Annotated in this window: 201 protein-coding genes, 6 tRNA genes and 2 pseudogenes (2 of these 209 running past the window's edge); 101 read left to right on the forward strand and 108 right to left on the reverse strand. The window is 70.8% G+C overall.

Translation table 11 applies throughout. The features are described from left to right. The 4 genes from ACA089_RS06095 to ACA089_RS06110 form a co-directional block, all read left to right on the forward strand. Nucleotides 1-507, forward strand: partial view of a DUF885 domain-containing protein gene (locus ACA089_RS06095; protein ID WP_372014526.1) — the final stretch only. 1,368 nt of this gene lie to the left of the window's left edge; only the last 507 of its 1,875 coding nucleotides appear in the window; its start codon lies off the left edge, out of view; the stop codon is at nt 505-507. Between the two features lie 34 nt (nt 508-541). Next, on the forward strand, nt 542-1,603 hold the full coding sequence (locus ACA089_RS06100) for a serine hydrolase domain-containing protein (protein ID WP_372014527.1): 1,062 nt from the start codon (nt 542-544) through the stop codon (nt 1,601-1,603). Between the two features lie 100 nt (nt 1,604-1,703). Continuing rightward, a complete protein-coding gene (locus tag ACA089_RS06105) occupies nt 1,704-2,600 on the forward strand; it encodes an ABC transporter ATP-binding protein (RefSeq protein ID WP_372014530.1) in 897 nt (298 codons plus the stop codon). 3 nt (nt 2,601-2,603) lie between these two features. Then, entirely contained in the window at nt 2,604-6,206 is a 3,603-nt protein-coding gene (locus ACA089_RS06110) for an ABC transporter permease/M1 family aminopeptidase (RefSeq protein WP_372014532.1), read from the forward strand. Nucleotides 6,207-6,275: 69 nt separating this feature from the next. Here ACA089_RS06110 and ACA089_RS06115 read toward each other — a convergent pair whose 3' ends face one another. Next, a complete protein-coding gene (locus ACA089_RS06115; RefSeq protein ID WP_372014534.1) occupies nt 6,276-7,880 on the reverse strand; it encodes a phytoene desaturase family protein in 1,605 nt (534 codons plus the stop codon). Nucleotides 7,881-7,991: 111 nt separating this feature from the next. Here ACA089_RS06115 and ACA089_RS06120 point away from each other — a divergent pair, with 111 nt between their 5' ends. Further along, the gene (locus tag ACA089_RS06120; RefSeq protein WP_372014536.1) at nt 7,992-9,476 is read left to right on the forward strand and encodes a CHASE2 domain-containing protein; all 1,485 of its coding nucleotides are present in this window, start codon (nt 7,992-7,994) and stop codon (nt 9,474-9,476) included. 9 nt (nt 9,477-9,485) lie between these two features. Here ACA089_RS06120 and ACA089_RS06125 read toward each other — a convergent pair whose 3' ends face one another. After that, nucleotides 9,486-10,871: an MBL fold metallo-hydrolase RNA specificity domain-containing protein gene (locus tag ACA089_RS06125; protein ID WP_372014538.1), complete on the reverse strand. Its 1,386-nt coding sequence runs from the start codon at nt 10,869-10,871 to the stop codon at nt 9,486-9,488. A 39-nt stretch (nt 10,872-10,910) separates the two neighbouring features. Between ACA089_RS06125 and ACA089_RS06130 the strand changes: the two genes are divergently transcribed. Continuing rightward, nucleotides 10,911-13,121, forward strand: coding sequence for a M13 family metallopeptidase (locus ACA089_RS06130; RefSeq protein ID WP_372014540.1), 2,211 nt, complete (start codon nt 10,911-10,913; stop codon nt 13,119-13,121). Between the two features lie 259 nt (nt 13,122-13,380). Continuing rightward, nucleotides 13,381-15,384, forward strand: coding sequence for a M13 family metallopeptidase (locus ACA089_RS06135; RefSeq protein WP_372014542.1), 2,004 nt, complete (start codon nt 13,381-13,383; stop codon nt 15,382-15,384). Between the two features lie 66 nt (nt 15,385-15,450). On the opposite strand, the gene ACA089_RS06140 is transcribed toward ACA089_RS06135, so the two are convergent. Both ACA089_RS06140 and ACA089_RS06145 read right to left on the reverse strand, forming a co-directional pair. Next, nucleotides 15,451-16,119: a rhomboid family intramembrane serine protease gene (locus ACA089_RS06140; RefSeq protein WP_372014544.1), complete on the reverse strand. Its 669-nt coding sequence runs from the start codon at nt 16,117-16,119 to the stop codon at nt 15,451-15,453. Between the two features lie 82 nt (nt 16,120-16,201). Continuing rightward, a complete protein-coding gene (locus tag ACA089_RS06145) occupies nt 16,202-16,546 on the reverse strand; it encodes an MGMT family protein (protein WP_372014546.1) in 345 nt (114 codons plus the stop codon). Between the two features lie 39 nt (nt 16,547-16,585). Here ACA089_RS06145 and ACA089_RS06150 point away from each other — a divergent pair, with 39 nt between their 5' ends. Continuing rightward, nucleotides 16,586-16,996 (forward strand): hypothetical protein, encoded by a 411-nt coding sequence (locus ACA089_RS06150; RefSeq protein ID WP_372014549.1) that lies wholly within the window; start codon nt 16,586-16,588, stop codon nt 16,994-16,996. Between the two features lie 19 nt (nt 16,997-17,015). On the opposite strand, the gene ACA089_RS06155 is transcribed toward ACA089_RS06150, so the two are convergent. Further along, nucleotides 17,016-18,137, reverse strand: a complete 1,122-nt coding sequence (locus ACA089_RS06155; protein WP_372014552.1) for an inorganic phosphate transporter — start codon at nt 18,135-18,137, stop codon at nt 17,016-17,018. 184 nt (nt 18,138-18,321) lie between these two features. Beyond that, on the reverse strand, nt 18,322-18,948 hold the full coding sequence (locus ACA089_RS06160) for a DUF47 domain-containing protein (RefSeq protein ID WP_372014555.1): 627 nt from the start codon (nt 18,946-18,948) through the stop codon (nt 18,322-18,324). A gap of 246 nt (nt 18,949-19,194) precedes the next feature. Between ACA089_RS06160 and ACA089_RS06165 the strand changes: the two genes are divergently transcribed. After that, nucleotides 19,195-20,541: a hemolysin family protein gene (locus tag ACA089_RS06165; RefSeq protein WP_372014558.1), complete on the forward strand. Its 1,347-nt coding sequence runs from the start codon at nt 19,195-19,197 to the stop codon at nt 20,539-20,541. Continuing rightward, nucleotides 20,525-21,202 carry an exopolysaccharide biosynthesis protein gene (locus ACA089_RS06170; protein ID WP_372014561.1) on the forward strand — a complete coding sequence of 226 codons (678 nt, stop codon included), beginning with the start codon at nt 20,525-20,527 and terminating at the stop codon, nt 21,200-21,202. The genes ACA089_RS06165 and ACA089_RS06170 overlap by 17 nt, the downstream gene beginning before the upstream one ends. Before the next feature lie 7 nt (nt 21,203-21,209). On the opposite strand, the gene ACA089_RS06175 is transcribed toward ACA089_RS06170, so the two are convergent. The 3 genes from ACA089_RS06175 to ACA089_RS06185 all read right to left on the reverse strand — a co-directional run bounded on the left by ACA089_RS06175 (nt 21,210) and on the right by ACA089_RS06185 (nt 25,095). Beyond that, complete coding sequence (locus ACA089_RS06175; protein ID WP_372014564.1) at nt 21,210-23,339, reverse strand: putative bifunctional diguanylate cyclase/phosphodiesterase; 2,130 nt, start codon at nt 23,337-23,339, stop codon at nt 21,210-21,212. Beyond that, a complete protein-coding gene (locus tag ACA089_RS06180; RefSeq protein WP_459077391.1) occupies nt 23,336-24,211 on the reverse strand; it encodes a phosphate/phosphite/phosphonate ABC transporter substrate-binding protein in 876 nt (291 codons plus the stop codon). Before ACA089_RS06180 ends, ACA089_RS06175 begins: the two co-directional genes overlap by 4 nt. A gap of 92 nt (nt 24,212-24,303) precedes the next feature. Beyond that, nucleotides 24,304-25,095 carry an RNA methyltransferase gene (locus ACA089_RS06185; protein ID WP_372014570.1) on the reverse strand — a complete coding sequence of 264 codons (792 nt, stop codon included), beginning with the start codon at nt 25,093-25,095 and terminating at the stop codon, nt 24,304-24,306. 92 nt (nt 25,096-25,187) lie between these two features. Here ACA089_RS06185 and ACA089_RS06190 point away from each other — a divergent pair, with 92 nt between their 5' ends. Continuing rightward, complete coding sequence (locus ACA089_RS06190) at nt 25,188-26,012, forward strand: inositol monophosphatase family protein (RefSeq protein ID WP_372014573.1); 825 nt, start codon at nt 25,188-25,190, stop codon at nt 26,010-26,012. Nucleotides 26,013-26,114: 102 nt separating this feature from the next. On the opposite strand, the gene secF is transcribed toward ACA089_RS06190, so the two are convergent. The 6 genes from secF to ACA089_RS06220 form a co-directional block, all read right to left on the reverse strand. Next, nucleotides 26,115-27,080 (reverse strand): protein translocase subunit SecF, encoded by a 966-nt coding sequence (gene secF, locus ACA089_RS06195; protein WP_372014576.1) that lies wholly within the window; start codon nt 27,078-27,080, stop codon nt 26,115-26,117. Nucleotides 27,081-27,096: 16 nt separating this feature from the next. Beyond that, nucleotides 27,097-28,941: a protein translocase subunit SecD gene (gene secD / locus ACA089_RS06200; protein WP_372014579.1), complete on the reverse strand. Its 1,845-nt coding sequence runs from the start codon at nt 28,939-28,941 to the stop codon at nt 27,097-27,099. Between the two features lie 58 nt (nt 28,942-28,999). Beyond that, the gene (gene yajC, locus ACA089_RS06205) at nt 29,000-29,341 is read right to left on the reverse strand and encodes a preprotein translocase subunit YajC (protein WP_372014582.1); all 342 of its coding nucleotides are present in this window, start codon (nt 29,339-29,341) and stop codon (nt 29,000-29,002) included. A gap of 124 nt (nt 29,342-29,465) precedes the next feature. After that, entirely contained in the window at nt 29,466-30,602 is a 1,137-nt protein-coding gene (gene tgt / locus ACA089_RS06210; RefSeq protein WP_372014585.1) for a tRNA guanosine(34) transglycosylase Tgt, read from the reverse strand. Nucleotides 30,603-30,705: 103 nt separating this feature from the next. Next, entirely contained in the window at nt 30,706-31,758 is a 1,053-nt protein-coding gene (gene queA, locus ACA089_RS06215; protein ID WP_372014588.1) for a tRNA preQ1(34) S-adenosylmethionine ribosyltransferase-isomerase QueA, read from the reverse strand. 64 nt (nt 31,759-31,822) lie between these two features. Further along, a complete protein-coding gene (locus ACA089_RS06220) occupies nt 31,823-32,254 on the reverse strand; it encodes an Lrp/AsnC family transcriptional regulator (RefSeq protein ID WP_372014591.1) in 432 nt (143 codons plus the stop codon). Between the two features lie 152 nt (nt 32,255-32,406). Here ACA089_RS06220 and ACA089_RS06225 point away from each other — a divergent pair, with 152 nt between their 5' ends. After that, nucleotides 32,407-33,903 carry an aminotransferase class III-fold pyridoxal phosphate-dependent enzyme gene (locus ACA089_RS06225; protein WP_372014594.1) on the forward strand — a complete coding sequence of 499 codons (1,497 nt, stop codon included), beginning with the start codon at nt 32,407-32,409 and terminating at the stop codon, nt 33,901-33,903. Nucleotides 33,904-33,977: 74 nt separating this feature from the next. Here ACA089_RS06225 and ACA089_RS06230 read toward each other — a convergent pair whose 3' ends face one another. The 3 genes from ACA089_RS06230 to ACA089_RS06240 all read right to left on the reverse strand — a co-directional run bounded on the left by ACA089_RS06230 (nt 33,978) and on the right by ACA089_RS06240 (nt 37,161). Further along, entirely contained in the window at nt 33,978-34,547 is a 570-nt protein-coding gene (locus ACA089_RS06230) for an inorganic diphosphatase (protein ID WP_372017686.1), read from the reverse strand. A 110-nt stretch (nt 34,548-34,657) separates the two neighbouring features. Then, entirely contained in the window at nt 34,658-36,040 is a 1,383-nt protein-coding gene (locus ACA089_RS06235) for a purple acid phosphatase family protein (RefSeq protein WP_372014597.1), read from the reverse strand. Continuing rightward, the gene (locus ACA089_RS06240; protein ID WP_372014600.1) at nt 36,037-37,161 is read right to left on the reverse strand and encodes a phytase; all 1,125 of its coding nucleotides are present in this window, start codon (nt 37,159-37,161) and stop codon (nt 36,037-36,039) included. Before ACA089_RS06240 ends, ACA089_RS06235 begins: the two co-directional genes overlap by 4 nt. Nucleotides 37,162-37,330: 169 nt before the next feature. Here ACA089_RS06240 and ACA089_RS06245 point away from each other — a divergent pair, with 169 nt between their 5' ends. Together ACA089_RS06245 and upp are read left to right on the forward strand one after the other, a co-directional pair. Next, nucleotides 37,331-39,676, forward strand: coding sequence for a TonB-dependent receptor plug domain-containing protein (locus tag ACA089_RS06245; protein ID WP_372014603.1), 2,346 nt, complete (start codon nt 37,331-37,333; stop codon nt 39,674-39,676). Between the two features lie 113 nt (nt 39,677-39,789). Then, on the forward strand, nt 39,790-40,422 hold the full coding sequence (gene upp, locus ACA089_RS06250; RefSeq protein WP_372014606.1) for a uracil phosphoribosyltransferase: 633 nt from the start codon (nt 39,790-39,792) through the stop codon (nt 40,420-40,422). Nucleotides 40,423-40,841: 419 nt separating this feature from the next. Here upp and ACA089_RS06255 read toward each other — a convergent pair whose 3' ends face one another. From ACA089_RS06255 to rsmD, 9 genes are all read right to left on the reverse strand, one after another. Beyond that, complete coding sequence (locus ACA089_RS06255) at nt 40,842-41,108, reverse strand: hypothetical protein (RefSeq protein WP_372014609.1); 267 nt, start codon at nt 41,106-41,108, stop codon at nt 40,842-40,844. 360 nt (nt 41,109-41,468) lie between these two features. Continuing rightward, the gene (locus tag ACA089_RS06260; RefSeq protein WP_372014612.1) at nt 41,469-41,843 is read right to left on the reverse strand and encodes a hypothetical protein; all 375 of its coding nucleotides are present in this window, start codon (nt 41,841-41,843) and stop codon (nt 41,469-41,471) included. 236 nt (nt 41,844-42,079) lie between these two features. Further along, the gene (locus ACA089_RS06265; protein WP_372014615.1) at nt 42,080-43,828 is read right to left on the reverse strand and encodes a glycoside hydrolase family 9 protein; all 1,749 of its coding nucleotides are present in this window, start codon (nt 43,826-43,828) and stop codon (nt 42,080-42,082) included. 102 nt (nt 43,829-43,930) lie between these two features. Further along, nucleotides 43,931-44,821, reverse strand: coding sequence for an MBL fold metallo-hydrolase (locus ACA089_RS06270; RefSeq protein ID WP_372014618.1), 891 nt, complete (start codon nt 44,819-44,821; stop codon nt 43,931-43,933). Nucleotides 44,822-44,861: 40 nt separating this feature from the next. Beyond that, nucleotides 44,862-46,628 (reverse strand): gamma-glutamyltransferase, encoded by a 1,767-nt coding sequence (gene ggt / locus ACA089_RS06275; RefSeq protein WP_372014622.1) that lies wholly within the window; start codon nt 46,626-46,628, stop codon nt 44,862-44,864. Next, nucleotides 46,625-46,903: a YfhL family 4Fe-4S dicluster ferredoxin gene (locus ACA089_RS06280; protein WP_372014624.1), complete on the reverse strand. Its 279-nt coding sequence runs from the start codon at nt 46,901-46,903 to the stop codon at nt 46,625-46,627. Before ACA089_RS06280 ends, ggt begins: the two co-directional genes overlap by 4 nt. 53 nt (nt 46,904-46,956) lie before the next feature. Further along, on the reverse strand, nt 46,957-47,460 hold the full coding sequence (locus ACA089_RS06285) for a hypothetical protein (RefSeq protein ID WP_372014627.1): 504 nt from the start codon (nt 47,458-47,460) through the stop codon (nt 46,957-46,959). A gap of 46 nt (nt 47,461-47,506) precedes the next feature. After that, nucleotides 47,507-48,016 carry a pantetheine-phosphate adenylyltransferase gene (gene coaD, locus ACA089_RS06290; protein ID WP_372017687.1) on the reverse strand — a complete coding sequence of 170 codons (510 nt, stop codon included), beginning with the start codon at nt 48,014-48,016 and terminating at the stop codon, nt 47,507-47,509. A gap of 8 nt (nt 48,017-48,024) precedes the next feature. Then, nucleotides 48,025-48,663: a 16S rRNA (guanine(966)-N(2))-methyltransferase RsmD gene (gene rsmD, locus ACA089_RS06295; RefSeq protein WP_372014630.1), complete on the reverse strand. Its 639-nt coding sequence runs from the start codon at nt 48,661-48,663 to the stop codon at nt 48,025-48,027. A gap of 303 nt (nt 48,664-48,966) precedes the next feature. On the opposite strand from rsmD, the pseudogene ftsY reads away from it, so the two are divergent. From ftsY to ACA089_RS06310, 3 genes and pseudogenes are all read left to right on the forward strand, one after another. After that, nucleotides 48,967-49,899: pseudogene (gene ftsY, locus ACA089_RS06300) on the forward strand (signal recognition particle-docking protein FtsY); the annotation flags it as partial. A 54-nt stretch (nt 49,900-49,953) separates the two neighbouring features. Further along, a complete protein-coding gene (gene mutY / locus ACA089_RS06305) occupies nt 49,954-51,018 on the forward strand; it encodes an A/G-specific adenine glycosylase (protein ID WP_372014632.1) in 1,065 nt (354 codons plus the stop codon). A gap of 21 nt (nt 51,019-51,039) precedes the next feature. Continuing rightward, nucleotides 51,040-51,312 (forward strand): oxidative damage protection protein, encoded by a 273-nt coding sequence (locus tag ACA089_RS06310; protein ID WP_372014634.1) that lies wholly within the window; start codon nt 51,040-51,042, stop codon nt 51,310-51,312. 63 nt (nt 51,313-51,375) lie between these two features. Here the strand turns inward: ACA089_RS06310 and ACA089_RS06315 are convergent, their stop codons facing one another. Further along, entirely contained in the window at nt 51,376-51,855 is a 480-nt protein-coding gene (locus ACA089_RS06315) for a DUF6491 family protein (RefSeq protein WP_372014637.1), read from the reverse strand. Nucleotides 51,856-51,995: 140 nt separating this feature from the next. Between ACA089_RS06315 and ACA089_RS06320 the strand changes: the two genes are divergently transcribed. The 6 genes from ACA089_RS06320 (at nt 51,996) to dxs (ending at nt 56,318) form a co-directional block, all read left to right on the forward strand. Further along, a tRNA-Phe gene (locus tag ACA089_RS06320) sits at nt 51,996-52,071 on the forward strand. A 194-nt stretch (nt 52,072-52,265) separates the two neighbouring features. Continuing rightward, complete coding sequence (locus ACA089_RS06325; RefSeq protein WP_372014639.1) at nt 52,266-52,475, forward strand: hypothetical protein; 210 nt, start codon at nt 52,266-52,268, stop codon at nt 52,473-52,475. 71 nt (nt 52,476-52,546) lie between these two features. Beyond that, nucleotides 52,547-53,086: a lipocalin family protein gene (locus ACA089_RS06330; RefSeq protein WP_372014642.1), complete on the forward strand. Its 540-nt coding sequence runs from the start codon at nt 52,547-52,549 to the stop codon at nt 53,084-53,086. 48 nt (nt 53,087-53,134) lie between these two features. Then, on the forward strand, nt 53,135-53,608 hold the full coding sequence (locus ACA089_RS06335; protein WP_372014645.1) for a hypothetical protein: 474 nt from the start codon (nt 53,135-53,137) through the stop codon (nt 53,606-53,608). 48 nt (nt 53,609-53,656) lie between these two features. Further along, nucleotides 53,657-54,304 carry an HNH endonuclease gene (locus tag ACA089_RS06340; protein ID WP_372014648.1) on the forward strand — a complete coding sequence of 216 codons (648 nt, stop codon included), beginning with the start codon at nt 53,657-53,659 and terminating at the stop codon, nt 54,302-54,304. Between the two features lie 82 nt (nt 54,305-54,386). After that, nucleotides 54,387-56,318, forward strand: a complete 1,932-nt coding sequence (gene dxs, locus ACA089_RS06345) for a 1-deoxy-D-xylulose-5-phosphate synthase (RefSeq protein ID WP_372014650.1) — start codon at nt 54,387-54,389, stop codon at nt 56,316-56,318. Between the two features lie 66 nt (nt 56,319-56,384). Here the strand turns inward: dxs and ACA089_RS06350 are convergent, their stop codons facing one another. The 10 genes from ACA089_RS06350 to thrS form a co-directional block, all read right to left on the reverse strand. Beyond that, nucleotides 56,385-57,488, reverse strand: coding sequence for a TraB/GumN family protein (locus ACA089_RS06350; RefSeq protein ID WP_372014653.1), 1,104 nt, complete (start codon nt 57,486-57,488; stop codon nt 56,385-56,387). A gap of 160 nt (nt 57,489-57,648) precedes the next feature. After that, nucleotides 57,649-57,725: transfer RNA gene (locus tag ACA089_RS06355), tRNA-Pro, on the reverse strand. 87 nt (nt 57,726-57,812) lie between these two features. Beyond that, nucleotides 57,813-58,169: a MerR family transcriptional regulator gene (locus ACA089_RS06360; protein ID WP_372014656.1), complete on the reverse strand. Its 357-nt coding sequence runs from the start codon at nt 58,167-58,169 to the stop codon at nt 57,813-57,815. Then, complete coding sequence (locus ACA089_RS06365; protein WP_372014657.1) at nt 58,162-58,467, reverse strand: integration host factor subunit alpha; 306 nt, start codon at nt 58,465-58,467, stop codon at nt 58,162-58,164. Before ACA089_RS06365 ends, ACA089_RS06360 begins: the two co-directional genes overlap by 8 nt. 17 nt (nt 58,468-58,484) lie before the next feature. Continuing rightward, entirely contained in the window at nt 58,485-60,914 is a 2,430-nt protein-coding gene (gene pheT / locus ACA089_RS06370) for a phenylalanine--tRNA ligase subunit beta (protein WP_372014659.1), read from the reverse strand. 75 nt (nt 60,915-60,989) lie between these two features. Next, on the reverse strand, nt 60,990-61,985 hold the full coding sequence (gene pheS / locus ACA089_RS06375; RefSeq protein WP_372014662.1) for a phenylalanine--tRNA ligase subunit alpha: 996 nt from the start codon (nt 61,983-61,985) through the stop codon (nt 60,990-60,992). A 109-nt stretch (nt 61,986-62,094) separates the two neighbouring features. Continuing rightward, nucleotides 62,095-62,454: a 50S ribosomal protein L20 gene (gene rplT / locus ACA089_RS06380; protein WP_372014665.1), complete on the reverse strand. Its 360-nt coding sequence runs from the start codon at nt 62,452-62,454 to the stop codon at nt 62,095-62,097. Nucleotides 62,455-62,467: 13 nt separating this feature from the next. Next, a complete protein-coding gene (rpmI, locus tag ACA089_RS06385) occupies nt 62,468-62,665 on the reverse strand; it encodes a 50S ribosomal protein L35 (RefSeq protein WP_024868243.1) in 198 nt (65 codons plus the stop codon). 468 nt (nt 62,666-63,133) lie between these two features. Next, the gene (gene infC / locus ACA089_RS06390) at nt 63,134-63,712 is read right to left on the reverse strand and encodes a translation initiation factor IF-3 (RefSeq protein WP_372014668.1); all 579 of its coding nucleotides are present in this window, start codon (nt 63,710-63,712) and stop codon (nt 63,134-63,136) included. A gap of 5 nt (nt 63,713-63,717) precedes the next feature. Beyond that, nucleotides 63,718-65,622: a threonine--tRNA ligase gene (gene thrS / locus ACA089_RS06395; RefSeq protein WP_372014671.1), complete on the reverse strand. Its 1,905-nt coding sequence runs from the start codon at nt 65,620-65,622 to the stop codon at nt 63,718-63,720. Nucleotides 65,623-65,976: 354 nt separating this feature from the next. Between thrS and ACA089_RS06400 the strand changes: the two are divergent. Next, nucleotides 65,977-67,068: pseudogene (locus ACA089_RS06400) on the forward strand (LacI family DNA-binding transcriptional regulator); the annotation flags it as partial. Here the strand turns inward: ACA089_RS06400 and ACA089_RS06405 are convergent. Both ACA089_RS06405 and ACA089_RS06410 read right to left on the reverse strand, forming a co-directional pair. Beyond that, nucleotides 67,052-68,695, reverse strand: a complete 1,644-nt coding sequence (locus ACA089_RS06405) for an alpha-amylase family glycosyl hydrolase (RefSeq protein ID WP_372014674.1) — start codon at nt 68,693-68,695, stop codon at nt 67,052-67,054. The pseudogene ACA089_RS06400 and the gene ACA089_RS06405 overlap by 17 nt on opposite strands. Then, nucleotides 68,692-70,170 carry an MFS transporter gene (locus tag ACA089_RS06410; protein WP_372014677.1) on the reverse strand — a complete coding sequence of 493 codons (1,479 nt, stop codon included), beginning with the start codon at nt 70,168-70,170 and terminating at the stop codon, nt 68,692-68,694. The genes ACA089_RS06405 and ACA089_RS06410 overlap by 4 nt, the downstream gene beginning before the upstream one ends. Before the next feature lie 303 nt (nt 70,171-70,473). Here ACA089_RS06410 and ACA089_RS06415 point away from each other — a divergent pair, with 303 nt between their 5' ends. The 3 genes from ACA089_RS06415 to ACA089_RS06425 all read left to right on the forward strand — a co-directional run bounded on the left by ACA089_RS06415 (nt 70,474) and on the right by ACA089_RS06425 (nt 78,330). Further along, nucleotides 70,474-73,218, forward strand: a complete 2,745-nt coding sequence (locus tag ACA089_RS06415; protein WP_372014680.1) for an alpha-1,6-glucosidase domain-containing protein — start codon at nt 70,474-70,476, stop codon at nt 73,216-73,218. A gap of 8 nt (nt 73,219-73,226) precedes the next feature. Then, nucleotides 73,227-75,317 (forward strand): glycoside hydrolase family 97 protein, encoded by a 2,091-nt coding sequence (locus ACA089_RS06420; RefSeq protein WP_372014683.1) that lies wholly within the window; start codon nt 73,227-73,229, stop codon nt 75,315-75,317. A gap of 274 nt (nt 75,318-75,591) precedes the next feature. After that, a complete protein-coding gene (locus tag ACA089_RS06425) occupies nt 75,592-78,330 on the forward strand; it encodes a TonB-dependent receptor (RefSeq protein ID WP_372014686.1) in 2,739 nt (912 codons plus the stop codon). A 100-nt stretch (nt 78,331-78,430) separates the two neighbouring features. On the opposite strand, the gene ACA089_RS06430 is transcribed toward ACA089_RS06425, so the two are convergent. Next, the gene (locus tag ACA089_RS06430) at nt 78,431-78,562 is read right to left on the reverse strand and encodes a hypothetical protein (protein ID WP_372014689.1); all 132 of its coding nucleotides are present in this window, start codon (nt 78,560-78,562) and stop codon (nt 78,431-78,433) included. A gap of 29 nt (nt 78,563-78,591) precedes the next feature. Between ACA089_RS06430 and ACA089_RS06435 the strand changes: the two genes are divergently transcribed. Further along, nucleotides 78,592-80,205 (forward strand): alpha-glucosidase, encoded by a 1,614-nt coding sequence (locus ACA089_RS06435; protein ID WP_372014691.1) that lies wholly within the window; start codon nt 78,592-78,594, stop codon nt 80,203-80,205. A gap of 27 nt (nt 80,206-80,232) precedes the next feature. On the opposite strand, the gene ACA089_RS06440 is transcribed toward ACA089_RS06435, so the two are convergent. Next, on the reverse strand, nt 80,233-81,105 hold the full coding sequence (locus ACA089_RS06440) for an SDR family oxidoreductase (RefSeq protein WP_372014694.1): 873 nt from the start codon (nt 81,103-81,105) through the stop codon (nt 80,233-80,235). Between the two features lie 162 nt (nt 81,106-81,267). Here ACA089_RS06440 and ACA089_RS06445 point away from each other — a divergent pair, with 162 nt between their 5' ends. The 6 genes from ACA089_RS06445 (at nt 81,268) to ACA089_RS06470 (ending at nt 85,555) form a co-directional block, all read left to right on the forward strand. After that, on the forward strand, nt 81,268-82,386 hold the full coding sequence (locus ACA089_RS06445) for a DUF3182 family protein (RefSeq protein WP_372014696.1): 1,119 nt from the start codon (nt 81,268-81,270) through the stop codon (nt 82,384-82,386). Beyond that, the gene (locus ACA089_RS06450) at nt 82,370-83,179 is read left to right on the forward strand and encodes an alpha/beta hydrolase family protein (RefSeq protein ID WP_372014699.1); all 810 of its coding nucleotides are present in this window, start codon (nt 82,370-82,372) and stop codon (nt 83,177-83,179) included. The genes ACA089_RS06445 and ACA089_RS06450 overlap by 17 nt, the downstream gene beginning before the upstream one ends. Nucleotides 83,180-83,349: 170 nt before the next feature. Then, nucleotides 83,350-83,754 (forward strand): HU family DNA-binding protein, encoded by a 405-nt coding sequence (locus ACA089_RS06455; RefSeq protein ID WP_052633258.1) that lies wholly within the window; start codon nt 83,350-83,352, stop codon nt 83,752-83,754. Nucleotides 83,755-83,941: 187 nt separating this feature from the next. Further along, nucleotides 83,942-84,451, forward strand: coding sequence for a M23 family metallopeptidase (locus tag ACA089_RS06460; RefSeq protein ID WP_372017689.1), 510 nt, complete (start codon nt 83,942-83,944; stop codon nt 84,449-84,451). Nucleotides 84,452-84,554: 103 nt separating this feature from the next. Then, on the forward strand, nt 84,555-84,857 hold the full coding sequence (locus ACA089_RS06465) for a DUF3861 family protein (RefSeq protein ID WP_372014701.1): 303 nt from the start codon (nt 84,555-84,557) through the stop codon (nt 84,855-84,857). Nucleotides 84,858-84,961: 104 nt separating this feature from the next. Then, nucleotides 84,962-85,555 (forward strand): DUF1439 domain-containing protein, encoded by a 594-nt coding sequence (locus ACA089_RS06470; protein ID WP_372014704.1) that lies wholly within the window; start codon nt 84,962-84,964, stop codon nt 85,553-85,555. A 15-nt stretch (nt 85,556-85,570) separates the two neighbouring features. Here the strand turns inward: ACA089_RS06470 and ACA089_RS06475 are convergent, their stop codons facing one another. Continuing rightward, nucleotides 85,571-86,038, reverse strand: coding sequence for an SET domain-containing protein (locus ACA089_RS06475; protein ID WP_372014707.1), 468 nt, complete (start codon nt 86,036-86,038; stop codon nt 85,571-85,573). Nucleotides 86,039-86,239: 201 nt separating this feature from the next. Here ACA089_RS06475 and ACA089_RS06480 point away from each other — a divergent pair, with 201 nt between their 5' ends. The 18 genes from ACA089_RS06480 (at nt 86,240) to ACA089_RS06565 (ending at nt 105,799) form a co-directional block, all read left to right on the forward strand. Next, on the forward strand, nt 86,240-86,821 hold the full coding sequence (locus ACA089_RS06480; protein ID WP_372014709.1) for a cytochrome C: 582 nt from the start codon (nt 86,240-86,242) through the stop codon (nt 86,819-86,821). Nucleotides 86,822-86,899: 78 nt separating this feature from the next. Next, nucleotides 86,900-87,367, forward strand: a complete 468-nt coding sequence (locus tag ACA089_RS06485) for an SUF system Fe-S cluster assembly regulator (RefSeq protein ID WP_372014712.1) — start codon at nt 86,900-86,902, stop codon at nt 87,365-87,367. Nucleotides 87,368-87,383: 16 nt separating this feature from the next. Beyond that, on the forward strand, nt 87,384-88,865 hold the full coding sequence (gene sufB / locus ACA089_RS06490) for a Fe-S cluster assembly protein SufB (protein WP_372014715.1): 1,482 nt from the start codon (nt 87,384-87,386) through the stop codon (nt 88,863-88,865). 67 nt (nt 88,866-88,932) lie between these two features. Beyond that, entirely contained in the window at nt 88,933-89,697 is a 765-nt protein-coding gene (gene sufC, locus ACA089_RS06495; protein ID WP_372014717.1) for a Fe-S cluster assembly ATPase SufC, read from the forward strand. Beyond that, on the forward strand, nt 89,697-91,004 hold the full coding sequence (sufD, locus tag ACA089_RS06500; RefSeq protein ID WP_372014720.1) for a Fe-S cluster assembly protein SufD: 1,308 nt from the start codon (nt 89,697-89,699) through the stop codon (nt 91,002-91,004). The genes sufC and sufD overlap by 1 nt, the downstream gene beginning before the upstream one ends. Continuing rightward, nucleotides 91,001-92,272, forward strand: coding sequence for a cysteine desulfurase (locus tag ACA089_RS06505; RefSeq protein WP_372014723.1), 1,272 nt, complete (start codon nt 91,001-91,003; stop codon nt 92,270-92,272). Before sufD ends, ACA089_RS06505 begins: the two co-directional genes overlap by 4 nt. A 32-nt stretch (nt 92,273-92,304) precedes the next feature. Further along, nucleotides 92,305-92,847: a GNAT family N-acetyltransferase gene (locus tag ACA089_RS06510; protein WP_372014726.1), complete on the forward strand. Its 543-nt coding sequence runs from the start codon at nt 92,305-92,307 to the stop codon at nt 92,845-92,847. Further along, on the forward strand, nt 92,844-93,176 hold the full coding sequence (locus tag ACA089_RS06515) for a non-heme iron oxygenase ferredoxin subunit (protein WP_372014729.1): 333 nt from the start codon (nt 92,844-92,846) through the stop codon (nt 93,174-93,176). The genes ACA089_RS06510 and ACA089_RS06515 overlap by 4 nt, the downstream gene beginning before the upstream one ends. A gap of 1,112 nt (nt 93,177-94,288) precedes the next feature. After that, nucleotides 94,289-96,520, forward strand: a complete 2,232-nt coding sequence (locus tag ACA089_RS06520; protein ID WP_372014730.1) for a TonB-dependent receptor — start codon at nt 94,289-94,291, stop codon at nt 96,518-96,520. A gap of 60 nt (nt 96,521-96,580) precedes the next feature. After that, nucleotides 96,581-97,270, forward strand: coding sequence for a Fe2+-dependent dioxygenase (locus tag ACA089_RS06525; RefSeq protein WP_372014733.1), 690 nt, complete (start codon nt 96,581-96,583; stop codon nt 97,268-97,270). Next, a complete protein-coding gene (locus ACA089_RS06530; protein WP_372014736.1) occupies nt 97,263-97,988 on the forward strand; it encodes a tetratricopeptide repeat protein in 726 nt (241 codons plus the stop codon). The genes ACA089_RS06525 and ACA089_RS06530 overlap by 8 nt, the downstream gene beginning before the upstream one ends. A 112-nt stretch (nt 97,989-98,100) precedes the next feature. Next, a complete protein-coding gene (locus ACA089_RS06535; protein ID WP_372014739.1) occupies nt 98,101-98,511 on the forward strand; it encodes a hypothetical protein in 411 nt (136 codons plus the stop codon). Nucleotides 98,512-98,644: 133 nt separating this feature from the next. Beyond that, nucleotides 98,645-101,011: a TonB-dependent receptor domain-containing protein gene (locus tag ACA089_RS06540; protein ID WP_372014742.1), complete on the forward strand. Its 2,367-nt coding sequence runs from the start codon at nt 98,645-98,647 to the stop codon at nt 101,009-101,011. 122 nt (nt 101,012-101,133) lie between these two features. Continuing rightward, nucleotides 101,134-101,781, forward strand: coding sequence for a PepSY-associated TM helix domain-containing protein (locus ACA089_RS06545; protein ID WP_372014744.1), 648 nt, complete (start codon nt 101,134-101,136; stop codon nt 101,779-101,781). Nucleotides 101,782-101,796: 15 nt separating this feature from the next. Further along, entirely contained in the window at nt 101,797-102,312 is a 516-nt protein-coding gene (locus ACA089_RS06550; protein ID WP_372014747.1) for a DUF2271 domain-containing protein, read from the forward strand. A 58-nt stretch (nt 102,313-102,370) separates the two neighbouring features. Further along, on the forward strand, nt 102,371-103,180 hold the full coding sequence (locus ACA089_RS06555; RefSeq protein WP_372014750.1) for a DUF4198 domain-containing protein: 810 nt from the start codon (nt 102,371-102,373) through the stop codon (nt 103,178-103,180). A gap of 13 nt (nt 103,181-103,193) precedes the next feature. Then, nucleotides 103,194-104,168: an FAD:protein FMN transferase gene (locus ACA089_RS06560; protein WP_372014753.1), complete on the forward strand. Its 975-nt coding sequence runs from the start codon at nt 103,194-103,196 to the stop codon at nt 104,166-104,168. Beyond that, nucleotides 104,165-105,799 carry a sulfite reductase subunit alpha gene (locus tag ACA089_RS06565; RefSeq protein ID WP_372014754.1) on the forward strand — a complete coding sequence of 545 codons (1,635 nt, stop codon included), beginning with the start codon at nt 104,165-104,167 and terminating at the stop codon, nt 105,797-105,799. The genes ACA089_RS06560 and ACA089_RS06565 overlap by 4 nt, the downstream gene beginning before the upstream one ends. A gap of 26 nt (nt 105,800-105,825) precedes the next feature. Here ACA089_RS06565 and ACA089_RS06570 read toward each other — a convergent pair whose 3' ends face one another. Together ACA089_RS06570 and ACA089_RS06575 are read right to left on the reverse strand one after the other, a co-directional pair. Next, nucleotides 105,826-106,431: a HutD/Ves family protein gene (locus ACA089_RS06570; RefSeq protein ID WP_372014756.1), complete on the reverse strand. Its 606-nt coding sequence runs from the start codon at nt 106,429-106,431 to the stop codon at nt 105,826-105,828. A 271-nt stretch (nt 106,432-106,702) separates the two neighbouring features. Next, nucleotides 106,703-107,080, reverse strand: a complete 378-nt coding sequence (locus ACA089_RS06575; RefSeq protein ID WP_372014758.1) for a ComEA family DNA-binding protein — start codon at nt 107,078-107,080, stop codon at nt 106,703-106,705. A 202-nt stretch (nt 107,081-107,282) separates the two neighbouring features. Here ACA089_RS06575 and ACA089_RS06580 point away from each other — a divergent pair, with 202 nt between their 5' ends. The 5 genes from ACA089_RS06580 to ACA089_RS06600 all read left to right on the forward strand — a co-directional run bounded on the left by ACA089_RS06580 (nt 107,283) and on the right by ACA089_RS06600 (nt 111,671). After that, nucleotides 107,283-108,788, forward strand: coding sequence for a M20 family metallopeptidase (locus tag ACA089_RS06580; protein WP_372014760.1), 1,506 nt, complete (start codon nt 107,283-107,285; stop codon nt 108,786-108,788). 148 nt (nt 108,789-108,936) lie between these two features. Continuing rightward, the gene (locus ACA089_RS06585; RefSeq protein ID WP_372014763.1) at nt 108,937-109,206 is read left to right on the forward strand and encodes a GlsB/YeaQ/YmgE family stress response membrane protein; all 270 of its coding nucleotides are present in this window, start codon (nt 108,937-108,939) and stop codon (nt 109,204-109,206) included. 150 nt (nt 109,207-109,356) lie between these two features. Continuing rightward, on the forward strand, nt 109,357-110,361 hold the full coding sequence (locus tag ACA089_RS06590; RefSeq protein WP_372014765.1) for an aminoglycoside phosphotransferase family protein: 1,005 nt from the start codon (nt 109,357-109,359) through the stop codon (nt 110,359-110,361). After that, on the forward strand, nt 110,362-111,078 hold the full coding sequence (gene murU, locus ACA089_RS06595) for an N-acetylmuramate alpha-1-phosphate uridylyltransferase MurU (protein WP_372014768.1): 717 nt from the start codon (nt 110,362-110,364) through the stop codon (nt 111,076-111,078). Nucleotides 111,079-111,164: 86 nt separating this feature from the next. Beyond that, nucleotides 111,165-111,671, forward strand: coding sequence for a hypothetical protein (locus ACA089_RS06600; RefSeq protein WP_372014771.1), 507 nt, complete (start codon nt 111,165-111,167; stop codon nt 111,669-111,671). A 6-nt stretch (nt 111,672-111,677) separates the two neighbouring features. On the opposite strand, the gene hda is transcribed toward ACA089_RS06600, so the two are convergent. Genes hda through ACA089_RS06615 form a run of 3 tightly spaced genes read right to left on the reverse strand, consistent with a single transcriptional unit; the run spans nt 111,678 to nt 114,654 of the window. After that, nucleotides 111,678-112,388 carry a DnaA regulatory inactivator Hda gene (gene hda, locus ACA089_RS06605; protein ID WP_372014773.1) on the reverse strand — a complete coding sequence of 237 codons (711 nt, stop codon included), beginning with the start codon at nt 112,386-112,388 and terminating at the stop codon, nt 111,678-111,680. Continuing rightward, the gene (locus ACA089_RS06610) at nt 112,385-113,560 is read right to left on the reverse strand and encodes an AI-2E family transporter (RefSeq protein WP_372014775.1); all 1,176 of its coding nucleotides are present in this window, start codon (nt 113,558-113,560) and stop codon (nt 112,385-112,387) included. The genes hda and ACA089_RS06610 overlap by 4 nt, the downstream gene beginning before the upstream one ends. Further along, entirely contained in the window at nt 113,557-114,654 is a 1,098-nt protein-coding gene (locus ACA089_RS06615) for a DUF2066 domain-containing protein (RefSeq protein WP_372014778.1), read from the reverse strand. Before ACA089_RS06615 ends, ACA089_RS06610 begins: the two co-directional genes overlap by 4 nt. 48 nt (nt 114,655-114,702) lie before the next feature. On the opposite strand from ACA089_RS06615, the gene purM reads away from it, so the two are divergent. Genes purM through ACA089_RS06635 form a run of 4 tightly spaced genes read left to right on the forward strand, consistent with a single transcriptional unit; the run spans nt 114,703 to nt 118,106 of the window. After that, nucleotides 114,703-115,875 (forward strand): phosphoribosylformylglycinamidine cyclo-ligase, encoded by a 1,173-nt coding sequence (purM, locus tag ACA089_RS06620; protein WP_372014780.1) that lies wholly within the window; start codon nt 114,703-114,705, stop codon nt 115,873-115,875. 23 nt (nt 115,876-115,898) lie between these two features. Further along, nucleotides 115,899-116,582 carry a phosphoribosylglycinamide formyltransferase gene (gene purN / locus ACA089_RS06625; RefSeq protein WP_372014782.1) on the forward strand — a complete coding sequence of 228 codons (684 nt, stop codon included), beginning with the start codon at nt 115,899-115,901 and terminating at the stop codon, nt 116,580-116,582. A gap of 47 nt (nt 116,583-116,629) precedes the next feature. Further along, nucleotides 116,630-117,415, forward strand: coding sequence for a DUF3108 domain-containing protein (locus tag ACA089_RS06630; RefSeq protein ID WP_372014785.1), 786 nt, complete (start codon nt 116,630-116,632; stop codon nt 117,413-117,415). Between the two features lie 4 nt (nt 117,416-117,419). Further along, nucleotides 117,420-118,106: a DUF3108 domain-containing protein gene (locus tag ACA089_RS06635; protein ID WP_372014787.1), complete on the forward strand. Its 687-nt coding sequence runs from the start codon at nt 117,420-117,422 to the stop codon at nt 118,104-118,106. Between the two features lie 30 nt (nt 118,107-118,136). Here the strand turns inward: ACA089_RS06635 and ACA089_RS06640 are convergent, their stop codons facing one another. Genes ACA089_RS06640 through ACA089_RS06650 form a run of 3 tightly spaced genes read right to left on the reverse strand, consistent with a single transcriptional unit; the run spans nt 118,137 to nt 119,975 of the window. Then, nucleotides 118,137-118,439 (reverse strand): hypothetical protein, encoded by a 303-nt coding sequence (locus ACA089_RS06640; RefSeq protein ID WP_372014790.1) that lies wholly within the window; start codon nt 118,437-118,439, stop codon nt 118,137-118,139. Next, nucleotides 118,439-119,713 carry a UDP-N-acetylglucosamine 1-carboxyvinyltransferase gene (gene murA / locus ACA089_RS06645; protein WP_372014792.1) on the reverse strand — a complete coding sequence of 425 codons (1,275 nt, stop codon included), beginning with the start codon at nt 119,711-119,713 and terminating at the stop codon, nt 118,439-118,441. The genes ACA089_RS06640 and murA overlap by 1 nt, the downstream gene beginning before the upstream one ends. Nucleotides 119,714-119,744: 31 nt before the next feature. Continuing rightward, entirely contained in the window at nt 119,745-119,975 is a 231-nt protein-coding gene (locus tag ACA089_RS06650; RefSeq protein ID WP_372014795.1) for a BolA family protein, read from the reverse strand. Nucleotides 119,976-120,039: 64 nt separating this feature from the next. Between ACA089_RS06650 and ACA089_RS06655 the strand changes: the two genes are divergently transcribed. From ACA089_RS06655 to ACA089_RS06725, 15 genes are all read left to right on the forward strand, one after another. After that, nucleotides 120,040-121,062 carry a KpsF/GutQ family sugar-phosphate isomerase gene (locus tag ACA089_RS06655; protein WP_372014798.1) on the forward strand — a complete coding sequence of 341 codons (1,023 nt, stop codon included), beginning with the start codon at nt 120,040-120,042 and terminating at the stop codon, nt 121,060-121,062. 25 nt (nt 121,063-121,087) lie between these two features. Continuing rightward, nucleotides 121,088-121,660, forward strand: coding sequence for a KdsC family phosphatase (locus tag ACA089_RS06660; protein ID WP_372014800.1), 573 nt, complete (start codon nt 121,088-121,090; stop codon nt 121,658-121,660). Beyond that, a complete protein-coding gene (gene lptC / locus ACA089_RS06665; protein WP_372014803.1) occupies nt 121,657-122,217 on the forward strand; it encodes an LPS export ABC transporter periplasmic protein LptC in 561 nt (186 codons plus the stop codon). Before ACA089_RS06660 ends, lptC begins: the two co-directional genes overlap by 4 nt. Further along, nucleotides 122,195-122,710, forward strand: coding sequence for a lipopolysaccharide transport periplasmic protein LptA (gene lptA, locus ACA089_RS06670; protein ID WP_372014805.1), 516 nt, complete (start codon nt 122,195-122,197; stop codon nt 122,708-122,710). The genes lptC and lptA overlap by 23 nt, the downstream gene beginning before the upstream one ends. Continuing rightward, on the forward strand, nt 122,710-123,429 hold the full coding sequence (gene lptB, locus ACA089_RS06675) for an LPS export ABC transporter ATP-binding protein (RefSeq protein WP_372014808.1): 720 nt from the start codon (nt 122,710-122,712) through the stop codon (nt 123,427-123,429). Before lptA ends, lptB begins: the two co-directional genes overlap by 1 nt. Before the next feature lie 56 nt (nt 123,430-123,485). Then, a complete protein-coding gene (locus ACA089_RS06680) occupies nt 123,486-124,925 on the forward strand; it encodes an RNA polymerase factor sigma-54 (RefSeq protein ID WP_372014810.1) in 1,440 nt (479 codons plus the stop codon). 69 nt (nt 124,926-124,994) lie between these two features. Next, complete coding sequence (hpf, locus tag ACA089_RS06685) at nt 124,995-125,312, forward strand: ribosome hibernation-promoting factor, HPF/YfiA family (RefSeq protein WP_372014812.1); 318 nt, start codon at nt 124,995-124,997, stop codon at nt 125,310-125,312. A gap of 109 nt (nt 125,313-125,421) precedes the next feature. After that, nucleotides 125,422-126,375, forward strand: a complete 954-nt coding sequence (hprK, locus tag ACA089_RS06690; RefSeq protein WP_372014814.1) for an HPr(Ser) kinase/phosphatase — start codon at nt 125,422-125,424, stop codon at nt 126,373-126,375. Then, nucleotides 126,372-127,244 (forward strand): RNase adapter RapZ, encoded by an 873-nt coding sequence (gene rapZ / locus ACA089_RS06695; protein WP_372014816.1) that lies wholly within the window; start codon nt 126,372-126,374, stop codon nt 127,242-127,244. The genes hprK and rapZ overlap by 4 nt, the downstream gene beginning before the upstream one ends. 86 nt (nt 127,245-127,330) lie before the next feature. Continuing rightward, nucleotides 127,331-127,723, forward strand: coding sequence for a PTS sugar transporter subunit IIA (locus tag ACA089_RS06700; protein WP_372014818.1), 393 nt, complete (start codon nt 127,331-127,333; stop codon nt 127,721-127,723). Continuing rightward, entirely contained in the window at nt 127,716-127,985 is a 270-nt protein-coding gene (locus tag ACA089_RS06705) for an HPr family phosphocarrier protein (protein WP_372014820.1), read from the forward strand. The genes ACA089_RS06700 and ACA089_RS06705 overlap by 8 nt, the downstream gene beginning before the upstream one ends. A gap of 73 nt (nt 127,986-128,058) precedes the next feature. Then, on the forward strand, nt 128,059-129,780 hold the full coding sequence (gene ptsP, locus ACA089_RS06710; protein WP_372014822.1) for a phosphoenolpyruvate--protein phosphotransferase: 1,722 nt from the start codon (nt 128,059-128,061) through the stop codon (nt 129,778-129,780). Between the two features lie 185 nt (nt 129,781-129,965). Next, a complete protein-coding gene (gene mgtE / locus ACA089_RS06715) occupies nt 129,966-131,327 on the forward strand; it encodes a magnesium transporter (protein WP_372014824.1) in 1,362 nt (453 codons plus the stop codon). A 174-nt stretch (nt 131,328-131,501) separates the two neighbouring features. Next, nucleotides 131,502-132,302, forward strand: a complete 801-nt coding sequence (locus ACA089_RS06720) for a carboxylesterase family protein (RefSeq protein WP_372014827.1) — start codon at nt 131,502-131,504, stop codon at nt 132,300-132,302. A gap of 20 nt (nt 132,303-132,322) precedes the next feature. Further along, nucleotides 132,323-132,595 (forward strand): hypothetical protein, encoded by a 273-nt coding sequence (locus ACA089_RS06725; RefSeq protein ID WP_372014830.1) that lies wholly within the window; start codon nt 132,323-132,325, stop codon nt 132,593-132,595. Nucleotides 132,596-132,602: 7 nt separating this feature from the next. Here the strand turns inward: ACA089_RS06725 and pgi are convergent, their stop codons facing one another. The 6 genes from pgi to pcnB all read right to left on the reverse strand — a co-directional run bounded on the left by pgi (nt 132,603) and on the right by pcnB (nt 138,194). Further along, nucleotides 132,603-134,117: a glucose-6-phosphate isomerase gene (pgi, locus tag ACA089_RS06730; RefSeq protein ID WP_372014832.1), complete on the reverse strand. Its 1,515-nt coding sequence runs from the start codon at nt 134,115-134,117 to the stop codon at nt 132,603-132,605. Continuing rightward, nucleotides 134,117-134,497, reverse strand: a complete 381-nt coding sequence (panD, locus tag ACA089_RS06735; RefSeq protein ID WP_372014834.1) for an aspartate 1-decarboxylase — start codon at nt 134,495-134,497, stop codon at nt 134,117-134,119. The genes pgi and panD overlap by 1 nt, the downstream gene beginning before the upstream one ends. A 98-nt stretch (nt 134,498-134,595) precedes the next feature. Beyond that, nucleotides 134,596-135,438: a pantoate--beta-alanine ligase gene (panC, locus tag ACA089_RS06740; protein ID WP_372014837.1), complete on the reverse strand. Its 843-nt coding sequence runs from the start codon at nt 135,436-135,438 to the stop codon at nt 134,596-134,598. Nucleotides 135,439-135,460: 22 nt separating this feature from the next. Next, nucleotides 135,461-136,276, reverse strand: coding sequence for a 3-methyl-2-oxobutanoate hydroxymethyltransferase (panB, locus tag ACA089_RS06745; RefSeq protein ID WP_372014840.1), 816 nt, complete (start codon nt 136,274-136,276; stop codon nt 135,461-135,463). 71 nt (nt 136,277-136,347) lie between these two features. Continuing rightward, complete coding sequence (gene folK / locus ACA089_RS06750; RefSeq protein ID WP_372014843.1) at nt 136,348-136,860, reverse strand: 2-amino-4-hydroxy-6-hydroxymethyldihydropteridine diphosphokinase; 513 nt, start codon at nt 136,858-136,860, stop codon at nt 136,348-136,350. Further along, a complete protein-coding gene (gene pcnB / locus ACA089_RS06755) occupies nt 136,857-138,194 on the reverse strand; it encodes a polynucleotide adenylyltransferase PcnB (protein WP_372017690.1) in 1,338 nt (445 codons plus the stop codon). Before pcnB ends, folK begins: the two co-directional genes overlap by 4 nt. Before the next feature lie 87 nt (nt 138,195-138,281). On the opposite strand from pcnB, the gene ACA089_RS06760 reads away from it, so the two are divergent. Beyond that, nucleotides 138,282-138,356 (forward strand) — tRNA-Glu (locus ACA089_RS06760). Between the two features lie 114 nt (nt 138,357-138,470). Here the strand turns inward: ACA089_RS06760 and ACA089_RS06765 are convergent. The 8 genes from ACA089_RS06765 to ACA089_RS06800 all read right to left on the reverse strand — a co-directional run bounded on the left by ACA089_RS06765 (nt 138,471) and on the right by ACA089_RS06800 (nt 155,949). Beyond that, nucleotides 138,471-139,901: a sugar porter family MFS transporter gene (locus ACA089_RS06765; RefSeq protein WP_372014845.1), complete on the reverse strand. Its 1,431-nt coding sequence runs from the start codon at nt 139,899-139,901 to the stop codon at nt 138,471-138,473. 300 nt (nt 139,902-140,201) lie between these two features. Next, nucleotides 140,202-142,622, reverse strand: coding sequence for a glycosyl hydrolase family 95 catalytic domain-containing protein (locus ACA089_RS06770; protein WP_459077392.1), 2,421 nt, complete (start codon nt 142,620-142,622; stop codon nt 140,202-140,204). Then, the gene (locus tag ACA089_RS06775) at nt 142,619-145,465 is read right to left on the reverse strand and encodes a TIM-barrel domain-containing protein (protein WP_372014850.1); all 2,847 of its coding nucleotides are present in this window, start codon (nt 145,463-145,465) and stop codon (nt 142,619-142,621) included. Before ACA089_RS06775 ends, ACA089_RS06770 begins: the two co-directional genes overlap by 4 nt. A 43-nt stretch (nt 145,466-145,508) precedes the next feature. Beyond that, nucleotides 145,509-147,200 (reverse strand): GH35 family beta-galactosidase, encoded by a 1,692-nt coding sequence (locus tag ACA089_RS06780; RefSeq protein WP_372014852.1) that lies wholly within the window; start codon nt 147,198-147,200, stop codon nt 145,509-145,511. A gap of 34 nt (nt 147,201-147,234) precedes the next feature. After that, the gene (locus ACA089_RS06785; RefSeq protein ID WP_372014855.1) at nt 147,235-149,181 is read right to left on the reverse strand and encodes a sialate O-acetylesterase; all 1,947 of its coding nucleotides are present in this window, start codon (nt 149,179-149,181) and stop codon (nt 147,235-147,237) included. Then, nucleotides 149,178-151,397 (reverse strand): WD40/YVTN/BNR-like repeat-containing protein, encoded by a 2,220-nt coding sequence (locus ACA089_RS06790; protein ID WP_372014858.1) that lies wholly within the window; start codon nt 151,395-151,397, stop codon nt 149,178-149,180. Before ACA089_RS06790 ends, ACA089_RS06785 begins: the two co-directional genes overlap by 4 nt. Nucleotides 151,398-151,554: 157 nt before the next feature. Continuing rightward, on the reverse strand, nt 151,555-154,530 hold the full coding sequence (locus ACA089_RS06795; RefSeq protein WP_372014859.1) for a TonB-dependent receptor: 2,976 nt from the start codon (nt 154,528-154,530) through the stop codon (nt 151,555-151,557). A 453-nt stretch (nt 154,531-154,983) separates the two neighbouring features. Beyond that, nucleotides 154,984-155,949 (reverse strand): LysR substrate-binding domain-containing protein, encoded by a 966-nt coding sequence (locus ACA089_RS06800; RefSeq protein WP_372014862.1) that lies wholly within the window; start codon nt 155,947-155,949, stop codon nt 154,984-154,986. A 284-nt stretch (nt 155,950-156,233) separates the two neighbouring features. Between ACA089_RS06800 and ACA089_RS06805 the strand changes: the two genes are divergently transcribed. The 5 genes from ACA089_RS06805 (at nt 156,234) to fdxA (ending at nt 160,299) form a co-directional block, all read left to right on the forward strand. Then, nucleotides 156,234-156,878 carry a 2-dehydro-3-deoxy-6-phosphogalactonate aldolase gene (locus tag ACA089_RS06805; protein ID WP_372014864.1) on the forward strand — a complete coding sequence of 215 codons (645 nt, stop codon included), beginning with the start codon at nt 156,234-156,236 and terminating at the stop codon, nt 156,876-156,878. A 35-nt stretch (nt 156,879-156,913) separates the two neighbouring features. Further along, complete coding sequence (gene dgoD, locus ACA089_RS06810) at nt 156,914-158,062, forward strand: galactonate dehydratase (RefSeq protein WP_372014867.1); 1,149 nt, start codon at nt 156,914-156,916, stop codon at nt 158,060-158,062. A 10-nt stretch (nt 158,063-158,072) separates the two neighbouring features. Further along, nucleotides 158,073-158,996 carry an SMP-30/gluconolactonase/LRE family protein gene (locus tag ACA089_RS06815; protein WP_372014870.1) on the forward strand — a complete coding sequence of 308 codons (924 nt, stop codon included), beginning with the start codon at nt 158,073-158,075 and terminating at the stop codon, nt 158,994-158,996. Further along, nucleotides 158,993-159,889, forward strand: coding sequence for a 2-dehydro-3-deoxygalactonokinase (locus ACA089_RS06820; RefSeq protein ID WP_372014872.1), 897 nt, complete (start codon nt 158,993-158,995; stop codon nt 159,887-159,889). The genes ACA089_RS06815 and ACA089_RS06820 overlap by 4 nt, the downstream gene beginning before the upstream one ends. An 86-nt stretch (nt 159,890-159,975) precedes the next feature. Beyond that, complete coding sequence (gene fdxA / locus ACA089_RS06825; RefSeq protein WP_372014874.1) at nt 159,976-160,299, forward strand: ferredoxin FdxA; 324 nt, start codon at nt 159,976-159,978, stop codon at nt 160,297-160,299. A 94-nt stretch (nt 160,300-160,393) separates the two neighbouring features. Here fdxA and ACA089_RS06830 read toward each other — a convergent pair whose 3' ends face one another. Further along, complete coding sequence (locus tag ACA089_RS06830) at nt 160,394-160,918, reverse strand: hypothetical protein (RefSeq protein WP_372014877.1); 525 nt, start codon at nt 160,916-160,918, stop codon at nt 160,394-160,396. 24 nt (nt 160,919-160,942) lie between these two features. Beyond that, nucleotides 160,943-161,851: a 4-hydroxy-tetrahydrodipicolinate synthase gene (dapA, locus tag ACA089_RS06835; RefSeq protein WP_372014880.1), complete on the reverse strand. Its 909-nt coding sequence runs from the start codon at nt 161,849-161,851 to the stop codon at nt 160,943-160,945. A 142-nt stretch (nt 161,852-161,993) separates the two neighbouring features. Here dapA and ACA089_RS06840 point away from each other — a divergent pair, with 142 nt between their 5' ends. The 7 genes from ACA089_RS06840 (at nt 161,994) to ACA089_RS06870 (ending at nt 167,148) form a co-directional block, all read left to right on the forward strand. Beyond that, nucleotides 161,994-162,569 carry a glycine cleavage system transcriptional repressor gene (locus tag ACA089_RS06840; protein WP_372014883.1) on the forward strand — a complete coding sequence of 192 codons (576 nt, stop codon included), beginning with the start codon at nt 161,994-161,996 and terminating at the stop codon, nt 162,567-162,569. Between the two features lie 22 nt (nt 162,570-162,591). After that, entirely contained in the window at nt 162,592-163,068 is a 477-nt protein-coding gene (locus ACA089_RS06845; RefSeq protein WP_372014885.1) for a peroxiredoxin, read from the forward strand. A 124-nt stretch (nt 163,069-163,192) separates the two neighbouring features. After that, nucleotides 163,193-164,593, forward strand: a complete 1,401-nt coding sequence (locus tag ACA089_RS06850; protein ID WP_372014887.1) for a PhoH family protein — start codon at nt 163,193-163,195, stop codon at nt 164,591-164,593. Nucleotides 164,594-164,608: 15 nt separating this feature from the next. Continuing rightward, a complete protein-coding gene (locus ACA089_RS06855) occupies nt 164,609-165,316 on the forward strand; it encodes a YoaK family protein (RefSeq protein WP_372014890.1) in 708 nt (235 codons plus the stop codon). Between the two features lie 36 nt (nt 165,317-165,352). After that, nucleotides 165,353-166,174: a bifunctional hydroxymethylpyrimidine kinase/phosphomethylpyrimidine kinase gene (gene thiD / locus ACA089_RS06860; protein WP_372014892.1), complete on the forward strand. Its 822-nt coding sequence runs from the start codon at nt 165,353-165,355 to the stop codon at nt 166,172-166,174. Continuing rightward, the gene (locus ACA089_RS06865; RefSeq protein WP_372014895.1) at nt 166,171-167,031 is read left to right on the forward strand and encodes an alpha/beta hydrolase family protein; all 861 of its coding nucleotides are present in this window, start codon (nt 166,171-166,173) and stop codon (nt 167,029-167,031) included. Before thiD ends, ACA089_RS06865 begins: the two co-directional genes overlap by 4 nt. A gap of 40 nt (nt 167,032-167,071) precedes the next feature. Beyond that, a tRNA-Arg gene (locus tag ACA089_RS06870) sits at nt 167,072-167,148 on the forward strand. 106 nt (nt 167,149-167,254) lie between these two features. On the opposite strand, the gene ACA089_RS06875 is transcribed toward ACA089_RS06870, so the two are convergent. The 8 genes from ACA089_RS06875 to ACA089_RS06910 all read right to left on the reverse strand — a co-directional run bounded on the left by ACA089_RS06875 (nt 167,255) and on the right by ACA089_RS06910 (nt 174,099). Further along, on the reverse strand, nt 167,255-167,809 hold the full coding sequence (locus ACA089_RS06875; protein ID WP_372014897.1) for a DUF4136 domain-containing protein: 555 nt from the start codon (nt 167,807-167,809) through the stop codon (nt 167,255-167,257). Nucleotides 167,810-167,938: 129 nt separating this feature from the next. Then, on the reverse strand, nt 167,939-168,880 hold the full coding sequence (locus tag ACA089_RS06880; protein WP_372014900.1) for a SphA family protein: 942 nt from the start codon (nt 168,878-168,880) through the stop codon (nt 167,939-167,941). A 73-nt stretch (nt 168,881-168,953) separates the two neighbouring features. Continuing rightward, complete coding sequence (locus ACA089_RS06885; RefSeq protein WP_372014903.1) at nt 168,954-169,331, reverse strand: DUF1622 domain-containing protein; 378 nt, start codon at nt 169,329-169,331, stop codon at nt 168,954-168,956. Then, complete coding sequence (locus tag ACA089_RS06890) at nt 169,325-170,287, reverse strand: formylglycine-generating enzyme family protein (protein ID WP_372014905.1); 963 nt, start codon at nt 170,285-170,287, stop codon at nt 169,325-169,327. The genes ACA089_RS06885 and ACA089_RS06890 overlap by 7 nt, the downstream gene beginning before the upstream one ends. A 2-nt stretch (nt 170,288-170,289) precedes the next feature. Then, complete coding sequence (locus ACA089_RS06895; RefSeq protein ID WP_372014907.1) at nt 170,290-171,207, reverse strand: HAD family hydrolase; 918 nt, start codon at nt 171,205-171,207, stop codon at nt 170,290-170,292. Nucleotides 171,208-171,279: 72 nt separating this feature from the next. Beyond that, nucleotides 171,280-172,878: an arylsulfatase gene (locus ACA089_RS06900; RefSeq protein WP_372014910.1), complete on the reverse strand. Its 1,599-nt coding sequence runs from the start codon at nt 172,876-172,878 to the stop codon at nt 171,280-171,282. A 95-nt stretch (nt 172,879-172,973) separates the two neighbouring features. After that, on the reverse strand, nt 172,974-173,549 hold the full coding sequence (locus tag ACA089_RS06905) for a YidH family protein (protein ID WP_372014912.1): 576 nt from the start codon (nt 173,547-173,549) through the stop codon (nt 172,974-172,976). A 148-nt stretch (nt 173,550-173,697) separates the two neighbouring features. After that, nucleotides 173,698-174,099 (reverse strand): hypothetical protein, encoded by a 402-nt coding sequence (locus ACA089_RS06910; protein ID WP_372014915.1) that lies wholly within the window; start codon nt 174,097-174,099, stop codon nt 173,698-173,700. 204 nt (nt 174,100-174,303) lie between these two features. Between ACA089_RS06910 and ACA089_RS06915 the strand changes: the two genes are divergently transcribed. The 4 genes from ACA089_RS06915 to ACA089_RS06930 all read left to right on the forward strand — a co-directional run bounded on the left by ACA089_RS06915 (nt 174,304) and on the right by ACA089_RS06930 (nt 180,147). Then, the gene (locus ACA089_RS06915) at nt 174,304-176,763 is read left to right on the forward strand and encodes a hypothetical protein (RefSeq protein WP_372014917.1); all 2,460 of its coding nucleotides are present in this window, start codon (nt 174,304-174,306) and stop codon (nt 176,761-176,763) included. A 419-nt stretch (nt 176,764-177,182) separates the two neighbouring features. After that, nucleotides 177,183-178,247, forward strand: coding sequence for a BamA/TamA family outer membrane protein (locus ACA089_RS06920; RefSeq protein WP_372014920.1), 1,065 nt, complete (start codon nt 177,183-177,185; stop codon nt 178,245-178,247). A gap of 77 nt (nt 178,248-178,324) precedes the next feature. Further along, nucleotides 178,325-179,488 (forward strand): hypothetical protein, encoded by a 1,164-nt coding sequence (locus ACA089_RS06925; protein ID WP_372014922.1) that lies wholly within the window; start codon nt 178,325-178,327, stop codon nt 179,486-179,488. 104 nt (nt 179,489-179,592) lie between these two features. Further along, entirely contained in the window at nt 179,593-180,147 is a 555-nt protein-coding gene (locus tag ACA089_RS06930; RefSeq protein ID WP_372014925.1) for a phosphohydrolase, read from the forward strand. A gap of 174 nt (nt 180,148-180,321) precedes the next feature. Here ACA089_RS06930 and ACA089_RS06935 read toward each other — a convergent pair. The 11 genes from ACA089_RS06935 to ACA089_RS06985 all read right to left on the reverse strand — a co-directional run bounded on the left by ACA089_RS06935 (nt 180,322) and on the right by ACA089_RS06985 (nt 193,981). Further along, nucleotides 180,322-180,414: transfer RNA gene (locus ACA089_RS06935), tRNA-Ser, on the reverse strand. An 81-nt stretch (nt 180,415-180,495) separates the two neighbouring features. Continuing rightward, a complete protein-coding gene (csrA, locus tag ACA089_RS06940) occupies nt 180,496-180,702 on the reverse strand; it encodes a carbon storage regulator CsrA (RefSeq protein ID WP_372014927.1) in 207 nt (68 codons plus the stop codon). Between the two features lie 169 nt (nt 180,703-180,871). Further along, nucleotides 180,872-183,523, reverse strand: coding sequence for an alanine--tRNA ligase (alaS, locus tag ACA089_RS06945; RefSeq protein WP_372014930.1), 2,652 nt, complete (start codon nt 183,521-183,523; stop codon nt 180,872-180,874). A gap of 125 nt (nt 183,524-183,648) precedes the next feature. Then, the gene (recX, locus tag ACA089_RS06950; protein ID WP_372014932.1) at nt 183,649-184,173 is read right to left on the reverse strand and encodes a recombination regulator RecX; all 525 of its coding nucleotides are present in this window, start codon (nt 184,171-184,173) and stop codon (nt 183,649-183,651) included. Nucleotides 184,174-184,311: 138 nt separating this feature from the next. Then, on the reverse strand, nt 184,312-185,343 hold the full coding sequence (gene recA, locus ACA089_RS06955; RefSeq protein ID WP_372014934.1) for a recombinase RecA: 1,032 nt from the start codon (nt 185,341-185,343) through the stop codon (nt 184,312-184,314). 172 nt (nt 185,344-185,515) lie between these two features. Further along, nucleotides 185,516-186,172, reverse strand: a complete 657-nt coding sequence (lexA, locus tag ACA089_RS06960) for a transcriptional repressor LexA (protein WP_372014937.1) — start codon at nt 186,170-186,172, stop codon at nt 185,516-185,518. A gap of 55 nt (nt 186,173-186,227) precedes the next feature. After that, nucleotides 186,228-187,910 (reverse strand): 2-polyprenylphenol 6-hydroxylase, encoded by a 1,683-nt coding sequence (gene ubiB / locus ACA089_RS06965; RefSeq protein WP_372014940.1) that lies wholly within the window; start codon nt 187,908-187,910, stop codon nt 186,228-186,230. 40 nt (nt 187,911-187,950) lie between these two features. Further along, on the reverse strand, nt 187,951-188,448 hold the full coding sequence (locus ACA089_RS06970) for a CinA family protein (protein WP_372014943.1): 498 nt from the start codon (nt 188,446-188,448) through the stop codon (nt 187,951-187,953). A gap of 426 nt (nt 188,449-188,874) precedes the next feature. Continuing rightward, nucleotides 188,875-191,427: a TonB-dependent receptor gene (locus ACA089_RS06975; RefSeq protein WP_372014946.1), complete on the reverse strand. Its 2,553-nt coding sequence runs from the start codon at nt 191,425-191,427 to the stop codon at nt 188,875-188,877. Between the two features lie 182 nt (nt 191,428-191,609). After that, complete coding sequence (locus tag ACA089_RS06980; protein WP_372014949.1) at nt 191,610-192,683, reverse strand: cation diffusion facilitator family transporter; 1,074 nt, start codon at nt 192,681-192,683, stop codon at nt 191,610-191,612. A gap of 92 nt (nt 192,684-192,775) precedes the next feature. Next, nucleotides 192,776-193,981, reverse strand: a complete 1,206-nt coding sequence (locus ACA089_RS06985) for a dipeptidase (RefSeq protein WP_372014952.1) — start codon at nt 193,979-193,981, stop codon at nt 192,776-192,778. A gap of 219 nt (nt 193,982-194,200) precedes the next feature. Between ACA089_RS06985 and mutS the strand changes: the two genes are divergently transcribed. Then, complete coding sequence (mutS, locus tag ACA089_RS06990) at nt 194,201-196,810, forward strand: DNA mismatch repair protein MutS (RefSeq protein ID WP_372014954.1); 2,610 nt, start codon at nt 194,201-194,203, stop codon at nt 196,808-196,810. A gap of 187 nt (nt 196,811-196,997) precedes the next feature. Here mutS and ACA089_RS06995 read toward each other — a convergent pair whose 3' ends face one another. The 3 genes from ACA089_RS06995 to ACA089_RS07005 all read right to left on the reverse strand — a co-directional run bounded on the left by ACA089_RS06995 (nt 196,998) and on the right by ACA089_RS07005 (nt 199,181). Continuing rightward, the gene (locus tag ACA089_RS06995) at nt 196,998-197,402 is read right to left on the reverse strand and encodes a GFA family protein (protein WP_372014957.1); all 405 of its coding nucleotides are present in this window, start codon (nt 197,400-197,402) and stop codon (nt 196,998-197,000) included. A gap of 14 nt (nt 197,403-197,416) precedes the next feature. Then, complete coding sequence (locus tag ACA089_RS07000) at nt 197,417-198,061, reverse strand: glutathione S-transferase family protein (RefSeq protein ID WP_372014960.1); 645 nt, start codon at nt 198,059-198,061, stop codon at nt 197,417-197,419. Between the two features lie 427 nt (nt 198,062-198,488). Continuing rightward, nucleotides 198,489-199,181 carry a helix-turn-helix transcriptional regulator gene (locus tag ACA089_RS07005; protein WP_372014962.1) on the reverse strand — a complete coding sequence of 231 codons (693 nt, stop codon included), beginning with the start codon at nt 199,179-199,181 and terminating at the stop codon, nt 198,489-198,491. 521 nt (nt 199,182-199,702) lie between these two features. Here ACA089_RS07005 and katG point away from each other — a divergent pair. Together katG and ACA089_RS07015 are read left to right on the forward strand one after the other, a co-directional pair. Then, a complete protein-coding gene (katG, locus tag ACA089_RS07010; RefSeq protein ID WP_372014965.1) occupies nt 199,703-201,940 on the forward strand; it encodes a catalase/peroxidase HPI in 2,238 nt (745 codons plus the stop codon). A 165-nt stretch (nt 201,941-202,105) separates the two neighbouring features. After that, nucleotides 202,106-202,711, forward strand: coding sequence for a DUF937 domain-containing protein (locus ACA089_RS07015; RefSeq protein WP_372014967.1), 606 nt, complete (start codon nt 202,106-202,108; stop codon nt 202,709-202,711). Between the two features lie 13 nt (nt 202,712-202,724). Here the strand turns inward: ACA089_RS07015 and ACA089_RS07020 are convergent, their stop codons facing one another. From ACA089_RS07020 to ffh, 9 genes are all read right to left on the reverse strand, one after another. Beyond that, nucleotides 202,725-203,141 (reverse strand): RNA-binding S4 domain-containing protein, encoded by a 417-nt coding sequence (locus ACA089_RS07020; RefSeq protein WP_372017692.1) that lies wholly within the window; start codon nt 203,139-203,141, stop codon nt 202,725-202,727. 140 nt (nt 203,142-203,281) lie between these two features. Beyond that, entirely contained in the window at nt 203,282-203,575 is a 294-nt protein-coding gene (locus ACA089_RS07025; RefSeq protein ID WP_372014970.1) for a hypothetical protein, read from the reverse strand. Between the two features lie 217 nt (nt 203,576-203,792). Further along, on the reverse strand, nt 203,793-204,824 hold the full coding sequence (locus tag ACA089_RS07030) for an alpha/beta hydrolase (protein WP_372014973.1): 1,032 nt from the start codon (nt 204,822-204,824) through the stop codon (nt 203,793-203,795). Between the two features lie 157 nt (nt 204,825-204,981). Next, nucleotides 204,982-205,377 (reverse strand): 50S ribosomal protein L19, encoded by a 396-nt coding sequence (gene rplS / locus ACA089_RS07035; RefSeq protein ID WP_372014976.1) that lies wholly within the window; start codon nt 205,375-205,377, stop codon nt 204,982-204,984. Nucleotides 205,378-205,532: 155 nt separating this feature from the next. Then, nucleotides 205,533-206,300 carry a tRNA (guanosine(37)-N1)-methyltransferase TrmD gene (gene trmD / locus ACA089_RS07040; RefSeq protein ID WP_372014979.1) on the reverse strand — a complete coding sequence of 256 codons (768 nt, stop codon included), beginning with the start codon at nt 206,298-206,300 and terminating at the stop codon, nt 205,533-205,535. Nucleotides 206,301-206,361: 61 nt separating this feature from the next. Then, nucleotides 206,362-206,892 carry a ribosome maturation factor RimM gene (gene rimM / locus ACA089_RS07045; RefSeq protein WP_372014982.1) on the reverse strand — a complete coding sequence of 177 codons (531 nt, stop codon included), beginning with the start codon at nt 206,890-206,892 and terminating at the stop codon, nt 206,362-206,364. A 55-nt stretch (nt 206,893-206,947) separates the two neighbouring features. Continuing rightward, the gene (gene rpsP, locus ACA089_RS07050; RefSeq protein ID WP_372014983.1) at nt 206,948-207,208 is read right to left on the reverse strand and encodes a 30S ribosomal protein S16; all 261 of its coding nucleotides are present in this window, start codon (nt 207,206-207,208) and stop codon (nt 206,948-206,950) included. A gap of 153 nt (nt 207,209-207,361) precedes the next feature. Further along, nucleotides 207,362-208,186 (reverse strand): aminotransferase class IV, encoded by an 825-nt coding sequence (locus tag ACA089_RS07055; protein WP_372014986.1) that lies wholly within the window; start codon nt 208,184-208,186, stop codon nt 207,362-207,364. Nucleotides 208,187-208,264: 78 nt separating this feature from the next. Further along, nucleotides 208,265-209,644 (reverse strand): signal recognition particle protein, encoded by a 1,380-nt coding sequence (gene ffh / locus ACA089_RS07060; RefSeq protein ID WP_372014989.1) that lies wholly within the window; start codon nt 209,642-209,644, stop codon nt 208,265-208,267. Between the two features lie 142 nt (nt 209,645-209,786). Here ffh and ACA089_RS07065 point away from each other — a divergent pair, with 142 nt between their 5' ends. After that, a complete protein-coding gene (locus ACA089_RS07065) occupies nt 209,787-210,578 on the forward strand; it encodes a cytochrome C assembly family protein (protein ID WP_372014991.1) in 792 nt (263 codons plus the stop codon). Nucleotides 210,579-210,603: 25 nt separating this feature from the next. Here the strand turns inward: ACA089_RS07065 and ACA089_RS07070 are convergent, their stop codons facing one another. After that, nucleotides 210,604-211,146 (reverse strand): hypothetical protein, encoded by a 543-nt coding sequence (locus tag ACA089_RS07070; protein WP_372014994.1) that lies wholly within the window; start codon nt 211,144-211,146, stop codon nt 210,604-210,606. Nucleotides 211,147-211,169: 23 nt separating this feature from the next. Continuing rightward, nucleotides 211,170-212,564: a DNA repair protein RadA gene (radA, locus tag ACA089_RS07075; RefSeq protein ID WP_372014997.1), complete on the reverse strand. Its 1,395-nt coding sequence runs from the start codon at nt 212,562-212,564 to the stop codon at nt 211,170-211,172. Nucleotides 212,565-212,705: 141 nt separating this feature from the next. On the opposite strand from radA, the gene ACA089_RS07080 reads away from it, so the two are divergent. The 3 genes from ACA089_RS07080 to ACA089_RS07090 all read left to right on the forward strand — a co-directional run bounded on the left by ACA089_RS07080 (nt 212,706) and on the right by ACA089_RS07090 (nt 217,712). Then, nucleotides 212,706-212,781, forward strand: a tRNA-Thr gene (locus ACA089_RS07080). A 221-nt stretch (nt 212,782-213,002) separates the two neighbouring features. Further along, nucleotides 213,003-215,198 (forward strand): hypothetical protein, encoded by a 2,196-nt coding sequence (locus tag ACA089_RS07085; RefSeq protein WP_372014999.1) that lies wholly within the window; start codon nt 213,003-213,005, stop codon nt 215,196-215,198. 192 nt (nt 215,199-215,390) lie between these two features. After that, nucleotides 215,391-217,712: a DUF3772 domain-containing protein gene (locus tag ACA089_RS07090; RefSeq protein ID WP_372015002.1), complete on the forward strand. Its 2,322-nt coding sequence runs from the start codon at nt 215,391-215,393 to the stop codon at nt 217,710-217,712. Between the two features lie 36 nt (nt 217,713-217,748). Here ACA089_RS07090 and ispH read toward each other — a convergent pair whose 3' ends face one another. From ispH to murJ, 5 genes are all read right to left on the reverse strand, one after another. After that, the gene (ispH, locus tag ACA089_RS07095) at nt 217,749-218,699 is read right to left on the reverse strand and encodes a 4-hydroxy-3-methylbut-2-enyl diphosphate reductase (protein WP_372015005.1); all 951 of its coding nucleotides are present in this window, start codon (nt 218,697-218,699) and stop codon (nt 217,749-217,751) included. A gap of 63 nt (nt 218,700-218,762) precedes the next feature. Beyond that, on the reverse strand, nt 218,763-219,269 hold the full coding sequence (lspA, locus tag ACA089_RS07100) for a signal peptidase II (protein ID WP_372015007.1): 507 nt from the start codon (nt 219,267-219,269) through the stop codon (nt 218,763-218,765). 2 nt (nt 219,270-219,271) lie between these two features. Continuing rightward, complete coding sequence (gene ileS, locus ACA089_RS07105; RefSeq protein WP_372015009.1) at nt 219,272-222,118, reverse strand: isoleucine--tRNA ligase; 2,847 nt, start codon at nt 222,116-222,118, stop codon at nt 219,272-219,274. Nucleotides 222,119-222,122: 4 nt separating this feature from the next. Continuing rightward, nucleotides 222,123-223,118 carry a bifunctional riboflavin kinase/FAD synthetase gene (locus ACA089_RS07110; RefSeq protein WP_372015012.1) on the reverse strand — a complete coding sequence of 332 codons (996 nt, stop codon included), beginning with the start codon at nt 223,116-223,118 and terminating at the stop codon, nt 222,123-222,125. A gap of 98 nt (nt 223,119-223,216) precedes the next feature. After that, complete coding sequence (gene murJ / locus ACA089_RS07115; RefSeq protein WP_372015015.1) at nt 223,217-224,827, reverse strand: murein biosynthesis integral membrane protein MurJ; 1,611 nt, start codon at nt 224,825-224,827, stop codon at nt 223,217-223,219. Between the two features lie 119 nt (nt 224,828-224,946). Here murJ and rpsT point away from each other — a divergent pair, with 119 nt between their 5' ends. Further along, nucleotides 224,947-225,216 (forward strand): 30S ribosomal protein S20, encoded by a 270-nt coding sequence (rpsT, locus tag ACA089_RS07120; protein WP_192275701.1) that lies wholly within the window; start codon nt 224,947-224,949, stop codon nt 225,214-225,216. An 88-nt stretch (nt 225,217-225,304) separates the two neighbouring features. On the opposite strand, the gene obgE is transcribed toward rpsT, so the two are convergent. From obgE to rplU, 3 genes are all read right to left on the reverse strand, one after another. Beyond that, nucleotides 225,305-226,360, reverse strand: coding sequence for a GTPase ObgE (gene obgE / locus ACA089_RS07125; RefSeq protein ID WP_372015018.1), 1,056 nt, complete (start codon nt 226,358-226,360; stop codon nt 225,305-225,307). Nucleotides 226,361-226,540: 180 nt separating this feature from the next. After that, the gene (rpmA, locus tag ACA089_RS07130; protein ID WP_052633028.1) at nt 226,541-226,801 is read right to left on the reverse strand and encodes a 50S ribosomal protein L27; all 261 of its coding nucleotides are present in this window, start codon (nt 226,799-226,801) and stop codon (nt 226,541-226,543) included. A gap of 18 nt (nt 226,802-226,819) precedes the next feature. Next, nucleotides 226,820-227,036, reverse strand: partial view of a 50S ribosomal protein L21 gene (rplU, locus tag ACA089_RS07135; RefSeq protein ID WP_372015021.1) — the 3' portion only. 92 nt of this gene lie beyond the right edge of the window; the window shows 217 of its 309 coding nt (coding positions 93-309); its start codon lies off the right edge, out of view — the gene reads right to left on this strand; its stop codon occupies nt 226,820-226,822.

The following is a 227,036-nucleotide window of genomic DNA, read 5'->3' on the forward strand; positions in this document are numbered from 1 at the left end:
CAGCAGGAGCTGGGCGGCCTGCCCGCGTTCCGCCGCTTCGGCGGCGAGACCGCGTTCACCGAGGGCTGGGGCCTGTACGCCGAATCGGTCGGCCGCGACCTGGGCCTGTACGAGGACCCGTATTCGTACTTCGGCTACCTGCAGAACGAACTGTGGCGCGCGATCCGGCTGGTGGTGGACACCGGCCTGCACAGCAAGGGCTGGACCCGGCAGCAGGTGATCGACTACATGCTCGAGAACTCGGCCACCAGCCAGGTCGAGGCGGTGTCGGAGACCGAGCGCTACATGGCCATCCCCGGCCAGGCGCTGGCCTACAAGATGGGCGAGCTGAAGATCATGGAGCTGCGCAGGAAGGCGCAGGCCGCGCTCGGCCCGCGCTTCGACGTGCGCGCGTTCCACGCCGAGGTGCTCAAGGACGGTTCGGTGCCGCTCGACGTGCTCGAGGCCAAGGTCGACGCGTGGATCGCGGACCAGCAGGCAGCGGCGCCGCAGGCCCCGACGGGTTAACCTGCGGCATCGCCACGTCCGGGGAAGACGTCCGATGTCCTCGCTGTTGCCCCTGCTCGCCCTGGCCATGCTCTCCGGCACGCCCGCCGCGCCCGCCGGAGATCCGGTCGCGGCCGTCGATGCGCTGATGCGCGACTACGACGGCCGCGTGCCCGGCGCGGCGGTGCTGGTGCTGCGCGACGGCGAACCGCTGCTGCGCAGGGGTTACGGCCTGGCGGACCTCGAAGCGGGCGTCGCCACCTCGCCGGAAACCAACTACCGCCTGGCCTCGGTGACCAAGCAGTTCACGGCCGCGGCGATCCTGCTGCTGGCCGAGGACGGCCGGCTCACGCTCGAGGATCCGGTGAAGCGCTGGCTGCCGTCGCTGCCCGCCGCCGCCGAAGCGGTCACCGTTCGCCAGCTGCTCAGCCACACCTCCGGCCTGGTCGACTACGAGGAGCACGTCCCGGCGGACTTCGCCGGGCAGCTGCACGATGCCGACGTGCTGCGCATCCTCGAAGGCCAGGACCGCACGTATTTCCCGCCCGGCAGCGCCTATCGCTACAGCAACAGCGGCTATGCGCTGCTGGCGCTGGTGGTCGGTCGCGCCTCCGGCCAGGACTTCGCCACGTTCCTGCGCCGGCGCATCTTCCAGCCGCTGGGCATGCGGTCCTCCGTCGCGCACCAGGATGGCGTGGACACCGTCGCGCATCGCGCCTGGGGGTACACCCTGGCCGGCGGCCGCTGGACCCGCACCGACCAGAGCCAGACCAGCGCGGTGCTCGGCGACGGCGGCATCTATTCCTCGATCGACGACCTCGCGCGCTGGGACGCGGCGCTGTACGACGACCGCCTGCTCGCCGCGGGGTCGCGGACGCGGATGTTCGCGCCGGCCACGGCGACGGACGAGCCGGACGTGCCGCACTACGGCTTCGGCTGGCGGCTCAACGGCGACAGCGCGTGGCACAGCGGCGAAAGCATCGGCTTCCGCAACGTGGTCGTGCGCTGGCCGGCCGAGCGCCTGACCGTGGTCGTCCTCACCAACCGCAACGACCCCGAGCCGTATCCGCTGGCGCTGGCCATCGGCCGCCTGTTCCGCCAGCCGGCCGCGCCCTGACCGACGGGGCGTATTCCCACCCCGTCCATGACTTCCAGCCGATAGCCCGGGCCGGCAAGCCCGGCGAGGATCGGCACCACATCAACGGAGGATGTACCGCATGCTCGAGATCCGCTCGCTGTCCAAGACCTACGCCAACGGCGTGCAGGCGCTCAGGGACGTCACCCTGGACATCCCGCGCGGCATGTTCGGCCTGCTCGGCCCCAACGGCGCCGGCAAGTCCACCCTGATGCGGACCATCGCCACCCTGCAGGACGCCGACAGCGGCAGCATCCACCTCGACGGCCTGGACGTGCTGGCGGACAAGACCGAGGCGCGCCGCCGGCTGGGCTACCTGCCGCAGGAGTTCGGCGTGTATCCCAAGGTCTCGGCCGAGGCGATGCTGGACCACTTGGCCGTGCTCAAGGGCGTGACCGCGCGCGGGGAGCGCAAGGCGCTGGTCCAGGCGCTGCTGCAGCAGGTCAACCTGTGGAACGTGCGCAAGCGCAAGCTGGGCACCTTCTCCGGCGGCATGCGCCAGCGCTTCGGCATCGCCCAGGCGCTGATCGGGCAGCCGTCGCTGATCATCGTCGACGAACCCACCGCCGGCCTGGACCCGGAGGAGCGCAACCGCTTCCTCAACCTGCTGGCCGAGATTGGCGAGAACACGGTGGTGATCCTGTCCACCCACATCGTCGAGGACGTGACCGACCTGTGCCCGCGCATGGCGATCATCGCCGCCGGCCAGGTGCGGCTGGCCGGCGAGCCGCGCGAGGCGATCCGGTCGCTGGACGGACGGATATGGCGCAAGCGGGTGGACAAGGCCGAACTGGGCGAGGTGATCCAGCGGCATGCCGTGCTGTCCTCGCGCCTGGTCGGCGGGCAGCCGGTGGTGCACGTGCTGGCCGACGGTGCGCCGGGCGACGGCTTCTCCGCGGTGCCGGCCAACCTCGAGGACGTGTATTTCGGCGAGCTGCGCAAGGTCGCGCTGGCCGCCAGCCCCGCGCAGGTGGCCTGAGCCATGCTGCGCCATCTCCTGTCCTTCGAACGCCGCCTGCTGCTGCGCAACGGCGTGTTCTGGATCGTCATGCTGGTGTTCGCCCTGCTGGGCTTCGGCAGCATGGCCTCGGACAACGTCAGCTTCGGCGGCGGGGTCGGCAACATCCTGCGCAACGCGCCGGCGGTGGTGATCAGCCTGCTGGGCAGCTTCAGCGTCCTGGCGGTGCTGCTGACCACGATCTTCGTCGCCGGCATCGCCCTGCGCGATTTCGAGCAGCGCACGGCGGAGCTGTTCTTCGCCACGCCGATGCGCAAGCGCGACTACCTGCTCGGGCGCTTCGGCGGCGGCTTCCTCGCCAGCCTGGCGATCCTGGCCGCCGTCGCCTTCGGGCTGTGGCTGGGCAGCCTGATGCCGTGGCTGGACCAGGCGCGGCTGGGGCCGACGCCCTGGACCGCCTACGCCTGGGCGTTCGGGGTGCTGGTGGTCCCGAACCTGCTGTTCCTGTCGGCGCTGCTGTTCCTGCTGGCGACCCTGACCCGCTCGATGCTCTACACCTACATCGGCGTGATCGGCTTCTTCGTGCTGTGGACGGCCTCCGGCTTCCTGACCCAGGACCTGGATTCGCGCTGGATCGGCGCGCTGCTCGACCCCTCGGGTACCACCGCCGTCGGCGAGCACATCCGTTACTGGTCCAGCGCGCAGTACAACGGCCAGCTCCCCGCGCTCACCGGGCTGCTGCTCGGCAACCGCGCGCTGTGGCTCGGCGTGACCGTCGTGCTGCTGGCGGTCGCGTTCCGCATGTTCCGGGCCGACCGCGAGGGCATCGTCCTGCACCGGCGCAAGGCCGCGGTCGCGCCCGAACCGTCCGCGCCGCAGCCCGGCGTGGCCGCCGCGGCCGTGCCGCTGGCCCTGCCGCAGGTCAGCCTGCGCCGGAACGCCGCCGCCCGCTGGACCCAGTACCGCCAGCTGGCCGGGTTCGACCTGCGCGGCGCGCTGACCGGCGCGCCGTTCCTGGTGATGCTGGTGCTCGGCCTGCTGATGATCTTCACCGTGCTCAAGTTCGGCTCGAGCATGTACGGCACCGAGCTGTACCCGGTGACGCGGCGGATGCTGTCGACGATCGACGGCGGCATGGGCCTGTTCCTGATCATCATCGTCACCTTCTACGCCGGCGAACTGGTCTGGCGCGAGCGCAGCCTGCGCGTGGCCGAGGCCACCGATGCGTATGCCCTGCCCGACTGGATCCCGCTGGCCTCGAAGATGACCGCCCTGACCGGGCTGGTGGTCGCGTTCCTGCTCGCCGGCATGCTGTTCACCGCCGGCTGGCAGCTGGGCCATGGCTACACCGCGTTCGAGCCCCTGCTGTACCTGAAGGGACTGGCGCTGGCCGCGATCCCGTTCGCGCTGATGGCGGCCCTGGCGGTCTTCCTGCAGGCGGTGAGCGGCAACAAGTTCATCGGCTACCTGCTGATGATCGTGTACCTGGTCGCGCGGGCGGCCATGGGCATGCTCGACCTGGACCACCTGCTGTACCGCTACAACTCGGCCACGCCCGCCCCGTATTCGGACATGAACGGCTACGGTCACTTCATCGGCCCGCACCTGCTGCTGCGCGGGTACTGGGCGGCGTTCGCGGCGATGCTGCTGGTGGTCGCCCTGCTGTTCTGGCCGCGCGGAACGTCGCTGGGCCTGCGCGACCGCCTGCGGCAGGCGCGCGCGCGGCTGCGCGGGCCGGCGCTGGCGACGCTGGCCGCCTCGCTGCTGGTGTTCGCCGGCCTCGGCGGCTGGATCTTCTACAACACCAACGTGCTCAACGACTACGTGCCGGGCGACCTGGCCGAGGAGCGGCAGGCCGACTACGAGAAGGCGTACCGCCAGTACAAGGACCTGCCGCAACCGCGCATCGCCTCGATCCGCGCCGACGTCGACATCTTCCCGGACGAGCGGCGCGTCGACATCCGCGGGCACTACCGCCTCGAGAACCGCACCGGTTCGCCGATCGCCGAGCTGCACGTCAGCACCAACACCGACGTGGAGGTGCGCAAGCTCGAGTTCGGACCGCATACGGTGGTGAAGAAGGACGACGTCAACGGCTATGCGATCTACCGGCTTGCCACGCCGCTGGCCCCGGGCGCGTCGCTGGACTTCGCCTTCGAGCTGTCCAGCGTGCCGCACGGATTCCCGATGAGCGGCGGCGGCACCTCGGTCGTCTACAACGGCACCTTCTTCAACAACTACGCCGCGCTGCCCCAGTTCGGCTACAACGAGCGCGCCCAGCTGCAGGACCGCAACGACCGGCGCAAGCACGACCTGCCGGCGCTGCCGCGGATGAACCCGATCGGCGACGTCGCCGCGCGCGGCTCGAACTACCTCACCACGACCGGCGACTGGGTCGACTTCGAGACCACGGTGTCGACCAGCGACGGCCAGATCGCGCTGGCGCCGGGCTACCTGCAGCGCGAATGGGAGCAGGACGGCCGCCGCTACTACCACTACAAGTCGGAAACGCAGCTGCTGCCGTTCTTCTCCTGGCTGTCGGCCGACTGGCAGGTGGCGCGCGACCGCTGGAACGACGTGGCCATCGAGGTCTACCACCACCCCACGCACGCCTGGAACGTGCCGCGGATGATCGACTCCACCAGGAAGTCGCTGGACTACTACAGCCGCAACTTTTCGCCCTACCAGTTCCGCCAGTTCCGGATCCTCGAGTTCCCGGGGTACCAGTCGTTCGCCCAGGCCTTCGCCGGCACCATCCCGTACTCGGAATCGATCGGATTCATCGCCGACCTGCGCGACAAGGAAGACATCGACTACGTGTTCTACGTCACCGCGCACGAGGCCGCGCACCAGTGGTGGGCGCACCAGGTGATCGGCGCCAACGTGCAGGGCGCGACGATGCTGTCCGAGTCGCTGGCCCAGTATTCGGCGCTGATGGTGATGGAGAAGGAGTACGGGCCGCGGCAGATGCGGCGGTTCCTCAAGTACGAACTGGACCGTTACCTGATGAGCCGCGCCGCCGAGCGGGTCGAGGAACTGCCGCTGGCGCTCAACGAGAACCAGCAGTACATCCACTACCAGAAGGGCTCGGTGGTGTTCTACGCCCTGCGCGATGCGATCGGCGAGGAAAAGCTCAATGCGGTGCTGTCCGAGTTCGTGCGGCAGTGGGGATTCAAGGGCCCGCCCTACCCGACCACCCGCGATTTCCTCGACCTGCTGTATGCGCGCACCGCACCGGAGCACCACCCGTTCATCCGCGACCTGTTCGAGCGCATCGTGTTCTGGAACCACCGCGCCACCGCCGTCGACGTGCGCAAGCGCGCGGATGGCAAGTACGTGGTCACGCTCAAGGTGCAGGCCGAGAAGGTGTCCACCGACGGCAAGGGCAAGGAAACCCAGGAGCCGGTGGACGCGCTGGTGGACATCGGCGTGTTCGCACGCGCGGAGGACGGCTCCGAAGCCGACGAGAAGGTGCTGTACCTGCGCAAGCACCGGATCACCGCGGGCGACACGACCCTGGAGCTGGTCGTGGACGAACTGCCCTACGAGGCCGGCATCGATCCGTACAACAAGCTGATCGACCGCGATTCCGGCGACAACCGCAAGAAGGCCACGCTGAAGCAGTGAGTGTGCGGTCCCGCGCCGGAAGGCGCGGGACCCGGCGCACCGGCGGCCCGCAGGTGGTTACCGGAAGTCTCAGCGCAGGTCGGCGATCACGACCTGCGCGGCGTTGTGGCCCGGCGCACCTGTGACGCCACCGCCCGGATGGGTCCCCGAACCGCACAGGTACAGACCGGCGATCGCCCCGCGATAGTCCGCCTGGCCCAGCATCGGCCGGGCCGAGAAGAGCTGGTTCAGGCTGAGCGCGCCGTGGAAGATGTCGCCACCGACCAGGCCGAACACCCGCTCCAGGTCCAGCGGTGAAAGCACCTGTCTGCCAAGCACCGAGGCGGCGAAACCCGGCGCATGGCGATCCACGGTGGCGATCATCAGGTCGGCGACCTCCTCGCGGTGGTCGTCCCAGCTGCGTCCGCCCGGCAGTTCGGGGGCGACGTGCTGGCAGAACAGGCTGGCCACGTGCATGCCCGGCGGCGCCAGCGAATCGTCCAGGGTCGACGGGATGAGCATCTCCACGATCGGTTCGCGCGACCAGCCGTGATCGCGTGCGTCGCGCCAGGCCCGGTCCATGTAGTCCAGCGATGGCGCCAGGATGATCCCGGCGGTGAGGTGGTCGCCCTCGCCGGGCAGCACGGTGAACTCCGGCAGCCGCGACAGCGCCACGTTCATGCGGAACGTGCCCGAGCCGCAACGCCAGTTCCGCATCCGCTCCGCCGTGGCCTCCGGCACCGCCGACGCCGGCAGCAGTCGCTGGTAGAGCAGCTTCGGATTGACGTTGGCGACCACCGCGCGCGCGCGCAGCGCCAGCCCCTCCTCCGTGACCACCCCGACCGCACGCCCCTTCTCCACCAGCACTTCGCGCACGCCGCTGCCGGGGCGGATGTCCACCCCGGCGGCGGTCGCCGCCCGGGCCATGGCCTGGGTGATCGCGCCCATGCCGCCGATCGCGTGGCCCCATGCGCCCTTGACCCCGTTCACCTCGCCGAACACGTGGTGCAGCAGCACGTAGGCCGAGCCCGGCGCGTACGGGCTGGCGTAGTTGCCGACCACGCCGTCGAACCCGAACAGCGCCTTGATCGGCCCGCTCTCGAACCAGCGGTCCAGGTATTCGGCCGCGGAGATCGAGAACAGGTCCAGCAGGTCCTGGCGCAGGGTTTCGTCCAGCGCATGCAGCCGCCGTCCCAGCTTCGCGCCGCGCATCAGTTCCGGCAGCGCCTTCCACCAGCCGCCGTCGGTGACGTTGGGCGGCGCCTGCAGGGCCAGGGCGCGCAGCACGTCGGCAATGGCGTCCAGCCGCGCCTCGTAGGCCGGCAGGACCCGGGCGTCGCGCGCCGAGAACTTCGCCACCTCCTCCGCCGTGCGGCCCGCGCCGGTCAGCAGGTAGCCGCCGTCCGGCAGCGGCAGGAAGTTGTTGCGCCGGCGCTGCACCACCCGCAGGCCGTGGCCGTGCAGGTCGAGGTCGGCGATCACCTTCGGCTGCAGCAGCGACACGGTGTAGGAGGCCACCGAGTTGCGGAAACCGGGGTGGAACTCCTCGGTGACCGCGGCGCCGCCGACGACCTGGCGACGCTCCAGCACGGTCACCCTCAACCCAGCGCGAGCCAGGTAAGCGGCACAGACCAGCCCGTTGTGGCCGCCGCCCACGAGCAGGACGTCGGTGTTGTTTTCGGCTGTTTTTCCCATCCGCACAGGTATACCACTCGGCCTATACTGCGTGCGCAGGGGGCTGCGATCGGGGGAACGGAGGATGGTCGCAATGCCACAGTTCCGGACCGCCGGGCCGGCGCAGCGCACGTGCTGCGCGCCCCGGTACCGGTGAGCGCGCAGGCGCCGGGTTCCCGGCTGCGTCGCTGGACGCCGGCGCTGGCCGCGGGCGTGCTGGCCGCGCTGCTCGGCGTGTCCGGCCTGACCGCCGCGCTGGATGACGTGGCCCACCTCGCGCTGTCATCGCCCCGGCAACCGCTCCCGGCACCGCCGGCGCTCGTGCTGGGCATCGACGCCGCCACGCCCTGGCCCTGGTCCAACGCGCGCGTCGCCGACCTGGTCGAACGCCTGCGCGGGGCGGGCGTGCGCGGCGTAGCGCTGGACCTGCCGATGGACCTGCAGGCGTCGACCGGCGACCCGGCGGGCGCGGCGCGCCTGGCACGGGCGATCCTGGACAACCGCGTGGTCGTCGGCGTGCCGTTGGCGACGGAGGCCGGCGGCCTGCCGCGGGCGCAGCTGCCGCCAGTCGAGTTCGCCGAGGCGGCGCGGCTCGGCCACGTCCTGCTGCCACGCGGACCGGACGGCCGGATCCGCTACCACCTGCCGCACCAGCTGACCGCCGATGGCGTGCGCTGGCCCTCGCTGCCGCTCGCGCTGGCCAAGCCGGGCAGCGCCTGGACCGGCGACCGGGAAGGCCACCCGCGCTGGCGGCCGGGCTACCGGCGCGATGCGGCCGTGCCACCCACGCTGCGCGCGGACGACCTGATGGCCGGCCGGCTGGATGTTTCCCGGCTGCATGGCCGCTGGGTGCTGGTCGGCCTGACGGATCCGGCGCGCCAGGCCCGCGTTCCCGGGCCGTTCGGCAGCGCCATGCTGTACCCGGTGGAGCACCAGGCCCGCGCGCTGGTGGCCCTGCTGCAGGGCGATACGAGGCGACCGCTGCCGGCGGCCGCGCAGGTGCTGCTGTCGATGCTGCTGGCAGGCGCGGGCCTGGCGCTGGGTGGCGGCGACCGCGCGCGCGGCGCGCGGATGCCCCTGGCCTTGTGCGGCGCGATGCTTGCCAGCCTGGCACTGGCCGCGTGGCTGGCCTCGCGCCAGTTGTGGTTCGCACCCGGGGGCGTGCTGGGCGTGCTGCTCCTCGCGCTGCTGGCCTGGACCCTGCTGGCGCTCCGGCGCCTCCTGCGCGAACACCGTCCCGTGCCAGGCCTCGCCTCGCGCGCGCGGCTCGACGCGGCGCTGGCGGAGGCGCGCAGGACCGGCGCGCCGCACACCCTGCTGCTGCTCGACGGCGGCGACGACCGCGGCGATGCCTGTCGCCTGGCCCAGCTGCTGCGCGAACGCGCGCGCAGGCCGGGCGACCTTGCGGCGCACCTCGGGGCGGGACGCTTCGTCCTGCTGTTGCCCGGCACGCCGCCGGCAGCGGCGGGACGCCTCCTCGCCGACATCCGCGAACAGGCGATCGCGCGCGACCTTGCCGCGCCGGCAGGCCACGTCCATGCGTGCGAAGGGGCGGCCTGCTCGTGCCCCGGCACGCTCGACGTCGCCTGGCCGGGCTCGCCGCAGCCGGCGCCCTGAGCGCGCGCATCACACGGCGAGGCGCATCCCCGGCCTGGCCAGCGTGACCGGCCTGCCCGCTCGCTGCCCGATCTCGCCCGCCAGCGCCTCGCGGGCGCGGTCCTCGCCGTGGACCAGCACCAGCGGCGGCGCGTTCCGGAACTGGCCGTACCACTCGATCAGCCCCTGCTGGTCGGTGTGCGCCGACAGGCCGCCGACGGTATGGATCCGGGCGTTGACCCGGCAGTCCTGACCGTGGATCCGCACCCACGGCGCACGGTCCACCAGGCGCCGGCCCAGCGTGCCTTCGGCCTGGTAGCCGACGAACACCACGTGCGTGTCCCGCCGCCCCAGCCGGGGGCGCAGGTGGTGGAGGATGCGCCCGCCGTTGGCCATGCCCGAGCCGGCGATGATGATCGCGCCGTTGCCGATCGAATTGATCGCCATCGACTCCTGGGTGGTGGCGGTCACGTGCAGGTTCGGCAGCCGGAACGGCGAGGGCCGTTGCCGCCACACCTCCTGCGCCTGTTCGTCGAACAGCGCGTGGTGGCGGTCGTAGATGCCGACCACGCGCGAGGCCATCGGACTGTCGAGAAAGATCCGCCAGCGCGGCAGGTTCCAGTCGTCCCAGTGGCGCGCGAACCAGTAGAGCAGCTCCTGGCTGCGCCCCACCGCGAAGGCCGGGATCAGCACGTTGCCGCGCTCGCGCCAGGCGTGCTCGAACACCGCGCCGAGCTCGGCGATGGTGGCCTGGCGGTCGCGGTGGTTGCGGTCGCCGTAGGTGGACTCCATCAGCACCAGGTCGGCCTCCGCGATCGACGCGGGGTCGCGCAGGATCGGCGTGCCCTTCGGCCCCAGGTCGCCGGAAAACACCAGCTTGCGGGTCGCGCCGTCCTCCGTCTCCCACAGCTCGACGATGCTCGAGCCGAGGATGTGGCCGGCATCGCGCAACGCGAGGTCGACGCCGGGCAGGATCGTGCTGCGCGCGTCGTAGTCCAGTGGCCGCAGCAGCGGCAGCACGGCGGCCACGTCCTGGCGCGTGAACAGCGGCGCCTGTGCCGGCGCTTCCGGATCGCGATGGCGGTTGGCGCGGGCGGCATCGGCCTCGGCCAGCGAGGCGGCGTCCTCGAGCATCACCGGCAGCAGGTCGGCGGTGGCGCGCTGCAGGAAGATCGGCCCGCGGAAGCCGCGTGCCACCAGCAGCGGGACCCGGCCGATGTGGTCGATATGGGCGTGGCTGAGGACCAGCGCATCGAGCCCGGCCGGCTCGAACGGAAACGGCGCGGCGTTCTGCGCCTCGAGCTCGCGCCGGCCCTGCAGCATCCCGCAGTCCAGCAGGATCCGCCGGCCGGCGGCCTCGACCAGGTGCATCGAGCCGGTCACCTCGCCGGCCGCGCCGTGGAATTCGACCTGCATGGCCCTTCCCCGCGGGTAGTCAGGACCCATTGTGCCGCCATGACCTCCGGCAGTCCCCCTGTTCAGGTGCCGGGCGTAGAGTCACCGGCACTGCCCCGTCCGGGGCCCCGCCACCATGCCCGCCCGCCGGGCCGGAGACCCCGCAACGTGAATACCCGCAAGTCCCAGACCCTGCTGCTGCCGGTGGCCATCGCCATCGCCCTGGCCGCCTGCTCCAAGAAGGAAGACGCGGCCCCGGTCGCCGCCGATGCCGCCGCCCCGGCCGCCCCGGAATACACCCTGGACGAGAGCACCCTGCCGGGCGTGAACCGCTTCACCCTGGCCGACCTGGACACCACCCAGGACGCGTGCACCGACTTCGCCGCCTACGCCAACAGCAAGTGGCTGGCCGCCAACCCGATCCCGGGCGACCGCACCAGCTGGGGCGCGTTCGAGATGCTGGACGAGCGCTCCAACGCGGTGCAGCGCCAGCTGGCCGAGCAAGCCGCCGCGGACGCCGACGCCTCCGGCGTGAAGAAGATCGTCGGCGACCTCTGGGCCACCGGCATGGACGAAGCCAAGGTCAACGCCCAGGGCATCGAGCCGCTGAAGGACCACCTGGCCGCGATCGACGCCCTCGCCGACGGCCCGGCGATCGCCGAATACCTGCGCACCAGCGCGGCCAGGGGCGAGAACTTCCTGTTCGGCTTCGGCGCCGAGGCCGACTTCCAGAACCCGGACCTCAACATCGCCTATGCGATGCAGGGCGGCCTGGGCCTGCCGGACAGCAAGTACTACTCCGACGCCGACAAGAAGGACATCCGCGACGCCTACGTGGCGCATATCGCCAAGGTGCTCGAGCTGTCGGGCGTGGCCGCGGCCGACGCGCAGAAGCAGGCGCAGGACGTGATGGCGTTCGAGACCCGGCTGGCCAAGGTGTCCAAGTCGCGCGAGGACATGTCGCGCGACGTGTCGCTGTTCTACAACCCGGTCACCCTGGCCGACGCCGACAAGCTGGCGCCGAACTTCCCCTGGACCAAGTTCTTCGAATCGCAGGGCGTGGCCGCGCCGGAGAAGTTCTCGCTGGCCATCCCCGCCTTCCACCAGGAAGTGAGCAAGGCCCTGGGCGACACCGACCCGTCCGTGTGGCGCGCGTACCTGCGCTTCCACGCCGTCGACGGCGCCTCGCCCTACCTGAGCGACGCCTTCGCCCAGGAGAACTTCAACTTCTACGCCAAGACCCTGCGCGGCCAGAAGGAAATGAAGCCGCGCTGGAAGCGCGTGCTGGGCACGGTCAACGAGCAGGCCGGCGAAGCGCTGGGCCAGATGTACGTGCAGGTCGCCTTCCCGGAGGAATCCAAGGCGAAGATGGAGGCGCTGGTCGCCAACCTCGGCACCGCGCTGAAGGCCCGCATCGAGAAGCTGGAGTGGATGGGCGCCGACACCAAGCAGAAGGCGCTGGCCAAGCAGGGCGCGTTCACCCCGAAGATCGGCTACCCGGACAAGTGGCGCGAGTGGAACGGCCTCGAGACCGGCCGCGACAGCTACATCGGCAACGTGCTGGCCGCCCAGCAGTTCAACTACCGCTGGAACCTGTCCAAGATCGGCAAGCCGGTGGACAAGACCGAATGGGGCATGAGCCCGCAGACGGTCAACGCCTACTACAACCCGCTGCAGAACGAGATCGTGTTCCCGGCCGCGATCCTGCAGCCGCCGTTCTTCGATCCGGCCGCCTCCGACGAGATGAACTACGGCGGCATCGGCGCGGTGATCGGCCACGAGATGACCCACGGTTACGACGACCAGGGCAGCCGCTTCGGGCCGACCGGCAAGTTCGAAAACTGGTGGAGCCCGGCCGACGCCGAAGGCTTCAGCGGACGCACCGGCAAGCTGGTCGCGCAGTTCGACGGCTACACCACCGCCGACGGCCAGAAGATCAACGGCCGCCACACGCTGGGCGAGAACATCGCCGACCTCGGCGGCCTGGCCACGGCCTACGACGCGATGAAGGCCGCCGCCGGCGACACGCCCGACCCGATGACCGACGGCCTGACCCGCGACCAGCGCTTCTTCCTCAACTGGGCCACGGTGTGGCGCCGCAACTTCACCCCCGAGGAGCTGAAGAACCGCATCGCCACCGACGAGCACGCCCCGGCGCAGTTCCGCGCCATCGGCGCGCCGTCGAACCTGCCGGCCTTCGCGGCGGCGTTCAAGTGCGAGCCGGGCAAGCCGATGGTCCGCCAGGGCGATGGCCAGGTCGTGATCTGGTAAGCACGCGCGTTCCTTCGCGGCAGCGGGAGGCCCGGCATGTCCGGGCCTCCTTTTTTCCGGCCATGGCACCGGGATCCGTGAACGAGACCCGCGCCGGGGTATCCCCGGGCCGGCGACACCCTCGGGCAACCGGGGCCGGCCCGGTCGATCCGCCCGACCAGTTCACGTTTCCGGCACGCAGGCGCCGCGCGCGGCGAAGCATCCACCGGCGCCTTGCTACACTCCCGCGACCCCAAATCCCGAGGCCTACGCCCCGATGATGCCCACGCCCCGTCCGCTGGTCCTGGCCCTTGGCCTGGGCCTGCTCGCCCTGGTTTCCACCGCCGACGCCGATGCCCAGCGCAAGAAGAAGGGCGCGCCGGCGGTCAGCGCCCAGTGCACCGATTTCTACGGCCATGCCAACGCGGCCTGGCTGAAGGCCAACCCGCTGCCCGCCGGGGCCGGCGCGACCAGCGCGCTGGGGCTGCTGTCCGAGCAGGCGCTGCAGCAGCAGCGCGAGCTCCTCGACGCGGCGATGAAGTCGCCGCAGAACGACGTGCAGACCCGGCTGGGCGATTTCTGGGCCAGCGGCCTGGACGAGGCCGCGGTCGAGGCCGACGGCAGCAAGCCGATCGCCCCGCTGCTCTCGCGCATCGATGCGATCAAGAAGGCCAAGGACGTGCCGGCGGCGATCGCCGCGCTGCACCAGGTCGGCATCCCGGTCGCCTTCAACTTCGCCCCGGACGTGGACCTGAAGGCGCTCGACCGCCACATCGGCTATTTCATGCAGGGCGGCATGGGCCTGCCCGACCCGGCCTTCTACACCCGCAACGACGCCGACACCCAGGCCGTGCTGGGCCGCTACCGCGACTACGTCAAGCAGATCCTGGCATTGACCGGCACGCCGAAGGAGCGCCTGGACGCCGACGCCAGGGCGGTGATCGACATCGAGACGGCGATCGCGCGCAAGTCGCAGTCAGTGGCCGACCTCAACAACCCCTTCAGCAACTACGCGCCGGTGTCCGTGGCCGACGCGACCAAGCGCTACCGCAACCTGCAGCTGGGCCAGTTCCTCGAGGCGCAGGGCGTGAAGGACGACCTGGTCTCGATGGCCGACCCGAAGCTGTTCGCCGAGCTGGACGCCATGATCGGCCGGGTCAAGCCCGAGCAGTGGAAGGCCTACCTGCGCTGGCGCGTCGGCGATGCCATGGCCCCGTACCTCTCGCGCAGCTTCCGCGACGCCAGCCATGGCTTCCGCGGCCAGGTGCTGGCCGGCCAGCCGGCGCAAGCACCCCGCTGGCAGCAGGTGCTCGAGGCGATCAACACCGGCGCCGGCCCGATGCTCGGGCACGAGTACGCCAGCCGCTACCTGACCTCCGAGGAGCGTCGCCGCTCGGCGGCGATCGCCGACGAGGTGCGCGATGCGCTGCAGGCCGGGCTCGAACGCAACACCTGGCTCAGCGAGCAGGCCAAGGCCGAGGCACGGGCCAAGCTGCAGGCGCTGAAGATCGAGGTCGGCACCCCGCGCCGCGACCTTGACTACACCGTGCAGCCGATGGGCCGCGGCAGCTTCGGCGGCAACATGCTGATCGCCTCGACCTGGCGCCACCGCGAGGAGATGAAGCGGATCGGCAAGGGCAACGCCGACCGTCGCTGGGACGTGCTGCCGCAGCAGCCTGCGCTGGCCTACGACATCGCCCAGAACCGGTTGATCGTCACCGCCGCGGTGCTGCAGCCGCCGGTGTTCGACGTGAACAACACCGCCATCGCCTACGGCGGCTACGGCGCGCTGGTGGGCACCCAGCTGAGCCGTGCGATCGACGCCAAGGGCGCGCAGGTCAATGCCAAGGGTGAACTGGGCAGCTGGTGGACGCCCGCCGACACCAATGCCTGGACCACCCTGGGCGACCGCGTCTCCACCCAGTACTCCGCCCTGCCCTATCCGGGGGTGAAGGACGGCCGGGTCAACGGCGCGCTGGTGCGCGATGTCGCGCTGTCCGACCAGGCCGGCGTGGAGCTGGCGTGGGATGCCTACGCCAAGGCGCAGCCGGGCGCCAAGGCGGCCGACCAGCAGGCGTTCTTCGCCGCCTGGTCGCGGCTGTGGGCGCAGCAGGTGTCGGACAACGTCGCCGCCGAACGCATGGCCGCCGACATCCATGCCCCCGGCCCGCTGCGCAGCAACGTGCCGCTGTCCAACCTGCCCGCGTTCGGCACCGCTTACGGCTGCAAGGCCGGCCAGCCGATGCAGCGTGCCGAGGCCGAGCAGGTCCGCATCTGGCGCTGAGCCCGGACCCGGCAGGACGGAAAAAGGCGCGGGATACCGCGCCTTTTTTCTTGGCCCCGGCGCGCGCTATTTCACCCGGCGCAGGTGCGAGGGGCCGCGTGGCGGGCGACGCCGGCCGAACGGCGGCTGGCCCCGCCAGTAGCGGATCACCAGCCAGCCGAACAGCATGCCGCCCAGGTGGGCGAAGTGGGCCACCCCCGGCTGCAGCCCGGTGAAACCGAGCACCAGGCTGATCGCGCCGAACAGGACCACGAAGGTGCGTGCCTTCATCGGGATCGGCGGGAACAGCAGCATCACCCGCTGGTTGGGGAACAGCATGCCGTAGGCGAGCAGCAACCCGAACACGCCGCCGGAGGCGCCCAGCGTCGGATAGGCGCCGCCGCCCTGCGACAGGACCCACCAGCCGACCGCCAGCTGGCACAGGCCGGCGCCGGCGATGCAGATCAGGTAGTACGCCAGGAAGCGCCGCGGACCCCAGGTCAGCTCGAGTGGCGCGCCGAACATGTACAGGGCGAGCATGTTGAACAGCAGGTGGCTGAAGCCGCCGTGCAGGAAGCCGTAGGTCAGCAGCTGCCAGGGCTGGAAGTTCTGCCCGGGCGAGAACGGGTCGAAGCCGTCCAGCGGCCAGAGCATGAAGGCTTCGAACGTGTTCTGGCCCAGCAGCATCTGCAGCAGGAACAGCGCGCAGTTGGCGATCAGCAGGGCCTGGGTGACGGGAGGCAGTCGCGAGAGCATGCGTCGCGGCTCGATGGAAACGGGAGGCCATCATAGCGGCGGCCGCCCGCGGACGGGCCCGTTCCGCCGGATCCGACCGGGGTCAGCCGGGCCCCCACACCGCCGCGTCCAGGTCGCCGGGACCGCGGTCGCGCCTGACCCGGCCACGCTCCACGCGCAGGCCCTCCGCGCGCAGCCTCCGGCACTGTTCGCGATACCCGCGCGACCCTTCGGGAAAGGCGATGCGGCCGTCGGCGCGCAGCACGCGGTGCCAGGGCAGCGCCGGATCCTCGTTGCCGGCCAGCACCCGGGCGGCCAGTCGCGCACGCCCGGGCAGGCCCGCGCGACGCGCGACCTCGCCGTAGCCTGCGACCTGGCCGGGCGGGATCGCCCGGACCGCGGCCAGGATCCGGGCGGTGGAGTCGTCGCTGGGAGACGTGGCGGCCATCAGCGGCTAGCATACCGGCGGGGGACCACGAGGACGGACATGCGCCATTTCGAACAGATCCGCAGCCACCTGCTGACCTCCGGCTTCCGCCTGACCATGCAGGATCCCTACGTCGCGTGCGTGGAGCTCTCGCTCGAGGGCGGCAGCCGCCACCAGTCGATCTTCCTGTCCGAGCTCGACGGCGACGACCAGCGGCCCCTGCTGAGGGTGAGCACGGTGATCGCCCCGACCACCGGCATCGACGCGCGCCGCGCCCTGGTGTTCAACTGGCAGAGCAGCGTCGGCTACCTGGCCATCGGCGAACTCGACGGGGTGCCCTACCTGCAGCTGTGCGAGAACCGCCCCTACGACGGCCTGACCCCGGCCGAGGTCGAACGGCTGGTGCTGGAGATCGGCGGGCTGGGCGACCGCATGGAGCGTGCGCTGTCGGCCGAGGGCGACCTGCTCTAGCGATGCGCGGGCGGCGCGCTCAGGCCCAGCCCGCCGCCTCGATGCACTTGAAGATCAGGTAGGCCACGCCGGCAGCCGCCGGGATCGTCAGGATCCAGGCCCAGATGATCCGCTCGACCACGCCGAGCTTGAGCGCGCGCGGGTTCTTGGCGAAGCCCACGCCCATGATCGCGGTCGAGATGCTGTGGGTGGTCGACACCGGCATGCCGAAGTGCGCGGCCACGGTCAGCACCGTGGCCGAACTGGTTTCGGCCGCGAAGCCGTGGATCGGATGCAGCTTGACCATCTTGTGGCCGAGCGTCTTGATGATCCGCCAGCCGCCCGAAGCGGTGCCCAGCGCCATCACGATCGCGCAGGTGATCACGATCCACAGCGCGATCTCCTTGCCTTCGGACGCGCCGGGATGCAGGAACGCCAGCCAGCCCGGCAGGTTGTCCAGGGTGCCGGCCGCCTCGGCGCCCATCAGGGTCAGGGCGATGATGCCCATGGTCTTCTGCGCGTCGTTGTGGCCGTGGGCGAAGCCCATGTAGCCGGCGGACAGGATCTGCGCCTTGCCGAAGAACGCGTTGACCCAGCGCGGCCGGGCCAGTCGCCCCAGCACGCCGCCGGCGCGGGCCATGCCGGCGATGATCGCCCACAGCAGCAGCATCATCGTCACGCCGAGCAGGAAGCCCGCCAGCGGCGAGGTCACCATCGGCAGGAACACCTTCCAGAGCAGGCCCTTGTTCTTGGCCCAGTTGCCGACCGTCTCCGACCAGATCAGCGCGTTCCAGTCGTTGTGCGCCGCGGCCAGCGCCGCGCCGCACAGGCCGCCGATCAGCGCGTGCGAGGACGAGGACGGCAGGCCGAACCACCAGGTGACCAGGTTCCAGATGATGCCGCCCAGCAGCGCGCACAGGATCACCTGGGAGGAGGCCTCGACCACCTCGGTGTTGACGATGCCGGTGGCGATCGTCGCCGCCACGGCGGTGCCCATCAGCGCGCCGACCAGGTTCATGACCGCGGCCAGCGAGACCGCCGCGCCAGGCGACAGGACCTTGGTGGCCACGACCGTGGCGATGGAGTTGGCCGTGTCGTGGAAGCCGTTGATGAACTCGAAGACGAGCGCGGCCAGGATCACCACCAGCACGAGGGTCAGCATGGCCGGATCTCCCCGCGATGGCCCGCCTGCATGGCCCGGTGCCCGGCGCCCGGGCCCCGTGGTTCGAGCGGGCGGCCTGGACGCGCGGCCAGGCGGGGGGCGCGGGAGCACGCGCGCAGGACACCGGCGCAGCCGATGCCTGCCCCGCCGAAGGTGGTTCCGCCACGGAACGGCGCGATGGCCATTACGAATTCTTCAGCACGATCTGGTAGGCGACCACGCCGGCTTCGCGGCAGCGGTCGATCGCCTTCTCCAGGATCTCGAAGAACTCCTTGAGCAGGAACATCTGCAGGTGGTCCAGGCGGCCGGAGTAGATGTCGCGGTACAGCTCGAGCATCAGCCGGTCGGCCTCGTTCTCGATCGCGCGCAGCTTCTCGTTGAGCGCGGTCATGCGGTCGATGTTGAGGCTGCGCAGCTCGTGGACCATGTCCACCACCACGCTGGCGGCCTGCTCCAGCATCGCCGCGCGCGGCGCGAAGTCGATGTGCGCCAGGTGCTGGGTGGCCAGCGAGTAGCGGTCGGCGAACTTCTCGATCTGCTTGGGAATCTTGTACAGCGCCGAACCCAGGGCCTCGATGTCCTCGCGTTCCAGCGGGGTGATGAAGCTGTCCACCAGCGCCTTGCCGATCTTCTCCGAGGCGGTGCGCTCGCGCTGGCGGGCCAGCTTGAAGGCATCCAGCGCCGGCTGGCGGTCGGACGCCTTCATCATCTGGTACAGGGCCTTGGCGCTGTCGTGGGCGGCCTCGGCGGCCTCGTCCAGGAGCACGAAGAACTGCTTGCCGGAGCCGAAGATCGTCTGCAGGGAGAACATGGCGTAGGGAGTCCGCCGCCTCGGGAGGGGCGGCCAAATGCGGGCGGATTATGACAGCCCGGCACGCGGCCGGGTACCCGGCCGCGCCGGGCCGTGACGGGGCCTGCACGCGGCGCCTCTGCTAAGATGCGCCCGTGCCTCCGGCACACCCTATGGACGACGACCTTACTTCCCCGCTCCCCCGCCGCCCCCGCCCCGCGCGCCCCGGCTCCCTGAAACCGTCGCCACGCCGCGGGGTACCGCCGCATGGTTGAGCTGCTGATCGTCCTGGCCCTGGTCCTGCTGAACGGCTTCTTCGCGATGTCGGAGATGTCGGTCATGACCTCGCGCAAGAGCCGGCTCAAGCAGCTGGCCCAGTCGAGCAAGCGATCGGCCAAGGCCCTGGCCCTGTCAGAGAAGCCCGAGGCCTTCCTGTCCACGGTGCAGATCGGCATCACCCTGATCGGCATCCTCACCGGCCTGTTCGGCGGCGAGGCGATCGGCATGGCCATCGCCGGCTGGCTGCAGGGCGTGTTCCCGTCGCTGTCGGCCACCTTCTCCCTGGTCGGCGAACCGCAGCCCTGGTCGGTGCTGATCGGCAAGACCCTGGCCGTGGCGCTGATCACCTTCCTGACCCTGATCTTCGGCGAGCTGGTGCCCAAGCGGCTGGCGATCACCGCGCCGGAGAACATCGCCGGCTACGTCGCCCTGCCGATGGGCTGGCTGGCGCGGGCCGCGTTCCCGTTCGTCTGGCTGCTCTCGCACAGCACCCGCCTGGTCCTGCGCCTGCTCGGCCTGGGCAAGGACGAGGCCAGCACGATCAGCGAAGAGGAGATCCGCATGCTGGTGGCCGAGAGCCACGAGCAGGGCGTGATCGACGCGCACGAACGCGACATGGTCAACCGGGTCATGCGCCTGGGCGACCGCACGGCGGCCAGCCTGATGACCCCGCGCAACCGGATCGCCTGGCTCGACACGCGCGTGGCGCCCGAGGAGAACCTCGAGACCATGCGCGAGCACCAGTTCTCGCGCTACCCGGTGTACCGCGACAACGACCAGGACGTGGCCGGCATCCTCGAGGTCAAGTCGCTGCTGCACACGCCGGCCGGCACCCAGGACGGCGGGCTGTTCCGCACTCTGCGCACGCCCCTGTTCGTATCCGAATCCACCCACGCGATGAAGCTGCTCGAGATCTTCCGCGAGGAACAGCAGTCGCTCGCGCTGGTGGTCGACGAGTACGGCGAGATCCAGGGCCTGGTCACGGTCAGCGACCTGATGGGCGCGATCGTCGGCCGCCTGCAGGCGGTGGAGAACACCGACGAGGACGCGCTGGTGGTCACCCGCGAGGACGGGACGCTGCTGGTCGGCGGCACCCTGCCGATCGAGGACCTGCGCGAGCTGATGGACGGCGCCGCGCTGCCCGACTCCGAGGACGGCGATTACCACACCCTGGCCGGCATGTGCATCGCGCACTTCGGCCGCATCCCCCACGTCGGCGAGTACTTCGACTGGGCCGGCTGGCGGATCGAGGTCGTCGACCTGGACGGGGCGCGGATCGACAAGCTGCTGCTCTCGCGGCTGCAGCAGCACGAAGGCGATGAGCTCGCCGTCTGACATCCCGCCGCCGGGCCCCGGGCCCGACGATGCAGGCGCGGAGGCCGGGCCGCCGGCGAACAACGGCATCGCCCGCCTGCTGCAGTCCTTCACCCACGGCGACCCCGACCAGGTCCTCACCCTGGACGGGCTGCTGCACGGGCTCGGCGGCAGCGCGTTCGGCATGTTCCTGTTCGTCTCGATCCTGCCCGGTTTCATCCCCATCCCGGGCGCGGGCGGCGCGATCAGCGGCCCGCTGGTGGTGCTGATCGGCCTGCAGCTGCTGGTCGGCCTGCGCCATCCCTGGCTGCCGGACTTCATCGGACGCCGTGGCCCGCGCCGCAGCACGATGGCGCGCTTCTGCACCCGCATCACCCCGTGGATGGCCAGGCTCGAACACCTGGTGCGGCCGCGCCTGCAGGTCCTGACCGGCAACCGCGCGGCCAGCGCGTTCACCGGACTGCTGCTGGTCGCGCTGGGACTGCTGCTCGCGCTGCCGGTGCCGATGACCAACTACATCTTCGCCGGGCTGCTGCTGCTGTTCGCGCTGGCGCTGATGGAGCGCGATGGCGCCCTGCTGCTGGGGCTGTGGACGGTATCCGGCGCCGGCCTGCTGTCGATGGGCCTGCTGTCGGAGCGGCTGGTGGTCGTGGTCGGGCGGTGGCTCGACCAGCTCTTCTGAAGCGTCCTCAGCGCCCGCGCCGCGCCAGCAGGTGCGCGAACTCGGTGGCGCTGATCGGGTGGCTGAGCCAGTAGCCCTGAACCAGGTCGCAGCCGCGCTCGGCCAGCAGGTTGTACTGCGCTTCCTTCTCCACGCCCTCGGCCACGACCGTGATGCCGAGCGAATGGGCCATCGCGATGATCGCCGTGGTGAGGGCCAGGTCGTCCGGGTCGCGCTGCAGGTCCGCCACGAAGCTGCGGTCGATCTTGACCCCGTCCACCGGCACCCGGCGCAGGTGGCTCAGGCCGGAGAAGCCGGTGCCGAAGTCGTCCAGCCACACCTTCACCCCGGTGCTGTGCAACCGCGCCAGCATCGCCGCGGCCTGCAGTTCGTCGCTGATCACCGCGGTCTCGGTCAGCTCCAGGTGCAGGCACGAGGCCGGCAGGCCGGTCTCGCGCAGGCACTCGGCGACGATGTCCGGGAGGTCGCCCTTGCGCAGCTGCCGCGGCGACACGTTGACCGACACGAACAGGCGCTCGCCGCCATCGGCCATGCCCGCCCAGCGCATCGCCTCGTCGCAGGCCGCGCGCAGCACGCGCGGCCCGATGCCCTCGATCAGGCCGCTCTGTTCGGCCACGTCGATGAACACCGACGGGGCGATCATGCCCAGCATCGGATGCTGCCAGCGCAGCAGCGCCTCGGCGCCGACCACCCGGCCGTCGCTGGTGCGGCACACCGGCTGGTAGACCACGCTCAGCTCGCCGCGCTCCCAGGCCCCGCGCAGCTCCTGCTCCATGTGCACGCGGCGCTCCACCGCGTGGTCCATGGCGCGGCTGTAGAAGCGGTAGCCGTTCTTGCCGGCGACCTTGGCCTGGTACATGGCGATGTCGCCGTTCTTCATCAGCGCGCTGGCGCTGGAGGCGTCCTCCGGGAACAGGGTGATGCCGATGGAGGTGCCGAGGAAGACCTGCCGGTCCTGGATGTCCAGCGGCCGGCGCAGCTCGGCCACCAGGACCTCGGCCAGGCGGGTCGCCGCGGCACGCACGTCGCCCTCCTGGATCAGGATCACGAACTCGTCGCCGCCGAAGCGGGCCAGCAGCGCGTCGTCGCCGCCGTACTTGTCGACCGCCTCGCGGATCCGGTTGGAGAACTGCAGCAGCGCCTCGTCGCCGGCCTCGTGGCCGAGGGTGTCGTTGACCCGCTTGAAGTCGTCGATGTCGGCGAACAGCAGCGCCAGCTGGCGCCCGGCGCCGCGCAGCAGCATCAGCCGGTGGTCCAGGCTTTCGCGGAAGGCGAGCCGGTTGGTCAGGCCGGTGAGCGCGTCGGTGTAGGCCATGCGCCGCACTTCGCGGTCGTGCCGCGCCACGCTCTCGCTCATCCGGCCGAAGGTGCGGACCAGGTCCCCCATCTCGTCGGTGCGGTCGCTGTCGAGCCGTTCGACCGCGTAGTCGCCGGACTCGATGCGCCGGGCCGAGGCGGCGAGCCAGCGGATCGGCTTGACCAGCGTGTGCTGCACGTACCAGGCCGCCAGCAGGGACACCAGCGCGAGCAGGCCCAGCGGCAGCGCCAGCCAGCCGAGGTGGCGCCGTGCCAGCGCGTCCATCCGCTCGCGCAGTTCGGCCAGGTTCGTGTCCTGGAAGCGCCCGGCGACCTTGAGGTCCAGGCCGACCCGGACCCCGCCGAGACGCTCGCTGCCGACCATGATCGGGACCGAGGCGTCGAGCACCGCCGGCGAGGCCTGCACCAGCAGGCCGTCGGCGGCGATCGCGCCGGCCGCCAGCGGGCCGTCCATGCGCTGGCCGAAGTCGGCGATCTCCAGCGAGCCGTCGTGCACCAGCCGGCCCTCGGGGTCGTACACGTAGATGTAATCGACCAGGTTGTCGCGCGCGCTGTCGCGCACCACCGCGCCGATCGCGTCGAGGTCGCGGTAGTACATCGGATTGGCCAGCTTCTCGGCCAGCTGCCGCGCCAGCGACGCGCCGTAGTTGCGCAGGTAGGTGTCCACCAGGCGGTGCACGGCCTCGCGGCTGAGCGCCTCGGTCTCCTGGCGCATCTGCTGCTGGCGGTGCATCAGCAGCGCCAGCACCAGCAGCACCACGCCGAGCATGAGCAGCATCGCCACCACGAACCGGGCCTGCAGGCCGAAGCGCAGCTTCATTCGACCTCCGAACGCACGCGCTGGACGCCCCTGCGCAGGCCGTCCAGCGACCGCTCCGACGCCGGATCGAGCGGCAGGAACCGCGAGGTGCTGAAGAACAGGCGCAGTGCGTCGCGGGCGGCGGGGTCGCCGGCCGCCGCCAGCAGCACCTCGCGCAGGCGCGCCTCGACCCGCGGGTCCATGCCTTCGCGCACCAGCTCCAGCGCGCGCGGATACGGAGCGCTGCGGTGGATGACCCGGAAGTCGGCGCGGAAGGCCTCCGGCACCCGGCCCGGATCCTGCCAGTCCAGGCTGCTCACCGCGCCGGCGTCGACCAGGCCCTTGTGCACCCACGAGGCGATGTTGAGCTCGGAACGGGCGAACACGTAGCCGACCCGGTCGGACGATGGCTGGTCCGAAGGCGCCAGCAGGATCTCGGGCGACAGCCGTGCATCGAGCAGCTCGGTCATCGGCACCATGTAGGCGCTGGTGGACGCGGTGCTCTGCAGCGCCAGGGTATGGCCGCGCAGGGAGCGCAGGTCGCGGACCTCGCCGTCCCGGCGCGAGAAGAACACGGTGTGGTAGGTGCTGACCCCGTTGCGCTCGGTGAGCAGCAGCGGCCGGGCCGCGGCGCGCTGCTGCAGCTGCACCGCCGTGCTGGCCGTCTCGGTGACCCAGTCCACGCGGTTGCGGCGCAGGTAGCTGGCCATCTGCTGGGCGTCGCGGGCCATCAGGATGCGGCCCTCGGTGATGCCGACGCCGCGCATCCGCGGGACGACATAGTCCAGCAACGGCTTGAGCTGGTCGTAGTGCGAGGCGGGATCGTCGCTGATCCGCCCGAGCACCAGGATGTGCTCGTCCTCGGAAGCGTGCGCGGACAACCCCATGGCCATGGCGGCGGCACAGCAGGCCACCCGGACCCATCTACGCACTCTGGACAACGCCCACCCCCCGCTCGGTTGTCCAAAGCCTAGCGAAAACCGGGTCAGGGCGACAGACGTCCCGCTTCCCGGGCCAGCCGGGCCATCCGCTGGGCATCGGCCAGCACCCCGCGGAGCAGGCGGACCTCGTTCACGCTCAGGTCCGTGCGCAGGAACAGGCGGCGCAGCTTGCGCATGGCCGAGTCCGGCGTCCGGCCCTTGTGGAAGTCGATCGCCTCCAGCGTCTCGGCCAGCTGCGAGAAGAATCCCTCGACCTGGTCGTGGGTCGCCGCCTGGTCGTCGGGCCGGGGACCGGAGACGTCGACCGGCGCGGCCGCCAGCAGCGCGCGCCGCACCTCGTAGGCCAGCACCTGCACCGCCGCGGCCAGGTTGAGCGAACTGAACGCCGGATCGGACGGGATGTGCACGGACGCGTGGCACAGCTGGAGTTCGTCGTTGGTCAGCCCGGTGCGCTCGCGGCCGAAGACCAGCGCCACCGGGTCGGCCGCCGCGAACTGCAGCAGGCGCGACGCGGCCGCGTCGGGCTCGAGCTGGTCGAGCTGCACGCGCCGGCTGCGGGCCGTGCAGCCGAGCACGAGCCGGCAGTCGGCCACGGCCGCGGCCAGGGTCGCATGCACGGGCGCGGCGTCGAGCAGGTCCTCGGCGCCGGCGGAACGGCGGTAGGCATCGTCGTCGAGCGGCTTCTCGGGGGCGACCAGGACCAGCCGGGACAGGCCCATGGTCTTCATCGCGCGCGCCGCGGCGCCGATGTTGCCGGGGTGCTGGGTACCGACCAGCACGATGCGGATGTTCCCGGCCTGGCCGGTGGCGTCGGATTCGTTCAGGGGAGCTGCCATGGCGCAGATGGTAAACTGCGCGGCCGGCCATGCGGGCCGGACCGCTCTTTACCTTCGCCCGTTCCGTACCAGCCCTTCCGAGAGCCTTCGCCATGCAATCCCCCGCCGTCAACGTCATGGTCAAGGCCGCCCGCCTCGGCGGCAACGTCCTGTTGCGCAGCATCAACCGCCTCGACGCGCTCAACGTGGTCCAGAAGCAGCGCATGGACTACGCCAGCGAGGTCGATGCCGACGCCGAGAAGGCCATCGTCAAGGAACTGCGCCGCGCCTACCCCGAGTACGGCGTGCTGGGCGAGGAAAGCGGGCACCAGGCCGGCCGCAACGGCCGCCTGCAGTGGGTGATCGACCCGCTCGACGGCACCAGCAACTACCTGCGCGGCTTCCCGCACTACTGCGTCTCCATCGCCCTGGTCGACAACGGCGAACCGATCGACGCGGTGATCTTCGACCCGCTGCGCAACGAGCTGTTCACCGCCAGCCGCGGCGCCGGCGCCGTGCTCAACGACAAGAAGATCCGCGTGGCCGACCGCAAGGACCTGGCCGGCACGGTGGTCGGCACCGGCTTCCCGCCGCGCGAGCGCGCCCGCGCCAGCGCCCAGCTCAAGTGCGTGGACTCGCTGCTGGTCCATGCCGAGGACGTGCGCCGCACCGGTTCGGCGGCGCTGGACCTGGCCTATGTCGCCTGCGGCCGCCTGGACGCCTACTTCGAGGCCGGGGTGAAGGCCTGGGACATCGCCGCCGGCGTGCTGCTGGTGCGCGAGGCCGGCGGCCGGGTCTGCGATTTCCGGGGTGCGAACACCGCGCGGATGGACGAGCGCGGGCCGGAAGCGCGTCCGCTGATCGCCGCCAATGTCAGGGTCGCCGACGAACTGCAGAAGCTGGTGGTCAACACCGGCTACGCCGCCGCGTTCAACTGACCGGGCTCCCGCGGCGCATCGCCGGCGCGCCGCCCCCCCCCCGAAAACAGAAAGCCGCCCTTCCGGGCGGCTTTTCTTTTCCGCGCGGCCCGCGGCCCGCCGTCAGGGACGGCGCGCCAGCGCGGCCTCGTCCTTGGCCTTGGGCAGCAGGTCCTGCTTGGTGACCTTCAGCGGGCCCATCGTCAGCAGCGGGCAGGCCAGGAAGATCGAGGACAGGGTGCCGATCACCGCGCCGATCATCTGGCTCAGCGCCAGGCCTTCGAGCGAACCGCCGCCGTACAGGTACAGCGCCAGCACCGACAGGAAGAACACCAGCGCGGTGATGATGGTGCGCGACAGGGTCTGGTTGATCGAGCGGTCCATCACTTCCAGCGGCTCGGCGCGCAGGCTGCGGAAGTTCTCGCGGACGCGGTCGAACACCACGATGGTGTCGTTGATCGAGAAGCCCATCACCGCCAGCAGGCCGGCCAGCACGGTCAGGTCGAACTCGCGGCCGCTCCAGGAGAAGTAGCCGGCCACCACCAGCACGTCGAACAGCGTGGTCACCGTCGCCGACACCGCGAACTTCCACTCGAAGCGGAAGCCGATGTAGATCAGGAACCCGACCACCACGAACAGGGCGGCGTACAGGCCGTTGCGGGCCAGCTCCTCGCCCACCTGCGGGCCGACGAACTCGGTGCGCAGCAGGTGCGCCTGGTTGTCCGGGGTCGATACCGCGGCCAGCACGTCCTGCGCGGTGCGGTTGTTGGCGTCGGTGGTGGTCTGCCCGTCGCGCGGCTGCAACCGCACCAGCAGGTCGCTGCCGGAGCCGAAGCTCTGCACCTGGGCACCCTCGTAGCCGGCGGTGGCCAGCCGCTCGCGCACGCCGTCCACGTCCGCGGCGCGGTCGAAGCGCACCTCCACCACGGTGCCGCCGGTGAAATCCAGCGCGTAGTTGAAGCCGTTGATGGCAATGCTCGCGACCGAGGCGACGAACAGCAGCGCGGCGATGCCCAGCGACACCCAGCGCATGCGCATGAAGCCGATGCGGGTCTCGTTGGGGATCAGGGTCAGCGGGAAGATCTTCATGTGCGGTCCGTTCCCGTCAGATGGCCAGGGACTTGAGCTTCTTGCGGCGGGCGTACACCAGGGTGACGATCGCGCGCGAGACAGTGATGGCGGTGAACATCGAGGCCAGGATGCCGATGATCAGGGTCACGGCGAAGCCCTTGAGCGGGCCGGTGCCGAAGGCGTACAGGGCCACGCCGGCGATGATGCCGGTCAGGTTGGCGTCGAGGATGGTGCCGCCGGCCTTGTCGTAACCCGCGGCGATCGCCGCCTTGGCCGGCATGCCGGCGCGCAGCTCCTCGCGGATGCGCTCGTTGACCAGCACGTTGGCGTCCACCGACAGGCCGATCGACAGCGCAAGTCCGGCGAAGCCCGGCAGGGTCATGGTCGCGCCGAACAGCGACATCACCGCGACCACGATCAGCAGGTTGAACAGCAGCGCCACGCCGGTGATCAGGCCGAACATGCGGTAGTACACGCCGAAGAACACCAGGGTGAACAGGAACGCGTACAGCACCGCGGTCACGCCGCGCTCCACGTTCTCCGCGCCCAGGCTGGGGCCGACGATCCGCTCCTCGACGAAGTCCATCGGCGCGGCCAGCGAGCCGGCGCGCAGCAGCTTGGCCAGCTCCTCGGCCTCGGTCTTCTCCAGGCCGGTGGTCTGGAACTGCTTGCCGAACACGCCCTGGATGTTGGCAATCGAAATCACCTCCTCCAGCACGCGGAAGCTGCGCACCTCCTCGCCGTTGACCATGGTCACCGTGGGGATGCGTTCGGTGTACACCACCGCCATCGGCTTGCCGACGTTGGCGCTGGTGAACTCGAACATGCGGTCGCCGCCGACGTTGTTCAGGGTCACGCTGACCGCGGGCTGGCCGTTCTGGTCGATGCTGCTGGTCGCCGCGACCATCTGGTCGCCGGTGACGATCACGCGCTTGCTCAGCAGGACCGGCTCGCCGGTGCCGCGGCGCTTGAAGATGCGTGCTTCCGGCGGTACCCGGCCGCTGGCCAGCGCGTCGGCGGCATTCCCGTCGATCTGGGCACGGTATTCCAGGGTCGCCGTGGCGCCGATCATGCGCTTGGCCGCGGCCGTGTCCTGGACGCCGGGAAGCTGGACCACGATGCGGTCGGCGCCCTGGCGCTGGATGATCGGCTCGGCCACGCCGAGTTCGTTGACGCGGTTGCGCAGGGTGGCGATGTTCTGCTCGATCGCCGAACCGGCGATGGAGGTCAGCTCGGTCTCCGGGATCCGCACCACCAGGCGGTTGCCCTCGCCCTCGATGCTCATGGTCGGCATGACCTTGGCCAGCTGCGCGCGCGCGGCGACCGGGTCGGCATCGGACGCCAGGCTGACGGCGATGCTGTGGTCGGGCCGGCGGTCCACCGCGGTGTAGCGGATGCGGTTGTCGCGCAGGGTCACGCGCACGTCTTCGACGTAGGCGTCCACGCGCTTCTCCAGCGCGGCCTTCTGGTCGACCTGGAGCACGAAGTGCACGCCGCCCTGCAGGTCCAGGCCGAGCACCATCGGCTGCGCGCCCAGGCGGTCGAGCCACGGCGGCACGTTGGACGCCAGGTTCAGGGCGACGGTGTAGTTCTCGCCGAGGTTGCCGCGCAGCGCGTCCGACGCCAGGGTCTGTGCGCCGGCGTCGGGCAGCCGTACCATCAGGCTGTCGCCTTCGATGGCGACCGACTTCGGCTGCACGCCCGCGCCCTCGAGGTAGCCGCCGATGCGGGCCTTCAGCGCGTCGTCCAGCACCGCGCCGCGGTTGCCGGTGACCTGCACCGCGTAATCGCTCTGGAAGACGTTGGGCAGCGCGTACAGGACGCTCAGCGCCAGCACGAGCAGGATGACGAAGTACTTCCAGCGGGGAAATTCGAGCATTGCGGGACCCCGCGCGGCCCCGCCCCGCGGGACCACGCTCAGCGGTGGGACGGGAGGATCAGGCGGACTTCAGGGTGCCCTTGGGCAGGACGTTGCCGATGGCGCCCTTCTGCACGCGGATGCGCACGTTGTCGGCCACCTCGATGGTGACGAAGTTGTCGCCGATGTCGGTGACGGTGCCGGCCACGCCGCCCGAGGTGATGACCTCGTCGCCGCGCGACAGCTTGTCGAGCATGGACTTGTGCTCCTTCTGCCGCTTCATCTGCGGGCGGATCATCAGGAAGTACATGATCGCGATCAGGATGATCGGGAACAGCAGCATGCCCATGCCGCCGCCCTGGGGCTGGCCGCCGGCGGCCTGGGCGTAGGCGGTCGGGATAAGGAGGTCGAGGAAGCTCATCGGGATCGTCCGGTTCTGCGGAAAATAGCCGCGGAGTATGCCATAGGGGCGGTCCGGCCCGGTTGCAAGGCCCCGTCTGTGACCCGGTCCGCGGCCCCGGGTTCCCGGCGGCCGCGGGCCGCGCTCAGGCCGGGTCGGCCGGCGGCTCGGCCCCGCGGGCGGCGTAGAAGCCCGCACGGAACGCCTGGAAGCGCCCGGCGGCGATGGCCGCCCGCATGTCGGCCATGAGCTTCTGGTAGTACCAGAGGTTGTGCAGGGTGCCCAGCATCGGGCCGAGCATCTCGTTGCAGCGGTCCAGGTGGCGCAGGTAGCTGCGGGTATAGCCGCCGGCGCAGGCCACGCAGCCGCAGCCGGGCTCGATCGGGTCGAGGTCGCGCTCGTACTTCGCGTTGCGGATCCGCACCGTGCCGAACGAGGTGAAATAGTGGCCGTTGCGCGCGTTGCGGGTCGGCATCACGCAATCGAACATGTCCACGCCGCGGGCCACGCCCTCGACCAGGTCCTCCGGCCTGCCGACCCCCATCAGGTAGCGCGGCCGGTCGGCCGGCAGGCGCGGGTGCAGGTGCTCGAGCATGGCGTTGCGCTCGTGCTCGGGCTCGCCCACCGCCAGGCCGCCGATCGCATAGCCGTCGAAGGCGATTGCCTGCAGCCCGTCCAGCGAGCGGCTGCGCAGGTCGGGATATACGCCGCCCTGGACGATCCCGAACAGCGCCGCGTCGTTGCCCAGCCCGTCGTGCGCGTCGCGCGAGCGCCGCGCCCAGCGCAGGCTCAGCTCCATCGAGCGACGGGCCACGTCCTCGTCGGCCGGGTACGGCGTGCATTCGTCGAAGATCATCACCACGTCCGAATCGAGCACCTTCTGGATCTTCATGCTCTCCTCGGGGCCGAGGAACACCCTGGCGCCGTCGGTCGGCGAGGCGAAGGTCACGCCCTGCTCGGTGATCTTGCGCCGGTGGGCCAGCGAGAACACCTGGAAGCCGCCGGAGTCGGTGAGGATCGGCCCGTCCCAGCGGGTGAAGCCGTGCAGGCCGCCGTGGTCGCCGATCACGTCCAGGCCCGGGCGCAGGTACAGGTGGAAGGTGTTGCCGAGGATGATCTCCGCGCCCAGTGCGCGGACCTGGTCCGGCAGCACGCCCTTGACCGAACCGTAGGTGCCCACCGGCATGAACGCGGGGGTCTCGACCGTGCCACGCGGGAAGGTGAGGCGTCCGCGGCGCGCGGCGCCATCGGTGGCCTGGAGCTGGAACTGCAGTCGGGACATGGTCGGCACGGGCAAAAACGGCCGCCATTGTCGCATGGCGCGCGCGGACGACCGGCCGGATGCGCCCCGGGCGCCGGGGATTCCGCCCGTCCTGCGGCGGCCGCTAGGGCACCGGCTGGCCCCACAGCAGCATCGCGTCGCCGTAGGAGAAGAAGCGGTAGCGCTGCTCCACCGCGTGCCGGTAGGCCTCGAAGATCCGGTCCTTGCCGGCGAACGCCGACACCAGCATCAGCAGCGTGCTTTCCGGCAGGTGGAAGTTGGTCAGCAACGCATCGACGCTGCGGATCCGGTAGCCGGGGAAGATGAAGATCCGGGTCTCGCCGGCGAACGGCGCCAGCTCGCCCCCGGGCATCGCCTCGCTCCTGCGCCAGGCACTCTCCAGCGCGCGGACCACGGTCGTGCCCACCGCGACCACCCTGCCCCCCGCTTCGCGGGTGCGACGCACCTGGGCCACCAGTTCGGCGCCCACGTTGAGCCACTCGCTGTGCATGGCGTGCTCGCGGACGTCCTCCACCCGGACCGGCTGGAAGGTGCCCGCGCCCACGTGCAGGGTCACGTGGCCGAACTGCACGCCGCGCCGGCGCAGCGCCTCCAGCAAAGCCTGGTCGAAATGCAGGCCGGCGGTGGGCGCGGCCACCGCCCCGACCTGCTTCGCGAACACGGTCTGGTAGCGCTCGGCGTCGTCCTGGCCCGGCTCGCGGCGGATGTACGGCGGCAGCGGCAGCCGCCCGACCTTCAGCAGCCACGGCTCGAGCCCGCCCTCGACCTCGAAGCGCAGCCGGTAGAACTCGCCGTCGCGGCCCAGCACCTCGGCCTGGCCACCGCCATCGAGCGCGATCCGGCTCCCGGTCCTGGGCGACTTGCTCGCCCGCACCTGCGCCCGCGCCTGCTCTTCGGGCAGCAGCCGCTCGATCAGGATCTCCACCCGGCCGCCACTGTCCTTCTGCCCGAACAGGCGCGCCGGGATCACCCGGGTGTCGTTGAACACCAGCAGGTCGCCGGGCTGTAACAGGTCCGGCAGGTCGCGCACGTGCAGGTCGGAGAACGCCCCGCCGCCCGGGGGCACCAGCAGCATCCGGCTGGCCGAACGCTCGGCCAGCGGGGCCTGGGCGATCAGGTCCTCGGGCAGTTCGTAGTGGAAGTCGGACTTCTTCAAGGCGCGGCTTGGCGAGGCGGGAGCCGGCCATTGTACCGGCCCGTCCCGCCGGGGCCGGGCGGCGCTACCGCTCGAACTTGGTCGACAGCACGATCGCCGAGGACGTGCGCTCGACCCCGTCGATCGCGCCGATCCGGTCGGTCAGCACGTCCATCTGGTGCACGTCGCCGACCACCCCCAGCGCGACCAGGTCGTACGGCCCGCTGACCGACTGCAGCGCCCGCACTTCGGGGATGGCGTGCAGTTCCTTGACCACCGCGGCCATCTTCTTGGGGAACACGGTGATCATGATGTGCGCGCGGATGCGCGCCTGCTCCACCGCCTCGTCCACCCGCACCGTATAGCCGCGGATCACCCCGGCCCGCTCCAGCCGGTCGATCCGGCTCTGCACCGTGGTCCGCGACAGGTCGAGCCGCCGCGCGATCTGGGCGGTCGACGCCCGGGCGTCCTCGCGCAGCAGCGACAGCAGCTGTTCGTCGGCTTCGGTGATCTTCATTGCCTTGCCATCCGTCCGGCCGGTTTCGTCGTTTCGACGAAATTACCCAATTTCCTGCGCGGATCAAAGCTGCCAATCGACGATCCCATCCCGATAATAGGGAAAGACGCCCGCCAGGGCGCCCTGCCCCTTGCCGTTTCCGGGAGAACCGCATGTCCGTCCTCGCCCCCCTCGCCCCGCTGCGCGCCCACGCCGGCCAGCGCCTGACCGCCGGCCTGGACGATGCCACCGTCGCCCGACTGGTGCCCTCGCACCCCGACCTGGCCGCCGCGATCGAGGCCGCCGCGCAGGAGTACGCCCGCATCGCCGGCGACCTGCCGGCCCTGCTGGACCTGGACGAGGGCGCGCAGATCGACGCGCTGCAGGCCGGCTTCGTCAACTTCTACGCCGACGACTGCGTCACCCCGTACGTCGCCCTGGCCGCGCGCGGCCCCTGGGTGGTCAGCCTGAAGGGCGCGGTGCTGTACGACGCCGGCGGCTACGGCATGCTCGGCTTCGGCCATGCGCCGGCGGCCGTGCTCGAGGCGATGGGCCGTCCGCAGGTCATGGCCAACGTGATGACGCCGAACCTGGCCCAGTACCGGTTCAACGAGGCGCTGCGGCGCGAGATCGGACACACCCGCGGCGGCTGCCCGTACGCGCGTTTCATGTGCCTCAACTCCGGCTCCGAGGCGGTCGGACTGGCCACCCGCATCGTCGACATCAACGCCAAGCTGCAGACCGACCCGGGCGCGCGCCACGCCGGCGCGACGATCAAGCGGGTGGTGGTCAAGGGCAGCTTCCACGGCCGCACCGACCGCCCGGGCCTGTATTCCGATTCCAGCCGCCGCGCCTACGTGCAGCACCTGGCCAGCTACCGCGGCGAGGACTCGGTGATCGTGATTCCGCCCTACGACGTGGCCGCGCTGCGCCAGGCCTTCGCCGACGCGGCGACGAAGCACTGGTTCATCGAGGCGGTGTTCCTCGAGCCGGTGATGGGCGAAGGCGACCCGGGCCGCGCGGTGCCGGTGGAGTTCTATGCGGCGGCGCGCGAACTGACCCGCGAGCACGGCAGCCTGCTGCTGATCGACTCGATCCAGGCCGGCCTGCGCGCGCACGGCGTGCTCTCGCTGGTGGACTACCCCGGCTTCGAAGGCGTCGAACCGCCGGACATGGAGACCTACTCCAAGGCGCTCAACGCCGCCCAGTTCCCGCTGTCGGTGCTGGCGGTGACCTCGCGCGCCGCCGACCTGTACCGCAAGGGCGTGTACGGCAACACCATGACCACCAATCCGCGCGCGCTCGACGTGGCCTGCGCGACCCTGGCCCTGCTCACCCCGCAGGTGCGCGGGAACATCCGCCTGCGCGGCACGCAGGCGCTGCAGAAGCTCGAAGCGCTGAAGGGCGAGCTGGGCGGGCTCATCACCAGGGTCCAGGGCACCGGCCTGCTGTTCTCCTGCGAGCTGGCGCCGCAGTTCAAGTGCTACGGCGCCGGGTCGACCGAGGAGTGGCTGCGCCAGCAGGGCGTGAACGTGATCCACGGCGGCGAGAACTCGCTGCGCTTCACCCCGCACTTCGGCATGGACGAAGCCGAACTGGACCTGCTGGTATCGATGGTCGGCCGCGCCCTGCGCGAAGGGCCGCAGCGGGAGCAGGCTTCGGCGGCCTGAGCCGTCCCGCCCTGCCGATGCGCGAACGCCCGGCTGGACCGGGCGTTCGCGTTTCCGGGCGGCCTTACACCAGGCTATCGCGCGGGCTTGCCTGCCTGCGCCTCGTGCTTGTCGAACCGCTGCAGCGACTCCGCGATCCGCGCCCGCGCTTCGCCCGCATCGCCCCAGCCGGACAGCTCGACCGGATTGCGTCCGCCGGGCAGGTCCTTGTAGACGCGGAAGAATGCTTCGATCCGCTGCCGCTCGATCGCCGGCAGGTCGGCCAGGTCGCGGATGCCGGCGTAGGCCGGGTCGACCGTGTCGGTCGGCACGCCGATGATCTTCTCGTCCTGCTCGCCATCGTCGACCATGCGCAGCACACCGACCGGCCGGAACCTCAGCAGCACGCCCGGGGGCAGCGGCGCGCGGGCCAGCACCAGCGCGTCCAGCGGATCGCCGTCGCCGGCCAGCGTGCGCGGGATCGATCCGTAGTTGGCCGGATAGGCCACCGGCATCGACAGGAAGCGGTCGACGAACACCCGCCCGTCCTCGCCGGTCTCGTACTTGGTGGCGCTGCCGGCGGGGATCTCCACCGCCAGCAGCACCTCGTCCGGGGCCTGCGCCGGCTGCGCGGCGAGCAACGGATGGCGCACGTGCGGCTCCATCGCCTGCGCCAGCAACGGCAGGCCCAGCAGGATCGCCCCGGCGAGGCGGCGAAAGCCGCCGTGCGGGGCCGCCGCGACGCATGCCCCGGCCGCGGGCGAGGCGCCGGCACTCATTCCCAGCACCGGTCGGCACGCCCCTTCAGGGTCGTGGCGCGTGCGCAGTTGCGTTCGCCGATCCGCCCCTCGTCGATCTCGACCAGCGACTTCACCGCGCCGTCGTCCACCAGCTCGAAGGCGTCGTACAGGCGCCCGGTGGCGGTGCGCGCCTCGTAGCGCAGGCGGTCGCCGTCGATGCGCAACACCTGGAACAGCTGCGTGTCCTCGGCCACCGGGCGCATGGTCGAGCGCGCCTGCTCCGACAGCCGGTACTGCTTGGCCCCGGCCACGGAGACGACGAACACCGGCGTCGGTGCACCGTCCTGCAGGCGGCGGCCGTAGACATGGTCGTGGCCCTGCAGCACCAGGTCCACGCGGTGGCGGCGGATCACCGGCAGCAGGTGGCGGCGCAGCAGCGCGTTGTCGCGACCTTCGCGCGGCGAATAGAACGGCTGGTGGGTCACCACGATGTTCCAGCGCGCCGGGCTGGCCGCCAGCACCCGGTCCAGCCATTGCGCCTGCGCCCGGGCGGTGCCCAGGTCCAGCGCCGAGGTGCCGTCGACCACCGCCACGCGCACGTCCTGGTAGTCGAACCAGTAGCTCGTGCGCTCCGCGCCGGCCGCGCCGTTGCCGGGCAGCGCGAACTGCAGCGGCCAATGCGCGCCAAGCACGCGGCGTTCCCGCGGGGTGTCCTCGAACTCCTCGAAATACTCGTGGTTGCCCGGCGCCGGCGCGACCACCATCGAGGTCGGCAGCGCGCCGCCGGCCTCGAACCACTCGCCCCACTCGTTGTCGTCCTCGCCGTCGCCGCCGCTGACCAGGTCGCCGGCGAACAGCGCCAGGCGCGCATCGGGCGCATGCCGCATCGCCTCGCGCACCACGCGCGTGGTCAGGCTGACGTTCTTGTTCTGGGTGTCGCCGAAGTACAGCAGCGCCAGCGGCGCGCCCGCCGCCGGCGCGGTGCGGGTGTGGTGCCAGGCACTCCAGGTGCCGCCGCCCTGCACGCGCCAGGCATAGAGGGTGTCGGCCTGCAGTCCGTCGACGTCGGCGCGGTGGTGGTGGGCGGCGCCGTTCTCGGTCCGGAGCTCGCGCGAGCCGGCGACGACGCGGCGCGGCGTGCCCATGTCGGGCGAGTCGCCCGCCGGGACGATTTCCAGTACCGGCGCGTCGACCGCCACGGCCGTGCGCCAGGCGACCGCGAAGCCGGTCGACGCGTCCTGCGCCGGCGAGGCGACGATGCGGTCCGGGAACACGCCCGGCGCGTAGTGCACCGCCCCGGCCGGCACCCGCGTGTTGGGCTCCGGCCCGCGCGCGGCCTCCTGCGCGGACAGCGCGCCGGCGGCCGGCACGCACAGCCACGCGGCCAGCAGGATCGCGCGGGTGCGGCGGCGGCTCAACGCCGGCACTCCGGCAGCTCCAGCGCGGCGGCGATGTCGCGCCAGTCGAACGCGGCCACGCCCAGGTCCAGGTGCGAGGCGTAGAGCACGCCCTGCGGGAAGCGCGCGTCGCCGCGCTCGTCCAGCCACACGCCATCGGTCAGGCCGGTCTTCTCGCCCGCGAACGAACCGGCATGGGCCAGGCTGCGGCGGTCGAACAGGTGGAAAACGGTGCGGTCGGCGAACTGGTCGCTGGCAACCCACCAGCCGCTGCCGTCGGCGCAGCGCATCAGCGCGATGCCCTCGGCCTGGGCCACGTACTGGCCGGTGCCGACGTCGCGGCCGAGGTAGCGGCCCTGCAGGTCGTACTCGCGCAGCCGGGTCCCGGTCGGCACGTCTTCCTCCGCCACCAGCAGGCGGTTGTTGGCGGTGTCGCCGAACAGCGACTCCGGCACCCGGATCGCGCCGGCCGCGGTGGTATCGCCGAAGGTCCCGGCCGCGCGCGCCTTCCACGTGCCGCCGGTGCGTGCCACCTCGTAGCGGCGGAAACGGCGGTCGAGCTGGGCCAGCGGCGGCACGATGTCCTCGCCCTGCGCGTCCTCGCCCGCCATGTAGGCGTCGCTCACCAGCACGAGGTAGCCGTCGCCGCTGCGCTGCACCCACAGTCCGTACGGCTGCTGCAGGCCGTCCTCGCCGAACGCCAGCAACGGAGTGAAGTCCGGCAGCTGGAACATCTGTACCCGCCGGTTGTCGCGCTCGACCACGAACAGGTAGCGGTCGTCGATGGTGGCCACGCCGTTGGGACGCTGCAGCCGGCCCAGCGCCGTGCCGGTGCCGCCGACCGTGCGCAGGCGCTCGCCGGTGTCGCCGTCGTACACCACCAGCAGGTCGGTCGCCTTCGCGGTGGCGACCAGCATGCGCCGGCCGTCCTGGATCCAGCTGGCCGGCGAATCGATGTTGTCGTCGGGCGTGGACGCGGTGACGAACGCCTCCCTCACCACCACGTGCGGCACGTCATGGTCCCGCAACAGGATGTCGTCAGCCTCGTATTCGTCGGGCTCGCGGCCGTCGCCGGTGGCGGGCACGGTGGAACAGGCGGCGAGCAGCAGGGCGAAAGCCGGCGCAAGGCAGCGGAAGAGCATGCAGGTATCCCCGATGGAAGGTTTGGCGAATGCGGCGAATCCTATGAAGCAATTGTGACAAGCGCGCGTAACATCGCGGCGCGATGACAGGCCGGTTGCGTGTCACATCCGTGCCACATCGCGCGGTGAAAGTTCCGTTCATTTTCCACCCCCACGGAACGTCCACCCGATGAAGCGCACCACCCTCGCCACCGCCCTGACACGCGCACTCGCCTGCGCCGCCCTGCTGCCCGCTGGTGCGGCGTTCGCGCATTCCGCCACGCCCGACGGCACCGGCGACCCGGCGGGCGAGCCGCGCCAGCTCGACACCGTCGTGGTCCAGGGCGAGATCACCTACCGCAACCGCACCGCCGACATCGCCCCGGTGCTGTCCTACGACCTGGAGTACTTCCAGCGCTTCGAGCCTTCCACGGTCGGCGACATGGTCAAGCGCCTGCCCAGCGCCGTGTTCGTCTCCGACGTGCTCGAGTACGACGCGGTGCAGCTGCGCGGCCTGGCCCCCAGCTATACGCGGGTCCTGATCAACGGCAAGGACGTGCCGGGCGCCGGCGACGACCGTTCGTTCTGGGTCGACCGCATCCCCGCCGAGATGGTCGAGCGGATCGAGATCATCCGCTCCGGCAGCGCCAACCGCTCCGGCGACGCGATCGCCGGATCGCTCAACATCGTCCTGCGCGACGCCTACGAGTTCGACGGCGCCTACCTGCGCGTGGGCGCGATGCGCTACGACGACGGCGAGGTGCAGCCGACCTACGGCGGCGTGGCCTCCGGCGAGGCGCTGGGCGGCCGCATCCTGGCCGGCTTCAACGTCCAGGACCGCTACAACCCCAAGATCAAGCGCAGCGACCGCTTCGACAACCCGGACGACATGAACCTGGTGTCCTGGGAAGACCAGACCGACACCCGCGACGGCCAGGACTACTCCGGCAACGTCTCCTGGACCGCCGACGTCGGCCCCACCGGGCGCGTGTCGATCGACGGCTTCTACGTCAAGACCGACCGCGAGCAGGTCGAGGTCTCGCACGAGGAGGAGTACGACGGCGACGAAGTGGTCACCTCCGACGTCCCCGGCCTGGCCCGGATCGACCAGTCCAACTGGGGCCTGGGGATCGGGTACGTGCAGGACATGGCCGGCGGCACCACCGAGTTCGGCATCAAGTACGCCGGCTTCAAGGACCGCAGCAGCGAGAGCGAGGAGAAGATCGAATTCGTCGACGGCGAGTGGGACGCGCACGAGGCCGAAGCGCTGGACATCGACGCGGACGACCGCGAGACGGGGCTGAAGGTCGCGCACAAGCGCCCGCTTGGCGGCGCTTCGGCGAGCATGGAGTTCGGCGTCGACTACCGCGACAAGAACCGCGACACCACCCACGTCTACCGCGTGTTCGAGGCCGACGACGAAGGCGACCCGGTGGTCTACGAGGACGACGGCATCGTCCAGAGCCTGGTCACCGAGCAGCGGCTGGACCCGTACCTGATGTTCTCCGGTGGCGCCGGCGCGCTGTCCTGGGAAGCCGGCCTGCGCTGGGAGACCACCGACTCGGACATCACCTACCGCAGCGCCCTGGACGAGCCGGTCGAGACGGTGTCGCAGGACTACGACGTGCTGCTGCCGTCGGCGCACCTGAAGTGGGACGTGACCGGGGCCAGCCGCTTCAACCTGTCGCTGGCGCGCAGCCTGCGGCGGCCGGCGTTCAACGAGATCATCCCGGCGCTGCTGTCGGAGGAGTTCGGCGACAACGACTTCATCGGCAATCCGCTGCTGGAGCCGGAAACGGCCAACGGCATCGACCTGGGCTTCGAGCGCCAGCTCGGCGAGCGCGGCGTGGCCGGCATCAACTTCTTCTACCGCGATGTCAAGGACGTGATCGAACTGGTCAACACCGGCGTGCCCAACGAGACCGCCCTGGACGACTGGGCCGACGACGTCGAGGACTACATGGACGACAACGGCGTCGACCAGGACACCGCCGAGGCGGCCGTGCCGTTCGAGCCGAACAGCTTCATCTACACCATGGACAACGTCGGCGACGGCGAGGTCTGGGGCGTGGAGCTGGACCTGGCCACGCCGCTGACCGCGATCGGCCTGCCCAACACGGGCGTGTTCGCCAACTACTCCTGGCTGGACAGCGAGATCGAGGACTTCATCGGCAAGCGCCGCTTCAACAACCAGGCCAGGTACGTCTATAACGTCGGCTTCATCCAGGACCTGCCGGACCTGGCCGCCTCCTTCGGCGCCAGCTACCGCAAGCAGGGCGATGCGTTCTCGCGCGTGCTCGGCGAAGAGGTGCTCACCACCTACGACGGCGACCTGGAAGTGTTCGCCGAGAAGCGCTTCGGCGACAGCTTTTCGGTCCGGCTGAGCGGGACCAACCTGCTGGATGCGAAGAAGCGCGAGTACTTCAGCAAGTTCGACAACGAGGCCGACCAGGTCGACCGCGACTTCGACGAGTACGAGCGGGAGGCCGAATGGGCCGGCCCGCGCTACCAGCTGGTGATGCGCTGGTCGTTCTGACCGCCGCGGCGGTGCCTCGGGGAAGGGCCGGCCATCGCCGGCCCTTCCGCGTTGCGGGCTTCCAGGGCGCGGGCACGTTGCGGCAGACTGGCCGCGTCAACCGGAGTCCGCCCATGAAAACCTTCGAAGTCCGCCATCCGCTGGTCCAGCACAAGATCGGCCTGCTGCGCGACGCCGGGCTCAGCACCAAGGGCTTCCGCGAGCTGGTCACCGAACTGGGCACCCTGCTCGCCTACGAGGCGACCGCCGACCTGGAGACCGAGGCGGCGACCATGCCCGGCTGGGCCGGCGAGGTGCAGGTGCGGCGGATCGCCGGGGCCAAGATCACCGTGGTGCCGATCCTGCGCGCCGGCCTGGGCATGCTGCCCGGCGTGCTGGCGCTGATCCCCGCGGCGAAGGTCAGCGTGGTCGGCCTGCAGCGCGACGAGGAGACGCTGCAGCCGGTGCCCTACTTCGAACGCCTGACCGGCCGCCTGGACGAGCGCGACGCGCTGATCCTGGACCCGATGCTGGCCACCGGCGGCACCCTGATCGCCACGATCGACATGCTCAAGCGCGCCGGCGCGCGGCGGATCAAGGGCATCTTCCTGGTGGCCGCGCCGGAAGGGCTGGCCCACCTGGAGGCCGCGCACCCGGACGTGGAGGTCTACACCGCCGCGATCGACCAGCGCCTCAACGAGAAGGGCTACATCCTGCCCGGCCTGGGCGATGCGGGCGACCGCATCTTCGGTACGCGGGTGGATTGAGCGCTGACCGCCAGGGAGCCCTGCGAGCCCTATCGGATAGAGAGGCATCATCAACCCGCTACCGATGCCCACCACCTGTGTCTTCGCCCCCGCTCAGGCGTCGCGACGCGAGCTCGGCTTGAATGGGCCCCGCTTGCGATCGCGACGCACTTTCCAGGCACGCAAGCCAAACCAGACGACCACGACTGCTACCGCGGCCAGCACGTACGGAACGAACTGAGCCACGAACTGGCCATGTGCATAGCCAGCCTGATACGCGCCCGCGTATCCCTCCTCGCTTGCCTGGGCAAGCCGGGGCACGAGCAAAGCAATAGCCGATAGTGCAGTGGGCAGAATCTTTCGCATCCTCGCCTCGCCAGGTAATGGTCAAACGCCGGAGTTGAACCGCGTCACGATGTGGCATCGGCTTGAGTGAGTGGTTAGGCCGCCCGAGCGCGCTGACGGCCCAAGTATCGAACGGACTGCATGACAGCGACGGCAGCCCCAAGTTGCAGCAGGTCCTCGATGACACCCGCAGCCCCAACAAGCGCGGCCAGCGCTGCACCTGCCACATAGCCCGCACAAAAACCTATTAGTGCCGGATATGAAAAATGCTTGAGCGCGAAAGCTCGAGAGATCAGTGGAACGACGACCAGCGCAGCCATTGCCACCAGACTGGCGGACTTCATTGCTTCGATCGGATCCATGGAGCTCTCCCGATGGTTAACGCCCGAAAAAAACCGACTGGCGAAGCCAGTCCGGCTTGTTCGAGTTGCCTGGGGACCGAGTGGCAAAGCCTGTTTGGCTTGTTGGGTTGTTAGGCCCGACGGCCAACGAACCAGCGACCGACAACAGAGCCGAAGCCGAACCCCACGATGAACCCTAAAAACCAGTGCCCTGAGAGCATCTGGCCGATGACGGATCCAAACAGAGCAAAGCCCACGCCCCAGCGTGCCGCCCTGCGGTTCACATCCTGCTGTCGGGCACGCTCCGCAGACGCCCTATGACGATCATCCAGTTGCTCTAGCTTCGGAGTCATGATGGCTTTGGCCGCAGCGTCAGCTTGCTCACGATTCACTATGCGTTCCCCTACCGCCTGACGCCGGAGTCAGCCCACCGCGGAGCTGGTTCGGCATGAATGAGCTGTTAGGCCCCAGCGCCGCCGTGGCCAACCCGACGTTGCGTGCGTGCCAGACCAGCTGCCTCAGATAGCCCCCAGCAAGGCAGTTGATGGCATAACCGATGCAAGTAACAGCACGGCGGACTACTCGCCCATACGATTTTCTTGCCCAGGGCAGCAGCATCCCGCCCATCAGAACACCAAGCTGCGCCGCAAAGAGATAAAGAAGAACATCCAGTCCAAAGGCATCCAGCACCGGAACAATAGGAGCAAGCTCAGGATTTGATGCGATGCAGATGACCAGGATCGCCGTTACGAGCAAGAATGCTCGGGGACGCCAGCCAGTACCTGTCCAAGTAAACCATCGCATGGTGCCTCCTCCCCAACTACCAGCAGATCCCCAGCGGGGTGTAGCACCGAGTCTGGAGGAGCGTCGCGAGCGGCGTCAATCGAAGGATTCCGCGGGAATCAGCGGCTTGGCCATGCCCCTGCACCGGGCATGCCGTACACCCGCGCGCCCACGCCGGGAATCGCCGGGCGCCCTCCCCGGCCGGACCGCTATGGCGGGGTCAGCGCCTGGAGGCCGGCCGCGACGTACACCAGCGGCGCGTTCCAGTTGATCGCGACCTCGTTGCTGGCATAGCTGCAGTCGTGGTCGATCCACGACAGCGCCGGCGCCTTCGAGGGATAGGTCACGTCCTTGCAGTCGCCCAGGTCCTGCTGGCGCGGGTTGGGGCCGCCGGACAGCCAGCCCGGGACCGGTTCGGCGACGCCGTCGGCCTGCGAAGGCCGATGGTGGACGTGCATCGGCGTGCGCACGCCGTAGCCGGTCACGAACGAGACGCCGAGCGGGTTGCGGCCGAGCACGTAGTCCAGCTGCGACTGCGCCGCGTCGAGGTAGTCGCGCTGCCGCGTCAGCCGGTAGCCCTGCAGCAGCACCAGCCCCTGGTTCAACGCCATCGCGCTGCTGCCCCAGACGAAGTCCTCCGGCTGCATCGCCACCCGCCACGGCGACTGCCGCCACTGCCCGGCCAGGCGCCCCGCCAGCCCTTCCACCGCCTGCGATACGCGCTCCCGCTCGGCGGCACCGGGCAGGCGTCCGCCATGCGCCGCCAGCGATATCCAGCCCAGCGCGCCCACGTTGGCCCACGACGGGACGTCCGGCGCGGCCGCGTGCGATTCGAACGCGCGCCAGTACGCGGCGTCGCCGGTCAGCAGGAACAGCTCGGCCGCCGCCCAGGCGAACTCGTCGTCGAGCCTGGCGTCGCCGTAGGCACCGGTGTGCACGTCCGGCGGCTGGCGGTAGACCGCGTCCGGATGCGCCTGCGCCCAGCGCCAGGCCGACTCGGCGGCGGCGCGCATCCGCGCGGGCACGCCCGGGAAGCGGGCCTCGTAGCCGGCATAGACACGGCTGGCCATGGCCATCACCGCGGCGAAATCCAGTGCGGCGGCGGTGGAGCGGCCCACCATGTAGCGGCGCGCGGTGGCCTGGTCCGGCATCACCGCGCCATCGAAGCGCAGGTTGGTGAGCTTGTGGTACACGCCGCCGTCGCCGGGGTCCTGCATCGCCAGCATCCAGCGCAGGTTCCACCAGGCCTCGTCGAGGAGGTCGGGCACCGCATCGCCGCTTTCCGGTATGCCGGTGTCGCGGCCGCGGAACACCTGCGGGAAGTGCTCGTACGCGGACAGCAGGCTCCACATGGTGATGCCGGAATTGACCACGTACTTGTTGTAGTCGCCCGCGTCGTACCAGCCGCCCGGCGCCGACACGACCGTGCCCGCCGGGCGGCCCGGCGAGGCCGCGGAGGCATGGATCTCCACGTCCGTGTCCGGATGCCCGGCCGCGCGCACGTGCATCCCGGCGTGCGCGGCGTCGAGCGGGCTGCCGGCGCGGTGGAAATAGAACGCCTTCAGCGACGCGTCCAGCAGCGCGGCGTAGGCCTGCGCATCGACGGGAAACGGATCGGATGGCGCCATGCCCGCGCCCTGCAGGCGGTAGCGCCCCGGCGGCAACGGGCCGAGCTCGGCGATCGACGCCTCGCGCCCCGCCGGCGCCCAGGTGCCCGGCGGTGCGGACTGTCCACGCCGCACGACCGCACCGTCCACGTCGCTCACGATCTCGAACGCGCGGGCCCTGTCGCCTTCGATCACGGCCAGCATGCGCGAGCCGGGCAGGAAGCCGAGCTGGTTGAGCCGGGCGTGGCCGCCGTCCGCGCCGGGCGTGCCTGCTCCCGCGGCCAGCACGTCACCGGAACACGCGAACGCGAACAACGCGGCGAGGCTGCAGCGGACCAGGCGGAAAGGCATGCGCACGACTCCTGCGGGGGACGGGTCCATCGTCACCGCGCATGCGACCGGCGGCAAGACGCCATGCGGAATACCCGCGGACGCGGGCATGCATAGCGCGGCTCAGGCCGCCAGCGGGCGCGCCAGGAGCTCGGCGACCTCGTGCGTGGTGCCGAAGCGCCCCTTCGCGTCGCGCACCACCTGGGCCAGGGCGCACCCGGGGTCGTGGGTGAAGAACAGGTGCACGTTGCGCGCGAGCTTGTCCTCGAGGAAGGCGCGCTTCTCGTCGATCAGCAGCTCGGCGTTGCGGTCGTAGCCCATGGTGATCGGCAGGTGCACCCAGGACCGTCCCGGGATCAGGTCCGCGCAGAACACCACGCCGCCATGCGGCTGGCCGTCCACGGTCTCGGGCCCGGCGATCTCGGCCAGCATCAGCCCGGGGGTGTGCCCGTCGCTGAAGGAGAAACGCACCGCTTCGCCCAGCGCGCGCGAGTGCGCCCCGTCCACGATCTCCAGCCGCCCGCTGGCCTCCAGCAGCCCGGGCAGTTCCGGGATGAAACTGGCGCGATCGCGCGGATGCGGATGCTTCGCGCGTTCCCAGTGCGCCGCGCCGACCAGGTAGGTGGCGTTGGGGAACAGCAGTTCCGGTCCGCGACCCTCGGCCCAGGGCGCGAGCAGGCCGCCGGCATGGTCGAAATGCAGGTGGCTGAGCACCACCACGTCGATGTCCTCGTGCTCGAAGCCGGCCGCGTGCAGCGAATCGACCAGCACGTGGCGGTCCTCCTGCACCCCGTAGCGCTCGCGCAGCTTCGGCTCGAAGAACGCGCCGATGCCGGTCTCGAACAGCACCGTCCTGCCGTTGAGCGGGCTGGCCAGCAGCGCGCGGCAGGCCAGGTCGATGCGGTTCTGCCCGTCGGGCGGCGACCATTGCTCCCACATCGCCTTCGGCGCGTTGCCGAACATCGAACCGCCGTCGAGCTTCTGCGAATTGCCGCGGATGGACCAGAGTTTCATGCGCGGATGCTAGCCAGCGGACGGTTAAGAATCCGCAAGATCACGGCGCCGCGGGCGCGGTCGACCGCACCTGGGCGCTGCCGACATCGTTGCGGGGATCGCTGCCGCCGGTGAGCAGGTTGCCGCGCCGGTCCCACAGCACCGTCTGCATGTTGCCCCAGGTATGGCTGGAGGCACGGCCGGACACGGCGTCCTCCGGCAACTTCAGGGTGTGGCCCATGGCGCGGAGCTTCGCCGCCAGGCCGGCGTCGAACGCGCCGCTCTCGGCCTGGACCACGTCCGGCATCCACTGGTGGTGGTAGCGCGGCAGCGCCGCGACTTCCTGCGCGCCGAGACCGTCGGCGAAGCCGAGCGCGCCGAGCAGGACCATGGTGATGATGCGGCTGCCGCCCGGGGTGCCGAGCACCGCGACGTGGTCGGGCGAGACCATGAAGGTCGGGGTCATCGAGCTGAGCGGGCGCTTGCCCGGCGCCGGCGCGTTGGCCTCGTAGCCCATCACCCCGAAGGCGTTGGGCTGGCCGGGCTGCAGGGCGAAGTCGTCCATCTCGTTGTTGAGCAGCACGCCAGTACCCGGCGGCACCAGGCCGGAGCCGAACAGCAGGTTCACCGTCTGGGTGACCGCGGCGCGGTTGCCGTCGGCGTCGACGATGGAGAAATGGGTGGTCTCCTCGTCCTCCAGCGGCGTGGGCAGGCCGGAGAAGCTGTCGCTGGGCGTCGCCTTCTCCGGGTTGATCGTCGCGCGCAGGCCGGCCGCGTAGTACGGGCTGGTCAGTACGTCGACCGGCACGTGCACGAAGTCCGGATCGCCGAGGTAGAAGGTGCGGTCGCGGAAGGCGCGGCGCATCGATTCGATCGTCAGGTGGGTGCGATGGCTTTCGTCGAGCTTGGCCAGGTCCCAGCCCGCGAGGATCTGCATCATCTGCGCCAGCGCCACGCCGCCGGACGACGGCGGCGGCGCGGTCACCACGTCCCAGCCACGGTAGCCGAAGCGCAGTGGTTCGCGCTCGTGCACGCGATAGGCGGCCAGTTCCTCCGCGGTCCACTTCCCGCCTTCGGCGCGCACGCCGGCCACGAGTTTCTTCGCCACCGGGCCACGGTAGAAGCCATCGAAGCCGTGCGCCGCCAGCAGTTCCAGGGTGCGGGCCAGGTCCGGCTGCTTCAGCAGCTGGCCCTGCCGCGGCGGCTGTCCGCCGGCGAGGAACACCTCGCGCGTGCCGGGAAACCGCTCCATCACCCCGCGCCGCGCCGCGTAGCCGCGTTCCAGCCGCGCGTACACGGGGAAGCCGTCGCGGGCCAGGCGGATTGCCGGCGCCAGGCTCTGCGACAGCGGCAGCCGCCCGTACTTGCCGGCCACGTGCACCAGCGCCGCCGGAAGGCCGGGAATCGCCGCGGCCCACGGACCGTTCTCGGCCTTGTCCGAGTCGAGCCCGCCGTCGGCCGTGCGGTACTGGTCCATGGTCGCGGCCGCGGGCGCGGCCTCGCGCCCGTCGATGAACACGTCGCGGCCCGCCGCGCCGCCCTCGCCGGCCTGGTGCAGCAGGAAGAAACCGCCCCCACCCAGCCCGGAGCTGATCGGCTCGACCACCGACAGCGTCGCCGACACCGCGACCGCGGCATCGAACGCGTTGCCGCCCTTGTCGAGCACCTCGAAGCCGGCATCGGTGGCCAGCTTGTGCGCGCTGGCGATGGCGGCCTGGCCCGGACGCGGGGCCAGCCCGGCCGAACCGTCGGCGGCCAGCGCCGGCAGGACCGCAGCGGGAACGGACAGGAACAGCGCCAGCAACAGGCGCGGCAGCACACCGGTCATCGTGCCTCCGGGGAATAGAGTTCGGGATGTTCCCGCTGGAGCCGCAGCAGCTTGGACAGCAGCGCGTCGTGGCTCTCGGGATGGGCGGGATCGGGGTCGATGCACTCGACCGGGCAGACGACCACGCATTGCGCTTCGTCGAAGTGGCCGACGCATTCGGTGCAGCGCGCCGGATCGATCACGTAGATCGTCTCGCCCATGGAGATGGCCTGGTTCGGGCAGGCCGGCTCGCAGACGTCGCAGTTGACGCAGAGTTCGTTGATCCGTAGCGACACGTCGGGCGGTTGCGACGGCGGGCACCGGTCCGGCGCCCGCCGCCACGGTCCTCTTACTTGGCTTCGATGAAGACGTACTCGGCGCCGGTCGGCGCCAGCGCGGCCTTGACGCGCTCGTTGTCGACCGCCTCGCCGATGAACAGGATGCGCACGCCCTTGAGCGTGTCGGCCGGCACGTCGGCGAAGGCCACCAGCATCAGGTCGGCCATCTTGGCCGAAGCCGGCGAACCGAAGGCCAGCAGGTTGCCCTTCTGCACGCCGCGGGCCATGGCGGTCTTGGCCGACTCGACCTGGCGCTCGTACTTGGCGGCGAACTCCGGGTCCGACTCCGGCGGCAGGTAGTACAGGAACGGGTTGTTGGTGATGGTGCCCATGTTCTCCTGCACCACCGCCGGCAGGTAGGCCTTCCAGCCCGCGTCGTCGTCCTTGGCCGGTGCGGTCAGCACCTTGGCCTCGGTCGCTTCGTTGCCCACCGCCGCCTCCTTCTTGCAGGCGGTCAGCGCCAGCGGCGAAACCAGCATGCAGGCGAGCAGAAGCGCGCGCGTCGTCTTGTTCATCAGGAACCTCCCGTCGTTCGTTGGATCGTTATTGGAAATCGCAGGATCACTCGGAAACCGCACCGCCACGCCTTGCCTCCCGCAAGGCCGTGGCCACCGCCGGCGGCACGAAGCCCGAGACGTCGCCGCCCAGGCGGGCGATCTCGCGCACCAGCGAAGATGAGATGAAGCTGTACTGCTCGGCCGGGGTCAGGAACAGGGTCTCGACCTCCGGGATCAGGTGGCGGTTCATGCTCGCCATCTGGAACTCGTATTCGAAGTCCGACACCGCGCGCAACCCGCGCAGCAGCACGCCCGCGCCGACGTCGTGGACGAAGTGCGCCAGCAGCGAATCGAAGCCGCGGACCTCGACGTTGGCGTGGCCGGCGAGCGCCTCGCGGGCCAGGCCCACCCGGAGGTCGAGCGGCAGGGTCGGGCCCTTGGCCTGGCTGGCCGCCACGCCGACGATCACCTTCTCGAACAGCGGCGCCGCCCGTGCGACCAGGTCGATGTGGCCGTTGGTGATCGGATCGAAGGTGCCGGGGTAGACGGCAGTGCGGCGTTGGACCACGGGCAGGCGTCGTTCTAGGGGGCCGGATCGGCGGCGGCCAGTGTATCAGCGCCCCCTCGTCCGGGGCCACGATAGAGGGCCGCGTGCGCCTGCGCCGTGCGCAGCTGCCGGTGCAGGGTCCAGCCCGGGGGCCCCGCCGGGATGCGGTCCGGCGGCGATTCCAGGTACAGCCAGCCCCCCGCGGCCAGCCGCGGCACCACGCCGAGGACCGCGGCGTCCCAGAGCCCGGCGTCGAACGGCGGGTCGAGGAAGGCGATGTCGAAGTCCGGCATGGCCGGCCGCCCGGCCAGCCAGCGGATCGCGTCGTCCTGCACCACCTGGACCTCGCCCTCGGCATGCAGGCGCGCGGCCACGCCTCGCAGCCCGGAGGCCTGGGCCGCGTCGCGCTCGACCAGCACCGCCCGCGCCGCGCCGCGCGAGACCGCCTCGAGCCCGAGCGCGCCGCTGCCGGCGAACAGGTCCAGCACGCGCGCGCCCGGCAGCTCGGGCTGGAGCCAGTTGAAGAGCGTCTCGCGGACGCGGTCGGAGGTCGGCCGCAGCCCGCCGATGTCAGGCACCGGCAGCCGGGTTCCGCGCCAGCGCCCGCCGATGATGCGCACGCTGCCCGCCGCGCGGGCGGGCGTGGACGGACGCTGGCGCGGCGGTCTGTTCATCGGGCGGCGGCGGGACGCGGTGCTAGCATGGCGCGCATTCTCCGACATCCGCAGGCAATGGTCAGTTTCTTCCGCCGCAAGAAGCCGCAGGACGGCCCCGCACCCGCCACCGGCAGCCGCTACAGCGCCGAGGAACTGGCCGCCGCGTTCCCCTCCGCGCCCGCGCCCGCCGCCGGCGTCGACGAGGCCGCCGGCGCGGCGCTGGTGGAACCGGCCGTGGTGGAACAGGCGCCGGTGGACGCGGACGTCGAACTGGTGATCGCCCCGGCCGCGGACGCGGTCGAGGAAGGCGTGGCCGTGCAGCCCGCCGCCGCGCCGGGCAAGCCCGGCTGGCGCGAGCGCCTGCGCAACAGCACCTTCGCCCGCAGCGTCGGCGGCCTGTTCTCGCGCAACCCGAAGCTGGACGACGACCTGCTCGACGAGATCGAGACCGCCCTGCTGACCGCCGACGTCGGCGTGGGCGCCACCACCGCGCTGGTGGAAGGCCTGCGCAAGCGGATGAAGGCGCGCGAGTTCGCCGATGCCAACGCGCTGCTGGCCGCGCTGCGTTCGGACCTGGTCGCGCTGCTGCGCCCGGTCGCGCGGCCGCTGGCGATCGACAAGGCCGCGCGCCCCTTCGTGCTGCTGACCGTCGGCGTCAACGGCGTCGGCAAGACCACCACCATCGGCAAGCTGGCCCGCCGCTTCAAGGACGAGGGCCGCAGCCTGGTGCTCGCCGCCGGCGACACCTTCCGCGCCGCCGCGGTGGCGCAGCTGCAGGCGTGGGGCGAGCGCAACGGGGTGACGGTGATCGCCCAGGGCCAGAACGCGGACGCCGCCTCGGTCGCGTTCGATGCCTTGCAGGCGGCGAAGGCGCGCGGCATCGAGGTGCTGATCGCCGACACCGCCGGCCGCCTGCATACCCAGACCGGGCTGATGAACGAGCTGGGCAAGATCAGGCGCGTGCTGCAGAAGCTCGACCCGGACGCGCCGCACGAGGTGCTGATGGTGATCGACGGCACCACCGGCCAGAACGCGCTCAACCAGCTGCGCCAGTTCCACGCCGCGGTCGGCGTCACCGGCCTGGTCGTCACCAAGCTCGACGGCACCGCCAAGGGCGGCGTGGTGTTCGCGCTGGCGCGCGAATTCGGCATCCCGATCCGCTTCGCCGGCATCGGCGAACGACCGGAGGACCTGCGCGTGTTCGACGCCGAGGCCTTCGTCGATGCGCTGCTGCCGGAAGCGCTGGGCGGCTGAGTGTCCCGCGCACCACGTGGCGGGCGCAGCCCCGGCCCGGCACCGTCCGCCGACGTGCAGCGAGCCGTCCTGGTCGACGATTTCGCGGCCCGGCTGCTCGGCTGGTTCGACCGCCATGGCCGCCACGACCTGCCCTGGCAGCATCCGCGCACGCCCTACCGGGTGTGGCTGTCGGAAATCATGCTGCAGCAGACCCAGGTCGCCACCGCCATCCCGTATTTCGTGCGTTTCGTCGACCGGTTCCCCACCCTGCCGGACCTCGCCGCGGCATCCACCGACGAGGTGATGGCGCACTGGGCCGGCCTCGGCTACTACGCCCGCGCCCGCAACCTGCACGCCGCCGCGAAGCTGTGCGTGGAACGCCATGGCGGCGGACTTCCGCGGGATTTCGAGGCGCTGCACGCGTTGCCAGGGATCGGCCGCAGCACCGCCGCGGCGATCCTCTCGCAGGCCTGGGGCGAGCGGTTCGCGATCCTCGACGGCAACGTGAAGCGGGTGCTGGCCCGCTGGCATGGCGTGCCCGGCTGGCCCGGCGCGCCGGGCGTGGAAAAGCGGCTGTGGACGCTGGCCGATGCGCACGTGGCCGGCGTGCCGGATGGGCGGATGGCCGACTACACCCAGGCGCAGATGGACTTCGGCGCGACCCTGTGCACCCGCGCCCGCCCCGCCTGCCTGCACTGCCCGGTCCAGGCGGGCTGCGTCGCGCTGCGCGACGGCCTGGTCGATGCCCTGCCCACGCCGCGCCCGGGCAAGGTCCTGCCCGAGCGCGAGGCGGTGGCGCTGGTAGTCCAGAACGCCCGCGGCGACCTGCTCCTGCAGCGCCGCCCGCCCACCGGCATCTGGGCATCGTTGTGGACGCTGCCGCAGGCCGATACGGACGCCCTGATGCGGCAATGGTTCGACTCGGAGGTCGGCGGCGACTACGACGCGGCCGAAGACCTCGCCCCCGTCGTCCACACCTTCAGCCATTACCGGCTGCACCTCCAGCCGCGGCGGCTGCGCAGGGTCGCCCCGCGCCACCGGGTGGAGGACAATGGGGACCGGCGCTGGGTCGCGCGCGCGGACCTGGCGACCCTGGGCCTGCCCGCGCCGATCCGCCGGCTGCTCGAATCGATCTGACCTCCCCGACTGCTGACGAACATGCCCCGCACCGTCTTCTGCCAGTACGAACAACGCGACGCCGAGGGCCTGGATTTCGCCCCCTGGCCGGGCGAACTCGGCCAGCGCATCCACGCCGGCATCGGCAAGCCCGCATGGAACGCCTGGCTGGCGCACCAGACCATGCTGATCAACGAGAACCGGCTGTCGCCGCGCGACCCCAGGCATCGCGCCTTCCTCGAGGGCGAGATGGAGAAGTTCCTGTTCGGCGGCGGTGCGCAGAAGCCCGCCGGGTTCGTGCCGCCTCCGGCCTGATCAGGCTGCATGTGCCCCGGCCGGCGCGGCTCGCGCAACCGGCCGTAACCTGTCCGCGACGGCTCAGTTGGCAGGCGGCTCCGCCGGCGGAGCGTCCTGGCGCGCCTCGCTGTTGGCCTGGCGGAGTTCTTCCCGGCTCTGGTTGAGCGCCCGCGTATCGATCGGCCGGATGGTGTCGATCCGGCACGGGATCCGCCCGACCTGGCCGACCCCGGCCCCCAACGGCCTGACGGTGTCGAAACGGGCGGTGACGGTGCTGGAGAAGTGCGAGATCGTGATCGCCGAGGCGAACTGCAGGTCCTGGCAGGGGCCGGTGAAGTTCAGCAGCCATGCCTCGCTGGGGCGCGTCCACACCACCATCGCGCTGTTGCCCAGCGAGGTCCAGCCATTGAGCTGGCCGAACATGCGGAAGCTGCGCACCGGATCGCCGGCGTGGGCCTGGTAGAACGCCAGCCGCTCCGCGTCGGTCGCGCGCGGGGTGCTGCTGCATGCGCCGAGGCCCGCCACCATCACGAGCAACGCCCCGGCAAGCATCCTGTTCATGGCTTCCTCCTCCGACGGTCGATCCCGGAGCGATCATGCGCCCGCCCCGCAAGGCCCTCAACCCGCCGCGAACGCGCCTGCTTGTCTGATCCCGAACGCCCCGGTATGATTCGGCCCCTCGCCGCGGTGCTGCCGCGCATGGCCGGGTAGCTCAGTTGGTAGAGCAGGGGATTGAAAATCCCCGTGTCGGGGGTTCGATTCCCTCCCCGGCCACCATGTTCAAGCGGGAAGCCGAAGGGGCCGAAAGGCCCTTTTGTTTTGTCCGGTGTTTTTTGCCCGGATGTTTGCCGGACGCCGGCTCCTCTCGGATATTTCCTACGCTGCGCCGGGCATCTCGCCGACTTTTCGCGACCGCCCGGACGTGCACACTGCCCCCCTGTCCGGCCGTCGGGCCGGATCCGGGGAACGCCATGGAGCAACGGCTGCTCGTCGTCCGCAAGGACCTGCGTGGTTGCACCCTGCTCGATGGCGGCCGCCCGCTCGCCTGGTACCCCTCCGTGGCCCCCGCACTGGCGCTGGCCCTCACCCTGGCCGATGCCAGCGCATTGCGCGATGGATGGCCGGCGCGGGTCGAGGTGCGCCGCTCCAGCCACCCGCCCAGCGCCGATACCGCGGGCTAGGCTTCGCGGCGAGGCCGCGGCGGGACGTGCGGCGCGATGCTAGGATCGGGCCGCCGTGCCAGGAGGCATCCATGCGCCCCTATCCGACGCTGCTGCTGATCTGCCTCGCGCTGGGCTGCGTCGCGCCTGCGGTCGCCACCCCGGTGGCTTCGGTGCCGGACCTGGAGCTGACCCGCTACGCCGGGCACTGGTACGAGATCGCGCACCTGCCGGTATCGTTCCAGCGCCAGTGCGCCGGCGACATCACCGCGACCTATGCCCTGCGCGCCGACGGCACCATCGCCGTGCGCAATGCCTGCCGCACCCACGACGGCAGCCAGGTCGAAGCCGAAGGCGTGGCCCGCACCGTCGAGGGGCACCCGGGGCGGCTGCAGGTGCGCTTCGTCCCGGGTTGGCTGTCCTGGGTGCCGCTGGTCTGGGCGGACTACTGGGTCGTGGCGGTGGATCCGGACTACCAGTGGGCGGTCGTCGGCGACCCCGACCGCGAATACCTGTGGATCCTCTCGCGCGAACCCTCGATGGACGCCGCGCTGTTCGCGCGGCTCAAGGCCCGGGCCGAGGCGATGGGTTACGACCTGGCGCCGCTGGTCGTCGCCGCGCCCCTGCGCTGAACGCCACTGGCGGCGTACTATCCGGGCATTCGCAACGCCGGAGCCCGCATGAAGTCGATCCTGAAGCTGACGCTGGCCGTGTTCGCGGCCGTCCTGCTCGTTTCCTGCGGCAGCAATGCACGCCGGGTTTCGCCACCGTCGGCGGCGATCCAGCAGCTGACCGTGCAGGCCAACGGCGACTGGGCGGTGGACCTGCGCCTGCACAACTTCAGCAGTGTTTCGATGCGTTTCGACTCCGTGCGGCTGCAGGTGAGCGCCGACGAGCACTCCGCCGGCACGCTGCAGGCCACGCCGGCGATCTCGATCGGACCGACCTCCGCCGACGTGGTGCGCGTGACGATGAAGCCCGAAGGCATGGCCCGCATCGCCGTGGCCGACGCCCTGGCCGGCCGGCGTTCCCTCGCCTACAGGCTCGAGGGCGTGGTGACCGCCACCCCGGAGGAAGGCAAGCCGCGCGAGTTCGAGGTGGACGATCGCAGCTCGCTCAATCCGGCCCCGGGGCTCGACGGCGTCCTGCGCTGAGTCGCGCATACACATTCCGTCAACATTCGGGTATAAGCTGTTTTCCCGATGGAGACGGACACAGCAACGCTAGGTCTGGTCTGCACCGGAGCGCAGGCCCCGGTTGCCGCCCCACCCCCGCGGGCACACGCGCCGGCGGTGAGGGTCCTGTCGCTGGACGCCCATGGCCGGGCCATGGACTGGATCGGCTGGCAGGACGCAACCTGCCTGTACGCGCGCGATGCCGTTGCCTGGACCTTGGGCGAGCCCTGCCTGCGCGTCCGCGGCGGCATCTGCCGGATGACCGGCGCACGCAGCCTGATCGAGCTGCACCCCATCGTGGCCACCCGTGGCCACGCGCACGCACGGGCGCTGGACCCGACCCCCACCCTGTCCAACACCGCCCTGTTCGCCCGGGACGCGCACCTGTGCCTCTATTGCGGCCAGCAGTTCGCCCGGCCGCACCTGACCCGCGACCACGTGCTGCCGCTGTCCAAGGGCGGGCGGGATGTCTGGGAGAACGTGGTCAGCGCCTGCTTCCACTGCAATTCCCGCAAGGGCAACCGCACCCCGCAGCAGGCGCACATGCCGCTGCTGGCGGTGCCCTACCGGCCCAGCTGGATCGAGCACCTGATCCTGTCCAACCGCAACATCCTGGCCGACCAGATGGCGTTCCTGCGGGCGCAGCTGCCCAGGCGCTCCAAGCTCGTCGCCTGAAACGCCCCCGGCGCTGAATGGCCTTGCTTGCCCCGTCACGCCCGCGGGGAGGAAAATGGCCGCCCGTACCGCGCCACCCCCGATGAGCATCGATCCCGCCCGCTACCCGCGCCTGTCGCGCATCGACACGCCCGCCGACCTGCGTCGCTTCGACGAGGCCGAACTGCCGGCGATCGCCGAGGAGCTGCGCACCTACCTCATCGAATCGGTCGGCCGCAGCGGCGGGCATTTCGGCGCCGGGCTGGGCGTGGTCGAACTGACCGTCGCCCTGCACTGGCTCTACGAAACCCCGGTCGACCAGCTGGTCTGGGACGTAGGCCACCAGACCTACCCGCACAAGATCCTCACCGGCCGCCGCGACCGCATCCATACCGTCAAGCAGAAGGACGGCGTGGCGCCGTTCCCGAAGCGGGAAGAAAGCGAGTACGACACGTTCGGCGTCGGCCATTCATCGACCTCGATCTCGGCCGCCCTGGGCATGGCGATCGCGCTGCAGCGCCAGGCCGGTCCGGACGCGGGCACCACGCCCAAGGTGGTGGCCGTCATCGGCGACGGGGCCATGACCGCGGGCATGGCCTACGAGGCGCTGAACCATGCCGGCGGCATGGACGACGAGCCGGACCTGCTGGTCATCCTCAACGACAACCGGATGTCGATCTCCGAGGCGGTCGGCGGCCTGACCAAGATGCTCGGCCGCATGACCGGCAGCGCCACCCTCAACCGGCTGCGGGAAGGCGGCAAGAAGCTGCTGGGCGACAAGAACAAGCCGCCGGCCCGTTTCGTGCGGCGCTGGGAGGAGCACTGGAAAGGCATGTTCGTGCCGTCCACGCTGTTCGAGGAGATGGGCTTCCACTACACCGGCCCGATCGATGGCCACGACCTGCCTGCCCTGCTCGGCGCGCTGAAGACCCTGAAGACGCTCAAGGGCCCGCAGCTGCTGCACGTGATCACCACCAAGGGCAAGGGCTACGAGCTGGCCGAGGGCGACCAGATCGGCTACCACGCCGTCGGCCCCTTCGACCCGGCCAAGGGCCTGGTCGCCAAGGCCGGCGCGAAGAAACCCACGTACACCGACGTGTTCGGCGACTGGCTGTGCGACATGGCCGCCGCGCAACCGCGCCTGCTGGGCATCACTCCGGCGATGCGCGAAGGCTCGGGCCTGGTGCGTTTCAGCAAGGAGTACCCCGAGCGGTATTTCGACGTCGCCATCGCCGAGCAGCATGCGGTGACCCTGGCCGCCGGCATGGCCACCCAGGGCGCCAAGCCGGTGGTGGCGATCTATTCCACCTTCCTCCAGCGCGGTTACGACCAGCTGGTCCATGACGTCGCCACGCAGAAGCTGGACGTGCTGTTCGCGATCGACCGCGGCGGCGTGGTCGGTCCCGATGGCGCGACCCATGCGGGCAACCTCGACCTGAGCTACCTGCGCTGCGTACCGCACATGGTGGTGATGGCCCCGGCCGACGAGAACGAGTGCCGGCAGATGCTGAGCACCGGCTTCCACCATGCAGGCCCCGCCGCCGTGCGCTACCCGCGTGGGACCGGCCCCGGCGTGGCCATCGACCCGGGCCTGGACACCTTGCCGGTCGGCAAGGCGCAGCTGCGGCGCAGCGGCGCGCGCATCGCCCTGCTCGCCTTCGGCGCGACCGTGCCCGCGGCCGAACAGGCCGGAGCGGAGCTTGGCCTGACCGTGGTCAACATGCGCTTCGTCAAGCCGCTCGATCGCGCGCTGGTGCTGGAGCTGGCGAAGACCCACGAAGGCTTCGTCACGATCGAGGACAACGTGGTCGCGGGCGGCGCGGGCTCGGCCGTGTCCGAGCTGCTCAATGCGGAAGGAGTGGTCCTGCCGGTGCTGCAGCTGGGCCTGCCCGACGCCTTCCAGCACCATGCCAGCCGCGAGGACCTGCTGGCCGAGGCCGGCATCGACGCGGCGGGAATCGGTGCGGCGACGCTGGCGCACTGGCCGCACCTGGCGAAGCTGGACGGCGGGCTGCCGCGCGCCGCGGGCGCCTGAGCGCGACACGGGCCCGCGGCTGCGGGCCCGCACGCGCGCGCATCGATGCCGTGAAGCGAAGGCGGCTCAGTCCGGCCCAGGGGCCCTGACGGCCGGGCCCGGCGTCACCGCCCCGGATGGCTCGCTGGCTTCCAGCGCTTCGTCCTCCGGGTCCTCGTCCGGCGCGTGGATGCGGTAACCACGCCGCTGCAGATCGGCCAGGTAGCCGTCCGCGCGCAGCAACTGGTCGATCGAGACCGTCGCGAACGACACGGCGTGCGCATCCACGGCCCTGTCGACGGCTTCCAGCCACGCCTCGCGCACCCGCGGCTCGATGTCGACCAGTCCGCGCTTGCGGGCGGTGTCGGTCTGGGTCCAGGCCGAAAGGCAGGCCAACACCTGGTCGCGCCCGTTCGGCATGCTGCGCAGGGCCTCGAGGTCGCCGACCGCCCAGGCATTGGCGCGCGCCACGATCTGCGGCAGGTCGCGTTCGATGATGTCCAGCGTGCCGCTGAAGCAGGCGAGGTCCTCCGGCTTGAGCTGTTCGTTGCGGAAGTCGGCGATGGCCTGGCGGGGATCATCGATCTTCAGCGTGAGCATCGTCGGCGTCCGCTCCAGCCCGCGCTGCTTCAGCGCCTTGTCGACGACCGGTCCCACCACCCCGCCTTCGCGCAGGCCGTTGTCTTCCAGCGCCGCCCGGTACAACTCGTAGACGGCGATCAAAGGGCGCTTCTTCTCGACCCCGCGGTCGCGGCCCAGATAGCGCTGCTTGAGCACGCTCCAGCGCGCGTACAGCTCCGGCGGCAACACCTGGTCCAGCGTGTGCCCGTCGGGATTCTTCATCGCCTTGAACGCGGAGGGCGCCAGGGTCAGGCCGCGGAAGAAACCGACGTCGGCATCGATGGTCACCCCGGGCGAGCCCAGCACCGCACCGGCCTGGGACAGCACGCCCCGGGTCTCCGCGGCATCCCACTCCATTCCGCGGGGCAGCGGCGACTGGGTGCCCAGAACGTAGAGCGTGTGGCCGCCGCGGGTCGCGCGCCACATGCCCGGACCGGGCTGCACGCCGGTGACCACCACCGCTTCCATGTCCACCACCGGTGCCGCATCCGATGCCGCCACCTGCGCGGCCGCAGGCGGCGCGACGCCCAGCGAGACGATCAGTGCCAGAGCCGCCATCCGTGCCGCCATGTCCGCATCCGTGTAGTGATCGACGGCCGAGCATACGCACCGCGGCTGCAGCAGGGCAGAGGGCCGCGCCAGCGGGGCCGCCTGCGTTCAGGAGCGGTTTGCCGCGACCGCTCCGGACACGAAAAGGCCCGCGCGAGGCGGGCCTGTTCGCAACACGTATTGGTCGGGGTAGCCGGATTCGAACCGACGACCACCAGTCCCCCAGACTGGTGCGCTACCAGGCTGCGCTATACCCCGGAGTAGCTTTCCGCCATGGGCGGGCCGGCGATTATACCGGTTCGGAACGTGCCGCGGCGAGACCGTTGCAGCCCGGGACCGCGGAGATCAGCGCCTCAGCAGCTGCAGCACTTCCTCCAGTTCCATGCGCACCTGGCGCACGATCTGGCTGCTCAGTGCCGATTCCTGCCTGCCGCCCTCGCCTTCCAGGCGCAGCCGCGCGCCGCCGATCGTGTAGCCCTGTTCGTACAGCAGGCCGCGGATCTGGCGCACCATCAGCACGTCGTGGCGCTGGTAGTAGCGGCGGTTGCCGCGGCGCTTGACCGGGCTCAGGCTCGGGAATTCGGTTTCCCAGTAGCGCAGCACGTGCGGCTTGACGTCGCACAGCTCGCTGACCTCGCCGATGGTGAAGTAGCGCTTGGCCGGGATCGGCGGGAGTTCGCGGTTGCTGCCGGGATCAAGCATTCCGCTCGGCCCCCGCGTAGGCTTCCACGCGCTCCTTCAGTTTCTGGCCGGGGCGGAAGGTGACCACGGTCCGCGCGGAGATCGGGATCTCCTCGCCGGTCTTCGGATTGCGCCCCGGCCGCTGGTTCTTGCGGCGCAGGTCGAAGTTGCCGAACCCCGACAGCTTCACCTGGCGGCCACCCTGCAACGCCTCGCGCAGCACGTCGAAGAACGCCTCGACGAATTCCTTCGCCTCGCGCTTGTTGAGGCCGACTTCGTCGAACAGACGCTCGGCCATCTCCGCCTTGGTCAATGCCATCCGGTCTTTCCCCTGTGTCAGCCGCGGATCCGGGCGCCGTGCGCGCGGCCCAGCTCGGCGACGACGCGCTCCACGACCGCATCCGCGTCCTGGTCAGTGAGAGTGCGCGTGTTGTCCTGCAAAATCAAGCCCATAGCCAGACTCTTGCATCCGGATTCCACGCCCGGGCCCTGGTAGCGGTCGAACAGCACCAGGTCGCGCACGACCGGTCCTGCAGCGGCCCGGGCACTGTCGGCCAGTGCGGCCCAGGCCACGTCCACGCCGACCACGAAGGCGAGGTCGCGCCGCACCGCGGGGTAGCGCGACAGTGCTTCCGCCCGGGGCAACGCCCTGGCCTGCAGCGGCGCGAGGTCGAGCTCGAAACCCACGACCTCCACGTCCAGGCCCAGCGCCTTCTGCAGTCGCGGATGCAGCTGGCCGAGCCAGCCGATCCGCTCCGGGCCGCCCTCGCGGTCGGTCCGGTACACGTCCGCGCTGCGGCCGGGGTGGCCGAAGGGCTGGTTCGAGGGCCGGAATTCCAGGGTCGCCCCCGCCGCGCCGGCCAGCGACTCGAGATCGCCCTTGATGTCATGGAAGTCGATCCGGCGGGCCGCCCCGCCCCACTGTTCGGCCCGCGCGTCGCCGCAGGCCACGGCCGCGACGCGGCGGGTCTCCAGCGGCGCCGGATCCGGGCCACCGGGGGCGCGCTGCGACGGATCGGCGGCGGCAAAGGTCCGGCCCAGCTCGAACAGGCGTACGCGCCCGGCCTGCCGCGAGACATTGCGCGCCAGCGCATCGACCAGGCCCGGCAGCAGGTGCGGGCGCATCACCGCCAGTTCGGTGCTGAGCGGATTGGCCAGCGCGACCGTGCCGGCCTCGCTGTTCCACGTCCGCAGGAGCGCAGCCTCGACGAATGCGAAGCTGATCGCCTCCAGGTAGTCGCGGGCGACCATCTGGCGGCGGATGTCGGCGTCGGCCAGGCGGGTTTCGCTCGGGGCGGCGATGCGCGCGGGGCCGCCGGGAACGGTGGTCGGCACCCGGTCGTAGCCGTGGATGCGCGCCAGTTCCTCGATCAAGTCCTCCTCGATGGCGATGTCGAAGCGGCGACCGGGCGGGGTCACCTGCCAGCCATCGGCGCTTGCGGCCACCTGCATGCCCAGCGCGCGCAGGATGCGCTCGACCTCCGCATCGGCGATCTCGATGCCCAGCACGCGCGCCACGCGCGCGCGGCGCAGGCCGATCGTGGCCGGGGACCGCAGGTGCCCGGCCAGGGAGACCTCGGTCAGCGGACCGGGGACGCCGCCGGCGACATCCAGGATCAGCCGGGTCGCGTACTCGACCGCCACGCGCGGCAGTTCCGGGTCCACGCCGCGCTCGAAGCGATGGCCGGCATCGGTATGCAGCCCGAGCCGGCGACTGCGGCCGATGATCGCCGAGGGGATCCAGTGCGCCGCCTCCAGGAACACCGCGCGGGTGGCGCCGGTGACCTTGGTGTCTTCGCCACCCATGATCCCGCCCAGCGCGACGGCGCGCGCGGCACGGCCGCCGCGGCTGTCGGCCACCACCAGGAACTCGCCGTCCAGCCTGGCCTCGCGGCCGTCGAGCAGCCTGACGGTTTCATCGGCACGCGCGGGACGCACGACCACGGGCCCCTCCAGGGCGTCGCGGTCGAAGGCGTGCATCGGCTGGCCCAGTTCCAGCATCACGTACTGGGTGACGTCGACCAGGAAACTGATCGGGCGCACCCCCGCGCGGCGCAGGCGTTCGGCCATCCATACCGGGGTGGGCGCCGCCGCGTCCACGCCCTCGATCACCCGTCCGGCGAAGCGCGGCACCCGTTCGCCGGCCTCGAGCACGATCTCCATCTCCGCGGTGCCCTGCGCCGGCACGGGCGCGACGTCCAGCGGGACGACCTGGCCCGCCAGCGCGGCGGCGACGTCGTAGGCGATGCCACGCACGCTGAAGCAATCGGCGCGGTTGGGCGTCAGCTTGATCTCGATGCTGGCGTCGGGCAGCCCCAGGTACTCGGCCAGCTGCGCGCCGACCGGCGCGTCTGCCGGGAGTTCCAGCAGGCCCGAAGCGTCGGCGTCCAGCCCGAGCTCCCTGGCCGAGCAGAGCATGCCGTTGGATTCCACGCCACGCAGCTTCGCCGCCTTGATCGCGATCCCGCCCACGCTGGAACCGACCATCGCCAGCGGCGCGACCAGGCCCGGCCGCGCGTTCGGCGCACCGCAGACGATCTGCAGCAGCGACCCGTTGCCGGCATCGACCTGGCAGACCTGCAGGCGGTCGGCTTCCGGATGCTTCGCCGCCTCGACGATGCGGGCGACGACGACCCCGGCCAGGCCGTCGCCCAGCGCGGTCACGTCCTCGACTTCCAGGCCGATCGCGGTCAGCGTCGCTGCCAGCCCGTCGCGGCTGGCGGAGGTCGGCACGTGGCTGCGCAGCCAGTTCTCGGAGAATTTCATCGTGATCGTGGTCCAGTGCGCGGGCCCTCGGCCCGCGGTGAATATCGGGTATGGAGCGCCGGCTCCGTGCCTGCCCTACGCGAACTGGCGGAGGAAGCGCACGTCGTTCTCGAAGAACGCGCGCAGGTCGTTGACGCCGTAGCGCAGCATGGCGAAGCGCTCCACGCCCAGGCCGAAGGCGAAGCCGGTGTAGCGTTCCGGGTCGATGCCGCAGTTGCGCAGCACGTTCGGATGGACCATGCCGCAGCCGAGCACCTCCAGCCAGCGCACGCTGCCGTCCGGCTGCTGCCAGGCGATGTCGACCTCCGCGCCCGGTTCCACGAACGGGAAGTAGCTGGGGCGGAAGCGCATCTGGAAGTCGCGCTCGAAGAACGCGCGCACGAACTCGGCCAGCGTGCCCTTCAGGTCGGCGAACGTGGCGTGCTCGTCCACCAGCAGGCCTTCGACCTGGTGGAACATGGGCGAGTGGGTCTGGTCGCTGTCGCTGCGGTAGACCTTGCCGGCGGCGATCATCCGCAACGGCGGGGCATGCTCGCCCATGTAGCGCACCTGCACGCCGGAGGTGTGCGTGCGCAGCAGGCGGCCGTCACCGAAGTAGAACGTGTCGTGCATCGCGCGCGCCGGATGGTGCGGCGGGAAGTTCAGCGCCTCGAAGTTGTGCCAGTCGTCCTCGATCTCGGGTCCGTCCGCCAGCTCGTAGCCGAGCCTGCCGAAGATCTCGGCGATGCGCTCGAGCGTGCGCGAAACCGGATGGATGCCGCCGCGCGCCGCGTCGCGTCCAGGGAGGGTCACGTCGATCGCCTCGCCGGACAGGCGCGCGTCGAGCGCGGCGTCCTCGAGCACCGCCTTGCGCGCGGCCAGGGCCTCGCCGACCTCGTCGCGGGCGCGGTTGATCGCCTCGCCCGCGGACTTGCGCTGCTCAGGCGGAAGCGCGCCGAGCTGCTTGAGCTGGGAGGTGATGCTGCCCTGCTTGCCGAGCAGGCCCACGCGCAGCGCTTCGAGCGCGTCGGGCGACTGCGCCGCGGCGATGTCGGCCAGCGCGCTGGCGGCCAGGGATTCGATTTCGCTCATGGAGTTTCCGGTGTCCGGCTTCGGAAAAACAAATGGGGAAGGACTCGCGCCCTTCCCCACGTGTCGGACGGCGAGCCGTCCAGTGCCACTTTTACGGTGGAGAGGCGGCTCAGGCCGCCAGGGCGCTCTTCGCCTTCTCGGCCAGCGCCGTAAACCCGGCCGCGTCGTGCACGGCGATATCCGCCAGCACCTTGCGGTCCAGGGTGATGCCGGCCTTGAGCAGGCCGTTCATGAACCGGCTGTAGCTCAGGCCGTTGCTGCGGGCAGCCGCGTTGATGCGGGTGATCCACAGCGAGCGGAAGTTGCGCTTCTTCTGCTTGCGGCCGATGTAGGCGTACTGCTGCGCCTTGATGACCGCCTGCTTGGCGACGCGGAAAACCTTGCGGCGGGCGTTGTAGTAGCCCTTGGCGAGGTCGAGGATCTTCTTGTGGCGGCGGCGCGCCTGGACGCCACGCTTGACTCGTGCCATTGGTCAGTCCTCCTCAGAGATACGGCAGCATGCGGGTCAGGCGGCCGGCATCCTCGGCGCGGACGTGGTTCGTCTGCCGCAGGTTGCGCTTCCGCTTGGTCGCTTTCTTGGTGAGGATGTGGCTACGGTTGGCGTGGCCGGCCTTGAACTTGCCGGAGGCGGTCTTGCGGAATCGCTTGGCCGCCGCCCGGTTGGTCTTGATCTTGGGCATTGCTGTGTCCTTGATGGGAACTGTCACTGGCGCGGGCGGTGGCGTGCCGGGGCACTGACCACGCTTTCCATCCATGCCCACACCGGTCGGTAAGTCGTTGATTCCCAAGGGGAACACGACGGGTCCTAGGGTCGTTGCCAACCCTCTCCGGCGAACCGGAGCCGCGCATTATGCCGGCCGCCGGATTTCTTTGCAAATCAGGAGGTTCCGCAAGGGGCCCCTCGGCGCAGGGCGCACCGGAACGCCAAGAAAGGCACCAGCCGGGTACCCGGATGCGGAAGCACAGGCCTCGACACCCTGACCGCGCTCCGGCTGCTGCGCGGACCAGGGCCACGCACCGTCCGGGCCTGCGCAGCCGGGGAACGCGCATCGTGGCGCGTGCCGGCTCCTGGACGCCTTGCAGGCCACTCCGAAACGGGAAGGGGCGCCCTCGGCGCCCCTTCTTCCGCTGCCATGGCACCGGCGCGGTTACTTCTTCTTCGGCGCGATCATCATGACCATCTGCCGGCCTTCCAGGCGTGGGCGCGACTCGATGACGATGTCATCGCCCAGGTCGGCCTCGATCCGGGCGGCCATCTGCCGGCCCAGTTCCTGGTGGCTCATCTCGCGGCCGCGGAAGCGGATGTTGACCTTGACCTTGTCGCCCTCCTCCAGGAAGCGGCGCATGTTGCGCAGCTTGATCTGGTAGTCGCCCTCGTCCGTGACCGGACGGAACTTGAGCTCCTTGATCTCGACCTGCTTGGTCTTCTTCTTGGCCTCGTTGGCCTTCTTCTGCAGTTCGAACTTGAACTTGCCGAAGTCCATGATCTTGCACACCGGCGGATCGGCGTTGGGCTGGATCTCGACCAGGTCGAGTTCTTCGTCTTCGGCCATGCGCAGCGCTTCATCGCGCGACAGCACGCCGATCATCTCGCCGTCGGAGCCGATCACGCGCACGCGCGGGACGCGGATCTCGCCGTTCTTCCGGTTTTGCTTCTCTGGGGTACTGATGTTCCGGTCTCCAGGGGTGGACTGGTCGGAGGGCCGGCGGCGGCCGGCCACTCCCATTGGGTTTACGCCAACTCTTGCGAACGCAGCGTCTCGGCGAACGCGGACACCGACATTGTGCCCAAATCTTCCCCGGAACGCGTACGCACCGCCACGGCGCCGTTCTCCTTCTCGCGGTCTCCGACCACCAGCAGGTACGGCACCCGCTGCAGCGTGTGCTCGCGGATCTTAAAGCCGATCTTCTCGTTCCGCAAATCAGCCTCGACCCGGAACCCTTGATTCGCAAGGGTTTTCTGCACCTCGGCCACGTATTCAGCCTGGGCGTCGGTGATATTGGCCACAACCGCCTGGACCGGGGCCAGCCAGGCCGGGAAGGACCCGGCGTGGTGCTCGATCAGGATGCCGATGAAGCGCTCCATGGAGCCGACGATGGCTCGGTGCAGCATCACCGGGTGCCGGCGCTGGCTGTTTTCGTCCACGTACTCGGCGCCCAGCCGGCCCGGCATCATGAAATCGACCTGCATCGTGCCCAGCTGCCAGGTCCGGCCGATGGCGTCCTTCAGGTGGTACTCGATCTTGGGGCCGTAGAAAGCCCCCTCGCCCGGCAGCTCCTTCCATTCAACCCCCGAGGCCCGCAGGGCCGAGCGCAGGGCGTCTTCGGCCTTGTCCCAGGTGGCGTCGTCGCCCAGGCGCGACTCGGGACGCAGGGCGATCTTGATCTGGATCTCTTCAAAGCCGAAGTCGGCGTAGACCTTCAACGCCTGCTCGTGGAAGGCGCGGACCTCGCCCTCGACCTGGTCCTCGGTGCAGAAGATGTGGCCGTCGTCCTGGGTGAAGCCGCGCACGCGCAGGATGCCGTGCAGCGCGCCGGACGGCTCGTTGCGGTGGCAGGAACCGAACTCGCCGTAGCGGATCGGCAGGTCGCGGTAGCTGTGCAGCCCCTGGTTGAACACCTGGACGTGGCCCGGGCAGTTCATCGGCTTGACCGCGTAGGTGCGCTTCTCCGACTCGGTGAAGAACATGTTGTCCTTGTAGTTGTCCCAGTGGCCGGATTTCTGCCACAGCGACACGTCCAGGATCTGCGGGCAGCGCACCTCGCCGTAGCCGGTCTGGCGGTACACGCGGCGCATGTACTGCTCCACCACCTGCCACACCGACCAGCCCTTGGGATGCCAGAACACCAGGCCCGGCGCTTCCTCCTGCAGGTGGAACAGGTTCTGCTGCCTGCCGATCCGGCGGTGGTCGCGCTTCTCGGCTTCCTCGATCCGCTGGATGTAGGCCTTGAGCTGCTTCTCGTCGGCCCAGGCGGTGCCGTAGATGCGCTGCAGCTGCTCGTTCTTGGCGTCGCCGCGCCAGTACGCGCCGGAGATGCGGGTCAGCTTGAACGCCTTGAGGAAGCGCGTGTTGGGCACGTGCGGGCCGCGGCACATGTCCACGTATTCCTGGTGGTAGTACAGGCCCATCGCCTGGATGTCGTCGGCCATGTCCTCGATCAGGCGCAGCTTGTACTCCTCGCCGCGGGCCCTGAACACCTCAACCACCTCGGCACGCGGCGTCACCTTCTTGACCACGTCGTAGTCCTGCGCGATCAGCTCGCGCATGCGCGCCTCGATCGCGGCCATGTCGTCGGGCGTGAACGGCCGCTCGCTGTAGATGTCGTAGTAGAAGCCCTCGGCGATCACCGGGCCGATCACCATCTTGGCGTCCGGGTACAGCTGCTTGACCGCGTGGCCGACCAGGTGGGCGCAGGAATGGCGGATGATCTCCACGCCCTCCTCGTCCTTGGCGGTGACGATGCGCAGGGTGGCGTCGTGGTCGATGAGGTCGCTGGCGTCGACCAGGCGGCCGTCGACCTGGCCGGCGATGGTGGCCTTGGCCAGGCCCGCGCCGATCGACTGGGCGACCTGCATGACGGAGACGGGGGCATCGAATTCGCGGCGGCTGCCGTCGGGAAGCGTGATCGTGATCATGGGAGCGTCTTCGGATTCGGGTCGCCGGCCGCGGCCGGCGCCTCTGCATTGGATGGTCCGGCCCCGGATGGCCGGGTCGGCGGGAGTGGACACACGCGGGCATAAAAAAACGCCCGCGAGGGCGCCGGCGTGTTCGCGGGCCTCGGCGGCGTTCAGCGGTGGGCGGTGGTAGTGCTCATGTCGCACGCTCGGCCGGCGTTGCCGCGGGCCACCCTTGCGGTGTGGACGCCGGCACCGTGCCGGCGGCGTCATGGGAATTCTAGCCCAGCGGCCCGGCGGACGGCCAATTCCGGGCCCGCGGCGCGTGGCATGATGCCGGCCTGCACCACGCATCCGGCCCGGAGGGGGCCCGGCATGACCATCAAGGGCAAGGCGACCTCGCTCGACATCGCCCACCTCGCCGGGGTCTCCCAGCCGACGGTGTCGCGGGCGCTGCGCGGCAGCCCGTCGGTGAACCCGGAGACCCGGGAACGCATCCTCGCCATCGCCCGCGAGCTGAACTACAAGGTCGACAAGAACGCCTCCAACCTGCGCTGCCAGCAGTCCGGCACCCTGGCCCTGCTGTTCTTCGAAGACCCGACCCCGGACGACTCGCTGATCAACCCGTTCTTCCACTCGATGCTGGGCTCGATCACCCGCGCCTGCGCCCTGCGCGGCTACGACCTGCTGGTGTCGTTCCAGCAGCTGTCGACCAACTGGCATGCCGATTTCGAGGACAGCCACAAGGCCGACGGGCTGATCCTGCTCGGCTACGGCGACTACCTGGAAGCGGAGTCCAAGCTGCAGCGCCTGGTCGGCCAGGGCACCCATTTCGTCCGCTGGGGCGCGGCGCTGCCGGGCGAGCCCGGGGTCTCGATCGGCTGCGACAACTTCCAGGGGGGCCACGACATCACCGCGCACCTGCTGGCGGGCGGCCGGCGGCGGATCGCCTTCCTCGGGCATGCCTCGGACCACTACCCGGAGTTCTTCGAGCGCTATCGCGGCTACGCGGCGGCGCTGGCCGACGCCGGCCTGCGACCGGACCCGGCCTTGCAGGTCGATGCGATCACCACCGAACAGTCGGGCCACGAAGCGGCCCGCGCGCTGCTGGCCCGCGGTGCCCGGTTCGACGCGCTGTTCGCGGCCAGCGACCTGATCGCGCTGGGCGCGATGAACGCCCTGCGCGAGCATGGGCTGCGCGTGCCCGAGGACGTGGCCCTGGCCGGATTCGACGACATCGCCATGGCCAGCTTCGTGCAACCGGGCCTGTCGACCGTGCAGCAGGACACCAAGCAGGCCGGCGACGTGCTGGTGGACAGCCTGATCCGGCTGATCCAGGGCGAAGCGGTCGAAAGCCGCACCCTGCCGGTGAAACTGGTCCTGCGCGGTTCGACCGCTCGCGCCTGACGCGCCCCCGCCGCACCGACCGGCCGCCGGGTGGCGGACCGGCTCACCCGGCGGGCATCCGCTCCGCCAGCGCCTCACGCAGGTCGTTCCGGGTCAGCGGCCCGTCGTGGAGGAGCACGCGAACCCCGTGCGCCGGCACATCGACGCGCAGCGCGCGCCCGGCCTCCACCGCCGCCCCGCTGAAGCCGTCGCGCCACCGGCCGGGCTGCAGGTAACGGGACACGGTGACCTGCTGCGCCCGGTCGCCCTTGTTGAGCACCACCAGCGCGGCCTGCGTCGTGCCGCCGTGCTGGTACACCCGGTAGAACACGGCGCGGTCACCGGCGAGCTCCACGTTCAGCTGCAGGCCCTGCTGCAGTGCCGGCGACCCGCGGCGCAGCGTCGCGATCCGCTTCAAGTTCCGGTGGATCGCGCTGTCCGGCGCCGCATCGATGCGCTCCTGGCCGAAATAGGCACGGTTGCCGCCATGTTCGGCCTGGCCGCGCATGAACCCGGTTTCCGAGCCGTAATAGACCACCGGGATGCCGCGCACGGTGAACAGCCAGTTGTGCGCATCGATGAAACCGCTGTCGTCGGCGTCGAGCCGGCGCATGTCGTGGTTGTCGTAGAAGGTCGCCAGCTCGTAGACGTTCGCGTACGGCCCACCCTGCAGGTGCAGCGACGGCAGCATGCGCTCGAAGCCGGCGCCCTTGCGCCCGAACACCTCGTCCATCGCCTGCTTCATCGGGAAGTCGAGCACGCTGATGCCGCCGTTCTGCGGCAGGGTGAACGGCGCGATCTTGGCCGCGTCGTAGTCGAAGGCCTCGCCGAACATGTACATGCCCGGATGCTCGGCGCGGATGCGGTCGGCGAACGCCTTCCAGAACGACAGCGGCTGGTGGCGGATGGTGTCGATGCGCAGCGCGTCCACGCCCTGCCCGATCCAGTGCAGGTAGGCGCCGACCAGGTAGTCCATCACCGCCGGATTGCCGGCGTCGAGGTCCGACAGCTGGGCCAGGTCGGGCCTGGTGTTGTAGAACGCGTGCAGCGGGTTGTGCGCCGGGTCGAGCCTGTCCGGGGGCAGGTTCTGGTGGTCGGCGACCAGCGTGCCGCCGGCATCGAACAGCTGGCCGAACTGCGGCTGCGCCACCGGCATGGTCCAGGCCGGCGAGCCGTGGTTGCCGACGATGTCCAGCACGGTCTTCAGGCCCTGCGCGCGCAGGCCGGCGGTCAACCCGGCGAAGTCCAGGCCGGCGCTGGGCAGGTGTTCGTCGAGCCGGTGGAAGTTCACGCCCCAGTAGCCGTGGAAGCCGGTCTTGCCGCGGTCGGTGAGGAAGCCGTCGCAGGTGACCTCGTCGCCGCCGGTGAAGGCCTGGTCGGGGTTGTCGACGATGGGCGTGAGCCAGACCGCGGTGAATCCCAGGTCGTGGATGTAGCCGGCGTTGTCGAGCAGGCCGCGGAAGTCGCCGCCCAGGTAGCCGATGTTGCCGACCTCGCCGTCGCACGGGGACAGCGGCAGGTCGAAGGTCGCGTGCGCGCCACCCTGGTCGCGATGGTCGTTGGACGGATCGCCGTTGACGAAGCGGTCGGTCATCACGAAGTAGACCGACTCCTTCGCGAACGGCTCCAGGGTGCCGTAGTACTCCTCCCCCGCGACGGCGGAGCCGGCAGCCGCGAAGCCGAGTGCGAGCGCGATGGAGCGGATCATGCCCTGGCCTCCTGGCCCTGGATGCGGGGAACGGCGAGGACGCACAGTCCGGCCAGCAGCAGGCTCGCCCCGCCCAGCACCAGCGCCCACAGCGGCTGGCCGCCGAACAGCGACTTCAGCAGGAAGCCGAGCAGGCTGGCCGCGACCAGCTGCGGGATGACGATGAAGAAGTTGAAGATGCCCATGTACACGCCCATCTTGGTGGACGGCAGGCTGTCGGACAGCATCGCGTAGGGCAGCGACAGGATCGAGGCCCAAGCGAAACCGACGCCGACCATCGACAGCAGCAGCCACTGCGGGTCGCGCACCAGCAGGAACGACAGCAGTCCCGCCGCCCCCAGCCACAGGTTGACCAGGTGGGTCATGCGCAGGCCCAGCGCGCGCACCATCCATGGAATCGCAATCGCGGCCAGGGCCGCGAAGCCGTTGTAGGCGGCGAACAGCACGCCGACCCAGTTGGCCCCTTCGTTGTAGGCGGCCGAGGTCGGATCGCTGCTGCCGTAGTGGGTGCCGGCCACCGCCGCGGTGGTGTAGATCCACATCGCGAACAGGGCGAACCAGGAGAAGAACTGCACGACCGCCAGCCGGCGCATGGTCCGCGGCATCGCGCGCAGGTCGCCGACGATCGAGGGCACCATCCCGCCGGGCGCAAGCACGCGCGACGCGAACAGCAGCAGGCCGTAGGCGGCAAGCATGCCGGCCAGCACGTACAGCATCCGGTCCCAGCCCCGGGCCGCGATCAGCGCGGCCAGCGCCAGGCCGGCCACCAGCCAGGCGGTCGCCGCGGCCACCGGCGCCCGGGGGCCGGCGGGTGCGTGCGCCTCCGCCAGCCTGTCGAACGAGGCCAGCACCTCCGGCGGGTATTCGCGGGTGCGCAACACCGTCCAGGCGATCGCGCCGAACAGCACCACGCCACCGGCATAGAAAGCGTAGCGCACCGTGTCGGGCACCTCGCCCGGGCCCGCGGTGTTGGCCACCCCCGCCTTGGCCAGCAGCCACGGCAGCAGGCTGGCCACGATCGCGCCGATGCCGATGAAGAAGCTCTGCATCGCATAGCCGCTGGCCCGCTGCGAGGGCGGCAGCTGGTCGCCGACGAACGCGCGGAACGGCTCCATCGACACGTTGATCGAGGCGTCGAGGATCCACAGCGTGCCGGCCGCGATCCACAGCGTGGGCGAGTTGGGCATGACGAACAGCGCCAGCGTGGCCAGGATCGCGCCGGCGAGGAAGTAGGGACGCCGGCGGCCGAGCCGGGTCCAGGTGCGGTCGGAGAAATAGCCCACCACCGGCTGCACCAGCAGCCCGGTCAACGGCGCGGCGATCCACAGCCCCGGCACCTGCTCCATGTCCGCGCCCAGGGTCTGGAAGATGCGGCTGACATTGGCGTTCTGCAGGGCGAAACCGAACTGGATGCCCATGAAGCCGAAGCACATGTTCCAGATCTGCCAGAACGACAGGCGCGGTCTGCTTTCCATCAAGCGCTTCCCCCCTCCGGGAATCACGGATGCGATGTCATGCCGCACGCGGGATCGCGCAACGACGCGGCCATGGTAGAGGCCCGGCGCCGACAGCGCCCAGCCGGTGCATACGTATTCATGCCCTCAAGGGTGGCCCTGCCGCGTGGTCTGCGTGAATAGTGGAAGACCGCGCCACGCGCGGCCCGCACTGGCTGCGGACGACACATGAATGCCTGGGAGGGCAGGATGCGGCATCGGACACGCGGCGGCGCAGGCCATCGCGTTTCAGGTTGCGTCGGGCAGATCGCACGACGCTGGCTGGTGGCCCTGTGGCTGCCGGCGGGCGCCGTGGCTGCCGCCCCTGCTGCCGCCCTGCCCCTGGCCGACTGCGATGCCGGCTTCCAGACTGTTCTGACCGCTGACCGCGATGCACCGGCCGAAGCGCGCGGCATCTGGCTCGACCGGCGCACCCTGCGCTGGCCCGGCGCCGCACCGTCGACCGATCCGTCCGCCGATCCCTCGCATCGTTACGTGCTCTACCACGCTGACGGCGGTGGCATCCGCTCCGTCGTCGGCCATAGGGTCGCCGGCGCCCAGGGCGCGATAGCACTGAGCGTGCTGCCCCCGGACGCATCGCTGCCCGAAACCGTGCGCCAGCGCTTCACCCACGCAGGCGCGGGCGTCATGCTGCAGCTGGACCTGGACGACGTCCGCCTGCGCGACCTGCTGCGCCAGTCGCTGGTGCTGGTGCAGGAAGACCGCGAGGGGCGCGTGCTGCAGGCCACCGGGGTGCAGCTGCCCGGCGCGCTGGACGACCTGTATGCGGCCGCGGGCGACGCCGCGGCGCTGGGCGCGCACCCCACCGCTTCGGCTACAGCGTTCAGCCTGTGGGCACCGACCGCGCGCGCCGTCTCGGTCTGCGTGTACGCCGACGACACCCAACGCGCCTACCGGCGCGAGCAGCTGCGACTGGATCCTGCGACCGGCCTGTGGTCCGCCTCGGTGTCCGCCGACCTGCGCGGCCACTACTACGACTACCTGGTCGACGTGCAGGTGCGCGGCATCGGCCAGGTGCGCAATCGCGTCACCGATCCGTACTCGGTGAGCCTGGGCACCGATTCGCGGCGCAGCTACATCGCCGACCTGGACGATCCGGCGCTCACGCCCGCCGGCTGGGACACCGCGCCACGCCCGGGGCCGCTGCGCGCGCAGACCGACATGTCGATCTACGAGCTGCACGTACGCGACTTTTCCATCGGCGATGCCTCGGTCGCTCCCGCCCATCGCGGCAAGTACCTGGCCTTCACAGACGCCGGCAGCGCCGGCATGGCGCACCTGCGCGCACTGGCGCGGGCCGGCCTCACCGACCTGCACCTGCTGCCGGTATACGACTTCGGCAGCGTGCCCGAGTCCGGCTGCGTCACCCCGCAGGTCCCGGACGCCGCGGCGGACAGCCCGGCGCAGCAGGCGGTGGTGATGGCCCATGCGTCCGGCGACTGCTTCAACTGGGGCTACGACCCGTTCCACTTCAATGCGCCGGAAGGCAGCTACGCCACCGACCCGGGCGACGGCGCCACCCGCATCCGCGAGTTCCGGGCGATGGTCATGGCCCTGCACCGGCTCGGCCTGCGCGTGGGCATGGACGTGGTCTACAACCACACCTTCGCCGCCGGGCAGGACGAGCGCTCGGTGCTGGACCGGATCGTGCCCGGCTACTACCACCGCCTCGACGCGGCGGGCCGCATCGAGCGCAGCACCTGTTGCGAGAACACCGCCACCGAGCACGCGATGATGGCGCGGCTGATGATCGATTCGGCCGAGCTGTGGGTGCGCCACTACCGCATCGACTCATTCCGTTTCGACCTGATGGGGCACCAGCCGCGCGCGGCGATGGAAGCGCTGCAACGCCGCGTCGACGCCGCCGCCGGGCGCCACGTGCAGCTGATCGGCGAAGGCTGGAATTTCGGCGAGGTGGCCGACGGCGCGCGGTTCGTCCAGGCCTCGCAGCTGTCGCTGGGCGGCAGCGGCATCGGCACCTTCAGCGACCGCGCGCGCGACGCGCTGCGTGGCGGCGGCCCCGGCGACAGCGGCGCCGACAAGGTTGCCCGGCAGGGCTGGCTCAACGGCCTGGTGTACGCACCCAACGAACTGGCCGACCCCGCGCTCGGCCGCGCCGACCTGCTGCGCCACGCCGACCTGGCGCGGGTCGGCCTGGCCGGCACCCTGCGCGACTACGTGCTGGCCACCGCCGACGGCGGCGCGCGCCCGCTGCGCGATATCGACTACAACGGCCAGCCGGCCGGGTATGCCACGGCACCCGGCGAGGTCGTCAACTACGTCGAGAACCACGACAACGAGACCCTGTTCGACCTCAACGCGCTCCGCCTGCCGCGCGGCACGTCCGCGCACGATCGCGCGCGGGTGCAGGTGCTGGGCATGGCCATGACCGCCTTCAGCCAGGGCGTGGCCTATTTCCACGCCGGCATCGACACGCTTCGCTCCAAGTCGATGGACCGCAACAGCTTCGACTCCGGCGACTGGTTCAACCGGCTCGACTGGAGCTACCAGGACAACTTCTTCGGCACCGGCCTGCCGCCCGCCAGCGGCAACGAGGCCGCCTGGCCATGGATGGCGCCGCGCCTGGCGGATGCGTCGATCCGACCGGCCCCGGCGGACATCGCGTTCGCCCGCGACGCCCTGCGCGACCTGCTGCGGATCCGCGCCAGCTCGCCGCTGTTCCGGCTCGAAGATGCGGCGGACGTATCCCGGCGCCTGCGCTTCCCGAACACCGGCCCGGCGCAGAATCCGCTGGTGATCGCCGGGCACCTGGACGGCCAGGGCCTGGCTGGCGCCGGATTCCGCGAGGTCCTGTACCTGGTCAATGCCTCGCCGCAGGCGCAGGCGCTCGACCTGCCCGCCGAACGCGGCAAGCGCTACGTGCTGCACCCGGTGCACCGGGCGGTGGACGCGGCCGACACGCGCCCGCGCGAACAGGCCCGCTTCGATCCCGCGCGTGGCCGCTTCACCGTGCCGCCCCGCACCGCCCTCGTCTACGTCCTGGAGTGAGGACCGCCATGAATTCCCGACGCCCCGCCCCGCCCGCCAGCCGCTGGTGGGCACTGCTGCCTGCCCTGGCGCTGCTGTTCCCCGCCCACGCCAGCGCCAAGGACCTCGCCCGGGTCGCCTCCCCCGACGGCGCGCTGGTGGTGACCCTGGAGTCGCAGCACGAAGACCGCCTGGCCTATCGCGTCGAACGCAACGGACGGCCCGTGATCGCGCCCTCGCGGCTGGGCTTCCTGCTCGGCGACGGCCGCCTGGAGCGCAACCTGCGGTTGACCGGGCAGTCCAGCCGCAGCTTCGACGAGACCTGGGAACAGCCCTGGGGCGAGCGCCGGCTGACCCGCAACCACTACAACGAACTGCGCGCCCGCTTCGCCGAGAAACCGTCCGGCGGCCGCAAGCAAGGCCGGCACCTGGACGTGGTGTTCCGCGTCCACGACGACGGGATCGGCTTCCGCTATGAGTTCCCGAAGCCGGCCGGCGGCGACGCCGAAGTGCGGATCCGCCAGGAGCTGACCGAGTTCGCCATCGCCCGCCCGGCCACGGCCTGGTGGATCCCCGCCTTCGAATGGAACCGCGAGGAGTACCTGTACTCGCGCACCCCGCTGGCGGAAATCGGCGTGGCGCAGACCCCGCTCACCCTGCGCACCGACGACGGCCTGCACCTGTCGATCCACGAAGCGGCGCTGGTCGACTACGCCGGCATGAACCTGGCCCGCGGCGACGGCGGCGTGCTGCGCGCCGCGCTCACCCCGGGCGGCGGCGACCGCGGCACCGCGGTGGTGCGCACCGCACCGTTCAGCACGCCGTGGCGCACGATCCAGGTCGGGGCGCGCGCCGGCGACCTGGCCGAATCCAGCCTCATCCTCAACCTTAACGAACCCAACCGCCTGGGCGACGTCGGCTGGTTCACCCCGGCCAAGTATGTCGGCGTGTGGTGGTCGCTGCACCTGGAGCAGGAGACCTGGGGCACCGGCCCGAAGCACGGGGCGACCACCGCCAACACCCGGCGCTACATCGACTTCGCCGCCGCCAACGGCTTCCGCGGCGTGCTGGTGGAAGGCTGGAACCCGGGCTGGGACGGCGACTGGTTCGCCAACGGCTGGGATTTCGATTTCACCCGCCCCACCGCGGATTTCGACCTCGGGGGCCTGACGGAGTACGCCGCCGGCAAGGGCATGCACCTGATCGGCCACCACGAAACCGCCTGCGCGGTCAGCCACTACGAACGCCAGCTCCCGGCCGCGCTGGACCTGTACGCGCGCAACGGCGTGGACGTGGTCAAGACCGGCTATGTCTGCGATGCCGGCGACATCCAGCGCCAGGACCGTGCCGGCGGCCCGGTCGTGCGCGAATGGCACGAAGGCCAGTGGATGAGCGGCCATCACCTGCGCGTGGTCGAGCAGGCGGCCGAACGCCGCATTGCGATCAACGCGCACGAACCGATCAAGGACACCGGCCTGCGCCGCACCTATCCGAACTGGGTCTCGCGCGAAGGCGCGCGCGGCATGGAGTTCAACGCCTGGGGCAACCCGCCCAACCCGCCGGAACACGAAGCCACCCTCGCCTTCACCCGCATGCTGGCCGGCCCGATGGACTACACGCCCGGCATCGTCAGCCTGAAGGGCCGCGGTGGCCAGCAGATCCCGAGCACGCTGGCCAAGCAGCTGGCGTTGTATGTCGTGCTGTACAGCCCGATCCAGATGGCCGCCGACCTTCCCGAGCACTATGCGCAGCACCCGGATGCGTTCCAGTTCATCCGCGACGTGGCGGTGGACTGGGAAGAAAGCCATGTGCTGAACGGCGAGGTCGGCGACTACGTGACCTTCGCGCGCAAGGCGCGCGGCAGCCAGGTGTGGTTCCTGGGCAGCGCCGGCGGCGCGGAGGCGCACGACCTGCAGGTGTCGCTGGGCTTCCTCGATGCCGGCCGCCGGTACCGCGCCGAGATCTACCGCGACGGCGATCGCGCGCACTGGAAGACCGCGCCGTTCGACTTCGTCCGCGAAACCCGCGAGGTGGTGAGCACCGACACCCTGCCGCTGCGCCTGGCCGCCGGTGGCGGCCAGGCGATCCGCTTCGTCCCGGTCGATTCGCCCGCCCGTTGAGCCGTGACGCCGGCGCGCACCGCGCGCCGGCACCGGATGACGCAAAGCAGCATGCGCTGCGCATGCCGCGGCGCGTGTTTCCGTTCGCGTGCGGGATGGCCGGCGCGCCGCGGACAACGCAATGAATACGTATGCAGGCATCTTCCCGGCGCGATGCGCGCCACTACCATAGCCACGCACCGTAACGCCGCCATTCCGCGCGCATCGCGACCAAAAAAACGGCACGGCCGCACACCACAACCCGAGATTTTCCGACATTACCTGGGAGGGGAAAATGTTGAACCTGCAGCGCAACCTGCTGAGCGTGGCGCTTGCGTCGGCGATCACGCTGACCGCCACCGCCGCACAGGCACAGGACACCGCCACCGGCGACCAGAACACGCAGGCCGAGGCCACCGACCTCGACACCGTCGTGGTCACCGGCATCCGCGCCGGCATCGAGGGCGCGATCTCGACCAAGCGCGACGCCACGTCGATCGTCGAAGCGATCTCGGCCGAAGACATCGGCAAGCTGCCCGACGTCAGCATCGCCGAGTCGATCGCGCGCCTGCCTGGCCTTGCCGCGCAGCGCGTCGCCGGCCGCGCCCAGGTGATCAGCGTCCGCGGCCTGTCCCCGGACTTCTCGACCACGCTGCTCAACGGCCGCGAGATGGTCAGCACCGGCGACAACCGCAGCGTCGAGTTCGACCAGTACCCGTCGGAACTCGTCAATGGCGTGACCGTGTACAAGACCCCCGACGCGGGCCTGGTCGGCCAGGGCCTGTCGGGCACGATCGACATGCAGACCATCCGCCCGCTGGCCTACGACGGCTCCGCGCTGATGGTCGGCGGCCGCTACTCGCGGAACTCGCTGGGCGACGCCGCCAACTCCGACGCCGACGGCCACCGCCTCAACGCCACCTACATCGGCAAGTTCGCCGACGACACCTTCGGCATCGCGATCGGCTATTCGCACATCAACGGCGCGATCCAGGAGAACCAGGTCGGCCTGTACGAGCCGTGGCAGGCGCTGGGCGATGGCTGGCGACCGGGCGTGCCGGCCGGCACCTGGTACTCGGACGGCATCAAGGCGCTACGCCGCACCGGCTACACCGAGCGCGACGGCCTGATGGCGACCCTACAGTTCCGCCCGTCCAATGCGTGGACCAGCACCCTGGACCTGTTCTATACGAAGGCCGAGCAGGAAGACACCGCCAACCAGTTCGAGGTCCACATCGGCGGCTACAACGGCGGCTTCACCCCGGGCCTGAGCCTGACCGACGTGACCGTCAACGGGAACGGGTCGTTCACCGGCGGCACCGCCAACGGCGTCTATCCCCTGGTCCGCGGCATGTACAACCACCGCGAGGACGAGATCAACGCGGTCGGCTGGCTCAACGAGTTCAACGTGGGCCAGGTCGAGGTCGTCGCCGACATCGGCTACTCCAAGGCCGACCGCGACGAGCTGAACCTGGAGAACAACACCCAGCTCTACCCGATGCCGCAGCTGGATTCGGTGGACCTGTCGTTCCGCAGCGGCGGCTTCTCGCAGCTCGATCCGGCCCGCGACTACTCCAACCCGGCCGCGCTGTACCTCAACAACACGATCTACGGTTCCGGCTACGGCAAGGTGCCGAGCGTCGAGGACGAGCTGACCACCTTCAAGCTCGCCGCCACGATCCCGGCCGGCGGCTGGTTCTCCGGCGTGGACGTCGGCCTGAACTACGCCGACCGCCAGAAGGCCAAGACCCAGCCGGAAGGCAACATCAACCTCGGCGCGCAGGGCCCGACCCCGATCGCCCAGGACCTGCAGTACGGCCTGGTCAACCTGGGCTTCGCCGGCGTCGGCTACATCCCGTCGTGGAACGTGCCGGCGGCCGTCGAGCGCTACATGGACTTCCAGCCGGTGGACAACCTGTCCTACCTGATCCCGAAGGCGTGGACGGTGAACGAGGAAATCACCACCGGCTTCGTCCAGGCCGACATCGACACCGAGTGGGGCGGCGTGCCGGTCACCGGCAACGTCGGCGTGCAGATCCAGCACGTGGACCAGTCCTCCGACGCCAACTTCTGGGACGCGACCCAGCCGGCCGGCAGCGAGATCAGTCCCATCACCCTGGGCAAGACCTACACCGACGTTCTGCCCAGCATGAACCTGGCGTTCTCGCTGGCCCACGAGCAGATGCTGCGCGTGGCCCTGGCCAAGCAGACCGCGCGCCCGCGCGTGGACCAGATGCGGGCCTCGCTGGAGTTCGGCGTCAACACCGCCACCGGCCGCCCGGGCGGCTCCGGCGGCAACCCGGAACTGGAGCCGTGGCGCGCCAACGCGTTCGACATCTCCTATGAAAAGTACTTCGGCACCAAGGCCTATGTCGCCGCCGCGTACTTCTACAAGGACCTGGAGAACTACATCTACACCCAGACCCGCGACGACTACGACTTCTCCGACCTGCTGGTCGACTACGTGCCGCCGCCGGGCACCCAGCCGCCGCAGGCGGTGGGCGACTTCACCCAGCCGATGAACGGCGAGGGCGGCTCGCTGCAGGGCCTGGAACTGACCGCGTCGATCCCGTTCGACCTGTTCACCGACGCGCTGTCCGGCTTCGGCATGGTCGCCAGCGCCAGCTTCTTCGACAGCAACATCCAGATCCTGGATCCGGAAAGCGCATCGAGCGTGGGCAGCGACCCGATCGCCCTGCCGGGCCTCTCGGACCGGGTGTACAACTGGACGCTGTACTACGAGAACAACGGCTTCGAGGCGCGCATCAACCAGCGCCGCCGCTCGGACTTCATCGGCGAGATCGGCAACTTCAACGGCAACCGCTCGCTGCGCTACGTGGTCGGGGAGAACATCACCGACGCGCAGATCAGCTACAGCTTCAGCAGCGGCGGCCTGGCCGGGATGACCCTGCTCCTGCAGGGCAGCAACCTGACCAACGAGGCCTACCAGACCTACGCCGGCAGCAAGGACCGTCCGCTCGAGTACCTGGAGTGGGGCCGCACCATCACCTTCGGCGTGAACTACCGCTTCTGAGTCCCTCCCGCCCCGCCACGCCCGTGGCGGGGTTTCCGCCGCGCCACCCGCGGGTGGCGCGGCGGCACCCCCGCCACGGGCGTGGCGGGGCGGGAGGGACTCAGAAGCGGTAGTTCACGCCGAAGGTGATGGTGCGGCCCCACTCCAGGTACTCGAGCGGACGGTCCTTGCTGCCGGCGTAGGTCTGGTAGGCCTCGTTGGTCAGGTTGCTGCCCTGCAGGAGCAGGGTCATCCCGGCCAGGCCGCCGCTGCTGAAGCTNCATGAGTCACTCCCCCTGGTGGCGCGGCGCCGTCATCTACCAGATCTACCCGCGCAGCTTCCTGGACACCGACGGCGACGGCGTGGGCGACCTGCCCGGCATCGTCGACCGGCTGGACTACGTGGCCTCGCTGGGCGTGGACGCGATCTGGATTTCGCCGTTCTTCAAGTCGCCGATGGCCGACTTCGGCTACGACATCGCCGACCAGCGCGCGGTCGATCCGCTGTTCGGCACGCTGGAGGACTTCGACCGGCTGCTGGCCAAGGCGCACTCGCTGGGCCTGAAGGTGATGATCGACCAGGTCTTCAGCCACACCTCCGACCAGCACGAATGGTTCCGCGAGAGCCGGCAAAGCCACGACAATCCGAAGGCCGACTGGTACGTGTGGGCCAACGCGCGCGAGGACGGCACCCCGCCCAACAACTGGATGTCGCTGTTCGGCGGCGTGGCCTGGCGCTGGGAACCGCGCCGCTGCCAGTACTACCTGCACAACTTCCTGTCCTCGCAGCCGGACCTCAACTTCCACAATCCCGACGTGCAGCAGGCCACCCTCGATTACGTCCGGTTCTGGCTGGACCGCGGCGTCGACGGCTTCCGCCTGGATTCGATCAACTTCTGCTTCCACGACGCGCAGCTGCGCGACAACCCGCCCAAGCCGGCGGACAAGCGCGTGGGGCGCGGCTTCAGCGCCGATAACCCGTACGCGTTCCAGTACCACTGGTACAACAACACCCAGCCGGAGAACGTCGCGTTCCTGGAGCGCGTGCGCACCCTGCTCGACCGCTATCCCGGCGCGGTGACCCTGGGCGAGATCTCCTCGGAGGATTCGCTGGCCACCACCGCCGAGTACACCTCCGGCAACCGCCTGCACATGGGCTACAGCTTCGAGCTGCTGGTCGACGACTTCAGCGCCGGCTACATCCGCGACACGGTGTCGCGGCTGGAAGCGGCGATGACCGAGGGCTGGCCGTGCTGGGCCGTGTCCAACCACGACGTGCGCCGTGCGGTGACCCGCTGGGGCGGCGAGCATCCGCCCGCCCAGCTGGCGCGGATGCTGGTGGCGATGGTCTGCTCGCTGCGCGGCTCGGTCTGCATCTACCAGGGCGAGGAACTGGGCCTGCCCGAAGCCGACGTGCCGTTCGAGGCGCTGCAGGACCCCTACGGCATCACCTTCTGGCCCAACTTCAAGGGCCGCGACGGCTGCCGCACGCCGATGCCCTGGACCGCCGACGCCAGCGCCGGTTTCAGCGCCGGCCAGCCATGGCTGCCGGTGCCCGACGCGCACCGCGCGTTGTCGGTCGCCGCCCAGGAGGCCGATCCGGACTCGGTGCTCAACGCGTTCCGCGCCTTCATGGCCTGGCGCCGGACCCAGCCGGCCCTGGTCGGCGGCGACATCGCCTTCCTCGAAACCGCCGAGCCGGTGCTCGCCTTCGTCCGCGAGGCCGATGGCACCCGGCTGCTGGCCGCCTTCAACCTCTCGCCGGGCGACGCGGAGTTCGTGCTGCCGGCCGGCGAGTGGGAGGTGCTGGAGGGTCACGGCATGCCGGGCGCGCAGGTCGAGGCCGGTCGCGCCCGCCTGTCCGGCTACGGCGTGTTCTACGCCCGCGCGGCCTGATCCCGGCGGGCCCGCGGCGGCCGCCGCTCAGGCGGCGATGTGCGATCCGCCGTTGACGTGGATGATCTGGCCGGTGACGTAACTCGCATCGGCGCTGGCCAGGTAGACGTACGCCGGCGCGACCTCCGCCGGCTGCCCGGGACGCTTCATCAGCGTGTCCGAACCGAACTCGGCGACCTCCTTCGGCTTGAACGAGGCGGGGATCAGCGGGGTCCAGATCGGACCGGGCGCGACCGCGTTGACCCGGATGCCGCGGTCGGCCAGCGACTGGGCCAGCGAGAACGTCATCGCATGGATGCCGCCCTTGGTCGAGGCGTAGTCCAGCAGCGTGGCATGGCCGCGCGCTCCGGTGACCGACCCGGTGTTGATGATGCAGCCGCCGCGCCCCAGGTGCGGCAACGCCGCGTCGACCAGGTAGAAGAACGAGAACAGGTTGTTCTCGAACGTGGCGCGCACCCGGGCCGGCTCGAGTTCCTCGGCCTCCTCGACCGGATACTGCTGCGCGTGGTTGTTGACCAGCACGTCCAGGCCGCCGAAACGCGCGACCACGCGTTCCACCAGCCGCCGGCACCGGGCCGGCGTGCGCAGGTCCACGCGCACGGCCAGGCACTCGCCGCCGCCCTCCTCGATCCGGCGCACGGTGTCCGCGGCGTCCGCGTCCTCGCGCGGCGAGAGGTAGGCGATCGCCACGCGCGCGCCCTCCAGGGCGAAGTGCACGGCCACCGACTGGCCGATGCCGCTGTCGCCGCCGGTCACCAGCGCGACCTTGCCGGCCAGCCTGCCGTTGCCGCGGTAGCCATCGCGCACCACCACCGGAGCAGGGTCCATCGCCCCCTGCACGCCCGGCTGCCGCCGCTGCCGCTGTGGCGGGTTGATCTTCTTCTTCGGCTTGGCGGACATGGCGGGCTCCTGCGACCAGTGTCGGGAATGACGCCGCCAGCCTAGGGAGGCCGGTGTCGGCGCGCCGTCTGCGCGATGCGAAGGACGGCTGAACGTGCCGCCTTCGCGACCGGTTCACCGCGCTGCCGGCAGCGTCGGAGGCCTCCCCGCATGGAATGCCGCATGACAGGCCCCCTCCGCACCGTGGTGACCCTTCGCGCCGGCGCGCTGCCGCGCAGCGTCCACGAGCGGGCCAGCCAGGCCTGGGTCGCACGGCGGCTCGCCTCGATCCTCGGCTGGGAGTTCGGCGGCGAATACCAGCCCGGCCGGCACCTGCACCGGCCCGCCTACTTCGTCCCCGACGAAACACTGACGGCGACACAGGCCGCGCGGCTGGGGATCGATGGCGAGGCCGGCCTGTTCGGCGGCGTGGTGCCGCATGCGTTCGTGGCCAGCAAGGTGATCACCCATCCGCTGCCGGCCGCGGGGTCGGCCGCGCCCGAGGGATGGCGGCACCGGCTCGCGGCCGAACTGTCCGGCGCGGTCCTGTCCGGGTTCAGCGTGTTCGACCCGGACGAGATCCAGGCCGCGGGCGAGCGGTTGCTGGACGAAGGCCACCGGGTGCGATTGAAGGAACCGCAGGCACGCGGCGGCAACGGACAGCACCTGGTCGCCGATCGCGCCGACCTGCGCGCGGTGGTGGCGGGACTGGATCCGGCGCTGGTCCGCCGCGACGGCATCGTCCTGGAGCAGCACCTGGAGGACGCCACCACCTGCAGCGTCGGCGAGATCCGCGTCGGCGGGTGGCGGCTGGCCTATCTGGGCACCCAGCGGCAGTCGCTCGACCGCGCCGGCCAGGAGGTCTATGCCGGCTCGTCGCTGCGCGTCGTGCAGGGTGGATTCGACGCGCTGGAGGCGGTCGCGTCCGGCCCGCTGGAACGCGAGGCCCTGCGCAGCGCGCGTCGCTACGACGCGGCCGTGGCCGCCGCCTACCCCGGATTCTTCGCCTCGCGGCGCAACTACGACGTGGTCGCCGGCCACGACGCGCGGGGCCACTGGCGCTGCGGCGTGCTCGAGCAGTCGTGGCGCCTGGGCGGCGCCTCGCCGGCCGAGGTGGTCGCGCTGGCCGCGCTCGGGCGCGACGCGACGACGGCCGCGCTGGACGTGGCCTGCCACGAGTCGCACGATCCGGGCCATGCCGCCCCGCCGGGCGCCGAGGTGCATTTCCACGACGCCGCGGCGGCCGAGGGCCCCTTGCTCAAGTACGCCTGCGTGGAGGACGTCCGTGGACCTGCGGCTTGATCCGGTCGAAATCGGCACGGCCGGGGAACAGATTTCCGGCACCCTGCTCTCGCCCGCGCCGGTGCTGCCCGGCGTGCTGTTCGTGCATGGCTGGGGCGGCAGCCAGGAACACGACCTGGGCCGCGCACGCCAGGCCGCCGGCATCGGCTGCCACTGCCTGACCTTCGACCTGCGCGGCCACGAGCGCACCGCGGCGCAGTGGGAAACCGTGAGCCGGCCGCAGAACCTGGAAGACCTGCTCGCCGCCTACGACTGGTTCGTCGCGCGCCCGGACGTGGATCCGTCGGCGATCGCGGTGGTCGGCATCAGCTATGGCGGCTACCTGGCCAGCCTGCTGACCGCGCTACGTCCGGTCCGATGGCTGGCGCTGCGCTCACCCGCGCTCTACAAGGACGACGGCTGGGAACTGCCCAAGCGCCGCCTGCACGAGGACCCCGACCTGCATGCGTTCCGCCGGCGCGCCGTGCCCTGGCAGGACAACCGCGCCCTCGTCGCCTGCCATGATTTCGGCGGCGACGTCCTGCTGGTCGAGGCCGAGCACGACGAGATCGTGCCGCACCGGGTGATCGAGAACTACGCGGCGGCGTTCTCCACCGCCGGTTCGCTGACCCGCCGCCGCATCGCCGACGCCGACCACGCCTTCTCCGGCAAGCCGCAGCAGAAGGCCTATACCGACGTGCTGGTCGGCTGGCTCACCGAAATGGTGCGCACCGCGCGCGAGCGCGAAGCCGGGGAAAAAGTGGCCGAGCGCAAGCGCATCCGGCGCGCCGCGGACATCGGTTCCGGCCGCTGACCCGGGACAGCCAGGCACGCCACGGCCGCTCCGGGTGGCGCCCCGGGCCGCGTTTGCCCGGTTTTTTACCGCTTTTCCCCTTGGCGGCGGGCCGCGCATGGCCTACATTCGCCTTGCCGACGCCGTCGGTAACCCAAAAAACCATCCAATTCGAACGGAACAGGAAAGTTATGGCGAAGACCACCAAGAAGCCGGCCGCCAAGAAGGCCGCGCCGAAAGCGGCGAAGGCCGCTCCGAAGAAGGCGGCTCCGGCTGCTGCCAAGCCGCTGAAGGAAGTGCTGGGCAAGTCCGCCCTGGTCAAGCACCTGGCCGAGGCCAGCGGCGTGGCCGCCAAGGACGTCAAGGCCGTGCTCGCCGCGGTCGAGGACGCCGTCTCCGGCGCGATCAGCAAGAAGGGCGCGGGCAGCTTCACCCTGCCGGGCCTGTTCAAGGTCACCTCGGTCAAGGTTCCGGCCAAGCCGAAGCGCAAGGGCATCAACCCGTTCACCAAGGAAGAGCAGTGGTTCGCCGCCAAGCCGGCTTCGGTCAAGGTGAAGGTGCGTCCGCTCAAGAAGCTCAAGGACGCCGCGGCCTGATCAGGCGCGAGTTCCCAAGGTTTCCCGGACGGGGCGGCAGCGATGCCGCCCCGTCTTCTTTTGCGCGATGGCGGCGCGTGTCCTCACGCCGCGTCCCGCGGTGCGGCGGGATGCTGCGGCCATGCCGCCCGCGACCGGTCGCTCCCGTCACACCCTCGCCCGTGCGCTCGCGCGCCTGCTGGTCGGCATGCTCGCGTGCGCGGTGCTGGCCGTGGCGGCCGCCTGGGCCTGGCGGCAGCCGTTCCTGGAACGCCCGCGCCTGCTGTGGCAACTGTCGCGCATGCCTCCGCCCGACGCGTTGCCGGTGCCCGTCGATGGCGTGGCCGCGCGCGCGATCGCCGACACCTTCGGCGCGCCGCGTGGTGCCGACCGCCAGCACGCCGGGGTGGACATCTTCGCGGCGCGTGGCACCCCGGTCCGCAGCGCCACCCGCGGCGTGGTGCTGGCGATCCGCGAGCGCGGCCTGGGCGGCCGCCAGGTCTGGGTCGTCGGTCCGGCGGGAGAACGCCACTACTACGCGCACCTGGACGACTGGTCACCCGGCCTGGCCGAGGGCGACATCGTCGAGACCGGGACGCGGCTGGGCACCGTCGGCAATACCGGCAACGCCCGCACCACCCCCCCGCACCTGCACTATGGCATCTACCGCGGCGATGGCCCGCTCGACCCGTTGCCACGCTTGCGTGCCACGCGCTGAACCGCTTCGTGCCGGCGTGGAACGGACCATCGTGGCGGGAGGCCTCGTTCGCCGGCGCTGGCGGGCCTACCTTGGCGATGTCTCATCGCACAAGGTTCGTCCCATGGCTTCTTCCCCCCACCGCTACCGGGTCACGGTGACCCCCGTCGAACGCGACGGCCTGCCGTGCCGTGGCCGCTGCAGCATCGAATTCGACCAGGCCTGCGGCGAAGACTGGATGCGCCTGGTCGAAGGCACCCAGCGGCTGCCGGGATTCAGCGGCGACGAGCGCACCGCGCTGGTGGTCGGGCTGCGGCTGCTCGACGGCCTGGCCGGGCGTCCACGTAGCAACGCCGAGGATCCGCTCGCAGACCTGCGTGCGCCGCTGGCCGCGCTGCTCCAGCGGATCGACGCGCCGCAGGCCTGAAGCCGCGGCCTCCGTGGCCCACCCGCGACCGGGCACTCCATCGCGCTAACCTGCGATTCACCGCGACGCGGCAAGATGCCGGCATGTCCATCTGGAAGCCGCCCATGGCCCGCATCCGTTTCCCCGCGATCGCACTGTTGCTCCTTGCGCTGGCCGCGGCCTTCGTCGCGTCGGCCGCGCCACGGCTGGCGGGCCGCGAGGTCTCGATCGACGCCGCCGACGCCCAGCAGTTCCTCGAGGGCCGGTTCCCGCACCGGCAGGACGTGCTGGGCGGCCTGTTCGAGGTCAGCGTCAGCCGTCCGCAACTGGCCCTGCCGCCCGGAACCCGCCTGCGGCTGGACATGGACCTGGCCCTGGCGACGGCAGGCGGAACCCCGGTGCCGATGGGCCGGCTGCAGCTGACCAGTGCGTTGCGCTACGACACCGCCCAGCGCGCGTTCTTCCTCGACCAGCCCAGGATCGACGACTTCCGTCCCGCCAGCGGCAGCGGGACGCTGGATGAGAGCAGCCGCGGGCTGCTCAACGCCTGGCTCGCCGACTACGCACGCGAGGAACCGCTCTACCGGATCGACCCGACCGTGGCCGCGCTGCTGGGTGGCCTCGACGTCCGCTCCGCCGGCGTGCGCGACGGCCGCCTGGTGGTGACGTTCAACCAGGACATCGGCGCCGCCGCCGGGGCGGTCGCGCCGGTGGAATGAGCGGGGCGCGGACCGTCAGCGCTTGGGCTGCAGCATCGTCCCGGTGCACTTGGGCGAGCCGCACAGGCAGGCCCAGATCTTCTTCAGCCGCGGCGTATGCCGCTCGGCCAGGGTGATGCCGTAGTTGTAGGACAGTTCCTCGCCGGCGGCGATGTCGCGCAGCGCCTCGATGAAGATGCGGTCCTTGCGGCTGTCGCCGCTTTCGTCCTCGTCGGTCACCGCCTCGCAGTTCGGATCGCAGCTGTGGTTGATCCAGCGCGCGTCGTTGCCCTCGTAGCTGGCATCGATGACCCAGTCGTCGTTGAGGGTGAACAGGAAGGTGTGGCCGCTGTCGACGTCGCCACCGCTGTCGGCGTCGACCTGGGCGTGGGTGCGGCGGCGCCCCTTGTATTCGATCACCCGCTCGCCCTTGCGGATCGGCGCCACGGCGAACACGCCGTTGCCATGGATGGGCGACTTGCGGGCGACGATCTTGCGGGGCATGCCTGTTCCAGGTGCGTGGGGACGGGTGATTCTCGCCGATGCGGCGCCGCAGCCCAAGCCCGCGCCCGCTTCCGGCGCGGTCGCAGGGCGGGACGGCAGGCGCGATCGGCACCCCGGCCATCGGCGCCTTGCCGCCGCCGGTGGCCTGTGCGCTCCGCGAACGGCGTTTCCGCTGGCGACTGCAGTCCACTGCGAGCCACCATGCAAGCCCGACACGCCCGCCGCGCGATCCTCGCCGCCGCCCTCCTCCCTGCGGTCCTCGCCGCCTGCCAGCGCGACGCCGACGGCGCTTCCGGCGCCGCCATCGCCGCGCCCGCCGCGCCACCCGGCGTCGACCTGGTGGCGCGCGGCGAGTACCTGGTCCGCGTCGCGGGCTGCAACGACTGCCACACGCCGGCCTACGCCCAGAGCCAAGGCAACGTGCCGAAGGACCAGTGGCTGGTCGGCTCGCCACTGGGCTTCCACGGTCCGTGGGGCACGACCTATGCGACCAACCTCCGCCTGCGGATGCAGGATTTCAGCGAGGCGCAATGGCTCGCCTACAGCGCCAACCTGCGCACGCGGCCGATCATGCCGGACTTCGCCGTGCGCGACATGACCGAGGAGGACCGGCGCGCCCTGTACCGGTTCATCCGCGGACTGGGTCCGGCCGGCCAGCCGGCGCCACCGGCCCTGCCCCCGGGCCAGACGCCGCCCCTGCCGTACATGGCCCTGGTGCTCCCGCAAACCCCCGCCGCGCCGGTGGCGGACGCGCACTCGACCGGCGCCCCCAACGCCCACTGAAGCCGGGCCGGGTCCGGGTTGGCCGGGCGGGGGCGAAAGCGTACAATTTCGGTACGCTTTAAATCCCCCTGCCCCGCCATGCTCCGTGTCACCAAGCTGACCGACTACGCCACCGTGGTCCTGACCGTGCTCGCCGCACGCCAGGGCCAGGTACTGAGTGCGGCCGAACTGGCCGAACATTCCGGGCTGGAACAGCCCACCGTCAGCAAGCTGCTCAAGCCGCTGGCGCAGGCGGGCCTGGTCGCCAGCCAGCGCGGCGTGCACGGCGGCTACCGCCTCAGCCGCGACGCCGCGCAGATCAGCCTGATCGAGATCGTCGAAGCGATGGAAGGCCCGCTGGCGATGACCGAGTGCAGCCAGCACGAGAGCCACTGCGGCATCGCCCACCAGTGCGGCGTGCGCGCCAACTGGCGGCTGATCAACGACGTGGTCGCCGACGCGCTGCGCGGGGTGACCCTGGCGCAGATGCTGCGCCCGCTTCCGCCCCCTCCTCCCTCCCCCGAGACGACGCGACGGCGCGAGATCGCCGTGCGCGTCGCCAGCTGAACCCGCAGGCAGCCATATGGCCACCCAGACCGAAGCAACCGCCGCCACCGTCGACACCCCGCCGCAGAACGCCGAGATCCTCGAGCGCCTGGGACGGCGCTACGACGCCGGCTTCGTCACCGAGATCGAGTCCGACTCGCTTCCGCCGGGCCTGGACGAGGATACCATCCGCGCCCTGTCGGCGAAGAAGGACGAACCGGAATGGATGACGCAGTGGCGCCTGGATGCCTACCGCCGCTGGCTGGGCATGCCGGTGCCGCACTGGGCCAAGCTGCAGATCGCGCCGATCGACTTCCAGGCGATCAGCTACTACTCCGCGCCCAAGGGCCCCAAGTACGCCTCGCTGGACGAGGTCCCCAAGGAGCTGCTCGACACCTACGACAAGCTCGGCGTGCCGCTGCATGAGCGCGCCAAGCTGGCCGGCGTGGCGGTGGACGCGGTGTTCGACTCGGTCTCCGTCGGCACGACGTTCCGGAAAGAGCTGGCCGAGAAGGGCATCGTGTTCTGCTCGATGTCCGAGGCGATCCGCGAGCATCCCGAACTTGTGAAGAAGTACCTGGGCAGCGTGGTCCCGCACGGCGACAACTATTTCGCCGCGCTCAACTCGGCGGTGTTCTCCGACGGCAGCTTCGTGTTCATCCCGAAGGGCGTGCGCTGCCCGATGGAGCTGAGCACCTACTTCCGGATCAATGCCGGCCACACCGGCCAGTTCGAGCGGACCCTGATCATCGCCGAGGAAGGCAGCTACGTCTCCTACCTCGAGGGCTGCACCGCGCCGATGCGCGACGAGAACCAGCTGCACGCGGCGGTGGTTGAGCTGGTCGTGCTCGACGACGCCGAGATCAAGTACTCGACCGTGCAGAACTGGTACCCGGGCGACGAGGAAGGCCGTGGCGGCATCTACAACTTCGTGACCAAGCGCGCCGAATGCCGCGGTGCGCGCAGCAAGGTCACCTGGACCCAGGTCGAGACCGGCTCGGCGATCACCTGGAAATACCCGTCCTGCGTGCTGCTGGGCGACGACTCCTCCGGCGAATTCCATTCGGTCGCGCTGACCCACCACCGCCAGCAGGCCGACACCGGCACCAAGATGATCCACGTCGGCAAGCGCACCAAGTCCAAGATCGTATCCAAGGGGATCAGCGCTGGCCGTGGCCAGAACACCTACCGCGGCCTGGTCAAGGTCGACCGCAATGCCGACGGCGCGCGCAACTACACCCAGTGCGACAGCCTGCTGATCGGCAAGCAGTGCGGCGCCCACACCTTCCCCTACATCGAGGTGAAGAATCCCGGCGCCACGGTCGAACACGAGGCCACCACCTCCAAGATCAGCGACGACCAGCTGTTCTACTGCCGCTCGCGCGGCATCTCGGCCGAGGACGCGGTCTCGCTGATCGTCGACGGCTTCTGCAAGCAGGTCTTCCGCGAGCTGCCGATGGAGTTCGCGGTCGAGGCCAAGAAGCTGCTGGAAGTCTCGCTGGAAGGCTCGGTCGGCTGACCCGGCGCCCCGCCTCCGCAACGCATTCGAATACCCGGCGGGCCTGTCCCGCCCCACGGAACCCAACATGCTGAAGATCGAAAACCTCCACGCCAGCGTCGCCGGCAAGGAAATCCTCAAGGGCCTGTCGCTGGACGTGAAGCCGGGACAGGTGCACGCCATCATGGGCCCCAACGGCGCCGGCAAGTCCACCCTCGGCAACGTGCTCGCCGGCCGCGACGGCTACGAGGTCACCGCCGGCCGCGTGGAGTTCGACGGCAAGGCGCTGTTCGAGCTGGAGCCGGAGGAGCGCGCCGCGGCGGGCCTGTTCCTCGCGTTCCAGTACCCGGTCGAGATCCCGGGGGTGAACAACACCTACTTCCTGCGCAGCGCGCTCAACGCCCAGCGCAAGGCGCGCGGCGAGGCCGAGCTGGATTCGATGCAGTTCCTCAAGCTGGTCCGCGAGAAGCTGGCCGTGCTGCACCTGAAGGACGAACTGCTGCACCGCGGCGTGAATGAAGGTTTCTCCGGCGGCGAGAAGAAGCGCAACGAGATCTTCCAGCTGGCCGTGCTCGAGCCGAAGCTGGCGATCCTGGACGAGACCGACTCGGGCCTGGACATCGATGCGCTGCGGGTCGTGGCCGACGGCGTCAATGCGCTGCGCGCCGCCGACCGTTCGTTCCTGGTCATCACCCACTACCAGCGCCTGCTCGACTACATCAGGCCGGACGTGGTCCACGTGCTGGCGGACGGCCGCATCGTCGAGAGCGGCGGGCCGGAACTGGCGCTCGAGCTCGAACAGCACGGCTACGCCTGGCTGAAGGACCGGGTGCCGCCGGAAAAGGTGGCTTAATGGGCGCGCTGCTCGATTCGTTCCGCGACGCGTTCGCCACCCTGCCGGCCGTCGACGCACAGCAGCTCGGCGACGGCCGTCGCCAGGCCATGGACGCGCTGCTCGCCGACGGCCTGCCAGGCCCGCGCGAGGAAGCCTGGAAGTACACCCCGTTGCGCGCGCTGGAGCGGCGTGCATTCGCGGCCGCCGACGCGATCGCGCCCGCGTTCGACGGTGCGCTGCTGGACGACATCCCCGCACCGCGGCTGGTCTTCGTCAACGGCCGCCACGACCCCGCCCGCAGCGACCTGTCCGGGCTGCCGGCCGGCGTCGCGCTCGCGCCGTTCTCGCAGGCGCTGGCCAGCGGCGAGCCGCGCGACGTCAACTTCATCCTGCGCCGCTACGACCAGTCCAGCGACGTCTTCGCCCGCGCCAACGCCGCCCTCGCCGACGAAGGCGTGGTGCTGCGGATCGACGCGGGGGTCAAGGTCCAGGCGCCGCTGCACCTTGTCTTCGTCGGCGTCCCCCAGGCCGGCGACCGCGCCTGGCACCTGCGCCACTTCGTCGACGTCCGCAACGACGCATCCATCGACCTCGTCGAACACCAGCTCGGCGCCGGCGACCATGCGCACCTGTCCAACGACGTCCTGCACCTGCATGCCGGCCAGCGCGCCGTGGTGCGCCATGCCCGGATCCAGTCGGATGCCGCCCGCGCCAGCCGCTTCGCCCGCACCGATGCGGTGCTGGGACGCGATGCGCAGTACCGGCGCTTCGACCTTGAGCTGGGCTCGGCCCTGGCCCGTCACGAACTCAACGTCCGCCTCGAGGGCGACGGCGCCCGGCTGACCGCCAATGGCGTCCTGCTCGGTGACGGCCGGCGGCATGTCGACACCCGCCTCGGGATCGAGCACATCGCGCGGGACACCGCCTGCGAGCTGGTGTGGCGCGGGATCGCCGACGGGCGCAGCCGGGTCGTCTTCCATGGCGGCATCGGCATCCGCGCCGGCGCCGACGGCACCGACGCCGCGCTGTCGAACAAGAACCTGCTGCTGTCGGCCGACGCCGAGATCGATACCCAGCCGGTGCTGGTCATCGACGCCGACGAGGTCAAGGCCGCGCACGGCGCCACGGTCGGCCAGCTCGACGCCGGCGCCCTGTTCTACCTGCGCTCGCGCGGCATCGCCGAGCCGCAAGCCCGACGCCTGCTGACGGTGGCCTTCTGCCGCGAGCCGCTGCTGGCGCTCGAGGACGGCGACCTGCGCCAGTACCTGCTTGCGCGGCTGGATGCCGCGCTCGCCATCGCCTTCGGCACCGGGGAGCCCGCATGAGCACCGTTCCGGCCGCGGTCCACGATGCCGCCCTGCCGCACCACCAGGGCGCCGTCGACTGGGCCCGGGTACGGGCCGACTTCCCGCTGCTGATGCGGGAAGTGCACGGCAAGCCGCTGGTGTACCTGGACAATGCCAATACCGGCCAGAAGCCGCTGCCGGTGATCGCCTCGCAGGACGAGTTCTACCGTCGCCAGAACGCGAACGTGAGCCGCGCCGTGCATGCGCTGGGAACCGAGGCGACCGACGCCTACGAGGGCGCGCGCGGCAAGCTGGCCCGCTTCCTCAACGTCCGTCCCGACGAACTGGTGCTGTGCAGCGGCACCACCTTCGCGCTGAACCTCGTGGCCTATTCGTGGGCGCTGCCGCGGCTCAAGGCCGGCGATACCATCCTGGTGTCGAGGATGGAGCACCACGCCAACATCGTTCCGTGGCAACTGGTCGCGCAGCGCACCGGCGCCACGGTCAAGGTGGCCGAGATCCTGCCCGACGGCAGCCTCGACCTGGATGCGCTGAACCGGGCGATGACCGGCGATGTGAAGCTGCTGGCGATCGCCCACGTCTCGAACGTGCTCGGCACGGTCAATCCGGTCCGGGACATCTGCCGCGAGGCGCGACGCCGCGGCATCGTCACCGTGGTCGACGGCTCCCAGGCGGCTCCCCACCTGAAGCTCGACGTGCCGTCGATCGGCTGCGATTTCTACGCCATCACCGGCCACAAGATGTGCGGGCCCACCGGGACCGGCGCGCTGTGGGCGCGGCGCGAACACCTGCAGGCGATGCCGCCGTTCCTCGGCGGCGGCGAGATGATCCGGGAAGTCAGCTTCGACGGCACGGTCTTCAACGATCCGCCGCACAGGTTCGAGGCGGGCACCCCGAACATCGCCGGCTTCATCGGCCTGGGCGCGGCCGTGGACTACCTCGAAACCGTCGGCATGGACCACGTGGCCGCGCGCGAGTCCGAGCTGCTCGCCCACGCGACGGAGGCGCTCCAGGCCATCCCCGGGCTGCGCGTTTTCGGCACCGCGCCCGGCAAGGCGGCGGTGATCTCGTTCCTGGTGGAAGGGGCGCACGCTCACGACCTGGCCACCCTGCTGGACCTGGAAGGCGTCGCCGTGCGCTCCGGCCAGCACTGCGCGCACCCGCTCCTCCAGTACTTCGGCGTCGCCGCGACCCTGCGCGCGTCGCTGGCGTTCTACAACACGCACGAGGAGATCGATCGTTTCGCCGCGGCGCTGGAAAAGACCCGCCGCCTGCTGGTCGCCTGAGCGGTCGCCTGCACCGCGCTAGAATGCCGGCTATGGATTCCCTCACGTTCCGTGCGGCCGCCGAAGCCGACATCCCCGCCCTCGTCGAACTGGTCACCTCCGCCTATCGCGGCGACGCCAGCCGCGCCGGCTGGACCACCGAAGCCGACATGCTCGATGGCCAGCGCATCGATCCGGAGGGGCTGCGCCGCGACATCGACCGTCCGCGCAGCGTCGTCCTGCTTGCCGAGCGTGACGGCATGCTGCTGGCATGCGCGCACGTCGCCGAGGAGGACGGCGCGGGCTACTTCGGCATGTTCTCGGTACGCCCCGACCTCCAGGGCGGCGGCGTCGGCAAGGCGGTGCTGGCCGAGGCCGAGCGCGTCGCGCGCGACCAGTGGCGGCTGCCGAGCATGCGCATGACCGTGATCGACGTCCGCGACGAGCTGATCGCCTTCTACGAACGCCGCGGCTACGTGCGCACCGGCGTCCACAAACCCTTTCCCTACGGCGACGAGCGCTACGGCATCCCGCTGCGCGACGACCTGCGTTTCGAAGTGCTGCAGAAGGAGCTGCGCCAGGAGAGCATGGCGTGAGCGGGACGTGGACCTTCGTCTGTCCGACCGGCGAACTCCTGCCGGGCGAGATGAAGCCGGTGTTCGACGAAGTCACCGGAACGCCCATCCTGGTGTTCAACCTGGATGGCGACCTCTATGCGCTCGAAGACCGCTGCAGCCACGAGGATTTCGAACTGTCTTCCGGCGCCTTCGAGCCCGCGGAAGGCAGCGTCGAATGCGTGCTGCACGGCGCCCGGTTCGACGTACGGGACGGGCGTGCGCTGTGCGCCCCGGCCTATTCGCCGGTGCCCAAGTTCCCGGTAAAGACCGAGCATGGCGGCGTCTGGACCCGCGACGACCGCGGTTGAGCATCCCGAGGCCGGGCGCGCCGCGTCGCGCCGTCGTCGTGTCCGGCCAGGTCGGGCGCAGGCGGGAAGTCACCCAGCGCACTGCGCCTCGGCCGCGTCTCCCTGGCGGCGCGCTTCTGGCAGCGCTCCCGCGAAGTGACCGCGCGCGGGGCGTGAGGATGGCGCGGGCCCCCCTGTAGGCGAGGTCCCTGGCTGTTCGAACAGCACGACATGGCAAACGAGGCCGAGCCCGGCTTGCTGCACTGCGGCCATTGGACGTCGGCCGAACAGCACCGACGAGACTGCCCACCCGCGGCGTCCCTGACAGGCATTCACCGAATGACCCGTCGCGGACGTGCATGGATCAATCCGGGATCAGCCCCAGTCCCCGGGCGGGCCGCTGGCGCGGCTTTGCGCGAAGGGCTGCAGACCTGGCTTGCGCCACCGACGCCCTGCAGCCCGCGGCTATTTCAACGAGAATAATTCTCGTTTAATATGGCTATCCCGCCCGCCGGTCCCGCCATCAATGCGCGCAACGCCGACCGCCTTCCCGCACACGGCGCTCCCCCGGCGGCGGATGCGTTCGGGCGCATCAGCTCGCAGTACCCGCGCCCACGCCGGCTGGCTGGCCTTCGCCGTGGCCTGCCTTCTGTCGGCGCTGCTCGCGGCCATCGCATCGGACCTGGCGTCCGGCCGGCCTGCCCGGCAGGTGTCCATGCAGTTCGCCCAGTCGTCTGCCGCCCAGCCACCACCGGCCGACGCCAAAGGGCCCGCCGCTACGGTCCCCGCGCCTTCCGGACCATCGATAGAGCCCGAGAGCCCGGGTGACAGGGATGGCCATCCCGGGGCGTCGCGCGTTCCGGGCCCGTCCGCATTCTCCGTTCTGTTGCGTGGTCCGTCGCACTCCCGCGCCAGCGGGCCCATGGGCGACGGCTTCCTGCCGCCCGCGCACGCGCCTCCCGCGAGCGTCTGATCCAAGCCAAGGGGCGGCTGCAACATGCCGCAGCGCCCCGAGCCACCGCGACCCACTCGTAACCACGGCAGCACCGCCGTCGTGGCCGTACCCGTGAGCCCGATCACCCGCATCCGCAGCCATCGCCAGTCGGACCCACTCCCCGAGCGACCCTCCACCCATGACCACCGCATTTTCTCCCCTCTCCTCCGCCGTCCTCCTCGCCCTGGCCGCGCCTGCCATCGCACAGGCAAGTGACGACGCCGACAAGAACGTGACCGAACTCGACAGCCTGGAAGTCCAGGGCCACCACGTCGAGAAGGCTTCCTCGCCGAAGTACACCGCACCGCTGGTCGACACTCCCCAGACCATCACGGTGGTGACGCGGGAGGTGATGGACCAGCAGGGCCTGATCGGCCTGCGCGACATCCTCAGCACCCTGCCGGGCATCACGTTCGGCGCCGGCGAAGGCGGCGGCGGCTATGGCGACAGCGTCAACCTGCGCGGTTTCAGCGCCAGCAACGACATCACGGTCGACGGCGTGCGCGACAGCGCGCAGTACACGCGTACGGACAATTTCAACCTCGAGTCCATCGAGCTGGTCAACGGCGCGAACTCGGCCTACTCGGGCGCCGGATCGGTCGGCGGCACGATCAACCTGGTCAACAAGGTCGCGCGCGAAGGCGACCTGACCACCGTCACGCTCGGCGCGGGCACCGACAGCTTCGGCCGTGCCAGCGTCGACAGCAACTTCGACTTCGGCCAGGGCCAGGCCTTGCGCGTGAACGCGATGGCCCACCGCAACGACGTGCCCGACCGCGACGTGGAGGAGTACAAGCGCTGGGGCATCGCGCCATCGCTGGCGATCGGCCTGGGTACCGACACGCGTTTCTCGGTGAGTTACCTGCACCAGCAGGACGACAACATCCCCGAATACGGCGTTCCGTACTTCGCCGCCTATGGCGGGCTGTTGCCGGGCGTGAGCCGCGAAAGCTACTTCGGCTATCGCAACATGGACACCCAGGAAGTCGAAGTCGACGTACTGACCGGCATCTTCGAGCACGACTTCAACGAGGCGACCTCGATCCGCAACCTGGCGCGGGTACAGCGCGTGGACCAGTACACCGTGGTCAACCCGACCCAGGGCACCTGGTGCCTGGACAGCGGGGTCAATCCGGCCACCGGCGCTGCCTGCGCCAACCGCGGCAGCTTCGTGCCCAGCGGCCCGCGCGGCACCACACGCGACACGCGCAACGGGCTGGCCTACAACCAGACCGACCTGACCACGCGCTTCGCGACCGGCAGCGTGGGTCACACGATGGTGGCCGGGGCCTCGTTCCTGCACGAAACCTACGACCTCGACAATGGCAACATCCAGCGCTATCCGAACGGCACCACGCCGGTGTATCCGCCGATGAGCCTGGCCGACCCCGACAACACGTATACCGGCCCGGTCAACTACATCCGTGCCGGGCGCACCGCCGGCACGCTGGACAACCAGGCCGTCTACCTGTTCGACACGCTGGAATTCAATCCGCAGTGGCAGCTGGGCCTGGGCGCGCGTTACGAGCACAACGAAGGCGACAGCCGCGTGCGCGCCTTCAATGCCGCCGGCAACGTCACGAGCGACGCGAGTTTTGAGAACGCCGACGACCTGTTCTCCTACCGCGCCGGGCTGGTCTACAAGCCCGCGCAGAACGGCAGCGTCTACCTGTCGTATTCCGACTCCAGGACGCCGTCGAAGGCTTCGGTCAATGGCGCCTGCACGCTGCAGACCTGCGAGGTGGATCCGGAAACGGCGGTGAACATCGAGCTGGGCACCAAGTGGAACGTGCTGGGCGACAAGCTCGCGTTGACCGCCGCCGCATTCCGCAACGAACGCCAGAACTACAAGGTCGCCGACCCGGGCAACCCGGACAATCCCAGCGGCATGCAGCAGCTGGACGGCCAGGCGCGCGTGGACGGCGTAATCCTCGGTGCGGCCGGGCGGATCACCCATGCCTGGTCGGTGTTCGCCAATTACGCGTTCCTGGACAGCGAGGTGCTGCAGAGCGTGTCCGACTTCGTCAAGGACTCCACCGGCATCGACGCTCAGGCAGGCAATCCGCTGGCCAACGTTCCCGAGCACTCCGGCAGCGTGTGGACCAGCTACGCCCTGTCCGACTGGACCGTGGGCTACGGGGTGAACTACCAGGGCAGCTTCTACCTGGCCAGCACCGACAACGCCCCGCAGGCCAAGAGCTACACCATGCACCGGGCGATGGTCGGCTACCAGTTCGACGGAGGCTTTGCGCTGCAGCTCAACGTCGACAACCTGTTCGACAAGCAGTATTTCACCCGCGTCCGCAACAACGGCTGGGCCACGCCCGGCGCCGCGCGTTCGGTGGTGCTGACCGCGACCGTCCGCTTCTGAGGCGACACCGCCCCCACCCTGCCCCGCCCCGCCGGGGCGGGGCTTTCCGCGAGAACCGCCATGCTGCTGTCGATCCCCGATGTCCTCACCGCCGAGCAGGTCGTCCATTGCCGCCACCGCCTGCAACAGGCCGGCTGGGCCGATGGCCGGATCACCGCCGGCCATCAGTCGGCCAGGGTCAAGGACAACCTGCAGTTGCCGGAGGACAGCGAGGTCGCACGCGAGCTCGGTGCAGTGGTGCACGACGCCGCGCAGGCCAGTTCGACGTTCTTCTCGGCCGCCTTGCCGCGGCGGATCTACCCGCCGCTGTTCAACTGCTACCGCGACGGCCAGTCGTTCGGCTTCCACGTGGACAACGCCGTGCGCTACGACCGCAGCGGCGGCGATCCCGCCCGGCCGGTGCGCACCGACCTGTCGGCGACCCTGTTCCTGAGTGATCCCGGTGACTACGACGGCGGCGAACTGGTGATCGAAGACACCTACGGCGTGCAGCAGGTGAAGCTGCCCGCCGGCCACCTGGTGCTGTACCCGGGTACCAGCCTGCACCGGGTAAACCCGGTGACGCGCGGCGCGCGCCTGGCCTCGTTCTTCTGGATCCAGAGCATGGTGCGCGAGGACAGCCAGCGACGGCTGATGTTCGAACTCGATGTCTCGATCCGCCGCCTGACCCGCGACGTGCCCGACCATCCTTCGCTTGTGCAGCTGACCGGCATTTACCACAACCTTCTGCGGCACTGGGCCGATGTCTGAAGCAGCCACTGTAGAGCTGAGCCGACTCCGCAGTGCGGCGCAGGCTGGGCAACGGGAGGCCCAGCTGCTGCTGGCCCAGGCGTGCATGGAAGGATGCGGCACCGATCCCGATCCCTTCGAGGCCGCCCACTGGTTCAGCGTGGCCGCCAACCTGGGTGATCCGATGGCGATGAACCTGCTCGGTCGCTGCCATGAGCTCGGACAAGGTGCGCCGGTGGATTTCGCGCTGGCGGCCGTGTGGTACCGCAAGGCCGCTGAAGCAGGGCTCGACTGGGGCATGTACAACCTCGCCCACCTTCTCGCGTCGGGGAACGGGGTCGCTCCTGATCGCGCTGCGGCGTTCCATTGGTACATGCGCGCAGCGCAGCACGGGCATGCCGGTGCGATGAATTTCGTCGGGCGCTTCCACGAGAATGGATGGACAGTCACGCGTGACGACGGACAGGCCCGGCTCTGGTACCAGCGCGCCGCGCGCGGCGGCGATCCGCGCGGCCAGGCCAACTACGCTTCGACGTTGGCCGACGATGGTCTCGTGGGCGAAGCCGTCGTGTGGGCACAGCGCGCACTGGCAGGCGCCCATCCGGCGCTGGCCGAACGGTTGCGGACCGGACTCCGCGACAGTCCACACCCGCAGCTGCGCCATCTGGCTCTCGGCGCATCGACCGAACCCGGCCAAGTCGGGCCGGTGTTGCCAGCAGCTCTCGATTGCATTCGATAATTATTCTCAATTAGAATGTAACGGTCGGATGTCAAATCGCTGGCGTCCCGGGGCCCTCTACTTGTCCGCAACCACGCACTCCGTCGATCAAGCGCCCGCATGCCGCCGTGGCATGGTGGCCGCCGTCGTTGTCGCGGTGCTGCTGCTTGCCTGGGCCCTGATCGCGGGACTCGGCCAGGCGCAGGCGCGCCAGGCCGCGACGTCCGGCATCGCAACACATTCCGGCCTGACGACGTCACCGTCCGGCGGCGTGCCCGGCGACAGTCGGCATCACGCGGCACCGCGCAAGAAGCCGCGGCAGGCGCAACTGGCGGTCCAGTCCAGCCCATCGCACCAGTGCTGCGGCAGCCGCACCGTCCCGCCCACCACGGACCTCGCAGGCATCGGCCTCGACACGCCGACGCCGACAGCGCGCGACTCCAGCGCAGTTCGTGACGTTACCAGTGTGGCGACGACGCTCACGGCTTCGGCCGATGCAGGCCGGCTGCGCCTCCACCCGAGCCAGGCGCCGCCGGCGGCCTGAGCTTGCGGCGCCTCCGCGCCGCGTCGCTTCGCCCAACTTCCCATACGCCCTCCCGCGTCGCGCGGCGCGCCGGCCATCCGGCGGCGCAGGCGTGCGGGCGCGCACCTACCGTTGCGAATCCACGAGCCTGTCCATGACGTCCCACATGCACTCCCCGCGCCCCACCGTATTGGCCTCGATCCTGTCCGCGATCCTCGCTTCGCCCGCACTCGCCATCGCCGCGCCCGTTCCAGACCCGACCACGCTGGACACGGTGGTGGTCACCGCCGCCGGCTTCGAGCAGAAGATCGTCGATGCGCCTGCCAGCATCAGTGTCATCACCCGCGAACAGCTGCAGAAGCGGCCGTACCTCACGCTGATCGACGCCGTGCGCGACCTGGAAGGCGTGGACGTGGGTGAAACTTCCGACAAGACCGGGCAGAAGACCATCAGCATCCGCGGCATGGGACCCGAGTACACCCTGGTGCTGATCGACGGCCGTCGCCAGAACAACCATGGCGACATCTATCCGAACTCGTTCGGCGGCAACCAGTTCAACCATATCCCGCCGCTGGACATGATCGAGCGGATCGAGGTGATCCGCGGGCCCGCTTCGACGCTGTACGGCGCCGACGCGCTGGGTGGCGTGATCAACATCATCACCCGCAAGGTGTCCGACCGCTGGCGCGGCTCGGCCAGCGTAGGCCACAGCTTCCAGGAGAACAGCGATTTCGGCTCCGAGAGCACCTTTGATTTCGCGCTGATGGGGCCGCTGGTCGCCGACACGCTCGGCCTGGGCGTGCGCGGGTCGTGGTACGAACGCGATGCATCCACCCCCGAGTACGAGGTGATCTACGATCCCGACGGCAATCCGCACGAACGCGCGCTGGGCTTCGGCGGCGGCGGCAAGACCGTGGACAACACCAACAAGAGCGCCGGTATCACCTTGAGCTGGACGCCCACGGACAACCAGAGCCTGAAGCTGGAATACGACGCCTCCGAGCAGGTCTACGACAACACGCCCTACATCAACAACCTGGGCACCGAGACCTATCCACTCGGTACCGTCGATGGCCTGGCCGGCCTGTGGCGTGCCGCACCGCAGGTGGGCTATGCCGCCGACCAGGAATTCACGCGCGACCAGTGGGCGCTGACCCACCAGGGCCAGTGGGACTTCGGCAACAGCCTGGTTTCGCTGTCGCACATCGACACCGGCAACCATGGCCGCACCCTGCCCTTCAGCGTCGACGAACGTGTCGCCCACCGCAGCCTGTACTGCAACAACGCCGCCACCTGCACCACCGGGCCGTATGCCGGGATGACCCGCGCGCAGCGCCAGCAGCTGATGGTCGACACCTTCCTGCCGCGTCCCAAGCGGGTCATGGAAAGCAGCCAGTACACGCTGGACGCCAAGCTCGACATCCCGCTGGACAGCCGCCTCGGCAGCCACCACCTGGTGCTTGGCGGGCAGGCGATCGATGGCGAACTGGAGGACGGCGTGTTCGGCATGGAAGGCGGCGGCTACGGCAACGGCACCGTGCAGGAGCACCGCATGTGGTCGCTGTTCGCCGAGGACAACTGGACGCCGATGGAAGCGCTGACCGTCACCGGCGGCCTGCGCTACGACGACCACAACCTGTTCGGCGGCCACCTCAGCCCGCGCCTGTATGGCGTCTACAACATCTCCGAAGCCTGGGTACTGAAGGGCGGCGTGAGTACCGGCTACAAGACCCCCAAGACCACCGACCTGTACGACGGCATCACCGGCTTCGGCGGCCAGGGCACCAGCCCCTGGGCCGGCAACCCGGACCTGGAGCCGGAGACCAGCGTCAACAGCGAGATCGCGCTGTACTGGAGCTCAGCCGACGGCGGCAACGACTTCAACCTGACGGTCTTCCAGAACGACTTCGAGGACAAGATCGAGCGCGTCGAGGCGAGCCAGAGCTGCACCGTGACCGGCGGCGTGCGCCCCTGCGTCAACCTCGGCGACTACTGGGCAGTGCTCGGGGTGGGCAGCGTGATGCAGTACGTCAACATCGACAAGGCACGCATCCGTGGCGCCGAGCTCGCCGGCAACTGGCGGATCGTCGAACCGCTCTCGCTGCGCGCCAACTACACCTACACCGACAGCGAGCGGCTCAGCGGCGACGACGCCGGCTTCCCGCTGACCCAGTCGGTCAAGCACATGGCCAACCTGACCCTGGACTGGGCGATCACCGAGCGCATCAGCGCCCAGCTGATCGGCGAGGCGCGCTCGCGGCGCTACCGCGGCCGCGACGCCAACGACAATCCGCTGTACTACCAGGACTACGAAGTCCTGCACCTGGCCGCGCAGTACCGCTTCAGCGACAACGTCTCGCTGTTCGCCCGGATCAACAACCTGCTCGACCAGGACTTCACCAGCTTCCAGACCGTGTTCGCGCATAACCCGGATGGCTCCTGGACGCCGACCTACACCGACGACTTCAACAACAAGGACAAGGCGCGCAACCTCTGGGTCAGCCTCAACGTCGCCTTCTGACCGGCGACGGGCCCGGGCGCGTCAACCGCCCGGGCCCCGGTGCGTTAACCGACCCGCCAACTCAATGAGAACTGTTCTCATTGATCGCCTATACTGGCCCGCCTCGAACCCGCGCACGCTCCGTGACCCCATCCACCACCCGCCACGACCCCGTCTCGGCCCAGCAGCGCCGCGGCTTCTGGTTGCGCCAGCTGCACCAGTGGCACTGGATCAGCTCGGCCGTGTGCCTGGTCGGAATGCTGCTGTTCACCGCGACGGGCATCACGTTGAACCACGCGGCGAAGATCGAGGCCCAGCCGCGGGTGGACAACCGCACCGCAGACCTGCCCCCCGAGCTGCTCGCCCGCCTGGCCGACGCGCCCGACGAAGGCCATGCGCCGCTGCCGCCGGAGGTGTCGCGCTGGCTGGGCGAGGCGCTGGAGGTATCGATCGGCCGCCGAGCGGCCGAATGGTCCGCCGAGGAAGCCTACGTCTCGATGCCGTCGCCGGGCGCCGACGCCTGGCTGAGCATCGACCGCCAGACCGGCGCCGTGGAGTTCGAGCACACCAGCCGTGGCTGGGTGTCGTACTTCAACGACCTGCACAAGGGGCGCAACGCCGGTCCGGCCTGGGGCTGGTTCATCGACGTGTTCGCCATCGCCTGCCTGGTGTTCTGCATCAGCGGCCTGTTCCTGCTGCACCTGCATGCGCGGCAACGCCGCCTGACCTGGCCGCTGGTCGGCCTCGGGCTGGTGGTGCCGCTGCTGCTCGCACTGCTTTTCATCCACTGACGAGGTCCCGTTCCCATGCGCGCCAAGCTGTTCATCGCGGTCAGCGGCCTGCTGACGCTGCCGGCCTATGCGGCCGAGCTCGACATCAACGTCGAGATCCCCAAGCTCAACGTGGCCGAGTACCACCGGCCGTACGTGGCGATCTGGATCGAAGGCGCCGACCAGAAGGTCGCCTCCAACCTGGCGGTCTGGTACCAGATGAAGGACACCGCCGAAGGCCACGGCACCAAGTGGCTGCCGGACCTGCGCCAGTGGTGGCGCAAGTCGGGCCGCTCGCTGCAGGTGCCGGTGGACGGCGTCACCGGGCCGACCCGGCCGGTTGGCAGGCACGAGGTCTCGTTCGCCGCCAGCCAGCCGCAGCTCAAGGCCCTCGCGCCGGGCGAGTACACGCTGGTGGTCGAGGCCGCGCGCGAAGTCGGCGGGCGCGAGCTGGTGAAGATTCCCTTCTCCTGGCCTGCGAAGGCCGCCCAGACCGGCAAGGCGCAGGGCAGCACCGAACTCGGCGCCGTGACCCTCGCGGTCAAGCCCTGACGCGTCCGTTCCGCCACTTCTCGCCATCGCCACCCGACGACAACCACCGGAGATCCAGATGAAGCGCTCCCTGATCCTCGCCGCCGCCATCGCCTCGCTGATCGCGCCATTCGGCGCAGCCGCCCACAAGGCCTGGCTGCGCCCCTCGCAGACGGTGCTGGCCGGCACCGACCCGTGGATCACGGTCGATGCCGCGGTATCCAACGACCTGTTCTACTTCAACCACGTGCCGCTTCGCCTGGACAACTTGGTGATCACCGCACCCGACGGCAGCCAGGTGCAGCCGCAGAACCAGGCGAGCGGGAAGTACCGCAGCGTGTTCGACCTGCAGCTGGCGCAGCAGGGCACGTACCGGGTCGCCGTGGTCAACAGCGGCCTGTCCGGCAGCTGGGAAGAGAACGGCAAGCCCAGGCGCTGGCGCGGTACCCCGGCCACGTTCGCCACCGAAGTGCCGAAGGACGCGAAGAACCTGCAGGTCTCGCAGAGCCTGGGGCGGGTGGAGACGTTCGTCACCAACGGTTCGCCGAACGACACCGCGCTCAAGGCCACGGGCCAGGGCCTGGAGCTGGTGCCGCTGACCCACCCCAACGACCTGTTCGCCGGCGAGGCGGCGAAGTTCCGCGTGCTGGTCGACGGCAAGCCGGCCGCGGGCGTGGAGTTCGAGATCGTGCGCGGTGAAACGCGCTATCGGAACGCCCAGGACGAGATCAAGGCGGTCACCGACGCGAACGGCGAGTTTTCGGTGACCTGGCCCGAAGCCGGCATGTACTGGCTGGAGGCGAGCCGGCAGGACGACAAGACCAGCCTGCCTCAGGCCAGGCAGCGCCGGCTGAGCTACGTGGCCACGCTGGAAGTGCTGCCGCAGTAAGCCGGAACGGACGATGGAACACGCAAGCGCAGGCAGCCTTGCCAGCCTCGGCGGCGAGACGATGGGCACGCGCTGGAGCGTGCGGCTCATCGCCCCGCCCCGCGCGGACCTGCATGCGCTGCACGCCCGCATCCAGCAGGCGCTCGACCGGGTGGTCGCGCAGATGAGCACCTGGGACGATGCATCCGACATCTGCCGCTTCCGCAATGCACCCGCGGGGACCTGGTGGAAACTGCCGGAAGAGTTCGCCCGGGTACTGGAGTGCGCGATCGAGGTTGCGGGCGCCAGCGACGGCGCGTTCGATCCCACGCTGGGCCCGCTGGTGGACCTGTGGGGTTTCGGCAGCACGGGAACGCCGCGGCGCGTGCCGGGGGCGGACGCGCTGGAGCAGGCGCGTGCGCGCAGCGGCTGGACGCGGATCCAGCGCCGTGACGCGGGAAGGGAACTGCTGCAACCCGGCGGCCTGCAGCTGGACCTGTCTGCGATCGCCAAGGGTTTCGGCGTCGACCTGGTGGCCGCGCAGCTGCGTTCGCTGGGCATCCGGGCGGCGCTGGTGGAGGTCGGTGGCGAGATCGGTGGCTTCGGCCGCAAGCCCGATGGGGACGCGTGGCGAGTCCTGGTCGAGGCCACCATGGCCGACGCAGCGGTCCCGGAGATGCCCGCCCGGGTGCTGCGCCTGGACGACCGCGCGGTGGCGACCTCCGGCGACCGCTGGCACCGCTTCGATCAGGATGGCCGGTGGTACGCCCACACGATCGATCCACGAAGCGGCGTACCCGTGGAGGACGCGGCAGCGTCGGTCACGGTGGTCGCCACCAGCGCGATGGAGGCCGACGCCTGGGCCACCGCACTGACGGTGATGGGCGCCGCGGCCGGACTGGAGTTCGCCCGCAACCGCGGCATGGCGGCGCGATTCGTCGCCGCTGACGGGACGGGTGGACTTCGGGAAACCATGACCGGCGCGTTCCAGTCGCAGCTCGCCGCATGAACGCCCGGCCGCCTGCATCCGGCCGTGCCTGGGCCGGCAACATCGCGCTCGCCGCGCTGCTCGTGCTTGCGGCGGCGCTGCTCCTGCCCCTGCACGGGGACGCCTGGTGGACGGCACCACCGCGGCCGTTCCGCTGGTGGCTGGCCATCGCGGCGTTGCTGGCCTACGTGGGCGCCTGCGCCCCGTTCCTGTGGCGCGGCGCGAGCACGTCGGTCCGTGCGCCAACGCACCCGGATGCGGCGGAAGGCACGATGCTGGTGGTCTGGGCCAGCCAGACCGGGTTCGCCCGGCTGCTGGCCGAACGCAGCGTCGAGATGCTGCGGTCAGGAGCGGTGTCGACAGCGCTGCTGCCGATCGACGCGGTCGACGCGGGCATGCTGGCGCGCAGCCGGCGCGCGCTCTTCATCGTCAGCACCACCGGCGAAGGCGATCCGCCGGACCATGCGCTGGCGTTCCTTCGGCGGACGATGTCCGAAGCGCCCGTGCTGGCCGGACTCGAGTACGCGCTGCTCGCCCTGGGCGATCGCGAGTACCGCGACTACTGCGCGTTCGGCCGCCAGCTCGACGGATGGCTGCGCGAGCATGGCGCCCGGCCCCTGTTCGACCGCGTCGAGGTCGACAATGCCGACCAGGCCGCCCTGCGCCACTGGCAGTACGAAGTCGGCCGGGTCGGCGGCCTGGCCGACCTGCCCGACTGGACGCCGCCCGCATACGAGCCCTGGCGCCTGGAGGCCCGGGTCATGCTCAACCCGGGCGGCCCGGGTGCTCCGGTCCACGACCTGGCCCTGGTCCCGGAACATGGCCCCCTGCCCCGATGGACCGCGGGCGACATCGCCGAGATCGGACCGCGCCATGCGCCGCACCACGTGCACGCGTGGCTGGACGCGGCTGGACTGGACCCGGATGCGCGCATCGTCGGGCCTCGCGGCGAAGAGCCCCTTGCGGTGCTGCTGTCGCGCATGCAGCTGCCGGAGCCCCGGCGGCTGCGTGGCCTGTCCGCACAGGCGCTGGCAGATCGCCTGGATCCGCTTCCGCACCGCGAGTACTCGATTGCCTCCACGCCGGACGAAGGGCAGGTCCGCCTGCTGGTGCGGCGCATGTCCCATCCGGATGGCACGCCGGGACTCGGCAGCGGATGGCTCTGCGAGCACGCGGTGACGGGCGGCACCATCGACCTCCGGGTGCGCCCCAACCCGGGCTTCCACCCGCCCCCCATGGACCGGCCACTGGTCCTGGTCGGCAGCGGCACCGGCATCGCGGGCCTGCGCGCGCACCTGCAGGCCCGCGCAGCTGCGGGCGCGCACGGCGCCTGGCTGCTGTTCGGCGAACGCAGCCCCGGGCACGACCGCTTCTACGCCGACGACCTGCGCCGCTGGCAGGCTGAAGGCGTGCTGGAGCGGGTCGACCTCGCCTTTTCCCGCGCGCCCGCGGAGCCGGCCTACGTGCAGCATCGCCTGCAGGCCGCGGCCGACACCCTGCGCGGATGGATCGACCGCGGGGCGTCGATCCTGGTTTGCGGCAATGCGGGCGCAATGGCGCCCGCCGTGGACATTGCCCTGGGGGATATCCTCGGCGTGGCCCGCCGCGACGAACTCCGTGCAGCAGGCCGCTACCGGCGCGACGTCTACTGACTCCGCCCGCCCAGGCCTCCCGGCGCTCAGTCGTGCTCCGCAGCCCCCCGCAGCACCCGGACCAGCAGCAGTTCGCCCGCCCCGTCGATCGAGTAGCGCCTCCGGCCGGGCGAGGCTGGCAGCCAGGCGCTGTCGCCCTGCGCAAGCGCGGCGCGCTCGCGGCCGTCCGCACCGAGGCGCGCGGCGCCCGCGATCACGTGGACGGCCCATGCCGTGCGCTCGTCGCCGAAGCACCACATTCCCCCAACCAGCGGACGATGCAGCAACGACGCGGCCACCATGTCAGGCCGCCACATCAGGTTGAACACCTGGACCGGCCCGTCCACGGGAACGCCGGTCACCGCCCGTTCGCCATGGAAGCGCGCGCGCTGGTGCGGCGGCAACAGGTCGACCGTGGCGCCGTCATCGAAGCGCAGATGCAGGCCATTGCCGTGGAGCAGGACCTGCTCGCGCTCCACCCCGGGGAATGGTGAAAAATCCGCCGCCGCGTCGACTTCGGCAATGGACAGGCGCACCTGCCAGTGTTCGGGATCGGGCGTGGCCAGGATCTCGCGCGTCCAGCCGCGGCCGTTGCGCCAGCGGATGCGCCGGTATTCGATGGCGGGAATCGCGAGTATGCCGTCGGTGTCCATGCGTGCATTCTGCCGCAGGTGGCGGCGGCCGCCCCGCGCAGGACACCGCCCGGCCGCACGTCCTGTGCGAAGCCGGGCGATGCGTCACTTCCCTGTCGGCATCCTGCCTGGTTCCCGCGTCCCTGCCGGCGGGCACCGGCCGTGCCTCCTGCGCGAGCCGGTGCCACTCCACTGCTTCCTGCCGTCGCACCGCGGTGCGGATCCCCCCATGGCTTCCATGCCGGGATGGACCAGTGATGGTTACGCGGTGCACGGCCGGAAGCGGCCATGCTCAGCGCCGGGCCACGGGCTTGGCCGGGGCCGCGACCACCGGCTTGCCGCCGGAGGGCTTGGCACCCGCAGGCTTGGCCGGAGCCGGCTTGGCGCCCGCCGCCGGCGCGCCGATGGCGATCAGGTCGCGGTTGCGCTCGACCGTCTTCAGGCCGATGCCCTTGACCAGGGCGAGTTCGTCGGCGCTCTTGAACGGCCCGTTGGCCTTGCGGTACTCGACAATGGCCTCGGCCTTCGACGGGCCGATGCCCACCAGCGACTGCTCCAGCCGGGCCGCGTCGGCGGTGTTGATATCCACCTTGTCGGCGGCGAACGCGGTTCCGGCCAGCAGCAGCATCGACAGCACAAGCATGCGGAACACGACGGTGAACGACTTCATGGCAACGCTCCTTGTTGATGGGGTTCGCCGGGCGGGTCTCCTGCCCGTCCATCGGCATGGGCAGTCTCATCCGCCGCCGCGGGCAGGCCTATCGCCGTGGCGCCCGCCGCGGACGCGGCAGCCAGCCGTTCACGCGTAGGAAATTTCCGGGCGGGAACCGGGGCGTAGAATGTCGGCTTTCCGCTTCGCACCTGGACCACACATGGACGCCAACCGGCTCGATCCGCGCGCCGCCGAGAAATTCATCGACCATAAATGGGACGGCGACATCGTCCCGCAGCTGGTCGAGTACATCCGCATCCCCAACAAGTCGCCGATGTTCGACAAGGACTGGCAGGCCAACGGGCACATGGACGCCGCGGTCCGGCTGATGGAGTCCTGGGCGCGCGCGCAGGCCATTCCCGGCCTGCAGGTCGAGGTGGTCCGCCTGGAGGGGCGTACGCCGCTGATCTACGCCGAGGTTCCCGCCAGCGGGCCGGATGCGGGCGAGGACACGGTGCTGCTCTACGGCCACCTCGACAAGCAGCCGGAAATGACCGGCTGGGACGCCGACCTCGGGCCGTGGCTGCCGGTGCTGAAGGGCGACAAGCTCTACGGCCGTGGCGGCGCGGACGACGGTTACGCGATCTTCGGATCGCTCGCCGCGATCCAGGCGCTGCAGGAACAGGGCGTGCCGCATGCCCGCTGCGTGCTGCTGATCGAGGGCTGCGAGGAATCGGGCAGCTACGACCTGCCCGCCTACGTCGACCACCTGGCCCCGCGCATCGGCAAGCCTTCGCTGGTCGTGTGCCTGGATTCGGGCTGCGGCAACTACGACCAGCTGTGGTGCACCACTTCCCTGCGCGGTCTGGCCGGTGGCAACCTGACGGTCAAGGTACTCAGCGAAGGCGTGCATTCGGGCGATGCGTCCGGCATCGTGCCTTCCAGTTTCCGGTTGCTGCGCCAGCTGCTGTCGCGGCTGGAGGACGAGAACACCGGCCGGATCAAGGTCGAGGGCCTGTTCGTCGAGGTACCCGCCGAGCGGCTCGAGCAGGCCGGCAAGGTCGCCGGCGTGCTGGGCGACGAGGTGTTCAGCAAGTTCCCGTTCCTCGACGGCATGGCGCCGATGGACGGTGACCGCACCGAGCTGGTGCTCAACCGCACCTGGCGTCCCGCGCTGTCGGTGACCGGCGTGGACGGCATGCCGCCGCTGTCGTCGGCCGGCAACGTGCTGCGGCCGCATACCTCGGTGAAGCTCTCGCTGCGCCTGCCGCCGACCCTGGACGGCCGCCGCGCCGGCGAACTGCTCAAGGAGGTCCTGCTCGCCGATCCGCCGAACGGTGCCAGGGTCGAGCTGGAGCTGGAGAAGGCCTCGACCGGCTGGAACGCGCCGGCGCAGTCGCCCTGGCTGACCGCCGCGATCGAGGCCGCCTCGCAGGCGGCGTTCGGCAAGCCGGCGATGTACATGGGCGAAGGCGGCACGATCCCGTTCATGGGCATGCTCGGCGAGAAATTCCCCGGCGCGCAGTTCATGATCACCGGTGTGCTCGGCCCGCACTCCAACGCCCACGGCCCGAACGAGTTCCTGCACATCCCGATGGGCAAGCGCGTGACCCAGTGCGTCTCCCACGTGATCGCCGAGCATTACCTGGCCAGCGCGCGCGGTGAGACCACCGGCGTGGGCGCGGTGGCCGGCGGCCAGGCGCACGGCGACCACGGCTGCTGCTGAGCGGCTGCGCCAGGCGAGGATCAGGGAGGCGCCGGGGAAACCCGGCGCCTTTCTTCTGCTGGCAGGCCGGACCGCGGCCGCGCCCCGCCTTGCCTCGCCCGGGATAAGCTGGACAGGCCCCCGCGCATCTCCAACCGGAGCATCCCGAATGGAACAGATCTTTGGTGGTGGCATCGTCTGGACGATCTTCATCGGCCTGGTCGCCGGCCTGCTGGCGCGCGCGCTCAAGCCGGGCAACGACAAGCTGGGCCTGCTGTGGACCATCGTGCTGGGCATCGCCGGCGCCGTGCTGGCCCGGTACGTCGGCGGCGCCCTGGGGTGGTACGGGCCGGGCGAACCTGCCGGTTTCATCGCCTCGGTGGTCGGCGCGATCGTGTTGCTGTTCCTGTACGGCGCGCTGCGCAAGAAGAAGGCCTGACCCGGGCCGCACCGGCCCAGCCCAAGGAGACCCCGCATCGCGGGGTCTCTTCGTGTCCGGCCCGCGCAGTCCAGGCCGCGGTCCGCGCCGGGCTCGCCTGCCGCCATGTGCCGCGTTTACCCTGTGCTCCTGTCCCCGACCGATGCACCCATGCCCGCCACCGACCGTGCCGACCAGCGCCTGGCCTGGACCCGCCAGGCGCTGTCCGATCCCGCGCTGCAGATGGAAGTGGCCTCGGCCGATGCCAGCTTCCGCAGCTACTGGCGCACGGACAGCGGCGGATCCAGCTGGATCGTGATGGATGCCCCGCCGGGGCGCGAGGACATCGGACCGTGGCTGGATATCGGCGCGCGCCTGGCGCGGGCCGGCCTGCACACCCCGGCGGTGCGCGCCAGCGATGCCGCACACGGCTTCGTCCTGATGGAAGACCTGGGGGACCGCCTGTACCTGCCCGAGCTGGACGCCAGCAGCGCCGACGCGCTGTACGCGCCGGCGATCGACGCCATCCTGGCCATGCAGTCGGCCGTCTCCACCGACGGGCTGCCGGCGTTCGACGAGCCGTGGATGGTGATGGAGCTGGAACTGATGCCGGAGTGGTTCCTGCGCCGGCACCTCGGCGTCGAACCGGAATGCGAGGACTGGGATCCGATCGAATCGGGCTTCCGCGCGATCCTCGACGCCGCCCACGCCCAGCCGCAGCGCTTCATGCACCGCGATTTCCATTCGCGCAACCTGCTGGTGGTGCCCGACAACATGCCCGGGGTGATCGACTTCCAGGGCGCGATGCGCGGACCGCTGGCCTACGACCTGGCCTCGCTGCTGCGCGACTGCTACATCGCCTGGCCCGAGGAACGCGTCTCCGCGTGGCGGGAGGGCTACCGCCGGCGCGCCGTGGCCCTGGGCCTGACCGATGCCGGCGAGGCCGAGTTCGCGCGCTGGTTCGACCTGGTCGGGCTGCAGCGGCACATCAAGGTCCTGGGCATCTTCTGCCGCCTGGCCTACCGCGACGGCAAGCCGGGTTACCTGGCCGACCTGCCGCTGGTATGGACGTACGTGCGCGAGGTCGGCAACCGCCACGCGCAGGTCCGCCCGATGGTGGCGCTGCTCGAGCGCGCGATCGGCGGCCGCGACATCACCCTGCCGCGGAACGCCTGAGTGCGCGCCCTGGTCTTCGCCGCCGGACTGGGCGAGCGCATGCGCCCGCTCACCGACCACACGCCCAAGCCGCTGCTGGAAGCGGGCGGCAAGCCGCTGGTCGCCTGGCACCTGGAGAAGCTCGCCGCGCTCGGCATCACCGACGTGGTGGTCAACACCTCGTGGCTGGCGCCGCGGTTTCCCGAGGTGCTGGGCGACGGCTCGCGCTGGGGGCTGCGCCTGCACTACAGCTACGAGGGGCCGAGGCCGCTGGAAACCGGCGGCGGCATGCTGCATGCGCTGCCGCTGCTGGGCGACGCCCCGTTCGTCGCGGTCAACGGCGACATCTGGACCGACTACGACTTCGCGCGGTTGCCGCGCGAACCGCGCGGCGACGCGCACCTGGTCCTGGTCGACAATCCCGTCCACCATCCGGCCGGCGACTTCGTCCTGGCGGCGGACGGCGCGGTCGATGACGCGATCGGAACGCCCAGGCTCACCTTCGCCGGCATCGGCGTCTACCGCCCGGCCGTGATCGCAGGCTGGCGCGACATCGTCACCGTGGACGCTGCCCCCCCGCCGCGGTTCAAGCTGGCGCCCTTGCTGCGCGCGGCGATGGCGCGGGGTGCGGTGAGCGGCGAGCGGCATCCGGGCCGCTGGACCGACGTTGGGACCCCGGAGCGGCTGGCCACCCTGGACCGGCAGCTCGGCGCGGCGCCCGTTCAGCCGCCGGGATGAACTGCGCTTCAACCCCGTCCAGCCGGCCCCACCCGGCCGCCGGGATGCTGGCAGACTCCGCATCACACCCCGACAGGAGTTGGAACATGAAGCGCGCCTGCATTCCGTTCTTGCTCGTCCTTTCGCTGTCCCAGGCCCATGCGCAGTCCGCCGCCCCGGCCTCGCCGCCGGCGGCGCCAGCCGCGCCGGTGGCCGGGGCGCCGTCCGGTTCCTGCGCGCACGTCAGCACCACGCAAGGCGCGGTGCCGGTGACGCAGGACGTGTTCATGGCGGAAATCACCAAGATCGACGGCAAGAGCACGCCGCTCGCCACGGAGAACCGCTACCGGCTCGAGACCGGCGAGCGCGTGCTCACGGTGGCCGAGATGATCGACGTCCGCCACCTGCCCGGCGCGGCCATCGCCCAGATCGCGAAGATGAAGCGCCATGAGCAGGCGCGCGCCTACAAGAAGCTCACCATCGATGCCCAGCCCGGGGTGACCTACCTGGTCGGCGCGCGGCTGCTGAGGGACCGGCTCGATGCCGACAGCATCCGCGACAACCAGTACTGGGAGCCGGTGGTCTGGGACCAGCGCGCCGAGCGCTGTCCCTGAGGCCGGTCATTCGCCGCCGAGGATCCTGCGCAGGAACGGCGCGGTAACCCGGCGTTGGGCGGCGAGCGATTCGCGATCGATCCGTTCCAGCAGCACCGCCAGCTGCGCGATGTCGCGGCCGGTGCGGGTCAGCAGCCAGTCGATCGCCGCCTCCTCCAGCACCAGGCCGCGACGCCGCGCGCGGTCGCGCAGCACGTCGCGGCGGCCCTCGTCGTCCAGTGCCCGCAGCACCACGCGCGTGCACTGGCCCAGGCGCGAGCGCAGGTCGGGCAGCACCAGCGGCAGCGCAGCGGGTCCGGCGGGGGCCAGGTACAGCACCCCGCGTCCGGCGGCGCGGGCCCGGTTGTGGAAGTCGAACAGGGCCACCTCGTCGCCGCGTCCACCGGCGATGGCATCGAGTCCGTCGAGCGCGACCAGGTCGGCGGACTCGAGCGCGTCCAGTGCCTCGGCCAGGCGCCCTGCCGCGGCGCGCAGCGGCAGGTAGGCGGCGCGACGGCCTGCCTGCTCGGCCTCCGCGCATACCGCCAGGCCGAGGTGGGTCTTGCCCGTGCCCGGGCCGCCTTCGACGTAGAGCCAGTCGGCCCCCGGGGCGGTCGCCAGCGCGCGCAGCTGGGCCAGCGCACCTTCGGGTGCGCCGACGAAGCTGTCCAGGCGCTGGTCCGGCGGGTAGCGCAGCGACAGCGGCAGCTGGGGCGTGGCAGCCGGGATGCCGCTCACGGCGCCGCGCCCGGCTCCCGGACCGCCGCCTGCTCGACGCTGCTGGGATCGACGTAGGAATCGAGCACGATCACGGCGTGCTCGCCGGTGTACAGGTCGCTCTCGCGATAGCGTTCCTTGGCGAAGCGCAGCAGCACGTTGGCCACCGCGGCCACCGGCAGCGCCAGCAGCATGCCGACGAAGCCGAACAGCTGGCCGCCGGCCATGATCGCGAAGATCACCGCCATCGGATGCAGGCCGATCTTGTCGCCGACGATGCGCGGGGTCAGCACGTAGCTTTCCAGCATCTGGCCGACGGTGAAGACCACGCCGACCAGCACCAGCAGCTGGACGTCGAACCCCTGGGACTGGACCAGCGCCGCGACCACCGCGAGGACCACGCCGGTGGTCGCGCCCAGGTAGGGAATGAAGCTGATCAGCCCCGCGATCACCCCGATCAGCAGGCCCAGCTTGAGCCCGACCAGCGACAGCCCCACCGCGTAGATCAGCCCCAGCGCGATCATCACCACGAACTGCCCGCGCAGGAACGCCCCCAGCACGTCGTTGGACTCCCGCGCCAGGCGGGTGACCGTGGCGATGTGGTCGCGCGGCACCAGCGAGGCGACCCGGTCGACCAGCATGTCCCAGTCGCGCAGGAAGTAGAACGTCAGGATCGGCAGCAGCACCACGTTCGCGACCCATGCCAGCATCGCCACGCCCGAGCGGGACACGTAGCCGAACACCGCCGCGGCGACGCCGCCGGCCTGCTCCCAGTGGGTCCTGACCCATTCGCTCACCCGGCCGGCGTCGAGCCAGCCGACCAGGTCCATGCCGGTCTTCTGCTCCAGCCAGGGCAGCGCGGTCTGCAGGATCCAGTCGCGGTACGTCGGCGCCGACTCGATCAGCGTGACCACCTGGCGTTCCAGCAGCGGCACCAGGATCAGCAGCGCCAGGACCAGGACCAGGGTCATCGCGCCGAAGACCACGGCGACGGCCAGGTTGCGGGAGAAGCCCCGCCGCTCCAGCCGGTCCACGAGCGGGTCGCCGAGCCAGCCCAGCAGCGCACCGAGGACGAACGGGGTCAGGATGGGGCCGAGCAGCCACACCAGCCAGAGCGCCGCCGACACCACGGCCAGCCACTTGAGCTGGCGCAGGAAGCGGGCGATCTCGTGTTCGGGCGTCGTCTCGCTCATCGGATGCGGTACTCCGCGGGCGTTCCCTCCACCGCGACCACCGGCGAATCGGCACCCAGCATCCGCTGGAAGCCGGACATGCCGGTGAGCAGGTCCAGGTCGAACTCCACCCGCTCCCCGTCGGCACGGGCGGGGGCGATCCGGCGCACCACCGGCATCTTCTGCAGCATCGCCGAGATCCGCAGGTAATCCTCGGCGCTGCGCAGGCCGGTGAACGCGACCCGGTAGGTGCCGGCCGGCTCCGAGGGCGGCACCTTGGCGTAGCGCTGGACCAGGGCGTCGGCGGCCACGTCCGCGCCGCTGGCCATCGCCCGGCGCGCATCGCTGTCGCTGACCGACCGGGTGGCCAGCACCCGCCCGGAGTCCACGAAGGTCCAGTCGGCCGTCCAGCCGCCGCCGCTGCGGTAGAGCTTGCCGATCAGCTGCATCGGCGGGCTGTAGCGGGCCGACGCACGGGCGACCGCGGCCGGATCGTTGCGCCAGATCGCGCCGACCGCGGCCTGTTCGGCCGCCCCACCCGCCGGCAGGCCGAGGCGGTAGCCGCGGGCCTGCGCACGGTCCAGGACGCTGCGCGCGGCATTGACCTGGCCGGTGCTCAGCAACCGCGGCCCGCTGCCATCGTCGATCGCCAGCCACAGCACCGGCTTGGGCCGAGGCTGCGCCCAGACCGGCAGGCCGAGCGCGGCGACCATCGAATCCACCGCCTCGGGCACGAAGCGCACGACGAGCATGGTCCGGAAGGTCGGCGCACCGGCCGGCGAGACGCCCTGGTCCTGGCGGAAGTCGTAGCTGTCCACGTAGGCGCGCGCATTGCGCAGCTCCTGGGCCACGCCGGGACGGTTGACCACGCCGGCATCGCCGGACAGGCGCTCCAGCACCTGGGCCAGGCCCCGCGCGTAGCCGGCTTCCCGCGCCTGCTCGGTCTGGCTGTTCACCGGCACCTCGGCCGCGTACAGGCCCTGGGCGGTCGCTACGTCGCCCTCGGTGCGCAGCCCTTCCTGCGACCAGGCGGGCGCCGCGAGGGCCAGCAGCAGGCACAGCATGGACGCGGCGATCGACGGGAACCGGTGGCTCGGGGCACGGCCTGCGCGCATGCGTGATCCTCGGGGAGCGGGGGTGGATACAGCGGAATTGTTGCCCGAATGCCGTCAGCGCGCCAATCACGCGCCCGGCAGCCGCCCGCCGGCCGGTCGCGGGTCGGCACGGCTGGTAGAATCCGGGCCCCCGATTCCCACCCGCAGGCCCCGCACGTGAGCCAGACCCCGACGCCCGCCCCCCTGACCTACCGCGACGCGGGCGTGGACATCGACGCCGGCAACGAGGTCGTCGAGCGGATCAAGCCGCTGGTCAAGCGCAGCTTCCGCCCGGAGGTGATGGGCGGCCTCGGCGGTTTCGGCGCGCTATTCGACCTGTCGAACAAGTACCGCGAACCGGTCCTGGTCTCCGGCACCGACGGCGTCGGCACCAAGCTGAAGCTGGCCCAGCAGCTGGGGCGGCACGACACCATCGGCATCGACCTGGTCGGCATGTGCGTCAACGACATCCTGGTCCAGGGCGCCGAGCCGCTGTTCTTCCTCGACTACTTCGCCACCGGCAAGCTGGACGTGGAGACCACGGTGGCGGTGGTCGGCGGTATCGCAGCGGGCTGCACCGAGTCCGGCTGCGCGCTGATCGGCGGCGAGACCGCCGAGATGCCCGACATGTACCCGCCGGGCGAGTACGACCTGGCCGGGTTCGCGGTCGGCGCGGTGGAGAAGTCGCAGCTGCTGGACGGCGCGAAGGTTCGCGAGGGCGACGTGCTGCTGGGCATCGCGTCCTCCGGACCGCATTCCAACGGCTATTCGCTGATCCGCCGGATCTACGACCGCGCCGGCCGCCCGGCCGACCTGCAGGTCGGCGGCGTCGCCCTGGCCGACGCGCTGATGGCGCCGACCCGGCTGTACGTGAAGCCGGTGCTGGCGCTGCTGCGCGAACACGGCGAGGCGATCCACGCGATGGCCCACATCACCGGCGGCGGCCTGACCGAGAACATCATCCGGGTGATCCCCGACGGCCTGGGCCTGCAGATCGAAGCGTCCGCCATCGTCCTGCCGCCGGTGTTCGACTGGCTGCAGCGCGAGGGCGCGGTGGCCGACGCGGAGATGTGGCGCACGTTCAACTGCGGCGTCGGCTTCGTGCTGGTGGTGCCGCAGGCGTCGGTCGCGGCCGTGTCGGCGAGCCTCGACGCGCAGGGCCTGGCGCATCGCGCGATCGGCCAGGTGACGCGCCTGCCGGGCGACGCCGCCGGCGACGGCGGGCGCGTCCGCATCGGCTGACCCCGACCCGACGGCACTTCCCGATGAGCCCTTCGACCGGACGCAGGCCGCGCCTGGCGGTGCTCGTGTCCGGTCGCGGCAGCAACCTGCAGGCCGTGATCGACGCCATCGACCGCGGCGAGCTCGACGCGGAAATCGCGGGGGTGTTCTCCGACCGGCCGGGCGCCGCCGCGCTGGACCGCGTGGCTCCCGGCCTGCGCTGGAGCGCCGAAGCCCGCCGCTTCCCCGGCCGCGACGCCTTCGACGCGGCGCTCGCCGCTGCGGTCGACTCCGTCCGGCCCGACTGGGTCTTCTGCGGCGGATACATGCGCATCCTCGGGGAGGCGTTCGTGCGACGGTTCGACGGCCGCCTGCTCAACGTGCACCCGTCGCTGCTGCCGCGCCACAAGGGGCTGCATACCCACGCCCGCGCGCTTGAAGCCGGCGATGCCGAACACGGCGCCAGCGTCCATTTCGTCGTTCCGGAGCTGGATGCTGGAGCGGTGGTGGCGCAGGTCCGCATCCCCGTGCTGGCCGGCGACACGGCCGACCGGCTTGCCGGCCGCCTGCTGCCGCACGAACACCGGCTCGTGGTCGCGACCTTGGCGCTGGCCACCGCGGGCCGCCTCGATGAACGCGACGGTCAGGTCCGGCTGGACGGTCAGACCCTGTTTAGTCCCCTGGAACTAGATTCCAGCGGCATCCTGCGCCCGGGATCACGCTGCTGAGACCGCATTCCGGGCATGCTGGTCCCGCCTCGGCCATCCGCCCCTACATGCCCTCGTACGCCCTGCGCCTCCTGCTGCTTCCCGCCCTCCTCGGCCTCTGCGCCCCGCTGTGCGCGCAATCGCCGGCCGCAGGCGCGCCCCTGCCCGGGGCGCCAGGCGAACAGGCGCCGTCGCAGCCCATGCCGGTGCTCGAGCCTTTCGTCGCGACGTACGAGGCCCACTACCAGGGCAAGCCCGCCGGCAGCGCGACCATGCAGCTCGTGCGGGACGGGGACAGCCGCTGGCGGATCGACCTCACCATCCATGGCGAGCGCGGCATCGCCGGCCTTGCGCGGCTGAACCTGCAGCAGAGCACCGTGTTCGACACCGGGGCGGGCTGGTTCCGGCCGCTCTCCCAGGCCACCGCCCGCAAGGCGATGCTGTTCGGCAAGGAAGTCACCGGGAGCTACGACTGGACGTCCATGGAAGCGCGCTGGGCGGGTGACCTGAAGAAGGAACGCCGCCGCCCGCTGCCGCTGCAGGCCGGCGACATGAGCGCGCTGCTGATCAACCTGGCGATCATGCGCGATGCCGTCCCGGGCGCGACGCTGCAGTACCGCATGGTCGACCTCGGGCGCGCCCGCGACTACGTTTACCAGGCGGCGGACGAACCTGAGATCATGGCCGTCGGCGACATGAGCTACGACGCCCTGCGCGTGGCCCGCACTTCCAGCGACGGCGACCAGACCGTGCTGTGGGTCGCCACCGGCGTACCTACCCCGATCCGCATCCTGCAACGCAAGGACGGCGAAGACGAAATCGACCTGCGACTGGTCGAATACCGAGGAGTCTAGAACGATGAGTGGACGTATCCGATTCGCCCCGGCCCTGGCCCTGCTGCTGGCGCTTGCCGGCACGAGCGCGCATGCCGCCGCGCTGGAACCGTTCACCGCGGAGTACCAGGCGCGCTACCTCGGCATGCAGGCCACCGGCAGCATGACCCTCGCCGCCCAGGCCGACAACCGCTGGAAGTACAGCCTCGATATCAGCAACCAGCTGGGCAGCCTGAGCCAGAGCACGGTGTTCGAGGAGCACCAGGGCCGCCTGCGCCCGCTGAGCAGCAGCGACCGCGCCATGGCGCTGATGAAGAAGAAGAACGTCGACGCCACCTACGACTGGAAGACCGGCCAGGCCACGTGGACCGGCGACGTCAAGCCCGAGCGCCGCGGCCCGGTGAAGCTGCAGCCCGGCGACATGGACGCGCTGCTGATCAACCTGGCCGTCGCCCGCGACCTGGCCGCCGGCAAGCCGCTGAACTACCGGATGGTCGACGAAGGCCGCGTGCGCCAGATGCAGTGGGAAGTCGTGGGCAAGGAACCGGTCACCATCGGCGGTACCAGCAAGGAGGCCACCAAGGTGGTGCGCCGCACGGACAAGCGCGAGATGTACGTGTGGCTGGTGCCGGGGATGCCGGTGCCGGCGCGCGTCCTGCAGCGCGAGAACGGCATCGACACCGTGGACCTGACGGTGCGCGCGGTGCGCTGACGACGCGCGCCGCCCGCGGCGGACGGGCCCTTACGGGGCCGGCTCGAACACGGTGCTGCAGTCGACCCGGATCGCCTCGCCGCTGCGGTACCAGCGGAAGGTGGTGCACTCGCGCTGGCCCTCCCGCTCGCGGGTGGCGGTGACCGCGTAGAACGCCTGGGCGATCTCCGTGCGGGTGACCGTCCCGTCCTCGTTCCAGTCCATGTCGCGGGTCTCGATGCCGCGCGTCACCGCCATGCCGGCCCACCCGGCCCAGCCGACCGCCAGCAGCAGCACCGCCAGGATCACCAGCAGCAGCTTGCGGCGCGGCGTCAGCTTGCCCCTGAGCAGCATCAGCCCGAGATCCTGCGGATCTTCGCGCCGAGCGCACCGAGCTTCTCCTCGATGTTCTCGTAGCCGCGGTCCAGGTGGTAGATGCGGTCGATCGTGGTCTCGCCGTCGGCGACCAGGCCGGCCAGGATCAGCGACGCCGATGCGCGCAGGTCGGTCGCCATCACCGGCGCGCCGCTGAGCCGCTCGGCGCCGCGCACGATCGCGGTATGGCCATCGATCTGGATGTCCGCGCCAAGCCGCAGCAGTTCGTTGACGTGCATGAAGCGGTTCTCGAAGATCGTCTCGCTGATCACGCCCACGCCCTCGGCCACGCAGTTGAGCGCCATGAACTGCGCCTGCATGTCGGTCGGGAACGCCGGATACGGCGCGGTGGTCAGGCTCACCGCCTGCGGCCGCCTGCCGTGCATGTCCAGGGTGATGCTGTCCTCGGTCGTGGTGACCTCGGCGCCGGCTTCGGCCAGCTTGAGCAGCACCGCGTCGAGCGTGTCCGGGCGTGCCTTGCGCGCGGTGATGCGGCCACCGGTCATCGCCGCGGCGACCAGGAAGGTCCCGGTCTCGATGCGGTCCGGCAGCACCGTGTGGCGGCCGCCGGACAGGCGTTCGACGCCGTGGATGGTGATCCGCGACGTGCCCGCGCCCTCGATCCGCGCACCCAGCGCGTTCAGGCACTCGGCCAGGTCGACGACCTCCGGCTCCATCGCCGCGTTCTCGAGCACCGTGGTGCCGTCGGCCAGGGTCGCGGCGGCCATGACGTTCTCGGTGCCGGTCACGGTGACCATGTCGAACACGAAGCGCGCGCCCTTCAGCCGCTGCGCGCGGGCCTTGATGAAACCGTTCTCGACCGTGATCTCCGCACCCAGCGCCTGCAGGCCCTTGATGTGCTGGTCGACCGGACGCGAGCCGATCGCGCAGCCGCCGGGCAGGGAGACCTCCGCCGCGCCGTGGCGCGCCAGCAGCGGGCCGAGCACGAGGATCGAGGCGCGCATGGTCTTGACCAGCTCGTAGGGCGCCACGTGCTGGTTCACGCTGCGCGGATCGACCACCAGGCTGCTGCCACGCGACAGCGTGCCCTGGTCGAACTCCACGCCGGCGCCCAGTTCGCCCAGCAGCTTGATCGTGGTGACCACGTCGTGCAGGTGGGGAACGTTGAGGATCTCCACCGGCGCATCGGCCAGCAGGGTCGCGCACAGGATGGGCAGGACGGCGTTCTTGGCGCCGGAAATGGCGACTTCGCCGCGGAGCGGCGCGCCGCCGGTGACTACGATCTTCTGCATGGCAATCCGGAAAGGGTGGCGGCGGGCGGCCTCAGGCCGCCTCGTCGGGAGTGACGGTCTTCAGGGCCAGGGCATGGATCGCGCCGCCCATCAGGTCGCCGAGGGTGGCGTAGACCAGGCGGTGGCGGGCCAGCGGCAGCTTGCCGCGGAAGGCCTCGGCCACGACCAGCGCCTCGAAGTGCACGCCGTCGTCGCCCTGGACCTGCGCGCGGGCGCCCGGCAGGCCGTCCTCGATCATGCGGCGGATGGTGTCGGCGTCCATGGATCGCTTGGCCTAGAATGAAGCCCCGCATTCTAGCGAATCCGGACGCCCCGGACCGAGCCGCATGAGCCAGTCCCCCCTGCCGGCCACCCACCCCCTGCCCCCCGGCGACGCGTCGTCGCCCGCGGGCCTGGTCGCGAGCGCGCGCCGCGTGTTCGACATCGAGGGCCAGGCCCTGGCCGCGGTCGGCGCCAGGCTGGGCGACGGGTTCGCCCGCGCCTGCGCGCTGGTGATGGCCGGCCGCGGGCGCGTCGTGGCCACCGGCATGGGCAAGTCCGGGCACATCGCCCGCAAGATCGCCGCCACCCTGGCCTCCACCGGCACGCCGGCGTTCTTCGTCCACCCGGGCGAGGCGGGGCACGGCGATCTGGGCATGATCACGGATGCCGACGTGGTGCTGGCGATTTCCTATTCCGGCGAATCGGACGAGATCCTGATGCTGCTGCCGGCGCTGCGGCGCCAGGGCAACCGGGTCGTCGCGCTGACCGGCCGTCCCCAGTCCAGCCTGGCCCGCGAGGCCGACGTGCACCTGGACGTGTCGGTGCCGGCCGAAGCCTGTCCCCTGCACCTGGCCCCGACCTCCAGCACCACCGCCACCCTGGCGATGGGCGATGCCCTGGCGGTGGCGCTGCTGGAAGCCCGCGGCTTCACCGCGGACGATTTCGCCCGCTCGCATCCGGCCGGCAGCCTCGGCCGGCGCCTGCTGCTGCACATCGACGACGTCATGCACGCCGGCGAGGCGCTTCCCAGCGTCGGACTGGCCGCCAGCGTCGCCGAAGCCCTGGTCGAGATGAGCCGCAAGCGGCTGGGCATGACCGCGGTGGTCGACGACGGCGGCCTGCTGGCGGGCATCTTCACCGACGGCGACCTGCGCCGCGCCCTGGACCAGGGGGTGGACGTGCGCCAGACCCCGATCGCCAGCGTGATGACGCGCAACCCGCGCACCGTCCGCGCCGGCCGCATGGCCAGCGAGGCGGCGCACCTGATGGAGCAGCACCGGATCAACGGCCTGATCGTGGTCGACGACGGCGGCCGCGCGGTCGGCGCGCTCAACATTCACGACCTGTTGCGCGCGCGCGTGGTTTAACGGCCCCTCCCTGACAGGTTCCTACGTGCCCTACGATCCCCTCGCCCACGTCGACGCCGGCATTCGCGAACGCGCGACCCGCATCGGCCTGCTCTGCCTGGACGTGGACGGCACGCTGACCGACGGCCGCCTGTACTTCGACAGCGATGGCCGCGAGCTGAAATCCTTCAGCGTGCTGGACGGCCAGGGGCTGACGCTGTTGCGCCGCTTCGGCTTCCAGGTCGCGCTGATCACCGCGCGGCACAGCCTGGTGGCGCAGAAGCGCGGCGCCGACCTGGGACTGGAGACCCACATCGGGGTCAAGGACAAGCTTTCCTGCATGGACGAACTGGCCGCGCGGCACGGGCTCGACCGCGAGCGCACGGCGTTCGTCGGCGACGACCTGCCCGACCTCGACTGCCTGCGGGTGGCGGGGCTGTCGGTCGCCCCCGCCAACGCGCACCCGTGGATCGCCGAGCTCGTGCACTGGCGCACCCGTGCGCGCGCCGGCGAAGGGGCGGTGCGCGAGGTCTGCGACGTGCTGCTGGCCGCGCAGGGCCACGTGCCGGCGATCCTGGCCGGTGCCGCGCACGGCGCCCGTGACGGACGCCAGGCATGAGCCGCCGCACCCTGCTCGGCCTGGCCCTGCTGGTCGCGGCCATCGTCACCGGCTGGTCGGCCTGGAACATGCGCGAACGCGCGGCGCCGGCGGCCGGCGCCGGCCAGCGTTCCGACTACGTGCTGCGCGATTTCGAGCTGGTTACCCTGGACAAGGCCGGGGTCGAATCCGCGCGCCTGAAGGCGCCGGAGCTGCAGCGCAGCCGCCAGGACGAAAGCCTGTCGATCGTGCGCCCGTTGTTCCTGCTGCCCGGCGAGGACGGCGGCTGGCGCATGAGCGCGGACACCGGCTGGGTCGCCGCCGACGGCAACCTGATCAGGCTCGAGGGCAACGTGGCCGGCGACAGCGCCGAAGGCCACCCGGTGCCGACCTCGTTCCGGACCTCGACGCTGGAACTGCTTCCCGAGCAGGACCTGGCCCGCACCGCCGCCGCGGTCACCATGACCCAGCCGGGTATCATGCAGACCGGCGTCGGTTTCCAGGCCAACCTGCAGACCCGCCAGTACAAGCTCCTCTCCAAGGTGAAAGTCCGATATGACCCCCCGACGCGCCGCTAGCGGACTGGCCCTGGCCCTGGCGTGCCTGCTCGCCGCAGGCCCGGCCGCCGCCAGGTCCACCGACCGGGACCAGCCGATGGAGCTGGATGCCGACAGCCAGGACTGCAACGTCGCCGACGTGAACAGCACCTGCGTGTTCTCCGGCAACGTCGTCATCCGCCAGGGCACGCTCGACGTACGCGCGAGCCGCGCCGAAGTCGTCCGCCGCAACGGCGACATCGAGCAGGTCATCCTCACCGGCAAGCAGGCGACGATGAAGCAGCAGATGGACGACGGCACGATGATGAATGCCAGCGCCGACCGCATCGTCTACGAGCCGAACCGGCAGATCCTGACCCTGACCGGCAACTTCAAGGTCGAATCACCGCGCGGCAGCAACAGCGGCCAGAAGATGGTCTACAACATGGGCACCGGGCAGATGCAGAGCGGCGGCGACGGCACCCGCGTGCGCACCGTGATCCAGCCCAAGGCACAGGCCGGGAGCCGCAACTGATGCTCGTCGCCGAGGGCCTGCGCAAGCGGTACAAGCAGCGCGAGGTGGTGCGCGAGTTCGGGCTCAGCCTGGATGCCGGCGAGGTCGTCGGGCTGCTCGGCCCCAACGGCGCGGGCAAGACCACCTGCTTCTACATGATCGTCGGCCTGGTCGCCGCCGACGCGGGGCGCATCCTGCTCGATGGCCGCGACATCACCTCCGAGCCGATGTACACCCGCGCCCGGCTCGGCGTGGGCTACCTGCCGCAGGAAGCCTCGGTGTTCCGGAAGCTGAGCGTGGCGGACAACCTGCGCCTGGTGCTGGAGCTGCGCGAGGACCTGGACGCCGACGGGGTCGAGCGCGAGCTGTCCTCGCTGCTGGACGAGCTGCAGATCGGCCACGTCGCCGACCAGCTCGGCGCCAGCCTGTCCGGCGGCGAGCGGCGGCGCTGCGAGATCGCGCGCGCGCTGGCCGCCCGGCCACGGCTGATGCTGCTGGACGAGCCCTTCGCGGGCGTCGACCCGATCTCGGTCGGGGAGATCCAGCGCATCGTGACCCACCTCAAGAACCGCGGCATCGGCGTGCTCATCACCGACCACAACGTGCGCGAGACCTTGGGAATCTGCGACAGGGCGTATATCCTCGCCGAAGGAAGCGTACTGGCGCAGGGGGCGCCGGACGCGCTGCTGGCCGATCCGGACGTGCGCCGGGTCTACCTCGGGGACCAGTTCCGCCTGTAGGTTCCCCCGGGATCATCCCCCGCCGGCAGTCCCGTCGTTCCAAACCTGGCAGGGACATGAAGGCACGGCTGCAGACATCGCTCGGACAGCACCTGGTCATGACGCCGCAGCTGCGTCAGGCCATCCGCCTGCTGCAGATGTCTACGCTGGAGCTGCAGGCCGAGGTCGCCGAGGCGATCGAATCCAACCCGCTGCTCGAGTGGACCGAGGACGCGCCCTACGACGCGCCGGCCCCGGCCGACGGCAAGGCGTCGGCCGACGAAGGCAACGGCGCGGACGATGGCGCCGAGCGCAGCCGCGACGACGGCGACTGGACCCCCGACGAGGGGGGCTGGGAAAGCGTGGGTGGCGGCGGTGGCGGCGGCTCCGACGAGGACCGCGAGGATGCCGCCGAGCGCATGGCGGAACCGGAAAACCTCGCCGACCACCTTCTCTGGCAGCTGCACCTGTCGCCCCTTTCCGAACGCGACCGCCGCATCGGCGCCGCGCTCATCGACGCGCTGGACGAGGACGGCTACCTGCGCGAGCCGCTGTCGGCCATCGCCGAGACGCTGCTGCCGGAAGTGCACGCCGCCGAGGAGGAGATCCTGACGGTGCTGCACCAGTTGCAGCGGTTCGACCCCGCCGGCATCGGCGCGCGCAACCTCGGCGAGTGCCTGCGCCTGCAGCTCGAGGTGTTGCCCGAATGCACGCCGGGCCGGGCCCTGGCGCTGCGCATCGTCGACGGCCCGCTCGAGCGGCTGCCGCGCAGCGGCATCGCCGGCATCGCGCAGGAGCTGCGCAGCCCGGTGGACGAGGTGGAACAGGCGGTGCAACTGGTGCGTTCGCTGGACCCGCGGCCCGGCAAGCAGATCGGCGAAGTCGACCCCGACAGCTACGTGGTGCCGGACTGCGTGGTCTGGCGCCAGCGCGGCGTGTGGAAGGTGGCGCTGTCGCAGCAGGCGATGCCGCGCGTGTCGATCCACCGCGGTTACGAACAGATGATCCGCCGCTGCGGCGAGAGCGACGCCGGCTACCTGCGCACCCAGCTGCAGGAAGCGCGCTGGCTGCTCAAGAGCCTGGAGGCGCGCGGCGAGACCCTGCTCAAGGTGATGCGCTGCCTGCTGCGGATGCAGTCCGGGTTCCTCGAGTTCGGGGAGCAGGCGCTGCGCCCCCTCACCCTGCGCGAGATCGCCGGCGAGATCGGCCTGCACGAATCCACCGTATCCCGGGCGATCGCGCGCAAGTACGTGCGCACCCCGCGCGGCACCCTTCCGCTGCGGTCGTTCTTCGCGTCGGGCATCGACACCGATGGCGGCGGCGAGGCCTCCAGCACCGCGATCCAGGCCATGATCCGCCGTCTCATCGACGACGAGAACCCGCGCAAGCCGCTGTCTGACGCCAAGCTGGCCGACCTGCTCAAACAATCGGGCATCCCGGTGGCGCGGCGGACCGTGGCGAAGTATCGTGAGGCCATGAACATTTCGGCTTCGCATGAGCGGGTCCGGATCGGCTGATACAGCAACACCGACGGAACACCGCCCGGGGCGGAGCCGCCAACGCGGCAACGACCAAGGAGGTACATGATGCGCATCGAAACGTACGGCCAGCAGCTCGACGTCACCCCGGCCCTGCGCGAGTATGTCGAGAGCAAGCTGCAACGCCTCGACCGCCATTTCGACCAGCCCATCGAGGTCCGTGTCCAGCTGGGGCTGCGCAAGCCCGCGCACCACGCCGAAGCGACCATCACCGTGCCGGGGCGAACCCTGCACGCGGACGCCGACGGCGAGAACATGTACGCGGCGATCGACCTGCTGGCCGACAAGCTGGACCGCCTGGTCCTCAAGCACAAGGAAAAGCAGCACGACCACCACGCGCCGCGCGTGGCCAGCGGCACGGCCTGACCGGGCCTTCGCACCCGTGCCGGCGGCGACCCGCCGCCGGCACGCCGCCTCCCTCCCCGGACGGAATCTGGGCGACAATCACGCACCCCCATCGACGAGGCCGGGTTGCATGAGGAACGCCAGCATCACCGCGCGCGAACTGTTCGACCAGCAGCAGGAGAAGCTCGGCCTGCGCTGGCTGGCCGGGCAGAAGGGGGAGAACCGCGGGATCGAATCGGGCGACACCAACGCGCGGCGCCCGTCGCTGGCCGGCTACCTCAATGCCGTCTATCCCAACAAGGTGCAGATCCTCGGCAGCGAGGAGCTGGCCTGGCTGGACTCGCTCGACGCCCGCCTGCGCTGGGAAACGATCGAGAAGATCATCCAGTTCCGCCCGCTGGCGCTGGTGATCAGCAAGAACCAGTCCTGCCCGGAGGACCTGCGCACCGCCGCCGAGGAGACCGACACCCCCCTGTGGGTCTCGCCCAAGCGCGGCCACGAGCTCCTCAACCACCTCTCCTACCACCTCGCCCGCACCCTCGCCCCGCGCGTGACCCTGCACGGGGTGTTCATGGAGATCTACTCGATCGGCGTGCTGATCACCGGCGAGGCAGGCTCGGGCAAGAGCGAGCTGGCGCTGGAACTGCTCAGCCGCGGCCACCGCCTGGTCGCCGACGACGCGCCGGAGTTCACCCAGATCGCGCCCGACGTGCTCGACGGCACCTGCCCGGAACTGCTGCAGGACCTGCTCGAGGTGCGCGGCCTGGGCGTGCTCAACGTCCGCGAGATGTTCGGCGACACCGCGGTGAAGAAGAACAAGTACCTGCGCCTGATCGTGCACCTGACCCGGCCGATGACCGAGCCCAACCCGCACGGTTACGAGCGCCTGACCGGCGACTCCGGGACCCGCCACGTGCTCGACCTGGACGTGCCCCTGATCACCCTGCCGGTGATGCCCGGCCGCAACCTGGCGGTGCTCACCGAGGCGGCCACGCGCCTGCACATCCTGCGCACCAAGGGCATCGACCCCGCGGCGATGTTCATCGCCCGCCACAGCAACCTGCTGGAGCGGCGCGGCGCATGAGCGCGACCCAGCCCACCCTGGTGATCGTCAGCGGCCTGTCCGGGTCGGGCAAGTCGGTCGCGCTGAAGACCTTCGAGGACCTGGACTACTACTGCGTCGACAACCTCCCGGTGGAGCTGCTGCCGTCGTTCGTCCGCAGCCTGGTCCGCGAGGACGGACTGCCCGAACGCATGGCCGTGGGCATCGACGTGCGCAGCCGGCACAGCGACCTGAGCCGGCTCGCCGAATGGCGGGCGATGGCCGTGTCGCTGGGAGTGGATGCGCGCCTGCTGTACTTCGACGCGAACGACGAGGTGCTGCTGCGGCGCTTCGCCGACACGCGGCGGCGCCATCCGCTGACGCGCCTGGGCCTGTCGCTGCCCGAGGCGCTGCTTCGCGAACGCGAGCTGACCCGCCCGCTGCGCGAGGAGGCGGACGCGGTGGTCGACACCAGCGCCCTCAACGTCCACCAGCTGCGGCGCCTGGTCATCACCGAATTCGCGCTCGCCCACGCCCCGGGCCTGTCGCTGCTGTTCGAATCCTTCGCCTACCGCCGCGGCGTGCCGGCGGACGCGGATTTCGTGTTCGACGCCCGGGTCCTGCCCAACCCGCACTGGGATCCCGAGCTGCGGCCGCTGACCGGCCGCGACCCCCGGGTCCGGGACTACCTCGACGCCCAGCCGGAGGTGGAAACCTTCGTCGCCCAGGTCGGCGGCTTCCTCGACACCTGGCTGCCGCGGCTGCGCAACGAGACCCGGGCCTACGTGACCGTGGCCTTCGGCTGCACCGGCGGCAAGCACCGCTCGGTGTACCTGGCCGAACGGCTGGCCGCCCACTTCCGGCTCCAGGGATGGGACCAGGTCGCCACCTACCACCGGGAACAGGACTGACCCCTCCGTCGGCGGCGGTTAGGCCGGCCCGGCCCCGCCCAGCTACCTGGCTGACGCCGGTCATAGCGCTCTGTTAACTTTCCGGCATGGCCTGTGGCATTCTCCTGATCACCCACCCCGGCGTCGGCAGCGCGCTGCTGGCGGTCGCGACCACCCTGTTGCGCTCGCTGCCGCTGCGGGCGGAAGCCTTCGAAGTCCCGTTCGATTCGGACCTGGACCAGTTGCTTCCGGCCGCGTCCGCGGCGATGCGCCGGGTCGATGGAGGGGACGGCGTGCTGGTGCTGACCGACCTGTACGGCGCCAGCCCCAGCAACCTGGCCGCGAAGGTGGCCAGGCTGGGCACGCCGGTGCGGCGGGTGGCGGCGCTGAGCCTGCCGATGCTGCTGCGGGTCATGAACTACCCGGAACAGGGACTGGACCACCTGCCCGCCACGGCGGCGGCAGGCACGCGCAATGGAGCGATCATCGACGATGCTTGAACGTGAACTCACCATCTCCAACCGGCTGGGCCTGCACGCCCGGGCCACCGCCAAGCTGGTGCAGGAGCTGGCGCCGTTCCGCTGCTCGGTGACGCTGCAGGCGAAGGGGCGCGAGGTCAACGCCAAGAGCATCATGGGCGTGATGCTGCTGGCCGCCGGCCAGGGGACGCCCGTGACCGTGCGCACCGACGGCGAGGACGAGGCCGCGGCCATGGACGCGATCGCCTCCCTGTTCGAACGACGGTTCGACGAGGACGCATGACCACGGGCGCGCCGGGCCGTCGCCACGTTCGGCCACGCCCGTCCGTCCCGGCACCGCGCACGGAGTTCCGCCGGTGAAGCACGCCTTCGTCGGCCATGGCGCCTCGCGCGGCCTGGCGCTCGGCCGGGCGCGGGTGCGCCTGCCGCATGCCCTGGAGGTCGGCGAGCAGCACGTTCCGGCCGCCGCCGTCGAGGCCGAGGCGGCGCGCCTGCAGGCCGCGCTGGAGGCCGCGCGGGCCGAGATGCGGTCGCTGCGCGAGAAGCTGCAGGGCGCCCTGTCCCGGGAAGCGATCGAATTCATCGACCTGCATGCCCTCCTGCTCGACGACCCCGAGCTGGTCCACGCCCTGGACACGCTGATCCGGCAGGAGCGGTACTCCGCCGGCTACGCCCTGCGCGTGCAGCGCGACCGCCTGGCGGCGGTGTTCGAGCGGATGGACGATCCGTACCTCAAGAGCCGCCTGGACGACCTCGACCACATCATCGGGCGCATCCACGCCCATCTGCACCGCCGCGACCCGCTGCCGCGGGGCACCGCCGGCGAGGTGCTGGTCTGCGACAACGTCGCCCCGTCCGAGTTGGCCCAGCTGCAGGCCCAGGGCGTGGTCGCGGTGGTGTCGGCCGCGGGCAGCCCGCTTTCCCACAGCGCCATCCTGGCCCGCAGCCTGCACCTGCCGCTGGTGGTCGGCGCGGCCGACGCGCTGGCGCGGACCAACGACGGCGACGTGGTGATGGTGGATGGCGAGACCGGCGAGGTCGTCGTCGACCCGGACGCCTCGGACCTGCGCCGCTACCACCAGCGCGAACAGCAGGAGGCGCGCGAACGCCGCGACCTGGAGCGCCTGCGCAGCAAGCCGACCCGCACCCGCGACGGCGTCGACATCGCCCTGTACGCCAATGCCGAGTCGCGCGAGGACGTGGCCCGCGCGCACGCGCTCGGCGCGGCGGGCGTGGGGCTGTTCCGCACCGAGTTCCTGTTCCTGCAGCGCACCGAACTTCCCGACGAGGACGAGCAGTTCCAGGTCTACCGCGACGCGGTCCTCGGGATGAGCGGCCGGCCGGTCACCTTCCGCACGCTGGACCTCGGCGCGGACAAGGCGGACCGGACCGGCCTGGCGCTGGCCAACGAGGACAACCCGGCGCTGGGCGTGCGCGGCGTGCGCCTGTCGCTGCTGTACGACCGCGTGTTCGACACCCAGCTGCGCGCGATCGTCCGCGCCGCCGCCTACGGCCCGGTGCGCGTGCTGGTGCCGATGGTCAGCTGCCGCGAGGAGGTGCTGCTGGTGCGGCGGCGCCTGCGCCGCGCCGTGGCGGTCGTGCGGCGGCGCGGGACCGCGGTCGAAATGCCCCCGCTGGGCGCGATGATCGAGGTGCCCGCCGCGGCGATCGGCGTCTACGGGCTGGTCGACGCGGTCGACTTCATGTCGGTCGGCACCAACGACCTGGTCCAGTACCTGCTCGCGGTCGACCGCAACAACGACGCGCTCGGTGACCTGTATTCGCCGCTGCACCCGGGCGTGCTGCGCCTGCTGGCGCACGTCATCGGCGCGGGCGAGCAGTCCGGAACGCCGGTGGCCGTATGCGGCGAGATGGCCAACGACCCGCGGCTGGCGCCGCTGCTGCTGGCGCTCGGGCTGCGCGAGTTCAGCCTGCATCCGTCCGGCCTGCTGGAGCTGCGGCGCATGATCCGCGACTGCCGCCACCAGGACCTGCGCGCGCGTGCCGCGAAGCTGCTGCAGGCGCGCGACCGCGGCGCGATCGAACGCTGGCTCGTCCAGGCCGACGCACACGGCTGAGCGTGCCGGGCCCGTGCGGCAGCGACTGCAGCCGCGGAACGCGCCCTCCCGCGGTGGAGACGGATGCCGCGGGCGGCCCGGGGCCCGCGTCTATCCATCGCCTGCCGCGCGGGCGATAATGCGCGCATGAACGCCTGACCCGCCGCGCGCCTCCGCCGCGGCCCCACCCGCCACCGGAGACGCGCATGGCCGAAGCCGTCCGCCACGACAAGACCGCGCGCCAGCTGCGCCTGCTGTCCGATGCGCTGGACAGTGGCCGGCTCGGCCCGGTGCGGCGGCTGGTCAACACCCTGGCCCCGGCCGAGATCGGCAACCTGCTGGAGTCGCTGCCGCCGGGCAAGCGCGAGGTCGTGTGGGGCCTGGTCGACGCCGAGGACGACGGCGAGGTGCTGCTGCACGTCGGCGACGAGGTGCGCGAGAGCCTGATCGCGGACATGGATCCGGACGAGCTGGTCGCGGCGGTCGAGGACCTGGACATCGACGACCTGGCGGACCTGGTCGAGGACCTGCCGGACACGGTCATCGACGAAGTCCTCAAGTCGATGGACCGCGAGAACCGCGAGCGCCTCGAGCAGGTGCTGTCCTACCCCGAGGACAGCGCCGGCCGCCTGATGAACCCGGACGTGGTCACCGTGCGCGCCGACGTCAACGTCGATGTCGTGCTGCGCTACCTGCGCCTGCGCGGCGAGCTGCCCGACCATACCGACCACCTGTACGTGGTCAGCCGCCGCCACCAGTACCTGGGCCGGGTGCCGCTGGCCGCGCTGGTGACGCACGAGGACTCCACCCCGATCAACCGCCTGATCGACGACGAGCAGCCGGCGATCGACGTCGGCGAGAGCGCGCAGGAAGTGGCGCGGCAGTTCTCCGACCACGACTGGGTATCGGCGCCGGTGGTGGACGACAACAACATCCTGCTCGGCCGCATCACCATCGACGACGTGGTCGACATCATCCGCGAGCAGGCCGAGCACCAGGCGCTGGGCGCGGCCGGCCTGGACGAGGACGAGGACCTGTTCTCGCCGGTCAGGCGCGCCGTTCGCGGCCGCCTGGTCTGGCTGGGCATCAACCTGTTCACCGCGTTCCTGGCCGCCAGCGTGATCGGCCAGTACGAAGTCACGCTGCAGAAGGTCGTGGCGCTGGCGGTGCTGATGCCGATCGTCGCCGGCATCGGCGGCAACGCGGCGGTGCAGGTGCTCACGCTGATGGTGCGCGGCCTGGCGCTGGGCCAGGTCGGCGCCAGCAACGCACGGATCCTGCTGTGGAAGGAGATCCGGGTCGCGCTGATCAACGGCCTGCTGATCGGCGGCATCGTCGGCGTGATCGCGTTCGTCTGGTTCCGCAGCCCGCTGCTGTCGCTGGTGATCGCGATGGCGCTGGTGCTGAACTTCTGCGCCGCCGCCACCGCCGGCGTGCTGCTGCCGCTGATGCTCAAGCGGATGAACATCGACCCGGCGGTGGCCGGGACGGTGGTCGTGACCGCGGTGACCGACGTGATGGGCTTCTTCTGCTTCCTCGGCCTGGCCACGCTGATCCTGCTGCACTGACCCGTCGCCGGCGAGGTCGGCGCCCGCGACGGGCGCGTCCTTGGCCGCTGCGCCGCATCCACCAAGCGCGCGGGCACACCCTGCTGAACGCCGCCGCGCCACGCACGGCGTTCCGGGCCCGCTTCCGGGGCACCCTGGCTATGCTCCCTGTTCCCGAACGACTCCGCCGATGCGATGCGCCTCCGCCCTAAGCTGTACGTCCTCGTGGCCCTGGCAATGATGCTGCAGGCCTGCATGCCCGCGCGCGCGGCCGGCGCGCCCGGCGGCGCGCGCTTCGTGCAGCGCGAGCTGGTCCACGACGGCCGCAGCTTCCGCTACGCGGTGTTCGTCCCCGCCACCACGCAACCGCGTCCGCTGCCGGTGGTGCTGTTCCTGCACGGCTCCGGCGAGCGTGGCTCCGACGGCCACGCCCAGACCACCGCCGGCCTGGGCAACCGCTTGCGTGCCGGCGCCGGCGACTTTCCCGCCCTGGTGGTGTTCCCGCAGGCGCCGAAGGACGAGGAATGGATGGGCGGCAATTCGAGGATGGCCCTGGCCACGCTCGACGCCGCCGTCGCCGAGTTCGGCGGCGATCCGTCGCGCACGTACGCGACCGGCATGTCGATGGGCGGATACGGGGTATGGGAGGTGGCGCTGGCCGCCCCCGGCCGCTTCGCCGCGCTGGTGCCGGTGTGCGGCGGCGTGCGCCCGCCGCGCCCGGCGCGGCCGACCCTGTTCGTGACCGACGTCGCCGGCGAGGCCGATCCCTACGCCGCACTGGCGACCCGCCTCCGGCACGTGCCGGCCTGGCTGTTCCATGGCGCGCGCGACGACCTCGTGCCCCCGGACGACGATCGGCGGCTGCATGCGGCGGCGCGCGCGGCGGGCGCCGATTTCCGCTACACCGAGTATCCCGACGGCAACCACAACGCCTGGGATGCGGCCTACGCCGACCCGGCGATGTGGGCCTGGCTGTTCGCCCAGCGCCTGCCCTGAGCCCCGCACGGAGAGCCGCGATGCCCGAACTCGTCGAAGACTATTTCCACCCCGGCTGGCGCACGCGCAGCGTCGAGTGCGCCGCCTGCGAATGGCGTGGCGACAGCCGCGGGATGACGCTGGAGCCGCACGAGGACATGAGCGAATACCTGTGCCCGCGCTGCGAGGACATCATGCTGGTGGTGCGGCACCCGGACCTGGCCCAGGTGCGGGCCGCTGCCGCGGCCGGCCATCCGGAGGCGGTCGAGCAGCTCGCCCTGCTCGAGGAATACACGCGCCGCCACGGCGGCTGAGCGGGCCTCAGCCGCGCAGCCGGGCGATCAGCGCGGCGGTCACCGGGTCGGACGCCTTCGACTCGCCGCGCAGCGCCGGCAGCAGGGTGTTGGCCACCTGCTTGCCCAGTTCCACGCCGAACTGGTCGAAGGCGTTGATGCCCCACACCACCGACTGCACGTACACGCTGTGCTCGTACATGGCCAGCAGCGCGCCGAGCGACTGCGGGGTCAGCGCGTCGAGCAGGATCGTGGTGCTGGGCCGCCCGCCCGGATAGGCGCGGTGCGGGTCGTCGCTGGCCTGGCCGTTGGCCAGCGCCTCGGTCTGCGCCAGCAGGTTGGACATCAGCGCTTCGTGGTTGGCCGCGTACGGATCGTCGTTGCGGACGGTGCCGATGAAGTCGGCCGGGACTATCCCGGTGCCCTGGTGCAGCGCCTGGAAGAAGCTGTGCTGCACGTCGGTGCCCGCCCCGCCCCACCACACCGGCACGGTGTCGCCGGCGACCGGGCTGCCGTCCAGCTGCACGCGCTTGCCCAGCGACTCCATCACCAGCTGCTGCAGGTAGGCCGGCAGCAGCGCCAGGCGCTGGTCGTAGGTCATCACCGCATGCGAGGCCAGGCCCAGTGCATTGCGGTTCCACACCGCGGTCAGGCCGTGGCGCACGGCCAGGTTGGACTCCAGCGGCGCCTGCAGCGCGTGCGTGTCGAACTGCGCGGCACCGGCGAGCAGTCGCTCGAAGCCGTCCATGCCGATCGCCAGCGCGATCGGGAAGCCGACCGCCGACCACAGCGAGTAGCGGCCGCCGACCCAGTCCCACATCGGCAGCACGCGCGCGGCGGCGATGTCGAACGCCGCGGCGGCGCGTTCGGGATTTGCGCTGACCGCGTAGATGCGCTCGCTGCCGCCGAGCCAGTCGCGCACGATCGCGCCGTTGAGCAGGGTTTCCTGGGTCCCGAAGGTCTTGGAGATGAAGACCGCGGCGGTGCGCTCCGGATCCAGCGGCGCCAGCACGCGTTGCGCGGCGGCGCCATCGACGTTGGAGATGAAGTGCACGCGGAAGCGGCCCGGCAACGGCCCGCGCAGCGCGTCGACCACCAGCCGCGGCCCCAGGTCCGAGCCGCCGATGCCGACGCTGACGATGTCGGTGACGTCGCCGGCTTCCAGCGCCTCGACCAGGCCGCGCATGCGTATCCGGACGTCCGCCGCGGCGGCATGGGCCTCCCGCGCGGCCGGCGCCGGCGACAGGTCGCCGCGCAGCGCGGTGTGCAGCACGGCACGGCCTTCGGTGACGTTGATTTTCCCGCCATCGAACAGCCGCCGGAAGGCGCCAGCGAGGTCACGCTGCCGGCCCAGCGCCAGCAGTGCATCCCACGCCTTGGCGTCGTAACGCTGGCGGGCGAAGGTCGCGTACAGCGGCCCGACCCGCAGGGCCTGCGCTTCGATCCGCCCCGGCTCGTCCTTCAGCAGCCCTGCGATGCTGGCGCCGGACAGGCGCGCGGCGTGGGACTGGAGATCGTCGAAACCGGAAGCGGATGCGGACATCAGGCGGCCTGCTTGGGGATGGAATGGTTGGTGTGGGTGATGCGGTTGCCGGCGTCGACGTACACCAGGTCCGGCTTGAACGTCGCCGCCTCGGCCGCGTCCATCGAGGCGAACGCGGCGATGATCACCAGGTCGCCCACCTGCACGTGGCGCGCGGCGCCGCCGTTGAGCGAGATGATCCCGCTGCCTTCGTCGGCGCGGATGGCGTAGGTCGTGAACCGGCTGCCGTTGGTGACGTCCCACACGTGCACCTGCTCGAATTCGCGGATGCCGGTGGCATCGAGCAGCAGGCCGTCGATCGCCACCGAGCCCTCGTAGTTGAGCTCGGAATGGGTGACGGTGGCGCGGTGGATCTTGGCTTTCAGCAGGGTCAGGTGCATCGGGACGTCCAGCTCTCGGTCGTGGATGGTAGCAACGCCGCGGGCGTTGCACTGGAAACGATGGACCGCGCGCGCGCATGCCGCGCCGCGCGGATGGCTCAGAACTCGAGGTTGTCGATCAACCGGGTCGAGCCCAGGCGCGCGGCGATGAGCGCGACCTTCGGCCCGGCTTCGCCGTCCTGCGGGGCCGCCAGGTCGGGGCGGCGCAGCGCCGCGTAGTCGACCGCGAAGCCGGCCTCGCGCAGCTGCGCCGAGGCCTGGGCCTCGACCACGGTGCGCGGGGCGCCGGCCAGGTGCGCCTGGCGCATGTCGCGCAGCACGCGGTGGATGGTCGCCGCACGCGGACGCTCGTCCGCTCCCAGGTACTGGTTGCGGGAACTCATCGCCAGGCCGTCGGCCTCGCGGACGATGCCGCCGCCGAGGATCTCGATCGGGAACTGCAGGTCGGCGACCAGCTGCCGGATCACCGCCAGCTGCTGGTAGTCCTTCTTGCCGAACGCAGCCACGTCGGGCAGCACCTGGTTGAACAGGCGGCTGACCACCGTGCACACGCCGTCGAAGTGGCCGGGGCGACATTCGCCCTCGAGCACGGCGCTCACCCCCGGCACGTGGATGCGCGACGCCAGCTCCACGCCGAACGGGTACATCGACTCGACGGTGGGCAGCCACAGCACGTCGCAACCGGCGCCTTCCAGGCCGGCGGTGTCGGCGTCGGGCGTGCGCGGATAGCGGGTGAAGTCCTCGTTCGGCCCGAACTGGGTCGGATTGACGAACACGCTCGACACCACCCGGTCGGCGTACTGGCGGGCGAGCATCACCAGCGAGTAGTGCCCGGCGTGCAGGTTGCCCATGGTCGGCACGAAGCCCACCCGCAGGCCGTCGCGCTTCCAGCCGCGCACGCGCTCGCGCAGCGCGGCCAGGTCGGTGATGGTTTCGATCATCGGATGGGAAGTCCTGGGATGCTCACGCGTAGGCGTGGTCGGCGTCGGGGAAGCGGCCGTCGCGGACCGCGTCGGCGTAGGCGCGGAACGCGCCGGCGACCGAGCCGCCTTCGGAGAGGAAATCCTTCACGAAGCGCGGCCGCCGGTGGCCGCTGTCCAGGCCGAGCATGTCGTGCAGCACCAGCACCTGGCCGTCGCAGTGCGGACCGGCGCCGATGCCGATGGTCGGGACCGCGACGGCGGCGGTGATCTGCTGCGCCAGCGGCGTCGGCACGCATTCGAGCACCAGCAGGCTGGCGCCGGCCTCGACCGCGGCGCGGGCATCGGCCAGCAGCTGGGCGGCGGCCTTTTCCTCGCGGCCCTGGACCTTGAAGCCGCCCAGCTTGAGCACCGACTGCGGGGTCAGGCCGAGGTGGGTGCAGACCGGGATGTCGCGCGCGGCCAGAAACCGGACGACCTCGAGCTTCGGCCCGGCGCCTTCGATCTTGACCATCTGCGCGCCGGCCTGCAGCAGCGCGACCGAGGCGTCCAGCGCGCGCTCGGGGGTGGCGTCGGACTGGAACGGCAGGTCGGCCACCAGCAGGGCCCGGGAAAGGCCGCGCGCCACCGCGGCGGTGTGGTAGGCCATGTCGGCCACGCTCACCGGCAGGGTCGAGCCATGGCCCTGCACCACCATGCCCAGCGAATCGCCGACCAGGACCAGGTCGATGCCGGCGCGGTCCATGACCCGGGCGAAGCCGGCGTCGTAGGCGGTGAGCATCGCCAGGCGCCGGCCCTGGCGCTTGGCCTCGGCCAGCGCGGGAACGGTCCAGGGCTTCTGCTCGGCGTGCACGCTCATCGGGGAAGTCCGGTCGGGGAGCCGGGCATTATCGCCCAGCGCCCGCGACGGGTGTGGCCGGGACGCCCGGATCAGTCCGTTCCCGCCGCGTCGGGCAGCGCTTCGACGCCCCCGGCATCGACCGCCCGCAGCGCCTCGGCTACGGTGCCATGGCCGGGGAACGGCTCGGCCGGCGCGATCTCGGCCAGCGGCACCAAGGCGAAGGCACGTTCATGCAGGTGCGGGTGCGGCACCCGCAGTCCCGGCAGGTCGACCACCTGGCCGCCATAGAGCAGCAGGTCCAGGTCCAGCACCCGCGGGCCCCAGCGCGCATCCGGGTCGCGCTCGCGACCGGCCTGCTGCTCGATCCCCAGCAGCGCCGCCAGCAGGGCCTGTGGCGCCAGCCGCGTCTGCAGCAGCACCGCGGCGTTCACGAAGTCGGGCTGGTCCAGCCGCCCCCATGCCGGCGTCCGGTAGAGGCGCGAAGCCGCCAGCACGCGGCTGTCCGGCAGCCCGTCCAGGGCGGCCACGGCCCCGCGCAGGGCCGCTACGGGACGGCCCAGGTTCGCGCCCAGGCCGATGCAGGCGTGGACCGCCGGATTCATTCGCCGGCGGGCGCGGCGCCGCGGCGGCGGCGCCGGCGCCGGCGGCGGGCCGGCGCGTCGTCGTCCTCGCCCGCGGCGCTGGCAGCCACCAGGCTTGCGGACAGCTCCTCGTCGGGACTGTCCTGGGCCTGGCGCCAGAACTCCACGTCGGCCGCGTGCGAATCGGACGCGGTCTGGCGCAGGACCAGGAAATCGAACGCCGCGCGGAAGCGCGGGTGCGACAGCAGGCGGAACACGCGCTTGCGCTGGCGCGAGGAGAAGCGCGACTGCAGCAGCCAGATCTCCTGCATCGGCAGCGAGAAGCGCTTGGGCAGCGCGATCGTCTGCACCTGGTGCAGGGTGACCCGGTCGGCCGCCCGGCGCTGCGCTTCCTCGGCGTGCATCCCCTGCGCCTGCAGCCCCGCCAGCGAACGGCAGTAGGCCGGCCACAGCAGCAGCGCGAACAGGAACGCCGGCGAGACCGGCTCGTCGGCGGCCACCCGCGCGTCGGTGTTGCGCAGGCCCTCCAGGACCATGCGCCGCAGCGCGCCGCTGCGGTTGGAACGCAGCGCCGCGGCGGTTTCCGGCAGCAGCGCGCCGAGCAGGCCATGGCGTTCCAGGCCCTCGAAACTGGCGACCGCATGCCCGGACAGGAACAGCTTGAGCATTTCCTCGAACAGGCGCGCCGGCGCCGCTTCGCCGAGCAGCGACGCCAGCCGGGGGATCGGGTCGGCGGTGCCCGGCTCGATGGCGAAGCCGAGCTTGGCCGCCAGCCGCACCGCGCGCAGCATGCGCACCGGGTCTTCGCGGTAGCGGGTCTCCGGGTCGCCGATCAGGCGCATCACCCGCGCCTGCACGTCCTCGTACCCGCCCACGTAGTCGCGCACCGAGAAATCCTCGATCGCGTAGTACAGGGCGTTGCAGGTGAAGTCGCGGCGGACCGCGTCGTCCTCGATGGTGCCGTAGACGTTGTCGCGGACCAGCCGGCCGTCCTCGACCTCGCGGTCGCCGCTGCCGTCGTCGCTGTTGGCGCGGAAGGTGGCGACCTCGATGATCTCCCGGCCGTAGACCACGTGGGCCAGGCGGAAGCGGCGGCCGATCAGGCGGCAGTTGCGGAACAGCGCCCGGACCTGCTCGGGCGTGGCGTCGGTGGCCACGTCGAAGTCCTTGGGGTGCAGGCCCAGTAGCAGGTCGCGCACGGCGCCGCCGACCAGGTAGGCGCCGAAGCCGCCTTCGCGCAGGCGGTACAGCACGCGCAGGGCGTTGGGGCTGATGTCCCGGCGGGAAATGACGTGCTGTTCGCGCGGGATGGTGCGCAGGACGGGCTGCGGGAGGGCGTGCGGATTGATGGGTATGCTTCCGTGAACGGGAACGTGCCGGACCGATTGCCGTCCGGCGGGCGCGTGAATATACTAGCGCGCCTTCGCCGGCGACACCTCAACGCTCCCTTCGTCTAGTGGTTAGGACGTGGCCCTCTCAAGGCTAAAACAGGGGTTCGAGTCCCCTAGGGAGCGCCATCCCGCCGGCTGGAGCACATGAAAAAGCCCCGCATCGCGGGGCTTTTTCGTTTCCGGCCCGGCCCGGTCGGGGCCGGGGCCGGCCAGGCAGGGCCTGGCCGGCCGCCGGAGGGCTCAGCCCTCCATCTGCTCCAGCTCCTTGCCCTTGGTCTCGTGCACGTAGCGCAGCACGAAGAACACCGACAGGAACGCCGCGACCATGTAGATGCTGTAGGTCGCCGCCAGGCCGATGCCGGCCAGCAGGATCGGGAAGGTCATGGTGATGGCGAAGTTCGAGGTCCACTGCGCCGCACCGGCCACCGCCAGCGCCGAGCCGCGGATCTGGTTCGGGAACATCTCGCCGAGCATGACCCACATCACCGGGCCCCAGGAGATGTTGAAGAACACCACGTAGGCATTGGCCGCCACCAGCGCCAGGGTGCCCATGCCCTCCGGCAGCTGCAGGTGGCCGTCGACCAGCGAACCGCTGGAGAAGGCCCACACCACCAGCGCCAGGGTCACCGCCATGCCGACCGAACCCAGCCACAGCAGCGGCTTGCGCCCGACCTTGTCGATCAGCAGCACGGTCACGATGCAGGCGCCGATGCTCAGCGCGCCGGACAGCACGTTGATCAGCAGCGCGTCGGACTCGGAGAAGCCCACCGCCTGCCACAGCACCGCGCCGTAATAGAACACCACGTTGATGCCGACCAGCTGCTGGAAGGTGGCCAGGCCGATGCCGACCCAGACGATCGGGCGGATCTTGCCGGTGGCCTTGTTGACCAGGTCCGACAGCTGCGGGCGGTGATGGTCTTCCGACAGCGACGAATCGATCTCGGCCAGCTTGGCCTGCGCCTCGGCGGGGCCGAGCAGGCGGGTCAGCACCTTCAGCGCCTCGTCCTTGCGCCGCTTCACGACCAGGTAGCGCGGGCTTTCCGGGATCACCAGCAGCAGCACGAAGAACAGCGCCGACGGGATCGCCATCATCCAGAACATCCAGCGCCAGGCGGCGTGGCCGCCCCAGAGCGCTTCGGTCGAGGCCCCCGCGGCCTTGGCCAGCAGGTAGTTGCTGAGGAACGCGGCGAACAGGCCGGAGATGATCGCGATCTGCTGCACCGTGGCCAGGCGGCCGCGGTAGCGTGCCGGCGCCACCTCGGCGATATAGGCCGGCGACATCACGCTGGCCGCGCCGACGGCGAAGCCGCCGAGCACGCGCGCGACGACGAACATCAGCGAATTGACCGCCGCGCCGGAGCCGATCGCGGACAGCAGGAACAGCACCGCCGAGATGATCAGCACGGTGCGCCGGCCCCAGCGGTCGGCGAGGCGGCCGGCGAAGAACGCGCCGATCGCGCAGCCCAGCAGCATCGAGGCGACCTCGAAGCCGAGCGCGGCCTTGCTCGAGCCGAACGCCTGCTGCAGGCCGTCGACGGTGCCGTTGATCACGCCGCTGTCGAAGCCGAACAGGAAGCCGCCGATCGTGGCCACGCAGCTGATGAGGATGATGAAGGGGGTGTTCTCCCCGCTTTGCGCGGCCGACTGGCCGGCGATGGATGGACTGCTCATTTCAACCCTTGTCGTCGTATTGGTCTTCCGCACCGGCACGCCGGTGCGCCCTCCCCCACGGACCGCCCAGGCGGTCCGCTCCCCGCACGGACCGCGCCGCGGTCCGCCTGCCAACACGGGTCCGCCCTCACGGACCCCCTACCGCCATCCCTGTCGCGCCGCTGCGGCGGACAGCACCGGATCACCGGCCGGGGCCAAGCTTACCCGCAATGGCAGCGCTGTCGTCAGCCCCGCGCGCACCCCGTCCCGACCCGGTCGGCGCCCGCCGTGCAGTACTCCCACGCATGGAGCCGCGGGCCATCAGGCCCGCACGAGCCGCCCGCCCGTCCACGCCACGTTCGCCGCTTCGCCGGCCGCCAGCTCCAGCTCCGCCACCCGGCCGCGGTACTCCAGCCGGTAACGCCCGCCGCGGTCGCTCGCGATCCGGGCCTGGTGCAACTGGCCGCCGGCCCACGCCAGGTCCACCCCGGCCGCGCCGCGCACGCGCAAGCCCTGCACCCGCCCGTTGGGCCAGGCCGCGGGCAGCGCCGGCAACAGGAACACCGAGCCGCCCCAGCTCTGCAGCAGCATCTCGGTAATGCCGGAGGTGCCGCCGAAGTTGCCGTCGATCTGGAACGGCGGATGCGCGTCGAACAGGTTCGGGTAGGTCCGCGACGGGCTGAGCAGCATGGCCAGGACCTTGTGCGCATGCTCGCCGTCGCCCAGCCGCGCCCACAGGTTCAGGCGCCAGCCGATGCCCCAGCCGGTGGCCTCGTCGCCGCGGATCTCCAGCGAGCGCCGCGCCGCGGCCGCCAGGTCGGGCGTGTCGCGGATGTTGATCTGGCTGGACGGATGCAGCGCGTACAGGTGCGACACGTGGCGGTGGTCGATCTCCGGCACGTCCATGTCCCAGTCCTGCTGCCACTCCTGCAACTGCCCGGCCCTGCCGACGCGGTGCGGAGGCAGCCGCCCGCGCAGCGCGGCCAGGCGCCGGGCCAGCTCATCGTCGACCCCGAGCAGGCCGGCGATCTCGATGCACTGGCCGAACAGGTCGCGCAGCAGCTGCGCGTCCATCGACGGGCCGGCGCAGAGCGAGGCTCCGAACGGGTGTTCGTTCTCCGGCGAGATCGACGGTGCGGTGACCATCGCCCCGGTGTTGGGGTCCTCGACCAGGGTGGCGGCGAAGAACTCGGCCGCGCCGCGGAACAGCGGCCACACCTTGCGCAGCCAGGCCGGATCGCGGCCGTAGTCCCAGCGGTCCCACAGGTGCTGCAGCAGCCACGCCCCGCCGGTCGGCCACAGCCCCCACTCGGCGCCGTCGATCGGCGCGCTGCGCCGCCACAGGTCGGTGTTGTGGTGCACGACCCAGCCGGGTGCGCCGTACATCCGCCGCGCGGTGTCCGCGCCGGCCTCGGCCAGCTCGGCGACCATCCGTTCCAGCGGCTCGACGCATTCGCCCAGCGCGTTGGCCTCGGCCGGCCAGTAGTTCATCTCGGTGTTGATGTTGATCGTGTACTTGCTCTCCCACGGCGGGGACAGCAGGTCGTTCCAGATGCCCTGCAGGTTGGCCGGCTGGGTGCCGGGCCGCGAACTGCAGACCAGCAGGTAGCGGCCGAACTGGTGGTACAGCGCCGCCAGCGCGGGATCGCCGCCCTCGGCGAAGCGGGCCACGCGCTCGTCGGTCGGCAACGCCGCGACCGCGGCCGGCGTGCGGCCGAGGTCGATCGCCACCCGCTGGAACAGCCGGCGGTGCTCGGCCACGTGCGCGTCGAGCAGCTGCTGCCACGACCTGCGCGAGGCCGCGTCGAGCTGCGCGGCGGTGATCGCCTCCGGGTCGCCGCCGACGTCGTCGAAGCGACGGAAGCTGGTCGCGCCGGTCAGCAGCAGCACGACCTCGTCGGCCTTGGCCACCTCGATGCGGTCGCCGATCCGGCGCAGGGTGCCTCCTGTGGGCAGCACGCGCAGGCGCATGGCGAAGCGCAGCCGCCCGTCGATCCCGAATGCGTCGCCATTTCTCCCGACCAGCAGCAGGCCATCGTCCCCCACGGCGCTCACCGAGGTGTCCACGTGGTCGCTGGCCAGGCCGATGCGCAGCCCGATGCGCCGCGCCTTGTCGCCCGACAGGCGCACCGCCACGCACTGGTCCACCGGCGAGACGAACACCTCGCGGGTGTGCTGCAGGCCGCGTGCCTCGAATGTGCTGGTCGCCAGCGCCCGGTCCAGGTCCAGCTCGCGCCGGTAGCCGTTGACGTCGGACACCTCGAGGAAATCCAGCTGCAGGTCGCCCAGCGGCTGGTACGGCATCTGCTTCTTCGGCCGGCCCATCATGGTCGCGTTGGCCAGCTTCTCCGCCTCCGCGTAGCGGCCGGCGAACAGCAGCCGCCGCACCTCCGGCAACGCGGCCAGCGCGTCCGGCGGGGTCGGGTCGTACGGCCCGCCCGCGTACAGCGTGTCCTCGTTGAGCTGCAGCCGTTCGTACTTGCCGCCCCCCCAGACCATCGCGCCCAGCCGCCCGTTGCCGAGCGGCAGCGCCTCGACCCATTGCGTGGCCGGGCGCCGGTACCAGAGCCGCAGCGGCTCGGGCGGCACCGCCGGCGCGGCCGAGGCCGCGCGTGCGCGTGCGGGCGTGCCGGTGGGCGCGGCCCCGGCGGCCGGCGCTCCCGCCAGTGCCCCGGTGCCGACGGCGGCCACGGCCGCCGTCGCCTTCAGCAGTTCGCGCCGGGTCAGGTCCACCCGGCTCAACCCCGCGGACGGCGGACCGTCACCGCCTGGCCGGTGTAGCGGACGGTGCGGTCGGCCTTCGGCTCGACCGCGCCGGCGTCGTCGCGCGGGCCGTCGATCCAGCGCACCCGGATCTCGCGCTGGTCCTGCATGCCCGGGTAGCGGCCCTGGCGCGCGCCGATGGACAGCTCGCCGGTCTTCTCGTTCCAGGCCAGCGGGATGCGGCTGAACTCGCCGCGCTCGTAGCCGTAGCTGCGGCCCTGGTCCTCGTACAGCGAGAAGCTGCCGTCGGCACCGGTGTAGACGTCGATGGTCAGCGGCGCGCCGGGCTGCTCGTCCACGTACTGCTGGACCACGGTGCGCGGCACGATCGAACCGGCGCGCACGAACAGCGGCATGCGCTGCAGCGGCGCGGCGGCCTCGATGGTCTGCCCGCCCTGGTGGCGCGTGCCGGTCTCGAAGTCGATCCAGCTGCTGCCGGCCGGCAGGTACACCGGGCGGCTGGTCGCCTTGAACGAGGCCACCGGCGCGACCAGGAAGGCGGGGCCGAACAGGTACTGGTCGGCGACGCCGCGCGCCTTCAGGTCATCCGGGAAATCCATCGACATCGTGCGCAGGATCGTGCCGTCCTTGTGCCAGGTGTCGGCCGCCAGCGTGTAGATGTAGGGCAGCATCGAGTAGCGCAGCTTCAGGTAATGGACGAAGCTGTCGTAGTGCGGCGTGCCTTCCGGGGCGATCTCCCAGATCTCGCGGTAGGGGAACTGGCCGTGCAAGCGGAACACCGGCACGAACGCGCCGTACTGGAACCAGCGCAGGTTGAGCTCGCGCCATTCCGCGAGGTGCGCGGGGTCCTTGGACTCGTAGCGCTTCTCCGGCGAGAAGCCGCCGATGTCGAAGCTGACGTTGGGCGCGCCGGCCATCGAGGCGTTGACCAGGCCGGATATCTGTTCGCGCATGTCGTCCCAGCGCGGCACGATGTCGCCGCTCCAGAAGGCCGCGGCCGCGCGCTGCTGGCCGGCGAAGAACGCGCGCGACAGGATGAACACCCGCTTGTCCGGGTCGACCTCGCGCGAACCGCGGTACACGCCTTCCGAATGGACCAGCGGATAGGAGTTGAAGTACTCGATCGAGGGGCCGAACGCAGTCGGGGTCGTGCGCGCCTTGCGCTCGCCGATGTCGATGTTGCTGTGCAGGTCCGGCTCGGACGCATCGAGCCACCAGGCGTCGAAGCCCTTGCTGTTGAGCTTCTCGTTGACCTGGCGCCAGAAGATGTCCTGCGCCTCCTTCGAGTACGGGTCGTAGAACGAGTTCAGGTAACCCTTGCCGATCCAGTCCAGCTCGCCGACCTCGACGTTGCGCTGGTACATGTGCCCGGCCGCGTCCAGCTCCTTGTAATGGGCGGTGGTCGGGTAGAACTTCGGCCAGACCGAGATCATGATCTGCGCGTTCTGCCCGTGAACGTGCTTCACCATCCCGTCCGGGTCGGGGAAGTTGTGCGGGTCGAAGTCGTGCGAACCCCACGCGTTCTCCGGCCAGTAGGACCAGTCGAGGACGATGGCGTCGATCGGCAGCTTGCGGCGGCGGTACTCGTCCAGCGCACCGGTCAGCTCGGACTGGGTCTTGTAGCGCTCGCGGCTCTGCCAGAAGCCGTACGACCACTTCGGCAGCATCACGGCCTTGCCGGTCAGCTGGCGGTAGCCGGCGATCAGCTCGTCGCCGTTGTCGCCGGCGACCACGTAGTAGTCGATCATCTGACCGGCCTCGGACCAGATCGACAGGTCGCTGGCCTCGGCGGCCGGCAGCGGGTCGCGGTGCAGCAGGGCGATGTACGACGGGTCGATCGCGTCCCACTCGACCCGGATGTCGTGCTGCCTGCCGGCCTCCATCTCGAGCGCGAACTCGTGGTGCCACGGGTTCCAGTTCTGGCGCCAGCGGTCCATGACCGGCTTGCCGTCGACGAAGACCTTGGCGTATTCGCTGTTGTACAGCGAGAAGGTGTGGCGGCCCGCGGTCTTCGCCTCGACCGTGCCCTCCCACACCACCTGGGTGCGGCCGCCCTGGGCGGTGTTCCAGCCCGCCTTGGGCAGGTTCTTGAGGTCCTTGATGTACTGGTAGTTGATCTGCTCCTCGCGCCGGACCACCTTCTCCTTGCCGTTGATGGAGTAGCGCGCGGTCAGCGCGCCGGGCTTGCCCTTGGCGTCGCGCAGCACCAGCGTCTCGCCGAGCGGGCGCAGTCCGCGCGGGTCGCCGTAGCGGGTGATCGAGTTGTTGTCCCAGAGGATGCCGTAGCGGCGGGACGACTGCACGAACGGGATCGCGTTGTCGATGTTGTGCTGGAGCAGCTCCACGTCGCGGCCCTTCAGGTCCATCCAGCCCTGCTGGTGCAGGCCGGTGCCGTAGAAGGACTCGTCGTCGGGCGAGACGAAGCGCTGGCGCACGCTCTCCAGCGCGCGGCCCTCGGCCTCGAAGGGAGTGAAGCTGCGGCCGCCGGCCACCTCCTGGACGAGCGGCTTGCCTTCGCCGTCGAAGAAGCTGACGCGGCCATCGGCCAGCGCCACTTCCGCGGCGATCCCGGCCGCGCTCAGCCGGACCGCATCGGCGGTCTGGCTGACCTCGAACTCCGGCGCGCCGGCCACCGGCACCCGCATCAGGCTGCGGCTGCGCTGGAAATCGCCGTCGCGGTCGGCGCTGACCCGCACGATGCGGTCGCCGACCAGCTGCAGGCGCACGTCGGCCGCCTTCGCGTCGGCCGGACGCACGATCACGCCGTCGGGCTGGCGCTCGACCGTCTGCGCCGTCGCCACCACCGGCAGCAGCGCCGCCACCATGACCGCCAGCCTGGCCGGCTTCATCTGTACCCTCATCGCGTTTCCTCCCTTGCGGCGCCCGCGGGCACCCTGTCGTCGATCAATAGGTCGCCAGCTTCACCCGCAGCAGCTGCGGGGCGCTGGCGAAATTCAGGCCGTAGTCGGTCTGGTCGCCATTCCAGCGGCGGCGGAACACCCACTGGCCATCCCGGTAGGTGCCCTCGTCCACGTACTCGTAGATCTGGCGGTCGGCCACGGCCGGATCGGCCGCGGTGATGTTGATCCGCGCATGCGCGCCGGTGACCAGGAACTCGTCCGGACCCAGCTGCGCCACCAGCGCCCGGCCGATCGGCTCGGGGTTGCCCGGCGGCTCGCCCTGGAACCAGAACTGCGGCACGCCGTAGGTCACCACCATGTTCCAGCGGTCGTCGATCTTCAGCGTCTGCACCGCCTGCCCCGGCTGCTCGGCCGTGCCGCGCACCTTGCCCTCGAAGCTGGCCTTGGCGATGGCCCGGGCCGCCGGCGCGAGGATGCGGTAGTTCAGCGCGAACGACTCCAGCGTCTCCTCGTTGACGTGCTTGGCGCCCAGCGGGTAGTTGGAGTAGCGCGAGTAGTCGATCCCGAACGGCGACCAGCCGATCGCCTGCTCGCCCAGCGCGGAGAACGCATAGCGCGCGTACTCGGGCCGGTTCCCGGTCTCGGCCACGAACAGCGGGTTGTCGGGCCGCGAGTAGCGGTCCAGCACCGTGGTGTAGTGGGTGTACTCGGGCATGTAGATGTCGGGCGCGAGCAGGTCGATGTGCGGCGCGGCGGCCTTGTACACGTCGAGCACGTTGTCGGTCGGCCCGCCGCTGGCGTACTGGCCCGGCTGACCCGGGTTGAACGGTCCGCGCAGCGCGGCGTTGATGTACATCGGCAGCGGATAGGCCTCCTTGCCCGCCGCGGCGACCTGGTCGATGAAGTGCGCGATGTGCCAGGCGTGGAAGAACTCGTCGGCGTCGGGGCCGAACACCTCGCGCCAGGTGCCGGGCGGCTTGCCCAGCTTCTGCACCAGCGCATCCGGGACCGGGCCGTCGAACACCTTCTGCGCCAGTGCCGAGAAATCGCGCACGCTGCCGTAGGTGCCGGGCTCGTTCTGCGGCTGGACCATGATCACGGTGCGCTGCGGATCGACCGTCTTCAGGTGCTTCATCAGCTCGACGAAGGCCTTGCGGTCGGCGTCCAGCGTGGCCTGGGCATGCGGCGACAGCGAATTGAGCGTGCGCCCGTCGGCGGTGACCACGCGCGGGAAGCGCTCGTTGTCCAGCTTCACCCACTTCGGCGCGTAGTTCGGGCCGTTGTTCTTCCAGGTGGCGAACCACAGCAGGACCAGGCGCTGGTCGTGCTCGCGCGCCTGCCTGAGCAGTTCGTCGACGAACGAGAAGTCGAACTTGCCCTCCTCGGCCTCGACCTGCTCCCAGGCGACCGGGACCATCACCGTGTTCGGCTTGAGCACCTCGATCGCCGGCCACACGTCCTCCAGCGCCGCCGGCCAGTTGCTCGAATTGTTGACCTGCGCGCCGAGCACCAGGAACGGCTCGCCATCCACCAGCAGCGCGTGGCGGCCGTCGCGAGTCACGATCTGCGGCAGCGGCGCTTCAGCGGCGGCCTCCGCGGCGGCGGCGGTGCCGGCCCGCTTCGCCGGACCGCCGTCGGCCGTGGTGGCGTCGCCGTCCGGGCTACCGCTGCCGCAGGCGGCGAGCAGCATCGCCAGCATCGCCGCGGTGGCGATGCGCCAAGGGGTTCCCTTCATGCATGTCTCCTGTGTGGACGGCATCGGCGATTACCTACCATGCCTGCGTGCGGAACGGCGACGCGGGCAGCCCGTCGGCGCCGACCAGGTCGGCCTGGACCGGGTCGTCGCTCCAGGCGTAGCGCGCCAACGTCGGGCGGGGGACCGCATCGCTGCGCAGCACGACGGTGTCGCCGGCGATGCGCGCCTGCGCCGGGTGGAAGCGCCCGTCGGCGCCGGCCACCTCGAACCCGCGGGGTGCGCCGCCGCCCCGTGCCGCCAGCGCGCCGCCCGCCGCGTCGAAGCGCAGCACCAGCCCTGCGCCGTCCGCTTCGGCCGAGCGGAACACCGGGCCGGCATGGACCAGCGCCCGCTCGCCGTAGGCCACGTGGCGGGCGGCCAGCGCGAGGCGATGGCCAACGGTGCGCTTGTCGCGCGGATGGATGTCGTGGCTGTCGCCGACGTCGATCGTGACCGCCTGGCCGGTGGCCGGCAGCGCGAGCGCGGCGGACTGCGACTCGCGCAGCGTGGCCCAGGGGCTGTCGAGCACCACGCCGTCGGCGAGCCGGTCGCCACCGGAGCCGAACGCCGCCAGCTGCGCCCACAGGAACGGCATGGACGGCGCCTGCCAGTGCGCCCGCCAGCCCTCGATCAGGGCCTTGAACTGATCGCGGTAGCGGTAGGCGCCTTCCGCGCTGGCATTGGTCTCGCCCTGGTACCAGATCACGCCCGCCAGCGGATACCGCTGCAGCGGGTGGATCATCGCGTTGTACAGCAGGGTGTCGACCTGGTTCTTGTCGTCGGCGGTGGAGACCGTCACCGCGGCGGTGCGGAAGCGCCAGTCGCCCGCCAGCGTCCGCCGCGGCGCGCCGGCCGGTTCGACGAAGATCTCGGCGGGCATGCCGGCGATGCCGCCGCCGCCGCCCGAATCCTCGACCCGCACCGCCACCGTGTTGAGCCCGGCGCGCAGCATCGACGCCGGTACCGCGTACACCCGCGGCACGTTGTAGGCGTTGGCGGTGGCGCCGACGCGCCTGCCATTGACCCAGGCCGTGTCGCTGTCGTCGATCTGGCCCAGCCCCAGGGTGATCCCGGCGGCGGCCTCGCGCGCGCTGAGCTCGAAGCGGGTGCGGTACCAGGCCACGCCGTTCATGCCGGCGTAGCCCTGCGCCTCCCACAGCGACGGCACGGCGATCGGCGCCCAGGTGCCGTCGTCCAGCTGCGCGGACGCGAATGCGTCGGACGCCGGGTCGACCTCGGGCCAGGCCGCCAGGCGCGCGCGGGTGGCGGACTCGACCCGTTCGTCGGCGGCGCGGCGCGCGGCCATCTTCTGCTCCAGCGCGTCCGCATCCAGGCCCAGCATCGAGGCGTCCATCCAGGCCTCGATCGAACTGCCGCCCCAGGTGCTGTCGATGATGCCCACCGGCACCCCGAGCACCTGGCGCAGCTCGCGCGCGAAGGCGTAGGCAACCGCGGAGAATTCGCCGACGGTCTGCGGCGTGGCCATCCTCCACTGGCCGCCGGCCAGCTGCGCCTGCGGCGTCGCCGCCCACGACTTGGGCACCTTGAAATGGCGCAACGCGGTGTCGCCGGCAGCGGCGATGTCTTCCTTCGCGTGCAGCGTCGTGGCCACCGGCCATTCCATGTTGGATTGGCCCGACGCGAGCCAGACCTCGCCGACCAGCACGTCGCCGATGCGTTTCTCCTCCGTGCCGGCGCGCACCACCAGGGTGTAGGGCCCGCCGGCGGCGTGCGCGGGCAACCGCACCGACCAGCGACCGTCGTCCCCGGCGACCGCCTGCGCGCGGTGGCCGTCGAGCTCGACCTGCACCTTCGCGCCGGGCGCCGCCTGGCCCCAGACCGGCAGCGGCCGGTCGCGCTGCAGGACCGCGCCGTCGGAGAACAGCAGCGGCAGCTCCAGCTTCGTGCCGGCCGCAAGCGCCAGCGCCGGCCATGCGAGCGCGAGGCAGGCGAAGGTGGCGGCGAGGATCCTGTGCTTCATGGCCGGGGTTCTCCGTAGATGATGCCGCGACCGCCGGTCGCCAGGTACACGCGGCCGAATACGCGTGCGTCGCCGGTCAGCATGCGCACGCTGCCGAAACGGTGCCGGGCATCGTCGATCCGCGTCCAGTCCCTGCCCTCGTTCTCGGAGCGGTAGAGGCCGAATTCGCCGGCGACCTGGCCGAACACGAACAGCGTCGGGGTATCGCTTCCCGGCCGGGCGGCGCCGAGCCCGGCGGCCACCGCGTTCTCCACGCCGGGCAGGCGCACGAGCCTGCCGTCGCCCCAGCGCATCAGGCCCTTCCACGATGCGGCGAAGTAGGCCAGGCCGCTGCGGTGCGGTGCCGGCAGCAGTTCGCCCCGGAACCAGTCGCCCACCTCGCCCACGCCGGTGTCGATCGCGTTGAACTGCACGCCGCCGTCGCCGCTGACGAACAGCCGGCCGGTGGCGGGCTCGAAGCCATACCACAGCGACGGCTCCACCCGGTCGGCGGCGACCACCGCGCCGGTCGGCAGGCCGCGCACCTTCTGCCAGCGGCCGCCGCGGTTGTCGGTGATCCAGTGAGGCGCGCCGCGCGCCTGCCAGATCACCCGGCTGCCGTCGGCGGACACCGCGATGCTGGCCCGGCCCTCGCCTTCGGTCGCCGGCGGCTCGCGCACGAACGCGGTCCAGCTGCTGCCGCCGTCTTCCGACCACGCCGCGCGCACCACCGCCGGATCGGGGTCGTGCAGGTGCCCGGCGCGGACCAGTAGCAGGGGATTCCGGCCGGCGTAGTCCAGGCTTTCGGTGTTGCTGTAGCGCGGCGGCCTGGCGAACTGCGTGGTCGTGCGCTGCAGGTCGTCATGGCGGAAGCCGTCGATGTCGCCCAGCCCGCTGACCAGCGGCGCGCCCTGCGGCGGGCTCAGCAGGTCCAGCGGCACGGTCTCGTCGAGCCCGGCGTCGTCGAAGATCCAGTGCACGGTGCCGCCGCGGTCGAGCGCGGTCATGTCGCGCGAGGCCCACACGCCGTAGCCGGTGACGAACAGCACCCGGCCCGGGTTGTGCGGGTCGATCTCGATGTCGGCCATCCAGTGCGGCTTGGCCTGCGCCGTCCACGGCGACGCGGAATGGTCGAACTCGGACGAGGCGAACACGGGTGTCCAGCTGCGGCCGCCGTCGGTGCTGCGGTACACCTCGTCGCGCGGCGCCCAGCGGGCGAAGGTGGTCGCCACGATCACGTCGGGGTTGGATGCATCCACCGCCACCGCGCCCCAGCCGAAGCCGTCGCCTTCCAGGTCGGTGGACTGCGGCGCCGGCGTGATCTCGGTCCACGTGCCGCTGGCCGGGGCGTAGCGCCAGACCGCCCCGTCGTTCATGCGGTCGGGGCCGGGCTCGTCGCCGTAGCTGAGCAGGAAATCGCCGCGTGCGTCGCGGACCATGTGGTTGGGCCGCAGCCCGGTCGGCTGCCCCGGCACCGCCTGCCAGGTCCGGCCCGCGTCGCTGGAGCGGAACAGCCCGCCCTCGCGGCTGGACACGCCGGCATACACCACCGGGGTCGGCGCGCCGGGCGTGCCGCTGGCCGGATCAAAGGTGACGAAGACGATGCCGATCGACTGCTTGCGCCAGTTGCTGGCGGTGGCCGACTCGGCGGTGGCCAGCGCGGGAAAGGCGTCCACGCGGGTCCAGCGCGCGCCGTGGTCGCCGCTGCGCCAGAGCCCGTGCGCGCGCGAGCCCAGGAACAGCACGCGGCCGTCGTTGGGATCCACCGCCAGGCGCTCGCCGTTGCCGCGGGCCAGCTCGTTGCCGCCGAGCTTGAACGGCAGGTCGCTGCGCTGGAACGTGGCGCCCCGGTCGCTCGAACGCAGGATCGCGCCGTTGCCCGCGCGCTCGTGGGTGTAGGTGCCGGCGGCCAGGTAGACGCGCTGCGGATCGGACGGGTCGAGCGCCAGGCTTTCGATGCCGGTCAGGTTGGCATCGTCGTGGCCGATCCAGTCGGTCAGCGGGATCCAGCGCCGCGCCGGCGCATCCCAGCGATAGGCACCGCCGACGTCGGTGCGCGCGTAGGCCAGGCCGCGCTCGGCAGGGTGGAACGACAGGCCGGTGACGAAGCCGCCGCCGCCGATGGCGACGTTCTGCCAGCGGTACGGCGTGGCGCCTGCCGCGGCCCCGGCGAGGCCGGGCACGACCGCCAGCAGGAGGAGAGCGAGGGGAACGAACGCCTGGCGAAGCGGGTGCATCGGGTTCTCTCGTTTGGAGGGAGAGCCGATGCGCCATGCGTGAAGCACATTCTCGGCAGCCAGACTCGCGGGGCGGGGCCCTGCGCCCCGGTTCTCCTGTGGGCGAGAAACAGCGGGCGGAAGGAAGGGGAGGCGCGCCTCCCCTTCCCTGTCGCCGTCAGAACGTCAGGCGGATGGTCGCCGCGTAGCGACGGTCGTTCACGTACCAGGACGTGACCCGGCTGCCGGCGTCGTTCTGGTCCATGATCGTGCGCTGCTCGGCGTTGTTGAGGTTGTTCATCTCCAGGCCGATCTGCACGTTGTCGCTGACCCGGTAGAACACCGACCCGTCCAGCTGGCCGTAGTCGTCGCTGTACACCGGCAGCTTCCAGACGATGTTGTTGTTGTTGCCGTTGTAGCCGTTCGGGCCGACCGACAGCAGGTACTTGCTGCGCCAGTTGTAGGCCAGGCGCACCTGCCACGGACCCTTCTCGTAGAACGCGGCGACGTTGAACGCGTTCTTCGACAGGCCATCGGCCGGCAGGTCGTCGAAGGTGGAGCCGTCGGTGTCGACCGGCTGCACGTCGATGTTGTTCGGCACCTCGGTGGAGCTGTCGATGTAGGTGTAGTTGGCCGACATGCCGAAGCCGTCGAAGGGCTCGGGCAGGAAGTCGAAGAACTGGTTCCAGCCAAGTTCCGCGCCGCGGATGTTCGCCGTGCCCACGTTCACCGGACGGCTGATCAGGTAGTCGTACGTGTTGCCGTCCGCGCCCGGGAAGGGCACTTCCTGGGTCTGGCGGCGGAAGTAGTCCTTGATGTCCTTGTAGAACAGGTTGACCCAGGCCATGCCGCCGTGGTCCGGATCGAAGTACCACTCCGCGGACAGGTCGAACTGGTTGGCCTTCATCGGCTCCAGGTACGGGTTGTCGTAGGAGCTGCCGGTCAGGTCCAGGCAGCCGAGTGACGCGACCGGGACGTCCGGACAGGGGTTGCCGGCGTCATCGAAGTCGCGACGGCTGACATTGAGGATCTGGTAGGCCTGCATGTCGCTGAAGTTCGGCCGCGAGATGGCCTTGGACGCGGCGAAGCGGAAGATCACGTTGTCGATCGCTTCCCAGCGCATGTTCAGGCTGGGCAGCACGTCGGTGTAGGAGTTCTCGGCCGAGACCGGCTCGGACTCGCCGCTGCCCAGGAACGGCGCGTAGGCCTGGTTCGGGAAGACCACGTAGCCCTTGGCCGAGTTCTCGGTGCGGACCACGCGCACGCCGACGTTGCCGTCGAACGCCACGTCGTCCAAGCCGAAGTTGAGCATCAGGTAGGCGCCGTCGGTCGACTCCTCCTGCACGTTGGTGTGCTGCGGGCCCGGGAGCATCGGGCTGTACGGGGTGAACCCGCCCGGATTGATGTAGTACTCCTCGGCGGCCGCGTGGATGGCCTGGTAGCTGCCCGGATAGCCGAGCGCGGTGGCCAGGATCGGCGCGTAGAAACCGCCCGGCGTGTTGGCGTCGCCGCGGTAGAAGTTCTTGAACTCGTTGAAGTGGGTCAGGCTGGAATTGACCTGGTCGTTGAGGTCCAGGCCCGGCAGCGGTACGCCGCCCGGCAGCTGCCACCACTGCATCCAGGGCTGGATCACCCCCGCCCAGTTGTAGCCGGTATCGATGCTGGTCGCATCGCGCCGGGTCGTGCGCACGCCGCCGCTGATCGAGCGGAAGAAGCCGCTGTCGAAGCTGTACTTGAGGTCGGCCCGCCAGGCCACCTGCTCGGCCTCGTTGTCGTCCTGGTGGTCCATCGTGAACCCCCAGTAGTAGTTGTCGGGGTTCGCGGTGAACTGCTGGTCCACGCCGATCCTCGGCAGGCCGTTGGTCAGGTCGACGTCGATGTACGGCATCAGCAGGCCCAGGGCCACCGTCGAGTCCAGGCTCTTGGTGTCGGCCTTGATGTACTGCAGGTCGGTCGACAGCTCCCAGTTTTCATTGACCGCCCACTTCAGGCCGGCCGAGAAGTCGGTGGTCTTGGAGTCGCGGTTGGACGCGCGGATGTCGGTGCCCATCGGCACGCCGCCCGGCTGGATGATGCGGCCGGAACGGAACACGTTGCCGTCCATCTCGTACGGCTGGCTGGTGTCGATCCCGACCTGGGTCGGGTCGTTGTCGACGAAGATCGCGTCCTCGTTCCACAGCTCGTTGTACTTGCTCTGGAAGGCGGTGGCGACGACTTCGATGTCGTCGTTGGGCCGCCACTGCATGGCCAGGTAGGCGCCCGAACGCCGGCGGTCGTAGTTCAGCGTGCGCCAGTCGGCGCCGCGCGGCACCCACGCCTCGTCGTTGACGCCGTCGCCGGTGATGTCGGCATTGCTGTTGTTGAAGAACGGGCGCACGAACATGCCGTCGGTGCGGGTCGCCAGGTCCGAGCGGGCCAGGTCGACCAGGATGCCGAAATCGCCGGCGCCGGTGTTCCAGCGGTTGCTGTACAGGACCGAGGCCGACGGGCTGGTCTTGTCGGCGAAGTCGCCGTTGTTGACGCTGAAGCTGGCGGCCAGCTTCTCGCCCTCGAAGTCGAACGGCAGGCGGGTGCGCAGGTCGACGGTGCCGCCCAGGCCGCCCTCGATCATCTCGGCGGTCTGGTTCTTGTACACGTCGACGCCGGCCATCAGCTCGGACGGCACGTCCTGGAAGCTGAGGCCGCGGCCGCCGGACGCGGAGAAGCTGTCGCGGCCGTTGAGCTCGGACCGGACCTGGGTCAGGCCGCGGACCTGCACGCCGTTGCCTTCGGCGGAGAAATGCTCGGGGTCGCCCACCGCCAGGAAGCGGTCGATGGTGACGCCGGGGATGCGCGACAGGGTCTCGGTGACGCTGCGGTCCGGCAGCGCGCCGATGTCCTGCGAGGTGACCGAGTCGACGAAGGTGTCGGCGTCGCGCTTGATGTCCTGGGCGCGCATGACGCTGGCGCGGATGCCCTGGACCTGCACCGTTTCCAGCTCGGTGGCTTCGGTTTCCGTCGCAGCGCTGTCGGCGGTGGTCTCGGCCGCCGTCTGCTGCTGGGCGTGGAGCACGCCGGCCGGCAGGGCCAGGGCGATGCCCAGGGCCAGGGCCGAACGGGCCATATGGACAGGCAGGCGCGACACGGCGGCGCCGCGGAGCGGGTACTTCGGCATCACTGTTCCCTCCCAGGACACTGATTTTCGATTTTTTGTCTGCAGCCGGTCTCGCCGGCGACTCCGGCAGGTCAGCGCTGTCATTCCACGAAGGAATGCCTCGGCAGGCTGGAACTCCGGCGGGCCACCATAGGCGCGGTCTGCGACCGATTGCCAATGAAGATTTCGGGCCCAGCTATGCAAAAAGGAGAATATGTCTCCTAGCAGCTATTCAGTCAGTGCCCGGCGCGCATCTCCACCCGAAAAAGCGGCCATCGCGGAGGGACGCGATGCGCGTCACGGTTCGCCGGCGGCGCGTCGCGTGTCCGGCGTGATCCAGCGACGCCCCCGGCTCCCGTGCGAGCACGCCCCCGATCGGCCGGGATGCGACCGTCCGCCCCCTAGTGCAGACCCACGTCGACAGGCCCGAAACCGGGTGTCCAGGTCAGGGCGGACCCGATGCGGTCTGACGCCCTACCCGCCCCCCAGGGCCGGATAGAGCCGCTGGGCCGTCGCCCGCAACGCCTCGAGCACGCGCTCGGCCGCCGGCGAGAGCAGGTGGCCGCGCCGGCGGATGATCCCGAACGACTCCATGCCCACGCCCAGTTCCATCGGCAGCACCGACAGCTGCCGGGCCTGCACGTGGGACGCGACCGCTTCGACCGGCAGCGCGCTCAGCAGGTCGCTGCCCTGCAGCAGGTTGATGGTCACGGGCAGCGACGATGTCTCGATGGTGTTGCGGGTCCCGACCAGGCCGTGCTCCAGGAACATCGTCTCCAGCCGCGCGCGCAGCACGCTGTCGGGCGGCGGCAGGATCCACCCGTAGGGCGCCAGTTCGTCGTGCGTCACCGCGGCGCGCCCGTCGAGCGGATGGCCGGCCCGGACGATCACCGAATGCGGCTCGTCGGCCAGCGGCTCGAACACCAGGTCCGCGCCTCCTTCGGGGTCCATGATCCGGCCGATCACCAGGTCCAGCTGGCCATCCAGCAGCTTGGCCACGAGCGGGCGGCTGTAGTCCATCTCGATCCGGACCAGGATGTCGGGGTACTCGCGCTTGACCGCGGCGACCGCCTGCGGGACCAGGTTGGTCCCCGGGTTGACCACCGTGCCGATCGAGGCCTGGCCCATGCGTCCGTCGCGCAGCGCGGCGATCTCCTCCTGGGCGCGGCCGATCTCCAGCAGCGCGGTGCGCGCGCGGCGGATCAGCACCTGCCCGTACCAGGTCGGCTCCACGCCGCGGGCGTGGCGATCGAACAGCGGCACGCCCAGCAGCCCTTCCATCTCGGCCAGCAGCTTGGACGCGGCCGGCTGGGTCATGCGCGCGGCCTCCGCCGCCCGCAGGACCGAACCCTGCTCCTCCAGGTGCATCAACAGCAGCAGGTGCCGCGTCTTCAGCCGCGACGGATTGAACCAGTGTGCGTTGGCGGTCGGCTTGCCCATCTCCCCTCCCAGAGAAACTATTCAGGCCGGGAATAGATTACGGCGAAAATTTCATTTGCCCAACATAACTGTGCGGGCGAGGCTACCGCGGCACGATCCCCACCGGGGTCGCCGGCTCCCGGCGGCTCGCGGCCAGCACCGGCCTGGAGGAGGGCCATGGCTCGTTCAGACACCGGAGCGCGGAAACCCGCGTGGCCGGCGGGCGCCGCGGCTGCCCCGTACCCGCACGCCCTGCCCCGCATCGCCGGCCGGTCCGCGCCCGACCCCGCATGGAGACGCCTGCCATGAATGAAGCCCCCTCCGGCGGACGCGCTCCGTCGACCCCGTTCCGGCTGCCGCTGATCGCGATCCTGCGCGGCATCGGCCCGGCCGATGCCGCCGCGCATGTCGGCGCGCTGGTCGAGGAGGGCTACGACGCGATCGAGATCCCGTTGAACTCGCCCGACTGGGCGCAGAGCATCGGCACGGTCGCCCGCGAGCACGGCGGCCACGCCTGGATCGGCGGCGGCACGGTGCTGCGGCCCGCGGAAGTGGACACGCTGCAGCACCTGGGCGCGCGCTTCGTGGTCACGCCCAATACCAATCCGGCGCTGATCCGCCACGCGGTCGCCGGCGGCATGCAGGTCGTGGCCGGCTTCGCCACCGCCAGCGAAGCCTTCGCTGCGCTCGACGCTGGCGCGCAGATGCTCAAGCTGTTCCCGGCTTCGACCTACGGCCCGGGGCACGTGCGCGCGTTGCGCGCGGTGCTGCCGGCGGTGCCGCTGTTCGTCGTCGGCGGGATCACCCCGGTCACGCTGGCCGACTACCTCGCCGCCGGCAGCATCGGCGCGGGCATCGGCGGCGAACTCTATCGCCCGGGCCAGCCGGTGGAACGCACCCGCGCCAATGCGCGGGCCTTCCGCCTGGCGCTGCCCCGGCACCAGCCCTGACACCTCCACCGCCCATCGATGAAGAATCCGCGCGCATGAAGATCCGCCGCCTGACCACCTACCACGCGGCGCCGCGCTGGCTGTTCCTCAAGGTCGAGACCGACGAGGGCATCAGCGGCTGGGGCGAGCCGGTCGTGGAAGGCCGCGCGCGCACCGTGGAAGCGGCGGTGCACGAACTGGGCGAGTACCTGGTGGGCCGCGATCCGTCGCGGATCAACGACCTGTGGCAGACCCTGTACCGCGGCGGCTTCTACCGCGGCGGGCCGGTGCTGATGAGCGCGATCGCGGGCATCGACCAGGCGCTGTGGGACATCAAGGGCAAGGCGCTGGGCGTGCCGGTGTACGAACTGCTCGGCGGCCTGGTCCGCGAGCGGATGAAGACCTACCGCTGGGTCGGCGGCGACCGCCCGGCCGAACTGGTCAATCAGATCCGCGGCTACCTCGCCCAGGGCTTCGACACCTTCAAGTTCAACGGCACCGAGGAGATGCGGCTGGTCGACAGCCCGCGCGCGGTCGATTCGGCGCTGGCCAAGGTCGCCGCGGTGCGCGAGGCGTTCGGAGACGCGGTCGACTTCGGCATCGACTTCCACGGCCGGGTGGGCGCGCCGATGGCGCGCGTGCTGCTGCGCGAACTGGAGCCGTACAAGCCGCTGTTCGTCGAGGAGCCGGTCCTGCCCGAACAGGCCGAGTACTACCCCCGCCTGGCTGCGGCGACCTCTATCCCGCTCGCCGCCGGCGAACGCATGTATTCGCGCTTCGAGTTCAAGCGCGTGCTGGAGGCGGGCGGCCTGTCGATCCTGCAGCCCGACCTGTCGCATGCCGGCGGCATCACCGAGTGCCTGAAGATCGCGGCGATGGCCGAAGCCCACGACGTGGCGCTGGCGCCGCATTGCCCGCTCGGCCCGGTCGCGCTGGCCGCATGCCTGCACGTGGACTTCGTCTCGCACAACGCGATGCTGCAGGAGCAGAGCATCGGCATCCACTACAACCAGGGCGCCGACCTGCTCGACTACGTGATCAACAAGGCCGACTTCGCCTGCGAGAACGGCGACATCCGCGCCCTGCCCCTGCCGGGCCTGGGCGTGGAGGTCGACGAGGAGCGCCTGCGCCACGCCCATGCCAGTCCGCCCGACTGGCGCAACCCGGTGTGGCGCCATGCGGACGGCAGCATCGCCGAGTGGTAGAACAGCGGCGATGAACGATGCCCTGCCCGGCGCGACGCGCCTGACCCATTCCTCGCGCTGCGACCACGGCGAGGGCGTGCTGTGGTGCGAGCGCCGGCAGGCGCTGCTGTGGGTCGACATCGACGGCGCCGGACTGTGGCTGCACAGCCCGGCCTCCGGCGCGACCCGGCGCTGGTCCCTGCCCGACCGCGCCGGCTGCCTGGGACTGGCGACCAGCGGCGAACTGCTGGTGGTGCTCGCCTCGTCGATCCACCGCGCCGACCTGGATGCCGCGCTCGCCGGCGACGACGACGCACTGCCGCTGGCGCACCTGGCCGACGTCGAGCCGCACGAGCCACGCACCCGCAGCAACGACGGCCGCGCCGACCGCGACGGCAACTTCGTCTTCGGCACCATGGACGAGTCGGCGGACAAGAGCGCGATCGGCACCTTCTACCAGTATTCCGCCGCCCATGGCCTGCGCCGCCTGCCACTGCCGGGCGCGGCGATCCCCAACTCCATCTGCTTCTCGCCGGACGGGCGCACGCTCTACTGGTGCGACTCGATGCAGGCGACGATCCAGTGCTGCGACTACGACGCGGCCGCGGCGCGCGTCGGGCCTTCGCGCGTGTTCGCGACGGTGGACCTGGAGGGGGCGTCCGCCGACGGCTCGGCCATCGATGCCGAGGGCTGCCTGTGGAACGCGCAATGGGGAGGCGCGCGCGTGGTCCGCTACGCACCCGACGGACGGGTCGATCGCATCGTGCCGGTCCCGGTGCCGCAGCCCTCGTGCTGTGCGATCGGCGGACCGGCCCTGGACACGCTCTACGTGATCACCTCGCCGCAGGGCCTGGACGCGGCGGCCCGGACCCGCTGGCCCGAATCGGGCAGCCTGTTCGAACTGGCGCTCGAACGGCCCCTCGGCGTGCCCGAGGGCCGCGTGGTGCTGCCTTGATCGCGATCGACTGGGGCGGAAGCAGCCTGCGCGCGTACCGGCTGGACGGCGACGGCGCGATCCTCGACGCCCGGCGCAGCGGCGACGGCGCCCTCGCCTGCGGCGGACGCTTCGGCGAGGTGCTGGGCGCCCTGATTGCCGGGTGGGACGATGCGCTGGTGGTGATGGCGGGCATGGTCGGCGCCCGCGGCGGCTGGATCGAGGTGCCCTACGTCGATGGCCCGGCCGACGCGCGCGCGCTGGCCGCGGGCATGCTGCGGCTGGACCCCGGCGACGCGCCGGGCCTGGCCGGCAGGAGTCTCTGGTGCGTGCCGGGCATGGCCGACCGGACCACGCCCGCCAGCGACGTGATGCGCGGCGAGGAAACCCAGATCGCCGGGCTGCTCGACGCGCTCGGCCCGGGCGCGCACACGATCTGCCTGCCGGGCACGCACAGCAAGTGGGTGCGGGTGGACGAGGGCGCCATCGTCCGCATTTCCACCGCGATGACCGGCGAGCTCTACGGCCTGCTGCGTGCGCACAGCATCCTCGGGCGCGGCATGCCCGAAGGCGAGCCCGCGCTGGACCTGGCCGCGTTCGACGCGGGGATCGCATGCAGCGACGACCCCGCCGGCGGCCTGCTCCATGACCTGTTCGGCGTGCGCACCGCGATGCTGTTCGAGCGCTTCCCGCCCTCGGCGCTGCCCTCGTACCTGTCGGGCCTGCTGGTCGGCCACGAATTGCGGGCCGCGCTCGCCGGGCTGCCGGCGCCCGTGCACCTGCTCGGCAGCGAAGCGCTGGTCGAGCGCTACGCGCACGCGCTCCAGTCGCGCGGCATCGCCGTCCAGCGCCATCCCGAGGCGCTCGCGGCCGCGGGCATGTACCGGCTCGCGAAGGTCCGTGGCCTGCTCTGATCCCGGCGCATTCCCGGGGCGGGCGACGCCGGGCGGCGGCTGGACTAGAATATTGCGCCCGCTCCTGACGCTCCACGGCTGTCGCCATGCCCTTCGTCGTCACCGAAAACTGCATCAAGTGCAAGTACACCGACTGCGTGGAGGTGTGCCCGGTCGACTGCTTCCATGAAGGCCCGAACTTCCTGGTGATCGACCCGGACGAGTGCATCGACTGCACCCTGTGCGAGCCGGAATGCCCCGCCAATGCGATCTATCCGGAGGACGACGTGCCGGCCGGGCAGGAAGGCTTCGTCGCCCTCAATGCGGAGCTGTCGCGCGCCTGGCCGGTGATCACCACGCGCAAGGAACCGCTGGCCGACGCGGCCGACTGGGATGGCAAGCCGGGCAAGCTGCCGCTGCTGGAACGCTGACCCCCGGCGCGTGCGCCATGCCGCGCTCCGGCCGCGGCGGGAGGCAAGAAAAAGGCGCCCGGAGGCGCCTTCTTCATTTCCGCCCGCGATCGCCTCAGCGCCTGGACAGTGCGGCCTGGAGCGCGGCCACCACCTTCAGCGGCGCCTCGCCGGTGGCGGGCAGGCCGCGCGGATCCACCGCCGACACGTAGCTGCCGCCTTCCACCGCGACCACGCGCACCAGGAAGTCCACGCCCTGGTAGCTGACGTCGTAGGTGCCGAGCAGCTGCGCGCTGCTGGCGATGGTCACGCCCTCGATGCCGCCGAGCGCGGTGCCGACCTGAGCGAACACCTGGTCGCGCCCGCCCGGAACGGTGAAGCCGCTCGGCGAGGCCGCGGGTGCGGTGCCGGGCGTGGCGGCCGGACGCGCGGCACCGCCTGCCGGCGGCAGCGCCATCGCACCGGAGGTATCGGGCAGGTTGAGGTCCGGCGGCACTTCCAGCGGACGCTGTTCCGGCGCCAGCGCGTAGTCGCCCTTGGCACCCTTGCGGAACCAGGAGCAGCCACCCAGCGCCGCGACCACGGTGAAGGCCAGCAGCACGGCCGCGGACGCGCGGGCAATGCGGGAAGTCTTGGACATCAATGCTCTCCGGAAGTGTCTTGGTCAGGCCGCGAGCGGTTCGCGGCCCTGGTGTGCGTCGAGGTCGCGCGCGAGCGCGGCCATGAGGTCGGCCTGTCCCTGGTGCTGCGCCGACAGCGGCAGCAACGGCAGGCGCAGGCCGTGGCCATAGCCGAGCCGCTGCAGCAGCGCCTTGGCCGGGATCGGATTGGATTCGATCCCGCAGAAATCATGCAGCGGTGCCAGCCGCGCGTCCCACTGCCCGGTCGCCGCCGCGTCACCGCCACGGGCCAGGTCGCACAGGCGCCGGTAGGCCGCCGGGGCGACATTGGAGCCGACCGAGACCAGGCCGTCGGCGCCGGCCAGCATCGAACGGGCAGCCGAGGCGTCGTCGCCGCCGAGGACGCTGAAGCCCGGCCCGCGCAGGGCGACCAGCGCAGCCACGCGCGCCGGGTAGGACACCGCCTCCTTGATGCCGGCGATGCGCGCGTGCGCGGCCAGTTCGGCCACGGTGTCCGGCAGCAGGTCGACGCCGGTGCGGCCAGGCACGTTGTAGAGGATGACCGGCAGCCCGCCTTCGTCGGCGACGGCGCGGTAGTGCGCCAGCAGGCCGGCCTGCGTGGGGCGGACATAGGGCGGCGTGACGACCAGCGCCGCATCGGCGCCGGCCGCGGCGGCGCGCCGGGCCTGGGCGATGGTGCGCGCGGTACCCGGCAGGCCGGTGCCGGCGATCACCGCAACGCGCCCGCCGACCACCTCGACCGCGGCACGCAGCAGCGCGTCGTACTCGTGGTCCTCGAGCATCGCCGCCTCGCCCGTGGACCCGGCCACGACCACGCCCTCCACGCCGGCCGCCAGCTGCCACTGCAGCAGCCGGCGCCAGGCGTCGAGGTCCAGTGCGCCGGCCTCGTCGAACGGGGTCGCAAGCGCGGTGATCAGGCCGGTGGGATGCAAGCGATGGGCTCTGGATTCTGCGGGTTGCGCGCGCGGCGCAGCCCGGTTTTCAGGAGGCCCGATCATACTTGCGGCCCGAAAGCACGGGCAAGTATGCTGCCCACAGCGGCCGGACCGACCCCGCCCGCCATTCAGACTCGCAATGCCGGAAGCCTCCTTGACCGACACCCCGCCCCGGCCTTCGCCGAACGAAAACCACCTCCTGATCAACGCCTATACGACGCATCCGGAGTCGCCGCTGCTGTCGGTGACGCGCCGCATCGCCGACAGCGGTTGCAACCTGGTGGACGCCCGGCTGGCGACGGTGGGCCGCGACGTGTCGATGACCGCGCTGGCGACCGGCTCCTGGGACGCGGTGGCCAAGCTCGAGGCGATGCTCGGCCGGCTCGACCGCGAGGAAGGCCTGAAGCTCAACTGGTACCGCACCGGCGCCAAGCAGAGCCAGTCCAACCTGCTGCCGTACATCGTCGAGGTGGTGGCCGCGGACAAGCCGGGCATCCTGTTCCAGCTGGCCGACTTCTTCGACCGCCAGGGCATCACCATCGAGAACCTGCAGAGCACCCGCTACCGGGCCATGCAGACCGGCGCGGAGATGTTCTCGGCGCAGGTGACGATCGGCGTGCCGGCCAACATGCACATCGCCGCGCTGCGCGACGACTTCCTCGAGTTCTGCGACCACCTGAACCTCGACGCGATCATGGATCCGATGAAGTTCTGAGCAGGAGCGCGATACCGGCAAGATGAAACATCCCAGGCTCGACCGCTCCACCCTGAAACTCCCGCTGGCGCTGTCCGGCGGCCGCACCGCCTCCCTCGCCGATTTCGCCGGCCGCTGGCTGGTCCTGTACTTCTACCCGAAGGACAGCACCCCGGGCTGCACCACCGAGGGCCTGGACTTCAACGCGCTGCTGCCCGACTTCCAGCGCCTGGGCGCCGCGGTGCTCGGCGTCTCGCGCGACTCCGTCAGGTCGCACGACAATTTCTGCGCGAAGCAGGGCTTCGCCTTCCCGCTGGTCAGCGACGCGGACGAAGCGCTGTGCCGCGCGTTCGACGTCATCCACGAGAAGAACATGTACGGGCGCAAGGTGCTGGGGGTGGTCCGCAGCACCTTCCTGCTGGCGCCCGACGGCCGCATCGCCCGCGAATGGCGCGGGGTCAAGGTGCCCGGCCATGCCCAGGCCGTGCTCGACGCGCTGAAGGCCGAAACCCAACAGTGACCACCACGCCCGTCCAACGCGTCCGTCGCCCTGCCCCGCAGGCCGCGACGGTTCGCCCCTGTCCGGCGTCCGTGCACGCGCACGCGGCGCCACGCCCCCACGTTGTCCCCACCAGGAAGCCACGATGACCCGAGGCAAGCGCATCTACGTGCTGGACACCAACGTGCTGATGCACGACCCGACCGCGCTGTTCAAGTTCGAGGAGCACGACATCTACCTGCCGATGCAGGTGATCGAGGAGCTGGACAACGCCAAGAAGGGCACCTCCGAGGCCAGCCGCAACGCGCGCCAGGTCAGCCGCTTCCTCAACGAACTGGTGGAGAACGCCGGCCTGGACCACCTGGCCGACGGCATCCCGCTGGCCAACCCGCAGGGCGTGCAGCTGCGCGGCCGCCAGAGCGCGGGGCTGCTGCGCTTCCAGACCAGCCACTTCGAGGCGGGCAAGAGCTTCGGCGCGGTGATCCCGGACAACGCCATCCTCGGCGCGATCCTGGCGCTGAAGGAACAGACCCCGGCCGAGATCCCGGTGGTGTTCGTCTCCAAGGACATCAACCTGCGGATCAAGGCGGCCATCGCCGGGATCGTGTCGGAGGACTACGAGAACGACCGCGCGCTGGACGACTTCAGCCTGCTGTTCACCGGCGCGATGGAACTGCCCGAGGACTTCTGGGAACGGCACCGCGACGACCTGCGTTCCTGGTCCGACCGCGGTCGCACCTCGTACGAGGTGGCCATGCGCGAGGACGAGGACTGGTACCCGAACCAGTACCTGTACATGCCGGGCGAGGACGAGGTCGAGCTGCGGGTCGCGAAGATCGACGGCGGCAAGGCCACGCTGACCCTGGTCGACGACTTCCGCGGCGGCCAGCACGCGGTCTGGGGCATCAGCGCGCGCAACCGCGAGCAGAACTTCGCGCTCAACGCGCTGATGGACCCGGACATCGACTTCGTCACCCTGCTCGGCACCGCCGGCACCGGCAAGACCCTGCTGGCGCTGGCGGCCGGCCTGGCCCAGACCATGGACCAGCAGCGCTACCGCGAGATCATCATGACCCGCGCCACCGTCAGCGTCGGCGAGGACATCGGCTTCCTGCCCGGCACCGAGGAGGAAAAGATGACGCCGTGGATGGGCGCGCTGACCGACAACCTGGAAGTACTGACGCACAACCAGGAAGGCGGCGCCTGGGGCCGCGCGGCGACCAACGACCTGCTCGCCTCGCGGATCAAGATCCGCTCGATGAACTTCATGCGCGGCCGCACGTTCCTGTCGCGCTACCTGATCCTGGACGAGGCTCAGAACCTCACCCCGAAGCAGATGAAGACGCTGATCACGCGTGCCGGCCCCGGCACCAAGATCGTCTGCCTGGGCAACGTGGAGCAGATCGACACGCCGTACCTGACCGAGACCACCTCGGGCCTGACCTACGCCGTCGACCGCTTCAAGAACTGGCCGCACAGCGCGCACATCACCCTGCGCCGCGGCGAGCGCTCGCGCCTGGCCGATTTCGCCTCCGAAGTGCTGTAGCGGCGACGCGCCGGCATGGGCCTGCAGCTGCCGCGCTGGGTCTGGGTCGGCGCGATCACGCTGGCGTGCATCGCCGGCATGGTCAACGTGATCGGCTACCTGGGTTTCGAGCACCAGGCGGTCAGCCACCTCACCGGCACCACCAGCCTGCTCGGCGCGGCGCTGGCGGCCGGCGACTGGCGCGCGGCCGGCCACCTGTGGGGCGTGCTGATCGCCTTCTGCCTGGGCGCGACCGTCAGCGGCCTGGTGATCCAAGACGGCACCCTGCGTCTGGGCCGGCGCTACGGCGTCGTCCTGGCGCTGGAATCGCTGCTGCTGGCCGCCGCCGTGCCGCTGTTCGAGCGCGAGCAGGTGCTGGGGGCGCTGCTGGCGGCGATGGCCTGCGGCCTGCAGAACGCGATGGTCACCACCTACAGCGGCGCCGCGGTCCGCACCACGCACCTGAGCGGCATGTTCACCGACCTGGGCATCGGCCTGGGCCACCTGCTCCGAGGCCTGCCGCTGCCGGTGCGCCGGCTCACCCTGAGCGGCCTGATCATCAGCGGGTTCCTCGGCGGCGGCATCCTCGGCGCCTGGCTGTTCGGCCTGCTGCGCTACCAGGCGCTGCTGGTGCCCTCGGCGCTGACCGGGCTCACCGGGATCGGCTACGTCGCCTACCGCCAGGCCGTACTCGTGCGGCAACGGCGGGCCGCCCCGAAGGACCCGCCCTCGCCGCATCGGTGACGGAAACCGCCCGCGGCGACGGTGCACAATAGCCGCATGACCCCAGCTCCCGCCGATCCCCGGCCGGTATCGGTCCTGACTATCGCCGGCTCCGACTCCGGCGGTGGCGCGGGCATCCAGGCCGACCTCAAGACCTTCGCCGCGCATGGCGTGCACGGCCTGTCCGCGATCGCCGCGCTCACCGCGCAGCACACCCGCGGGGTGACCGCGGTGGAGGTGCCGCCGATGGACTTCCTCGACGCGCAGATCGACGCCTGCTTCGACGACTTCCGGATCGGCGCGGTCAAGCTGGGCATGCTCGCCAGCGCCGGGGTGATCGAGACCGTGGCGCGGGCGCTGGAACGCCACCGCCCCGCGCACGTCGTGCTCGACCCGGTGATGGTGGCCACCAGCGGCGCGCGCCTGCTCGAGGAGGACGCGCTCGACGCGATGCGCCAGCGCCTGCTGCCGCTGGCCAGCGTGGTCACGCCCAACCTGCCGGAAGCCGAACTGCTGCTGGGCTGGACGATCGGCGACCTGGCCGCCATGTCGCAGGCGGCCTCGGCGCTGCGCGCGCTCGGCGCGCCGGCGGTCCTGCTCAAGGGCGGGCACCTGGCGGGACCGGGGGAAGTCGTCGACATCCTCGCCGACGCGGGCGGCGAGCAGCGCACCGCGCACCCGCGCCTGCGCCTGGACGCGCATGGCACCGGCTGCACCCTCGCCTCGGCGGTCGCCGCCAACCTCGCGCGCGGCCTGTCGCTGCGCGACGCCTGTGCCGGCGCGGTGGGCTACGTGCAGGCCGCGCTCCGCGGCGGCTGCCGCCCCGGTCGCGGCGACGTGCTGGTGCTGGACCATTTCGCGACGATGCCGGGCCGATGAGCGCCCCAATAATGGAACTGCCGCTGGCCGCGGCCGACGGGCACCGCTGGACCCTGCTGGCGCACCTGCCCTCGCAGCCGCGCGCGCACCTGCTGTGGCTGCCGGCGCTCGGGGTGGCCGCGCGCCACTACCAGCCGCTCGCCGAGGCGTTGGCCGGGCATGGCATCGCCACGCACCTGCACGAGTGGCGCGGCAACGGCAGCAGCTCGCTGCGCGCGTCGCATGCACAGGACTGGGGCTACCGCGAACTGCTCGCGCTGGACCTGCCGGCCAGCCTCGCCGCACTGCCCGCCGATGGCGCGCCGCGCCTGCTGGGCGGGCACAGCCTGGGCGGCCAGCTGGCCTGCTGCTTCGCCGGCCAGCATCCCGGGGCGTTCGCCGGCCTGGGCCTGGTCGCGAGCGGGACGCCGTACTGGCGGTCCTTCCCGGCGCCGCGCGGCTGGGCGCTACCGCTGGTGTACCGCTTCCTGCCGTGGCTGGCGCGACGGCAGGGCGCGCTTCCGGGCCGCCGCCTGGGCTTCGGGGGGACCGAGGCGCGCGGCCTGATCGCCGACTGGGCGCGGGTGGGACTGACCAACCGGTACGCCGCAGCCGGCCTGGACCGGGACCTGGAAGCCGGCATGGCAGGCCTGCGTCTGCCGGTGCAGGCGGTGTTGCTGGCGAAGGACTGGCTGGGTCCGCCGGGTTCGCTGCGGGCGCTGCTGGGCAAGCTTGCGCGGGCCACCACGCGCACCACGCACCTGGACGCGCACGCGCTGGGCACGACGGCCGATCATTTCAGCTGGATGCGGCAGCCCGCGACCGTGGCCCGCACGCTCGCTGAAGGACTCGCGCAAAAAAATCGCGGGACCGATTGACGGACGCCGGAGGCTCCCGCATACTTCCGCGCCTTGAAACGCGCCCGTAGCTCAGCTGGATAGAGTACCTGGCTACGAACCAGGCGGTCGGGAGTTCGAATCTCTCCGGGCGCGCCATTTGCAAAGGACCAGCGACATGTCGCTGGTCCTTTTTTTTGTCCCGCTTGCGGCGGGCTCCGGCGCACTGCCCCCGGGAGGGAGGCGCCGGAAGGCCCGTTCCGGCCTACTTCGCCGGGACGCTGCCCGGCGGGAAGCCGGCGAACATCTCGGCGATGCCGGCGCGCAGCAGCGCGTCGCCCTTGGCCGGGTCGTCCGGGACCGTATCGCTGGCGGTGCCGCGCCAGATCGCCTGCTTGGTCTTCGTGTCGAACAGGTCCACCACCAGCGTGCCGACCGTGTAGGTGCGCACGCGCGTGGTCGCGCTGCCCATGCCCGCGCCGCCGTACCAGCCCGGGCCCCAGCCCCAGCCGCCGTACATCGGGCCGGAGTACATCGTGTCCAGGCTCTGCTGCTGGTGGGTGGCCACGTGCGCGACCACCGCCACGTCGCCGTTCGGCGATTCGGTCCAGCCCTTGGCGCGCAGCTGCGCGTTGACGTACTCGACGATCCGCTGCGCGGCCAGCGGCGGCACGCCCTGCTGGTCGGGCTTGTTCAACCAGGTATAGGTGCGATAGCCGCTGAAGTTGGCGGACGGATCGGCATCGGTATGCACCGTGGGCGTGCTGGCGCAGCCGGCCAGCAGCAGGATCGCGGTGGCGATGAATGCAAGGCGTTTCATGTCTTCACTCCTTCCTGGGTTAGCTGGCCTGGTGCCGCGGCGGGGCACGGGCGGCCTTGCCGCGCCTCCTGCCTGCCCGGCGTGGGCATGACCTGTCCACGCCGGACGCCGATGCGGGGATCGTGCGGGTCAGAAGCCGAAGCTGGCCGACACCATCAACGGCTCGCCCTTGAACCGGTTCCTGACATTGAATTCCCTGACGTAACGCAGCGTGAGGTCCAGGTGTTCCCCGCCCTGCCACTTCCTGCCATAGGTCACCACCGGCCCCAGCCCGAGCGAACGGCCCCTGAAGCCGTCGAGCCGGTCCGCGGTCGGGCCCGAGTCGTCCTGCAGCTGCTGGATCCAGCCGCCGACGCCGCCGAAGCCCCATCCACCGGGCGTGCGCTTGACCAGCATCGCGTCCAGCCGCCACACCGCGCCGTTGCGGTAATCGGTGTCGTCGTTGCGGCTGTAGAAGTCCACCGCGCCGAGCGCGCTGAACTCCAGCGTCCCCGCCTGCAGCAGCTTCGTGTACCCCACGCCCGGCGACACCGTCCACACGTTGAGGCCCGGATTGGCCAGACGGTCCGGATCGTATTCGGCGGTCGGCGCGTACACATATAGGCCCAAGGACCAATGCTCCACCTGGCTGACGTGGTAGCTGGCGATGAACGGCGCGAAATACAGGTCGAACAGGTTCGAGGCGCTGTCGCTGACCTGCCGTTGCAGGCCGCCGACGTCGAGCGTGGCCGTCACCTCCGGCATGATGTAGGGCACGGTCAGCATGGACGCGTAGTTCCAGCGACCCTCACCGGTCGGCCAGACGTAGACGCCGGTGGCGCTGTAGAGGTCCACGTCCGCCTCCAGCCCCAGGGCCACCTCGCCGGCGATCGGCGCCTGGCGGCTGGCGCCGATCCTGCCGTCGTAGGCCACGTAGCCGAGCGACCACTGCATCCCCGCCTCCGGCGGCACGATGCCCACGAAGGGGGTGATCTGCATGCCGGTGATCGGGCGGCCCAGCGCGCCCTCGGTCGCCATCGCCCCCGCGCTCGCCCATGCCAGCGGCAGCGCGGCCAGGGCCGCGAAGGGCAAGCGCCGGCTGCGTCCAAGATGATGTCGGTCCATCCTGCCTCCTTTCCATGCAGCCAGTCCGCGTTCGCCGGCGCTACTCAACCGGCGTTCCCGCACCGCCCGCCCTGGCCTGCCGTTCGCGCATGTCCGCCACGTCCCGCTCCAGGAAGTAGTTGAGGAAGGTGCGGATCACCGCGATCGCGCCGAGCATGCCGATCGCTTCCCACGACGGCGCCACCGCCGATTCGATGATGTCCGACGCCAGCTGGAAGGTCAGGCCGGCCACCAGCCACCGCGAATAGGTCAGCCAGACCGCGCGCCGCTCGTGGCCGTCGATCGAATCGCGCCGGAGCATCAGCCGCAGCGCGCGCAGGAACGCGGCCACCGTCGCCACCGTGATGATCACCAGCGCCATCAGGTCGATGGCCGCGATCACCGGTTCGCTCAGCGCGTACAGCCATTGCCTCAGCACGGGGCAGCCTCCTTCGGCAGGCGCACGACGCAGCGGAAGCCGACGTGGCTGGTGGAGGTGTCCACCGGCTGGGCCATGCGCGCGGCGGGGCGGTAGCGGCGGCAGTAGTTGGGGGCGCACGCATGCGAGCCGCCCTTGGTCACCCGGCGCGGAATGCGCGCCTGGTCGCGATCGTCATGGCTGGCCTCGCGTTCGCCGCCGCGCGGGTTGTCCAGCGTGCAGCACGCCTTCTGCAGGCGACCGTGTTCCTGGTACCAGTCGCAGGTCCATTCCCAGACGTTGCCGATCATGTCGTACAGGCCGTAGCCGTTGGCCGGGAACGAGCCGACCGGGGCGGTGAACACCCAGCCATCCAGTTCCTGGTTCTCCCAGGGGAATTCGCCCTGCCAGGTGTTGGCCATGTAGCGCCCGCCGGGCACCAGCTCGTCGCCCCACGCGAACTCGGTGCCATCGCCGCCGCCCTTGCTGGCGAACTCCCATTCCGCTTCGGTCGGCAGGTCCTTGCCTGCCCAGCGCGCGTAGGCCAGCGCATCCTCATACGCCACGTGCACGACCGGGTGTTCGTCCATGTCGTCGATCGAACTGCCCGGCCCCCGTGGATGGCGCCAGTCCGCGCCGGCGATGTATTGCCACCAGTTGTAGTGGTTGCGCAGGTCGACGCGTCCGGATGGCGGCACCAGCACGACCGAGGACGGCACCAGCAGCGCCGGGTCGGCGCCCGGATAGTCGGCCGGATCGGCCGGCCGCTCGGCGAGCGTACGGTGCCCGGTCGCCTCGACGAAGCGGGCGAACTGCCGGTTGGTCACCGCATGGCGGTCGATCAGGAAGGCGTCCACGCGCACCCGGTGCGCGGGCTTCTCTTCCGGATAGTGCTGGTCCGATCCCATCGTGAACACGCCGGCCTCGATGCGGACCATGCCCTCCAGCGACAACGCCACGCCCGCCTCACGTCCCATGCTCAGTCCCCGAATACCGTGGTCCAGTCGTCCTTCATGCTCACCCGGGTGAGGCCGTACCCGGCACCCTCGTCCAGCGCCTCGCGCAGCGGGCTGAGCCTGAAGTCGCGGTCGTAGGCGAACTCGCGCGCCGCGTCGTCGTGGTGCAGCACCAGGCCCAGCCGCGCGCCCGGTCCGGCGAGGGTATAGCGCAGCATCGCCAGGTCGCCATCGGAATTGCCGAAGGCCAGGATCGGCCTGCGGCCAATGTGCAGCTCGATGTTGGCGACCTTCTCCTCGCGGTCGTCGAAACTGCCAAGTTGCGGCAGCTTGAGGACCTCGATGCCATCGGCGGTCACCTCGAACCGGTTCTTCGTGCTGGACCCGACTACCTGCTCGGGCGGGATCCCGTACAGGCGTTCGGACACCACGCGCACGAACTCGATCCCGCCGCCGGTGACGATGAAGGTCTTGAAGCCATTGGCACGCAGGTAATCGAGCAGCTCGCGCTGCGGCCGGTACGCACCCGCTGCGAACCCACGCCCGCTCTTCGGATTCCTCGCGCCCTCGATCCACGCCGCGACGCTGGCCTTGAACTGCGCCACCGTCATCCCGGCGTGGACCATGAACGCCGGCTCGAACACCTCCTGCTTGCTCATCCCGGCCAGCGCCTGCAGGTCGCCGGCCAGCATGGCCTTCACCGCCGGCTTCTCCAGCAATGCCGGATCGGCCGTGCCCATCCGCCGCAGCTCGTCCAGCACGAAGAACACCTGGACCTGCATCGGATACTCGCACCACAGGGTGCCGTCGTTGTCGAACACCGCGATGCGCTCGGCGGGCGGCACGTAGTCCGGTCCGCCCTCGCGCGCGACCCGCGCGACGAACCCGGTGATCGCGGCCTTGGCCGCGCCGTCGTTCCATGAAGACAACGCATCAACCATCGCCCCTCCTCCTGCAGTCCGACCAACGCAGGGTGCCGGCAGATGCCGGCACCCGTGTGCTCCGTCCGACCCTCAGCTCGCCCCCGACGCCGCGTCGGCCATCTTCGCCACCGCGTCGTCGATGGTGAAGCTGCCCGGCCGCTGGATCGGCGGGAAGTCCTTGAACGTCTCCACGAACATCGCCGCGCCGGTCTGCGCCGCGTAGATGAAGTACGCGTTATGGATGAACCAGTCGTAGTACGTGTTGGAGGTCGTGTCCGCAAACTCGTAGGGGTCGGTGCGCAGGTTGAACAGCTTCGGCATCCGCAGCCGGGTGAACGGCTCGGCCCACACCTGCATCGTGCCCTTGCAGCGCTGCTCCAGGAAGACCAGCTTCCAGTTGTGGTATCGCATCGCCAGGATGTCGCCGTCGTCGCTTATGTAGAAGAAGAAGTTCCGCGGGCTCTCGGCGGCCTTGCCGGTGATGTACGGCAGCAGGCTGAAGCCGTCCAGGTGGTTCTTGTAGGTGCGGCCGATGGCCTTGTAGCCCTTCTTCAGCTTCTCGGGCACGTCCGCGCCTCCGGCCATCTCCAGGAAGGTCGGCAGCCAGTCGTGGTGCTGCACAATGCCGTTGGCGACCGAGCCGGCCGGCACGTTGCCGGGCCAGCGCACCAGCATCGGGATCCGGAACGCGCCTTCCCAGTTGGTGTTCTTCTCGCTGCGGAACGGGGTCATGCCGCCGTCCGGCCAGGTGTTGCGGTGCGGGCCGTTGTCGGTCGAGTACTGGACGAAGGTGTCCTCGGCAATGCCCAGCTGGTCCAGCAGGTCGAGCATCTGGCCGACGTTCTTGTCGTGGTCGACCATGGTGTCGTGGTAGGGCGACTGCCACTTGCCCGCCTGGCCGATGCTTTCCGGCTTGGTGTGGGTGATCAGGTGCATGTGGGTGGTGTTGAGCCACACGAACCAGGGCTTGCCGGCCTTGTTCTGGCGCTTGATGAAGTCGATCGCGGCGGCGACGAACTCGTCGTCGCAGGTCTCCATCCGCTTCTTGGTCAGCGGGCCGGTGTCCTTGATCTTCTGCCTGCCGACCTTGCCCCAGCGCGGCTGCACGGTGGCGTCGTCCTTGTCGGTGGCCCAGGAGTGGATGACGCCGCGCGGGCCAAAGCGCTCGCGGAACTTCGGATCCTTCGGATAGTTCGCCATCTCCGGCTCTTCCTCGGCATTGAGGTGGTAGAGGTTGCCGAAGAATTCGTCGAAACCGTGGTTCGTGGGCAGCATCTGGTTGAGGTCGCCCAGGTGGTTCTTGCCGAACTGGCCGGTCGCGTACCCCTGCTCCTTGAGCAGGCCGGCGATGGTGACGATCTTGTCGCTCATGCCGATCGGCGAGGCCGGGATCCCGACCTTGGAGAGGCCGGTCCGGAGAACGCTCTGGCCGGTGATGAACGACGAACGCCCCGCGGTGCAGCTCTGTTCGCCGTAGCTGTCGGTGAACAGCATGCCCTCCTTCGCTATCCGGTCGATGTTGGGCGTGTGGTAGCCCATCAGGCCGTGGGTGTAGCAGCTCAGGTTGGACTGGCCGATGTCATCGCCCCAGATCACCAGGATGTTGGGCTTCTTCGCCGGGGCGGCCGGCTTTGCGCTTGCGGATTTCGTGGCCTTCGTGGCCTTCGGTGCTTCTTTCACCTTCGCCATTGCAGTGCTCCTCTGGATCCGATGGTCGGGGGTTGCTGTCGCCGGCGTGGCCGGGACCGGGGGGAACGGAAAGGCGTGTCGCGTGGACGCCGCGGTCAGCCGAAGGGCGCGACGCCGAATACCATGCTGGCGATCGCCAGCAGGCCGATCACCAGCAGCGCGGCGGCCGTCAGCAGGGTGAAGGACACGGGGTAACGGCTGTCGCCGTGGACCAGGCCCTCGCCCATCATCGCCGCGCGTTCGGCGCGGAGCTCGCGCATGTAGTTGACGTGGTAGGCCATGCCCAGCACCAGCATGGCGATGCCCAGGACCACCAGGGCCACGCCGAAGTTGCGCGGCGCATGCGCTTCCAGCCGCACGCCCGGTACCTGGATGAGCCTGCCGAACACCTGGTAGATGGTGAAGCCGAAGCCGATCAGCGACAGCGACGTGCGGATCACCGACATCAGCGTGCGCTCGGCGCTCAGGCGCGTGCGCTGGAACGACATGCCGGTGCGCCGCATCGACATTTCGGTGCGGTCGATCGACAGGTCGGTGCGATGCGTGGACAGGTCCGTCCGGTATTCGGACAGCGAGGTGCGGTGGTCGGACAGGCCGGTGCGGTGGTGCGACAGGTTCGTGCGGTAGGCGGAGAACTCGACCGACGCCATGTCCGCGTCGGAGCGGTCCACGTCCGGAACCGGCGGCAGCGTCCATGGCGGCAAGGGCGCCGGCCTTGGCGGCAGCGGCTCTTCGTGCGCGCCGGTACGTCCGGTTCGAACTGCGTTGCTCGATGCCATGCGACGACCTCCGTGTTGCCTGCAACGGAAGGGAACGGCTTCAGCGGTGAACGATGCGCCTCGCCACGCGGGTGACGACCCCGCGCAGCAGCAGGTAGGGAATGAACGCGAGGAGCACGGCGATGACCAGCGTCTCCAGCGGGCGGCTGAAGTCGCCGAACACCTTGAACTGGTAGATGACGTCCATGACCACGCCCAGCAGCAGGATGCGCGTGACCGCGGTGACGCCCTCGCGCCAGGCGCGCTTGCGCTCGGCAGGATCGGCGTGGCGCATGTGGACGACGTAGGGTTCGCGACCCCGGCGCACGTCGCGCATGCCGTCGCGCAGCGCCATCAGCAGCGCCATGGCGGGCTGCAGGAAGAACCGGAAGGTCATGGGCCCGTCCGAGCGCGCGACCATTTCGGTCCAGAAGCGATGCAGGTACTCCGGAAACGCATCCATGGCGTTATCCCGACGTGCAGCGAGGGGCCAGCATCGGGGCTGGTTTCCACCGGGTCAAGTGAATCCTTCAAGGCATAGCCCCTTGGGCCGATTCGACGCCGTGTGCCGGGGGCTATCCTGCCCGGGCTGGTTGACGGCCATGACGTGGACCCCGGCCCGCGCCCGGTTTACGTGTTTTTCACAACTCGAACCGCAGGGACCCGTATGCGCCTCGCGCCGATGCTGCTCGTCATGCTTCTGCTGTCGATCCCGTGCCAGGCCTCGGCGGCCCCGCCGACGGCCATCGACGGACGACCCTACCCGCGCGAGTACTCCGCATCGAACGTGCCCTTCACGGTGTACCAGCCGCAGATGGACAGCTGGGAAGGCAACACGCTGAAGGGCCGGTTCGTGATGTCGGTGAAGGGCGGGACCGGCAAGGGGCCCGACGGCAAGCCGGTGGACGAGCTCGACTACGGCGTGGTCTGGTTCAGCGCCACCACCGAGGTGGACAAGGAGGCGCGCGAGGTCCTGCTGCGCGACGCGACCTTCGAACGGGCCAGCTTCCCGACCGCGATGGACCGCCAGAACCGGTACCTGGAGATGGCGCGCAGCGTGGTCCGCGATGGCGCGACGTTCACCATCGACCTGGACCAGCTCGAATCGGCGCTGGTCGTCGGCCGTGCCGACGCCCGGCTGCCCTCGCTGCCGGTGAAGAACGACCCGCCGGCGATCCAGTTCGCGTTCGGACCGGCCCTGCTGGTCCAGGTGGACGGCAAGCCGGTGCTCAAGCCGACCGGCACGGCCGGGGTGCAGCGCGTGATCAACAGCCGCTCGCTGCTGCTGCAGCGCGAAGGCCGCTACTACACGCGCCTGGCAGGACGCTGGGCCAGCGCCGCCGCGCTCGACGGCCCATGGGCGCCGGCGGCGGATGTCGACGGCGCGCTGAAGTCCATCGCCGACCAGCTGGTCACCCAGCGCCTGGTGGACACCCTGGACGACCCGCCGGACACGGTGAAGAAGGCGCTCACCGCCGGCAAGTTCCCGGAGGTGGTGGTGCGGACCGTGCCGACCGAACTGATCGTGGTCGACGGCGAGCCGCAGTTCGCGCCGATCCCGGGCACCACGCTCAGCTACATCACCAACACCGGTGCCGACGTGCTGATCAGCGGCGCCAAGGACAACGCCTGGTACGTGCTCGTGTCCGGCCGCTGGTTCAGCGCCTCGTCGAGCAAGGGCCCCTGGCAGTACGTGGCGCCGGACAGGCTGCCGGTGGATTTCGCCAAGATCCCCGCCGACAGCCCGATGGGCAGCGTGCTGGCCTCCGTCGCCGGCACGCCCGAGGCATTCGAGTCGCTGATCGCCAACAGCATCCCGCAGACGGCCACCGTCAACCGCGGCGAGGCCAGGCTGCAGGTGCAGTACGACGGCGCGCCGAAGTTCGACGCCATCGCCGGCACCACGCTGCAGTACGCGGTCAACACCGCGGTGCCGGTGATCCAGGTGAAGGGCGGCGCGTTCTATGCGGTCGACAAGGGGGTGTGGTTCACCGCACCGTCCGCCACCGGACCGTGGGCGGTCGCCACCAGCGTGCCCGCCGAGATCTATTCGATTCCGACCAGCTCGCCCCTGCACTACGTCACCTACGTGCGGATCTACGGCGCGGAAGGCGACGAGGTCCATGTCGGCTACACCCCGGGCTACTACGGCACGGTGGCCAGCAACGGCGTGGTCGTCTATGGCACCGGCTACCTGTGCGACCCGTGGATCCACACCTACTGGTACGGCTGCCCGGCGACGTACGGCATGGGCGTGTACTTCGGCTGGAGCAGCTGGGCCGGCTGGAGCTTCGGCTTCGGCTGGGGCTACTACCCCTGGTACCCGTGGTGGGGACCGTGGTGGGGATATCCGGGAGGCTGGTGGGGCGGCGCGGCGGCCTGGAACGTCTACGGCCAGTGGGGCAACGCGGTGGTCAGCGGCACCGGCGCGGCCTGGGCCAATCCGTATACCGGTAATGTCGGGCGCGGCTTCCGCGGCGGCTACCACAACGAGCGCACCGGCGGCCGCGGCGTCGGGCGCGGCTTCGTCAACACCAACGCCTACACCGGCACCACCAGCGCAGGCGCGCAGGGCGCGCGTTACAACCCGCAGACCGGCCGCGTGGTCGGCGGCACCGGGGGTGCGGCGTACAACCCCTATACCGGCCAGGGCGCCGCCGGCGGCACGCGCACGGTCGTCAACACCGAGACGGGCCGGGTGACGGAAATGGCGGGCGGCAAGGTCCGTGGCCCGGAAGGCGCCGCGGGCGGGGGCGCGATCAGCAGCGACGGCGAGCGCGTCGACATCAGCGGCGCCGGCGGCTACCGCTACAACTCCGACACCGGCGAGTTCGACCGCGGCGGGGTGGTGAACATCAACGACAACGTCTACGCCGGCAAGGACGGCAACGTCTACCACTACAAGGACGGCGACTGGCAGCAGGTGGGCCGGCCGGAACAGCACAACCGCAATCTCGACGGGCAGACCCGCAACGACCTCTACCGCGACCGCAGCGCGCGCGAAGGCGGCTACCAGCGCGGCGCCGGCGGCGCGGGCATGCAGCGGCCGGCCGGCGGCTACCAGAGGCCTGCAGGCGGCTTCTCGCGGCCGATGCGGATGGGCGGAGGGGGCGGCCGCAGGCGCTGACCTGCTGGTGCTGCGCGGCATATCCACCCTGGCGCGTGCCCGCGGCCCTGCCAACGCGGCGTCCGTGTACGCGCCCCTGCCGGCGCCGTGATGCCTCGCCTTCGAAGGCGGCGGAGGCGAGAGAACAAGGAACGTGCAAGGACAGTCGCGCAATGCCCGTGGATGCCACCATCGCCTGCCTGCCGACGGCCGCCTGCGGCGCGAACGCCACCCGTGCGCCGCGGGCGCCCACGCGGACGGATCCCTGCCTGCGTGCGCGCGGCACGGGGCGATGGCCGGGTGCGGCGCGATGGCTCATCGCCACCGCGTTGTCCGCCGCACCGGTGGCGGCATGCCTCGCCCAGGGCGCGGTTACCGAGCCCGCGTCGCCGGATGGCGCGCCCGCTATGCGGGCCGGGTCCGCGTCGGCGCCCACCGGCATGTTCCGCGACCACGAGGACGGCCGCTTCGACCTGTCGAAATGGCTGCTCGAACACCGTGGCTTCCTGCCGGTGCCGATCGTCATCACCGACCCGGCGCTCGGCTACGGCGGCGGCGTGGTGCTGGCCTTCTTCCACCGCCCGGAAGGCAGCGCCACCACCCGCACCGCGTCGGACGGCAGCACCCAGATGATCGCGCCGAACATCCTCGGCGCGATGGCGATGAAGACCGAGAACGGCAGCAAGGCGTACGGCGGCGGCGGCCTCCTGCACTTCGCCGATGACACCTGGCGCTACAAGGGCGGGGTGGCCGACGCCGATTTCAACATCGACTTCTACACCGGCGGCCGGCTGCTTCCGGAAAGCCGGGTGGCGGTCAACCTCACCGGGCTCGGATCCATGCAGCAGGTCTCCCGGCGGGTCGGCGACCGCGAGCTGTTCGTCTCGGCGCAGTGGACCTACACCGACCTCGATCCGCGGCTGCAGGACCCGGGGCAGCGTCCGCTCGACGAGCGCGACTTCAGGCAGGTCAACTCCGGCCTCGGCCTCGGCGTCGAGTACGACAGCCGCGACAACAGCTTCACGCCTTCGCGCGGCTACCTGCTGATGGCGCAGGGCAACGCCTACCTCCCCGCGATCGGCAGCGACCTGACGTTCCAGACCTACCGTGCGCATGGCTACGGCTACTGGCCCGTGCATGCACGGTTCGTGCTCGGTGCGCGCGCGGACCTGCGGCATGCCAGCGGCGACGTCCCGTTCTACCGCCTGCCGTTCATCGACCTGCGCGGCGTGCCGTCCGCCCGCTACCAGGACGACTCCACCGCCGTGCTCGAGGCGGAGCTGCGCTGGAACATCGACCCGCGCTGGGCGGGCATCGGCTTCGCCGGCGCCGGTCGCGCCTGGGGCAGCCGCGCCGGCTTCGGCGATGCCTACACCGCCGTCAGCAAGGGCGTGGGCATCCGCTACCGGATCGCCCGCGCCATCGGCCTCTACGTTGGCGCCGACTATGCATGGGGACCGGAAGATGAGACCGTGATCATCCAGATGGGCAGCGCCTGGCGCTGACCGGCGAGGGCCGGCCCGGCATCGGCAGCGGCGATTTCACGAAGGCACAGAGGGCCGGCGCGGCCCGGGGAGGCCCGGTGATCGATGACAGCTTTTCGCTGATGCGGGGCGGCCTGGTCTACCGGGCGCTGCATTCGATGGGGCTGATGGGCCATGACCGCCACACCAGCGGCGTGGTCGCCATGCTGCTGACGCTGGTCGCGGTCGCGCCGCTGCTGGTCCTGACCGCGCTGGACCGCACCCTGCTGCCGGGCTTCACCCAGGTCGCGATGCCGCTGCTCGGGGACTACGCGCTGATCGCCCGGTTCCTGCTCGCGATGCCGCTGCTGGTGCTTGCGGCCCCCGCGTGCGACCGGTTCGCCCGGCAGGCCCTGGTGCAGTTGTCACGCTCCCGCCTGGTCGATCCGGTGCTGCGGGTGCCGTTCGACGCGGAGATCGCGCGTATGAAGCGACTGCGCGATTCGAACATGCCCGAGCTGGCCTGCCTGCTGCTGGCGGTGGCACCGGCCCTGTTCGATGCGGTGCCGGTGGGCCTGCTTCGCGGGGTCAGCGACTGGGCACACATCGGCAGCGAGCCCACCCCGGCCGGCTACTGGCTGGCGCTGGTTTCGACTTCGATCTTCCGCTTCGTCAGCCTGGTCTGGCTGTGGCGGTTCCTGCTGTGGGCATGGCTGCTGTGGCGGCTCTCGCGCCTCGACCTGGACGTGCGCGCGGCGCATCCGGATGGCGCCGGCGGACTCGGCTTCCTGGGCGCGGTGCAGCAGCGCTTCGGGATCCTCGCCCTCGCCGGCGGGCTGCTGCTGACCGGCTACTGCATGAATCACATGATCCACCTCGGACAGCCTCTCGGCGCGTTCCAGCACCTGCTGGTCGCCTATGTGCTCACCGCCGTCCTGGTCATCCTGGCCCCGCTGCTGGTGATGGCGCCGTTGCTGGCCCGGGCCAAGCGCAACGGGATCCTGCTGTACGGCAGGCTCGGCCAGGAGGCCGCGCACGCCTTCGACCGCAGGTGGCTGGCGGCGCATCCCGGAGACACGTCCCTGCTCGACGTCGGCGATGCCTCGGCGATCTGCGACCTCACCGGCGTCTACGCCACCGTGCGCGGGATGGCGATCATCCCGGTGTCGCGCTGGAACATGGCCTGGCTCGCGGCCTGCGCGGCGCTGCCGCTGGCGCCGCTGGCATTCGTGGCGTTCTCGTTCAACGAGATCCTCCAGCACCTGGCGTCGATCCTCACCTGATCCGGCGTCGCGGATCGAGCCGGATCCGCCGGCGACCCGCAGGCGCGCCTGGGCCACGCTCCCCGGTCCGGCCAGCGGGAACGCATACGCGCGGGAACGCCCGGATGCAGGCCACCGCGCGCAACCACCCGCTGCTGGCCACCGGATGTGATCATGGCGGTCCACCCACCCCGTCGCGTGCCATGTCCGAGCCCATCGTTCCAGACATTGCGGGACCGGCCCTCGTCGCCCGCGCGCGCGAGCTCGCCCGGCGGGCCCACGCCGGGCAGGTGGACCCGGCGGGCCGGCCCCGCATCGAACACGTCGCGCGCGTCGCCGCGGCGGTTTCGGACGAGGCCGAGGCCGAGGCGGTGGCGTGGCTGCATGGCGTGCTGGAGGCCTGCGATGCCGACGTGCACGGGAACCTGGCCGGCTTCCCGGTCCAGGTCCGCTACTGGGTCGCGCTGTTGACGAGGCACCCGGTGCAGGAAGACCGCGACTACTACCCGCCGATCCCGCGCAGCCCGCTGGCACTGCGCGTCAAGCTCGCCGCCATCGCCGACCAGATGGACGAGTCGCGACTCGCATTGCTGGACGAGCCGACGGCCCACCGGCTGCGGGTGAAATACGCGCAGGCGCTCGCAACCCTCCGGGGCGACGACCCCGACGCGCGCACCTGAGCGACCTGCCCGGACCGTTCTTCGCGGACGTCGCAACGGATCAGGAATGCCAGGCCTGCCTCGCGTCGGCCCTCGCGCCACCGGCGCGCGGCCGCCCGCAATCGAAGGCATGGGACTGGCGGTCCGCACGCGCCGCAAATGCAAAGAGCCCCCTTGCGGGGGCTCTTTCATGTCTGGCGGAGTGAGAGGGATTCGAACCCTCGATAGAGCTTTTGACCCTATACTCCCTTAGCAGGGGAGCCCCTTCGGCCTCTCGGGCATCACTCCGTTGGACCCGTCGTGCGCCTGGGCGTCCGCGAGCCGCGAAAGGATACCGTCTGGGGCGTTTCGCGGCAAACGATTTTCGGCTCAGGATGCCGGATCGCCGTCGCCACCCGCGTTTCCGGGGGCTTCGCCCCGCTGGATCCGCTGGTAGATCTCTTCACGGTGCACCGCCACGTCCTTCGGCGCCGTGATGCCGATACGTACCTGGTTGCCCTTTACCCCGAGGACGGTGACGGTGATCGAATCACCGATCATCAGGGTTTCGCCTACGCGGCGGGTCAGAATCAGCATTGTCTATCTCCATGGCGCCGGCACGCCTTCGCCGGCCCGCGAGGTTCCAGGTGGAAAGCCTCGCGCGTCCACTCAACTACGTACTAGAGGTCGAACCGTCGGGATCGTACTGCCCCCGCCAGCGGGGGGGCAAGGGCCGCGCCAGCGGGCGCGACCCGTACGAGGACGGCTACTGAAGCCTCTGGCCTACCCAGGCCGGAACCTCGTCGAGGGCGAGGGCAAGGGCGGGCCCGTCCTCGCCACCACCCTGGGCGAGATCCGGGCGACCGCCGCCCTTGCCTCCGATACGACCGGCGACATGGGCCAGAAGTTCGCCCGCCTTGACCCGGCCCGTTGCGGCGCCGTTCACGCCTGCGACGAGGGCGGCCTTGCCGTCCTGGGCCCCGGCCAGCACGATCACCGCATCGCCCAGCTGCTGCTTGAGCCGGTCGACGGCCTCGCGCAGGCCCTTGGCATCCATGCCCTCGAGCCGGGCGGCCAGGACCCGGATCCCTTCGATCTCGACCGCGGCCGATGCCAGGTCGGCGGCGGCGCTGCTGGCAGCCTTGGCCTTGAAGGACTCGATCTCGCGCTCCAGGCGGCGGATGCGGTCGGCCAGCGAGCGCGCCTTGTCGGCGACGTCGCTCCGGTTGCCGCCGAGCACGGCCGCGGCCTCGTCCAGGCTGCGCTCCTCGGCGGCGATGTAGTCCAGCGCACCCTGCCCGGTCACCGCCTCGATCCGGCGCACGCCGGCCGATACGCCGCCTTCGCTGGTGATCTTGAACACGCCGATGTCGCCGGTGCGGCCGACATGGGTACCGCCGCAAAGCTCGGTGGAATACTCGCCCATGCGCAGCACGCGCACGCGCTCGCCGTACTTCTCGCCGAACAGCGCCATCGCGCCGAAGTCCAGCGCCTCCTGCATGCCCATCTGGTGCACTTCGGCTGCGTGGTTGGCGCGCACCTGCGCGTTGACGCGACGCTCGATCTCGGCCAGCTCGGCCGCGGTCATCGGCTGGAAGTGCGAGAAGTCGAAGCGCAGGCGGTCCGGCGCGACCAGCGAGCCCTTCTGCTGGACGTGGGTGCCCAGCACTTCGCGCAATGCGGCATGCAGCAGGTGGGTGGCCGAATGGTTGAGCACCGTGGCCGCGCGGCGCTGGCCGTCGGCGGTGCCGGCGAGGGCGTCGCCGACCGCGATCCGGCCCTGCACCAGGCGGCCGACGTGGCCGTGGAACTGGCCGGCGAACTTCTGCGTGTCGGCGACTTCGAAGCGGGTGCTGGCCTCGGCAAGCACGCCGGTATCGCCGACCTGGCCGCCCGACTCGGCGTAGAACGGCGTCCGGTCGAGGAACACGATGCCCTCCTGCCCCGCTTCCAGTGCCCCGACCGGGCGGCCGTCGCGCAGGATCGCCACGACCTGCAGGCCGTCGGCCTCCAGGCGGTCATAGCCGAGGAAACCGGTCGGCTGCAGCTGCGCGACCAGGTCGGCCGGCAGCGTGGTGCCGCCACCGAACTTGCCGGCGGCACGCGCGGTCTCGCGCTGCTGCTCCATCGCCGCCTCGAAGCCCTTCATGTCCACCGACATGCCGCGCTCGCGGGCCATGTCCGCGGTCAGGTCGACCGGGAAGCCGTAGGTGTCGTACAGGCGGAACACGTCCACGCCGGGAATCACGCCGCCGGTAGCACGCGCGGCGACGTCGTTGAAGATGCGCATGCCCGAATCGAGCGTCTCGGCGAAGCGCTCCTCCTCGGCCTTGAGCGCGCGCTCGACCAGGTCGCGCGCGGCCGCCAGCTCCGGATAGGCCTCGCCCATCTGCTCGACCAGGGTGCCGACCAGCTGGTGGAAGAACGGCTGGCGCACGCCCAGCATCCAGCCATGGCGCAGCGCGCGGCGGATGATCCGGCGCAGCACGTAGCCGCGGCCCTCGTTGGACGGCAGCACGCCATCGACGATCAGGAACGAACAGGCGCGGATGTGGTCGGCGATCACCCGCAGCGACTTGTTCTCGAGGTCGGCGGTGCCGGTCAGCCCGGAGGCCTTGCGGATCAGCGCCTGGAACAGATCGATCTCGTAGTTGGTGTGGACGTGCTGCAGGATCGCCGCCAGGCGCTCCAGGCCCATGCCGGTATCCACGCACGGCGCCGGCAGCGGCACCAGGGTGCCGTCCGGCTGGCGGTCGAACTGCATGAACACCAGGTTCCAGATCTCGATGAAGCGGTCGCCGTCCTCGTCCGGCGAGCCGGGAGGGCCGCCGGCGATGTGCGCGCCGTGGTCGTAGAAGATCTCGGTGCACGGGCCGCAGGGACCGGTGTCGGCCATCTGCCAGAAGTTGTCTGAAGCGAACGGCGCGCCCTTGTTGTCGCCGATGCGCACGATGCGCTCTTCCGGCACGCCGACCATGTCGCGCCACAGCGCGTAGGCCTCGTCGTCGGTGTGGTAGACGGTGACCAGCAGGCGCTCGGCCGGCAGCTTCCACACGCCGGTCAGCAGCTCCCAGGCCCAGGCGATGGCGTCCTTCTTGAAGTAGTCGCCGAACGACCAGTTGCCCAGCATCTCGAAGAAGGTGTGGTGGCGCGCGGTGTAGCCGACCGAGTCGAGGTCGTTGTGCTTGCCGCCCGCGCGCAGGCAGCGCTGCACGTCCGCCGCGCGCACGTAGCTGCGCTTCTCCGCGCCCAGGAACACGTCCTTGAACTGGACCATGCCCGAGTTGGTGAACAGCAGGGTCGGGTCATTGCCCGGCACCAGCGGGGCCGACGGCACGATGGTGTGGCCCTTGCCCTGGAAGAACTCGAGGAAATCGGCGCGGATGCGGGCGGTGGAATACGGGGTCGTGGAGGTCATCTGGCTTTGGCTGGCGGACAGGTCCGGGCCGGGAACACGCCTGTGCGGCCCGGCGGGACGGGATTTTCGACGGGCTAAAGGGTAGCAGAGGCCGCGACCGGCGGCCTCGGCGACCGGTGACGGGCTCAGTCGTCGGGATCCCACCGGCTGGCGGCACGGATGCTGTCGGCGTCGAAGCCCCGCCTCGCCAGCAGGTCGGCGGCCTTGCGCCGCTGCGCCAGGTCGGCCGGGCCGGCCGGCCCGAACCGGCGCCGGACCAGGTCGCGGGCATTCGCCGACCAGTCGCCCTCGTAGGCCTCGAGCACCGCGGCGATGGCCTCGCCCGGCAGGCCATGGGTGGCCAGCTCGGCACGGATGTACAGGGGGCCATAGCCGGAGCCGGCGCGCCCACGGACCAGCGATTCGGCAAAACGCGCATCGTCCTGCCAGCCCTCGCCCGCAAGGCGCTCGACCGCCGCAGCGGCCTCGGCGGCGTCGATGCCGCGTGCCGAGAGCTTGCGGGTCAGTTCCCGCCGCGAATGTTCGCGCCGCACCAGCAGGCCCAGGGCCCGCTGCACGGGGGTCGGCTCTGCACGCTTCCGCCGCCCCTTGCGTTCCCCCGGTCCGCTCGACGGCTCGCTCTCCTGGTTGTCCTGCGGCTCGTCGCTCATCGATCCACCGGAAGATGTGCGCCATCCATGGCGCCTGCCCTCCTGGCCTTCAAGGTCCGCTCCCCGCCGTCACGCCACTGACAGCATTCCGGCGGGGAGCGGGATACCGGTCGTCCCGTGCGCGGCACGGGCGGGCCCTCACTCGTCGTCGCCCTCACCCTCTTCGCGCGAGCCCTGTTCGGGCTGGAACTTCTCGCGGAGTTCGGATTCGAGCTTGGCCGCGATGGCCGGGTTCTCGCGCAGGTACTGGCGGGAATTGTCCTTGCCCTGGCCGATGCGCTCGCCGTTGTAGCCGTACCAGGCCCCGGACTTCTCGACCAGCTTGGCGTCCACGCCCATGTCGATCAGCTCGCCCTCGCGGCTGATGCCTTCGCCGTACAGGATCTCGGTGACGATCTGCTTGAACGGAGGCGCCAGCTTGTTCTTGACGACCTTGATCTTGGTCTGGTTGCCGATGATCTCGTCGCCCTTCTTGATCGCGCCGATGCGGCGGATGTCCAGGCGCACCGAGGCGTAGAACTTCAGCGCGTTGCCGCCGGTGGTGGTCTCCGGGCTCTGGCCCGGCATCATCACGCCGATCTTCATGCGCAGCTGGTTGATGAAAACCACCAGGGTGTTGGAGCGCTTGATGTTGCCGGTGAGCTTGCGCAGGGCCTGGCTCATCAGGCGCGCCTGCAGGCCCGGCAGCTGGTCGCCCATCTCGCCTTCGATCTCGGCCTTCGGGGTCAGCGCGGCGACCGAGTCGATCACCAGGATGTCGATCGAACCCGAGCGCACCAGCATGTCGGCGATCTCCAGCGCCTGCTCGCCGGTGTCCGGCTGCGACAGCAGCAGGTCGTCGACGTTGACGCCCAGCTTGGCCGCGTACACCGGGTCCAGCGCATGCTCGGCGTCGATGAAGGCGGCGGTGCCGCCCTGCTTCTGGCATTCGGCGATCGCCTGCAGGGTCAGGGTGGTCTTGCCCGAGGACTCCGGCCCGTAGATCTCGACCACGCGGCCCTTCGGCAGGCCGCCGATGCCCAGGGCGATGTCCAGCATCAGCGAGCCGGTCGGGATGACCTCCACCGCCTCGATCGCGCGGTCGCCCATGCGCATCACCGAGCCCTTGCCGAACTGCTTGTCGATCTGGCTCAGGGCCGCGGCAAGGGCGCGCTTCTTGTTCTCGTCCATCTGGGTGTCCTCGGGTGTCAGTGGTGTGTCGCGAAGTCTGGGGTGGCCGGGTCGCACGGGCTGCGACGACGGCCGGGGAAATCGAAAATAGTCGGGGCCGCAACCCGGCTCCATCGCCGCACGCCGCATCCGCGCGTCGGAAAACGCCTCGTCCGCGCGGGGAGGCCGGCCATCAGCGGTTCGGCCTGACCAGGCCGCAGTACAGGCCCTCGATGGCGAAATCCTGGTCCGGCAGCACCTCGATCGGCGCGTAGTCGGGGTTGCGCGGCAGCAGCCGGATCCGGTCCTTGCCGATCTTCAGCAGCTTGACCGTGATTTCCTCGTCGACCCGCGCCACCACGATCTGGCCCGAGCGCGCCTCGCGGGTGCGGTGCACGCCGATCAGGTCGCCGTCGAAGATGCCCTCGTCGCGCATCGAATCGCCCTGCACCCTCAACAGGTAGTCCGGCGACGGCGAGAACAGCACCCGGTCCAGGACCACGAAACTCTCGGCCAGGTCGGCCGGCGCGTCGGCGCCGATCGGCAGGCCGGCCGCGACCCGGCCCAGCACCGGCAGGCGCAGGGCGTCGTCGTCGTTGCCGGCCGGGGGCAGGGCCAGCTCGGCCTGCGGCGGCTTCGGCGCGACCTTCAGGCGGATGCCCCGGGCGCGGCCCGGCAGGCGCTCGATCGCCCCGGCCGCCTCGAGCGCCTCTAGGTGGTACTGCGCCGCCCGCACGCCCTTGAAGCCGAAGGCGCGGGCGATCTCGGTCTGGGACGGTGGCATCCCCTCCGCCTCGATCCGCTCGGCGATCAGGGCCAGGATGGCGTTCTGGGTGTGGGTCAGGTCCATGGTTAGTAGTATTACTACTAACACCGGGGTCGCGCAATCCCCGGGTGGGGCAGGCTCAGCGGCGGCCGCTCCGCCAGATCGACAGCAGGATCCACAGCCCGGTCAGGCCGGCTCCGACGAACCCGGCCACGCCCAGGGCCAGCAGCCATCGGCTGGGTACGCCGCCGCCGGCGCTGTTCATCACGATCGACGAGCCGATCACCAGCGCGGCGGTGACCACGCCCATGGTCAGGCGGTTGGCCGCGCGGTCGACCTGTTCGCCGAAGGCCTTGAGCGAGGTGACCTCGACCTGCATGTTCAGGCGCCCGCGCCGCGCGGTCCGCAGCAGGCGGCGCAGTTCGCGCGGCAGGTCGCCGGCCAGTTCCAGCGCCTCGATCGCGCCGCGGCGGCCACGGCGCAGCAGCGCGCGCGGCGAGTAGCGGGCCAGCAGCACCTTCTCCACGTACGGACGCGCGGCGGAGGCCATGTCGAAACCGGGGTCCAGCTGCCGGCCGAAGCCTTCCAGGGTCAGGAACGCCTTGACCATCAGCGCCAGGTCCGGCGGCAGGCTCAATCCGTGCTCGCGCAGGATCGTGGTGACGTCCAGCAGCATCGCGCCCATCCGCAGGTCCTTGAGCGGCACCCCGCGGTACTGGTCGACGAAGGCGCCGACATCGGCCTGCAGGCGCGTCTCGTCGGCCTCGCCGGCGCCCTCCCCCCACTCCATCAGCACGTCGCTGACCGCCTCGGCCTCGCGTTCGACCAGGCCGTGCAGCAGCTGCACGATCTGGAAGCGGCGTTGCTCGGACACGCGCCCGACCATGCCGAAGTCGATCACCCCGAGCCGTTCGCCCGGCAGGTAGAAGATGTTCCCCGGATGCGGATCGGCGTGGAAGAAACCGTCCTCCAGCACCATCTTCAGCACGATGCCCGCGCCCACCTGCGCCAGCCGCCCGCGGTCCATGCCGGCCGCATCGACCGCGGCCAGGTCAGGCCCGGGAATGCCGGCGACGAAGTCCTGCACGTTCAAGCGCTCGCAGGTCCACTGCCAGTGCACGCGCGGCACCACGATCTCCCGGTGGCCCGCGAAGTTGCCGGCGATGCGCTCCGCGTTCCGGCACTCGGCGGCAAAGTCCAGTTCGCGGCGCAGCGACTGGGCGAACTGCTGGACCACTTCGCGCGGCCGGTAGCGGTGAAGGTCCGGCGCCTGGGCCTCGACGATCTCGGCCAGCCGCGCCAGCAGGCGCAGATCCGCTTCCACCGTGTCGCGGATGCCGGGACGGCGGATCTTCAGCACCACCGCCGTGCCGTCGGCCAGCCAGGCGCGATGGGTCTGGGCGAGCGAAGCGGCGGCGATCGGGATTTCGTCGAGCTGCGCGAACACGGTATCCGGTTCTGCCCCGAGATCCTCGACCAGCTGCGGGCGCACCTGGGCGAACGGCAACGCCGGCACCGCGTTCTGCAGCTTGCCCAGCTCGGCGATCCACTCCGGTGGCAGCAGGTCCACGCGCGTGGCCAGGACCTGGCCGAGCTTGACGAAGGTCGGTCCCAGGTCTTCCAGCGCGCGGCGCACGCGTTCGGGCGGCGCCATGTGCGCCATCGCCTGGGGGTCCTGCCAGTGCAGCAGGCGGCCGGCCCGCTCGAGCGCGCCGGCCAGGCCGATGCGCCGGACCATGTCGCCGAAGCCGTAGCCGACCAGGACCGAGGCGATCTGCTGCAGCCGCCCGAGGTCGCGTACCGTGCCGAGCGTCTCCCACATCAGGGGCACCCCGGCACCGGGCCCGGCAACGGAAGGCCGCTCACGCGAGCAGTCCGTCGACGCCGGCCAGCGCTTGGCCGACGGTCTGCCGGCGCACGGCCTCGCGGTCGCCGTCGAAATGGAACACCTGCGCCCGCGCGTAGCCGCCTCGCCGCTTCCAGGCGATCCACACCGTGCCCACCGGCTTGTCGGGGCTGCCACCGCCGGGACCGGCGATCCCGGTCACCGCCACCGCGAGGCTGGCGCCGGAATGGACCAGCGCGCCGGAGACCATCTCGATCGCGGTCTCGCGGCTGACCGCGCCGTGCTCCTCCAGCGTCTGCGGGCGCACGCCGAGCAGGGCCTGCTTGGCCTCGTAGCTGTACACGACCATGCCGCAGTCGAACCAGTCGGAGGAACCGGCGATGTCGGTCAGGCACTTGGCGATCCAGCCACCGGTGCAGCTCTCGGCGGTGACCAGGCGGTCATGGGCACGGCGCAGCCGCTCGCCCAGCGCATGGGCCTGGTCGCGCAGCTGCGCGTCGGAAAGGATCGGCATGGTCGAGGGGAACGTGGGGGATGCGGACGTTTTAGCCCAAACGTTCCCGCCTGTCTGCCCGCGCGCCACTGGCAACCGGCCATCCGCGTGCCCATGCGCGCCCGGCCGCGACGACCTCGCCCTGGAAACGCTGCACACCTCCTCTCACCGGTGCGAATGCCCCGGGAGGCGAAATCGAGGAAGAGGCGATGGCCGCAGGCCGTCGCCGGGGGGCGTCCGTTTCCAGGGGCATTCGCACCGGTGCACCCGACGCCTGCCCGGCACTGCGCCCGCTGACCCGCAAAGAACACGGGGCGCCTAAGCGCCCCGAATAGAGTAAAGAGGCCGCCGAGGCGACCCGAGCAGGACAAGGGGCCGCCAAGGCGACCCGAACAGGAGAAGGGCCGCCAAGGCGACCCCTCCCTGCCCATCTCTACGCCTGCGCGATCAGTAGCGCACGCGCAGGGTCATGCCGTACAGCCGCGGCGCGCCGAGGAAGGCGTTCCACGACCCGGTCTGGATCGGCGCGTCGATGCCCACCTGCTTGTAGGTCTCGTCGGTCAGGTTCTGGCCCCACAGCTCCAGCGACCAGCGCTGGCCCTGGTCGCCGATGCCGATGCGCGCGTTGACCAGCGTGTAGGCGTCCTGCAGCTTCTCCGGGTCCAGGTCCGAACCGGTGTTGTACTCGGACATGTACTTGGCGCCGATGTTGAAGCGGCCGACCAGGTTGGCGCCGATGCCCCACTCGTAGGTCAGGTTCGCGTTGGTCGACCACTTCGGGGCGAAGCTCATCTGGCTGCCCGGCAGCAGCACCAGGCCCGCATCGGGCAGCGGATCGTCGCCGTACTGGGTGTCGGCGTAGACCACGCCGGCCTGCAGCGACAGGCCGTCGATGCCGGTGTTCCACAGCATCTCCGCGTCCACGCCCTTCGAGGTCACTTCCGGGATCGAACGGACCACGAAGCTCGTGCCCAGGAAGCTGTTGAGCTGGAAGTCGGTGTACTCCTGGTAGAACAGCGCGGCGTTGAGCAGCAGGTTGCCATCGGCCCAGGTGGTCTTGGTGCCCAGCTCGTAGCTGTCGACGAACTCGCCCGGGAACGAGGTGTCGTCGACCGGGATGATGCCCTGGGTGCCGCTGGACAGGCCGTTGGAGGACTGCACGCGGTCGAGGTTGAAGCCGCCGGCCTTGTAGCCGCGCGCGTACGAGCCGTAGGCCATCACGTCGGCGCTGAAGTTGTAGGACAGCTTCAGCGTGCCGGACCACTCCTTCTCCGAGCGCTCCTGCTCGGTGCTGCGGCCGTTGTGGGCCACGTTGGCCCACGGCAGGCAGGTGAAGCCGATCACCTGCGGCGCGATGGTCGGCACCGCCGCCGCGGGCACCCCGCGCGAGACCAGCGCCGCGCCGATCCGCTGCAATGCCGCCGGGTTCACCTGGCCATTGGGCAGGAAGTAGGAGGCGCAGGCGAGGCTGCCGTTGGGGTTGGTGTAGTTGGACTCGAGCGTCTTCTTCTCGTTGGTGTAGCGCAGCCCGAGGGTGACGTCGAACGCGTCGGTGGCGTGCCAGGTGTTGTTGGTGAAGATCGCGGTACTTTCGGCGTTCTGCTTGTAGGTATCGAGCGTGGCCAGGCCGGGGAACAGCGTGCCGAACGGGCGGCCGGTGGCCTGCGACAGGAACAGCGGCGCATCCGGGCGCAGGGCCAGCGCCGGGTTGATCTGGCCGATCAGCGCGGTCGACAGGTACGGCTCGTAGGCGGCGCCGTAGCGGTAGGTCTCGTTGCGGTCCAGGTCCTCGTTCGAATAGAACAGGCCGACCATCCAGTCGATCGTCTCGCTCGAGCCGGTCAGGCGGAACTCCTGGCTGAAGGTCTCGAACGCGGTCAGCGACTCGTCCTCGTCCGGGGCGCGGTAGAGCACGTCGGCGGCGCTGTAGTCGAAGTCCAGGCCGTTGATGGCCTGCCAGTCGCGCCAGGCGGTGATCGAGGTCAGCACCGCCTCGTTGGCCCACGGCGTGGTCCAGTTCACCTCGGCCTGGACGCCCTTGTCCTTGATGTCCTGCTCGGTGCTGCGGTTGCTGTAGGCCAGGCGGCGGTCCGGATCGGCCACCGGGATCACCGCCTCGCCGCCCGGGGTGAGCGCGTTGAGGATCGCCGCGGTCGGGCCGCGCACGGTGGTGACGGTGACGCAGCAGTTCTCCTCGCGGCTGGTGTAGTCGGCGGCGAAGTTGACCTCGACCGAATCGGCCGGCTCCCACAGCAGCTGGCCGCGCAGGGTCTGCATGTTCTGGTCGCCGTCGTCGGTCTCGGTGCGCGGGCCGCCGCCGGTGCGCACGTCGTCGACGCCGTCGCGGGTGCGCAGCGCGGCGTAGATGCGCATCGCGCTGTGCTCGCCGAGCGCGTCGTTGTAGGCGCCGGCCAGGCCGAGCGCACCGTAGTTGCCGACGGTGACCTCGCCTTCGGCGCTCTGGGTGTAGCTCGGGCGGCGGGTGACCACGCTGATCACGCCGGCGGAGGTGTTCTTGCCGAAGACGGTGCCCTGCGGCCCCTTCAGCACTTCGATCCGCTCCAGCTCGCCCAGGTCGGTGAAGCCGACGCTGTTGCGCGGGCGGTACACGCCGTCGATCACGATGCCGACCGACGATTCCAGGCCCGGGTTGTCGCCGACCGTGCCGATGCCGCGGATGCGGGCTACGGTCTGCGCCGCGCTCTGGGTGCTGGTCACGGTCAGGCCGGGTACCAGCACCTGCATGTCCTTGATGTCGCGCACGCCCGTGTCCTGCAGCAGCTGTTCGCTGAGCACGTTCACCGTGATCGGCACTTCCTGCAGCGCCTGTTCGCGCTTCTGCGCCGTCACCACCATCGTCGACAGGGTGACCGGTTCCTCTTCCTGCGCGGCAGGCGTGGCCGCCTGCTGCGCATGCGCCGCCGGGATGGCCGGGATGCCCGAGAGCGCGGCGACCACGGCGATCGCCAGTCCGGTGTGTTTCAGGTTCGAGCAGGCCATGTTCCCTCCCCAGGGTGTTGTGATGGCGGATGCTGCTTGGGTGTTGCGTCCTTCCGTGTCAGGCGTGCCCGTCCATTCGTGACGGTATGCACGCCCGAACGTTAAACCGGCTTCACAATTACCGCATTTTGCGGTGCGGCGATACGGGGCGGGCGGTTTGAGGATGGAGGGCCCCCGCCCATTTAGCCGGAGACAGGACTGCAGCCACCGCCGGCGCAATGCGGCTCCCCGGCCTCTTCCATCTGCAGGGTCACGTGCGCGATCCGGTGCCGTTGCGCCAGCATCGCCACCAGCTCGCGGCGCACGACCGCCGCGTCGGCCAGCGGGGCCACGACCACGTGCGCGGTCATCGCCGGGGTCCTGGAGGCCAGCGCCCAAACATGCAGGTCGTGGATACCGGCGACGCCGGGGTGCGCGCCGAGGTCGGCCCGCACCGAAGCCAGTTCCACGCCGGGCGGCACGCCTTCCATCAGCACGTTGAGCGCCTCGCGCACCAGCACCCACGTCCGCGGCAGCACCCACAGTCCGATCAGCACCGCCAGCAGCGGGTCCACCCACAGCCAGCCGGTGAAGCGGATCACCAGCGCCGCCACGATCACCGCCAGCGAGCCGAGCATGTCGCTCCAGACCTCCAGGTAGGCGCCCTTGAGGTTCAGGCTCTGGCCGCTGCCGGCATGCAGCAGCCGCATCGCGGCGAGGTTGCAGGCCAGGCCGACCACGGCCACGCCGAGCATGCCGAGGCTGGCCACCGGGAGCGGCGCACGGAACCGCTGCCACGCTTCCCACAGGATGTAGCCGGCCAGCACGAACAGCAGCATGCCGTTGGCCAGCGCACCGAGCGCCTCGAAGCGGGCATAGCCGTAGGTGCGCCGCGCATCGGGCGGACGCCGCGCCAGCCGCACCGCGACCAGGGCGATGGCCAGGGCCAGCGTGTCGGTGGCCATGTGCGCCGCGTCGGAGAGCAGCGCCAGGCTGTTGGTCAGCCAGGCGCCGGCCACCTCCGCCAGCAGCACCGTCGCGGTCAGGCCCAGCGCCCACCACAACGGGCGCTCGAAGCGGATCTCGGCGGGCACGTGGCTGTGGCCGTGCGCGCCATGGGCGTGGTGCGAATGGCCGTGGCCGCCGTACCCGGGCCGGTCCCCGTGCTCGTGCTCGTGGTGATCGTGGCCGCCGTGCACGGGTTCGTGGCGGTGGCCGTGCCCCTGCTCGTGGCCGGGCGGCATGCCCTCGGGGCCGTCGTCGTGTTCGCGCATCATGCCCCGACTATCGTGGGCGACATCCGGCGGAGACTATTACATCGGCTGGCGCGCCCGCGCATGCCCGCGGGCGCGCCGTGTCCGCCGTCCGCCTAGCGCTTCGACGCACTCCCCGCCTCGACCGCCGTCCAGACCCTCAGCAGGTTGCCACCCAGGACCTTCTCCAGGTCCGCATCGGAATAGCCACGCGCCTGCAGGGCGGCGACCAGGTTGGGATAGTCGGCGACCGTGCGCAGCCCCTCGGGCAGGTTGCCGGACACGCCGTCGAAATCGGACCCCAGGCCGACATGGTCGATTCCCAGCATCCGGATCCCGTAGTCGATCTGGTCGACCACCGCGTCGATCGCCGTGGGCCGCGGCGGATGCGTGCGCTCCCATTCGTCCTCGAACGCGGCCTTGTCCTCCTCCGGCCGGCCCGCGGCGCGCGCGGCGGCGTTGCGCTGCTCCAGCGCCGCGACGGCGACGAAGTAGGCCTGGGTGTCGGCCGCCATCTGCGGATTGACGAAGGCGCTGCCGAAGGTGACCTGGACCACGCCGCCACGGGCGGCGATGGCCTTGGCCAGCTCGTCGCTCAGGTTGCGCTCGAACCCCGGGGTGAAGTGGCGGAAGCCCGAATGGCTGGCGATCACCGGCACCCGGCTCAGCGCGACGGCCTGGCGCACCGCGTCGTCCGACAGGTGGGAGACGTCGACCATGATCCCGAGCCGGTTCATTTCCGCCACCACCTCGCGGCCGAACGGACTCAGGCCCTGCCACTGCCGCTGGCGGCCGTAGGACGAGTCGCTGATCCGGTTGCTCTCGCTGTGCGCCAGGGTGATGTAGCGCACGCCGCGCGCGTGGAAACGCGCAAGCTCGGCCAGGTCGCCACCGATCGGGGCGCCGTTCTCCATGCCCAGCGCCAGCAGCACGCGGCCGCCGGCCCGCAGGCGTTCGAGGTCGCCCGGCGAGGCCAGCAGCGCGAAGCGGTCCGGGTGGCGTCCGACCATCGCCTCGACCGCATCTATCTGCTTGTGTGCGATCGCCTGCGCGGTCCCCGCCCGGTCCTGGCCCGGCGAGGTGTAGATCGACATGAAGGCCACGTCCAGCCCGCCTTCGCGCGCGAGCGGGTAGTCGAACTCGCGGTCGGGCGTCAGCTGGCCCAGGTCCCGCCAGCCATCCATCAGTTCGCCGGGGGCGTCGATGTGGGTGTCGACGATCACCGCGTCGCGGGCGAGCTGGCGCGGATCGGTGGCCGGACCGGCGGCAAGCGCATGGCCCGCGGCGAGGAAAAGCAGGCTGGCGGAAAGGCGGATCGGCATGGGCGCTCCCGGCGCGGTTCTGGAACGCCCGATCCTATCCCCATCCCGCGGCCGCACGGAACCGTCGGCGTCCGCGTCCGGCTCGGCATCGCGGCCGCGGGTGCGAAGCCGCGCGCGCGGCGTCCGCAGCGGTCGTGGGACGCGCGGCCACACGACCCGCATCCTGCCGGCCATCACCCGGGCCATTACAATCGGCAGCCCTGCCCCGCCGCCGCACCGATGGCCAAGCCCGCCGACACGTCCGCCGTCCCCGAACACACGCCGCTGATGAAGCAGTTCTTCGCGGCCAAGTCCGACTACCCGGACCTGCTGCTGTTCTTCCGGATGGGCGACTTCTACGAGCTGTTCTACGACGACGCGCGCAAGGCCGCGCGCCTGCTCGACATCACCCTGACCCAGCGCGGCAGCTCCGGGGGCGCCCCGATCCCGATGGCCGGCGTGCCGGTGCATGCGTACGAGGGCTACCTGGCGCGGCTGGTCGCGCTGGGCGAATCGGTGGCGATCTGCGAGCAGATCGGCGACCCGGCGCTCGCCAAAGGCCTGGTCGAACGCAAGGTCGTGCGGATCGTCACCCCCGGCACGGTCACCGACGAGGCATTGCTGGACGAGCGCCGCGACACCCTGCTGATGGCCGTCTCGCGTGGCCGTTCGGGCTATGGCCTGGCGTGGGCCGACCTGGCCGGCGGCCGCTTCCTGGTCAACCAGGTCGACAGCGACGACCAGCTGCTGGCCGAGCTGGCGCGGCTGGAACCGGCCGAGCTGCTGGTGCCCGACGAGGAAGGCCTGCCGCCGATGAGCGCCGGCGCCTTGCGTCGCCGCCCGCCGTGGCTGTTCGATCCGGACAGCGGGCGCCGCCAGCTGCTGCGCTTCTTCGGCCTGCACGACCTCACCGGCTTCGGCATCGAGGACAAGCCGCTGGCGGTGGCCGCCGCCGGCGCGCTGCTGGGCTACGTCGAGGAAACCCAGAAGCAGCAGCTGCCGCACCTGACCTCGATCTCGGTGGAGACCGCGGGCGACGCGATCGCGATGAACGCGGCCACCCGCCGCCACCTGGAACTGGACAGCCGGGTCGACGGCGACACCCGCCACACCCTGCTCGGCGTGCTCGATTCGACGATCACGCCGATGGGCGGGCGCCTGCTGCGGCGCTGGCTGCACCGGCCGCTGCGCGACCGTGCGGTGCTCGGTGGCCGGCACCACGCCGTGGCCACGCTGGTCGAACGCCGCGCAGACGCCGACCTGCGCGAGCGCTTCCGCGGGCTCGGTGACATCGAACGGATCCTCACCCGCGTCGCGCTGCGCTCGGCGCGGCCGCGCGACCTGTCGACCCTGCGCGACGGCCTGGCGATGCTGCCGGCGCTGCGCGAGGCGCTGGGCCCGCTGGATTCGCCGCGGCTGCAGGCGCTGGCCGACGAGATGGGCCGCCACGACGAGACCGCGCACCTGCTCGCCGGCGCGATCGCGCTGCAGCCGCCGCTGAAGCTGGTCGACGGCGGCGTCATCGCCGAAGGCCATGACGCGGAACTCGACGAGCTGCGCCGGCTGTCCACCCACGCCGACCAGTTCCTGGTCGACCTGGAGGCGCGCGAGCGCGAGAGCAGCGGCATCGCCACGCTCAAGGTCGGCTACAACCGCGTCCACGGCTACTACATCGAGATCAGCAAGGGCCAGGCCGACAAGGCGCCGGTGCATTACACCCGCCGCCAGACCCTGACCGGCGCCGAGCGCTACATCACCGAGGAGCTGAAGGCGTTCGAGGACAAGGTGCTGTCGGCGCGCGACCGTTCGCTGTCGCGCGAGAAGTTCCTGTACGAGGCGCTGCTGGACGCGCTCAATGGCGTGCTCGAGCCGCTCAAGCGCTGCGCCGCCGCGCTCAGCGAGCTGGACGTGCTGGCCGGTTTCGCCGAACGCGCGCAGGCGCTGGACTGGGCGCGGCCCGAACTCGTGCAGGGCCCCTGCCTGCGGATCGAGCGCGGCCGCCACCCGGTGGTCGAGGCGGTGCGCGAGGAACCGTTCGAGCCCAACGACCTCATCCTGCATGCGGAGGTCGAGGACAACCCCGACGTGCCGCCGCGGCGGATGCTGGTGATCACCGGCCCGAACATGGGCGGCAAGAGCACCTACATGCGCCAGAACGCGCTGATCGTGCTGCTCGCCCACATCGGCAGCTTCGTGCCCGCGTCGCGCGCGCAGATCGGCCCGATCGACCGGATCCTGACCCGGATCGGCGCGGGCGACGACCTCGCCCGCGGCCAGTCGACCTTCATGGTCGAGATGGCCGAGACCAGCTACATCCTGCATCACGCGACGAGCCAGTCGCTGGTGCTGATGGACGAGATCGGCCGCGGCACCTCGACCTACGACGGCCTGGCCCTGGCCGATGCGGTGGCGCGCCACCTGGCCGCGGTCAACCGCTGCTGGACCCTGTTCGCGACCCACTACTTCGAACTCACCGCGCTGGCGACGCCGGACGGCGGCATCGCCAACGTGCACCTCGATGCCGTCGAACATGGCGATGCGCTCGTGTTCATGCACGCAGTGAAGGACGGCGCGGCCGACCGCAGCTTCGGCCTGCAGGTGGCGGCGCTGGCCGGCCTGCCGAAGGTCACGCTGCAGCAGGCGCGGCGCCGGCTGGCCGAGCTGGAGCAGCGTGGCCGCGAAAGCCATGCCTCGGAAATGGCGCCGCAGGCGCTGGACGCGCCGCAGCAGTTCGGCCTGTTCGCCGCCGCGCCGTCGGCGGCGCAGGAAGCGCTGGCGGCGCTCGATCCGGACGAGCTGACGCCCAAGCAGGCGCTGGAAGCGCTGTACCGGCTGAAGTCGCTGCTGTAGTCGCGGCGATGCCGGGCAGGACACCCGGCATCCCGTTCAGGCCCACGTCGTGATCCGGCCGGGGCGTCCGTCACCGTCGGCGGACCCGGCCCGCATCGCCCTTCGACCGCCGGATCGCAAGCCGCCGTCCCGCGATCGCGGCGAAGGCCGCCGCCAAGCGGACGTCATCCCCTGCCGGCGGACACGCTCACATCGCGCGCGTATCCGCCGGCCGGTTCATCCAGTTGTCATGCCGCCCATCGGCGTAGCTGACCGGGCCCGACACCAGTTCGTCGATGCTGGCGTCGTCCAGCGTGTTCACCTGCACCGACACGAACGTACCGCCGGCTTCGGGAATGAAGCCGTGCCCGTAGAGGGTGATGCCGCAGCGCGTGCAGAAGCGGTGGTGCACGTTTCCCTGGCCCCAGTCCTTGGCGTAGTCGCCGAGCAGCGCCTCGACCTGGAGCAGTTCGAAGTCCGTCGCCCGCGCGCTCCAGTTGCGGACCTTGCTGCAGTAGGTGCAATTGCACTTGCCGGTGCCCGCGGCCAGGTCCAGCGTGGCCCGGTAGCGGACCGCGCCGCAATGGCAGCTGCCGTGGTAGATCTTGTCCATGGCCTGTCCTCCCGTCAGGCCGCGGCGCCGGCCTGCGCCGGATGCGGGTGCGCAGGCACCAGCGCGTCGTCCCGCGCGTTGGCCGCGATCGCCGCCGGGCGCTGCGCATGGCGGCTGGCGTACTCCACGAACGCCGGCCGCTTCTCCAGCATGCCGATCATCATGTAGTAGCCGAGGAAGGCGGCCATGTAGAGGTCGGCGGCGGTGAAGCGGTCGCCGGCCAGGAACTCGCGGCCCGACACCGCCTGCTCGAGCACGCCCAGCACGTCGGCCTCGCTGCCATAGCCGGCGGTCATCGGCTCGGCGAACGCGCCGGCAAGCCTGGCGGTGAACATCGCCTCCACCGGCCCGGCGAGGAAGAACAGCCAGCGGTAGTAGGCGGCCCGCTCCGGCGAACCGGCCGGCGGCGCGAGGCCCTTCTCCGGCACCAGTTCGGCCAGGTAGGCGCACACCGCCGCGTTCTCGGTGACCACGACGTCGCCGTGCCGGAGTGCGGGCACCTTGCCCATCGGGTTGACCGCCAGGTATTCCGGCGACTTCATCGGGGTGCCGAAGTCGACCACCACCTCCTCGTACGGCAGGCCGGTCTCTTCCAGCATCCAGCGCGCGATGCGGGCGCGGGACACCGGGTGGGTATAGAAGGTCAGCGTCTTGCTCATGGCGGCTCCGTCACTGGAAAGAGCCGGCAGTGTGCGCCGCGCCTGCTGACAGCCGGTGTCAGCAGCGTCGCCCGGCATCGGGGCACCCGGGCGATGGGAGCGGATCCCTGGAGCGGGCCGGAACTGGCGAGCCCGCAACTGGAACCGGCGCGCGAGGGGTTGGAACTGTCAGGTGAGTGACTGGAACGCGTGCGTGCTTTTCATGCGCGGTCGCATGGAAAAACAACCGCTCGCCGCCGGTTTCCGTGCACGGCCGTATGGAAAATACCCGCGTGCCAATGTCTGGAACCGGCGAGCGGATGATTTCGAGGCGTTACCGGACCGGAATCACGCGCCCGAGCGGTTTCCATGCACCCACTCGGTGATTCGCCAATGCCGGCGCGCGGGTCGTAGCCACCCGCGACCGGAGGCCCGCAAGCCGCCCGCGTCAGCCGCCCGGCCGGCGCAGCCGCTGCTCCTCCCAGCGCCGGATCAGCCGGTGGCGCTGCTCCGGATACCGCTGGCCGGTGTCCTCCAGCGCCAGCACGCGGTCGGCGCGGAAGTGGCGGAAATCCGCGCGGGTCTCGCACCAGGCGGCGAGCAGGCGCATGTCGGCGAGGAACGCCATGGCGAACGGCCAGACCACGCGCTCGCTGGCCGCCCCCTGCCCGTCGCGGTAATGCATGCGCACGGCATGGCCCTCGCGGATCGCGCGACGCAGGGCTGGCAGCCAAGGTTCCGGTTGCGCCGGGCACCACTCCGGGGCGAACAGGCCGCTGGTCTCCACCTGCAGGCGCAGGCCGTCTGGCAGCACGCCGACCACCCGATCCAGCGCACGCCCCGCCGCGGCCGCCAGTTCCGGGTCGGCATGCGACGCGACCCAGCGCGCGCCGAGCACCAGCGCTTCCAGCTCGTCGGGCGAGAACATCATCGGCGGCAGCATGAAACCGGCGCGCAGCTGGTAGCCGACGCCCGGGTCGCCGGCGATGTCCGCGCCCTGCGCTCGCAACGCGTCGATGTCGCGATAGAGCGTGCGCAGGCTGATCCCGAGCTGTTCGGCGAGCTGCGCGCCGCGCACCGGCCTGCGGCGGCGGCGCAGGTCGTCCAGCAGGTGCAGCAGTCGGGCGGCGCGTGTGCTCATCTGCGATCGGACGGGCGGACGGATCGGGAAGCGGAACAGAATACGCGGGGCGCACACGCCCACCGCATCGACGGTGCGGCCGGCGGGTGGCCCGCCGCGCATCGATCGGGCATTCCCGTGCAAGCGCCGGCGATGGACGTGGTGATGTCATCGGCCGAGGCGTAGGCTGCCGGGGCGGCGCTGCCCGCGCCTTGATGCGGCGCAGCAGCTGCAATAGCCGTCCGCTATCGAAGATTTTGCAATAAACGATTTTTATTGATCGCAGTCGCCGCCTACGCTGTCTTCGACTCGCCGTTCACGGCCGAAAGGAGGAGCCCGCCATGAGCAAGCCGTCCGATCCCCGCTTCCCGCGCACGCAGCGCGTTCGCCCCGCCAACCCATCGGGCCGGTCTTCTTCCCCACCTGCCTGCTGAGCCCGCCTGTGGTGCGGGCATCTCCGCCTGCACCGCGTCCACGTATCCATCCGCATTCGGCTCCCGCACGGGATCGCCGTCGAGTGCCCGTCACGAGGCCGTCCACCCATGTCCACCGAAAAGAAGTGCCCGTTCGACCACGCCGCCGCCGGCGGTGGCACCAGCAATCGCCACTGGTGGCCCAACCAGCTGCGCCTGGACCTGCTCAACCAGCATTCGGCGCGCTCCAATCCGCTGGATGAAGGCTTCGACTACGCCGCCGAGTTCAAGAAGCTCGACTACCACGAGCTGAAGAAGGACCTGCGCGCGCTGATGACCGATTCGCAGGACTGGTGGCCGGCCGACTTCGGCCATTACGGCGGCCTGATGATCCGCATGGCGTGGCACAGCGCCGGCACCTACCGCATCGGCGACGGCCGCGGCGGCGGCGGCCGCGGCCAGCAGCGCTTCGCCCCGCTCAACAGCTGGCCGGACAACGTCAGCCTGGACAAGGCGCGCCGCCTGCTGTGGCCGGTCAAGCAGAAGTACGGGCAGAAGATCTCCTGGGCCGACCTGATGATCCTGGCCGGCAACGTGGCGCTGGAGACGATGGGCTTCCGCACCTTCGGCTTCGGCGCCGGCCGCGAGGACACCTGGGAGCCGGACCTGGACGTGTACTGGGGCCGCGAGACCAAGTGGCTCGGCGGCGACGAGCGCTATTCGCGCGGTTCGCCGGGCGTGGCCGAGCACGCGGTGCTGGTGTCCGAGGACGACAGCATGGTCAGGCACACCCGCGACCTGGAGAACCCGCTCGCGGCGGTGCAGATGGGCCTGATCTATGTGAACCCGGAAGGTCCGGACGGCAACCCCGACCCACTGCTGGCGGCCAAGGACATCCGCGACACCTTCGGCCGCATGGCCATGGACGACGAGGAGACCGTGGCCCTGATCGCCGGTGGCCACAGCTTCGGCAAGACCCATGGCGCGGCCAGCGCCGACAACGTCGGCGTGGAACCCGAAGCGGCCGACCTGGAACTACAGGGCTTCGGCTGGCGCAACCGGCACGGCAGCGGCAAGGGCGGCGACACCATCACCTCCGGCCTGGAAGTCACCTGGACGAAGACGCCGGCGCTGTGGAGCAACAACTTCTTCGAGAACCTGTTCGGCTTCGAGTGGGAGCTGGAGAAGTCGCCGGCCGGCGCCCAGCAGTGGGTGGCCAAGGACGCCGGCGACCTCATTCCCGACGCGCACGACGCGTCGAAGAAGCATCGCCCGAAGATGCTCACCACCGACCTGTCGCTGCGCTTCGACCCGGTCTACGGGCCGATCTCCAGGCGCTTCCTGGAGAACCCGCAGGCGTTCGCCGATGCCTTCGCCCGCGCCTGGTTCAAGCTGACCCACCGCGACATGGGGCCGCGTGCGCGCTACCTCGGCCCGGAGGTGCCGAAGGAAGAGCTGATCTGGCAGGACCCGGTGCCGGAGGTCGACCATCCGCTGGTCGAGGCGGCCGACATCGACGCGCTGAAGACGAAGATCGCCGACGCCGGCCTGACGGTGGCCGAGCTGGTGTCCACCGCGTGGGCGTCGGCCTCCACCTTCCGCGGCGGCGACAAGCGCGGCGGCGCCAACGGCGCGCGCATCGCGCTTGCCCCGCAGAAGGACTGGGAGGTCAACCAGCCCGCGCAGCTGGACAAGGTGCTCAGGGCGCTCAAGCGCATCCAGGCCGACTTCAACATCGACGCCAGCGGCGGCAAGAAGGTTTCGCTGGCCGACCTGATCGTGCTGGCCGGTGGCGTGGGCGTGGAGCAGGCGGCCAGGGCCGCGGGCGTGACGGTCAGCGTGCCGTTCTCGCCCGGGCGCACCGATGCGCGCCAGGACCAGACCGACGTCGAGTCGTTTGCGCTGCTGGAGCCGTTCGCCGACGGCTTCCGCAACTACCTCAAGTCCGCATCGGCGGTGCCGGCCGAGCATTTGCTGGTCGACCGCGCGCAGCTGCTGACCCTGACCGCGCCGCAGATGACCGCACTGGTCGGTGGCCTGCGCGTGCTGGGCGCCAATGCCGACGGATCGAAGGCCGGCGTCTTCACCGACCGCCCGGGCGTGCTGAGCAACGACTTCTTCCGCAACCTGCTCGACATGCGCACGGAGTGGAAGGCCACCGGCGCCAACGGCTACGAGGGCCGCGACCGCAGCAGCGGCCAGGCGAGATGGACCGGCACGCGCGTCGACCTGGTGTTCGGTTCCAACTCGGTGCTGCGCGCACTGGCCGAGGTATACGCCAGCGCCGATGGCCAGGAGAAGTTCGTCAACGATTTCGTCGCCGCCTGGCACAAGGTGATGGAACTGGACCGCTTCGACCTGCGCTGATCCGCCATCCGGGGCAGCGTCCGGCCTGGCGCGGCATGCGCCAGGCCGCTCCGTTCCGGCGCGTCGCAGGCTGCGCGCCACGGCCCGCGGCCGCCGGTCGGCAGGCGTGCGCCAGCCGGGCGCAAGAGGCGTATGGTGCTTTTCCCGACCGGGAAGGACCGCGCCATGAACCAGCCTCTGCTTACCCAGGAACTGCTTGCCCAGCTGCAGGGCGCGCCGCTGCAGCAACTGTCGCGCCAGCTCGGGACCGACCCGGCGCAGACCGGCAACGCCGTGGCCGCCGCCCTGCCCCTGCTGCTCGGCGCGCTGGGCCGCAACACCGCCCGGCCGGAAGGGGCGGACGCGCTGTTCGGCGCATTGCAGCGCGACCACGGCGGCGGCATGGACATCGCCAGCGTGCTGGGGACGGTGCTCGGCGGGACGACGACGCGCCAGACCGATGGTGCCGCCATCCTCGGCCACATCCTCGGCGGCGGCCAGCCGAGGGCGGCGCAAGGCCTCGGCCGCGCCACCGGAATGGGCAGCGGCCAGGCGATGCAACTGCTCGCCATGCTCGCGCCGATCGTGATGTCGTTCCTGGCCAACCGCAGCACGCGCCAGGGACTCGACGCCGGCAGCCTCGGCCAGCTGCTCGGGCAGGAACGCAGCCAGGTGCGCCAGCAGGCGGGCGGCGGGGCGCTCGACGCGCTCCTCGACCAGGACGGCGACGGCGACGTGGACGCGGGCGACCTGCTGAAGCTGGGCGCGGGGCTGTTCGGCGGGAACCGCTGACCGCGAACGCGCCCTAGGAGGCGTCGATGTCGCCGAGCGCCTGGATCAGGCGGCGCGCGCGCTTGTCCGGCTTGTGTTCGGGCGGACGGTAACCGTCGCGCATCGCCGCCCGTTGCAGGCGCTGCTGCTCGCGGCGCTGGATCGACCCGGCGGTTTCCTCGTACAGCGTCCGGGCCACAGGTGCCGGTCCGCGGGAGTCGCTCAGCGCCCGCACCACTACCTCGAACGTTTCCTCGCCGCGGGAAACCCGCAGCGACTCGCCGACGCGGACCGCGCGCGACGACTTCGCCCGCTGGCCGGCGACGTCGACCTTGCCCGTCTCCACCGCCTGCTTGGCCAGGCTGCGTGTCCTGAAGAAGCGGGCGGCCCACAGCCAGACATCCAGCCGCACCTGCGCGATCGATCCGGCGTCGGCGACGGCGTCAGTCATGCGCCACGCGACCGGATCGATGCCGTCCTGCTGGCGGAGGCGCCGCGCTTTCGCGAGGCGGCGGGATGCGATCGCCGCCTTCGCGGGGACGCCGGCCGGCCGGCGTTCGTTGTCCATGTCCCATGTGGTGCTCCGGTCGTTCAACGCGCCCGCGGCTTCGGCACGGCGGGGATCGCGTGCCTGGCCGCCTCCGCGTGCGCCTGCTGGCATTGCCGGGAAACATGATAGTCCCGCGCGCGCTCCTCGTACCGGTCGCGTTCCTCGCGCGACAGGCCGGGGGGCGGCGGCGGCGCGGCCTGGTGTTCGCGATACTGGCTCGCGCAGAAGGAGTCGGTCGAGTCGAGCTGGGCGTGGCCCGGGCCTCCCGCGCATCCCCCGACCCCCAGCAGCGCCAGCGCGACCAGCGCCGCCCAGGTCCGGTTGCCTTGCGTCATGACTTCGCTCCGCGATCGCTCCGTGGACAGTGTGCACCCGATTCCATCGTGGCGAGCGCATCTGCCGTCGTGGACCGATCGCGCCACGCGCCGCACGGCGTTGGCCGTCGGAGGGCTGCGCCGCGACGGCGACATGCCGCCCCCACCGGCGGGACGCAATCGTCCGGGGGACGCAGGCCCATCGATACGCGCCAGGCTTTCGCTCCCGTAGCGCCGCTCAGGGCGTGACGGGCCCTTCCAGTCGTCGTGCGAGTTCCACGCTGCGGGGCGCCGCGAGACCGCCATACATGGCGTCGATCGCAACCAGGCGCGCGCGCGCGTCCTCTGCCCTGCCCTGCGCCACCAGCGACTCGACACCGGCCAGCTCCTGCTCCACCCGCTGCGCCAGCCCTTGGCGGCAGGCGCCCTCGGTGGCTTCGGCCAGCGACGGCGACTGCAGCGCTACCAGAGCCTTGCGCAACCCGCGCCCGTCCGGCACCCAGTGGTCCAGTCTGGGCTGGCTGACCTGCACGACCCCCGCGACGCAGAGCGCTTCGAACGAGCGCCGGGTGCGCTCGTCCTTGGCCCGGTTCGGCAGGTCGCGGTCCCCGGTCGCGTACACGATCCGGCTGCGCGTCTGGAACAGCGACATCAGCGAAGCCTCGGGCGGGGTGAAGCCGGCCGTGCCGATGGGATCACTCCCCCCGACCAGCATGACCCCGCGGAACACGTCCGGATAGGCGAGCGCGACCCGCTGGGCCACGCGCGAGCCGCCCGAGAACCCGCCGATGAAGACGCGGGCCTCGTCGATGTCGAAGCGGCTGCGGGCGTATTCGTAGGCGTGGAGCGCCAGGGGCACGCGACGGTCGAAGACGTTCTCGGTGTTTCCGGTCTCCATCGGGGCGACGTAGACCAGGCGCTGCTCGCGCAGCATCCTCCACCAGTCGGGGGGCGGCTCGATTCCTTCCGCCGGCCACATGAACACGAGTATCCCGAGCCGCTCGCCCGGCGGATGGTCCGGCACCCATACCCGGACCTTCTCGCGGCCGGCGCCCAGGCTCTGCTCCTTGAGCTCCACCCCGCTCGCGGCGCGGAACCGGGCGATTTTGTCCTGCATGAGCGGCGTCAGCAGGCGGGCGGTCAGCTGTTGCGACGTCGCCAGCGGCGACAGCGCATCGAGAACCTCGATCTTCGGGCCGTCCTGTCCACTCGCCTCCGGCATGGCGCCCAGGGCGAGGACCACGGACACGAGGGCAGGCAGTTTCCACATGCGCGGATCATAGAACCACCCGTCGCCGATCGGACCTGCCAGGGGCGCGGCGCGCCCGGTCGATTCGGCCCGGGCCCGTCTCCCGACCCCACCCATCTCCCGAAATGCAAACGGCCGCCTCGCGGCGGCCGTTGCGGTGCATCCGGGGAAGCGGCGATCAGCCCGCGGCCTTCTCGGCCTTGGCCTTGGCCACGGCGGCCAGGTCTTCCTTGATGCGGGCGGCCTTGCCTTCCAGGCCACGCAGGTAGTACAGCTTGCCGGCGCGGACCTTGCCGCGGCGCTTCACGTCGACCGAGTCGATGGTGGCGCTGTGGCTCTGGAACACGCGCTCGACGCCGTAGCCGTGCGAGATCTTGCGCACGGTGAACGAGGAGTTCAGGCCGGCGTTCTTGATCGCGATGACCACGCCTTCGTAGGCCTGCACGCGCTCGCGGTTGCCTTCCTTGACCTTGACGTTCACCACGACGGTGTCGCCCTGGCTGAACTTCGGCAGTTCGCGGGTGATCTGGGCGGATTCGAATTCCGCGACGATGGACTTGTTCAGCTTGCTCATGGTGACCGACTCAATGTGTTCGGGTGGGCGTGTCGTGGTCGACAACTCGGGCCGATGCGGTCGCAGGATTGCGCCGCACGTGATTGTTATGGGGTCCAGTCCGGGCGGAACCGCCCGCAGGAACCCGGCATTGTAGCGGCTTCGGCGGCCCGGGGCTACCCGCCCGGGTTTCCGTCCGGGGCGTCCCCGGCGCGCTCGAGGCGCCAGTCGTCCAGCAGCTTCTGGTCGGACTTCGACAGGACCCGGCCCTCGAGCAGGTCCGGACGCCGCAGCCAGGTCCGGCCCAGCGCCTGCTGCCGGCGCCAGCGGGCGATGGCCGCATGGTTGCCGGACCGCAGCACCTCCGGCACCGTGCCATAGGCGTGCTCGACCGGGTGGCTGTAGTGCGGGCAGTCCAGCAGGCCGTCCTCGAAACTGTCCTGGTCGGCCGACCCTGCGTCGTTCAGGACCCCGTCCTGCAGACGGGCGACCGCATCCACGACCACCGCCGCGCCCAGCTCGCCGCCCGACAGGACGTAGTCGCCGATCGACAGCTCCTCGTCGACCTCGGCCTGGACCAGGCGCTCGTCCACGCCCTCGTAGCGGCCGCACAGCAGCGCCAGCCTCGGCAGCGCGGCGAGTTCGCGGACCCTGGCCTGGTCCAGCCGGCGTCCCTGCGGGCTCAGGTAGACCACGTGCGGGCGCACCGGGTCGGCCTCGCGCATCGCCGCCAGGCAGCGGCGCAGCGGCTCGACCAGCATGACCATGCCCGGCCCGCCGCCGAAGGTGCGGTCGTCCACCTTGCGGTAGTTGCCTTCGGCGTGGTCGCGCGGATTCCAGCCATGCAGCGACAGCAGCCCGCGTTCGCGCGCGCGGCCGACCACGCCGAACGCGGCGCACTGGTCGACGAACTCGGGAAACAGGCTGACGACGTCGATGCGCATCGCGACTCCCGCCGGGGACCGGCTTTGCTTGCACCTCACCGCCAGGCCCGGCGGTCGGTGCTCAGAATTCCGGATCCCAGTCGACCGTGATCGTGCCGGCGTCGAAATCGACCGACTTCACGTAGTCGGGCTGGACGAACGGGAGCATGCGCTCGCGCTCGCCGCGCACCACCATCACGTCATTGGCCCCGGTGGACAGCAGGTGCGAGACCTCGCCCAGGGCGACGCCCTCGACCGTGACCACGCGCAGGCCTTCCAGGTCGACCCAGTAGTACTCGCCCGGCGCAGGGGGCGGCAGCGCTTCGCGCGGGACCAGGATCTCCGTCCCGCGCAGCGCTTCGGCGGCATCGCGGTCGCCGATGCCCGGCAGGGTGGCGACGACGTGCTTGCCGGTATCGCGGCCGCGCGCGCCCTGCACTTCGCGCTCGGCACCGCCGGGGGCGCGCAGGATCCAGGGCTGGTAGCGGAAAATCGCCGCGCGCGGGTCGGTCCACGACAGCAGCTTCACTTCGCCACGCAAGCCGACGGCGCCCGACACAGCGCCCAGCAGGATCAGCTTGCGGGGCGGAGTGGAGCGCACGTCGTCGTTCATGGAGTCCGTTCTGAAGCGGACCAGGGCCACCAGGCTCGCCGGTGGCCCGCCTGGATCAGGCCGCGGCCGCCTGGGCCTTGGTCGCTTCCTTGTACAGGTTGCGGACCTTGTCGGTCAGCTGGGCGCCATTGCCGACCCAATGGTCGACGCGGGCGGTGTCCAGCACGATGCGCGGCTCGTTGCCGGAAGCGACCGGGTTGTAGTAACCCACGCGCTCGATGTTGCGGCCGTCGCGGGCGCTGCGCGAGTCGGTGACGATGATGTGGTAGAACGGACGCTTCTTCGCGCCGCCGCGGGTGAGACGGATCTTGACCATGGTGGTTTCTCGGTGTTGCCCAGTCGCCAGGGTGGCGAGGTAAGCCGCGAATTGTAAGTCACTGAAGCGCCTCGGACAACCAGCCCCGGCCCCACGGACCACACATGCCCCGCCGCGTTCAGGCACGCAGGTGGCATCCGCCAGGTCCTCGGCCTACAGCGGCTCCCAGGCGGCATGCCGGAGGGCAGCCTGCAACAGGCCATCGAGGTGCGCATGGGCACCCGGTGCGTACTGGACCGTGCCGATCGCCAGGATCGGCTGCAACCCGTTGGCGTTGGCGGCGAAGGCCGCCCGGAAGCCGGCCAGTTCGGCCACCCTGACCGGGCGGACGACCTGCCCGACGCCCGCCGCCTGCAACCCGGCCTGCAGCAGCCGCTCGGTGGTTCCGCGCAACGCCGGCGCCTGTGGCCAGACGACCTGGTTCCCGTCCCAGAAGCCGATATTCCAGACCGAGCCTTCGGCCACCCTCGCCTGCTCGCCCTCGCCATCGACGAACAGGGCGTCGTCGTAGCCGGCCTTCAGCGCCTCGCGACGGTGGTGGAGCAAGGGGAACGTGCCGACATGCTTGAGTTCCGGCACCGGGCGCAGGAACGGGCGCAACTGCACCCGCAGCGGACGCGGCGCGGGCGGCAGGCCGGCCACCGTGACCAGTACGTCGGTCCGGACCGGCTGCAGTGGCCGCCGGTGGTCGAAATCGCGCGCGAACACCGTGACCCGCATCGAGCCGTCGCCACCGGCGGCCCGTGCGGCCTGGCGCATCCAGCCACGCACCGCCAAGGTGTCGAACGCGGCATCGAACAGCGCGGCCGAACCTTCGGCAAGGCGCGCGAAATGCAGGTCCAGGCCCTGCGCGGCGCTGCCGCGCACCTGCAGCGAGGTGAAGTGGCCGTAGTTGACCTGCGCCAGCGCGCGCAACGCCGCGGCATCCTCGGCGGGCGCGCCGTTGAGCAATGACGCGGGCGTGAACGGGGCGGTCATGGCGCGCATGCCGGGCGGCCTGCGCCGCTCACCGGGCGCGTCGCTACCGTGCGGCACCCGCGACCATCCGCCGCCGGCTCAGCGGAACGGCAGGCCACCACGCCCGCCCATGCCGCCCATCATGCCCTGCAGCCCGCGCATCATGCCCTTCACGCCGCCGCGGCCCAGCTTGCCCATCATCTTTTCCATCTGCTGGTACTGCTTGAGCAGCTTGTTGACGTCGGCCGGGGTGGTGCCGGAGCCGCGGGCGATGCGGGCGCGGCGCGAGCCGTTGAGCAGGTCGGGGTTGCGGCGTTCCTTCGGCGTCATCGAGCCGATGATCGCCATCATCCGCGGCACTTCGCGGCTCTGCGAGACCTGCGCCTTGAGGTGCTCGGGCACCTGGCCCAGGCCGGGCAGCTTATCCATGAGGCCGGCGATGCCACCCATGTTCTGCATCTGCTCGAGCTGGTCGCGCATGTCGTTGAGGTCGAACTTCTTGCCCTTGGCGACCTTGGCAGCGAGCTTGGCCGCCTTCTCCTGGTCGACGGTCTGCTCGACCTGCTCGACCAGCGACAGCACGTCGCCCATGTCGAGGATGCGCGCGGCGACGCGGTCCGGGTGGAACACGTCCAGCCCGTCGACCTTCTCGCCGGTACCGACGAACTTGACCGGCTTGCCGGTGATGTAGCGCACCGACAGCGCGGCGCCGCCCCGGGCGTCGCCATCGGTCTTGGTCAGGACCACGCCCGTCAGCGGCAGCGCCTCGGAGAACGCCTTGGCGGTGTTGGCCGCGTCCTGGCCGGTCATCGCGTCGACCACGAACAGGGTCTCGGCCGGATTGACCGCCGCGTGCAGGGCCTTGATCTCGGCCATCATCGCCGCGTCGATGGCGAGGCGGCCGGCGGTATCGACGATCAGCACGTCGGCGAAGGACTTGCGCGCATCGGCGATCGCGGCGCGAACGATGTCCTCGGGCTTCTGCCCTGCGTCGGACGGGAAGAACAGCACGCCGGTCTGTTCGGCCAGGGTCTTCAGCTGCTCGATCGCGGCCGGACGGTAGACGTCGGCGCTGACCACCATCACCTTCTTCTTGCGCTTTTCCTTCAGGTGCTTCGCGAGCTTGCCGACGGTGGTGGTCTTGCCCGCGCCCTGCAGGCCGGCCATCAGGATGATCGCCGGCGCCGGAACATTGAGGTTCAGGTCGCTGGCCTGGGCGCCCATCACCGCGGTCAGCTCGTCGCGCACGACCTTGATCAGCGCCTGGCCCGGGGTCAGCGACTTGAGCACTTCCTGGCCGACCGCGCGCACCTTGATCCGCTGGATCAGGGCCTGGACCACCGGCAGGGCGACGTCGGCCTCGAGCAGGGCCACGCGCACCTCGCGCACCGCCTCGCTGATGTTGGACTCGGTCAGGCGACCGCGTCCGCGCAGGCGCTCCATGGTGCCGGACAGGCGCTGGGTCAGGGATTCGAACATGCGGGCGGACCGGAAGGCGGAAAACGGCCGGCGATTATAGCCCGCCGGGTCGCGCGGCCCGGCGGTCCCCGCGGCGAGCACCGGTGCATCGGCACGGGCGCGACGCTCCTCAGGCCGGGGGCGCGTATGCGACACTCATCCGATGACAATCGTTCTCATCGCCGTCACCGCCTACCTGGCCGCCGCCCTGCTTCTGTTGCGCGCAGTCGCCCGCAAGGAGGCGGCGCCGTCGCGGGCATGGCTGCTGCCGGCCCTGGCCGGCGTGCTCCTGCACGGCGGATACCACCTCGGGGTCGCCTGGCGGACGCCGGGCGGGCCGGACATGCATTTCTTCTCGGCGCTGTCGCTGGTCAGCCTGGGCATGGCGGCGATGACCACCCTGGTCGGCGCGCGTGGCCGCATGGCGGCGCTGGGTGTCATCGCGTTCCCGCTGGCAGCCGCACTGCTCGCCACCTACCACGCGCATGGACACGCGGCCTCGGCGACCCTCGACTGGCGCCTGCAGCTGCACGCATGGCTGGCGTTGCTCGCCTATGCGACGCTGGCCATCGCCGCGTTGCTGGCGGTGATGCTCTGGCTCCAGGAGCGCGCGTTGCGTCGCCGCGAATTCCACGCATGGCTGCGCGTGCTGCCGCCGCTGACGGAGCTGGAACTGCTGCTGTTCCGCACGATCGCGGTCGGCTTCGCGCTGCTGACCCTGACCCTGCTGACCGGGGTACTGTTCGTCGAGGACTTCCTGTCCCAGCACCTGGTGCACAAGACCGTGCTCAGCCTGCTGTCGTGGCTGGTCTTCGGCGGGCTGCTGCTGGGCCGCTGGCGCTACGGCTGGCGCGGCATCCGCGCGGTGCACTGGACGCTGACCGCGATGGCGCTGCTGCTGCTGTCGTTCTTCGGCAGCAAGTTCGTGCTGGAACTGGTCCTGCGCCAGCCCTGACCGGCCACGCCGCCGGCGCCCCGGATCAGGCCACCGCCATCCAGCCGGCAGCCCCGCCGAGCAGGGCGCCGCCCACCACTTCCTCCAGACGGTGGCGTCCGAGCGCCAGCCGGCTCCAGGCCAGTGCCGGAACGAGCGCGAGCAGCGCGCACCCCGCGGGCCGCCACACGGCGAGCAGCACGATCCCGGCGAATGCGAGGCTGGCTAGGTGCAGGGACAGCTTGATCCAGCGGTTCGCCAGCCCGGCCGCGCACAGCATGGCGACGGCGGCGAGTACGCCGCCCGACAGGGGCGAGGCGCCGCCACCCAGCCACCGCCAGTAGCCGATCGCCAGCACCAGGGCGAGCAGGTACAGGACCGGGCGCTCCTGGGGCCGCGAGGCATCGACCGTGCTCCAGCGGCCGCTGCGCCAGCGCCGCCAGGCGAATCCCCAGGCGATGCCGACCACGACCGCCATGCCCGTGGCGACACGCGGAAGGGACGGCGGATCCAGGCGCCACGCGGCGACCAGCGCCAGCCCCATGAACACCCCGAACGGGTGCAGCACGAGCGAAAGCGCCCGGGCCACGCCGCGTCCAGGCGCGGGAGGAATCACGCCTGCTCCAGCGCGTCCGCCAGCCGCTCCACCGCGATGACCTGCATGTCCTTGTAACGCCCGCCCTTGGGCACGTTGGCCTTGGGCACGATCGCGCGACGGAAGCCATGGGTGGCGGCCTCGCGCAAGCGCTCTTCCCCGTTGGGCACCGGACGGATCTCTCCGGACAGCCCGACCTCGCCGAAGGCGACGGTCTTCTCCGCCAGCGGCCGGTCGCGCAGTGAGGACAGCACCGCCAGCAGCACCGGCAGGTCGGCGGCGGTTTCCTGCACCCGGATGCCGCCCACGACATTCACGAACACGTCCTGGTCGCCCACGCCGACGCCGCCGTGCCGGTGCAGCACCGCCAGCAGCATCGCCAGCCGGTTCTGCTCCAGCCCCACGGCCACCCGGCGCGGGTTGGACAGCGGCGAGGAATCGACCAGCGCCTGCACCTCGACCAGCAGCGGCCGGGTGCCCTCGCGGGTGACCATCACGCAGCTGCCCGGCTGCTGCGCGCTGCCGGAAAGGAAGATCGCCGAGGGATTGGGCACTTCCTTCAGGCCCTTGTCGCCCATCGCGAACACGCCCAGTTCGTTGACCGCGCCGAAGCGGTTCTTGAAGGCGCGCAGCACGCGGAAGCGGCTGCCGCTCTCGCCTTCGAAGTAGAGCACCGCGTCGACCATGTGCTCGAGCACGCGCGGACCGGCGATGCCCCCCTCCTTGGTCACGTGGCCGACCAGGAACACGGCGGTCCCGGTTTCCTTGGCGTAGCGCACCAGCCGCGCGGCCGCCTCGCGCACCTGGCTGACGGAGCCGGGCGCGGCGGTGAGCGACTCGGTCCACAACGTCTGCACCGAGTCCGCGACGATCAGCCGCGGCTGCGCCTGCGCGGCGTGCTGCAGGATCGACTCGACCCCCGTCTCTGCCAGCGCCTGCAGGTTGTCCAGCGGCAGGTCCAGCCGCATCGCGCGGCCGGCGACCTGGGCGAGCGATTCCTCGCCGGTGACGTAGAGCGCGGGCACCTGCGCGGCCATCTTCGCCAGCGCCTGCAGCAGCAGGGTGGACTTGCCGATGCCCGGATCGCCGCCCACCAGCACCACAGCGCCCTCGACCAGGCCCCCGCCCAGTACCCGGTCCAGCTCGCCGATGCCGGTGGACACCCGAACCTCAGCGGACTGGCTGACATCCTTGAGCGCGGTGACCTTCGGCGGATCGACCTTGCCCGCCCAGCCGCCGCGGCGCGCCGAGGGCGGGCCGGCGGCGGCGCCGGCCGGCTCCAGCACCACCTGCGACAGGGTGTTCCAGGCCCCGCATTCGCCGCACTGGCCCTGCCACTTGCTGTATTCGGCGCCACAGTCGCCGCAGACGTAGGCCGTCCGGGCGCTGGACTTGGAAGAGGGCTTGGCCACGGGATCGCGTCCGCTGCAGGTGGGACGCCACTCTAGCGGCGGCGCGTCTCCGCTGGCGAGACGGGACCGGGTGCCATCTGGCCTGCCCGCCTCCGAACCGTTAGAATTCCGCCCCCGGTCGCGCCAGCGCGTCCGGCCTCCGCCGGAATAGCTCAGTTGGTAGAGCGGCGCATTCGTAATGCGTAGGTCGCAGGTTCGACTCCTGTTTCCGGCACCAGCTTCCCCCAGAACCCCCGGCCAGCGCCGGGGGTTCTGCTTGTCGGCGACCCGCGACCTCGCCCGAAAACTCGACGGCCACAGGTGTCGGGCCCGGTGGGCGTGGTGGTCGGCACGTGCTTTCGTCGCCCACTTCGCGTCGGCACGCGCCCGGCCTGCCGGACACGACGATAGTGGAAGGCGGTAGTACCCTAGCGGCCCCCTGGTCAACCGGATCGATCCGTGCGCTTTCCCATCTGGCGGGTCACCGTGGTCGTGGGGGTGGTACTGGCATTCATGGCCGCACCGATCTGGTCGTTGCTCGGGCCGGGGGTGTTTCGCTGGCACGTCCAGCAGCCTGCCGCCTGGCAAGGGGGGCTGGAGGCGCTGACGGTATTCGCCCTGCTGTTCGCCCTATTCCGATGGACACGCGGCGCGCCCCGCTGGATCGGCGCCGCGGTGACCGTTGCGCTCTACGCCCGCCACCACGGCGTGGATTTCGCGATCCTCCTGAGTTACGCATACCTGGAGGGCATCTTCGCCCTGGGGGCCGTCGCTTCGGCCTCGCTGGGCGTTTTCCGCGGCGCCGACCCTGCGAATCCCGGGGCCATCGGGCTGGTCGGGCTGGTGGCGTGGTCCTTGCTGTTGTGGGCTGCCTCGATGGCGGGCTTCGGCAGCATGGAATCGCTCGGCTGGATGGCCTTGCTGGTTCTGGGCGCCATGATCGCGATGCGCCGCCGACCGATGCTCGGGGGCATCCTCGCGGGGGCCGTACGCCGCACATCCGATCGCAATCCGGCGGTAGCCGCCTTGATCGCCACGCTGATGCTGGTGATGTATGCCAAGGCATCGGTCTCCACGGACTTCGATTCCAACTGGTACGGGCTGGCGACCGATCGTGCATTGCTGGCCAGCGGCAGCGTCTTCCGCAGCGAAGGTCTGGTCGCCCCCGTTCATTACTACCCGAAACTGACCGAGCTCCTGCAGGTACCCATGGCCGTGGTCGGCAGCATCCCGGCGGTGGTCGGCCTCAGCATCGGGTGCTGGCTGGCCACGCTCGGAACCTCTTCGATCATCCTGCAGGAGCTGCGCGTAGGCCGCGCTCTGCGGCCCTACATCATCGCGCTGGTAGCGACACTGCCGGCGTTCGCCAACGTGTCGATGACGGCCAAGGGTGATGCGCTCGCGGCGCTGCTGCTGAGCACGGCGATGGTCGCCGTCCTGCGCCTGAAACACGGCCGCTCGTTCGCGTGGTTCTGGGTCGCCATGAGCGCGGCACTGCTTGCCAGCCAAGCGCGGCTTTCCAATATCCCCTACACGCTGGCGCTGGGACTGCTCGCCCTGCTGGCAGCGGCGCGATGGATACGCAAGCCTCCATCACCCCACCGGGGGCAGGGCAGCAGCCCCATCCTCTTCATCGCCACGCTGGCGCTCGTAATCCTGATCACGTCCAGAACCTGGCTCCTGGCCGGGGTCCCCCTGGTCGCACCCAACGCTGCGCTCGATCTGTTCTCGCGATGGGGAATGGAGCTCAAACCACCGGTCGGCCATCTGCCTACCAGTGACCTGCTCATCTACCTGCCGCCGGCCAAGGCATTGTGGGCGTACCTGTTCGATCCCCGGCACTACCCGCTGCTGCAGATCCTCTGGACAGGGAATGCGTGGCTCAGCCTGTCCCTGGCGTCCTTGCTTCTCGGCTGGCGCAGGCCAGTCGCATGGCGGCGTGCGCTGCCCGTGTTGTTCGTCGGCCTGCTTTTCTTCCCGATGCTGCTGGGCAACCGCTACATCGAAGCGTCGGGCGCGGACGGGAACTACTTCGTGACGCCCGTATCATGCCTGATGCTGTTCGCGGGCTTCCTGCTGCAGCAGGCCTTGTGGAAATGGCAGCGGGCTTCTGCCGTAGCCGCCACCATGCATGCCCTGGCCTTCACGGCAGCAGCCACTTCTGCGCTCATATGCCTCGTCACCGGGCTCTGGGGACCGGGCACCCGGGCGTTCGACGCCCGGCTCGATCGACCGGTGCTCGACACGGCGCTCCGCAGAGCCGCCGCCTGGCACGACATCGGACTCGAACGGATCGCCCAGCGCCTGCTTCAGGAACCACCGCGGACGCGCGTTGTCGGCGATGTCGGCGGCGAAGGGTTCTGGTTGCCGGTACGTTACGAACCGATCGACATCATCGCCCTGACCCGCGGGGAACTGGTCGAGACCGGAGAACGGACGCTGGAGTTCCTGCGCACTACCGAGGTGACATTCCTGATCGTCCGCGTCCCCGGGGAGTCCCCGCCGGAAGGGCGGGCAGCGATCCTGCGCCAGGCCGTCGACGCGCTGAAGCAGAAAGGTGAGGCCGAGGTCGAGCTTGTGGAAGGTCCCTACGAGCTCTGGCGGTTGTCCTCAACGGAGGCGGGACCCGCAAGCCCCCGCGCTCCGGCCCGTTGACAGGAAGGCCTCCAGCGGCCCGCGCGGATTCGCGCGACGGCGCTCCTTTCGCCTGCCATCCCGTGAAGTCCAACGGGCCGATCACGGGCAAGCAGGATCCAGGTGCCGCTCCGCTGGCGCCTGCACGTGCACGCTGGACCGTCGGGACCGGGGTGTTAACGTAGCTGGCCAGCTCCTGTCTTCTGCATCCTGATGATCCGTCGCCTCCCGTTCGTGCCGGCCCTTCTCCCGATCCTGCTGCTGGCCTTCACCTGGCCGGCACTGGCACAGGCGCCCTCCATGGACGATGCCCGCCGCCAGCTGGAGCGCCTGGGCGCAGGGCTGGACGAGCCGCAGGACGACCTCGCGCTGCAGGCTTCGCGCGACGCCACCCTGAGGATCCAGGCCCAGGCCGAAAAGACCATCGCCGAGCGCACGCCGCAGCTGCAGAGCCTGGATGCGCGACTGGCCGAACTCGGCGAAAGCCCGGCGACGCAGGGTCAGGAAGCGCCGGAGGTGACCCGCGAACGCCGCGACCTGCAGCGCCAGCGCAATGACGTGGATTCGGAGCTGCGCCAGGCGCGCCTGGCTTCGGTGGAGAGCGGCCAGCTGCTTGAACGCATCGCCGCCGAGCGCCAGGAAAGTTTCCACCAGCGCCTGTCGGAACGGACCACGCCGCCCTGGAATCCCCGTTTCTGGCGCAACCTCGCCGACAACCGTGCGCGCGATGCGAAGCGCCTGTCCGACGTGTGGGAAGACACGTACGACAGCGTGACCCGGCGCTGGCAGGCCAGCCCGGCGCGTTCGGCGGCGTACCTGCTCGCAGCGCTCATGGTAGCCGTGGTGGTCGGCTGGTTCGGCGCCCGCAAGGTGCCCCGACTGGTGGGCAAGCACATCCCGGCCGGACCGCTGCGACGTTCGGCCCCGGCCATGGCGCGACTGGTCCTGTCGACACTGGCTGCGTGGTGGATCGTCGGCCTCGCCCACGCCGCGTTGCTGCCCGCCTCGCCGACCGCTGAGGTTGCCCGGCTCGCCGGCCTGGCCGGCAGCACGCTCGTGTTCGCCACCTTCGTGACCACGCTGGGCGCGGTGCTGCTGGCGGTGCGTGCGCCATCCTGGCGCCTGCCGGCGATCTCCGATGCCGGCGCACGCGCGCTGCGCCCGGTTCCGCTCGCGGCGGCGCTGGCAATCGTGCTGGCCACCTTCCCGCAGGAACTGGGGATACTGGTGAACGCCAGCCTGCCCCTGACCGTGGCCCTCACCACCCTGGCGGCGCTGGTGTCGACCGCGGTGGTCCTGTTCGCGCTCGTGCGCGTGCACCGCCTGCACGCCCACGCGGCCGGTGAGGGCGGCGCGGTGGACGCGGCACCCGCCAAGCCGCACTTCCGGCCCTGGATCAACGTCGCCACCACCATCGGCTGGATCGGCGCCGGCATCTGCCTGCTCGGCCTGATCACCGGCCACGTCGCGCTTTCCGGCTTCATCGCCCAGCAGATGCTGTGGACCGGCGTGGTCCTGGCCACCCTCTACCTCGGCATGCGCTTCATCGACGACGTCGTCTGCGCGATCGTGGGCGCGAAAGGCCTGGCCGGGCGCCGGATCAACAGCCGCTTCGGCCTGGACCCGCGCCACGTCGAACGGCTGGCGGTCGTGCTGTCGGCGGTGCTGCGCACGTTGCTGGCGCTGCTGGGCCTGATCGCCCTGGCCATGCCCTACGGCGCCAGCGGCGACGACCTGATCGACCGGGCGCTGGGGCTGGCGCGCGGCATCTCCATCGGCCAGCTCGTCCTCAGTCCGACCGACGTGGTCCGTGCGATCGCGGTGTTCCTGCTGGCCAGCGGCGTGTTCCACCTGGTCAAGCGCTGGCTCGGGCGGCGCTACCTGCCGACGACCCGGATGGACGAGGGCATGCGCGCCTCGGTGGTCACCCTGTTCGGCTACTTCACCGTGGTGCTGTCGGTGGCCATGGCGCTGGCGGCGATCGGCGTGGGACTGGAACGGATCGCATGGATCGCCAGCGCGCTGTCGGTCGGCATCGGCTTCGGCCTGCAGGCGATCGTGCAGAACTTCATCTCCGGCCTGATCCTGCTGGCCGAGCGGCCGGTGAAGGTCGGCGACTGGGTCGTGGTCGGCGACGCGGAAGGCGACATCCGCCGGATCAACGTGCGCGCCACCGAGATCCAGACCGGCGACCGCACCACGGTGCTGGTCCCCAATTCCGAGCTGATCACCAAGACGGTTCGCAACCGGACCTTTTCCAACGCCGAGGGGCTGGTGAAGATCGTGCTGCCGATGCCGCTGGCCACCGACGCCGACCTGGTCCGCGAGCTGCTGCTGGAGGCCTTCCGCGGGCATCCCGGCATCCTCGAGGCGCCGGCGCCGTCGGTGCTGATCGACGGCATTTCGGACAAGGGCCAGGTGATATTCAGCGCGACCGGGTTCGTGGCCACGCCGCGCCAGGCGGCGAACACGCGCAGCGCGCTGCTGTTCGAGATCCTGCGCAAGCTGCGCCAGCTCAATATCCGGATGGTGTGACCTGCGCCGGCCGCGACCTGCGGCCGGCGCGCCTGCTCAGCCGACCAGGCGCAGGCGCAGTTCCTTGGGCAGCGCGAAGACCATGTCTTCCGGCTCGCCGTCCAGCTCGCTCACGCCCTGCACGCCGAGCTCGCGCAGGCGGGCGATGACGCCGTCGACCAGCACCTGCGGCGCCGACGCGCCGGCGGTCAGGCCGATGTGGCGCTTGCCGGCCACCCAGGACGGGTCGATCTCGTGCGCACCGTCGATGAGGTACGACTCCACGCCCTCGCGCCGGGCCAGCTCGGCCAGGCGGTTGGAGTTGGAGCTGTTCGGCGAGCCGACCACCAGCACCAGGTCGCAGCGGCCTGCGAGTTCACGCACCGCGTCCTGCCGGTTCTGGGTGGCGTAGCAGATGTCGTCGTGGCGCGGGCCCTGGATGGCGGGAAAGCGCGCCTTGAGCGCGTCGATGATCCCGCGCGTGTCGTCGACCGACAGGGTGGTCTGGGTGGTGTAGGCGAGGTTCTGCGGTTGACCGACCTCAAGGGTGGCAACGCCGTCGATATCCTCCACCAGATGGATCGCGCCGTTGCCCGCCTCGCGGCTCCACTGGCCCATGGTGCCCTCCACTTCCGGATGGCCGGCATGGCCGATCAGGACCACGTCGCGCCCGGCGCGGCAATGCCGCGCGACTTCGAAGTGGACCTTGGTCACCAGCGGGCAGGTGGCGTCGAACACCTTCAACCCGCGCCGTTCGGCCTCCACGCGCACCGCCTGCGACACGCCATGGGCGCTGAAGATCACCGTCGCATTGTCCGGCACTTCGTCCAGCTCTTCGACGAACACCGCCCCTCGCGCCTTGAGGTCGTCGACCACGAAGCGGTTGTGCACGACCTCGTGGCGCACGTAGATGGGCGCGCCGAGCGTTTCGATCGCGCGCTTGACGATCTCGATCGCGCGGTCGACGCCGGCGCAGAAACCGCGGGGATTGGCGAGGATGACGTCCATGGAATCAGTCGTGGAGATCGGCGTGGGAGCCGGGGACGGCCCGTGCACAGCGTGGCAGGTCCATCATGAACCGGGTTTGGCCTTCCTGCCATCGAACAGCCCGAACAGGGCGATGCCGATGGCGCCGGCGACGATCGCGGCATCGGCCAGGTTGAACGCCGGCCAGTAGTGGCCGCGCCAGTACCACTGGATGAAATCGACCACGTGGCCATGGACCAGCCGGTCGATGACGTTGCCGAGCGCGCCGCCGATCACCAGTGAATAGGGCAGCGCCTGCCGCCAGTCGCCGCGGGGCGTACGCCAGAGCCACCAGCCGAGCAGGCCGCAGATGGCGAAGGCCAGCACGGTGAAGAAGACCGCCTGCCAGCCGCCGGCATCGGCCAGGAAGCTGAAGGCCGCGCCGGTGTTGTAGGTCCGGTACCAGTTCCAGAAGCCGTCGACGACCGGCACGGCGGTGTACTCGGGCAGGCTGGACAGGACCCAGGCCTTGCTCCACTGGTCGAGGCCGATGATGGCCGCCGACAGCAGCAGCCAGACCATCGCGTTGGGCCGGGGCCGGGTTGTGCTCATGCTCAGAACCACCTGCGATCCTCGCCCGGGCCTTCGATGTTGGATACGCAGCGCCCGCACAGCTCCGGGTGCGCGGGGGCCACGCCGACGTCGGCGCGGTGGTGCCAGCAGCGCACGCACTTGGCCTTGCTCGTCGGCTGCGCACTGACGAAGATGTCGTCGGTCTGCGCCACGGCGACGGACACGTCGCCGCTGATGAACAGGAAGCGCAGTTCCTCGGCCAGCGGCTGCAGGTGGGCGGCGGTGTCGGCGCCGGCGGTCACGGTGATCTCCGCTTCCAGCGCCGCGCCGATCTGGCCGTTGGCGCGCATCGGCTCCAGCACCTTGGCCACCTGCTCGCGCAGGGCGAGCAGGCGGTCGAAGTCGGCCGCGCCCAGCTGGGCGCCGGCCGGCAGCGGCGCCAGGCCGTCGTACCAGGTCGCGAACAGCACGTTGCCCGCGCGTTCGCCGCCTTCCGTGGATGCGGGCAGGTACCCCCACAGCTCGTCGGCGGTGAAGCTCAGCACCGGCGCGATCCAGCGCACGAACGCCTCGGCGATCCGGTACATCGCGCTCTGCGCGCTGCGCCGGCCGCGCGAATCCTCGCCCATCGTGTACAGGCGGTCCTTGGTCACGTCCAGGTAGAGCGAACCGAGGTCCACGCTGCAGAAGTTCAGCAGCGCCTGCACGATCGCGGCGAAGTCGTAGCGCCCGTAGGCGTCCTTGATCTTCTCCTGCACCTCGAAGGCGCGGTGCACGATCCAGCGGTCCAGCGCGACCATGTCCTCCAGCGGGCGCAGGTCGCGCGCCGGGTCGAAGCCGTGCAGGTTGGCCAGCAGGAAGCGCGCGGTGTTGCGCAGGCGCCGGTAGGCATCGGCATTGCGCTTGAGGATCTCCTGCGACAGCGACATCTCGTTGCTGTAGTCGGCCGAGGCGATCCACAGGCGCAGGATGTCGGCGCCCAGGGTCTTCATGATGTCCTGCGGCTCGATGCCGTTGCCGAGCGACTTGGACATCTTGCGGCCGTGCTCGTCCACGGTGAAGCCGTGGGTCAGGCACTGCCGGTACGGCGCGGCCTTGTCGATCGCCACGCCGGTCAGCAGCGAGGACTGGAACCAGCCGCGGTGCTGGTCCGAGCCTTCTAGGTAGAGGTCGGCCGGCTTGCCCAGGCCGCGCTCGAGCAGCACGCCTTCGTGGGTCACGCCCGAATCGAACCAGACGTCGAGGATGTCGGTGATCCTGTCGTAGTCGCCGGCCTCGGCGCCGAGCAGTTCGGCCGCATCCAGCGTGTACCAGACGTCGACGCCGCCCTGCTCCACCCGGTCGGCGACCTGGCGCATCAGCTCGCTGCTGCGCGGATGCGGCTCGCCGGTCTCGCGGTGCACGAACAGCGCGATCGGCACGCCCCAGGTGCGCTGGCGCGAGATCGTCCAGTCCGGACGGCCCTCGACCATGCCGGCGATGCGGGCCTTGCCCCACTCCGGATACCAGGTGACCGTATCGATGGCGGCCAGCGCGTCGGCGCGCAGGCTGGCCTGCTCCATCGAGATGAACCACTGCGGCGTGGCGCGGAACGCGATCGGCGTCTTGTGCCGCCAGCAGTGCGGGTAACTGTGTTCGAGCCTGGTCGCCGCCAGCAGCGCGCCGCTGGCGCGCAGCACCTCGATGATGGTGTCGTTGGCCTTCCAGATGTGCAGGCCGGCCAGTTCCACGCCCTGCGCCGGCGGCGTCGACGGCAGGTACACGCCGCGTCCGTCGACCGGGTTGAGCTGCGCGGCGGTGTACTTCTCGATCAGGCCATACGCCTTGCCGACCACGTAGTCGTCCTGGCCGTGGCCGGGCGCGGTGTGCACGGCGCCGGTGCCGTCCTCGGCCGACACGTGGTCGCCGAGGATCGCCGGGATGTCGCGCTCGTCATAGAACGGATGGGCGAACAGCAGGTTCTCCAGCGCCACGCCCTTCACCCGACCGTGGACGGTCACGCCGGTGACGCCATAGCGCTGCAGCGCGCGCTCGGCCAGCGCGTCCGCCAGCACCAGCCAGCGGCGCTTGCCGTCGCGGGCCGGGCCTTCCACCAGCGCGTACTCGAGGTCCGGGCCCAGCGACACGGCCAGCGAGGCCGGCAGCGTCCAGGGCGTGGTGGTCCAGATCGGCAGGGCGACCTCGACGTCCGCGGGCACCTGCACGCCGAACGCCGTCCCGACCTCCCGTGCGTCACGCGCGGCGTAGGCGACGTCGACCGCCGGCGAGACCTTGTCCTGGTATTCGATCTCGGCCTCGGCCAGCGCCGAACCGCAGTCGAAACACCAGTGCACCGGCTTCACGCCGCGGGTCAGGTGGCCGTTGTCGACGATCTTGGCCAGCGCCCGGATCTCGTCGGCCTCGAAGCGGAAGCTCAGCGTCTTGTACGGATTGTCCCAGTCGCCGATCACGCCCAGCCGCTTGAAGTCCTTGCGCTGGATCTCGATCTGCGACTCGGCGTACTCGCGGCACTTCTGCCGGAACTCGACCGCGTCGAGCTTGACCCCGACCTTGCCGAACTTCTTCTCGATCGCGATCTCGATCGGCAGGCCATGGCAGTCCCAGCCCGGGATGTACGGCGCATCGAAGCCCGCCAGGTACTTGGACTTGACGATGATGTCCTTGAGGATCTTGTTGACCGCATGGCCCAGGTGGATCGCGCCATTGGCGTAGGGCGGGCCGTCGTGCAACACGAACAGCGGGCGTCCCTTGGCATTGGCGCGCAGCTGCGCGTACAGGCCATCGGCTTCCCAGCGCGCCAGGGTGTCCGGCTCGCGCTTGGGCAGGTCGCCGCGCATCGGGAAATCCGTGGCCGGCAGGTGGAGGGTGGCTTTGTAGTCTTGGGTCACGGCTCTACCGTCGTGCGGCGGTCTTGGGTGGGTCGTCCGCACGCGCGCGCGCGGGCTCATGCGGGGAACGGGCGTCGTCCGCGAGGATCCGGCGTGCCTCGCCGGCGTCGCGATGCATCTGTTCGGTCAGCGAATCCAGGTCGGCGAACTTCTCCTCGTCGCGCAGCTTGGCGACGAACTCGACCTCGAGGTGGCGGCCGTACAGGTCGCCCTCGAAGTCGAACAGGTGCGCTTCGAGCAGCGGCTCGACGCCATCCACCGTCGGCCGGGTGCCGAAACTGGACACCGACGGCCACGCCCGCCCGCCGGCGCCATGCACCCGGGTCGCGTAGATGCCCGACAGCGCCGGGGTCTTCGGGAAGCGCAGGTTGGCGGTCGGGAAACCGAGGGTGCGGCCAAGCTGGCGCCCGCGCACGACCCGGCCCCCGATCGAATACGGGCGGCCGAGCAGCAGCGACGCCTGGGCGAAATCGCCGGCGCGCAGGGCCTCGCGGATGCGGGTGCTGGACACGCGCTCGCCATGCGCGTGCACCGGCGCGATCTCGCCGGCGTCGAACCCCAGCTCCCGGCCCATCGCCTGCAGCAAGGCCAGGTCGCCGCCGCGACGGTGCCCGAACCGGAATTCCGGACCGATCCACACCTCGCGTGCGCCGAGCCGGCCGGCGAGCACGCGGCGCACGAACTCCCCGGCGGCCATGGCCGACAGCGCCTCGTTGAAACGGAGCAGGCCCAGCCGATCGATGTCGAGCGACAGCAGCCCGCGGATCCGGTCGCGCGGCAGGGTCAGGCGCGGCGGCGGGTTGCCGCGGGCGAAAAACTCGCGCGGCAGCGGCTCGAAGCTCAGCGCGACGGCGGGCAGGTCCAGTGCGCGGGCGCGCGCCACGGCATGGCCCACCAGCGCCCGGTGGCCCAGGTGGAGGCCGTCGAAGGCGCCGATGCAGACCACGCTGCCGCGCGGGCACAGGGACCCGCCATCGACGTCACGGAACAGCCTGCTCATCTATCTCGTCATGACCACTGGATCGCCCGCGGCGCCGGCACGGCGCCGGCCCGGGGCCGAACGCCGAAGTATAGCCGGCGCGACCGGCCGGTTCGGCCTCAGCCGCGCAGGTCGCGTGGACGCAGGCCCTGCAGCAGCAGCAGCGCGACATACGCGGCCGCGCCGCCGCCGACCAGGATCGACAGGCGCCAGCCGCGCCCCCACCAGTCCCAGCCCGCCCATTCCGGCCACAGGCCGCGGAACGCGAGGACCACCGCCACCAGGCCCGCCGCCGCGATCGCGACCTGCCGCAGCAGCCGACCCCAGCCGGGCTGGCGCCGGTAAACGCCGGCCCGGCGCAGCAGCCAGGCCAGCTGCACGGCGTTGACCCAGCCGGCGATCGCGATGGCCAGGGCCAGCAGGGCGTGCGCACCCTGGATCGACGCCAGTGCGCGCACGGCGTGGCCGCCGTTGGCGGCCAGGGCCGCGCGGCCGGCGTCGGTCGCGTACACCAGCAGCAGGAACAGGCCGAGCGTGGCCAGTGCATTGACCGCCACCGACACCACCGCCGCGCGCACCGGGGTGCGGGTGTCCTGGCGCGAGTAGAACGCGGGGGCCAGCACCTTCACCAGCAGGAACGCCGGGACCGCGGTGGACTGGGCGACCAGGCTCCAGGCGCTCATGCGTGCGTCGTCGGCGTCGAAGCGGCCGTACTGGAACAGGGTCGCCACCAGCGGACCGGCGCACAGGATCAGGCCCAGCGCTGCCGGCACGCCGATCAGCACGCACAACCGGAAACCCCAGTCGAGCCCGCGCGAGAAGCCGTCCGGATCGGTCGCGGCATGCCGCGAGGACAGGTGCGGGAGGATCACCGTGCCGATCGCCACGCCGAACATGCCCAGCGGGAATTCCAGCAGGCGGTCGCTGTAGTACAGCCAGCTGACGCTGCCGCTGACCAGGATCGCCGCCACCCAGGTGTTGAGCAGCAGGTTGAACTGCACCACCGAGGCGCCGAACAGGGTCGGCACCATCAGCGTCATGATCCGCCGCACGCCGGCATGCGCCGCGCCCCAGCGCGGCCGCGGCAACAGCCCGAGCTTCAGCAGCGACGGGACGTGGAAAGCCAGCTGCAGCAGGCCGGCCGCGAACACGCCCCAGCCCAGCGCCACGACCGAGCCGCCCATCAGCGGGCCCAGCCAGAGCGCGGCGGTGATCATCGACAGGTTCAGCAGCACCGGGGACAGCGCCGGAATGGCGAAGCGCCGGTAGCTGTTCAGGATTCCGCCGGCCAGCGAAGCGAGCGAGATGAACAGCGCATAGGGGAAGGTGATCTGCAGCAGCTGGGCAAGCAGCGCCTGCTGGCTGGCATCGAACTTCGGCGCCAGCACGCGGGCGATCCAGGGCGCCAGCAACAGGAACAACGCGGTGATCACCACCAGCGCGGCCGAGAGCGTGCCGGCCACCCGGTCGACCAGTTCCTTGACCTCGGCGTGGCTGCGCTTTTCGCGGTACTCGGCCAGGACCGGCACGAACGCCATCGAGAACGAGCCTTCGGCGGAGAGCCGGCGCATGAAATTCGGGATCCGGAACGCCACGAAGAAGGCGTCCATCGCCCCGCCGGCGCCGAAGACGTGGGCGTAGACCTGGTCGCGGACCAGGCCGGAGACCCGGGACAGGAAGGTCATGGCCGAAATGACCGAGGTGGAGCGCAGCAGCCGGTGACCGCTCATCGGGCCGCTCCCGGACCTTGAATGGGGAGGTTGACCCAAGTCTTTGAATCCGCCATAATTTCGCGTTCGCTGTATCCCACCACACCGTATCCGCAACAGTTTTTCAGGAATCCACCGCCGTGGCCAACATCAAGTCCGCCAAGAAGCGCGCCAAGCAGACGGTCGTGCGCAACGCGCGCAACGCTGCCCAGCGTTCGCAGCTCCGCACCGCCGTCAAGAAGGTCCTCAAGGCCCTGGACGCCAACGACGCCGCCGGCGCCGAGGCGGCCTTCGCCGTCGCCCAGCCGATCCTGGACCGCTTCAGCTCGCGCGGCCTGATCCACAAGAACAAGGCCGCCCGCCACAAGAGCCGCCTGACTGCCCGCATCAAGGCGATCAAGGCCGCCTGATCCCGCCGCGGCGGCCGCCCGGCCGCTGCACGGAGGCGCAACGAAAAACCCGGCTTCGGCCGGGTTTTTCGTCGTCTGGAGCTTGGACTCAGGCCGCGCCATCGCGCGCCTCGAGTTCGGCCGCGCGCTGGCGGTCCAGGAACGTCATCACCTCGAGCATGATCGGCCAGGTGCCCTCGCGGCCCAGGGCGGAGACCAGGAACCACGGCTGCTCCCAGCCCAGCTCGGCGACCACCTGCGCGGCGCGGACGGCGGCCTCGTCCTCGAACATCAGGTCGGCCTTGTTGAGCACCAGCCAGCGCGGCTTGGCCAGCAGCTCCGGATCGTGCTTGCCGAGCTCGTGCTCGATCGCGCGGACCTGCTCGGCCGGGGACACGCCCTCCACCCCGCCTTCCATCGGCGCGATGTCGACCAGGTGCAGGAGCAGGCGCGTGCGCTGCAGGTGGCGCAGGAACTGCGCGCCCAGGCCGGCGCCTTCGGCCGCGCCTTCGATCAGCCCCGGGATGTCGGCGATGACGAAGCTGCGGTGCGCCTCGACGCTGACCACGCCCAGGTTCGGATAGAGGGTGGTGAACGGATAGTCGGCCACCTTCGGCGTGGCCGCGGAGACCGCGCGGATGAAGGTGCTCTTGCCGGCATTGGGGAAGCCGAGCAGGCCGACGTCGGCCAGCAGCTTGAGCTCCAGCCTGAGCAGGCGCTGTTCGCCCTGTTCGCCCGGCGTGGCCTGGCGCGGCGAGCGGTTCACCGAGCTCTTGAAATGCATGTTGCCCAGCCCGCCCTTGCCACCACGGGCCACCAGCAGGCGGTCGCCGTGGCGAGTCAGGTCGCCGATCACCTCGTCGGTGTCGACGTTGGTGATCACGGTGCCGACCGGGACGGTGACGACCTTGTCCTCGCCGCCCTTGCCGTACATCTGCCGGCCCATGCCGTTCTCGCCGCGCTGGGCGCGGAACGAACGCTCGTGGCGGAAGTCGACCAGGGTGTTGAGGTTCTCGTCGGCCACCAGCCAGACGCTGCCGCCGTTGCCACCGTCGCCACCGTCAGGCCCGCCCAGCGGGATGAACTTCTCGCGGCGGAAACCGACGCAGCCGTTGCCGCCGTTGCCGGCGATCACTTCGATTTCAGCTTCGTCGACCAGTTTCATGGGAACCGTGACCGGAAAGGAGGGAGTGCCGGCGACCGGCACAGTCTACCGGCGGCCGCGGGCGGCGGCGCCGGCAAGCAACGGGCGGTCCAGCCTGCTGCAAATGGAAAGCCCCGCCGGAGCGGGGCCTTCGTTGCGTCAACCCGGCTTGAAGCATGCCGCGCCAGGCGCGGCATGCGATCAGGCTTCGGCGACGACGCTGACGGTACGGCGCTTGGCCGCACCCTTGGTGCCGAACTCGACCTTGCCGTCGACCAGCGCGAACAGCGTGTGGTCGCGGCCCAGGCCGACGCCGGCGCCCGGGTGGAACTGGGTGCCGCGCTGGCGGACGATGATGTTGCCGGCTTCGACGGCCTGGCCGCCGAAGATCTTGACGCCCAGGTACTTCGGGTTGGAATCGCGGCCGTTGCGCGAGGAGCCTACGCCCTTTTTATGTGCCATGACGAACTCTCCTTATGCTTAGCCGGCGATGCCGGTGATTTCGATTTCGGTGTAGTACTGGCGGTGGCCCTGCCGCTTCATGTGGTGCTTGCGGCGGCGGAACTTGATGATGCGGACCTTGTCGGCGCGGCCGTGGGCCACGACCTTGGCGGTCACGCTCGCGCCCTTCAGGGCGTCACCGACCTTGATCCCGTCGCTGTCACCCAGCAGCAGGACGTTGTCGAACTTGATCTCG

The organism is Pseudoxanthomonas fibrivorans, assembly GCF_041464125.1.
In the GTDB taxonomy this organism is placed as follows: domain Bacteria; phylum Pseudomonadota; class Gammaproteobacteria; order Xanthomonadales; family Xanthomonadaceae; genus Pseudoxanthomonas.

Bases quoted from the DNA above. Each gene is read 5' to 3' on its own strand.
- ACA089_RS06330 (WP_372014642.1), top strand. From the start codon at position 52,547: ATGCGCCCCTATCCGACGCTGCTGCTGATCTGCCTCGCGCTGGGCTGC.
- ubiB (WP_372014940.1), bottom strand. From the start codon at position 187,910: ATGTGGGAGACGCTCGGCACGGTACGCGACCTCGGGCGGCTGCAGCAG.
- ACA089_RS07005 (WP_372014962.1), bottom strand. From the start codon at position 199,181: ATGAGCACACGCGCCGCCCGACTGCTGCACCTGCTGGACGACCTGCGC.
- ACA089_RS07065 (WP_372014991.1), top strand. From the start codon at position 209,787: ATGACAATCGTTCTCATCGCCGTCACCGCCTACCTGGCCGCCGCCCTG.
- murA (WP_372014792.1), bottom strand. From the start codon at position 119,713: ATGCAGAAGATCGTAGTCACCGGCGGCGCGCCGCTCCGCGGCGAAGTC.
- ACA089_RS06680 (WP_372014810.1), top strand. From the start codon at position 123,486: ATGAAGGCACGGCTGCAGACATCGCTCGGACAGCACCTGGTCATGACG.
- hpf (WP_372014812.1), top strand. From the start codon at position 124,995: ATGCGCATCGAAACGTACGGCCAGCAGCTCGACGTCACCCCGGCCCTG.
- ACA089_RS06915 (WP_372014917.1), top strand. From the start codon at position 174,304: ATGCGCCTCGCGCCGATGCTGCTCGTCATGCTTCTGCTGTCGATCCCG.
- rpsP (WP_372014983.1), bottom strand. From the start codon at position 207,208: ATGGTCAAGATCCGTCTCACCCGCGGCGGCGCGAAGAAGCGTCCGTTC.
- ACA089_RS06830 (WP_372014877.1), bottom strand. From the start codon at position 160,918: ATGTCCAAGACTTCCCGCATTGCCCGCGCGTCCGCGGCCGTGCTGCTG.
- ACA089_RS06910 (WP_372014915.1), bottom strand. From the start codon at position 174,099: ATGGATGCGTTTCCGGAGTACCTGCATCGCTTCTGGACCGAAATGGTC.
- ACA089_RS06225 (WP_372014594.1), top strand. From the start codon at position 32,407: ATGTCCGTCCTCGCCCCCCTCGCCCCGCTGCGCGCCCACGCCGGCCAG.
- purN (WP_372014782.1), top strand. From the start codon at position 115,899: ATGAGCCCTTCGACCGGACGCAGGCCGCGCCTGGCGGTGCTCGTGTCC.
- rimM (WP_372014982.1), bottom strand. From the start codon at position 206,892: ATGAACGACGACGTGCGCTCCACTCCGCCCCGCAAGCTGATCCTGCTG.
- ACA089_RS06840 (WP_372014883.1), top strand. From the start codon at position 161,994: ATGCCGGAAGCCTCCTTGACCGACACCCCGCCCCGGCCTTCGCCGAAC.
- ACA089_RS06785 (WP_372014855.1), bottom strand. From the start codon at position 149,181: ATGAAGCACAGGATCCTCGCCGCCACCTTCGCCTGCCTCGCGCTCGCA.
- ACA089_RS06365 (WP_372014657.1), bottom strand. From the start codon at position 58,467: ATGGCATTGACCAAGGCGGAGATGGCCGAGCGTCTGTTCGACGAAGTC.
- upp (WP_372014606.1), top strand. From the start codon at position 39,790: ATGAAAACCTTCGAAGTCCGCCATCCGCTGGTCCAGCACAAGATCGGC.
- sufD (WP_372014720.1), top strand. From the start codon at position 89,697: ATGGGCGCGCTGCTCGATTCGTTCCGCGACGCGTTCGCCACCCTGCCG.
- ACA089_RS06720 (WP_372014827.1), top strand. From the start codon at position 131,502: ATGCGCCTCCGCCCTAAGCTGTACGTCCTCGTGGCCCTGGCAATGATG.
- sufB (WP_372014715.1), top strand. From the start codon at position 87,384: ATGGCCACCCAGACCGAAGCAACCGCCGCCACCGTCGACACCCCGCCG.
- ACA089_RS06815 (WP_372014870.1), top strand. From the start codon at position 158,073: ATGAACGATGCCCTGCCCGGCGCGACGCGCCTGACCCATTCCTCGCGC.
- ACA089_RS06350 (WP_372014653.1), bottom strand. From the start codon at position 57,488: ATGGCGGCACGGATGGCGGCTCTGGCACTGATCGTCTCGCTGGGCGTC.
- ACA089_RS07020 (WP_372017692.1), bottom strand. From the start codon at position 203,141: ATGACTGACGCCGTCGCCGACGCCGGATCGATCGCGCAGGTGCGGCTG.
- ACA089_RS06890 (WP_372014905.1), bottom strand. From the start codon at position 170,287: ATGGGACGTGAGGCGGGCGTGGCGTTGTCGCTGGAGGGCATGGTCCGC.
- rplT (WP_372014665.1), bottom strand. From the start codon at position 62,454: ATGGCACGAGTCAAGCGTGGCGTCCAGGCGCGCCGCCGCCACAAGAAG.
- ACA089_RS06435 (WP_372014691.1), top strand. From the start codon at position 78,592: ATGAGTCACTCCCCCTGGTGGCGCGGCGCCGTCATCTACCAGATCTAC.
- ACA089_RS06440 (WP_372014694.1), bottom strand. From the start codon at position 81,105: ATGTCCGCCAAGCCGAAGAAGAAGATCAACCCGCCACAGCGGCAGCGG.
- mgtE (WP_372014824.1), top strand. From the start codon at position 129,966: ATGGCCGAAGCCGTCCGCCACGACAAGACCGCGCGCCAGCTGCGCCTG.
- ispH (WP_372015005.1), bottom strand. From the start codon at position 218,699: ATGGACGTCATCCTCGCCAATCCCCGCGGTTTCTGCGCCGGCGTCGAC.
- ACA089_RS06410 (WP_372014677.1), bottom strand. From the start codon at position 70,170: ATGGAAAGCAGACCGCGCCTGTCGTTCTGGCAGATCTGGAACATGTGC.
- ACA089_RS06765 (WP_372014845.1), bottom strand. From the start codon at position 139,901: ATGAGCAGTCCATCCATCGCCGGCCAGTCGGCCGCGCAAAGCGGGGAG.
- ACA089_RS07110 (WP_372015012.1), bottom strand. From the start codon at position 223,118: ATGAGCAGGCTGTTCCGTGACGTCGATGGCGGGTCCCTGTGCCCGCGC.
- ACA089_RS06110 (WP_372014532.1), top strand. From the start codon at position 2,604: ATGCTGCGCCATCTCCTGTCCTTCGAACGCCGCCTGCTGCTGCGCAAC.
- ACA089_RS06850 (WP_372014887.1), top strand. From the start codon at position 163,193: ATGACCCGAGGCAAGCGCATCTACGTGCTGGACACCAACGTGCTGATG.
- ACA089_RS06875 (WP_372014897.1), bottom strand. From the start codon at position 167,809: ATGAAACGCCTTGCATTCATCGCCACCGCGATCCTGCTGCTGGCCGGC.
- ffh (WP_372014989.1), bottom strand. From the start codon at position 209,644: ATGTTCGAATCCCTGACCCAGCGCCTGTCCGGCACCATGGAGCGCCTG.
- ACA089_RS06315 (WP_372014637.1), bottom strand. From the start codon at position 51,855: ATGAACAGGATGCTTGCCGGGGCGTTGCTCGTGATGGTGGCGGGCCTC.
- ACA089_RS06535 (WP_372014739.1), top strand. From the start codon at position 98,101: ATGGTGGCCGCCGTCGTTGTCGCGGTGCTGCTGCTTGCCTGGGCCCTG.
- ACA089_RS06220 (WP_372014591.1), bottom strand. From the start codon at position 32,254: ATGAAGATCACCGAAGCCGACGAACAGCTGCTGTCGCTGCTGCGCGAG.
- ACA089_RS06310 (WP_372014634.1), top strand. From the start codon at position 51,040: ATGCCCCGCACCGTCTTCTGCCAGTACGAACAACGCGACGCCGAGGGC.
- ACA089_RS06405 (WP_372014674.1), bottom strand. From the start codon at position 68,695: ATGATCCGCTCCATCGCGCTCGCACTCGGCTTCGCGGCTGCCGGCTCC.
- recX (WP_372014932.1), bottom strand. From the start codon at position 184,173: ATGAGCGACGAGCCGCAGGACAACCAGGAGAGCGAGCCGTCGAGCGGA.
- ACA089_RS06580 (WP_372014760.1), top strand. From the start codon at position 107,283: ATGGACGCCAACCGGCTCGATCCGCGCGCCGCCGAGAAATTCATCGAC.
- murJ (WP_372015015.1), bottom strand. From the start codon at position 224,827: ATGAGCGGTCACCGGCTGCTGCGCTCCACCTCGGTCATTTCGGCCATG.
- ACA089_RS06995 (WP_372014957.1), bottom strand. From the start codon at position 197,402: ATGGACAAGATCTACCACGGCAGCTGCCATTGCGGCGCGGTCCGCTAC.
- ACA089_RS06245 (WP_372014603.1), top strand. From the start codon at position 37,331: ATGAAGCGCACCACCCTCGCCACCGCCCTGACACGCGCACTCGCCTGC.
- ACA089_RS06155 (WP_372014552.1), bottom strand. From the start codon at position 18,137: ATGCTGACCCTCGTGCTGGTGGTGATCCTGGCCGCGCTCGTCTTCGAG.
- trmD (WP_372014979.1), bottom strand. From the start codon at position 206,300: ATGCGCATCGACGTCGTCAGCCTGTTTCCCGAGTTCGTCGACCAGTGC.
- ACA089_RS06135 (WP_372014542.1), top strand. From the start codon at position 13,381: ATGCCCACGCCCCGTCCGCTGGTCCTGGCCCTTGGCCTGGGCCTGCTC.
- ACA089_RS06425 (WP_372014686.1), top strand. From the start codon at position 75,592: ATGTTGAACCTGCAGCGCAACCTGCTGAGCGTGGCGCTTGCGTCGGCG.
- katG (WP_372014965.1), top strand. From the start codon at position 199,703: ATGTCCACCGAAAAGAAGTGCCCGTTCGACCACGCCGCCGCCGGCGGT.
- ACA089_RS06585 (WP_372014763.1), top strand. From the start codon at position 108,937: ATGGAACAGATCTTTGGTGGTGGCATCGTCTGGACGATCTTCATCGGC.
- ACA089_RS06240 (WP_372014600.1), bottom strand. From the start codon at position 37,161: ATGCTCTTCCGCTGCCTTGCGCCGGCTTTCGCCCTGCTGCTCGCCGCC.
- ACA089_RS06465 (WP_372014701.1), top strand. From the start codon at position 84,555: ATGGCTTCTTCCCCCCACCGCTACCGGGTCACGGTGACCCCCGTCGAA.
- pheS (WP_372014662.1), bottom strand. From the start codon at position 61,985: ATGAGCGAAATCGAATCCCTGGCCGCCAGCGCGCTGGCCGACATCGCC.
- ACA089_RS06610 (WP_372014775.1), bottom strand. From the start codon at position 113,560: ATGAGCGAGACGACGCCCGAACACGAGATCGCCCGCTTCCTGCGCCAG.
- ACA089_RS06150 (WP_372014549.1), top strand. From the start codon at position 16,586: ATGCGCCATTTCGAACAGATCCGCAGCCACCTGCTGACCTCCGGCTTC.
- ACA089_RS06455 (WP_052633258.1), top strand. From the start codon at position 83,350: ATGGCGAAGACCACCAAGAAGCCGGCCGCCAAGAAGGCCGCGCCGAAA.
- ACA089_RS06855 (WP_372014890.1), top strand. From the start codon at position 164,609: ATGGGCCTGCAGCTGCCGCGCTGGGTCTGGGTCGGCGCGATCACGCTG.
- ACA089_RS07000 (WP_372014960.1), bottom strand. From the start codon at position 198,061: ATGAGCAAGACGCTGACCTTCTATACCCACCCGGTGTCCCGCGCCCGC.
- folK (WP_372014843.1), bottom strand. From the start codon at position 136,860: ATGAATCCGGCGGTCCACGCCTGCATCGGCCTGGGCGCGAACCTGGGC.
- ACA089_RS06160 (WP_372014555.1), bottom strand. From the start codon at position 18,948: ATGTTCTCCCTGCAGACGATCTTCGGCTCCGGCAAGCAGTTCTTCGTG.
- ACA089_RS06790 (WP_372014858.1), bottom strand. From the start codon at position 151,397: ATGCACCCGCTTCGCCAGGCGTTCGTTCCCCTCGCTCTCCTCCTGCTG.
- secD (WP_372014579.1), bottom strand. From the start codon at position 28,941: ATGCTCGAATTTCCCCGCTGGAAGTACTTCGTCATCCTGCTCGTGCTG.
- thrS (WP_372014671.1), bottom strand. From the start codon at position 65,622: ATGATCACGATCACGCTTCCCGACGGCAGCCGCCGCGAATTCGATGCC.
- ACA089_RS06255 (WP_372014609.1), bottom strand. From the start codon at position 41,108: ATGGATCCGATCGAAGCAATGAAGTCCGCCAGTCTGGTGGCAATGGCT.
- ACA089_RS06130 (WP_372014540.1), top strand. From the start codon at position 10,911: ATGACCTCCGGCAGTCCCCCTGTTCAGGTGCCGGGCGTAGAGTCACCG.
- ACA089_RS06230 (WP_372017686.1), bottom strand. From the start codon at position 34,547: ATGGAGCCGCACGTGCGCCATCCGTTGCTCGCCGCGCAGCCGGCGCAG.
- pheT (WP_372014659.1), bottom strand. From the start codon at position 60,914: ATGAAATTCTCCGAGAACTGGCTGCGCAGCCACGTGCCGACCTCCGCC.
- ACA089_RS06900 (WP_372014910.1), bottom strand. From the start codon at position 172,878: ATGGCGAAGGTGAAAGAAGCACCGAAGGCCACGAAGGCCACGAAATCC.
- recA (WP_372014934.1), bottom strand. From the start codon at position 185,343: ATGGACGAGAACAAGAAGCGCGCCCTTGCCGCGGCCCTGAGCCAGATC.
- ACA089_RS06470 (WP_372014704.1), top strand. From the start codon at position 84,962: ATGGCCCGCATCCGTTTCCCCGCGATCGCACTGTTGCTCCTTGCGCTG.
- ACA089_RS06775 (WP_372014850.1), bottom strand. From the start codon at position 145,465: ATGAGGGTACAGATGAAGCCGGCCAGGCTGGCGGTCATGGTGGCGGCG.
- ACA089_RS06970 (WP_372014943.1), bottom strand. From the start codon at position 188,448: ATGCCGATCCTTTCCGACGCGCAGCTGCGCGACCAGGCCCATGCGCTG.
- ACA089_RS06285 (WP_372014627.1), bottom strand. From the start codon at position 47,460: ATGAACAAGACGACGCGCGCGCTTCTGCTCGCCTGCATGCTGGTTTCG.
- sufC (WP_372014717.1), top strand. From the start codon at position 88,933: ATGCTGAAGATCGAAAACCTCCACGCCAGCGTCGCCGGCAAGGAAATC.
- ACA089_RS06530 (WP_372014736.1), top strand. From the start codon at position 97,263: ATGTCTGAAGCAGCCACTGTAGAGCTGAGCCGACTCCGCAGTGCGGCG.
- rapZ (WP_372014816.1), top strand. From the start codon at position 126,372: ATGAGCGCGACCCAGCCCACCCTGGTGATCGTCAGCGGCCTGTCCGGG.
- ACA089_RS06575 (WP_372014758.1), bottom strand. From the start codon at position 107,080: ATGAAGTCGTTCACCGTCGTGTTCCGCATGCTTGTGCTGTCGATGCTG.
- ggt (WP_372014622.1), bottom strand. From the start codon at position 46,628: ATGACCGGTGTGCTGCCGCGCCTGTTGCTGGCGCTGTTCCTGTCCGTT.
- ACA089_RS06550 (WP_372014747.1), top strand. From the start codon at position 101,797: ATGCGCGCCAAGCTGTTCATCGCGGTCAGCGGCCTGCTGACGCTGCCG.
- ACA089_RS06115 (WP_372014534.1), bottom strand. From the start codon at position 7,880: ATGGGAAAAACAGCCGAAAACAACACCGACGTCCTGCTCGTGGGCGGC.
- ACA089_RS06805 (WP_372014864.1), top strand. From the start codon at position 156,234: ATGAATGAAGCCCCCTCCGGCGGACGCGCTCCGTCGACCCCGTTCCGG.
- ACA089_RS06800 (WP_372014862.1), bottom strand. From the start codon at position 155,949: ATGGGCAAGCCGACCGCCAACGCACACTGGTTCAATCCGTCGCGGCTG.
- ACA089_RS06615 (WP_372014778.1), bottom strand. From the start codon at position 114,654: ATGCGCGCAGGCCGTGCCCCGAGCCACCGGTTCCCGTCGATCGCCGCG.
- rpmA (WP_052633028.1), bottom strand. From the start codon at position 226,801: ATGGCACATAAAAAGGGCGTAGGCTCCTCGCGCAACGGCCGCGATTCC.
- ACA089_RS06725 (WP_372014830.1), top strand. From the start codon at position 132,323: ATGCCCGAACTCGTCGAAGACTATTTCCACCCCGGCTGGCGCACGCGC.
- ACA089_RS06635 (WP_372014787.1), top strand. From the start codon at position 117,420: ATGAGTGGACGTATCCGATTCGCCCCGGCCCTGGCCCTGCTGCTGGCG.
- ACA089_RS06845 (WP_372014885.1), top strand. From the start codon at position 162,592: ATGAAACATCCCAGGCTCGACCGCTCCACCCTGAAACTCCCGCTGGCG.
- ACA089_RS06560 (WP_372014753.1), top strand. From the start codon at position 103,194: ATGGAACACGCAAGCGCAGGCAGCCTTGCCAGCCTCGGCGGCGAGACG.
- dgoD (WP_372014867.1), top strand. From the start codon at position 156,914: ATGAAGATCCGCCGCCTGACCACCTACCACGCGGCGCCGCGCTGGCTG.
- ACA089_RS06360 (WP_372014656.1), bottom strand. From the start codon at position 58,169: ATGCTTGATCCCGGCAGCAACCGCGAACTCCCGCCGATCCCGGCCAAG.
- ACA089_RS07090 (WP_372015002.1), top strand. From the start codon at position 215,391: ATGATCCGTCGCCTCCCGTTCGTGCCGGCCCTTCTCCCGATCCTGCTG.
- ACA089_RS06460 (WP_372017689.1), top strand. From the start codon at position 83,942: ATGCTCGCGTGCGCGGTGCTGGCCGTGGCGGCCGCCTGGGCCTGGCGG.
- hprK (WP_372014814.1), top strand. From the start codon at position 125,422: ATGAGGAACGCCAGCATCACCGCGCGCGAACTGTTCGACCAGCAGCAG.
- rplS (WP_372014976.1), bottom strand. From the start codon at position 205,377: ATGAGCAAGCTGAACAAGTCCATCGTCGCGGAATTCGAATCCGCCCAG.
- tgt (WP_372014585.1), bottom strand. From the start codon at position 30,602: ATGTCCCGACTGCAGTTCCAGCTCCAGGCCACCGATGGCGCCGCGCGC.
- ACA089_RS06265 (WP_372014615.1), bottom strand. From the start codon at position 43,828: ATGCCTTTCCGCCTGGTCCGCTGCAGCCTCGCCGCGTTGTTCGCGTTC.
- purM (WP_372014780.1), top strand. From the start codon at position 114,703: ATGCCGTCAGCGCGCCAATCACGCGCCCGGCAGCCGCCCGCCGGCCGG.
- ACA089_RS06105 (WP_372014530.1), top strand. From the start codon at position 1,704: ATGCTCGAGATCCGCTCGCTGTCCAAGACCTACGCCAACGGCGTGCAG.
- secF (WP_372014576.1), bottom strand. From the start codon at position 27,080: ATGAAGATCTTCCCGCTGACCCTGATCCCCAACGAGACCCGCATCGGC.
- ACA089_RS07025 (WP_372014970.1), bottom strand. From the start codon at position 203,575: ATGACGCAAGGCAACCGGACCTGGGCGGCGCTGGTCGCGCTGGCGCTG.
- ACA089_RS06145 (WP_372014546.1), bottom strand. From the start codon at position 16,546: ATGGCCGCCACGTCTCCCAGCGACGACTCCACCGCCCGGATCCTGGCC.
- ACA089_RS06165 (WP_372014558.1), top strand. From the start codon at position 19,195: ATGGTTGAGCTGCTGATCGTCCTGGCCCTGGTCCTGCTGAACGGCTTC.
- ACA089_RS06650 (WP_372014795.1), bottom strand. From the start codon at position 119,975: ATGGACGCCGACACCATCCGCCGCATGATCGAGGACGGCCTGCCGGGC.
- lptC (WP_372014803.1), top strand. From the start codon at position 121,657: ATGAGCCGCCGCACCCTGCTCGGCCTGGCCCTGCTGGTCGCGGCCATC.
- panD (WP_372014834.1), bottom strand. From the start codon at position 134,497: ATGCACCTGACCCTGCTGAAAGCCAAGATCCACCGCGCCACCGTCACC.
- ACA089_RS06975 (WP_372014946.1), bottom strand. From the start codon at position 191,427: ATGGCCTGCTCGAACCTGAAACACACCGGACTGGCGATCGCCGTGGTC.
- ACA089_RS06700 (WP_372014818.1), top strand. From the start codon at position 127,331: ATGGCCTGTGGCATTCTCCTGATCACCCACCCCGGCGTCGGCAGCGCG.
- ACA089_RS07055 (WP_372014986.1), bottom strand. From the start codon at position 208,186: ATGACCGCCCCGTTCACGCCCGCGTCATTGCTCAACGGCGCGCCCGCC.
- ACA089_RS06190 (WP_372014573.1), top strand. From the start codon at position 25,188: ATGCAATCCCCCGCCGTCAACGTCATGGTCAAGGCCGCCCGCCTCGGC.
- ACA089_RS06185 (WP_372014570.1), bottom strand. From the start codon at position 25,095: ATGGCAGCTCCCCTGAACGAATCCGACGCCACCGGCCAGGCCGGGAAC.
- lptA (WP_372014805.1), top strand. From the start codon at position 122,195: ATGACCCCCCGACGCGCCGCTAGCGGACTGGCCCTGGCCCTGGCGTGC.
- ACA089_RS06480 (WP_372014709.1), top strand. From the start codon at position 86,240: ATGCAAGCCCGACACGCCCGCCGCGCGATCCTCGCCGCCGCCCTCCTC.
- obgE (WP_372015018.1), bottom strand. From the start codon at position 226,360: ATGAAACTGGTCGACGAAGCTGAAATCGAAGTGATCGCCGGCAACGGC.
- alaS (WP_372014930.1), bottom strand. From the start codon at position 183,523: ATGACCTCCACGACCCCGTATTCCACCGCCCGCATCCGCGCCGATTTC.
- pgi (WP_372014832.1), bottom strand. From the start codon at position 134,117: ATGTCCGCATCCGCTTCCGGTTTCGACGATCTCCAGTCCCACGCCGCG.
- ACA089_RS06485 (WP_372014712.1), top strand. From the start codon at position 86,900: ATGCTCCGTGTCACCAAGCTGACCGACTACGCCACCGTGGTCCTGACC.
- ACA089_RS06780 (WP_372014852.1), bottom strand. From the start codon at position 147,200: ATGAAGGGAACCCCTTGGCGCATCGCCACCGCGGCGATGCTGGCGATG.
- ACA089_RS06705 (WP_372014820.1), top strand. From the start codon at position 127,716: ATGCTTGAACGTGAACTCACCATCTCCAACCGGCTGGGCCTGCACGCC.
- ACA089_RS06600 (WP_372014771.1), top strand. From the start codon at position 111,165: ATGAAGCGCGCCTGCATTCCGTTCTTGCTCGTCCTTTCGCTGTCCCAG.
- ACA089_RS06590 (WP_372014765.1), top strand. From the start codon at position 109,357: ATGCCCGCCACCGACCGTGCCGACCAGCGCCTGGCCTGGACCCGCCAG.
- fdxA (WP_372014874.1), top strand. From the start codon at position 159,976: ATGCCCTTCGTCGTCACCGAAAACTGCATCAAGTGCAAGTACACCGAC.
- ACA089_RS06325 (WP_372014639.1), top strand. From the start codon at position 52,266: ATGGAGCAACGGCTGCTCGTCGTCCGCAAGGACCTGCGTGGTTGCACC.
- rsmD (WP_372014630.1), bottom strand. From the start codon at position 48,663: ATGAACAGACCGCCGCGCCAGCGTCCGTCCACGCCCGCCCGCGCGGCG.
- ACA089_RS06420 (WP_372014683.1), top strand. From the start codon at position 73,227: ATGAATTCCCGACGCCCCGCCCCGCCCGCCAGCCGCTGGTGGGCACTG.
- ACA089_RS06920 (WP_372014920.1), top strand. From the start codon at position 177,183: ATGTTCCGCGACCACGAGGACGGCCGCTTCGACCTGTCGAAATGGCTG.
- ACA089_RS06565 (WP_372014754.1), top strand. From the start codon at position 104,165: ATGAACGCCCGGCCGCCTGCATCCGGCCGTGCCTGGGCCGGCAACATC.
- ACA089_RS06895 (WP_372014907.1), bottom strand. From the start codon at position 171,207: ATGGTTGATGCGTTGTCTTCATGGAACGACGGCGCGGCCAAGGCCGCG.
- ACA089_RS06335 (WP_372014645.1), top strand. From the start codon at position 53,135: ATGAAGTCGATCCTGAAGCTGACGCTGGCCGTGTTCGCGGCCGTCCTG.
- panB (WP_372014840.1), bottom strand. From the start codon at position 136,276: ATGAGCGTGCACGCCGAGCAGAAGCCCTGGACCGTTCCCGCGCTGGCC.
- rpmI (WP_024868243.1), bottom strand. From the start codon at position 62,665: ATGCCCAAGATCAAGACCAACCGGGCGGCGGCCAAGCGATTCCGCAAG.
- infC (WP_372014668.1), bottom strand. From the start codon at position 63,712: ATGGGAGTGGCCGGCCGCCGCCGGCCCTCCGACCAGTCCACCCCTGGA.
- ACA089_RS06100 (WP_372014527.1), top strand. From the start codon at position 542: ATGTCCTCGCTGTTGCCCCTGCTCGCCCTGGCCATGCTCTCCGGCACG.
- ACA089_RS06985 (WP_372014952.1), bottom strand. From the start codon at position 193,981: ATGCCGATCCGCCTTTCCGCCAGCCTGCTTTTCCTCGCCGCGGGCCAT.
- ACA089_RS06445 (WP_372014696.1), top strand. From the start codon at position 81,268: ATGACAGGCCCCCTCCGCACCGTGGTGACCCTTCGCGCCGGCGCGCTG.
- ACA089_RS06180 (WP_459077391.1), bottom strand. From the start codon at position 24,211: ATGGCCATGGGGTTGTCCGCGCACGCTTCCGAGGACGAGCACATCCTG.
- yajC (WP_372014582.1), bottom strand. From the start codon at position 29,341: ATGAGCTTCCTCGACCTCCTTATCCCGACCGCCTACGCCCAGGCCGCC.
- panC (WP_372014837.1), bottom strand. From the start codon at position 135,438: ATGATCGAAACCATCACCGACCTGGCCGCGCTGCGCGAGCGCGTGCGC.
- ACA089_RS06520 (WP_372014730.1), top strand. From the start codon at position 94,289: ATGACCACCGCATTTTCTCCCCTCTCCTCCGCCGTCCTCCTCGCCCTG.
- mutS (WP_372014954.1), top strand. From the start codon at position 194,201: ATGGCCAAGCCCGCCGACACGTCCGCCGTCCCCGAACACACGCCGCTG.
- thiD (WP_372014892.1), top strand. From the start codon at position 165,353: ATGACCCCAGCTCCCGCCGATCCCCGGCCGGTATCGGTCCTGACTATC.
- ACA089_RS07030 (WP_372014973.1), bottom strand. From the start codon at position 204,824: ATGTGGAAACTGCCTGCCCTCGTGTCCGTGGTCCTCGCCCTGGGCGCC.
- ACA089_RS06555 (WP_372014750.1), top strand. From the start codon at position 102,371: ATGAAGCGCTCCCTGATCCTCGCCGCCGCCATCGCCTCGCTGATCGCG.
- csrA (WP_372014927.1), bottom strand. From the start codon at position 180,702: ATGCTGATTCTGACCCGCCGCGTAGGCGAAACCCTGATGATCGGTGAT.
- ACA089_RS07015 (WP_372014967.1), top strand. From the start codon at position 202,106: ATGAACCAGCCTCTGCTTACCCAGGAACTGCTTGCCCAGCTGCAGGGC.
- lptB (WP_372014808.1), top strand. From the start codon at position 122,710: ATGCTCGTCGCCGAGGGCCTGCGCAAGCGGTACAAGCAGCGCGAGGTG.
- ACA089_RS06795 (WP_372014859.1), bottom strand. From the start codon at position 154,530: ATGCCGAAGTACCCGCTCCGCGGCGCCGCCGTGTCGCGCCTGCCTGTC.
- ACA089_RS06340 (WP_372014648.1), top strand. From the start codon at position 53,657: ATGGAGACGGACACAGCAACGCTAGGTCTGGTCTGCACCGGAGCGCAG.
- ACA089_RS06475 (WP_372014707.1), bottom strand. From the start codon at position 86,038: ATGCCCCGCAAGATCGTCGCCCGCAAGTCGCCCATCCATGGCAACGGC.
- ACA089_RS06570 (WP_372014756.1), bottom strand. From the start codon at position 106,431: ATGGACACCGACGGCATACTCGCGATTCCCGCCATCGAATACCGGCGC.
- ACA089_RS06125 (WP_372014538.1), bottom strand. From the start codon at position 10,871: ATGCAGGTCGAATTCCACGGCGCGGCCGGCGAGGTGACCGGCTCGATG.
- dxs (WP_372014650.1), top strand. From the start codon at position 54,387: ATGAGCATCGATCCCGCCCGCTACCCGCGCCTGTCGCGCATCGACACG.
- ACA089_RS06510 (WP_372014726.1), top strand. From the start codon at position 92,305: ATGGATTCCCTCACGTTCCGTGCGGCCGCCGAAGCCGACATCCCCGCC.
- ACA089_RS06430 (WP_372014689.1), bottom strand. From the start codon at position 78,562: ATGACCCTGCTCCTGCAGGGCAGCAACCTGACCAACGAGGCCTACCAG.
- ACA089_RS06655 (WP_372014798.1), top strand. From the start codon at position 120,040: ATGAGCCAGTCCCCCCTGCCGGCCACCCACCCCCTGCCCCCCGGCGAC.
- ACA089_RS06170 (WP_372014561.1), top strand. From the start codon at position 20,525: ATGAGCTCGCCGTCTGACATCCCGCCGCCGGGCCCCGGGCCCGACGAT.
- ACA089_RS06980 (WP_372014949.1), bottom strand. From the start codon at position 192,683: ATGATGCGCGAACACGACGACGGCCCCGAGGGCATGCCGCCCGGCCAC.
- ACA089_RS06175 (WP_372014564.1), bottom strand. From the start codon at position 23,339: ATGAAGCTGCGCTTCGGCCTGCAGGCCCGGTTCGTGGTGGCGATGCTG.
- ACA089_RS06270 (WP_372014618.1), bottom strand. From the start codon at position 44,821: ATGAAACTCTGGTCCATCCGCGGCAATTCGCAGAAGCTCGACGGCGGT.
- ACA089_RS06540 (WP_372014742.1), top strand. From the start codon at position 98,645: ATGACGTCCCACATGCACTCCCCGCGCCCCACCGTATTGGCCTCGATC.
- lexA (WP_372014937.1), bottom strand. From the start codon at position 186,172: ATGGACCTGACCCACACCCAGAACGCCATCCTGGCCCTGATCGCCGAG.
- lspA (WP_372015007.1), bottom strand. From the start codon at position 219,269: ATGAGCACAACCCGGCCCCGGCCCAACGCGATGGTCTGGCTGCTGCTG.
- ACA089_RS06865 (WP_372014895.1), top strand. From the start codon at position 166,171: ATGAGCGCCCCAATAATGGAACTGCCGCTGGCCGCGGCCGACGGGCAC.
- ACA089_RS06505 (WP_372014723.1), top strand. From the start codon at position 91,001: ATGAGCACCGTTCCGGCCGCGGTCCACGATGCCGCCCTGCCGCACCAC.
- ACA089_RS06630 (WP_372014785.1), top strand. From the start codon at position 116,630: ATGCCCTCGTACGCCCTGCGCCTCCTGCTGCTTCCCGCCCTCCTCGGC.
- ACA089_RS06525 (WP_372014733.1), top strand. From the start codon at position 96,581: ATGCTGCTGTCGATCCCCGATGTCCTCACCGCCGAGCAGGTCGTCCAT.
- ACA089_RS06140 (WP_372014544.1), bottom strand. From the start codon at position 16,119: ATGCTCTCGCGACTGCCTCCCGTCACCCAGGCCCTGCTGATCGCCAAC.
- ACA089_RS06640 (WP_372014790.1), bottom strand. From the start codon at position 118,439: ATGCTGCTCAGGGGCAAGCTGACGCCGCGCCGCAAGCTGCTGCTGGTG.
- ACA089_RS06930 (WP_372014925.1), top strand. From the start codon at position 179,593: ATGCAGGCCACCGCGCGCAACCACCCGCTGCTGGCCACCGGATGTGAT.